Origin of the sequence: Halorubrum ruber, from assembly GCF_018228765.1 — an archaeon.
GTDB lineage: Archaea > Halobacteriota > Halobacteria > Halobacteriales > Haloferacaceae > Halorubrum > Halorubrum ruber.
Window position 1 is genome coordinate 452,804 of the sequence record NZ_CP073695.1, and the last position, 223,960, is coordinate 676,763.

218 protein-coding genes, 3 tRNA genes, 1 other RNA gene and 12 pseudogenes (2 of these 234 cut by a window edge) are annotated in these 223,960 nt (G+C 68.8%); 136 read left to right on the forward strand and 98 right to left on the reverse strand.

Annotation, left to right across the window (positions count from 1 at the left end; translation table 11 throughout):
- From J7656_RS02140 to J7656_RS15230, 5 genes and pseudogenes are all read right to left on the reverse strand, one after another.
- Positions 1–345 carry the start of a nucleotidyltransferase domain-containing protein gene (locus tag J7656_RS02140; RefSeq protein ID WP_026046248.1) on the reverse strand. It extends 348 nt beyond the left edge of the window, so only the first 345 of its 693 coding nucleotides appear in the window; the start codon lies at positions 343–345; the stop codon falls past the left edge of the window.
- Positions 346–452: 107 nt separating this feature from the next.
- Positions 453–1,462 (reverse strand): annotated as a pseudogene (locus J7656_RS02145) (tyrosine-type recombinase/integrase).
- Between the two features lie 156 nt (positions 1,463–1,618).
- Positions 1,619–1,759 (reverse strand): hypothetical protein, encoded by a 141-nt coding sequence (locus tag J7656_RS02150; RefSeq protein ID WP_017343664.1) that lies wholly within the window; start codon positions 1,757–1,759, stop codon positions 1,619–1,621.
- Between the two features lie 25 nt (positions 1,760–1,784).
- A complete protein-coding gene (locus J7656_RS02155) occupies positions 1,785–2,273 on the reverse strand; it encodes a type II toxin-antitoxin system death-on-curing family toxin (protein ID WP_017343665.1) in 489 nt (162 codons plus the stop codon).
- A gap of 319 nt (positions 2,274–2,592) precedes the next feature.
- Positions 2,593–2,709, reverse strand: a pseudogene (locus J7656_RS15230) (DUF8154 family protein); the annotation flags it as partial.
- A gap of 1 nt (position 2,710) precedes the next feature.
- On the opposite strand from J7656_RS15230, the pseudogene J7656_RS15150 reads away from it, so the two are divergent.
- Positions 2,711–2,800: pseudogene (locus tag J7656_RS15150) on the forward strand (peptide methionine sulfoxide reductase); the annotation flags it as partial.
- 105 nt (positions 2,801–2,905) lie between these two features.
- Complete coding sequence (locus J7656_RS02160; RefSeq protein WP_249191505.1) at positions 2,906–3,352, forward strand: FKBP-type peptidyl-prolyl cis-trans isomerase; 447 nt, start codon at positions 2,906–2,908, stop codon at positions 3,350–3,352.
- Positions 3,353–3,385: 33 nt separating this feature from the next.
- Here the strand turns inward: J7656_RS02160 and J7656_RS02165 are convergent, their stop codons facing one another.
- On the reverse strand, positions 3,386–3,763 hold the full coding sequence (locus J7656_RS02165; protein WP_017343668.1) for a YccF domain-containing protein: 378 nt from the start codon (positions 3,761–3,763) through the stop codon (positions 3,386–3,388).
- A 242-nt stretch (positions 3,764–4,005) separates the two neighbouring features.
- Between J7656_RS02165 and J7656_RS02170 the strand changes: the two genes are divergently transcribed.
- Together J7656_RS02170 and J7656_RS02175 are read left to right on the forward strand one after the other, a co-directional pair.
- Positions 4,006–4,638, forward strand: coding sequence for an MBL fold metallo-hydrolase (locus tag J7656_RS02170; RefSeq protein ID WP_211553935.1), 633 nt, complete (start codon positions 4,006–4,008; stop codon positions 4,636–4,638).
- Between the two features lie 85 nt (positions 4,639–4,723).
- A complete protein-coding gene (locus J7656_RS02175) occupies positions 4,724–5,728 on the forward strand; it encodes a Gfo/Idh/MocA family protein (RefSeq protein WP_211553936.1) in 1,005 nt (334 codons plus the stop codon).
- 68 nt (positions 5,729–5,796) lie between these two features.
- On the opposite strand, the gene kdgK1 is transcribed toward J7656_RS02175, so the two are convergent.
- The 4 genes from kdgK1 to J7656_RS02195 form a co-directional block, all read right to left on the reverse strand.
- Entirely contained in the window at positions 5,797–6,753 is a 957-nt protein-coding gene (kdgK1, locus tag J7656_RS02180) for a bifunctional 2-dehydro-3-deoxygluconokinase/2-dehydro-3-deoxygalactonokinase (RefSeq protein WP_211553937.1), read from the reverse strand.
- A 151-nt stretch (positions 6,754–6,904) separates the two neighbouring features.
- Positions 6,905–7,735 carry an SDR family NAD(P)-dependent oxidoreductase gene (locus J7656_RS02185; RefSeq protein WP_211553939.1) on the reverse strand — a complete coding sequence of 277 codons (831 nt, stop codon included), beginning with the start codon at positions 7,733–7,735 and terminating at the stop codon, positions 6,905–6,907.
- Positions 7,736–7,775: 40 nt separating this feature from the next.
- Positions 7,776–8,927, reverse strand: coding sequence for a galactonate dehydratase (gene dgoD / locus J7656_RS02190; RefSeq protein WP_211553941.1), 1,152 nt, complete (start codon positions 8,925–8,927; stop codon positions 7,776–7,778).
- Positions 8,928–9,181: 254 nt separating this feature from the next.
- Positions 9,182–10,231, reverse strand: coding sequence for an RNA-guided endonuclease InsQ/TnpB family protein (locus J7656_RS02195; RefSeq protein ID WP_211554544.1), 1,050 nt, complete (start codon positions 10,229–10,231; stop codon positions 9,182–9,184).
- 386 nt (positions 10,232–10,617) lie between these two features.
- Between J7656_RS02195 and J7656_RS02200 the strand changes: the two genes are divergently transcribed.
- The gene (locus tag J7656_RS02200; RefSeq protein WP_017343674.1) at positions 10,618–11,256 is read left to right on the forward strand and encodes a bifunctional 4-hydroxy-2-oxoglutarate aldolase/2-dehydro-3-deoxy-phosphogluconate aldolase; all 639 of its coding nucleotides are present in this window, start codon (positions 10,618–10,620) and stop codon (positions 11,254–11,256) included.
- Positions 11,257–11,301: 45 nt separating this feature from the next.
- Here the strand turns inward: J7656_RS02200 and J7656_RS02205 are convergent, their stop codons facing one another.
- The 3 genes from J7656_RS02205 to J7656_RS02215 all read right to left on the reverse strand — a co-directional run bounded on the left by J7656_RS02205 (position 11,302) and on the right by J7656_RS02215 (position 15,631).
- A complete protein-coding gene (locus J7656_RS02205) occupies positions 11,302–11,457 on the reverse strand; it encodes a hypothetical protein (protein ID WP_017343675.1) in 156 nt (51 codons plus the stop codon).
- Between the two features lie 297 nt (positions 11,458–11,754).
- A complete protein-coding gene (locus J7656_RS02210) occupies positions 11,755–12,504 on the reverse strand; it encodes a cohesin domain-containing protein (protein ID WP_211553943.1) in 750 nt (249 codons plus the stop codon).
- A gap of 94 nt (positions 12,505–12,598) precedes the next feature.
- Positions 12,599–15,631, reverse strand: a complete 3,033-nt coding sequence (locus J7656_RS02215) for a S8 family serine peptidase (RefSeq protein WP_249191488.1) — start codon at positions 15,629–15,631, stop codon at positions 12,599–12,601.
- Between the two features lie 740 nt (positions 15,632–16,371).
- Here J7656_RS02215 and J7656_RS02220 point away from each other — a divergent pair.
- Positions 16,372–16,914, forward strand: coding sequence for a DUF7344 domain-containing protein (locus tag J7656_RS02220; protein ID WP_026046251.1), 543 nt, complete (start codon positions 16,372–16,374; stop codon positions 16,912–16,914).
- A 130-nt stretch (positions 16,915–17,044) separates the two neighbouring features.
- Here the strand turns inward: J7656_RS02220 and pheT are convergent, their stop codons facing one another.
- Entirely contained in the window at positions 17,045–18,826 is a 1,782-nt protein-coding gene (gene pheT / locus J7656_RS02225; RefSeq protein ID WP_017343679.1) for a phenylalanine--tRNA ligase subunit beta, read from the reverse strand.
- Positions 18,826–20,361, reverse strand: coding sequence for a phenylalanine--tRNA ligase subunit alpha (gene pheS, locus J7656_RS02230; protein WP_211553947.1), 1,536 nt, complete (start codon positions 20,359–20,361; stop codon positions 18,826–18,828). The genes pheT and pheS overlap by 1 nt, the downstream gene beginning before the upstream one ends.
- A 121-nt stretch (positions 20,362–20,482) precedes the next feature.
- On the opposite strand from pheS, the gene J7656_RS02235 reads away from it, so the two are divergent.
- Complete coding sequence (locus J7656_RS02235) at positions 20,483–20,788, forward strand: HalOD1 output domain-containing protein (protein WP_017343681.1); 306 nt, start codon at positions 20,483–20,485, stop codon at positions 20,786–20,788.
- Between the two features lie 34 nt (positions 20,789–20,822).
- Here J7656_RS02235 and J7656_RS02240 read toward each other — a convergent pair whose 3' ends face one another.
- From J7656_RS02240 to J7656_RS02275, 8 genes are all read right to left on the reverse strand, one after another.
- Positions 20,823–21,524, reverse strand: coding sequence for a M48 family metalloprotease (locus J7656_RS02240; RefSeq protein WP_017343682.1), 702 nt, complete (start codon positions 21,522–21,524; stop codon positions 20,823–20,825).
- Positions 21,525–21,637: 113 nt separating this feature from the next.
- Entirely contained in the window at positions 21,638–22,288 is a 651-nt protein-coding gene (locus J7656_RS02245) for a nucleotide-binding protein (protein ID WP_017343683.1), read from the reverse strand.
- Positions 22,285–23,076, reverse strand: coding sequence for a DUF7857 domain-containing protein (locus J7656_RS02250; RefSeq protein WP_017343684.1), 792 nt, complete (start codon positions 23,074–23,076; stop codon positions 22,285–22,287). The genes J7656_RS02245 and J7656_RS02250 overlap by 4 nt, the downstream gene beginning before the upstream one ends.
- 24 nt (positions 23,077–23,100) lie before the next feature.
- Positions 23,101–23,901 (reverse strand): DUF7856 family protein, encoded by an 801-nt coding sequence (locus J7656_RS02255; RefSeq protein ID WP_026046252.1) that lies wholly within the window; start codon positions 23,899–23,901, stop codon positions 23,101–23,103.
- The gene (locus J7656_RS02260; protein ID WP_017343686.1) at positions 23,898–24,236 is read right to left on the reverse strand and encodes a DUF7855 family protein; all 339 of its coding nucleotides are present in this window, start codon (positions 24,234–24,236) and stop codon (positions 23,898–23,900) included. Before J7656_RS02260 ends, J7656_RS02255 begins: the two co-directional genes overlap by 4 nt.
- Positions 24,237–24,366: 130 nt before the next feature.
- Positions 24,367–24,663 carry a DUF7854 family protein gene (locus J7656_RS02265; RefSeq protein ID WP_017343687.1) on the reverse strand — a complete coding sequence of 99 codons (297 nt, stop codon included), beginning with the start codon at positions 24,661–24,663 and terminating at the stop codon, positions 24,367–24,369.
- The gene (locus J7656_RS02270) at positions 24,664–30,303 is read right to left on the reverse strand and encodes an LAGLIDADG family homing endonuclease (RefSeq protein ID WP_017343688.1); all 5,640 of its coding nucleotides are present in this window, start codon (positions 30,301–30,303) and stop codon (positions 24,664–24,666) included.
- 100 nt (positions 30,304–30,403) lie between these two features.
- Positions 30,404–30,766, reverse strand: coding sequence for a TRAM domain-containing protein (locus J7656_RS02275; protein WP_017343689.1), 363 nt, complete (start codon positions 30,764–30,766; stop codon positions 30,404–30,406).
- Positions 30,767–30,968: 202 nt separating this feature from the next.
- On the opposite strand from J7656_RS02275, the gene J7656_RS02280 reads away from it, so the two are divergent.
- Together J7656_RS02280 and J7656_RS02285 are read left to right on the forward strand one after the other, a co-directional pair.
- Positions 30,969–33,311 carry a DEAD/DEAH box helicase gene (locus J7656_RS02280; RefSeq protein WP_017343690.1) on the forward strand — a complete coding sequence of 781 codons (2,343 nt, stop codon included), beginning with the start codon at positions 30,969–30,971 and terminating at the stop codon, positions 33,309–33,311.
- Positions 33,312–33,954: 643 nt separating this feature from the next.
- Entirely contained in the window at positions 33,955–34,737 is a 783-nt protein-coding gene (locus J7656_RS02285) for a topoisomerase DNA-binding C4 zinc finger domain-containing protein (RefSeq protein ID WP_211553949.1), read from the forward strand.
- Between the two features lie 21 nt (positions 34,738–34,758).
- Here the strand turns inward: J7656_RS02285 and J7656_RS02290 are convergent, their stop codons facing one another.
- The 3 genes from J7656_RS02290 to J7656_RS02300 form a co-directional block, all read right to left on the reverse strand.
- A complete protein-coding gene (locus J7656_RS02290) occupies positions 34,759–35,745 on the reverse strand; it encodes a tyrosine--tRNA ligase (protein WP_017343692.1) in 987 nt (328 codons plus the stop codon).
- 120 nt (positions 35,746–35,865) lie between these two features.
- On the reverse strand, positions 35,866–37,923 hold the full coding sequence (locus tag J7656_RS02295; RefSeq protein ID WP_211553950.1) for a DUF460 domain-containing protein: 2,058 nt from the start codon (positions 37,921–37,923) through the stop codon (positions 35,866–35,868).
- A gap of 136 nt (positions 37,924–38,059) precedes the next feature.
- Positions 38,060–39,244, reverse strand: coding sequence for a M50 family metallopeptidase (locus tag J7656_RS02300; RefSeq protein WP_017343694.1), 1,185 nt, complete (start codon positions 39,242–39,244; stop codon positions 38,060–38,062).
- 113 nt (positions 39,245–39,357) lie between these two features.
- On the opposite strand from J7656_RS02300, the gene J7656_RS02305 reads away from it, so the two are divergent.
- Positions 39,358–39,738, forward strand: a complete 381-nt coding sequence (locus J7656_RS02305) for a cupin domain-containing protein (RefSeq protein ID WP_017343695.1) — start codon at positions 39,358–39,360, stop codon at positions 39,736–39,738.
- 30 nt (positions 39,739–39,768) lie between these two features.
- Here J7656_RS02305 and J7656_RS02310 read toward each other — a convergent pair whose 3' ends face one another.
- Both J7656_RS02310 and J7656_RS02315 read right to left on the reverse strand, forming a co-directional pair.
- On the reverse strand, positions 39,769–40,572 hold the full coding sequence (locus tag J7656_RS02310; RefSeq protein WP_211553952.1) for a M14 family metallopeptidase: 804 nt from the start codon (positions 40,570–40,572) through the stop codon (positions 39,769–39,771).
- Positions 40,573–40,708: 136 nt separating this feature from the next.
- The gene (locus J7656_RS02315; RefSeq protein ID WP_017343697.1) at positions 40,709–41,272 is read right to left on the reverse strand and encodes a DUF309 domain-containing protein; all 564 of its coding nucleotides are present in this window, start codon (positions 41,270–41,272) and stop codon (positions 40,709–40,711) included.
- Between the two features lie 112 nt (positions 41,273–41,384).
- Between J7656_RS02315 and J7656_RS02320 the strand changes: the two are divergent.
- The 11 genes and pseudogenes from J7656_RS02320 to ligA all read left to right on the forward strand — a co-directional run bounded on the left by J7656_RS02320 (position 41,385) and on the right by ligA (position 54,077).
- Positions 41,385–42,260 (forward strand): annotated as a pseudogene (locus J7656_RS02320) (EamA family transporter).
- 106 nt (positions 42,261–42,366) lie between these two features.
- Entirely contained in the window at positions 42,367–43,419 is a 1,053-nt protein-coding gene (locus tag J7656_RS02325; RefSeq protein WP_017343699.1) for a PAS domain-containing sensor histidine kinase, read from the forward strand.
- Between the two features lie 30 nt (positions 43,420–43,449).
- Positions 43,450–43,533 (forward strand) — tRNA-Leu (locus J7656_RS02330).
- A 763-nt stretch (positions 43,534–44,296) separates the two neighbouring features.
- Positions 44,297–45,124, forward strand: coding sequence for an FkbM family methyltransferase (locus tag J7656_RS02335; RefSeq protein ID WP_211553953.1), 828 nt, complete (start codon positions 44,297–44,299; stop codon positions 45,122–45,124).
- A 160-nt stretch (positions 45,125–45,284) separates the two neighbouring features.
- Entirely contained in the window at positions 45,285–46,610 is a 1,326-nt protein-coding gene (locus J7656_RS02340) for an outer membrane protein assembly factor BamB family protein (RefSeq protein ID WP_211553955.1), read from the forward strand.
- 111 nt (positions 46,611–46,721) lie between these two features.
- The gene (gene pyrG / locus J7656_RS02345) at positions 46,722–48,377 is read left to right on the forward strand and encodes a CTP synthase (RefSeq protein ID WP_211553957.1); all 1,656 of its coding nucleotides are present in this window, start codon (positions 46,722–46,724) and stop codon (positions 48,375–48,377) included.
- Positions 48,378–49,295 carry a glutamine-hydrolyzing GMP synthase gene (guaA, locus tag J7656_RS02350; protein WP_017343703.1) on the forward strand — a complete coding sequence of 306 codons (918 nt, stop codon included), beginning with the start codon at positions 48,378–48,380 and terminating at the stop codon, positions 49,293–49,295.
- The gene (locus J7656_RS02355; protein ID WP_017343704.1) at positions 49,295–49,678 is read left to right on the forward strand and encodes a DUF7126 family protein; all 384 of its coding nucleotides are present in this window, start codon (positions 49,295–49,297) and stop codon (positions 49,676–49,678) included. The genes guaA and J7656_RS02355 overlap by 1 nt, the downstream gene beginning before the upstream one ends.
- Positions 49,675–50,010: a glutaredoxin family protein gene (locus J7656_RS02360; protein ID WP_017343705.1), complete on the forward strand. Its 336-nt coding sequence runs from the start codon at positions 49,675–49,677 to the stop codon at positions 50,008–50,010. The genes J7656_RS02355 and J7656_RS02360 overlap by 4 nt, the downstream gene beginning before the upstream one ends.
- Positions 50,011–50,174: 164 nt before the next feature.
- Entirely contained in the window at positions 50,175–51,374 is a 1,200-nt protein-coding gene (locus tag J7656_RS02365) for a metal-dependent hydrolase family protein (RefSeq protein WP_211553959.1), read from the forward strand.
- A gap of 523 nt (positions 51,375–51,897) precedes the next feature.
- Positions 51,898–54,077 (forward strand): annotated as a pseudogene (ligA, locus tag J7656_RS02370) (NAD-dependent DNA ligase LigA).
- Positions 54,078–54,142: 65 nt separating this feature from the next.
- Here the strand turns inward: ligA and J7656_RS02375 are convergent.
- Positions 54,143–55,558 carry a GntP family permease gene (locus J7656_RS02375; RefSeq protein ID WP_211553960.1) on the reverse strand — a complete coding sequence of 472 codons (1,416 nt, stop codon included), beginning with the start codon at positions 55,556–55,558 and terminating at the stop codon, positions 54,143–54,145.
- Positions 55,559–55,839: 281 nt separating this feature from the next.
- Here J7656_RS02375 and J7656_RS02380 point away from each other — a divergent pair, with 281 nt between their 5' ends.
- The 3 genes and pseudogenes from J7656_RS02380 (at position 55,840) to J7656_RS02390 (ending at position 58,834) form a co-directional block, all read left to right on the forward strand.
- Entirely contained in the window at positions 55,840–56,820 is a 981-nt protein-coding gene (locus J7656_RS02380; RefSeq protein WP_211553961.1) for an ABC transporter ATP-binding protein, read from the forward strand.
- Positions 56,817–57,631: pseudogene (locus J7656_RS02385) on the forward strand (ABC transporter permease). The gene J7656_RS02380 and the pseudogene J7656_RS02385 overlap by 4 nt, the downstream one beginning before the upstream one ends.
- Positions 57,632–57,721: 90 nt before the next feature.
- Complete coding sequence (locus tag J7656_RS02390; protein ID WP_211553962.1) at positions 57,722–58,834, forward strand: DNA-methyltransferase; 1,113 nt, start codon at positions 57,722–57,724, stop codon at positions 58,832–58,834.
- Between the two features lie 343 nt (positions 58,835–59,177).
- Here the strand turns inward: J7656_RS02390 and J7656_RS02395 are convergent.
- Positions 59,178–59,251: transfer RNA gene (locus J7656_RS02395), tRNA-Val, on the reverse strand.
- 61 nt (positions 59,252–59,312) lie between these two features.
- Between J7656_RS02395 and J7656_RS02400 the strand changes: the two genes are divergently transcribed.
- From J7656_RS02400 to J7656_RS02410, 3 genes are all read left to right on the forward strand, one after another.
- Entirely contained in the window at positions 59,313–59,801 is a 489-nt protein-coding gene (locus J7656_RS02400) for a DUF192 domain-containing protein (RefSeq protein WP_211553963.1), read from the forward strand.
- A 45-nt stretch (positions 59,802–59,846) separates the two neighbouring features.
- Positions 59,847–60,263 (forward strand): SHOCT domain-containing protein, encoded by a 417-nt coding sequence (locus tag J7656_RS02405; RefSeq protein WP_211553964.1) that lies wholly within the window; start codon positions 59,847–59,849, stop codon positions 60,261–60,263.
- A gap of 132 nt (positions 60,264–60,395) precedes the next feature.
- The gene (locus tag J7656_RS02410) at positions 60,396–61,076 is read left to right on the forward strand and encodes a hypothetical protein (RefSeq protein ID WP_211553966.1); all 681 of its coding nucleotides are present in this window, start codon (positions 60,396–60,398) and stop codon (positions 61,074–61,076) included.
- Between the two features lie 51 nt (positions 61,077–61,127).
- Here J7656_RS02410 and J7656_RS02415 read toward each other — a convergent pair whose 3' ends face one another.
- The 4 genes from J7656_RS02415 to J7656_RS02430 all read right to left on the reverse strand — a co-directional run bounded on the left by J7656_RS02415 (position 61,128) and on the right by J7656_RS02430 (position 65,639).
- Complete coding sequence (locus tag J7656_RS02415; RefSeq protein ID WP_211553968.1) at positions 61,128–62,273, reverse strand: ABC transporter ATP-binding protein; 1,146 nt, start codon at positions 62,271–62,273, stop codon at positions 61,128–61,130.
- Between the two features lie 111 nt (positions 62,274–62,384).
- The gene (locus J7656_RS02420) at positions 62,385–63,326 is read right to left on the reverse strand and encodes a carbohydrate ABC transporter permease (protein WP_211553970.1); all 942 of its coding nucleotides are present in this window, start codon (positions 63,324–63,326) and stop codon (positions 62,385–62,387) included.
- A complete protein-coding gene (locus J7656_RS02425) occupies positions 63,323–64,348 on the reverse strand; it encodes a carbohydrate ABC transporter permease (RefSeq protein WP_425490619.1) in 1,026 nt (341 codons plus the stop codon). The genes J7656_RS02420 and J7656_RS02425 overlap by 4 nt, the downstream gene beginning before the upstream one ends.
- A 31-nt stretch (positions 64,349–64,379) precedes the next feature.
- Positions 64,380–65,639 carry an ABC transporter substrate-binding protein gene (locus J7656_RS02430; protein WP_425490624.1) on the reverse strand — a complete coding sequence of 420 codons (1,260 nt, stop codon included), beginning with the start codon at positions 65,637–65,639 and terminating at the stop codon, positions 64,380–64,382.
- Between the two features lie 386 nt (positions 65,640–66,025).
- Between J7656_RS02430 and J7656_RS02435 the strand changes: the two genes are divergently transcribed.
- From J7656_RS02435 to J7656_RS02450, 4 genes are all read left to right on the forward strand, one after another.
- Positions 66,026–67,075 (forward strand): AAA family ATPase, encoded by a 1,050-nt coding sequence (locus J7656_RS02435; RefSeq protein ID WP_211553973.1) that lies wholly within the window; start codon positions 66,026–66,028, stop codon positions 67,073–67,075.
- Positions 67,072–67,725 carry a protein sorting system archaetidylserine decarboxylase gene (locus J7656_RS02440; protein WP_017343719.1) on the forward strand — a complete coding sequence of 218 codons (654 nt, stop codon included), beginning with the start codon at positions 67,072–67,074 and terminating at the stop codon, positions 67,723–67,725. The genes J7656_RS02435 and J7656_RS02440 overlap by 4 nt, the downstream gene beginning before the upstream one ends.
- Before the next feature lie 88 nt (positions 67,726–67,813).
- On the forward strand, positions 67,814–68,464 hold the full coding sequence (locus J7656_RS02445; protein ID WP_211553974.1) for an HVO_2922 family protein: 651 nt from the start codon (positions 67,814–67,816) through the stop codon (positions 68,462–68,464).
- Between the two features lie 142 nt (positions 68,465–68,606).
- Positions 68,607–69,815: a DNA primase gene (locus tag J7656_RS02450; RefSeq protein WP_211553976.1), complete on the forward strand. Its 1,209-nt coding sequence runs from the start codon at positions 68,607–68,609 to the stop codon at positions 69,813–69,815.
- Between the two features lie 113 nt (positions 69,816–69,928).
- On the opposite strand, the gene J7656_RS02455 is transcribed toward J7656_RS02450, so the two are convergent.
- From J7656_RS02455 to J7656_RS02475, 5 genes are all read right to left on the reverse strand, one after another.
- Positions 69,929–70,144, reverse strand: coding sequence for a DUF7472 family protein (locus tag J7656_RS02455; protein ID WP_017343722.1), 216 nt, complete (start codon positions 70,142–70,144; stop codon positions 69,929–69,931).
- Between the two features lie 61 nt (positions 70,145–70,205).
- A complete protein-coding gene (locus J7656_RS02460) occupies positions 70,206–70,397 on the reverse strand; it encodes a hypothetical protein (RefSeq protein WP_017343723.1) in 192 nt (63 codons plus the stop codon).
- Positions 70,398–70,520: 123 nt separating this feature from the next.
- Entirely contained in the window at positions 70,521–70,868 is a 348-nt protein-coding gene (rpl12p, locus tag J7656_RS02465; protein ID WP_017343724.1) for a 50S ribosomal protein P1, read from the reverse strand.
- Positions 70,869–70,884: 16 nt separating this feature from the next.
- Complete coding sequence (locus J7656_RS02470) at positions 70,885–71,931, reverse strand: 50S ribosomal protein L10 (RefSeq protein ID WP_211553978.1); 1,047 nt, start codon at positions 71,929–71,931, stop codon at positions 70,885–70,887.
- Positions 71,928–72,566 (reverse strand): 50S ribosomal protein L1, encoded by a 639-nt coding sequence (locus tag J7656_RS02475; protein ID WP_017343726.1) that lies wholly within the window; start codon positions 72,564–72,566, stop codon positions 71,928–71,930. Before J7656_RS02475 ends, J7656_RS02470 begins: the two co-directional genes overlap by 4 nt.
- Before the next feature lie 294 nt (positions 72,567–72,860).
- Between J7656_RS02475 and J7656_RS02480 the strand changes: the two genes are divergently transcribed.
- Together J7656_RS02480 and J7656_RS02485 are read left to right on the forward strand one after the other, a co-directional pair.
- The gene (locus J7656_RS02480; RefSeq protein WP_211553980.1) at positions 72,861–74,405 is read left to right on the forward strand and encodes an acyl-CoA carboxylase subunit beta; all 1,545 of its coding nucleotides are present in this window, start codon (positions 72,861–72,863) and stop codon (positions 74,403–74,405) included.
- Positions 74,405–74,710 carry a DUF8022 family protein gene (locus tag J7656_RS02485; RefSeq protein ID WP_211553982.1) on the forward strand — a complete coding sequence of 102 codons (306 nt, stop codon included), beginning with the start codon at positions 74,405–74,407 and terminating at the stop codon, positions 74,708–74,710. Before J7656_RS02480 ends, J7656_RS02485 begins: the two co-directional genes overlap by 1 nt.
- Positions 74,711–74,943: 233 nt before the next feature.
- On the opposite strand, the gene J7656_RS02490 is transcribed toward J7656_RS02485, so the two are convergent.
- Positions 74,944–75,195 (reverse strand): DUF7987 family protein, encoded by a 252-nt coding sequence (locus J7656_RS02490; RefSeq protein ID WP_017343729.1) that lies wholly within the window; start codon positions 75,193–75,195, stop codon positions 74,944–74,946.
- A 132-nt stretch (positions 75,196–75,327) separates the two neighbouring features.
- Here J7656_RS02490 and J7656_RS02495 point away from each other — a divergent pair, with 132 nt between their 5' ends.
- Entirely contained in the window at positions 75,328–77,235 is a 1,908-nt protein-coding gene (locus J7656_RS02495) for an ATP-binding protein (RefSeq protein ID WP_211553984.1), read from the forward strand.
- A 745-nt stretch (positions 77,236–77,980) separates the two neighbouring features.
- On the opposite strand, the gene J7656_RS02500 is transcribed toward J7656_RS02495, so the two are convergent.
- From J7656_RS02500 to J7656_RS02510, 3 genes are all read right to left on the reverse strand, one after another.
- Entirely contained in the window at positions 77,981–78,397 is a 417-nt protein-coding gene (locus tag J7656_RS02500; protein WP_211553986.1) for a hypothetical protein, read from the reverse strand.
- Positions 78,398–78,939: 542 nt separating this feature from the next.
- Complete coding sequence (locus J7656_RS02505) at positions 78,940–79,782, reverse strand: beta-keto acid cleavage family enzyme (RefSeq protein WP_211553988.1); 843 nt, start codon at positions 79,780–79,782, stop codon at positions 78,940–78,942.
- Positions 79,779–80,009 (reverse strand): hypothetical protein, encoded by a 231-nt coding sequence (locus J7656_RS02510; protein WP_017343733.1) that lies wholly within the window; start codon positions 80,007–80,009, stop codon positions 79,779–79,781. Before J7656_RS02510 ends, J7656_RS02505 begins: the two co-directional genes overlap by 4 nt.
- Positions 80,010–80,137: 128 nt before the next feature.
- Between J7656_RS02510 and J7656_RS02515 the strand changes: the two genes are divergently transcribed.
- The 3 genes from J7656_RS02515 (at position 80,138) to J7656_RS02525 (ending at position 81,732) form a co-directional block, all read left to right on the forward strand.
- The gene (locus J7656_RS02515) at positions 80,138–80,485 is read left to right on the forward strand and encodes a hypothetical protein (protein ID WP_017343734.1); all 348 of its coding nucleotides are present in this window, start codon (positions 80,138–80,140) and stop codon (positions 80,483–80,485) included.
- 145 nt (positions 80,486–80,630) lie between these two features.
- A complete protein-coding gene (locus J7656_RS02520) occupies positions 80,631–81,110 on the forward strand; it encodes a TRAM domain-containing protein (protein WP_017343735.1) in 480 nt (159 codons plus the stop codon).
- Positions 81,111–81,246: 136 nt separating this feature from the next.
- Complete coding sequence (locus J7656_RS02525) at positions 81,247–81,732, forward strand: Tfx family DNA-binding protein (RefSeq protein ID WP_017343736.1); 486 nt, start codon at positions 81,247–81,249, stop codon at positions 81,730–81,732.
- Between the two features lie 25 nt (positions 81,733–81,757).
- Here J7656_RS02525 and J7656_RS02530 read toward each other — a convergent pair whose 3' ends face one another.
- Positions 81,758–82,795 (reverse strand): succinylglutamate desuccinylase/aspartoacylase family protein, encoded by a 1,038-nt coding sequence (locus J7656_RS02530; RefSeq protein ID WP_017343737.1) that lies wholly within the window; start codon positions 82,793–82,795, stop codon positions 81,758–81,760.
- Between the two features lie 150 nt (positions 82,796–82,945).
- Here J7656_RS02530 and J7656_RS02535 point away from each other — a divergent pair, with 150 nt between their 5' ends.
- Both J7656_RS02535 and J7656_RS02540 read left to right on the forward strand, forming a co-directional pair.
- Positions 82,946–83,773, forward strand: coding sequence for an MBL fold metallo-hydrolase (locus J7656_RS02535; RefSeq protein WP_211553990.1), 828 nt, complete (start codon positions 82,946–82,948; stop codon positions 83,771–83,773).
- Between the two features lie 60 nt (positions 83,774–83,833).
- Positions 83,834–84,937, forward strand: a complete 1,104-nt coding sequence (locus tag J7656_RS02540; protein ID WP_017343739.1) for a molybdopterin-dependent oxidoreductase — start codon at positions 83,834–83,836, stop codon at positions 84,935–84,937.
- Between the two features lie 34 nt (positions 84,938–84,971).
- Here the strand turns inward: J7656_RS02540 and J7656_RS02545 are convergent, their stop codons facing one another.
- Positions 84,972–87,455: a DEAD/DEAH box helicase gene (locus tag J7656_RS02545; protein ID WP_211553992.1), complete on the reverse strand. Its 2,484-nt coding sequence runs from the start codon at positions 87,453–87,455 to the stop codon at positions 84,972–84,974.
- A gap of 365 nt (positions 87,456–87,820) precedes the next feature.
- On the opposite strand from J7656_RS02545, the gene J7656_RS02550 reads away from it, so the two are divergent.
- Positions 87,821–88,261: a DUF5807 family protein gene (locus J7656_RS02550; RefSeq protein WP_211553994.1), complete on the forward strand. Its 441-nt coding sequence runs from the start codon at positions 87,821–87,823 to the stop codon at positions 88,259–88,261.
- Positions 88,262–88,303: 42 nt separating this feature from the next.
- Here the strand turns inward: J7656_RS02550 and J7656_RS02555 are convergent, their stop codons facing one another.
- From J7656_RS02555 to J7656_RS02565, 3 genes are all read right to left on the reverse strand, one after another.
- Complete coding sequence (locus tag J7656_RS02555; protein WP_211553996.1) at positions 88,304–89,953, reverse strand: long-chain fatty acid--CoA ligase; 1,650 nt, start codon at positions 89,951–89,953, stop codon at positions 88,304–88,306.
- Between the two features lie 593 nt (positions 89,954–90,546).
- Positions 90,547–91,845 (reverse strand): homoserine O-acetyltransferase MetX, encoded by a 1,299-nt coding sequence (gene metX, locus J7656_RS02560; protein ID WP_017343744.1) that lies wholly within the window; start codon positions 91,843–91,845, stop codon positions 90,547–90,549.
- A 4-nt stretch (positions 91,846–91,849) separates the two neighbouring features.
- Positions 91,850–93,181 carry an O-acetylhomoserine aminocarboxypropyltransferase/cysteine synthase family protein gene (locus J7656_RS02565; RefSeq protein ID WP_017343745.1) on the reverse strand — a complete coding sequence of 444 codons (1,332 nt, stop codon included), beginning with the start codon at positions 93,179–93,181 and terminating at the stop codon, positions 91,850–91,852.
- Between the two features lie 198 nt (positions 93,182–93,379).
- Between J7656_RS02565 and recJ the strand changes: the two genes are divergently transcribed.
- Positions 93,380–94,798: a RecJ family nuclease gene (recJ, locus tag J7656_RS02570; RefSeq protein ID WP_017343746.1), complete on the forward strand. Its 1,419-nt coding sequence runs from the start codon at positions 93,380–93,382 to the stop codon at positions 94,796–94,798.
- A 25-nt stretch (positions 94,799–94,823) separates the two neighbouring features.
- Here the strand turns inward: recJ and J7656_RS02575 are convergent, their stop codons facing one another.
- The 3 genes from J7656_RS02575 to J7656_RS02585 all read right to left on the reverse strand — a co-directional run bounded on the left by J7656_RS02575 (position 94,824) and on the right by J7656_RS02585 (position 98,482).
- Positions 94,824–96,341 carry a molybdopterin-dependent oxidoreductase gene (locus J7656_RS02575; protein ID WP_017343747.1) on the reverse strand — a complete coding sequence of 506 codons (1,518 nt, stop codon included), beginning with the start codon at positions 96,339–96,341 and terminating at the stop codon, positions 94,824–94,826.
- A gap of 48 nt (positions 96,342–96,389) precedes the next feature.
- Positions 96,390–97,646 (reverse strand): RNA-guided endonuclease InsQ/TnpB family protein, encoded by a 1,257-nt coding sequence (locus J7656_RS02580; RefSeq protein ID WP_017343748.1) that lies wholly within the window; start codon positions 97,644–97,646, stop codon positions 96,390–96,392.
- Positions 97,647–97,918: 272 nt separating this feature from the next.
- Positions 97,919–98,482, reverse strand: coding sequence for a HalX domain-containing protein (locus J7656_RS02585; RefSeq protein ID WP_017343749.1), 564 nt, complete (start codon positions 98,480–98,482; stop codon positions 97,919–97,921).
- Between the two features lie 188 nt (positions 98,483–98,670).
- On the opposite strand from J7656_RS02585, the gene J7656_RS02590 reads away from it, so the two are divergent.
- On the forward strand, positions 98,671–99,402 hold the full coding sequence (locus J7656_RS02590; protein ID WP_017343750.1) for an RAD55 family ATPase: 732 nt from the start codon (positions 98,671–98,673) through the stop codon (positions 99,400–99,402).
- Between the two features lie 27 nt (positions 99,403–99,429).
- Here the strand turns inward: J7656_RS02590 and J7656_RS02595 are convergent, their stop codons facing one another.
- Positions 99,430–99,768 carry a helix-turn-helix domain-containing protein gene (locus tag J7656_RS02595; protein WP_017343751.1) on the reverse strand — a complete coding sequence of 113 codons (339 nt, stop codon included), beginning with the start codon at positions 99,766–99,768 and terminating at the stop codon, positions 99,430–99,432.
- A gap of 184 nt (positions 99,769–99,952) precedes the next feature.
- Here J7656_RS02595 and J7656_RS02600 point away from each other — a divergent pair, with 184 nt between their 5' ends.
- The 4 genes from J7656_RS02600 to J7656_RS02615 all read left to right on the forward strand — a co-directional run bounded on the left by J7656_RS02600 (position 99,953) and on the right by J7656_RS02615 (position 102,734).
- Positions 99,953–100,291 (forward strand): hypothetical protein, encoded by a 339-nt coding sequence (locus tag J7656_RS02600; protein WP_211553998.1) that lies wholly within the window; start codon positions 99,953–99,955, stop codon positions 100,289–100,291.
- Between the two features lie 377 nt (positions 100,292–100,668).
- Entirely contained in the window at positions 100,669–101,262 is a 594-nt protein-coding gene (locus J7656_RS02605) for an archaellin/type IV pilin N-terminal domain-containing protein (RefSeq protein WP_211554000.1), read from the forward strand.
- 2 nt (positions 101,263–101,264) lie between these two features.
- Positions 101,265–101,906: an archaellin/type IV pilin N-terminal domain-containing protein gene (locus J7656_RS02610; protein ID WP_211554002.1), complete on the forward strand. Its 642-nt coding sequence runs from the start codon at positions 101,265–101,267 to the stop codon at positions 101,904–101,906.
- Between the two features lie 84 nt (positions 101,907–101,990).
- The gene (locus J7656_RS02615) at positions 101,991–102,734 is read left to right on the forward strand and encodes a DUF7500 family protein (protein ID WP_211554004.1); all 744 of its coding nucleotides are present in this window, start codon (positions 101,991–101,993) and stop codon (positions 102,732–102,734) included.
- Positions 102,735–102,759: 25 nt separating this feature from the next.
- Here J7656_RS02615 and J7656_RS02620 read toward each other — a convergent pair whose 3' ends face one another.
- Positions 102,760–103,215: a zinc ribbon domain-containing protein gene (locus J7656_RS02620; protein ID WP_211554006.1), complete on the reverse strand. Its 456-nt coding sequence runs from the start codon at positions 103,213–103,215 to the stop codon at positions 102,760–102,762.
- Positions 103,216–103,423: 208 nt separating this feature from the next.
- Here J7656_RS02620 and J7656_RS02625 point away from each other — a divergent pair, with 208 nt between their 5' ends.
- The 12 genes and pseudogenes from J7656_RS02625 (at position 103,424) to J7656_RS02680 (ending at position 116,168) form a co-directional block, all read left to right on the forward strand.
- The gene (locus J7656_RS02625) at positions 103,424–105,784 is read left to right on the forward strand and encodes a BGTF surface domain-containing protein (protein WP_211554545.1); all 2,361 of its coding nucleotides are present in this window, start codon (positions 103,424–103,426) and stop codon (positions 105,782–105,784) included.
- 109 nt (positions 105,785–105,893) lie between these two features.
- A complete protein-coding gene (gene cheY / locus J7656_RS02630; protein WP_004597560.1) occupies positions 105,894–106,250 on the forward strand; it encodes a chemotaxis protein CheY in 357 nt (118 codons plus the stop codon).
- Positions 106,250–107,439 (forward strand): annotated as a pseudogene (locus J7656_RS02635) (chemotaxis protein CheC). The gene cheY and the pseudogene J7656_RS02635 overlap by 1 nt, the downstream one beginning before the upstream one ends.
- Entirely contained in the window at positions 107,436–108,023 is a 588-nt protein-coding gene (locus J7656_RS02640; protein WP_017343760.1) for a chemotaxis protein CheD, read from the forward strand. The pseudogene J7656_RS02635 and the gene J7656_RS02640 overlap by 4 nt, the downstream one beginning before the upstream one ends.
- A gap of 169 nt (positions 108,024–108,192) precedes the next feature.
- Positions 108,193–110,109, forward strand: coding sequence for a FlaD/FlaE family flagellar protein (locus tag J7656_RS02645; RefSeq protein WP_211554008.1), 1,917 nt, complete (start codon positions 108,193–108,195; stop codon positions 110,107–110,109).
- Complete coding sequence (gene arlF / locus J7656_RS02650) at positions 110,099–110,572, forward strand: archaellum stator protein ArlF (protein WP_017343762.1); 474 nt, start codon at positions 110,099–110,101, stop codon at positions 110,570–110,572. The genes J7656_RS02645 and arlF overlap by 11 nt, the downstream gene beginning before the upstream one ends.
- Positions 110,573–111,070 carry an archaellum stator protein ArlG gene (arlG, locus tag J7656_RS02655; RefSeq protein ID WP_026046257.1) on the forward strand — a complete coding sequence of 166 codons (498 nt, stop codon included), beginning with the start codon at positions 110,573–110,575 and terminating at the stop codon, positions 111,068–111,070.
- Position 111,071: 1 nt separating this feature from the next.
- Positions 111,072–111,821 carry an archaellum protein ArlH gene (gene arlH / locus J7656_RS02660; protein ID WP_017343764.1) on the forward strand — a complete coding sequence of 250 codons (750 nt, stop codon included), beginning with the start codon at positions 111,072–111,074 and terminating at the stop codon, positions 111,819–111,821.
- 92 nt (positions 111,822–111,913) lie between these two features.
- On the forward strand, positions 111,914–113,587 hold the full coding sequence (locus J7656_RS02665; protein WP_017343765.1) for a type II/IV secretion system ATPase subunit: 1,674 nt from the start codon (positions 111,914–111,916) through the stop codon (positions 113,585–113,587).
- Positions 113,588–113,610: 23 nt separating this feature from the next.
- Positions 113,611–115,347: an archaellar assembly protein FlaJ gene (flaJ, locus tag J7656_RS02670; protein WP_017343766.1), complete on the forward strand. Its 1,737-nt coding sequence runs from the start codon at positions 113,611–113,613 to the stop codon at positions 115,345–115,347.
- A 114-nt stretch (positions 115,348–115,461) separates the two neighbouring features.
- Entirely contained in the window at positions 115,462–115,839 is a 378-nt protein-coding gene (locus tag J7656_RS02675; RefSeq protein ID WP_007345478.1) for a MarR family transcriptional regulator, read from the forward strand.
- Positions 115,839–116,168 carry a hypothetical protein gene (locus tag J7656_RS02680; protein ID WP_211554010.1) on the forward strand — a complete coding sequence of 110 codons (330 nt, stop codon included), beginning with the start codon at positions 115,839–115,841 and terminating at the stop codon, positions 116,166–116,168. The genes J7656_RS02675 and J7656_RS02680 overlap by 1 nt, the downstream gene beginning before the upstream one ends.
- Positions 116,169–116,220: 52 nt before the next feature.
- On the opposite strand, the gene J7656_RS02685 is transcribed toward J7656_RS02680, so the two are convergent.
- Entirely contained in the window at positions 116,221–117,159 is a 939-nt protein-coding gene (locus tag J7656_RS02685; RefSeq protein ID WP_211554012.1) for an NAD-dependent epimerase/dehydratase family protein, read from the reverse strand.
- A gap of 140 nt (positions 117,160–117,299) precedes the next feature.
- Between J7656_RS02685 and htpX the strand changes: the two genes are divergently transcribed.
- Complete coding sequence (gene htpX / locus J7656_RS02690; RefSeq protein ID WP_211554014.1) at positions 117,300–118,172, forward strand: zinc metalloprotease HtpX; 873 nt, start codon at positions 117,300–117,302, stop codon at positions 118,170–118,172.
- A gap of 29 nt (positions 118,173–118,201) precedes the next feature.
- Here the strand turns inward: htpX and J7656_RS14895 are convergent, their stop codons facing one another.
- Both J7656_RS14895 and rnpB read right to left on the reverse strand, forming a co-directional pair.
- On the reverse strand, positions 118,202–118,525 hold the full coding sequence (locus J7656_RS14895; protein ID WP_249191491.1) for a hypothetical protein: 324 nt from the start codon (positions 118,523–118,525) through the stop codon (positions 118,202–118,204).
- Positions 118,526–118,892: 367 nt separating this feature from the next.
- An RNA gene (gene rnpB / locus J7656_RS02700) (RNase P RNA component) lies at positions 118,893–119,204 on the reverse strand.
- Positions 119,205–119,380: 176 nt separating this feature from the next.
- On the opposite strand from rnpB, the gene J7656_RS02705 reads away from it, so the two are divergent.
- Positions 119,381–119,983, forward strand: coding sequence for a TIGR00296 family protein (locus tag J7656_RS02705; RefSeq protein WP_004597545.1), 603 nt, complete (start codon positions 119,381–119,383; stop codon positions 119,981–119,983).
- A 21-nt stretch (positions 119,984–120,004) separates the two neighbouring features.
- Here J7656_RS02705 and J7656_RS02710 read toward each other — a convergent pair whose 3' ends face one another.
- Complete coding sequence (locus J7656_RS02710) at positions 120,005–121,165, reverse strand: nicotinate phosphoribosyltransferase (RefSeq protein WP_211554015.1); 1,161 nt, start codon at positions 121,163–121,165, stop codon at positions 120,005–120,007.
- Positions 121,166–121,260: 95 nt separating this feature from the next.
- Complete coding sequence (locus J7656_RS02715; protein ID WP_211554017.1) at positions 121,261–123,060, reverse strand: Hvo_1808 family surface protein; 1,800 nt, start codon at positions 123,058–123,060, stop codon at positions 121,261–121,263.
- A 158-nt stretch (positions 123,061–123,218) separates the two neighbouring features.
- On the opposite strand from J7656_RS02715, the gene J7656_RS02720 reads away from it, so the two are divergent.
- From J7656_RS02720 to J7656_RS02790, 16 genes and pseudogenes are all read left to right on the forward strand, one after another.
- Entirely contained in the window at positions 123,219–123,791 is a 573-nt protein-coding gene (locus J7656_RS02720; protein WP_211554019.1) for a cysteine hydrolase family protein, read from the forward strand.
- A 129-nt stretch (positions 123,792–123,920) separates the two neighbouring features.
- Positions 123,921–124,472 carry a preprotein translocase subunit SecD family protein gene (locus J7656_RS02725; RefSeq protein ID WP_017343773.1) on the forward strand — a complete coding sequence of 184 codons (552 nt, stop codon included), beginning with the start codon at positions 123,921–123,923 and terminating at the stop codon, positions 124,470–124,472.
- Positions 124,473–124,598: 126 nt separating this feature from the next.
- Positions 124,599–124,730 (forward strand): HVO_2523 family zinc finger protein, encoded by a 132-nt coding sequence (locus J7656_RS15060; protein ID WP_017343774.1) that lies wholly within the window; start codon positions 124,599–124,601, stop codon positions 124,728–124,730.
- 160 nt (positions 124,731–124,890) lie between these two features.
- Positions 124,891–125,856: a phytoene/squalene synthase family protein gene (locus J7656_RS02730; RefSeq protein WP_211554021.1), complete on the forward strand. Its 966-nt coding sequence runs from the start codon at positions 124,891–124,893 to the stop codon at positions 125,854–125,856.
- An 8-nt stretch (positions 125,857–125,864) separates the two neighbouring features.
- A complete protein-coding gene (locus J7656_RS02735) occupies positions 125,865–126,074 on the forward strand; it encodes a hypothetical protein (protein WP_211554023.1) in 210 nt (69 codons plus the stop codon).
- A 73-nt stretch (positions 126,075–126,147) separates the two neighbouring features.
- A complete protein-coding gene (gene hisD, locus J7656_RS02740) occupies positions 126,148–127,425 on the forward strand; it encodes a histidinol dehydrogenase (RefSeq protein WP_211554025.1) in 1,278 nt (425 codons plus the stop codon).
- Between the two features lie 84 nt (positions 127,426–127,509).
- Positions 127,510–128,688 (forward strand): mechanosensitive ion channel family protein, encoded by a 1,179-nt coding sequence (locus J7656_RS02745; RefSeq protein WP_017343778.1) that lies wholly within the window; start codon positions 127,510–127,512, stop codon positions 128,686–128,688.
- Positions 128,689–128,813: 125 nt separating this feature from the next.
- Positions 128,814–129,188 (forward strand): HesB/IscA family protein, encoded by a 375-nt coding sequence (locus J7656_RS02750; RefSeq protein ID WP_017343779.1) that lies wholly within the window; start codon positions 128,814–128,816, stop codon positions 129,186–129,188.
- Between the two features lie 88 nt (positions 129,189–129,276).
- Positions 129,277–129,522: a DUF5816 domain-containing protein gene (locus J7656_RS02755; protein ID WP_017343780.1), complete on the forward strand. Its 246-nt coding sequence runs from the start codon at positions 129,277–129,279 to the stop codon at positions 129,520–129,522.
- 102 nt (positions 129,523–129,624) lie between these two features.
- The gene (locus J7656_RS02760; RefSeq protein WP_004597526.1) at positions 129,625–129,963 is read left to right on the forward strand and encodes a DUF7116 family protein; all 339 of its coding nucleotides are present in this window, start codon (positions 129,625–129,627) and stop codon (positions 129,961–129,963) included.
- Positions 129,964–130,099: 136 nt separating this feature from the next.
- Entirely contained in the window at positions 130,100–130,534 is a 435-nt protein-coding gene (locus J7656_RS02765) for a pyridoxamine 5'-phosphate oxidase family protein (protein ID WP_017343781.1), read from the forward strand.
- Positions 130,535–130,700: 166 nt separating this feature from the next.
- Positions 130,701–130,901 (forward strand): dodecin, encoded by a 201-nt coding sequence (locus J7656_RS02770; RefSeq protein WP_004597524.1) that lies wholly within the window; start codon positions 130,701–130,703, stop codon positions 130,899–130,901.
- Positions 130,902–131,322: 421 nt separating this feature from the next.
- Positions 131,323–132,567: an alanyl-tRNA editing protein gene (locus J7656_RS02775; RefSeq protein ID WP_211554027.1), complete on the forward strand. Its 1,245-nt coding sequence runs from the start codon at positions 131,323–131,325 to the stop codon at positions 132,565–132,567.
- Positions 132,564–133,589, forward strand: a complete 1,026-nt coding sequence (locus tag J7656_RS02780; RefSeq protein ID WP_211554029.1) for an AIR synthase family protein — start codon at positions 132,564–132,566, stop codon at positions 133,587–133,589. Before J7656_RS02775 ends, J7656_RS02780 begins: the two co-directional genes overlap by 4 nt.
- A gap of 55 nt (positions 133,590–133,644) precedes the next feature.
- Positions 133,645–134,814, forward strand: a pseudogene (locus tag J7656_RS02785) (acyl-CoA dehydrogenase family protein); the annotation flags it as partial.
- Positions 134,815–134,824: 10 nt separating this feature from the next.
- Positions 134,825–135,427: an HAD family hydrolase gene (locus tag J7656_RS02790; RefSeq protein ID WP_017343785.1), complete on the forward strand. Its 603-nt coding sequence runs from the start codon at positions 134,825–134,827 to the stop codon at positions 135,425–135,427.
- Between the two features lie 26 nt (positions 135,428–135,453).
- Here the strand turns inward: J7656_RS02790 and J7656_RS02795 are convergent, their stop codons facing one another.
- A complete protein-coding gene (locus J7656_RS02795; RefSeq protein WP_017343786.1) occupies positions 135,454–135,822 on the reverse strand; it encodes a DUF5822 domain-containing protein in 369 nt (122 codons plus the stop codon).
- A gap of 151 nt (positions 135,823–135,973) precedes the next feature.
- Between J7656_RS02795 and panB the strand changes: the two genes are divergently transcribed.
- Positions 135,974–136,780, forward strand: coding sequence for a 3-methyl-2-oxobutanoate hydroxymethyltransferase (gene panB, locus J7656_RS02800; protein WP_211554031.1), 807 nt, complete (start codon positions 135,974–135,976; stop codon positions 136,778–136,780).
- 471 nt (positions 136,781–137,251) lie between these two features.
- Here the strand turns inward: panB and J7656_RS02805 are convergent, their stop codons facing one another.
- From J7656_RS02805 to J7656_RS02820, 4 genes and pseudogenes are all read right to left on the reverse strand, one after another.
- Positions 137,252–138,127: a CPBP family intramembrane glutamic endopeptidase gene (locus J7656_RS02805; protein WP_211554033.1), complete on the reverse strand. Its 876-nt coding sequence runs from the start codon at positions 138,125–138,127 to the stop codon at positions 137,252–137,254.
- Positions 138,128–138,212: 85 nt separating this feature from the next.
- The gene (locus tag J7656_RS02810) at positions 138,213–138,791 is read right to left on the reverse strand and encodes an NUDIX hydrolase (protein ID WP_017343790.1); all 579 of its coding nucleotides are present in this window, start codon (positions 138,789–138,791) and stop codon (positions 138,213–138,215) included.
- A gap of 79 nt (positions 138,792–138,870) precedes the next feature.
- Positions 138,871–139,326, reverse strand: coding sequence for a hypothetical protein (locus tag J7656_RS02815; RefSeq protein WP_017343791.1), 456 nt, complete (start codon positions 139,324–139,326; stop codon positions 138,871–138,873).
- A 49-nt stretch (positions 139,327–139,375) separates the two neighbouring features.
- Positions 139,376–140,817, reverse strand: a pseudogene (locus J7656_RS02820) (DNA polymerase Y family protein).
- A gap of 144 nt (positions 140,818–140,961) precedes the next feature.
- Between J7656_RS02820 and J7656_RS02825 the strand changes: the two are divergent.
- The 4 genes from J7656_RS02825 to J7656_RS02840 all read left to right on the forward strand — a co-directional run bounded on the left by J7656_RS02825 (position 140,962) and on the right by J7656_RS02840 (position 146,118).
- Positions 140,962–142,752, forward strand: coding sequence for a hybrid sensor histidine kinase/response regulator (locus tag J7656_RS02825; RefSeq protein ID WP_211554035.1), 1,791 nt, complete (start codon positions 140,962–140,964; stop codon positions 142,750–142,752).
- Positions 142,753–142,875: 123 nt separating this feature from the next.
- Positions 142,876–144,192: an MFS transporter gene (locus tag J7656_RS02830; protein ID WP_017343794.1), complete on the forward strand. Its 1,317-nt coding sequence runs from the start codon at positions 142,876–142,878 to the stop codon at positions 144,190–144,192.
- An 882-nt stretch (positions 144,193–145,074) separates the two neighbouring features.
- The gene (locus J7656_RS02835; RefSeq protein ID WP_017343795.1) at positions 145,075–145,353 is read left to right on the forward strand and encodes a hypothetical protein; all 279 of its coding nucleotides are present in this window, start codon (positions 145,075–145,077) and stop codon (positions 145,351–145,353) included.
- A 78-nt stretch (positions 145,354–145,431) separates the two neighbouring features.
- A complete protein-coding gene (locus tag J7656_RS02840; protein ID WP_017343796.1) occupies positions 145,432–146,118 on the forward strand; it encodes a hypothetical protein in 687 nt (228 codons plus the stop codon).
- A gap of 22 nt (positions 146,119–146,140) precedes the next feature.
- On the opposite strand, the gene J7656_RS02845 is transcribed toward J7656_RS02840, so the two are convergent.
- Complete coding sequence (locus tag J7656_RS02845; RefSeq protein WP_017343797.1) at positions 146,141–146,998, reverse strand: 3-hydroxyacyl-CoA dehydrogenase family protein; 858 nt, start codon at positions 146,996–146,998, stop codon at positions 146,141–146,143.
- 213 nt (positions 146,999–147,211) lie between these two features.
- Here J7656_RS02845 and J7656_RS02850 point away from each other — a divergent pair, with 213 nt between their 5' ends.
- The 3 genes from J7656_RS02850 (at position 147,212) to J7656_RS02860 (ending at position 150,862) form a co-directional block, all read left to right on the forward strand.
- Positions 147,212–148,015 carry a class I fructose-bisphosphate aldolase gene (locus J7656_RS02850; RefSeq protein ID WP_017343798.1) on the forward strand — a complete coding sequence of 268 codons (804 nt, stop codon included), beginning with the start codon at positions 147,212–147,214 and terminating at the stop codon, positions 148,013–148,015.
- On the forward strand, positions 148,015–148,941 hold the full coding sequence (locus J7656_RS02855; protein WP_211554037.1) for a class 1 fructose-bisphosphatase: 927 nt from the start codon (positions 148,015–148,017) through the stop codon (positions 148,939–148,941). Before J7656_RS02850 ends, J7656_RS02855 begins: the two co-directional genes overlap by 1 nt.
- A gap of 94 nt (positions 148,942–149,035) precedes the next feature.
- Positions 149,036–150,862, forward strand: a complete 1,827-nt coding sequence (locus tag J7656_RS02860) for an acyl-CoA carboxylase subunit beta (protein ID WP_017343800.1) — start codon at positions 149,036–149,038, stop codon at positions 150,860–150,862.
- A gap of 7 nt (positions 150,863–150,869) precedes the next feature.
- On the opposite strand, the gene J7656_RS02865 is transcribed toward J7656_RS02860, so the two are convergent.
- Entirely contained in the window at positions 150,870–151,418 is a 549-nt protein-coding gene (locus J7656_RS02865; protein WP_017343801.1) for a DedA family protein, read from the reverse strand.
- 161 nt (positions 151,419–151,579) lie between these two features.
- On the opposite strand from J7656_RS02865, the gene J7656_RS02870 reads away from it, so the two are divergent.
- Both J7656_RS02870 and gfo6 read left to right on the forward strand, forming a co-directional pair.
- On the forward strand, positions 151,580–152,113 hold the full coding sequence (locus J7656_RS02870; RefSeq protein WP_211554039.1) for a redoxin domain-containing protein: 534 nt from the start codon (positions 151,580–151,582) through the stop codon (positions 152,111–152,113).
- An 88-nt stretch (positions 152,114–152,201) separates the two neighbouring features.
- Positions 152,202–153,296 (forward strand): D-xylose 1-dehydrogenase Gfo6, encoded by a 1,095-nt coding sequence (gene gfo6, locus J7656_RS02875; protein WP_211554041.1) that lies wholly within the window; start codon positions 152,202–152,204, stop codon positions 153,294–153,296.
- A gap of 36 nt (positions 153,297–153,332) precedes the next feature.
- Here the strand turns inward: gfo6 and J7656_RS02880 are convergent, their stop codons facing one another.
- Together J7656_RS02880 and J7656_RS02885 are read right to left on the reverse strand one after the other, a co-directional pair.
- Positions 153,333–154,175 (reverse strand): aldo/keto reductase, encoded by an 843-nt coding sequence (locus tag J7656_RS02880; RefSeq protein WP_211554043.1) that lies wholly within the window; start codon positions 154,173–154,175, stop codon positions 153,333–153,335.
- A gap of 520 nt (positions 154,176–154,695) precedes the next feature.
- Positions 154,696–154,766, reverse strand: a tRNA-Gly gene (locus J7656_RS02885).
- 107 nt (positions 154,767–154,873) lie between these two features.
- Here J7656_RS02885 and J7656_RS02890 point away from each other — a divergent pair.
- From J7656_RS02890 to secY, 26 genes and pseudogenes are all read left to right on the forward strand, one after another.
- Positions 154,874–156,175, forward strand: a complete 1,302-nt coding sequence (locus J7656_RS02890) for a PQQ-dependent sugar dehydrogenase (RefSeq protein WP_211554045.1) — start codon at positions 154,874–154,876, stop codon at positions 156,173–156,175.
- A gap of 174 nt (positions 156,176–156,349) precedes the next feature.
- Entirely contained in the window at positions 156,350–157,216 is an 867-nt protein-coding gene (locus J7656_RS02895) for a putative RNA uridine N3 methyltransferase (RefSeq protein ID WP_026046259.1), read from the forward strand.
- Positions 157,217–157,220: 4 nt separating this feature from the next.
- A complete protein-coding gene (locus tag J7656_RS02900; protein WP_026046260.1) occupies positions 157,221–158,237 on the forward strand; it encodes a 50S ribosomal protein L3 in 1,017 nt (338 codons plus the stop codon).
- Positions 158,238–158,240: 3 nt separating this feature from the next.
- The gene (gene rpl4p / locus J7656_RS02905; RefSeq protein ID WP_017343808.1) at positions 158,241–158,987 is read left to right on the forward strand and encodes a 50S ribosomal protein L4; all 747 of its coding nucleotides are present in this window, start codon (positions 158,241–158,243) and stop codon (positions 158,985–158,987) included.
- Positions 158,984–159,238 carry a 50S ribosomal protein L23 gene (locus tag J7656_RS02910; RefSeq protein WP_004597450.1) on the forward strand — a complete coding sequence of 85 codons (255 nt, stop codon included), beginning with the start codon at positions 158,984–158,986 and terminating at the stop codon, positions 159,236–159,238. The genes rpl4p and J7656_RS02910 overlap by 4 nt, the downstream gene beginning before the upstream one ends.
- A 1-nt stretch (position 159,239) precedes the next feature.
- Entirely contained in the window at positions 159,240–159,962 is a 723-nt protein-coding gene (locus tag J7656_RS02915) for a 50S ribosomal protein L2 (protein WP_026046261.1), read from the forward strand.
- On the forward strand, positions 159,959–160,384 hold the full coding sequence (locus tag J7656_RS02920; RefSeq protein ID WP_004599532.1) for a 30S ribosomal protein S19: 426 nt from the start codon (positions 159,959–159,961) through the stop codon (positions 160,382–160,384). The genes J7656_RS02915 and J7656_RS02920 overlap by 4 nt, the downstream gene beginning before the upstream one ends.
- Positions 160,385–160,387: 3 nt before the next feature.
- Positions 160,388–160,852 (forward strand): 50S ribosomal protein L22, encoded by a 465-nt coding sequence (locus J7656_RS02925; RefSeq protein WP_017343810.1) that lies wholly within the window; start codon positions 160,388–160,390, stop codon positions 160,850–160,852.
- Positions 160,852–161,799, forward strand: a complete 948-nt coding sequence (locus J7656_RS02930; RefSeq protein WP_017343811.1) for a 30S ribosomal protein S3 — start codon at positions 160,852–160,854, stop codon at positions 161,797–161,799. The genes J7656_RS02925 and J7656_RS02930 overlap by 1 nt, the downstream gene beginning before the upstream one ends.
- A gap of 1 nt (position 161,800) precedes the next feature.
- The gene (gene rpmC / locus J7656_RS02935) at positions 161,801–162,016 is read left to right on the forward strand and encodes a 50S ribosomal protein L29 (RefSeq protein WP_004597441.1); all 216 of its coding nucleotides are present in this window, start codon (positions 161,801–161,803) and stop codon (positions 162,014–162,016) included.
- 1 nt (position 162,017) lies between these two features.
- Positions 162,018–162,476 (forward strand): ribonuclease P protein component 1, encoded by a 459-nt coding sequence (locus tag J7656_RS02940; RefSeq protein ID WP_211554047.1) that lies wholly within the window; start codon positions 162,018–162,020, stop codon positions 162,474–162,476.
- The gene (locus tag J7656_RS02945; protein ID WP_017343813.1) at positions 162,467–162,808 is read left to right on the forward strand and encodes a 30S ribosomal protein S17; all 342 of its coding nucleotides are present in this window, start codon (positions 162,467–162,469) and stop codon (positions 162,806–162,808) included. The genes J7656_RS02940 and J7656_RS02945 overlap by 10 nt, the downstream gene beginning before the upstream one ends.
- Positions 162,808–163,206 (forward strand): 50S ribosomal protein L14, encoded by a 399-nt coding sequence (locus tag J7656_RS02950; RefSeq protein WP_004597429.1) that lies wholly within the window; start codon positions 162,808–162,810, stop codon positions 163,204–163,206. The genes J7656_RS02945 and J7656_RS02950 overlap by 1 nt, the downstream gene beginning before the upstream one ends.
- A 2-nt stretch (positions 163,207–163,208) precedes the next feature.
- A complete protein-coding gene (gene rplX, locus J7656_RS02955; RefSeq protein WP_004597427.1) occupies positions 163,209–163,565 on the forward strand; it encodes a 50S ribosomal protein L24 in 357 nt (118 codons plus the stop codon).
- Positions 163,562–164,287, forward strand: a complete 726-nt coding sequence (locus tag J7656_RS02960) for a 30S ribosomal protein S4e (RefSeq protein WP_017343814.1) — start codon at positions 163,562–163,564, stop codon at positions 164,285–164,287. The genes rplX and J7656_RS02960 overlap by 4 nt, the downstream gene beginning before the upstream one ends.
- A complete protein-coding gene (locus J7656_RS02965; RefSeq protein WP_017343815.1) occupies positions 164,280–164,804 on the forward strand; it encodes a 50S ribosomal protein L5 in 525 nt (174 codons plus the stop codon). Before J7656_RS02960 ends, J7656_RS02965 begins: the two co-directional genes overlap by 8 nt.
- Entirely contained in the window at positions 164,801–164,974 is a 174-nt protein-coding gene (locus J7656_RS02970; protein WP_004597423.1) for a 30S ribosomal protein S14, read from the forward strand. The genes J7656_RS02965 and J7656_RS02970 overlap by 4 nt, the downstream gene beginning before the upstream one ends.
- Before the next feature lie 2 nt (positions 164,975–164,976).
- Positions 164,977–165,369, forward strand: coding sequence for a 30S ribosomal protein S8 (locus J7656_RS02975; RefSeq protein ID WP_004047215.1), 393 nt, complete (start codon positions 164,977–164,979; stop codon positions 165,367–165,369).
- A gap of 2 nt (positions 165,370–165,371) precedes the next feature.
- A complete protein-coding gene (locus tag J7656_RS02980) occupies positions 165,372–165,905 on the forward strand; it encodes a 50S ribosomal protein L6 (protein WP_211554049.1) in 534 nt (177 codons plus the stop codon).
- Positions 165,906–165,908: 3 nt separating this feature from the next.
- Complete coding sequence (locus tag J7656_RS02985; protein WP_211554051.1) at positions 165,909–166,616, forward strand: 50S ribosomal protein L32e; 708 nt, start codon at positions 165,909–165,911, stop codon at positions 166,614–166,616.
- Positions 166,609–167,070, forward strand: coding sequence for a 50S ribosomal protein L19e (locus J7656_RS02990; protein ID WP_017343818.1), 462 nt, complete (start codon positions 166,609–166,611; stop codon positions 167,068–167,070). The genes J7656_RS02985 and J7656_RS02990 overlap by 8 nt, the downstream gene beginning before the upstream one ends.
- Positions 167,070–167,627: a 50S ribosomal protein L18 gene (locus tag J7656_RS02995; RefSeq protein WP_017343819.1), complete on the forward strand. Its 558-nt coding sequence runs from the start codon at positions 167,070–167,072 to the stop codon at positions 167,625–167,627. Before J7656_RS02990 ends, J7656_RS02995 begins: the two co-directional genes overlap by 1 nt.
- Positions 167,620–168,267, forward strand: a complete 648-nt coding sequence (locus J7656_RS03000) for a 30S ribosomal protein S5 (RefSeq protein WP_004597408.1) — start codon at positions 167,620–167,622, stop codon at positions 168,265–168,267. The genes J7656_RS02995 and J7656_RS03000 overlap by 8 nt, the downstream gene beginning before the upstream one ends.
- Positions 168,267–168,731 carry a 50S ribosomal protein L30 gene (locus J7656_RS03005; protein ID WP_017343820.1) on the forward strand — a complete coding sequence of 155 codons (465 nt, stop codon included), beginning with the start codon at positions 168,267–168,269 and terminating at the stop codon, positions 168,729–168,731. The genes J7656_RS03000 and J7656_RS03005 overlap by 1 nt, the downstream gene beginning before the upstream one ends.
- Complete coding sequence (locus tag J7656_RS03010; protein ID WP_017343821.1) at positions 168,728–169,225, forward strand: uL15m family ribosomal protein; 498 nt, start codon at positions 168,728–168,730, stop codon at positions 169,223–169,225. Before J7656_RS03005 ends, J7656_RS03010 begins: the two co-directional genes overlap by 4 nt.
- 1 nt (position 169,226) lies before the next feature.
- Positions 169,227–170,707: pseudogene (gene secY, locus J7656_RS03015) on the forward strand (preprotein translocase subunit SecY).
- A 322-nt stretch (positions 170,708–171,029) separates the two neighbouring features.
- Here secY and J7656_RS15305 read toward each other — a convergent pair.
- The 3 genes and pseudogenes from J7656_RS15305 to J7656_RS15235 all read right to left on the reverse strand — a co-directional run bounded on the left by J7656_RS15305 (position 171,030) and on the right by J7656_RS15235 (position 172,000).
- Positions 171,030–171,128 (reverse strand): DUF8161 domain-containing protein, encoded by a 99-nt coding sequence (locus tag J7656_RS15305; RefSeq protein WP_484494412.1) that lies wholly within the window; start codon positions 171,126–171,128, stop codon positions 171,030–171,032.
- Positions 171,129–171,248: 120 nt separating this feature from the next.
- The gene (locus J7656_RS03020; RefSeq protein WP_017343823.1) at positions 171,249–171,644 is read right to left on the reverse strand and encodes an HVO_A0114 family putative DNA-binding protein; all 396 of its coding nucleotides are present in this window, start codon (positions 171,642–171,644) and stop codon (positions 171,249–171,251) included.
- 66 nt (positions 171,645–171,710) lie between these two features.
- Positions 171,711–172,000 (reverse strand): annotated as a pseudogene (locus J7656_RS15235) (toxin-antitoxin system TumE family protein).
- A gap of 247 nt (positions 172,001–172,247) precedes the next feature.
- Between J7656_RS15235 and J7656_RS03030 the strand changes: the two are divergent.
- Positions 172,248–172,403, forward strand: coding sequence for an ATP-binding protein (locus tag J7656_RS03030; RefSeq protein WP_211554055.1), 156 nt, complete (start codon positions 172,248–172,250; stop codon positions 172,401–172,403).
- A 552-nt stretch (positions 172,404–172,955) separates the two neighbouring features.
- On the opposite strand, the gene J7656_RS03035 is transcribed toward J7656_RS03030, so the two are convergent.
- Complete coding sequence (locus tag J7656_RS03035) at positions 172,956–177,206, reverse strand: Eco57I restriction-modification methylase domain-containing protein (RefSeq protein ID WP_211554057.1); 4,251 nt, start codon at positions 177,204–177,206, stop codon at positions 172,956–172,958.
- Between the two features lie 559 nt (positions 177,207–177,765).
- On the opposite strand from J7656_RS03035, the gene J7656_RS03040 reads away from it, so the two are divergent.
- On the forward strand, positions 177,766–178,473 hold the full coding sequence (locus tag J7656_RS03040) for a universal stress protein (RefSeq protein WP_211554059.1): 708 nt from the start codon (positions 177,766–177,768) through the stop codon (positions 178,471–178,473).
- A gap of 36 nt (positions 178,474–178,509) precedes the next feature.
- On the opposite strand, the gene J7656_RS03045 is transcribed toward J7656_RS03040, so the two are convergent.
- The gene (locus tag J7656_RS03045; protein ID WP_017343829.1) at positions 178,510–179,892 is read right to left on the reverse strand and encodes an APC family permease; all 1,383 of its coding nucleotides are present in this window, start codon (positions 179,890–179,892) and stop codon (positions 178,510–178,512) included.
- 129 nt (positions 179,893–180,021) lie between these two features.
- Positions 180,022–180,897: a hypothetical protein gene (locus tag J7656_RS03050; RefSeq protein WP_211554061.1), complete on the reverse strand. Its 876-nt coding sequence runs from the start codon at positions 180,895–180,897 to the stop codon at positions 180,022–180,024.
- Between the two features lie 191 nt (positions 180,898–181,088).
- Between J7656_RS03050 and J7656_RS03055 the strand changes: the two genes are divergently transcribed.
- The 3 genes from J7656_RS03055 to J7656_RS03065 are packed head-to-tail and all read left to right on the forward strand — an operon-like array spanning position 181,089 to position 184,620.
- A complete protein-coding gene (locus tag J7656_RS03055) occupies positions 181,089–182,219 on the forward strand; it encodes a tRNA (guanine(26)-N(2))-dimethyltransferase (protein WP_017343831.1) in 1,131 nt (376 codons plus the stop codon).
- A gap of 58 nt (positions 182,220–182,277) precedes the next feature.
- Positions 182,278–183,588: a YihY/virulence factor BrkB family protein gene (locus tag J7656_RS03060; RefSeq protein WP_017343832.1), complete on the forward strand. Its 1,311-nt coding sequence runs from the start codon at positions 182,278–182,280 to the stop codon at positions 183,586–183,588.
- Positions 183,589–183,633: 45 nt separating this feature from the next.
- Entirely contained in the window at positions 183,634–184,620 is a 987-nt protein-coding gene (locus tag J7656_RS03065) for a phosphatase PAP2 family protein (protein WP_211554062.1), read from the forward strand.
- A gap of 120 nt (positions 184,621–184,740) precedes the next feature.
- On the opposite strand, the gene J7656_RS03070 is transcribed toward J7656_RS03065, so the two are convergent.
- The 4 genes from J7656_RS03070 to J7656_RS03085 all read right to left on the reverse strand — a co-directional run bounded on the left by J7656_RS03070 (position 184,741) and on the right by J7656_RS03085 (position 186,875).
- A complete protein-coding gene (locus J7656_RS03070) occupies positions 184,741–185,187 on the reverse strand; it encodes a hypothetical protein (RefSeq protein ID WP_007345428.1) in 447 nt (148 codons plus the stop codon).
- 135 nt (positions 185,188–185,322) lie between these two features.
- Positions 185,323–185,478, reverse strand: a complete 156-nt coding sequence (locus J7656_RS03075) for a hypothetical protein (RefSeq protein WP_017343834.1) — start codon at positions 185,476–185,478, stop codon at positions 185,323–185,325.
- 95 nt (positions 185,479–185,573) lie between these two features.
- Positions 185,574–186,551: an aldo/keto reductase gene (locus J7656_RS03080; protein WP_211554063.1), complete on the reverse strand. Its 978-nt coding sequence runs from the start codon at positions 186,549–186,551 to the stop codon at positions 185,574–185,576.
- Positions 186,552–186,680: 129 nt separating this feature from the next.
- On the reverse strand, positions 186,681–186,875 hold the full coding sequence (locus J7656_RS03085) for a hypothetical protein (protein WP_004597383.1): 195 nt from the start codon (positions 186,873–186,875) through the stop codon (positions 186,681–186,683).
- 120 nt (positions 186,876–186,995) lie between these two features.
- On the opposite strand from J7656_RS03085, the gene J7656_RS03090 reads away from it, so the two are divergent.
- Positions 186,996–188,798, forward strand: coding sequence for a cryptochrome/photolyase family protein (locus tag J7656_RS03090; RefSeq protein ID WP_211554064.1), 1,803 nt, complete (start codon positions 186,996–186,998; stop codon positions 188,796–188,798).
- A gap of 4 nt (positions 188,799–188,802) precedes the next feature.
- On the opposite strand, the gene J7656_RS03095 is transcribed toward J7656_RS03090, so the two are convergent.
- Together J7656_RS03095 and J7656_RS03100 are read right to left on the reverse strand one after the other, a co-directional pair.
- Positions 188,803–189,048, reverse strand: coding sequence for a DUF8151 family protein (locus tag J7656_RS03095; protein WP_017343837.1), 246 nt, complete (start codon positions 189,046–189,048; stop codon positions 188,803–188,805).
- 99 nt (positions 189,049–189,147) lie between these two features.
- Positions 189,148–189,327, reverse strand: coding sequence for a DUF7470 family protein (locus J7656_RS03100; protein WP_017343838.1), 180 nt, complete (start codon positions 189,325–189,327; stop codon positions 189,148–189,150).
- Positions 189,328–189,421: 94 nt separating this feature from the next.
- Between J7656_RS03100 and eif1A the strand changes: the two genes are divergently transcribed.
- Entirely contained in the window at positions 189,422–189,712 is a 291-nt protein-coding gene (gene eif1A, locus J7656_RS03105; protein ID WP_017343839.1) for a translation initiation factor eIF-1A, read from the forward strand.
- Positions 189,713–189,759: 47 nt separating this feature from the next.
- Here eif1A and J7656_RS03110 read toward each other — a convergent pair whose 3' ends face one another.
- Positions 189,760–189,969 carry a hypothetical protein gene (locus J7656_RS03110; protein WP_211554596.1) on the reverse strand — a complete coding sequence of 70 codons (210 nt, stop codon included), beginning with the start codon at positions 189,967–189,969 and terminating at the stop codon, positions 189,760–189,762.
- A 281-nt stretch (positions 189,970–190,250) separates the two neighbouring features.
- Between J7656_RS03110 and J7656_RS03115 the strand changes: the two genes are divergently transcribed.
- Positions 190,251–191,162 (forward strand): ATP-grasp domain-containing protein, encoded by a 912-nt coding sequence (locus tag J7656_RS03115; protein WP_211554065.1) that lies wholly within the window; start codon positions 190,251–190,253, stop codon positions 191,160–191,162.
- 15 nt (positions 191,163–191,177) lie between these two features.
- Here J7656_RS03115 and J7656_RS03120 read toward each other — a convergent pair whose 3' ends face one another.
- Positions 191,178–191,558, reverse strand: a complete 381-nt coding sequence (locus J7656_RS03120; RefSeq protein WP_007996184.1) for an Hsp20/alpha crystallin family protein — start codon at positions 191,556–191,558, stop codon at positions 191,178–191,180.
- A gap of 228 nt (positions 191,559–191,786) precedes the next feature.
- Between J7656_RS03120 and gap the strand changes: the two genes are divergently transcribed.
- From gap to J7656_RS03135, 3 genes are all read left to right on the forward strand, one after another.
- Positions 191,787–192,839: a type I glyceraldehyde-3-phosphate dehydrogenase gene (gap, locus tag J7656_RS03125; protein WP_017343841.1), complete on the forward strand. Its 1,053-nt coding sequence runs from the start codon at positions 191,787–191,789 to the stop codon at positions 192,837–192,839.
- 96 nt (positions 192,840–192,935) lie between these two features.
- Entirely contained in the window at positions 192,936–194,159 is a 1,224-nt protein-coding gene (locus J7656_RS03130; RefSeq protein ID WP_211554066.1) for a phosphoglycerate kinase, read from the forward strand.
- Between the two features lie 205 nt (positions 194,160–194,364).
- A complete protein-coding gene (locus J7656_RS03135; RefSeq protein ID WP_017343843.1) occupies positions 194,365–195,645 on the forward strand; it encodes an RNA-guided endonuclease InsQ/TnpB family protein in 1,281 nt (426 codons plus the stop codon).
- Between the two features lie 66 nt (positions 195,646–195,711).
- Here J7656_RS03135 and lrp read toward each other — a convergent pair whose 3' ends face one another.
- Positions 195,712–196,170, reverse strand: a complete 459-nt coding sequence (gene lrp, locus J7656_RS03140) for an HTH-type transcriptional regulator Lrp (RefSeq protein WP_017343844.1) — start codon at positions 196,168–196,170, stop codon at positions 195,712–195,714.
- Positions 196,171–196,296: 126 nt separating this feature from the next.
- On the opposite strand from lrp, the gene glnA reads away from it, so the two are divergent.
- The gene (glnA, locus tag J7656_RS03145; protein WP_211554068.1) at positions 196,297–197,664 is read left to right on the forward strand and encodes a type I glutamate--ammonia ligase; all 1,368 of its coding nucleotides are present in this window, start codon (positions 196,297–196,299) and stop codon (positions 197,662–197,664) included.
- A 688-nt stretch (positions 197,665–198,352) separates the two neighbouring features.
- Here glnA and J7656_RS03150 read toward each other — a convergent pair.
- Positions 198,353–201,514 (reverse strand): adenosylcobalamin-dependent ribonucleoside-diphosphate reductase, encoded by a 3,162-nt coding sequence (locus J7656_RS03150; protein ID WP_211554070.1) that lies wholly within the window; start codon positions 201,512–201,514, stop codon positions 198,353–198,355.
- Positions 201,515–201,938: 424 nt separating this feature from the next.
- On the opposite strand from J7656_RS03150, the gene J7656_RS03155 reads away from it, so the two are divergent.
- On the forward strand, positions 201,939–202,181 hold the full coding sequence (locus J7656_RS03155; protein WP_017343847.1) for a DUF8029 family protein: 243 nt from the start codon (positions 201,939–201,941) through the stop codon (positions 202,179–202,181).
- A 42-nt stretch (positions 202,182–202,223) separates the two neighbouring features.
- Here the strand turns inward: J7656_RS03155 and J7656_RS03160 are convergent, their stop codons facing one another.
- Together J7656_RS03160 and J7656_RS03165 are read right to left on the reverse strand one after the other, a co-directional pair.
- Complete coding sequence (locus tag J7656_RS03160; protein ID WP_017343848.1) at positions 202,224–204,491, reverse strand: CDC48 family AAA ATPase; 2,268 nt, start codon at positions 204,489–204,491, stop codon at positions 202,224–202,226.
- Positions 204,488–204,739: an Hsp20/alpha crystallin family protein gene (locus J7656_RS03165; RefSeq protein WP_017343849.1), complete on the reverse strand. Its 252-nt coding sequence runs from the start codon at positions 204,737–204,739 to the stop codon at positions 204,488–204,490. The genes J7656_RS03160 and J7656_RS03165 overlap by 4 nt, the downstream gene beginning before the upstream one ends.
- A 273-nt stretch (positions 204,740–205,012) precedes the next feature.
- Between J7656_RS03165 and J7656_RS03170 the strand changes: the two genes are divergently transcribed.
- The 4 genes from J7656_RS03170 to J7656_RS03185 all read left to right on the forward strand — a co-directional run bounded on the left by J7656_RS03170 (position 205,013) and on the right by J7656_RS03185 (position 208,752).
- The gene (locus J7656_RS03170) at positions 205,013–205,783 is read left to right on the forward strand and encodes an alpha/beta fold hydrolase (RefSeq protein ID WP_017343850.1); all 771 of its coding nucleotides are present in this window, start codon (positions 205,013–205,015) and stop codon (positions 205,781–205,783) included.
- 91 nt (positions 205,784–205,874) lie between these two features.
- Positions 205,875–206,570: a DUF2391 family protein gene (locus J7656_RS03175; protein WP_211554072.1), complete on the forward strand. Its 696-nt coding sequence runs from the start codon at positions 205,875–205,877 to the stop codon at positions 206,568–206,570.
- Between the two features lie 130 nt (positions 206,571–206,700).
- The gene (locus J7656_RS03180) at positions 206,701–207,075 is read left to right on the forward strand and encodes an Hsp20/alpha crystallin family protein (RefSeq protein ID WP_004597325.1); all 375 of its coding nucleotides are present in this window, start codon (positions 206,701–206,703) and stop codon (positions 207,073–207,075) included.
- Positions 207,076–207,078: 3 nt separating this feature from the next.
- Positions 207,079–208,752: an ABC1 kinase family protein gene (locus tag J7656_RS03185; protein ID WP_211554074.1), complete on the forward strand. Its 1,674-nt coding sequence runs from the start codon at positions 207,079–207,081 to the stop codon at positions 208,750–208,752.
- Between the two features lie 9 nt (positions 208,753–208,761).
- Here the strand turns inward: J7656_RS03185 and J7656_RS03190 are convergent, their stop codons facing one another.
- From J7656_RS03190 to J7656_RS03200, 3 genes and pseudogenes are all read right to left on the reverse strand, one after another.
- On the reverse strand, positions 208,762–209,910 hold the full coding sequence (locus J7656_RS03190) for a site-2 protease family protein (RefSeq protein WP_017343853.1): 1,149 nt from the start codon (positions 209,908–209,910) through the stop codon (positions 208,762–208,764).
- Positions 209,911–210,112: 202 nt separating this feature from the next.
- A complete protein-coding gene (locus tag J7656_RS03195; RefSeq protein ID WP_211554076.1) occupies positions 210,113–210,373 on the reverse strand; it encodes a DUF7123 family protein in 261 nt (86 codons plus the stop codon).
- A 346-nt stretch (positions 210,374–210,719) separates the two neighbouring features.
- Positions 210,720–211,600: pseudogene (locus tag J7656_RS03200) on the reverse strand (molybdopterin synthase).
- A gap of 132 nt (positions 211,601–211,732) precedes the next feature.
- Between J7656_RS03200 and pyrH the strand changes: the two are divergent.
- From pyrH to J7656_RS03220, 4 genes are all read left to right on the forward strand, one after another.
- Complete coding sequence (pyrH, locus tag J7656_RS03205) at positions 211,733–212,452, forward strand: UMP kinase (RefSeq protein WP_017343855.1); 720 nt, start codon at positions 211,733–211,735, stop codon at positions 212,450–212,452.
- On the forward strand, positions 212,449–214,182 hold the full coding sequence (lysS, locus tag J7656_RS03210; protein ID WP_017343856.1) for a lysine--tRNA ligase: 1,734 nt from the start codon (positions 212,449–212,451) through the stop codon (positions 214,180–214,182). Before pyrH ends, lysS begins: the two co-directional genes overlap by 4 nt.
- Entirely contained in the window at positions 214,183–214,488 is a 306-nt protein-coding gene (locus J7656_RS03215; RefSeq protein WP_211554077.1) for a DUF7573 domain-containing protein, read from the forward strand.
- Between the two features lie 98 nt (positions 214,489–214,586).
- Positions 214,587–215,498 carry a sensor histidine kinase gene (locus J7656_RS03220; protein ID WP_211554078.1) on the forward strand — a complete coding sequence of 304 codons (912 nt, stop codon included), beginning with the start codon at positions 214,587–214,589 and terminating at the stop codon, positions 215,496–215,498.
- Here the strand turns inward: J7656_RS03220 and J7656_RS15065 are convergent.
- The 4 genes from J7656_RS15065 to J7656_RS03235 form a co-directional block, all read right to left on the reverse strand.
- Positions 215,482–215,616 (reverse strand): hypothetical protein, encoded by a 135-nt coding sequence (locus J7656_RS15065; protein WP_017343858.1) that lies wholly within the window; start codon positions 215,614–215,616, stop codon positions 215,482–215,484. The genes J7656_RS03220 and J7656_RS15065 overlap by 17 nt on opposite strands.
- A gap of 117 nt (positions 215,617–215,733) precedes the next feature.
- Positions 215,734–216,036, reverse strand: coding sequence for a DUF5808 domain-containing protein (locus tag J7656_RS03225; RefSeq protein ID WP_017343859.1), 303 nt, complete (start codon positions 216,034–216,036; stop codon positions 215,734–215,736).
- A gap of 106 nt (positions 216,037–216,142) precedes the next feature.
- Entirely contained in the window at positions 216,143–217,876 is a 1,734-nt protein-coding gene (locus tag J7656_RS03230; RefSeq protein ID WP_017343860.1) for a bifunctional N(6)-L-threonylcarbamoyladenine synthase/serine/threonine protein kinase, read from the reverse strand.
- A gap of 9 nt (positions 217,877–217,885) precedes the next feature.
- Positions 217,886–218,191, reverse strand: coding sequence for a 30S ribosomal protein S24e (locus J7656_RS03235; protein ID WP_017343861.1), 306 nt, complete (start codon positions 218,189–218,191; stop codon positions 217,886–217,888).
- Positions 218,192–218,340: 149 nt separating this feature from the next.
- On the opposite strand from J7656_RS03235, the gene J7656_RS03240 reads away from it, so the two are divergent.
- Complete coding sequence (locus tag J7656_RS03240) at positions 218,341–218,925, forward strand: hypothetical protein (protein WP_211554079.1); 585 nt, start codon at positions 218,341–218,343, stop codon at positions 218,923–218,925.
- A 21-nt stretch (positions 218,926–218,946) separates the two neighbouring features.
- Here J7656_RS03240 and J7656_RS03245 read toward each other — a convergent pair whose 3' ends face one another.
- From J7656_RS03245 to J7656_RS03265, 5 genes are read right to left on the reverse strand one after another with little or no spacing between them, the layout of a single operon-like run.
- Positions 218,947–219,582, reverse strand: a complete 636-nt coding sequence (locus J7656_RS03245; RefSeq protein WP_017343863.1) for a GTP-dependent dephospho-CoA kinase family protein — start codon at positions 219,580–219,582, stop codon at positions 218,947–218,949.
- A gap of 28 nt (positions 219,583–219,610) precedes the next feature.
- A complete protein-coding gene (gene spt4 / locus J7656_RS03250; protein WP_017343864.1) occupies positions 219,611–219,808 on the reverse strand; it encodes a transcription elongation factor subunit Spt4 in 198 nt (65 codons plus the stop codon).
- Complete coding sequence (locus tag J7656_RS03255; RefSeq protein WP_017343865.1) at positions 219,808–220,383, reverse strand: DNA-directed RNA polymerase; 576 nt, start codon at positions 220,381–220,383, stop codon at positions 219,808–219,810. The genes spt4 and J7656_RS03255 overlap by 1 nt, the downstream gene beginning before the upstream one ends.
- A gap of 21 nt (positions 220,384–220,404) precedes the next feature.
- On the reverse strand, positions 220,405–220,875 hold the full coding sequence (locus J7656_RS03260; protein ID WP_017343866.1) for a type II toxin-antitoxin system VapC family toxin: 471 nt from the start codon (positions 220,873–220,875) through the stop codon (positions 220,405–220,407).
- Position 220,876: 1 nt separating this feature from the next.
- Positions 220,877–222,121, reverse strand: a complete 1,245-nt coding sequence (locus J7656_RS03265; RefSeq protein ID WP_026046265.1) for a translation initiation factor IF-2 subunit gamma — start codon at positions 222,119–222,121, stop codon at positions 220,877–220,879.
- Between the two features lie 704 nt (positions 222,122–222,825).
- Here J7656_RS03265 and J7656_RS03270 point away from each other — a divergent pair.
- Complete coding sequence (locus J7656_RS03270) at positions 222,826–223,317, forward strand: DUF5810 domain-containing protein (protein ID WP_017343868.1); 492 nt, start codon at positions 222,826–222,828, stop codon at positions 223,315–223,317.
- A 36-nt stretch (positions 223,318–223,353) separates the two neighbouring features.
- Positions 223,354–223,791 carry a DUF5809 family protein gene (locus J7656_RS03275; protein WP_017343869.1) on the forward strand — a complete coding sequence of 146 codons (438 nt, stop codon included), beginning with the start codon at positions 223,354–223,356 and terminating at the stop codon, positions 223,789–223,791.
- Between the two features lie 70 nt (positions 223,792–223,861).
- On the opposite strand, the gene J7656_RS03280 is transcribed toward J7656_RS03275, so the two are convergent.
- Positions 223,862–223,960: the end of an elongation factor 1-beta gene (locus J7656_RS03280; protein ID WP_004597304.1), read on the reverse strand. The gene runs 168 nt beyond the window's last position; the window shows 99 of its 267 coding nt (coding positions 169–267); its start codon lies beyond the right edge, outside the window; its stop codon occupies positions 223,862–223,864.

Below are 223,960 nucleotides of genomic sequence, written 5' to 3' on the forward strand. Positions count from 1 at the left end.
TGCTCTCACCGGCTCTTGGAACTCGGCCTGCGGAATCTGTAAATGGGGATCGTCCGGAACGTGGAGCCGCTCGCGGTTGATTCGAACCCATCGCGTGTTGCCCTCGCGTCGTTCGACGACGAGATCGTTTTCGGAGAGTACGGTTACCGCCTTGGAGACGCTCGGCTGCGAATAGTCCACTGCCTCGACGAGGTCACTAATCGAGAACTCCTCAGTGTGGTGGCGGGATAAAAAGGAGAGAACCGTGTCTGTGGCCGTACTACCGAATAAATTCCCGCTTTGGGTCGGTATGTCGAGAAGTATCTGTAGCCTGTCTTCGGCCACAATATTCGAGCTGCTTTTCATAGCAAACGATCTATTTCTCTTTCTATTTAAAGTTTATATAAGAAATGCGGATTGGTTTATATTAGATAGTTTTGTGGAGTGGTGAGCGACGGCGGCCGGGAGTGACTCTATATGTCGTCGAGGTATCCCCTCCGTTGTTCCATCTTCTCTTTCTGCGAGCGCTGGTCGTAGTGCTGGTCGATGACATCGGACGTTACGTTCGCCCGGTCGCTGACCACCGTCTCGGGTACGTCACTCTGTAAGTAGTGCGTGATGGCGCCGCGACGGAACGGATGCGGGCTCACGCTTGACGGACACTGTGCCGAGTGGTCTTTGTTGGTGGCTTCACACTCGCTTTCATCACGGTCATGAGGGCAGGGTTGTCCGTACCACAGGGACGGGTGATCTGGTAGCAGTACGTCCGGACCGTGGTTGTTGCTACTCGTCCTTGATTCGTCGCTAAGAGCGGCTCTCGTCCGTGGTCATCCGTAACGTCAGGTCGGTTTTCACGGATCCAGTCGTCGAGAACGAGACAGACCTCGTTCGACACCGCGATAATGCGCTCTCCCTGTTGCTTGTTCTTAAGCGGTGTCCCGGTCTCAGGGCGATGTCGAAGCGTGAGCGACCGCTTTTCGGGGTCGTAGTCTCTGATGTCGAGTGCGCGCACGGACCCCATCCGAAGCATCGTGTGCCACAGTAGCGTCGCGGTCACGTGTCGGATCGACGCGTACTCGTACCGCTCGAGATGCTGGAGCATCGCCTCCGCGTCGTCAGCCTCGAGCATCACGTCGCGGCTATTCTCACCCGGATTGAGATCCGGCGACCGGACCTTCTTATGAAGTTCTTGTTCCACGCCGTCGATGGATTCCAGCCACTTGACGAAGACGCGGACCGTATCCATGATCGTCTTTACCGTCGCCTTTGTCAGGTCGCCGGTGTTGCGTCGCCAGAGTCGGAACTCCTGTATCTTCCGGCCAGTCAGCTCGTTCAGATTCTCGATGTCGCGCTTCCCACACCACTCGATAAAGAACTTCAACCGCGACCTGTGGGAGACGAGCGTCGCGTCCGAAACCGAGGTCTCTTTTTCTGCGAGGTACAGCTCGAATGCCGTTTCGGGGTCGATTGGTTCGATTTCCATGGTTCGATCGGTCTCGAACCACACGAAGGCGCGGCCTTCGACACCCGTTCGGCGAATCACCAACTTTTCCGCAGTGCCGTCTTACTCCTGTCGCGCCGTATCGCTCTAGTTGAGGGATAACGACCGATCAAACCCGAAAAATCGCAACAATGCCGGCTACTCGTCTTCGAGCGCGTCGTAGATGTCTCGGTTCGAATCGCGGTCGTCCGCCGCAACCCGCCGAATCAGTTCCCGCCGGATGTCCTCCATCACGTCGTCAAGCGGAGAGACCGGTTCTGTACCTTCTTCGGTGGCCATGTCTGAACGGACGCTTCGAACGCCGTTAATCGTTCGGGTTTGAGGAATCGCCGGTCAACTGATCAAGCCCGTACGTGACGAGTTCGTCTCGCCAGTCGTCGATCTCACCGGCCAGATCCATCTCTTTGGTGTGGGATCGGAGATACTCGGTGGTGTCTCCTTCATCGACCGCTGCCTCGTCGGTTCCGAACTCTTTCAGAATCGCCCTCACTTCGTTGTCGTACTCGAACCGATTCCCGTTGAGGAAGTAGAAGACGACCGTCACGTTGAGTGCAGTTCGTTTGTTCGCATCGACGAAGGGGTGATTGGCGACGAGGAGACGGAAGAGGTGATACGCCTTCTCGTGGATGGTGTCTGGTGCGGAACCGAAACTCCCCTCTTCGATGTAGTCTAATGCGAACTCGATGTCACCACGGTTCCGAACACCGGCGGGAGTGTCGGGGTACTCCGCGACGACATCGTCGTGGATGGTGACGATGTCTTCGACGGACGGGTACCATAACGAGTCGGCCATTCGCTCCAATCTCGATACTGTATCAGTGTAGATGTTGCTATGATGAGGCGGGTGAGTGATGTCAGAAACCACCGTTTTCACGACGGCGATTTCGACCGTCTCACACCTGAAAGGTCGATCCGTTCGACAGTCGAAGTAGCGCCCGTCGCGCCGTATCGCTCTACGCGACGCATAGCGACAGGTGGGCTCGTGAAACCGTGCGTCGGATACTCGTCTTCGAGCGCGTCGTAGACGTCTCGGTTCGCATCGCGCTCGTCCGCCGCGACTCGCCGAACCAGTTCCCGCCGATCTCCACCATCACTTAGTCATCACGTCCCGACTATCGAGTGTCGCAGACACAGACGCCGCCTTCCCGTATCTGGTCCGTGACGTGCTGGTGAACGCTACGAGAGAGCGCGTACATACTATCCGCTTGCTTCTCGGTGGGCCGCTTGCCGTTGCGGGAGTCACCCATCGCTGCCAAGCTGAACGGCTACGCCGCCGGACACGACGTCGCGGTGGTCGAGGAGCTCCCGGCGTCCGGCTGATGCCGTCGGCCGTCGGTTCTCACGGCGCGGCCGATGTCCACAGATGCCACAGGCTTTCCGTGTGGCGCGTCTCGTACTCGTATGTCGATAACTACTGGCGACTCCGTGACGCTCGAGTACACCGGCCGACTCGACGACGGCACCGTCTTCGACACATCTCAGCAATCGGTCGCCGAGGAGGCGGGCCTCGCCGAGGCCCAGCCCGACCGCGAGTACACGCCGCTAACGGTCGACGTGGGGGCCGGACAGGTCATCGAGGGGATGGAGGAGGGACTCATCGGATTGGAAGCCGGCGAGACGGACACGCTGACGATTCCGCCGGAGGAGGCCTACGGACAGCCCAGCGACGAGAACGTCGAGGAGTTCGAGACCGACGAACTTCGGGAGCTGCTCGGCGGCCAACTGCCCGAGGAGGGCGCGTACCTCGAGGCCCAAGACGGCAGCCAAGGCGAAGTCGTCCACGTCGACGACGACACCGTTCGGGCGGACTTCAACCCGCCGCTCGCCGGGGAGACGCTGACGTTCGACGTCGAAATTCTCGAAACCAACTGAGTTCGAACCGTCCGCCCCGCGTGCCCGGCGGGACTACCCGTGGAACCGGTACAGCGACGTGACGTACGGGAGCCGGTTGAGCATCCAGATCGCGACCGGTAGCCCCACGACTGTCATCGCGAGCGCGGACGCCACGTTCGCCCACAGCAGGCTCAGCCACCACCCGACGAGGACGAAGTAGATCGCACGGACGACGAGCGACCGCTGCCCCCGGGCCGAGTCAGGGTCGGAAAGCGACCGCGGCTCCGCGAGCGTGAGCACCGTCGGGACGAGGTTGATCAGCTTGATCCCGACGGGGAGCAGCACGATCGTGACGTTGAGCAGCCACGCGACGTTGACGACGATCGGCGTCGCCCACCAGCCGATAAATACGAACCACAGCGCCCGAACGAGCAGGGACCGTTGTGCCATTACTCGGGATAGACGCTCAGGGGGGAAATCCGTGTCGTCGGCCGCCGTCGCCGCGAACCGTTCGAGCAGGGGCGATGCCGGACGTCGCGGCGACAGGCGCTTCGAGTCGGTTCCCCCGGTAACGTGTTCGAGGCGACTACTGCGAGGCGCCCCGCCCGACCCCGTCCGTTTCAAGACGCTCGCCGGCCTGTCTCTCGTATGGAACTGACGCGGGCGTACACGGGCTCCCGTTACGGGTATCGATGGACGACCGCGACGCGACGTTCAACGCGACCGCCGTCGAGACGCCGCAGGGACTCCTCCTGATCGACGTCGGGCTCCCCGACACGGTGGACGTGCTCGAAGCCGCGCTCGACGACGAGGGGTTGCGCCTCGCCGACATTTGGGGAATCCTCGTCACCCATCAAGATCCGGACCACGCCGGCTGTCTGGCGGCCGTCGTCGACCGGACCGACGCCGTCGTGTTCGCGCACGAGACGGAGGTGCCGTACCTGGAAGGTGACAAGGAGCTCGTCAAATCCACCGAGGAGCGACCGCTGTCGATCGACCCGACGACGGTCGACGTCCGCCTGACGGGGGGCGAAACCTTCGCGACCGCCGCGGGGCCGATGGAGGTCATTGCGACGCCCGGCCACAGTCCGGGGCACGTGTCCGCGCACTTCCCCGACGCGGAGCTGCTCGTCAGCGCCGACGCGCTCAACGTCGTCGACGACGAGCTCGTCGGCCCCCGACCCGAGGTGACGCAGGATCTCGAAACCGCGTGGGAGAGCGTCGAGACGCTCGCCGACCGGGCCGTGACTGAGACGTTCTGCTTCCACGGCGGCCGCGTCGCCGCGGGGACGGACCGCATCCGGGAGTTGGCGGCCGACCGGTAGGGACAGACCGACGGCGGCCGCCGTAATCGCCGCCGTCGAAGCCGCGACCCCAACCGACTTGCCCGGCGGGCGCGTCCCCCCGCTCATGCCAGCTTCATCGAACGGCTCGACGAGCCTCGAATTCGGCGTCCTCGGCACCGCGGAGATCGCGCGTAAAGCCGTGATCCCGGCGATCGCCGCCAGCGATCACGCCGTCGGCGCGGTGGCGTCCCGGGACGCGGCCCGCGCGGAGCGGTTCGCCGCCGAGAACTCGATCCCCCGGAGCTACGGCTCCTACGAGGCGCTCCTCGAGGACGACGCCCTCGACGCGGTGTACGTCCCGCTCCCGAACGGGGCCCACGCCGAGTGGACGAAACGCGCCGCGGACGCCGACCTGGACGTCCTCTGCGAGAAGCCGCTGGCCGCCGACGCCGACGAGGCGCGCGACGTGGTCGACTACTGCGACGAGCGGGGCGTCACGCTGATGGAGGCGTTCATGTACCGCTACCACCCGCGCACCGAGCGCGCCGTCGCGCTCGCGGCCGACGAGCTCGACGACGTGCGCACGGTGACGGCCACCTTCCGCTTCCCGCTGTATGACCGCCCCAACGACGTGCGGCTCGACCCCGACCTCGCGGGCGGGTCGCTGATGGACGTGGGCTGTTACCCCGTCTCGCTCGCTCGGACGATTCTCGGGGAGCCGGACCGCGCGTACGCCCACGCCGGCGACACCCGTGACGCCGGCGTCGACACGGAGCTCGCGGGGGTGCTGGCGTACGACGACGGCCGCTCGGCGCGAGTCGCCTCCGGCTTCGACACCCAACTGGTCCAGCGGTACCGCGTCGACGCGACGAACGGGTGGGTCGAAGTCGAGCGCGCGTTCGACGCCCCGACTGACGAGCCCGTCGAGCTGGAGTACGAGATCGACGGCCGGCACGGCGTCGAGACGTTCCCCGCGGTCGATCAGTACCGGCTTCAGATCGACCGCTTCGCCGAGTGCGTCGCCGACGGGACCGCCCCCCTGACCGACGGCGAGGAAGCGGTCGCGAACATGGAGGCCATCGACGCGCTCGCCGCAAGCGCCGCCGAGGGCGGCCCCGTCGAACTCTGAACGCGGCCGCCGGAGAACAGCCTCCGAACTCCCGTCCCGTCAGTACGTCCCGAGCGCCGCCGCCCGCCTCACCGGTCGATCCCGCCCTCGCCGTCGATGACGTCGCGGACCTCCGCCCGGTTCGTCACCGCGAGGTCGCCGTCGGTGGTGCGTTTCAGCGCCGCGGTCGCCGACCCCCACCGGAGCGCCGCGGGGAGGTCGCCGCCGCGCAGCCGCTCGGCGACGTAGCCGGCGACGAACGCGTCGCCGGTGCCGATCGCGTCGAACGTCTCCGCCTCGTACACGTCCTGCTCGTACACCGAGCCGTCGTGGAGCGCGACCGCCCCCTCCAGCCCGCGGGTGACGACCACCGTGTCGAAGCCGAACTCCGTGGCGAGCCCGTGCGCGATCTCGACGGCGCCGCCCTCGCGGTCGAGCACCTCACGGGCGTCCCGCCGCGGGACAAACAGGGTGTCGACGTGCTCGAACAGGTCCTCGTAGGCCGACCGCGCGGTCTCCGGGTCCCAGAGCTTCGCCCGGTAGTTCAGGTCGAACGAGCGCGTGGTCCCCGCCTCGCCGGCGGTCCGCAGCAGCGCGGTCGTCGTCGCCGCGGTCGCCTCCGAGAGGGCGGGCGTGATCCCGGTCGTGTGGAACCACTCCGCCTCGGCGACCGCCTCCGTCGGGAGTTCGTCGGGTTCGACGGTCGTGATCGCCGCGTCGGCGCGGTCGTAGATCACGTTCGTCCCCCGCGGCTCGCCGCCGTGTTCGAGGTAGTAGGTCCCCACGCGGCTCTCGTCCGCGTCGGCCCACGCGACCCCCGGGCGGACGCCGTGGCTCCGCAGTTCGGTCACGATCCGCCGGCCCAGCGGCGAGTCGGGGAGCTTCGAGAGCCAGCGGGCGTCAGCGCCGAGCCGCGCGGCCCCGACCGCGACGTTGCTCTCGGCGCCGCCGGCTTGGACGGTCAGGTCGCGCGTCGTCTCCAGCCGCTCGCCGCGCGGCGGCGACAGCCGGAGCATCGTCTCGCCGAACGTGACGAGGTCGGTCATCGGCGCCACCCCGCACCGCAGGTCTCGAACGGGTTCATGGTGGGTGCTACGCTCGGCCGATTATAAGAGGGGGTGATCGCCGTCGGCCTGCGCGGGCGGGGGCGCCCGCGCTTCACTCGCGCCGCGTCTCTCCTCACCGCGCCGTCCCCGCCTACTCTCGGTCTTCTCGCGCCCGGTAGTCCGGGAGCGTGTCATCTTGCATCACCGCGCCGCGGCCGCCGTCGACGAGCAGCGCGGCCCCCGTGACGAACGAGGCGTCCTCGCTCGCGAGGAAGGAGACGGCGCCGGCGACGTCGGCGGGCGTCCCGATCCGCCCGGTCGGGTGGATCGACTCGACCTCCTCGAACCGCCCCTCCGAGAGCTCCTCGCGGGTCCGTTCGATCTCCACCCAGCCGGGGACGACCGTGTTCACCCGGACGCGGGGGCCGAAGTCGACCGCGAGCGACCGCGTCATCCCGTTTATCCCCGCCTTCACGGCGTTGTACGGGAAGTGCGCCGGCATCGTCGCGTACGCGTGGTTCGACGAGACGTTCACGATCGCGCCGCGGTCCATGTGTTCGAGGGCGGCCCGCGCGGCGAGCCAGTACGCCCGGAAGTCCGTCTCGACGACGAACGCCCAGTCGTCGAGCGTCGCGTCGTCGGCGGCCGTCTCCGTCTGGACGCCCGCGTTGTTCACGAGCACGTCGACCGAGCCGTAGCGCTCGGCCGCCGCCTCCGCCAGCGCGGCCACGTCGTCCGGGTCGCGCATGTCGGCGCGGACGAACGTCGCGTCTCCTTCCGCACCCCCCGCCGCGATCCGCTCGGCGACGGCCTCCCCCGCCTCCTCGGAGCGCCCGCTGACCACGACGTTCGCCCCCTCGGCGGCGAGCCGCTCCGCGATCCCGGCGCCGATCCCCCGCGTCGACCCGGTGACGATCGCGGTCTCACCGGCGAACCGCCCGGGGACCGCGCCCTCGGTCGGCGACTCGCGTCGGCGGGTCATCGGTCGCCCTCCAGTCGTCGAAATTCGGTCGCCATCGGGATCACCACTCTGCGACGGAGCCGTCGTCGTGGCGCCAGACGGGGTTGTGCCAGTCGACGTCCTCCTCGGCCTGCTCGCGGACGTGTTCCTCGTCTATCTCGATCCCTAACCCGTCGCCGTCGGGAACCTCGACGAACCCGTCGCGGTACTCGAACACCGACGGGTCGGCGAGGTAGTCTAGCACGTCGCTCGTCTCGTTGTAGTGGATGTCGAGCGACTGCTCCTGGATGAGCGCGTTCGGCGTACAGGCGTCGACCTGAATGCAGGAGGCGAGCGCGATCGGCCCGAGCGGGCAGTGCGGGGCGACCGACACGTCGTACGCCTCCGCCATCGACGCGATCTTCTTCAGCTCGGTGATCCCGCCGGCGTGGGAGACGTCCGGCTGGATCAGGTCCACCGCGTCCGCCTCTAACACCTCCTTGAAATCCCACCGCGAGTACATCCGCTCGCCGGTCGCGATCGGGATCGTCGTCGACGCCCGGATCGCCGGGAGCGCGTCGTTGTTCTCGGGGAGCACCGGCTCCTCGATGAACATTGGGTCGTACGGTTCGAGCGCCGCCGCGAGCCGGCGGGCCATCGGCTTGGCCACCCGGCCGTGGAAGTCGACGCCGACGTCGACCTCGTCGCCGACCGCCTCCCGGACGGCCGCGATCCGCTCGGCCGCGGCGTCGACCGCGGCCGGCGAGTCGATCGACTCCAACTCCGCGGTAGCGTTCATCTTCAGCGCCGAGAAGCCGGCGTCGACCTTCTCGCGCGCGGCCTCGCCCACGTCCGCCGGGCGGTCGCCGCCGATCCACTGATAGACGCGGACCCGGTCGCGCGCGCGACCGCCGAGCAGCTCGTGGACGGGCGCGCCGAACTGCTTCCCCTTGAGGTCCCACAGCGTCTGGTCGATGCCGGCGATGGCGCTCATCAGCACCGGACCGCCGCGGTAGAAGCCGCCGCGGTACATCGTCTGCCAGTGGTCTTCGATCCGCGTCGGGTCCTCGCCGAGCAGGTAGTTGTCGAGCAGCTCCTCGACCGCCGCGGCGACCGTCTTGGCGCGGCCCTCCACGACGGGCTCCCCCCAGCCGACCCTCCCGTCGCTCGTCGTGAGTTTCAGGAACAGCCAGCGGGGCGGCACTTCGAACAGCTCGTAGTCGGTGATGTACATGGTGAGTTGGTTGACATCCTCTCCGCCCTAAAGGGCGAGGATTCCCCGAAGGGGATATTCAGGTTGCGCGTTTCCTCGGTTCTCAAGGACGCTTTCGCGTGGAACGTCGAAGGTCGCCACCGAGTTGTGACCAACGGTGTGCTTTCCAGCGCGTACAGCCCTGTCAATGGGGCCTTCCTCCCCGCATACAGCGAGCGTCGAAGACGGCTGGCTATTCAACCAGCGAGGTAGCACGATTCGCGTCAGCCGAACTGTTACGCCGTGCATGGTTCTCCCTCCCGTTGTGCGATATTCTCTGAAGCGTTCAGGTCGGCGTGGCGTCCTCGACCGCACTCCGAACACGAAAAGTGGTCGCCATCACGGGTTCCCATCGAACCACACTCCGAACATCGCTGGCTGGTATGGTACGCGTCAACCTTCTCGACGCGTATGCCAGCGCGTTCGGCTTTGTACGTGATGAACTGTTGGAGTTGGTGGTAATGCCACGAGTGAACGCCCGACCATGAACTGTTCTCGCGGATACCTTCGAGGTCCTCCATCCGAATGACGGGGTTCTCGAACTGGTCCGCGAACGTGATGAGACGACGGGAGAGTTTGTGGTTCAAGTCCTTGATTCGACGCTGTTCTTTGTCACCCACGCGGTTGCGTGCGCGAAGCGCACCCGCTTCCGAGAGCGAGTCGCGTAGGGAACGATATTTGCGTCGAATGTACTTCGCCTCACCACCAGACACGAGCATCGACTCGTCCTCGCCGTAGGCTGTCACAGCGAGGATATGCCGTTCGCCAATATCCACACCGATGGGCGTCTCACCCGACGTGTCGGCGTCGTAGTTGACGTTGAACGTACAGTACCAGTCGTCGCCGCGACGGTAGACCTGTAGTCGGGTCTTGTCGGCGTCACCCTCCACCAGCCGGTCTACGGGGTCGGCAATGTCGGCGTACACCTCTATCGGGGTGTACCACCATTGGGAGACACACGGGAAGCCGACAACGACTGTGCCGTTCTCGGTCGTGTCGATCTCCCAGTTCTGGTTGTTGATGGCGAACGGTTGGCTCTCTCGGTAGCGAACCTCCCCGTCCTTGTTGTGGTCCGATTTCGCCTCTCGAATGGCTTGATTCTGGATGGCCGAGTAGAGGTCGTTGTCGATACTGGCGGTGGTCACGGATTTGTCGAAGTCACCGTTCTCCCATCCGTCAATACAGAACTGTTTGGTATCACGGTAGAGACGAGAGGCGCGTTGCCACTCTTTTCGCCGCGAGAGGGATGGGTTGTGGAACTTCGCAGTGACAGCCACCGTGACTATTACATTTGTAATTAGGAAACCCACCATATGTATTTGTTGGAATATCGGGCGCGCTATGGTCGGTGGGTTTTGTCACCGAGTGTCGGATTCATCCCCACCCTGAAGGGCAGGGCTTTCTCCTTGTACTTCCGTAACTCCAAACCGGTCCGCCGGTCGCGGGACTCGCGCCCCTCGGTCGCCGCGGGTCGCGCGCCGTCTGTCGCCACGGATCGCGCGCCGTCTGTCGCCGTCCGTCACCGCCCGCGTTCGATCCGGACCGGTCCGTCGCCACGGTCGTACTTGCCCGTCCGTCTCTTAAATAGCGGGTGTGTGCGACCGCGCCGCGGGCGTCCCCACACGGCCGCGACACACCTCGATTTAAGCCCCCGCGACGAGCAGGACCACGCATGCGAACCGACCGACTCGACCGGATCACGGACGGCGGCGTGATCGCGATCCTCCGCGGCGTGGGGCGAGACGACGCCGTGGCGGTCGCGGACGCGGTCGTCGACGCCGGCGTGACGGCGCTGGAGGTGACGGCGGACACGCCGAACGCGATGGCCTCTATCGAGGCGATAGCCGAACGCACCGACGACGCCGTCGTTGGCGCCGGCACCGTCCTCGACGCGGAGACCGCTCGCGCGGCGCAGCTCGCGGGCGCCGAGTTCCTCGTGACGCCGACGGTGAACCGGGACGTGATCCGGACGGCGAACCGGTACGGGACGCCGGTCGTCGTCGGCGCGTACACGCCGACCGAGGCAATCGAGGCCTACGAGGCGGGCGCCGACGCGGTGAAGGTGTTCCCCGCGAAGACCGGCGGCCCGGACCACGTCGCGGCGATCGGCGGCCCGCTCCCGCAGGTCCCGCTCGTGCCGACCGGCGGCGTCGGCGCCGACAACGCGGGCGAGTACGTCCGGGCGGGCGCGGTCGCGGTCGGCGTCGGGAGTTCGATCGTCGACGGCGAGGCGGTCGCCGACGGCGACTTCGACGTGATCCGGGAAAACGCGCGCGCGGTCATCGAAGCCGTCGCTGCGGCTCGGGAGTGACCGCTCACCGCTCCGATCCGGCGTCGCCGCCGAACCCGAGGCCCGCTACCGCGCGGGCGACCGAGTCTCGTCGGCGGCGTCGGCGGAGGGGGAGCGAACCGCGTCCCACCCGCTGATACAGGCCTCACACAGGTAGTACGCGAAGCCGTCAACGTCCCGGTGCGCGAGCGGAGCGTCGACGCCGCACTTTTCGCAGTTCATGGCCAGCGAGTGCGCTATGATGGATATATGTCTTCTGTTCGCGACCAGATCTGTGATAATTCGTGACAGAAGCGACCGAACAGACGTTTGTCGTCCGCGTGTTCGGCTCATCTCGGTATCTCCCCTCACAGTTCGTCGATACCGAACTCTGATCGCCGGCCCGCGACCCGCGGTTCGCGGTCGCGTTCGAGGACCGTCACGGGCTGGGGGCGCAGTCCGTCTTCTGTCGGACCGTGACAGATCGACGCGAAGAAAGAAACCCGGCGCGCTGTGGTCGGCGTTCCCGACCGGTCGGGTTCAGAGGCGCTTTCCGAGGAAGACGCCGCCGGCGACGGCGCTCCCGAGCGCCGCGGCGCCGCCGGCGACCACGACGAGATTCACGTCGCCGAGCAGTCCGCCACTGTTGCCGCCGTTGCCGGTGGTTTCGCTGCCGTCGCTCGCGCCCTGTTGGCCGTCGTTGTTGGCGACGACGTCGCCGGCCGCGACGTCGACTTGCCCGCCGACAAGCGCCACGTCGACGCTGGCGCGGTCGGCATCGTTGACGGCCGTGTCCTCGCCCACGAAGGACAGATCCGTCGAGTCGCCGTCGTCGCCGACGGCGGTGACTCGGAGCCGAGCCAGTACCGGTTCGTCGACGCCCTCGGTACCGGACTGCGTGAAGACGACCCACCCCTCGTCGTTGTTCACGTTCACAACGGGGTCGTCGAAGTCGTCGCTCCCAACGACGCCCTCGACTTGGACGACGGACGAGTCGAAGGTCACGTTGGTCTGATAGCCGGCGACGTTGCTGGCGTCGGTCGACACCCGAACCACGGCGGTGTCGTTCGGGTTGACTGTCGTCGATCCGAGCCGGAGCTGCGGGGCGTCGGACTGCTGTGCGTACTGCTGGGAGAGGAGGGCATTGTCGCTCGCGGTCGTACCGGCCTTGTCGGTCACCACGGGGGTCCCGTCGGCGGTGGCGGCGGCCGCTACGGGCGCGGCGACGGGGGCCAACGCCAGCGCGAGCACGAGTGCGAGCGCGGCGGCGTGTCTGGTGTCATCGAACATACGTTATCTGTGTGTAAGGATCCGTGTTAATCATTTCGCGCGTTCTGCGGTACGAAAAATTGTGGCGGCTGTGGTTGACGGGTGGTTCGACCGGTCAGAGCGCGGGTGCGCTCGGCGTGGCGGTCGATTCGACGCTCGGAGCGGTGACCGAGGACTGGGTGTCCGCGGCGTTCATCTCCGGCGGTTCCTCGATGCCGGCGACGATCTGCAGGATGTAGGTCACGTCAGCGGACGTGATCTGTCCGTCCTGGTTGACGTCACCGAGCATCTCGATCTGGTCGTCCGGAACCTCGGTCGGCAGGCCGGCGATGTAGCGCTGGACGATGACCGCGTCACCGGCGGTGATCTCGCCATCGGCGTTCACGTCGCCGAGCTGGCCGTCGAGGACCGTGACGTGGCCGTTGTCCCAGTTGGTGAGGTAGGAGTCACCGTCGGGGCCGAAGACCGCGGACTCGGAGCCGACGAGGCTGACTTCGGCCTCCTCGCCGTTATCCATGTCGACGACCTCGAACTCGATGGAGGCCATCTCGGGCGCGTCGGCGCCCTCCGCCTGCGCCTGCGTGAGGAACAGCACGCCGTTCTCGTTGTCAACCTCCATCACGGGGTCAGCCATGTCCTCGCCGGAGACGTCCTCGACTTGGAGCTTCTCTGGATCGAACTCGATCGTCGCCTCGTAGCCGGAGACGTTGCTGACGTCCGTCTGGAGCGTCACTTCGGCGTTGCTACCGGGCGAGACCGTCGTCTCGGTCACTTCGACCGTGCCGGCGGGCTCCGGCGGGTTCGCCGCGACCTCGACCATGTTCGCGAGGATGGTGTTCGCCTCTTCGGTAAACTCGTCACCGTTGACGAATAGCGTGCTACCGAGGCCGGCACCGAGGACGTCCCACCGCTCCTCGCTGACTGCGGCGCCGCTACCGGGGACGGTGTCGCCGTCGAACTGGGCGTCGGCGAGCACGGTCCCTTCGGCACCGTTGAAGTACGACACGTCGATGCCCGTGTGGATCTGGACAGTGTCGCTGTCGATGCCGTCGAAGACCGGGTGGTCGGTCGCGATGTTCGTGTACGACGACTCGTCGCCGAGGTCGTCGTCGACTTCGGCGGGCGCACCGATGGCGCTCGAGCGCGCCTCGATACCGTTGGAGTCGCTACCCCACTGGTCGAGGTAGACCGTGCCAACCCCGACGCTGGCGGTCGCGTCCGCGAACGCCTCGGCGTTCTCTTCGTCGATTTGCTGGACGACGAACGCATCGTACTCGCCGGTCGAGTCGATGGCGGTGTCGGCGTCGATGACTGTCAGCTCGTAGCTCGCCGGGAGCTGGCTGGCGGCGCGGCTCGCGACGTCAGAGCCGTACTCGCCGTCGTCATCGACGACGCCGACCTGCGTGAACTCGGCGAAGACCTCGGTCGGGCCCGTGGTGACTTCGAGACTGTCACCGGCGCCCTCGAAGGTGTGAACCACCGAGAGGTCGCCGCTGGAGCCGTCGGCCGTCTCGACGGTCACGGTCGCCATGCCGCTGTAGTCGCCGAGGTCGACCGGTTCACCGAGCGCGATCTCGTTCCCGTTCAGGTACACCGTGGCGTTCTCGGCACTGAAGCCGTCGCCGAGTTCCGCGGTGTACGTCTCGAGGTTCGCGACCTGTACCGTCGCGGAGACGTTCTGGCCGCCTTCGACGGCGCTCGCCTGGCCGGACTCGAGCGAGACGCCGAGTGCGGGACCGAGGCTGAAGTTCGCGGTGACGGTCTCGTTATCACCGACTTCGACCGTCTGGCTCGAACTCTCCGCGCCGAACGCGTCGGCGGTAACGGTGACATTGCCGGTCTCGGCGAGCACCGTGTACTCACCGTCCTCGTTCGTGGTCGCTTCGAAGCCTTGGTCGGTGGAGACGGACGCGCCCCCGATGGCCGAACCGTCTTCGTCCGTCACCGTGCCGGTAATCTCCTGTTCGAGCGCGACCATGTCGGTCGCCTCCTTGATGTCGATAATCCCGTCACCGTACCGGGTCGGGTCGGGATCCTCCGTCGGCGCCCAGGCCGTCTCCGTGAGCGCCTCCGTAGCGGTGGACTTGTCGATGTCGCCGGCCGCGGAGAGCATCAGGGCGTACGCGCCGCTGATGTGCGGGGCGGCCATCGACGTGCCGGAGAGCTCTTGGTAGCCGCCGCCGGGCTGGGCGCTTTTCACCGCGACGCCGGGCGCGGCGTAGTCGGGCACGATGTAGGTGTCCGGCCAGTCGCTCGGGGCGGCGTCGCCCCAGTCAGCCTCGGTGTCGACTTCCTCACCGCTGGAGAACGAGGCGATGCCGCCGTCCTCGTTGCTGGCGCCCGCGGCGATGCTCTCGTAGACGTTCCCCGGGCTCCCGGAGCTACCCTCGTAGCTGTTGCCCGCGGACGCGACCAGCACTTTACCAGCCGCCTCGATGTTCTGCGTCGGCTCGATCATCTCGGTGAAGTAGCCTTCCGCACCCAGGCTCATCGAGACGACGTCGACGCCGGACTCGTTGGCGGCCCACTCCATCCCGCTGGCGACCTGCGCGAAGCTCCCGCTCCCGCCCGGGATGACAAGACCGTGGTAGAGCTCCGCATCGGGCGCGACGCCGATGTACTCGCCGCTGGCGTTGCCGCCGACGACGGTCCCGGAAACGTGGGTTCCGTGGTCGCTGCTGTCGTACGGGTCCACGTTCTCGACGCCGTCCTCGGTCGCCTCGACGAAGTTATCGGGGTCGATGTTGATGTCCGGATGATCGGGATCGACGCCCGTGTCGAGCACGGCGACGCCGACGCCCTCACCCTGAGTGTCGTACTCGTCCCAGACCTCGGTCGCGTTGATCTGATCGAGGCCGTAAGTGGTGTTGTAGCTCGCGGACCGGACATCGTCGGCGCTCGCGCGCTCCTGCTGGAGGTTCTCCGGAACCGTCAGCTCGAAGTTCGCGTGTGCGCGGTCGACGCCTTTGATCTCGGTGACGCGCTCGATGTTCACCTCGTCCGTATCGACCTCGGCGAGCACCGCGTTCGCGATCCAGAACCGCTCGACGGTCTCGATTCCCTCCGTACTACCCGCGTACCGGAGGAAGTTCTGCTGGGTGGCCGCCGAGTGCTGTTTCATCGACCGGATGGCTGCTTGTCCCGTCACGCCCTGGAGGGACGCGCGGTCGATCTCGTCGAAGCGGAAAATCACTTCGACGGTACCGTCAGCCTCCTGGAGGGCCGGGTCGACGTCACCCTGTGTCCCGAACTCTACTGGAGCTCCGGGGTTCTGGATGCCGTCGCCGAACGATGCCGTATCAGTTGCCGCGTCTGTTCCCCCGCTCCCCGGTGCTACCCCGGCCGCGCCTCCAACAGGCGCGAGCAGGAGTATCACCGCGAATACCGTGGCGAATATTACGTTACGTGACATTCGGTGCGCGCGGCGGTACCACGCACCTCGAGGCCACAGCCCATCGGGGCATAGTTAGTAGACAGAATATGATCACCTTAATGACCGCATTTGGGGGGTTTCGTTCCTATGTAGCCCCATAATCTGTGGAATATGGCGGTAAAAGGATACCACAACGGATGTCTATGGAACGCGCAGCAGCTCACTTCGTTCCGAGTATTTGGTGTGAATTTTTCCGTTGCGAGAGCGCAGTCAACTGCCGCAGATCGCGCAAGTGAAAGAATACGTACACCAGTGTACGAAGTCATCCATGAATGTTATTTTCAACTTGTAAGAATGGAGAATGAGCCGATGAATAGCAGAAAATATATAGATACTGTCAATTGAAAAGTTTTAGTTGTTATACATATATTTGGAGATACGGAGGGAGCGGTGTGAACACTACACAAGTACGTACGGACGATGGCGACGAAGAGACGGCCACGCCCTGCGGCGGCGTGACCGTACTCTGCGAACGGCTCGATGAGGGCACGAGAAACCCGGACGACCTCAATCTCATCTACGACGTCCTCAGCAACTACCGTCGACGGCAGATGCTTCAACTCCTCGGAGCCGAGTCCAACAACTCGGCGACGATACCCGATCTCGCATCTACTATCGCCGCGTGGGAGATAGATGTCGACGACCCCGACGCAGTCAGCTACGACGACCGAAAGTCGGTACAGTCGACTATCTATCAGCACCACGCGCCCAAGATGGCCGACGCCGGTCTCGTCGAGTTCGACAAGCGGACCAGCCGCCTAGAACTCACCGACCGCGCGAACCGTCTCGGACTCGGCGGAGACGACGCTGACGTCGACGGCTCGGCGGGTGACGAGAGGAAGTGGATGTCTTCAGACGCGGCCGCCGTCACCGGTGTCCTAGCGGTGGCCGTCAGCGTCGCCGCGACGGCGACTGTCGCCGGTTCCCCGACCGCGTTCGTGGTCCTCGCAACCTCCATCGTGACCGGAGTGGTCACTTGGAATCGTTCCGGCCGGTAGTCGTCGTCTCGGTCGACTCGGTCAGACCGTCGACGGCGAGCCGCTGTCTTAGCCTCGGCAGTCGTCGCGCTAGAATGCGGTCGACCCGGACGATTCCGTCACTGCGGCCTGTCCGTCCGACGCTCGGCGTTCACCGCAGCGCGTCGAGGTCGAACTCGAAGGCGGCGACCGGCACCTCCAGGTCGTGTTCGACGAGCACCGCGGGGTGGAGCTCGCCGATCACGCCGACGCGCTCGCCGTCGATCTCGACGTCGGCGGCGCGGCCCTCGATGAACGACGGGTGTTCGGTCCGCGGGGTCGCCAACTCGGCGCCGAAGTCGTCACAGAGCGCCTGGAGGCGCCCCTTCGCGGCCTCGTAGGAGGCGTCGCGGCGGGCGACCGCGCCGGCGACGTGGCGGGACTCGGCGACGTTCGCCTCCTCGTCGTCGTCGCGCTCGGCGACGAAGCCGACCTCGGCGACGTCTTGCGGGTAGGCGTTGTGGGTGTTCCGCTCCAACAGCATCACGAGCGACGGAAGTGCCCACGTGCGGAGCTGGGTGTACTCCTCGCTGTACGGCTCGGTGATCTCGACGGGGTCGCCGCCGCCGAAGACGCCGGCGCTCGCGTTCGCCGTCTCCCCGTCGGCGAGCGCCGCGCCCCCGGTCCCGGGCTCGACGTTCATCCGGTCGTAGTTCTCCGTTCCGCTCGTCATGTGGAAGTTCAGGAGATCCTCGAAGCCGAGGCCGACGAGGCTCGTCCGGACCGCGTCCTCTAAGCGCGAGCGCTCATGGCGGCCCCCCACTGTCCCCACGTCGGGGTAGCGCGGCTCTAAGTTGTCGAAGCCGTACGCGCGCCCCACGTCGTCGACGAGGTCGAGCGGGTGGAGCACGTCGACGCGGTACGGCGGAATCGACACCTCGTAGGTCACGTCCTCATCGAGGGTGTAGGAGGCGTCGAGCCCGGCGCGCTCGAAGCAGTCGACGACCTCCTCGGGCTCGAACTCGACGCCGAGCAGCGTCTCGATCCGGTCGTGCGAGACGGTCTTCTCGTCGACGTCGAGGTTCGGGCGGACGAGCTCTCGGCCGTACTCGCTCGGGTGCGTGGCGCCCTCGGCGTAGTTCACCTTGACCTCCTCGATCGTCGCGCCGCGGGCAGACAGCGCGTAACAGATGATATTACACATCCGGTCGATCGTCCACTGGTCGGTGCCGGTGAGTTCGACGAGCAGCTCGCGGGAGCCGGTCGTCACCTCGGTGCGCTTCCCGTTGATAACCGGCGGGAACGAGAAGAGGCCGAGCTCGTCGTAGATCGCCGGGTAGCGGTCGAGCCCCTCGACGAGATCGGCGTAGGTCGTCCCCGTGTCGTGCTCATCAAGGACCTCGTTCGGGGTCAGCTCGTCGTTCGCGTCGAGCGGGACGAACGTGTCGCCGTCGGGGTCGACACCGCGGTAGGTGATCGACGGCTCCGCGCCCTCCTGGAGCGGTGCGCCCTTCACCATCGCGAGGTCGTGGATCCCGATCGCGCCCTTTGCGCGGCCGCGACCCATCGTCGCGTGGAGCTTCTCCTGGAGCTGGATCAGCGACTCTAAGGCCGCCTCGTCGAGGTCGAGGCCGCGGACGACGGCGCCGGTGACGTACGGGCGCTCGTCGGGCACCGACTCGTCGACTTCGATCGTCCACTCGGGGTCGTTCGTGTCGGGGACGTAGACGCCGCGGTCGTCGCCGTAGTGGTAGCGCAGCGAGCGCGCGACCCCCTCGACGGAGAGTCGGTCGAGCCGGTCGGGCGCGAACTCGAACTGGAGGAGCCCGTCGTCGGTCTCGCCCTCGAACTCTAAGCCGAGGCCGAACAGGTCCTCCTTGAACTCCTCGTCGCTCGTGTCGGTGCGGCCGGTGAGCCCGCGCAGCTCGTCGGTGTCGATGTCGACGACGGGCATCAGTAGCTCACCTCCGCGTTCCGCAGGAAGTCGATGTCGGCTAAGGTTCCGTGGAGGTCACGGATGTCCTCCGCCCCGGTGGTGAGCATCGCCAGTCGCTCCAAGGCGAGCCCCCACGCCATCACGTCGCAGTCGACGCCGAGCGGGCCGGTGACCTCCTCGCGGAAGACGCCGGAGTTGCCGATCTCGATCTCCTCGCCCGTCTCCGGGTGCTCGCCGAACAGCTCGAAGGAGGGCTCCGTGTACGGGTTGTAGTGCGGCTTGAACCGGATGTCCGTGATCCCGAACTGCCGGTAGAACTCCTCGAAGGTGCCCATCAGGTCGCGCACCGAGAGGTCCTCGGCCATCACCCACCCCTCGATCTGGAAGAACTCCAGCAGGTGCGTCGGGTCGAGCGTGTCGTTGCGGTACACCTTCTCGACCGAGAAGTAGCGCTGGGGCGGCTCCAGCTCCGCGCCCGCGATCCCCGAGAGGTAGCGCATCGACAGCGAGGTGGTGTGACCGCGGAGCGCGACCTCGCGGGCGAAGTCGGCCGACCACGGCGAGTGGTAGCCGTCGCCGTCGACCCCCCACCCGTCGCGGTGGGCGGCCTCGACGCGGGCCATCAGCTCGTCCGGAATCGACTCCATCCGGTCCACGTCGAGCGCGAACCGGTCCCAGTGGGTCCGCGCCGGGTGGTCCTGGGGCATGAACAGGCAGTCGTTGATCCAGAAGTCGGCGTCGGCGTGCGGGCCCTCCATCTCTTGGAACCCCATGCCGACCAGCACGTCCTTCACGCGGTCGGCGGTCCGACGGAGGACGTGTTTCCGGCCGCCGCGGGCCGTCTCAGCGTCGGCCTCGACGTTGTACTCGGCGAACTCGGCGTCACGCCACTCGCCGCTGGCGAGGAGTTCGGGCGTGAGCGCCCCGACCGTCTCGGTCGCCTCCACGCCGGTCATCAGCGCGTCGACGCCGTCGTCGGTGAGCCGGACCGTCCGCGTGACCGACTCGCCGACCGCCACTAACCCGCGCGAGTCGAGCTGGTCGATCGCCGCCTCGTCGACATCAAGGGCCTCCGCGTCGAGCCCCTCGCCCTCACCGCCGGCGTCAGCGAGCGCCGCGAGCGCCGTCGCCTCGGGGTCGGCGTCCGGGTCGACGTCCGGATCGACCGAGAGCTCGCCGCCGTTGACGCTCCCGAATCCCTTCCGCGCGAAGTTCGCGAGCGCGATGTCGACCTCGGGGCCGTCTAGATCGGCCCCGCCGATGACCTCGCCCATCGAGACCGGTTCGGCGTCGGCGCCCGCGTCGAGCCCGGCCCGGTAGAGCCGCGTCTCGGGGAGCCCGTCCTCGACGTAGGTCCGTCCCTCGTCGGTGAGTTCGAGCGTCTCGTCGGTCGCGGACCCGACCTCGACGAGCCCCTCGTCGGCGAGGTCGAACGCCGCGCCGGCGACCGTCTCCGGCTTCAGGTCCGTCTCGTCGGCTATCTCCGCCACCGTTCGTTCGTCCGTCGCGCTCGCGGCCTCGAGGACCGCGAGCTGTCGTTCCGGGAGTCGCATTCGAGTTGTCTCTACACGCGTGCGGCTGGTTGGTAACGGTTCCGGGACCGGGACGTCGGAAGAGAATCGTTTCTGATAAATTGAGCGATCGAATCATATACCGTATCGGTGTACGGGAGCTATGAGCAGCGCAACGACCGGATCGAACGATTCCGGCTCGGTTCCGGAGACGGCCCGCGTCTGTCACGGCGACGACGGTCCCGCTCCGAGTCTCGCCGTCGTCGAGGCGATCGCCGAACTCGTCGATGTCGACCCCGTCGACCTGTCCAAGGAGGGCGTGGTGCTGTACGAACACGTCGATCCCGACGCGCTGAACGCGCTCGTCGCGGGACGGGCCGACGCCGACGTCGACATCTCGCTCACGGTGGCGGGCTACGACGTCCGCGTCGGCCCCGACTCCGCGGTCGCTCGCCGAGCGCGGGACTGAGACGCAGCCGACGGCGCGGACCCGTTTTCCGCCGCTACTCCCCGTCTGCCGCCCGCTCGCGGAGCCGCGCGATCCGATCGCCGAGCGGCGGCTGGACCTCGAACCACGTCGACCAGTCGCCGGTCTCTGGCTCGACCCCGCGGCGCTCCGCGATGCACTCGAACGCGTCGGCGACGCGGTCCGCGCCGACCGCGTCCGCGGCGCGGGCGTCCGCCGCGTACTGGACCCGCCGGCCGGCCCAGAAGGAAGCGATCCCTACGGCGATGACGGCGGCGAAGCCGGACTCGAACGGGACGAGCGTCGTGACGACCGCCGCCAGCGTCGCCAGCACGGCGCCGACCGCGACGGCGCGGAACTCCGCGTAGTACGCCGCGACTCGCCCGGCCTCCGCCGCGAGCAGCCCGACCGCGACCTCCTCGTCGAGGTCGGTCAACACGTCCCCCGTGAGGAACAGCACCCGACGCCGGGGCGGCCCGCGGACGGCGACCTCGGCGGGACCGGTCGCCGACCCTCCCTCGTTGCTTGCGCCGTTGCCGCTCCCCGCCCCGTCGACGGACTCGATCGCGACCCGCTCGATGTCGAGTCCGCCGGGATCTGCCAGCGCCGCGATCTGCGCGCGCTCCGCATCCGTCGGCGGCCGCAAGTCCCGGTAGCGGTCGGCCGCGTACAGCGGTCCCACCGAGACCGCGAGCGCGGAGATGACGCCGACGCCGACGACGAACGCGACTCCGATCATCGCTCTCGCTGACGGGACGACCGGAGTAAAAAGGCGCGGTGTCGCGACGCGTTCCCGGTTTTCCCGTCTCGCGCATCTCACCCGTCTTGCGCATCTCACCTGTCCCGCCCTCTTCACTCCGGGACGCGCCGCGCGAGCGCCCGGACCGCCGCCGCGGCCTCGCTGTCGGGCGCGGCGCTCACGATCGGCCGCTCCGTCGCGACGGACCGACCGACTCGCGGGTCGGTCGGGACCACCTCGACGGGCGCGCCGAGCGCGTCGCCGATCGGTTCGACTGGCGGCGGCTCGGTCACGCGGTTGACCGCGCAGCCGACCAGGCCGGCGTCGAGCTCGCGGGCGAGCTCCCGGGTGCGGATCGCGTCGGCCAGCGCGAACGCCCGGGGCGAGACGACGAGGAGGCAGGCGTCCGCGACCGCCAGCGGCACGCCGGCGTCGGCGCGGCGTCCCGCGGGACAGTCGAGGACGACGGTCCCGAACTCGCGCTCGACCGCGGCGACCGCCCCCTTCAGCCGGGTCAAGTCCGCGGCGCGCGCGCCGGCCAAGGTCCGCCCGCAGGGGACGATATCGACCGGCCCCGACCGGACCGTCTCTATCGGGTCCGCCGCGCCGGCGAGCACGTCGTGGAGGTCGGGGCCGCGGCCGTCAGGCAGGTCCGCCATCCCGAGGTCCGCGTCGACGACGACCCCGTCGAGCTCGGCGGCGACGTTGTACGCGAGCGTCGTCTTCCCGACGCCGCCCTTCCCGCCCGCCACCGCGAGGATCACGCCAGCGCCTCCAGCGCCTCGGTCGGGACCTCGCTCTCCTCCGCCCGCTCGGCCAGCGCCGCGGCGCGGTCGCGGACCGCCTTCAGGCGCTCGGCGTCGGTCGCGATGCGCTCGTCGAGTCCCTCCACCGCGTCGAGGCCGCCGACCTCCTCGACGACCGCCGTCGCCGTCGCGAGGTCGGCGTCGTCGAGTCGCTCCCCCCGCTCAATCCGCGCCTCGACGGCCGCGAACCACGCGTCGATCTCGTCGGACCCCGCTGCGCTCGGCGGCGGATCGGGAGCCGCCGACCGGTCCGCGTCGCCGTCGCTCTCCTCGCCGTCGGCCGCTCTCCCGTTGACGTCGTTGCCCTCCTCGCCGTCACCGTCGTCCGTGTCACCGCCCACCTCGTTGACGGCGTCGCCAGCTTCCGCTCCGGCGACCGCACGCCGCGGGGGGCGATGCGATTCGAGGTCGCGCACCACCGCCCGCGCGAGGTCAGAGCCGTCCTCGGTCGCCGTGCGATCGTCCTCCGCGTCCGCGGGCTCGACGCTCGCGATTTCGACCGGCGGATCGACGGGGTCGGCGAGCGCTGCGAACCCGAACGCCGCACGGTCGCCCGGGTCGATCACCGCGGTCACGCCCCCGGCGTCCCACCCGGCTTCGGGGATGCCGCCGCGCCGCGGTGGAAGGACGGGGCCGTCCAGCCGGCTCTCGATCCGGACGCGCCGCGGGACCGCCCCGTCGTTGCGCACTCGGACGCCGACGAGCGACGCGTCCCCTTCGCGGTCGACGGACCAGTCGAGTTCCATGCGTCGGGTGCCGCGGAATCGCATTTAAGTGTCGGGGTCGGACCCCACGCGGACCGCCGCGGTCCGGAGCAGCGACCGCGCGCTCCGCTCGGACGCCGCGACCGCTCGGGCCGCGTCGCCGCGCAGTTCGACAGGGCTGTCGAGCGCCGCGACCCTGACCGCCGCGAGCGACGCCGCGACCGGGTCCCCGTCGTAGTCGTCCGGCGCCGCGCCGGCCGCGCTTGGATCGCCGCCCGGGACGACCCCCAGCGCGCGGCGGAACGACGGATAGACCGCCTCGGCGAGTTCGCGGCGGGCGGTCCGCAGCCGGTTTCGGAGCCGGTCGCGGAGCCGCAGCCGTCGCCGCCGCTCGTCCCGGTTCCGGGCCGCCTCGGCCCGCGCGCGCTCGAGCGCCTGCTCGGCGGCGATCGCCTCCGTCTGCGCGGCCGACAGCTCCGCGGCCGCTTCCTCCAGGTCGCCGAGCGTCTCGTCAGCCTCGGCGTCGACCGCGCGGCGCGCTCGGGCGTCGCCGCGCAGCGCCGCAACTCGTTCCTTCAACCGCTCGGTCTCTCCGGTCGTCTCGGCGACCCGCCGCCGCGCCGCCGTCAGGTCCACCGGCTCGATCTCGATCGCCGCGAGTTCCGCCTCGATCTCGTCGATCTCGGGCGCGACCGACGCGGTCCGTCCCCGCGAGCGCGCGGCCGCCGCGAGCTGTCGCCGGAGTCCCGCCTCGGTGGGGAGCCGCCCGAGCACCGCGCTCGGTTCCGGACGCTCCTCAACGCCGACGGAGCCGTCCACCTCGCTGTCATCGTCGGAATCCGGCGGGACCGACATCGCCCCGGTCACAGCTCCCGGTCGCGCATGGCGTCCGGGTCCGGATGCTCCGTCCCCGCCGCGAAGGCGGTGTACGGCGTCGACTCCGCGGACCGGTCCGCGTAGGCCGCGGCGGCCTTCCGGACCGGCTCGTCGACGGCGACGAACTCGTTGAACGGTTCGGTGCGCTCTATCTGGACGTCTCCGCCGTGTGACTCCCGCAGCCGGAGCGCGAGGAAGGCGGCGTACACCGTCTCGTCGAACAGCGCGGCGCGGCCGAACCGCCGGGCGACGACCGACTCGTGGCGACGACACAGGTTCCGGAGGCCGGTTCGGGCGGCCGCCGAATACGTCACGACCAGCAGCACGCCCGCCGGTGGTCGGTTTTGAAATTTATCCGTTCCGGACCGGAACGTTTCAGCCGCCTTCAGCGACGGCGGGTCGGTTCCGCCCTTCGTCGGCCCGCTGTCGGCGGTCGGAACCGCCCGCCGTCGGACGTTAGAACCGCTCGACGTCGAACTCGGGATCGGTGTCACCCTCCGGGTCCCCCTCGTCGAGGTCACTGGCGGCGAGGACGCGCTCGCGGGCGGCCGGTTCCGAGGGCGCGACGACGACGGTGCCGTCGACGGGGTCGTCGCCGACCGCGCGGAACACGTCACCGTCGCCGTCGAACTCGGTCGCGTACGTCCGGAGTACGGCCGCCACGCGCCGCTCGGTGGCCGCGAGGTCGGCGTCGCCGTTCTCGAACTCGCGGAGCGCGTCCTCGACGTTCCGTATCGCGGAGATGCGGTCCATCTACGTCGTTCGGAGGTGGCCCTGCTTGGGTTCGTACACCTCGCCCTTCGTCCGGAGCTTCTCGATCTCCTGTTCCGCCTTCCCCGGGTCCATCCCGATCTCGCCCGCGCGGTCGAGCACCTCGTCGACCGGCGCGCCCTCCTCGTACTCCTCCTCGATGTCGGCGATGAGCCCCTTGATGTTCTTGATGCGGTCGCGCTGGCTCTTCGAGGTGCCCGTTTCGACCACGTCCGCGTCGAACTGCCCCGTCTCGGGGTCGACGCCGATGTCTTTGAGACACGACTCGACGATGTCGGTCGCGCGGTCGGCGTCCTCGCGCTCGACGGTATCCGACAGGCGGACCCGCGCGCTCGCCTCCGAGAGCCGCACCATCGCCTCCAGCTTCCGGGCGGTGACCGGTACCGGCGCGTCCTCGTCCGCGCCCTTCGAGCGCAGGTCGACGTAGAACTCCTCGATGAGCTCCTTCGCCTCGTCGGTCATCGTCGGGAAGCAGGACCGCTTCGCGTGGGCGATGTACTTCCGCAGCAGCTCCGAGTCGATCTCCGGCGCGACCTCCTCGGTCACCTCCGCAACCTGCTCGGACGTGAACTCCGAGCTCGCCAGCTCCTCGCGCTGGGTGTTGAGCTCGCCGGCGTAGTTCGTCTTGATGATGTGTTTCGCCAGCCGGGAGTCGTGTTCCGGGTCGGGACTGTCCGTCACCGTGAAGATCAGGTCGAACCGCGAGATGAGGGCGGGCTCTAAGTCGATCTGCTCGCCGATCGGCTCGTACTGGTCGAACCGGCCGTACTTCGGGTTCGCCGCGCCGAGCAGCGAACAGCGCGCCTTGAGGGTGGCGTTGATCCCGGCCTTCGAGACCGAGATCTTCTGTTGTTCGAGCCCCTCGTGCATCGCGGAGCGGTCAGAGGAGTTGTGGACGACGAGCCCGTTCGCGACGAAGTTGTGCGTCCCCTCTACGGTCAGGTCGTACACCCGCGGTCGCTCCCCGTCGTCGATCCGCGTCAGTATCGACCGCAGATCCTCTCTGACGGCGGTCACCTCGCTCGCGACCGCCTCACGCACGTCGCCGAGCCGGTCGGTCTCGACAGCGCCCGACAGCCACCGAGATACGGTCGCCTGACTCACGTCGAGCCTCGACGCCACATCCGCCTGACTAACCCCGTAGGCGTCGAGCGCCGCCGACAGCTCCGATCGCGTTTCGCCGACCGGACCGCGGTCGAGCAGTTCGCGAGCGCGCGTTTCCGCCGTGTCGACCGGCCCACCGATGACGTCTGCGAGATGCTGTCGGAGCACCTCGCCGCGGTGTTCGGTCGACTCCGGGGGGACCGTTTCGACCGACTCGACCTGACGCCACTTCACGTCGCCGCGGACGAACTCGCGAAGGTCGTCGAAGTCGGTCTCCGCGACTCCGGTGAGGATCTCTCGCAGCCGCTCGGTCACCGTCCGACGGACCTCCTCGCTCTCGCCCCACTCGCGGGAGATCTGCTGTTGGGACAGCGTCGTCCCGTCCGCGAGTTCGGACTGCGAGACGTGGTACCGCTCCCGCAGCTCCGAGAACATCTCCCACGTCGGTTTCTCGTCGAGTCGGCGCCGGTCCTCGGTGGCCGCCTCTCGCCGTTCCTCGAACGCCACGAGTACCTGGCGGGCGCGGTGGAGCGAGACGTTCGCACCGCCGCTCTCGAAGTCGTGGTACGTGACCGCTTCGAGTCCGCACTCACGCTGATGGAGCCGGAGCGAGTCGCGACACCGCGCGAGCACGTCGCCGACCTCTGGGACTACGTCGAGGATCGTGCGACCGCCGCCTGCCGAATCGACGACGCGGTCGAGCGCCGCCGCCTTCCGCGTGGCCGTGAATCCGACGTACCGCCGGAACGCCGCGAGCGAGTCGGCGTCGGTCACCGTGAGGTAGTACACGTCGCGGCCCTCGTTCCGCTCGCGCCGCTGGAGCTGACTCGACACGCCGAACCCTAAGAGGAGGTTCCGCGTGCCTCGGAGCAGGTCTCGGCTCGCAGATGCTATCCGAACGTTGCCGGCCGACTCGTCGACGTGCCCCTCGCTGTCCGCGAGCGCGCGGATGAACGCGGCCTTCGCCGCGCGGCTCCCGGTCGAAACGGGGGTCGGGAAGCACTTCTCGTCGTACCCACCGAGGTTCATTCCCGCGTCGAGGACGGCGTCGGCGTGTTCCTTCCCCGTGACGCGGACCGTCTCGACGCCGTCGTCGCGCTTCTCGCTCGGCGGACGGGTCGGCTCCGCGTCGAACGCCGCCCGCGCCGCGCGCTCGAAGTCGTCCAAGAGCTCGTCGTCTGCGTTGGTGAACCGGACGCCGTAGACGCCCTCGTCGCGGTCGTAGTAGACGTTCCCGTCGCCGGAGAGGTATCCGAGGACGCTCGCCATCGCGGGGTCGACGCCGTCAGTGTCGATTCTCTCGCTGTCGACCGGTTCGGTTACCGGTCGGTCTCCGCCGTTCGCCGCCACCGCTCCGCCGTCCGCCGCCTTCGTCGGGATCTCGCGGGGGACGTACACCCAGTCGCCGTCGTCGAGCGCGGCCGCCTCGCGCTCGACGCGCTCGCCGTCGTCGAGGACGAAGAACGGGTGGTCGGCGGTCGCGGTCAGCGACTCGCCGGTCTCCATCGTCACCCGGGTCAACTCCGACGGCGCGTCGTACTCGTGGACCGCGGAGACGGGGCGCTCGACGAGGTTGCCGTCCCCGTCCATCGACCAGACGTCGAGGTCGACGTCGCGGACGCGGCGACCGTTCGAGAGCTCCTCGATGTCGCCGTCTTCGGCCGCTTCCCGCGCCAGTTCGTCGATGCGCTCGACGCGCCCGTCGGCGAGCGAGACCAGCGTGTCGCCCGTGACGCAGTCCATCTTGTCCAGCTCGTCGACCGCGGCGATCCCCTTGTCCGCGAGCACGAGCGCGCCGGCTTCGAGCGACCACTGCTGGCCGTCGCCGAAATCGTCGCGGACGGCCGCCGCCGTGAGGCCCGCCGCGGACGACCCCTTCCCGGACGTGTACACCGAGCGAGGTGCGATGTTTTCGACGTACGAAATCATCTGGGAGTTATGAGAGACGACGCTGTTTCCGAGATACGTGTGCGTGTCTCTGACCTCGAGATCGTAGACCCACTCGTAATCCGGATCGACCGATTCGATCGACTCGATCCGGTCCCAGTGAACGTCGTTCGTACACAGACGATCGAGTTCGGAGATGTCTTGGCTGACGGATAATGCCTCGTCGAGACGATCCAAAATCACGTCCTTTGCATCCGCGGTCTGTCCACCGTCTGGAGCGACGTCGTTCCGCTCATAGTAGCTGATCGCGGTTTGAGAGACGTCCATACCCTCCGAGAGTACCTTCTGAGAGATGTTCAGTTCCTCTCGTAGCGTCTCGACTGCCTGCCAGTCACCGTCCAGCAGCTCTCCGCGCTTCTCCCGAAGCCAGTCTAAGCGGGTTTCGAACGTGTCGACAACCGCTCTCAGACTCGCTCTACTCGGATTTCTGTCGCCGCGTTCGTAGTGTTGATACGTCGGACGCGGCAGTCCGATATCGAACTGTGACAACGCGAGCGCCTCGCGGATCTGCCGGAGATCGTCACTTAGTCCCGGAATCACATCCGTGTTTGTGTTCTCTGGAACGTCGTCGAACGCTTTCGAGGCCGTCGCTTTGCGATCGGTGACGAATCCAATTTCGTCGACGTATTTGACGAAATCCCGTCCACTGATGCGCAGTCGGTGGCTGTCGTTGTGTCGTTTCCGAAGATGGCTCTGGATCCCGAACGCGAGGAGTAACGTCTGTACTCCGGTCAGCAGTTCTCTACTCATCGAGGAAACCGTGATTTCGCGTTCTTTGGGTGAGACTGTCCCCTCGCTGTCAACGTACGCCTGTAGGAATTCCTTCTTGTTCTCCGGACTCGCCCGTTTGAGACAATCGGGGACGAGTTGATTCTCAGAGTTTTTGAGAATTGCCGGTTCGAGTTCTCTGAGGAACCGGACGAACTCCAACGAGGAACAGCGGACGATTTCGGCAGTCTCATGATCCCATTTCTCTAGACGGGACCACCGAACGCCCAACTCGCGGAAGCAGTTCTCCACGTCCGTCAGTATCTCTTCGTCGACGTTCGTAACCTCGGTAGCAGCACTCGATCCCGAGAGATAGGTGTGGCCCTCTGCGATGATATAACCGAGGAGTCGAGCCAGAGTGGGATCGACTCGGGTGGGCGGCGTGAACGAATTCGCGTTGTAGGCTTCGACCTGCTGGAACGAAACATCAAGCGAATCATCCCAATCGGCGTCGATGTTTCCGGGGACCGCAATGAGGTCTCCTTCCGCCAATTGATCTGCCCGTCGGGGAGACAATCCTCTGTTCAACTGTTTGAACAACGGGTGCGACGGTGTTACTTCTACTTCGCGCCCCGATGCCATCAAAATTCTGTGCATCCTATCCGGCGCTTCTCGTTTCCAGACTTTTGTCGCGGTCCCAGTCTCGACGGCCCCCGATTCGGTTACTGTTTGAACGCCGACATCTACCGGTTCGTATACCCCGTCGTCGACCTCTATCGGGTCTTCGAGGTTTGACTCTACTATATCCCCGAGTGCCCGTTCCGTTCCGTCAGCAAGTGTCACCTCTGTATCATATTTTTGACACTTACCCGTACCAGGGTCGCCGATCAGGAGCATGTGGAGGTCGCCGCGGATCCGCGACCCGTCGGGGAGGTGTTTGGTGACGCCGGAGAACAGCTGGAGGATCATCGCGAGCTTCTCCTCCTCGTAGCCGTAGATGGCGGGCGCGATGGAGCCGACCATCGCCTCGTAGATGTCGTCGCGCTCGGAGAGCTCGATGATGTCGCGTTTGTCCGCCTCCGTGATGTCCATGTCCTCGAACTCCTCGTCCTCGATGGCGATGGAGACGCCGTCCATGTAGAGGTCGAAGATGGCGGACTTCTCGTTGCCCTGCTCGACCTGCTCGATGTGGAGGACGCCGACGCAGGTGACGTGGTCGCCGGGGCTCACCTCGCCGGTGATGTCGTCGACGATGTCGACGTCGATCGACTGGGGCGTCTCGCCGCCGCGCAGTCCCTCCGGAGACTCCTGGATGCGGAGCTTCTGGGAGTCGACGAACTCGGACTGGTCGAAGTTGACGCGGAACGGGCCCTGCCGCTCGCAGCCCTGGCACTCGTGGGGCTCCTGGAAGCCGCCGTCGGACTGCGGGATGTACGTCATCGTGCCGCAGCGCTGGCACTCGAAGGCGGCCTCGGTCACCTTGGGGCGGACGTCCGTGGCCTTCCGGACGATGCCCTGGATTGAGACGAGCTTGCCGATGTGGTCGTCGTGGACGCGGATGCCGCGGATGTCGACGCTCTCGGGGAGGTCCTCGATGCGGACGTGCGCGCGGCCGAGGCTGACGTCGGCGGGGAGGTCGTAGAGTCGCAGCGCCTCCTCGGCGTACTCGCGCATCTGCTCCGGCTTGTTCAGGAAGTCCTCGGCGAGGTCGCGGTCGAACTGGAAGAGGTCGTCGTAGGAGACGTACAGCGAGCGCTGCTCGTTGGGGTACCGCTGCGCGAGCTGCCCGATCTCCTCCCGATAGTAGTTGCGATAGAACTGAATGAACCGCTCCGTGAGGTCCTGGGTGCCGGCCTGAGCCATTGCGACACCACTTCGTCGGCATCACGTATGAACCTCCGGTTCGGAGCGGACGTGGTCGGACGCCCGGACGCGGCATCCCCCGACGGCGGTCTCGGCGCGGCTACGCGCGTCCGACGAACGTCGCGTCCGCAGAGGTGCGCCCCTCGTTGAAGGAGAGTACCTTCGCGCGGATCACGTCTCCCGGTTCGAGGCCGCCGGGGATATCCTCGGTGAAGAGGACGAACCCCTCGACCTTGCCGACGGCGACCTCCTCGCCGGAGTGGTGGTCGGTGAGCTCGGTGACGCCGAACTCGTACGTCTCGCCGATCTCGACCGGCGGGTCGCGCTCCTGGGCCGCGTCGTGGGCGCGCTTCGACTCGCGCGCGTCGGCGGACGGCCCGCGGAGCCGTCGGGCGAGCACGAACAGCGCGAGCAGCGCGACCGCGACGGCGATGCCGACGACGACCGGTGACGATGGGATCATACCCGTGCGGTCGACCGCGGTCACCTAAACGATGTGGGTCCGCGACCCCGCGTCGGCGCCCCGTGGCCTCGCGCTCCCGCCGCTCGACGGTCCGATTCTCCTCGCGCCCGCATGAGAAACGCCTTTGCCCTCGAAGCCCCCCTCTCGATCCGATGCGACACAGCCGCGGTTCCCGACGACACGCGTCCGGGTGTGGTGTGCCGTGAAGGTCGCGGACGCGGTGCCGGAGTTCGCTGACGCCTTCGGGTTCGACGAGTTCAACCGGATGCAGCGGGAGGCGCTCCCGGGCATCTTAGAGACCGACCACAACGTCGTCGCGTCGGCGCCGACGGCCTCCGGGAAGACGGCGCTCGCCGAGCTCGCGATCTGTAAGACCCTCTCCGAGGGCGGGACGGCCCTCTTCGTCGCCCCCCTGCGCGCGCTCACCAACGAGAAGGAGAGCGAGTGGGAGCGGTTCGAGGAGCTGGGCTACTCCGTCTACGTCGTCTCCGGCGAGCGCGACCTCAACCCCCGCCGCGCCGAGCGCGCCGACGTGCTGGTGACGACCCCCGAGAAGGCCGACAGCGCGACGCGGAAGCACGACTCCGCCCGCTACTCCTTTATCACCGACGTGGACTGCGTCGTCATCGACGAGGTCCACCTGCTCGACTCCGAGAAGCGCGGCGCGGTGCTGGAGGTGACCGTCTCGCGGCTTCGTCGGCTCCAGGACCCGCGCGTCGTGGCGCTGTCGGCGACGATGCCGAACATCGACGACGTCGCGGAGTGGCTCGACGCGCCCGCGGAGACGACGTACGCGTTCGGCGACGAGTACCGCCCGGTCGACCTCGAAACGGGCGTGAAGACGTACTCGCACGGGTCGAACGCGTTCGCCGACAAGTACCGCCGGCTCTACCGCGCGCTCGACCTGGCCGAGCCGCACGTCCGCGAGGACGGGCAGGCCTTGGTGTTCGTCTCCTCGCGGCAGGACACGGTCCAGGCCGCGAAGAAGGCGCGTGACGAGATCACCGAGCGCGACATCCCGATCGACTCGCGGGACGACTACGACTTCCACAACGAGGCGACGGAGCTCACCAACGACACCCTCCGCCAGTCGGTCACGGACGGCGTCGGCTTCCACCACGCCGGCCTCGGCAAGGACGACCGCGACCGCGTCGAGGAGTGGTTCAAGCAGGGGAAGATCAAGTTCCTCTTCTCGACGTCGACGCTCGCGTGGGGGGTGAACCTCCCCGCCCGCTGCGTCGTCATCCGCGACACGAAGTACCACGACCCGCTGGAGGGGGAGACGGACATCTCGCCTTTGGACGTGCTCCAGATGCTCGGCCGCGCCGGCCGCCCCGAGTACGACGACGTGGGGTACGGCTGGGTGGTCTGCGACCGCGCGGACGCCGACAAGTACCGCAAGCTGCTCCGCGACGGCAAGGAGATCGAGTCGCGGCTCGCCGCCGACCTCGAATCCCATCTCAACGCCGAGATCGCGATGGGGACGATCCGCGGGCTCGAAGACGTGATGGCGTGGTTAGAGACCACCTTCTACTACGTCCGCGCGAAGTCGCAGCCGGAGCAGTACGACTTCCCGACGCTCCGCGACCGCGTGCGCGACACGCTCGAATCGCTCGTCGACGACGGGTTCGTCGCGGCCGACGACGATCTCGCGATCGAACCGACCGCCCTCGGGCGCCTCGCCTCGAAGTACTACCTCCGCTTGGACACCGCGCGCCGCTTCCGGCGCCTCGCCGACCGCGAGACGCTGACGGTCGATTTCGTGCTTGAGACCGTCGCGTCGGCCGGCGAGTTCGACTCCGTCTCGGCGCGCTCGGCCGAGTCGGACGCGATCGACCGGATCCTCGACGGGCGCGACACCGACCTCGAAGACGGCCACCGCAAGGTGTTCGCCATCCTGCTGGCGGGGATGGCGGACTCGATCCCCTCGGACCTCCGATCGGACGCGTGGGTGATCCGGCAGAACGCCCTCCGCCTGCTCGCCGCGCTCGCGGAGTTCCTCGACCGCTTCGCCGGCCCGCGCGCCGCCAACCTCGCCCGCCGCGTCGAGGCGCGCGTCGAACACGGCGTCTCCCGCGAGGCGGTCGCGCTCACCGCCATCGAAGGGGTCGGCTCCGGTCGCGCCGAGCGCCTCGCGGACGCCGGGCTCACCTCCCCGGCCGACGTCGTCGACGCCGGCGCGAAAGAGCTCGAAAACGCCGGCATGAGCGGCTCCGTCGCGGAGCGCATCGTCGACGCCGCGCGCGACTGTCCCCGGATCGACGTCGACTGGGGCGAGTTCCCCGAGACCATCGCGGTCGGCGAAAACGAGATGTGCGAGGTCGCCGTAACCGCCGTCTCCGGGAGCGCCCGCGCGGGGATCCGCGTCACCGTCAACGACGTGGAGATGACCGCGACGACGACGTACCTCGACGGCGAGGTGACCGTCCCGGTCGGCGTGTTCGGAACCCCCGACGCCGACGAGTTAGAGTTCGTCGTCGAGGTCGTCTTCCCGGACCTCCCGCTGCTGCCGGTCACCGCGACGCGCACGGTTCGCGTGGAGTAGGCGAGCCGGCGTCCAAATCCGATTTTACGAACTGTCGCCAGCAATCGGGCATTTAAATATCACCTCCGGTGACGTCGATATCTTATAAATAAACGAGGCGGTGGCGCGTGCCTGCGAGCGGCCGCCATCGGCGGCCGCGAGACAGCACCGCGCGAGGGAGTCGGCCGGTCGGAGCGAAGCGGAGACCGGCCGACGAGGCTGGGGAGGCGTGAGGTGCTGTGCGGTGCCGTGCGGGGCGGGACTCAAAGGGGCAGCCGCGAGGCGGGCGCAGGCGACGTAAGCACCGCAGCGAAGGAGCGAGCAGCGCGAGCGACTGAGCGAGGCGCGCAACGAGCGTGCGCCCGCCTCGCGGCTGGGGCTTTGGAGGTGTTCGCCGCCGATCCGTCAGCGGTCATTTATATCCTCGCAGCTGGGGCTTTGGAGGTGTTCGCCGCCGATCCGCAGTCATCTATTTATAAACGAGCGACTGGGGCTTTGGCGGTGTTCGCCGCCGATCTGACAGCGACCATTTATAAATAAACGACCGGAGCGTCCGAGCGATTCGCCACCTCGTCGCTCCACCAGTAGTCACCGCGACCCGCCACGTATCCCACATAAACCCCCGCAACGACCGCTTTTCACCCATACCGCGGCCACCCGCCCCATGCCGCAACGACTCCGCGTGCTGGCCGGCGACTGCGTAGTGACCGACCGCGGCGACCGCACCCGCACCCACCGCGGGCGCGTCGTCGTCTTGATAAAGCCCGACGACACGACGCTCGTCCACGACGCCGACGGCTACCAGCCCGTCGCGTGGCTCACCCGTCCCGAGAGCGTCGTCGTCGAGGGCGGCGGCGACGGGTTCACCGTCACCGCCCGCGACGGCTCTCGACAACTCCGGGTCGTCGCCGAGGAGGCGACCGCGAGCCGCGCGCTCCCCGTCACCGAGGCGGGCGTTCCGGTCGGGACCTGCCCGGACGACGGCGGGCCGCTCGTGCGCTCGCGCGGCGACGTGGTCTGTCTCGACTGCGAGGAACGCTGGGGGCTGCCGGCGGGCGCGAGCGTGACGGACGCGACCTGCGACGACTGCGGGCTGCCGAAGATTCGCGTCGAGCGCGGCGAGCCGTTCCACCTCTGTCTCGACCCCGCCTGCGACCCGATGGAGGACGCCGTCAGCGACCGCTTTGACGGGGTTTGGGACTGCCCGGACTGCGACGGCGACCTCCGGGTGCGCTCCGCGCCCGGCCGCGTCTACCTCGGCTGCGAGAACTACCCCGACTGCGAGACCACCTTCTCGTTCCCGGCGGGCGTCGTCGTCGACGAGTGCGACTGCGGGCTCCCCGTCTTCGAGACGGCCGCCGGGCTGGGCTGTCTGGACGGCACCTGCCCGCTCGACGGACACGCGGCGGGTAGAGAGTCGGAAGAACAGAGACCGAACGACGCGTAGCGGCCGGAGAACGCGACCGGGCTACTCCGCGAGCTGCTGGCGGCCCGGGGCGATGAGGCGGTCGAGGTACTCCGCGAGCGCGCCCTTCGCGTCCGCGGGATGGAGCTCGCCGGACTCCAAGTCCGCCTCCAAGTCGTCGTAGGCGTCGTACTCAAGATTCCCGCCGTACTCTTCCGGGCGCTCGACGGTCACCGCGTCGAACCGCGGGAACACGTGGTACTCGAACACCTGGAGGACGGGGTTGTCGCGGGCCGTGCCGTCGTCCGCCGGCTCGGGGTCGGCGGTGGGCGGGCAGTAGGCGTCGTTCACCTTCGACTCGATGTCCTCGCGGGAGTCCTCCATCGAGATGGTGACGCCCTCGCTGGAGGACATCTTCCCGCGGCCGGTGCCGAGGTCGGCGATGAGCGGCGTGTGGAGGCTCGTCGGCGGCTCGCGGTCGATGCTCGGTAACACGTCGCGCGCGAGCATGTGGACCTTGCGCTGTTCCATCCCGCCGACCGCGATGTCGACGCCGAGGTACGGGATGTCGAGCGCCTGCATCAGCGGGTAGACGGCCTGCGACACCTTCACCGAGTCGCCGGAGGTGATCTCGGCCATCGCCCGCTCAGCGCGGGCGAGCGTGGTCTCCAGTTCGAGGGCGTGGAGGTCGAGGGTGTAGTCGTCGTCGAGCTGGAAGTCGGAGCCGAGGACGAACTGCGTGTTCGACTCGTCGAGCCCGTAGGCGATGAACTGGTCGCGCATCCGCTCCGCGGTGTGGCGGATCTCCTCGAACGACCCCTTGTCGTTGAGGTACGCGTGTACGTCGGCCAACAGTACGGTCACCTCGAACCCCGCCTCCTGGAGGTCGATGAGCTTGTTCGCGGTGAGCATGTGACCGATGTGGAGCACGCCCGAGGGCTCGTAGCCGACGTACGCCCGCTTACCCTCGGGGTCGTCGGCCAGCGCCTCGATCTCCGCCTCGGTGACCACCTCGGCCGCGTTCCGGGTGATCAGCTCGTGAGCGTCCATACGTCCGACTGTGCGTTACCGGACATATGACTTCTGGATGCGTGCCGACGGATCACGCGGAGCGCCGCCAGCGCGGCCGTCGGGCGCTCGCTCTTCGGGTTCGAGGCGACCCCGCCGCCCTTACTCCTCCGTCTCGGGCAGCGTCCGCCCCGCCCGGTGTTCGGAGATGATCCGGTCGATCCGCTCGGCCTTCTGGTCGCGCCGCCGCTCCTCGGCCTCCTCCTCCCACTCCTCGACGGCCGCGACGAGGTCCTCCTCGCTCGCGACCGCCAGCTCGTCCACCTCGCGGACCGGCACGGCGTCCGCGGGCACCACCGGCACCCCGCGCTCGAACAGCACCGCGTCCGCGACGTCCGAGAGGTTCCCCTCGCCGCGGATCACCGCTCGCGGCTCCGTCTCCGCGAGGCGCTCGGCGGTCCGGCGGCCGGCGCCGGACGCGTCCCGGAGGAACACCACGTCGCCGGCGACGAGCCCGTACGCCTCGTCCGCGGCGTCGAGCGCGTCGAGCGTGAACTGCTCGACGACTTTCACGCTCACGAGCCCCCGCTCCTCCGCGACGTCGCCGAAGTTCGAGTGGTCGAGCCGCCACAGCTCTTTCAACGTCTCCACCTTCCGTTCGAGGTCCGCGACGCGCTCCTGTGCCTCGTCGCGCTCGCGCTCCAACCGGTCCGTCTCGCGTTCGAGCCGCGAGACCGCCCGACGCTCGCGGGCCTCGATGCGCTCCTCGCGTTTCGCCTCCTCTAACTCCCCCTCAAGCTCCGCGATCCGGTCGTCGCGCTCCTCTAAGTCCTCCTCCAGCGACTCGGCGTGCGACTCCAGCCGGTCGACGCGCTCGCGGAGCCGCCGGATCGTCTCCTCCTCCTCGGTGCGCTCCGGCTCCGTGGGGTCCGACTCGTCGCCGTCGCCGTCGCCGCTCCCGCCACCGCCGCTCCCGTCGTCCTCGCTCAGGTCCTCGATGACGGCCTCGACCGACGAGTCGCCCGCGACGACGCCGGCGATCACCGCCTCGCGGTCGAGCCGGGGCGGCGTCTTCGCCGCGATCCGCTCGAACTGGTCCTCGTGGTCGTCGTAGGCGTACAGCGCGGCCGCGAGCGCGTCGCGCTCGTGGTCGTTGTCGTAGCTCGCCTCGCGGGTGCGGTGGAGCTTCTCGTCGACCGGGAGATCGGTGGTGGGCTTCCACCCCGCGGCGTCGAACGAGCGCCGGAACTTCTCGACGGTCTCCGGCATCGGCTCCACGTCGGCGGCGACGATGATCGGGCGGCCCTGCTCGACGATCCACTCGGTCACCTCGGCGGTGTCGCCGGTCCGCGAGGAGTAGAGCGCGTGGACGGTGCCGTCGAGCCCGACGACCGCGGCCGCGGTGGTGGTCCCGGGGTCGATCCCGACGATGACGCGGTCGCGCCGCTGTACGAGCGGCTCGTACTCGATGCCGTCGCGGCGCTCGCGCTCGACCTCGACGCGCACGTCGCCGGCCCGCGAGTTCGACACGGGGATGTCCTCGGGGCGCGCCTCGACCGTGAACGTCGCGTTCGCGTAGCCGCCGTACTTCTCGGTCACGTCGCGCTCGAAGTCGAGGTTCGCCTCCTTCAGCTTCGACTGGACCTGCCGCGTCCGCTTCTTCACGTTGCCGTGGATCCGTCGGGTGTAGCGGTCCTGGCTCCACCCGCCCTTGCCGGTCGAGCGCCCGCGGGACACCTTCACCCGCGTCTCGTCGGTGAAGGCGGTAACCTCGTGGCCGACGTTGGCCGCGGCGAGCCGCGCGGCCGCCTCCGCCTCCTTCATCGGCTCCTTCCCGTAGGGGATCCCGTGGCGGGAGGCGACCCGCGAGAGCGGCTCCGGGCGCTCCGCGCCGGTCACCTGAACGAGCCGGGTACCGTCCGGGAGCGACCGGAGGAAGTTGACGAGCTCCCCCTTGTCGGCCGCCAGCTCGTAGGCGTTGTCGGTGGCGACGTAGAGGGGCTCGCGGTCGTCGATCAGCCGGCAGAGCTTCCGGAAGGAGACCACGTCGCGGGTGACCCGCGCCATCGGCCCGTCTGCGTCCGGGGCGTCCGGGTCGTCCTCGTCGACCGGATCGAGTATCACGAGCGCGTAGGAGGGGCTGTCGCCGCGGACGTCGCCGCTGTGGACGTCGACGCCGAACACCGGCCGGTCGCGGGCGCGGATGGTCCGGGTTGTCACGGCCCGAGGTAGGTCGTTGCCGCGTATATACCCCACGCCGGGGGAGACGATTCCTCGCCGGCGAGTTGGTGAGCGGTCGGTGGATCGATGTCGAATCGGCGGGCGGTCAGCGGATCGGCGCTAAGTTGACGAGCCCTCAGAGGATCCGCGGCTCGTCGCCCGCCCCCTGCTGCCGGCCGCTGATGATCCCGGGCGTTCCGCCGGTCTGGATGATGTTGAACGCGGTCATCAGGTCCGACCGCGAGATGAGGCCGACGAGCTCGCCGTCGGCGTCGACCACGGGCAGTCGCCCGACGCCGTGTTCCTGCATGGTCTGGAGCGCGGTCAGGGCGTCGGCGTTCGGGTCGGCCGCGACGAGGTCGGTCGCCATCACGTCGTCGACGCGGTAGGCGTCGCGCTCGACCTCGCGGACCGAGCGGGCGTCCTCTAAGGTGACCATCCCGACGAGTTCGTCGCCGTCGAGGACGGGGTAGCCGGTGTGGCGCTCCTCGAACATCCGGCTCATCAGGTCGGCGACGGAGGTGTCCTCCGACACCGTGTGGAGGTCATCGCGGGGCGTCATGATGTCCGTGACGGTGACGCCCTCGAAGGCGGCCTTCAGGGTCGTCTGCTGCGCCTCGCCGGAGGCGGCGATGTAGACGAAGAAGGCGAGCACGATGAGAAGCAGCTGGAACGTGAACAGGCCGATGATCCCCATCAGGAACGCGAACACCTTCCCCACGGCGGCGGCCCGCTGGGTCGCCTGCGCGTGCGGCTGGTTCCGCGCGAGCAGCGCCCGGAGGACCCGGCCGCCGTCCATCGGGAACGCGGGGAGCATGTTGAACACCGCGAGGACGACGTTCAACAGCGCGAGGTAGCCGAACACGAAGAGGAGGGCGTCGGAGCCGCCCGCACCGACGAGGACGACCCCGTAGCAGGCGACCCCGACCGCGACGCTGACGAGCGGGCCGGCGATCGCGATCCAGAACTCGTGTTTCCAGTCCTCGGGGAAGTCTTTGAAGCTGGCGAGCCCGCCGAGCAGCCACAGCGTGATCGACTCGATCTCGTAGCCGTAGCGCATCGCGACCAGCGAGTGGCCGAACTCGTGGAGCAACACCCCGACGAACAGCCCCACCGCGGCCGTCAGCCCGAGCAGCCACGGGGTGTTGCCGGCCGCGACCGCGCCCGCGTCGATCCCGAGCCCGGCGACCTCGTTCATCACTCCGGCGATCTCTCCCACCTGTCCGCCGATGAGGTACGCGAACAGCGGTAAAACGATCAGGAAGGTCCAGTTGAGGCGGATCGGAATGCCGAACGCGCTCCCGACCTTGATTCCACGCATGCCATCGAGTTCGGGTGGTGACCGGTTAAGTCACGGGGTCCGGGAAGCGATCGGACCGCTCGCACGGTCCGGTCGGTGATGGCTTAAATACCCGGCTCCCGTCACAGACGCCCATGAGCGACGCAGCCCACACCGACCCGGTCGTGAAGCGCGGCGAAGAAATCCGCTACGAACCCGTCGACGCCGCCGAGGGGCTCTCGAAGGGCGTCCTCCTCGACGAGTCGGACGGCGCGCCGAACTTCGCGATGCGCCGGTTCGAGCTCGCGGCGGGCGCCGAGGTCCCGCGCCACACCAACGCGGTCGAACACGAGCAGTACGTCCTCGCCGGCGAGTACGTCGTCGGGATCGGGGACGAGGAGCACACCGTCTCGCCCGGCGACGCGCTCCTCATCCCCGCGGGCGTCGAACACTGGTACCGCAACGAAGGCGACGAGCCCGGCGCGTTCATCTGCGCGGTGCCGAACGGCGACGACACCATCGAACTCGTCGAGTAGAAATCCGACCGTCTCGGTCCCGCGGGCCGACTACTCCAGCGTGCCGACCCGGTCGGCGACGTAGCCGAACTGGTCGCGGTAGCCGTTCGGCGACAGCAGCACGGGGTAGAAGGGCTCGTCGGCGAGCAGCGGCTCGCCGTCGGCGGCCGCGAACCGCTCGCCGGACTCGACGCGTTCGAAGTTGCGCGCGAACACCTCGTACGCCTCCGCCTCCGGCTTCGGGATCCGCTCGCGGAGCCGGAACACCGGAACGTCCTCGCGGCCGCCGACGTCGAGCACGTCGTCGGCGCCGGGCGCGGAGACGGCGCCGGTCGAGGCGAGGAACGCCCGCGCCAGCCAGTAGGCGTTGTCGGCGGCGGCCTCCGAGCCCTGAAGTCCCGCCTCCACTTCGAGCGTGTGCGGGTGTTCGATGAGCCGGCCCTCGGTGAACGCGTCGGTCTGGATCACGGCGTCGACCGGGAGATGCGGCGCGACCGCGCGCGTCACCTCGTCCATCGAGTCGATGACGGCGAACGGCTCGGCGTACGACTGCGTCGAGTGGATCGCGAGGGTCGTACACCCCTCTACGGCGTCGACGAGGTCGGCCGCGAGCCGCACCTCGTGGGCCGCCGCGTCGCGGTTGCCCGGGAACACCCGGTTGAGGTCGGCGTCGAGGTACCGCTCGCCGGCGGCGAGGGCCTCCTCGTTGGCGACGATCAGCCGCACCGGGCGCTCGGGGGCGAGGTCGGCGTCGAGCAGGCGCTCGACGGCGCGAGCGCCGCAGGGCTCGTCGCCGTGGATCGCGCCGACGACGGCGACCTCGGGCTCCCCGTCGCCCAGATCGTGAACTTCCATACGTCCCGCAGACGCGCGGCGGATAAGTGGCGTTCGGATCGGAGACGGAGGGCCGAATCGGCGGCGTCGCCCTCGGTTTCCCGTCGACGTGCTCAGTGCCCCCCGTCGACGCGCTTAGTGCCCCTCGTCGACGCGCTCAGTGGCCCTCGTCCACCTGATCCGCGTACTCGTAGTCGGCCGGGTAGGCGGGGGGCCGCGCGTCGTCGAGGGCGATCCGCCAGCCGTCGACCGCGCTCGGGTCGTCGAGCGCGGCGCGGAGCGTCTCCCGGACGTCGTCGACGTCGACCCCGTAGAAGTCGCCCGGGACGCCGTCGAGGTACTGGAGGGCCGTCTCGAACAGCGACCGCATCCCGGCGTCGTTCTCGAAGTCGACGCGCTTGTACGCGCCGGCCGCGACCTGAACCATCCCGTGGAGGAAGGCGCTCTCTGCGGTGCCGCTGCCGTAATTATACCACTCGTCTTCGAAGCAGTCGTGGCTCTCGTGGTAGGCGCCGTCGTTGAACAGCCGCACGCCGTGTTCGGTCGCGCGCCGAAGCGTCGCGTGTTCCCAGTAGCCGCCGACCGCCCGCGCGTCCGGCGGGCCGCCCGACGACTCGTCCTCCTCACCTGCCCCGGACGAGTTGGGTCGGTCGCCCGCGTGCCACCCGGTCGGGTTCCCGAGCGGCGGGGCGACGCCCGGGTCGCGGGTGTGGTCGTCCATGTCCGGGCCGTTCACGCGGGAGCGACCTAACCGTTTCGCGGGGGGTGGAGGATGAACCGGCTCGGGACCGGATCGAACCCTTCTTTCCCCCGGTCGCGCTCGGGGCGAACGAATGGACGCCGGACTCCTCTTCGCGCTCGCCGCCGCCGTCGTCTGGGGACGTACCTCTTCGTCCTGAAGCGCGCCTTCTCGGAGTATCCCCCCGCCGCGCTGACGGTGGCGATAAACGCCGCGGCGCTCGGGTGGTTCCTCGCTGCGACCGGGCTCACGGTCGGCTTCGGCGACGCCGCGGCCGGGCTGTCCGGGCTCGTCGTCCCGCGGCGGTTCGCGGTCGTCGCCGTCACGAGCCTCGCGACGGCCGCGGCGTTCGTCCTCTTTCTGCGCGCCATCGAGAACGGTGTCGTACGTCGCGCCGATCAACAAGGTCGTCCCGATGTTCGTCCTCCCGCTGGAGGTCGGGCTGCTCGGGCAGGTGCTGGCGCCGATCCAGGTCGCCGGCGTCGTCGTCACCACGCTCGCGGTGTACGTCGCGAACTACGAGCCGGGCAGCTTCTTCGCGCCGCTCGCGCGGGCCGCCCGCTCGCGTCCCGCGCAGCTGGCGCTCGCGAGCGCGGCCTGCTACGCGGTCGCGGACGTGGGCAAGCGGGTGGCGCTCCAGGAGCTCGCGATTCCCGGCACGCTCTGGGTGCCGCTGCTGCTCGTCGGCGTCGCGGTCGTGCTGCTCCCCGCGGCGATCCGGAACCCGATCGAGGCGAGCCGCGACGACGTTCCGAAGTTCCTCGCGGCCGGCGCGCTCGTCGCGCTGGGCGAGCACCTGACGACGGTCGCGTTCGCGGCGCTGCCCGCGAGCGTCGCCTCCCCGGTGATCAACACGCAGGCGATCGTCGCGGTCGTCCTCGGAGGCGTGCTGCTCGGCGAGCGCCACTTCCGGCTCCGGCTCGTCGCGGCCGTCCTCGCGGTGGTCGGCGTCGCGATGATCGCGGGCTGAGGCGGCGCGCGGGACGGACGGCGCGCGGGAGGAGCCGCCGCCCACCTCGACCGTCACGCCTGCCGCTACCCGAGAGACACTTGCCCGTTCGGCCCGTATCGATCGTATGAACTCCTCGCCGGAGTCGAGCCCGATTGACCACGCCGAGTCGATCGTGAACGCGCTCGGCGACGGCGCGTACGTCCTCGGCGCCGACCGGACTCGCGTGTTCGTCAACGACCGGCTCCGCGAGGTGACCGGGTTCGATGAGGACGTCCTCCACGACGAACACCCGGAACGGCTCGTCGAGGAGGGGTACTGGTCCGAGGAGACCGGCGAGCGCTACCGGGCGGCCGTTGAGCGCGTCCTCGCGGGCGAGACGGACGACGAGCGCGTCCAGCTCACGACGACGCTCGCGGACGGCGGCGAGGTGACCACCGAGACCCGGCTGACGCCGATCGAGCGCGACGGCTCGGTCGTCGGCGCGGTCGGAGTGATCCGCGACGTCACGGACCGCGTCGAGCGCGAACGAGAGTTAGAGCGGCTCAACGAGCGGCTCGAACGGCTCGCCGGCTTCCTCTCGCACGACCTCCGGAACCCCCTGTCGGTCGCCCGCGGCTACGTCGAGCTCGCCCGCGAGACGGGCGACACCGAGCGGCTGGCGGCCGCCGAGGAGGCGCTCGACCGGATCGAGTCGATGATCGACGAGGCGCTGGTGATGGCCCGCGACCCGAACGAGGTGGAGACCGCGGACGCCGCGGTCGACCTCGGAGACCTCGCCGCCGACTGCTTGGAGTCGGGCGACGTCGGCGATTGCCCGGCCGACGCCGAGCTCGTCGTCGAGGACCCCGGGCCGGTGGCCGGCGACCCGACCCTGCTCCGGCGCGCCGTCAGCAACCTCATCGGCAACGCCTTCGACCACGGCGGCGACGAGCCTACGGTCCGGGTCGGCGTCGACGACCGAGGGGTGTACGTGGCCGACGACGGACCGGGGCTTCCGGACGACGAGCAGGCGCGCGCGGAACTGACCGACTTCGGCGTCTCGCCGGAGGGGGGCACAGGCATCGGACTCGCCATCGTCGAGCGCGTCGCGGCCGCGCACGGCTGGACGCTCGAGATCGGCGAGTCGGCCGAGGGCGGGTTCCGCGCGACGCTGGCCGGTGCGAAATCGACGAAATAAAGGGGGGGCCGAGCCAACGCCAGTCCGCGTGCGAGGGTAGCCAAGCCCGGAAACGGCGGCGGATTCAAGCTCCGCTCCTGTAGAGGTCCGTGGGTTCAAATCCCTCCCCTCGCATGAGCGCGTCCACAACGCGCGAATGCATCAGGGGAGAGGATTTGAATCAGGGAGCGCCTCTGGCGCGACCGTGGTTCAAATCCCTCCCCTCGCATCGCCGGGGTCCACCCCCCGTGATGCGGAAGACGCTCTCGGAGCGCTCTTCCCTCGCAAAACTTCACTCGACTCACGCAGAGCCCCCGGTATCGCCAAGCCCGGAAACGGCGGCGGATTCAAGCTCCGCTCCTGTAGAGGTCTCGTGAGCGAGCGACGCGAGCGAACGAGAGCACGCGAGTCGCAGCCGGCGAGCGAAGCGAGCCGGACCGTCTCGCGGTGGTCCGTGGGTTCAAATCCCTCTCCTCGCATGAACGCGCCCACAGCGCGCGAATACATCAGGGGGGAGGATTTGAATCAGGGAGCGCCTCTGGCGCGACCGTGGTTCAAATCCCTCCCCTCGCATCGCCGGGGTCCACCCCCCGTGATGCGGAAGACGCTCTCGGAGCGCTCTTCCCTCGCAAAAATTCCTCAGTCGACTCTCGTAGCCGCGGCGCTCTCATCGAACCCCGTCGCCGCGGCGCTTCGACCGGCTCCCGCGACCGGGGCAAGGCCCGGACGCGGAGCCCGCCACATCGAATCGGTGTCGGTCTCGTCGGCCGTTGCCCCGGCGGCAGGCGTTAGTAAGCAGTCCATTCCGGGGCGCTCCTCAGCTCTGAAACCGGGACATAAGCTCGCGACACCCGTAAGACGGTCCATAACCATGTACCGCTACCGTCATGATGCGACGATGAGTCACAATCCCGGGCCGGAGACCGAACCGACGACGAAGCTCCGTGTTCAATCGTTCATCGAACGCGCCACGCGGCTGTGGGAGGACCTCAGGTACAAACAGCACCGGCTCCGGAGCGACACCTACCGAGTGGCGGTCGGCGAGGCGGAGGCGGACCTCTACGCGCTGTCGAAAAGCGAATACCTCGACTTCGCGCGGCTCCCGGAGCGGGGCATCCTCGAAGAGCTGCTCTCGGATCTGCGGCCCGACGACATCTTCTACGACCTCGGTGCGAACCTCGGGCTGTACGCCTGTCTCGCCGCTGACGTCCTCGACACGACGATCGTGGCGTTCGAACCCCATCCGAAGAACGCCGACCGGCTCGCACGGAACGCCGAACTGAACGGGTCGAAGGTCGCCGTTCATCGCGTCGCCCTGGCCGCCTCGTCGGGAAGCGCACAGATGAAGCTCTCGCCCGGGTTCGGACCCGATAACCTCGGGTCCGCCGGGCACACGCTCCTCACGGAGTACTACGAGGAGGAGTCCGAATCGGTCCCGGTCACGAAGCTGCGAGGCGACGAGTTCGTCGCCGAGGAGCGCGCACCGCCGCCGACCGCGTTGAAGATAGACGTCGAAGGAACGGAGATGGACGTCCTACAGGGCCTCGACTCGACCCTGTCGCGCCCCGAGTGTCGGCTCGTCTACTGCGAGGTCCACGAGGACCGGCTCGACTCTCAGGGGTACTCCGTCTCCGACGTGTCAGACTTTCTCGCATCCCGCGGCTTCTCCGTCGAGAGGCGTTCGATCGACGGCTATCAGTCGTTCATCCGCGCGGAAAAGGTCTGAGCGCGAGTCGTCGTTCCTCTGGGTACTGTTTCTCCCGGCCCAGACTCGAATCGGTGAGCGCCGTCGCTCCTACGGACCGGCCGCTCGCCGCCGCGCCACCGCCCCGCCGCCGCGCAGCCGAGCGGTATGGCTTTTTATTCTCTCCCCCGAATCGGGCGTTATGACCGAACGGACGCGTCGCGACCTGCTCCGCGTCGCCGGCGGCGTCGGCGTCACGGGACTCGCTGGCTGTAGCTCGCTCGGCGGCGACTCGTCGGGCGACGGTGACTCGCCCGCCGCCACCGCCGGATCGGGGTTCGACGAGGTCGACCTGCCGCTGGACCTCGACGCCCGACCGCAGTCGTCGGACGGACTCGCGTCGCAGTTCCGGCAGGGGCTCCGGAACCACGGCCACATCGACGCGACGATACCCGAGACCGTCGAGGTGCGGTGGTCGGTGCCGGCGAACCGCGGCGAGCACTCCGCCTCGAAGGGCAGTCCGATGCCGACGCCGGCGGGCGACATGCTCGTCGCGGACGACACGGGCCGGATCCAGTCGATCGCGGTCGACGGGACGACGAACTGGGAGACGGACCTCTCCGACGCCAAGTGGGGGAGCCACGGCACCCCCGCGATCGCCGACGGCTTGGCGTACGTCGGCACCTACGATGGCGTCGTCTCCGCGGTCTCGGTCGCGAGCGGCGAGATCGAGTGGCAGACCGATATCGGTGACGCGGCCGCCGCCAGCCCGACGTACCACGACGGAACGCTGTACGTCGCCGTCGAGTTCTCGCCGCCGAGCGGCGCCGTCGTCGCGCTGGACGCCGAGAGCGGCGACGAGGTGTGGCGCGACGGCCGGCCGACCGACCACCCGCACTCGACCGTCGCGGTCGACCTCGACCGCGACCGCTTCCTGTTCGGCGCCAACGACGGCCGCGTCTACGCGTGGTCTTTCGTCGACCGCGAGCGCGCGTGGACGTTCGACACCGGCGGCGACGTCAAGGCGCCGATCGCGATCAGCCGCGGGATCGCGGTGGTCCCGTCGTGGGCCGGCACCGTCACCGCCGTCGACGTCACCGACGGCTCCGGGCTCTGGGAGTTCCAGACGGACGACTCCGTGTCGCCGTCGGACGAGCCCGACCCGATCCGCACGGGCGGCGTCATGTGCGCGCCGGCGGTCCACGACGGAACGGTGTACGTCGGGAGCCACGACACGAACGTCTACGCGATCGACTTGGCGACCGGCGAGGAGCTGTGGTCGACCCCGACCGACGGGTGGATCACGGGGAACGTGACCGTGACGAACGGCCACGTCCTCGTCGGCTCGTACGACGAGCACCTCTACGCGCTCGATCGCGGTGACGGCTCGGTGACCTGGGCGGTCGAGGGCAACGGCGAGGTGACCAGCGCGCCGTTCGTCACCGACGACGGTGTCTACTACACCGAGCGCGCCCCGGAGAACACCGACGAACCCGGCATGTGCTACCGGCTCGCCGCGCCGGAGTGAGCCGGCCGCCCCGCTGTCGGGCGGTCGGGCGGTGCGTCGGCAAATAGTCACGAACGTCCAGCGAAACGCGGGGTCCGAAACGGTTTTGCCGGCCCCTGCCGGACGGTCGATATGCCAGCAGATCCCGACACGGGGTACGACCCCTCGCTGGGTCGGAAGTTCGTGTTCGTCACGGGCGGTGTGATGTCCGGGCTGGGCAAGGGCATCACGGCCGCCAGCACCGGGCGCCTCCTCGCCAACGCGGGCTTCGACGTCACCGCCGTCAAGGTGGACCCCTACCTCAACGTCGACGCCGGGACGATGAACCCGTACGAGCACGGCGAGGTGTACGTGTTAAAAGACGGCGGCGAGGTCGACCTCGACCTCGGCAACTACGAGCGCTTCCTCGGCACCGACATGACGTTCGACCACAACGTCACCACGGGGAAGACCTACCAGCACGTCATCGAGCGCGAGCGCGCCGGCGACTACCTCGGCAAGACTGTCCAGATCATCCCGCACGTCACCGACGACATCAAGCGGCGCATCCGCGAGGCCGCCGAGGGCTCCGACGTCTGCCTCGTCGAGATCGGCGGGACCGTGGGGGACATCGAGTCGATGCCGTTCCTCGAAGCGCTCCGCCAGTTCGCCCACGAGGAGGACGACGAGGACATCCTCTTCACCCACGTCACGCTCGTACCCTACTCGAAGAACGGCGAGCAGAAGACGAAGCCGACCCAGCACTCCGTGAAGGAGCTGCGCTCGATCGGGCTCCAGCCGGACATCCTCGTCGGGCGCTCCGAGGACCGGCTCGACCCGGAGACGAAAGAAAAGATCGCCTTATTCTGCGACGTGCCCACGGACGCCGTCTTCTCGAACCCCGACGTCGAGGACATCTACCACGTCCCGCTGATGGTCGAAGACGAGGGGTTAGACGAGTACGTGATGGAGCGGCTCGGCCTCGTCGACGAGGCGCTCCCGAAGGAAGAGCGCTCGACGGAGTGGCGCGACCTCGTCACCCGTGACCGCGACGAGGAGATCGACGTGGCGCTCGTCGGCAAGTACGCGCTCGAAGACGCCTACATGTCGATCCACGAGGCGCTGAAACACGCCGGCATCCAGACCGGCACCGAGGTGAACGTGCTGTGGGTCGACGCCGACGAGACGCAGGAGGAGCACGAACAGCGGCTCGCCGAGGCGGACGCCGTCGTCGTTCCCGGCGGGTTCGGCTCCCGCGGCACGGACGGGAAGATCGAGGCGATCCGCTACGCCCGCGAGAACGACGTGCCGTTCCTCGGGCTCTGTTTAGGCTTCCAGATGGCGGTCGTCGAACACGCGCGCAACGTCCTCGGGCTCGACGGGGCCCACTCCGCGGAGATCGACCCCGACACGCCCCACCCCGTCATCGACCTCCTCCCCGACCAGTACGAGACGGAGGACATGGGCGGGACGATGCGGCTCGGCGCCCACGAGACGGACATCGAGCCCGACACCCTCGCGGCCGCGGTGTACGACGCCGACTCCTGTACCGAGCGCCACCGCCACCGCTACGAGGTGAACCCCGAGTACATCGACGCCTTAGAGGCCGACGGGCTCGTCTTCTCCGGGCGCGCCGACAACCGGATGGAGATCCTCGAACGTCCAGACCACCCGTTCTTCTTCGGGACGCAGGCGCACCCCGAGTTCCGGTCGCGCCCGGACCGCGCGAGCCCCCCGTTCGTCTCGCTCGTCGAGGCGGCGCTGGGATCGACGGACACAACCGAGCGGAACGCGGACGTGAGGCTATAGATGGTCGAGACGGAGGAATTCATCGCGGAGGCGAAAGCGGAGATCCGGGAGGCGATCGGCGACGCGAACGCCGTGATCGCCCTGTCGGGCGGGGTCGACTCCTCGGTCGCGGCGACGCTCGCGTACGAGGCGGTCGGCGACCAGCTCACCCCCGTCTACGTCGACACGGGGCTGATGCGGAAGGGGGAGACCGACGAGATTCGAGACACCTTCTCGTTCATGGAGTCGCTGCGGGTGATCGAGGCGCAGGACCGATTCTTCGACCGGCTCGAAGGCGTCACCGACCCCGAGGAGAAGCGCCACGTCATCGGCGAGGGGTTCATCGACGAGTTCGAGACGGTCGCGCGCGACGTCGACGCCGACTTCCTCGTCCAGGGGACGATCTACCCCGACCGCATCGAGTCGGAGGGGAACATCAAGTCGCACCACAACGTCGGCGGCCTCCCCGAAGTCGTCGACTTCGAGGGGATCGTCGAGCCCGTGCGCGACCTCTACAAGGACGAGGTGCGCGAGGTCGCCCGAGCGCTCGGGCTCGAGGAGATCATCTCCGAGCGCATGCCGTTCCCCGGCCCCGGGCTCGCCGTCCGGATCGTCGGCGAGGTGACGCCGGAGAAGGCCGCGGTCGCCCGCGAGGCGACTCACGTCGTCGAGGAGGAACTGGAGGAGTACGACCCGTGGCAGGCGTTCGCCGCGGTCCTCGGCAAGGCGACGGGCGTCAAGGGCGACAACCGCGTCCACGGCTGGGTGGTCGCGGTGCGCTCCGTCGAGAGCCGCGACGGGATGACCGCCCGCGCGCAGGAGCTCGACTGGGGCACGCTCCAGCGGATCCAGAGCCGGATCACCGGCGAGAACGAGAACGTGGCGCGGGTCGTCTACGACGTGACCCACAAACCGCCCGCGACGATCGAGTACGAGTGATGGCGGGAGCTCCCGTCCGCCCCGACGGCGGTCGCGCCGAGGGGGAAATCGCGATCGTCGCCGGCCCCGACGAGCACGGCCTCGGCGAGGAGCTGGCCGCGCTCGGCGTCGAGATCCGCCGGATCGAGGGGCTCGTCACGGCGGCGAAGCTGGAGGACGCCGGCGTCGCCGACGCTGACCTGTTCGTCCTCACCGACGTCGAGGAGGCCACCGGCATCCCGGTCGCGAAGGAACTGAACCCCGACGTCCAGATCGTCACGTACGCGGGCCGGTCGCTGCCGGAGTTCGTCGCGACCGTCGCCGACCTCGCGGTCGACCCCGACCTGCTCGACGCAGCGACGGTCGCCGAGGAGCTGCTGTCCGACGACGACGGCGAGCCGTGAGCGGGGAGGACGACTCGACGGCGGCCGAGGAGGGCGACGGGGACGCGGCCCGAGACGACGCGTCCGACGACGCCCCCGCGACCGTCCCGGTCACCCTCTACACCCGCGATGACTGCTCGCTCTGTGTCGTCGCCCGCGAGACGATCGAGTCGGTCGCCGCCGACCTCGACGGCGTGCGGGTCGACCTCGACGTGATCGACGTCGACACCGACCCCGAACTGGCCGAGGAGTACGGCGAGCGCGTCCCGTACGTGCTGGTCGACGGCCACCCGGCGTTCAAGTACGAGGTCGACGAGCGAGAGTTGCGTCTGAAGCTGTTGGCGGCGACCTGACGCGGTCGCCGTCCCGCCCGCCCGCGATTCGCCCGCACCCCGCCCGCCCGCGATTCGCCCGCACCCCGCCCGCCCGCGATTCGCCCGCGCCCCGCCCACTATCTCCCGCGATCTCTCCTACCGCGACCCGACCCTTTAGGTTCGTGTCCCTCCCTCTGATTAGCATGGCAAAAGGAGGCACACACCTGTTCACCGGCGGTCGAGTCGCGGACGCGGAGGGAACACGGCGGGCGGACGTGGCGGTCGTCGACGGCGAGATCGCCGCGGTCGGCGATCCGGAGACGGTCGCGGACGCGGTCGCCGACGTCCCGGACGAGGACCTCGAACCCGTCGACGCGAGTGACCGCGTCGTCGCGCCCGGGCTGATCGACGCGCACGTCCACGTCATGATGGACGGGCGCCCGGACGTCTCGACCGCGGTGTCCGACAGCGACTACACCGCGAGCTACCGCGCCGCGAGCAACCTCGAAGCCGCCGTCTCGAACGGCGTCACGACCGTCCGCGACCTCGGGAGCCGCGGGACGCTCGCGCTCGACGCGGGCGAGGCGGTCGCCGCCGGCGAGATCGACGGCCCCCGGGTCCTCGCGTGCGGCCGCAACGTGATCATGACCGGCGGCCACGGCAACTGGTTCGGCCGCGAGGCGGACGGCCCCGCGGAGGTGCGGAAGGCGGCCCGCGAGCAGCTGAAGGCCGGCGCGGACGTGCTCAAGTGCATGGCCACCGGCGGCGTCCTCACCGAGGGCGCGGTGACGGGCGCCCCCGAGCTCACGCCCGAGGAGCTGGCCGCGTTCACCGACGCGGCCGCGCCGACCGACACCCCCACGGCAGCCCACGCCCACGGCGAGGTGGGGATTAAGAATGCGGTCGAGGCCGGCATCTCCAGCGTCGAGCACGGGACGTTCATGGACCGCGAGGCCGCCGAGATGATGGCCGAGCGCGGCACCTACTGGGTGCCGACCGCGAGCGCGCTCCGCGGTATCGTCGACAACGGCGTCGAGGCCGGCATCCCCGAGGACGCCGTCGCGAAGGCCGAGGACGCCGCGGACCGCTTCGACGACGCGTGGGACCACGCGCTGGACGCCGGGGTTTCGATCGCGATGGGCACCGACGCGGGCACCCCGTTCAACTTCTTCGCGGACATTCCCCAAGAGATGGCGTACATGGTCGACTACGGGCTCTCCCCCGAGCGGGCGCTGGAGGCCGCCACCGTCAACGCCGCCGACCTGCTCGGGCTCGACGACGTCGGGCGGGTCGCGGAAGGGTACGTGGCGGATCTGGTCCTCCTTGACGCCGACCCGACCGAGGACGTCGCGGCGTGGCAGGACCCCGAGGCGGTGTTCGCGCGCGGCGAGCGCGTGAAATAGGCGAATTCAGTCTGGTGCGGCTCTTATAAACGGCCGAGCCGAGTTGCGGTCGGGCGTTTATAAATAAAACTCGATTCTGCGGTGAGCGCGGCGAAAATCTTAGCTGCTCGTTTATAACTGGTCGCCGGCGCGGTGAACACCTCCAAAGCCCCAGCCGCGAGGCGGGCGTACACTCGTTGCGCTCCTCGGTCGCTCACTGCGTTCGCTCCCTGTGGTGCTTACGTCGTCTACGCCCGCCTCGCGGCTGCCCCTTTGAGTCCTACCCCACCCCGCACCGCACAGCACGGCACCTCACGCCTCCCCAGCCTCGCGGCTCCCTTCGGTCGCCGCGTCCCTCGCGCGTGCGGTTCGCGCCGCGTCGCGGCGCTCACCGGCACGCGCCACCGCACCGCGCGTTCGTTTATAAGTAATCGTCGCCGTCGCGCGGATGTTTAAATGCCGTCTCGCCGTCGTCGACTGCGGGCTCGACCGCGAGGCGATCCGAACGGTCGCTTTTAACCCGAGCCGACGCAAGGGTCGGTCGATGACGAGCGCGCAATCCGGGTCGTCGACCCGGCACGCGGACCCGGACGAGAACCCCTACGTCGAGGACCCCCGACCGACTTCGAGCCGGTCGAGGACCTCTCCGCGGACGCGGCCGCCGAGCAGGCCGAACTGCTCCGGGCGGCCGTCCGCGAGCACGACCACCGGTACTACGTCGCGGCCGACCCCCTGATCTCGGACGAGGCGTACGACCGGCTGTTCGCCCGGCTCGAAGCGCTCGAAGCCGCGTTCGACCTCCCGACGGAGAACTCCCCGACGCGGCAGGTGGGGGGCGAGCCGCTCGACGCGCTGGAAACGGTCGAGCACGTCGCGCCCATGCTCTCGATCGACAACGCGACCGACGCCGACGCGGTCCGCGAGTTCGACGAGCGCGTCCGCGAGGGGCTTGCCGACGCGGCCGAGTCCGGCGAACTCGATGGCTTCGACCCCACCGACCTCGCGTACGTCTGCGAGCCGAAGTTCGACGGCCTCTCGATCGAAGTGGTGTACGAGGACGGCGAGTACGTCCGCGCGGCCACGCGCGGCGACGGCCGCGAGGGCGACGACGTCACCGAGCAGGTCCGGACGATCGGCTCGGTCCCCGGCCGCCTGCGCGGCGACGACCACCCCGACCGGCTCGCCGTTCGCGGCGAGGTGTACATGCCTCGCGACGCCTTCGAGGCGTACAACGACGAGCTGATCGAGCGGGGCGAGGAGCCGTTCGCGAACCCGCGCAACGCCGCGGCCGGGACGCTCCGCCAGCTCGACCCCGCGGTCGTCGCCGAGCGCCCCCTCGACGTCTTCTTCTTCGACGTGCTCGCGTGGGAGGCGGGCGACGAGGGCCCGGAGCGCCCCGCGCGCCACCGCGACGCGCTCGACGCGTTCGCGTCGCTCGGGCTCCGCCGGAACGACCGGGTGGAGATCGTCGACGACGTCGAGGCCGCGATCGAGTACCGCGACGAAATTCTCGCCGCCCGCGACGACCTGAACTACGCCGTCGACGGCGTCGTGATCAAGGTCGACGCCCTCGCGCACCGCGAGGCGCTCGGGAGCACGTCGCGCGCGCCGCGCTGGGCGTTCGCGCACAAGTTCCCGCCGCGGACCGCGACGACGACGGTCGAAGGCGTCACGGTCCAGGTGGGCCGCACCGGGCGGCTCACGCCCGTCGCGGAGCTCGACCCCGTCGACGTCGGCGGCGTCACCGTCTCGCGCGCGACGCTCCACAACCCCGCCGAGATCGAGGCGCTCGGCGTGAACGTCGGCGACCGCGTCCGGATCTACCGCGCCGGCGACGTGATCCCGTACGTCCCGGAGGTCGTCGAGAAGCGCTCCGAGGGAACGTACGAGTTCCCCGAGGAGTGTCCGGTCTGCGGGGCCGAAATCGAGTGTGACGGCCCCCTCGCGTTCTGTACCGGCGGGTTCGGCTGTTCCGCCCAGTTGGAACGGGCGGTCGAACACTGGGCGCGCCGCGACGCGCTCGACGTCGAGGGGCTCGGCCCGGAGCGGGTCGAACAGCTCCGCGAGGCCGGCCTCGTCGAGTCGCTGCCGGATCTCTACGACCTGACCGCCGAGGAGCTGGCCGACCTGGAGGGGTGGGGCGAGACGAGCGCCGAGAACCTGATCGCGGAACTGGACGCGACCCGGAACCCGCCGCTCGACGACTTCCTCGCCGGGCTCGGGATCCCCGACGTGGGCGCGACGACCGCACGGGCGCTCGCCGCGCACTTCGGGACGCTCGACGCCCTCCTCGACGCGGACGAGGAGGCCCTCCGCGAGGTCGACGACGTGGGTCCCGAGGTGGCCGAATCGATCCGGTCGTTCCTCGACACCGAGGAGAACCGCGAGCCGATCGAGGGGCTCCGCGAGCGCGGCGTCGACCCCGAGCCGTTCGAGACCGACGCGGGCGACGGGCCGGCCGACGCGCTCGACGGGCTCACCTTCGTGTTCACCGGGTCGCTGTCCGTCCCGCGGAGCGAGGCGCAGGCGCACGTCGAGGCGCGCGGCGCGAACGCCACGTCGAGCGTCTCCGGCAACACCGACTACCTCGTCGCCGGCGAGAACCCCGGGCGGTCGAAGCGCGACGACGCCGACGCCGAGGACATCCCGGTCGTCGACGAGGACGGGTTCGCCGACCTGCTCGCCGAGCGCGGCGTGGCGTGGCCGCCCGAGGACGACGAGTAGCGGCGGCGCGGCCGCTAGCGGGTTGAGTCGCTGGAAAAACCGCTCGGAAAAACGGGTCGCTCGCCTCAGGCGAGCGGCAGGACCGTCGACAAGATCAGCACGGTGATCAGCCCGGTCACCGAGATGATCGTCGTGAGGGCGGTCCACGTCTGGAGCGTCTCCCGCTTGGTGAGCCCGCCGATCTCGCTGACGAGCCAGAAGCCGGAGTCGTTGAACCACGAGAAGATGTTCCCGCCGGCGCCGATGACCATCACCAGGTACGCCGGGTGGACGGTCAGCTGGCCGGTGAGCGGCGCCATGATCCCCGCGGCGGTCAGCATCGCGGCGGTGGCCGACCCCTGGGCGATGCGGACGATCGCGGCGATGAGCCAGGCCGTGACGAGCAGGCCGATCCCCACTTCCTGGAGCGCGCCGGCCAGGTAGTCACCGATGCCGGAGGCGGCGAGCAGCGCGCCGAACGCCCCGCCGGCCGCCGTGATAGCGGCGATGTTCCCGCCGCTCCTCAGCGCCTCGGTGAGCTCGTCGCTCCACTCGCTCTGCGTCATCGCCTCGTAGCGGTAGAACGTGTACGCGGCCGCGAGCGCCGCGATCGTCAGCGCGACGTTCTTGTTCCCGAGGAAGTCGGTGACCGGCTGGAGCGAGGCGAGCGCGGGAACGACTTCTTGGAACGTGTTAACGGCCGTCGACGACGCGATCAGCACGACGGCCAGCAGGATCGGCGCCAGCGACTCGAGGACGCCCGGGAGCTCGCTGGTCGACCGGTCCGCGACCTCTTGGAGCTCCTCCGTCGAGGTCGCCATCGTGTCGCGCAGCGGGATGTCCAGCCGGCTGTTGATCCAGCGCCCGTAGACGATTCCGGAGACGATCGCGGCCGGGATGGCGACCGCCAGTCCGACGAGGATCGTCGTCCCCAGGTTGCTGCCGACCTGGTCGGCGACCGCGAGCGGGCCGGGCGTGGGCGGGACGAACACGTGCGTCGTCGCGGCACCCGCGCCGACGACGACGATGAATAGCGTGTAGTCACGGCCGACGCGCGCCCGCATGGAGCGCGCGAGCGGCGCCATCAGGTAGAACACGCTGTCGAAGAACACCGGAATCGCCAGCACCGAACTGCTCCCCAGAAGCGCCACGTCGGAGTTGCCCTCGCCGAGGACGTTCTGGAACCCGCGGACGATCCGCTGGGCCGCGCCGCTCTCTAACATCCCCTTGCCGATGACCGCGGCCATGAGGATCGGGATGCCGATCCCCGCCATTCCGTTCCCGAACGCCGTCGCGACTTGACTGCCGGCGTCAGCCGCGGTGAAGTCGGCGACGAAGATCGTGTTCACGACGCCGACCAGGAACGCCGAGATGATCAGCCCGATGAACGCCGGGAGGTCCAGCCACACCAGCAGGGCCACTACGATTATCAGCCCAATTATGAAAGTTAGTAGTGGACTGTGCGCGAACTCGACAGCTGCCTGAAGTGGTATCGGAACCATACCGATCGGTATGTTCGGTATTATCATTTAAATCTTTTTGCGAGGGCAGATCTGTAGGTGTAAGCGCCAAAACGCCAAAAAACAGTTTCTTTCTCGCTGTGTATCGGCTCGTTTTGACCGGCAAAAAGCAGTCAGAGAACTGGGTGATATTCTTTATTACTTTTAACAGAACACTTCTGGTGGCGGAAAACAAGTTTGTTTACCGACATACTCGTCGAGCGGGCGGGCGGCCCGCGCCTCGACCCGCAACCCTTTATGAACTCACGCCGGAACCGGAAGCCATGACCGCCATCGAGCTGCGGGGCGTGACCAAGGAGTTTGCCGAGGTCACGGCCGTTCGCGACCTCGATCTCACCGTCGAAGACGGCGAGGTGTACGGGTTCCTCGGGCCGAACGGCGCGGGTAAGTCCACGACGATCGACATGCTCTTAGACCTCGTCCGCCCGACCGCGGGGACGGTCCGCGTGCTCGGCGCCGACGTCGCGACTGAGGGGGTCGAGATTCGCCGCCGAACGGGCGTACTCCCCGACGGCTTCTCGGTGTACGACCGGCTCTCCGGTCGGAACCACGTCGAGTTCGCAGTCGAGTCGAAGGAGGCCGACGACGACCCGGACGCGCTCCTCGACCGCGTCGGCCTCGCCGACGCGGCCGACCGCTCCGCCGGCGAGTATTCGAAGGGGATGCGCCAGCGGCTCGCCCTCGCGATGGCGCTCGTCGGTGACCCCGACCTGCTGATCCTCGACGAGCCGTCGTCCGGCCTCGACCCGGCCGGCGCCAAGGAGATGCGCGAGATCGTCCGGACAGAGGCCGAGCGCGGCGCCACCGTCTTCTTCTCGTCGCACATCCTCGAACAGGTCGACGCCGTCTGCGACCGCGTCGGCATCCTCCGCGACGGCGAACTGGTCGCCGAGGACTCCGTCGAGGGGCTCCGCGAGGCCGTCGGCGGCGAGGAGACCCTGGAGGTCGCGGCCGCGGGCGCCGACGACGACGCGGTCGCGGCGGTCCGCGCGCTCGACGGCGTCTCCGGCGTCACCCGCGACGGCGACGAACTGGTGGTGGACTGCGCCAGCGACGCGAAGACGGACGTGATCGCCACCTTGGAGGACGCCGGCGTCGCGGTCGCCGACTTCCACACCCGCGAGGCCTCGCTGGAGGACCTCTTCTTGGCGTACACGGAGGCCGACGCGGCTGAGGGTGACGCCGATGCGGTCGCGTCCACGTCGAGCGAGGACGAACCGGCGGAAGGGGAGGTGGACCGATGAGCCTCGCCGCCATCGCCCGGAAGGACTTCCGGGAGACGGTTCAGTCGCGCGGCATGATCGCCCTCGTGGTGCTGTTCTCGCTGCTCGTCTCGGCGTTCGCGTACGCCGTGCGCCCGACCGGCGAGAGCGAGCAGTTCGCCACTGAACTCCTCCTGAGCGCCTTCGTCGGCCGCTTCCTCGTCACGACGCTCGTCCCGCTCGTCGGCGTCGTCGTCGGCTACAACGCGGTGAGCGGCGAGCGCGAGTCCGGCTCGCTGAAGCTGCTCCTGTCGCTGCCGCACTCGCGGGCCGACGTGGTCTTGGGGAAGGTCGCCGGTCGCGGCGCGGCGCTCTCGCTCGCGGTGTTCGCCGGGTTCCTGCTGCCCGCGCTGGTGTTGATCGCTGCGCCGGTCGTGTTCAACGCCGGCGCGTTCCTCGGGTACACCGTGTTCGCGGCCGCGCTCGGCGTCGTGTTCGTCGCCGTCTCCGTGGGCTGCTCGGCCGCGTCCTCCACTCAGCGCCGGGCGCTCATCGGGGGCGTCGCGATATACGTCCTCTTCGTCCTGCTGTGGGGCCCCTCACCGGCCAGCTGGTGGGCGCCGTCGGGCCGGTCGTCGACGCGCTGCCCGTGTCCGCGGCTCAGGTCGACGTGTTCCTCCGGGTCTCGAACCCAACGACCGCCGTGGAGGCGCTGTCGAACGCCTTCCTCGCGGAGCAGCTGTTCACCGGCGACACCGTGAACCAGCAGCTGTCGGCGGCCGCGATGCTCGTGTTCTGGACGCTCGCGCCGCCGCTCGCCGGACTGCTGAAGTTCGACGCGGACGACCTGTAGGCGCCCCCGTCGTAGAGCTTTTCGGGCCGATGCGCGCGGGTCGACGGGCGCAACAATAGCTACAAACGCTCGCACGAATAGCCTGTGCGTATGGAGACTGCCCACGACGTTTTCGTCGGGAACTCGACCTCGCTCTCGGAGTTAGACGACAACGAGGTCGAACTCGTCGTAACCTCCCCGCCGTATCCGATGATCGAGATGTGGGACGACCTCTTCTTCTCGCTGAACGCAGACATCGAAACGTCTCTCGACGAAGGCGACGGTCGGCGGGCCTTCGACCTGATGCACGAGGAGCTCGCCGAGACGTGGGACGAAGTCGAACGGGTCCTCGTTGACGGCGGGATCGCGTGTATCAACGTCGGCGACGCGACTCGGAAGGTGGACGACAGTTTCAGAGTCTACCAGAACCACGCGCGTATCACCGAGCGCTTCGACGAGATGGGGTTTGAACCCCTCCCGGACATCCTCTGGCGGAAACCCGCCAACTCGGCGGCGAAGTTCATGGGGTCGGGGATGATGCCACCGAACGCGTACGCGACCCTCGAACACGAGTACCTGCTCGTCTTCCGTAACGGGAAACAGAGCCGGGAGTTCCCGTCCGGGACCGACGTCCGATACGAGTCGGCGTACTTCTGGGAGGAGCGCAACGAGTGGTTCTCCGACGTCTGGGAAGACGTTCGGGGAACGTCACAGGAGCTAACGGACGCCGACACCGAGCTCAGGGACCGTTCGGCCGCGTACCCGCTGGAAGTCCCGTACAGGCTCATCAACATGTACAGCGTCTACGGAGACACAGTGCTCGACCCGTTCTGGGGGACCGGGACGACCTCGCTGGCGGCGATGATCGCCGCTCGGAACTCCGTCGGGTACGAGCTCCAAGAGAAGTTCACGGAGGTGTTCGACGCGGAGGTCGCCGACGTCGCGGAGCTCGCTCACGCCACGGTGTCGAAACGGGTTCGAGACCACGAGGAGTTCGTCGAGCAGCGCTTGGAAGACGGCAAGGAGTTCAAATACGACGCCGAAAACTACGACTTCCCGGTCACGACGAAACAGGAGAAACCCCTCCAACTCTATACGATCGACGGCGTCGAGCAGACGGAGAGCGGATACGCCGTGACGCACTCCCCGTACAACGAGTCCGAGTCGATCGACGGGGACGCAGACGGTCACGGACAGGCAACCCTTGGGAGTCAGTTCCGGTAACTTCTCCAGGCGTTCCAACCGGCCTCTCCGTACCTGTAGCTCGCGGAATTGCTCGCCCAGGAGATGGGCTCGGGCGGGTTCAAACCTCACTCACTCCGCTCGCCGCCGAGGTGCTCGCGTTGCTCGCACCTCGCACCGCTCGCTCCGTTCCCTGCTTCGAACCCGCCCTCAAACACGCACGTTGCTGTCGCTCGCGAAATTGCTCGCGACAGCAACAGTGGGCTCGGGCGGGTTCGAACCGAAATCGGACGTGCTCGCTCGCTTCGCTCGCTGCGCGCGACCGATAGGGTTCGAACCGCGCCCTCGCAGACATTTCTGTGACTCACTTCGTTCGTCCCAGAAATGGGCTCGGGCGGGTTCGAACCGCCGATCTCAGCCTTGTAAAGGCCGCGTCATAACCAGCTAGACCACGAGCCCTCACCCGTTTGAACCCGCCGAGAGCGGAAAACGATTTCCTTCCGCGACGCGAACCCCGACCGTGAACCGCCGCCTCGTCGGGGTCGCGGCCGCGCTCGCGCTCGTCGGCCTCCTCGGAGCCGCCGTCGCCGCGACGAACCCGGCCCTCCTCATCACCGGCTACGACACGACCACGGTCGAGGCCGTCGACGGCGAGACGGGCGAGACGCTCGCGACCGTCGAAGCACGGGTCGCCGACGGGTTCGTGAAGCAGTACGTCGGCCTCTCCGCGACCGAAGCGCTCGACGACGGGGAGGGGATGCTGTTCGTCCACGGCGAGAGCGCCGAGCGCGCCTACGTGATGCGCGACATGGCGTTCCCCATCGACATCGTCTTCGCGGACGCGAACGGGACGGTCACCCGGATCCACGAGGCGGAACCGGAGTCGCGACCGTTCACGCGCTACGAGGGAACCGGGCGGTACGTCCTCGAAGCCCCGCGAGGGTGGAGCGAGCGCCACGGCGTCGAGCCGGGCGACCGGCTGGTGATCGAGGGCCTCGACGAGGAGTGACCCGCCGACGAAACCGCTTTGGGCCTCGCAGGCGTCGGCCCGACCATGACCGGACTCCCCGGCCGGGTCGCGTGGAACCTCCGCCACCGCTGGCGGCGGGTGTTCGCGCTCTGCGTCGTCGGCGCCGGCGTCGCCGCCCCGCTCCTCACCGGCCTCTGGTGGACCCTCCCGCTCGCGTGGTTCTTCGGCCTCGGCATCCTCCTCCCCGTCCTCCACACCCTGACGAAGCCCGTCCCGGACGACGACCCCGACGAGCGCGAGGACGCGACCGGCGACCCCGCGCTCGACGCCCTCCGCGAGCGGTACGCGCGCGGCGAGATCGACGAGACGGAGTTCGAGCGCAGGCTCGACCGCCTGCTGGAGACCGAAGACGCCGAGACGGTCGCCGACTCGGCCGACGGCGACGTCGCCGACCGCGTCCGCGCGGGGGTCCGACGCGAGATGGAGCGGCTCCGAGAGTGACCGACCCGCGCCTCGCGCCGCGGGCGCGACCGACACCGTTTTGCGGGCCGGCGGCGACGCGGTCGAACGTGTTCGAACCGACCGACAGCCGGCGGACGCGCGGGACCGCCGGGCCGCCGCGGGGCGCGTGAGATGTTCCTCGAGGCGCTCCGCTACCCGTTCGCCGACCGGACGCGGCTGGACGGCACCGCGACGTGTCTCGCGGCGCTGTTGCTCGCCGGCGCGCTGCTCCGGATCGCGGCCGGCCTCTGGCCCGACTGGGCGCTCGTGGCGCCGCTCCTGCTCGCCGTCGGCCCGCTCGCCGCGTTCCTCGGCCTCGTTGGCGGCGTGCTCGCGGGCGAGGGGTTCCCGGCCGTCGCGACGCGCGCGACGGCGCGGCTCGCCGGGCGGCTCTCCGGCGCCGCCGCCGTCTACCTCTCCCCGGCGGTCGTCACCGTCGCCGGCGTCGGCTACGTCGTCGCGGCCGGGCGGGTCCCGAGCGCGCTGAGCGGCGTGGGGCTCGCGACGCTCTCGACCGTCGCGCTGCTCGTCACGGTCGTCTGCGCGTACCTCTTCCCGTCGGCCGCCGCCGTGAGCGTCCGCGAGGGGCTCCGCGCCGGCCTCCGGCGGGAGGCGCTCGCCGGGACCGCCTCCAGCTCGTACTTCCTCGCGTGGGTCGGCGCGACGGTCCTCGTCGTCGTCGCGTGGACCGCGCTCGCGGCGACGGCCACGCGGAGCGTCGCGGCGCTGCTCGCGCTCGCGTGGGGCGCGTACGCGCACGTCGCCGCCGCGGCGCTGCTCGCCGACGGCGTCGACCGGACCAAGTACTGGTGAGTCGGTCCGGGCGAGACGCTTCGAAAAAACCGCGACGACGCGCGGCGCCGGTCAGAGGTCGACCTGGTCCGCCGCGTCCTCCATCGACCGGTTGTGGAGCGCCTCGCCCGTGCTCCGGTCGAAGAGGTGGATCGCGTCCTCCGGGATCCGCGCGGTCACCGTGTCGCCCTCGCTAACCCGGTTGAACCCGTCGATCGTCGCGACGAGCGCCGACGCGGTCTCGGGGTCGGCGTCCGGGTCGAAGTGGAGGTACACCGTGTTCTCGTCGCCCATCGGCTCGACGACGTCGACGGTGGTCTCGAACTCGTGGTCGCCGGCCTCGTCGACGAGCTCGACGGCCTCGGGGCGGATCCCGAGGACGAGGTCGGTCGCGTCGCCGAGGTCCGCCCGGACGTCCTCGCGGATCGGGTAGTCGAAGGCGTCGCCGACGAGGCGGTCGCCCTCCAGCGTCACGTCGAAGAAGTTCATCGACGGCTCGCCGAGGAAGCTCGCGACGAACTGGTTCGACGGCTCGTGGTAACACTCCAGCGGCGTCGCGACCTGCTGGAGCTCGCCGCCGTCGAGGATGGCGATCCGGTCGCCCATCGTCATCGCCTCCGTCTGGTCGTGGGTGACGTACACCGTCGTCACGCCGAGGTCGTTCTGGAGCCGCTGGAGCTCGGTGCGCATCTCCGCGCGGAGCTTCGCGTCGAGGTTCGAGAGCGGCTCGTCCATCAGGAACACCTCGGGGTCGCGCACGATGGCGCGGCCGAGGGCGACGCGCTGCTGTTGGCCGCCGGAGAGGTCGCTCGGCTTCCGGTCGAGCAGGTCCGAGATGCCGAGCATCTCGCCCGTCTCCGAGACCATCCGGTTGATCTCGTCGTCCGGGAGGTCCGTCGACTCCTCGAGCCCGAACGACATGTTCTGTCGGACGCTCATGTGCGGGTAGAGCGCGTACGACTGGAACACCATCGCGATGTCTCGGTCCTGCGATTTCACGTCGTTGACGACGCGGTCGTCGATGCTGAGCGTGCCGGCGGTGATCGTCTCCAAGCCCGCGACCATCCGGAGCGTCGTGGACTTCCCGCAGCCGGACGGACCGACGACGACGAGGAACTCGCCGTCGTCGATCGACATCGAGACGTCGTCGACCGCGACGATCTCCTCGTCTCCGTCCTGGAACGTCTTCGTTATCGAGTCGAGTTCAAGCGTTGCCATGTCTTTGTGTTGTGGTCGGTGTCGTGTGGTCGTTCGCGCGCCGCGCCGTCTCGCAGTCCGGCCGCCGCCGTCCCGGGCGACGGCCGCCGCCGGCCGATGTCGGCGTCCGGGTCACGCCGCCACCCCCTCGGCGAACTCCTCGCCGAAGAAGATGTACACCGCCAGCGTCGGCAGCGCCGCGAAGAACGCCCCGGCCATCCGGAGCGCGAAGTCCTGCCCCTCCAGCGAGGTCCCGAGGCCCGCGAGGATCAACACGACGGGCGCCGCGGGGCTCGACTCCGTCGAGACGAGCACCAGCGTGAACAGGAGGTCGTTCCAGATCTGGGTGAACTGATAGATGAGGACGACCGCGAACATCGGTCCCGACAGCGGGAGGACGATCCGGCGGTACACCCGGCGGAGCGTCGCCCCGTCGAGGCGGGCCGACTCGATCATCTCGTCGCTCATCGTCTTGTAGTACGTCCGGAACAGGAGCGTACAGATCGGGATCCCGTAGGCGACGTGGGTGATCACCAGCTCGACGATGCCGGCGTAGTCGTTCGAGACGCCGAGCGCCCAGACGAACGACAACACCTGATCGAGCTGGGCCCACTGCGACCAGAACTGGGTCAGCGGCACCAGCACGGCCTGATACGGGATGAAGATCCCGGCGATGATCAACATTAGCACCACCGCCTTGTACGACTTCTTCCAGGTCGGGATCGTCAGCCCGTACGCCGTGACGCTCCCGACGACCGCCGAGATGACCGTCGCGGGCACGGCGTACAGCAGGCTGTTCCCCATCCCGCGAAGCAGCGCGTCGATCGCCGTCTGCCACTTCTCGAAGGTGAATCCGGACGGTCCCGGCGGGGCGAACGGCGCCGTCTCGATGATCGCGGTTCCGGTCTTGAACGACGTCACCAGCCCGGACTCGATCGGAACGAGGTAGAACACCGCCGCGAAGATCAGGACGACGTACAGGCCGGCGTCCTCGGCCGTCATCCGGTCGAGGTTTCGGCGCATCCGGGCTATCGTCGTCGCGCCGCCGTCGGTTCGAGGTTCTGTGTCGCTCATAGGTTATCCCTCCGGTACTCGTAGACGAGGTACGGGCCGATGACGCCGAGCGCCATCGCGAACAGGACGATCGCGATCGCCGACCCGTACGCCCAGTTGAGGTTCGCGTACGCCTCGCGCACCATCTTCGTCGCGAGGATGTCGGCGCCGTTCGGCGGTCGGTACCCCCCCACGAGCGAGTAGAGGAAGTCGAACGCCTTCATGCCGAACACCATCAGCACGACGGCCGCGCTGATGGTCGCGCCCTTCAGCTGGGGAATGATCACGCGCCAGTACATCTTCAGTGTCGACGCGCCGTCGACCTTGGCGGCCTCGTAGTGCTCCCGCGGAATCGCGCGCAGGCCGGCGAGGTACACGACCATCGCGTACCCCGAGAACTGCCACATCAACGCGAAGATGATCGCGTAGAGGACGATGTCCTGATTGCCGAGCCAGCTCACCGGCCCGAGGCCGAACGTCCCGATGACGCTGTTGGCGATCCCGTTGTTGTAGTTGTATATCCACAGCCAGAACTGGGCGGTGACCACGAACGAGAGGCTCATCGGCAGGAGGTAGATCGTCCGGAACGAGTTCTCGAACCGGATCCCCCTGTCGATCAGGATCGCCAAGAGGAGGCCCACGACGAGCGTTCCCGCCGTGAACAGGACCAGAAGGATGAGCGTGTTGACCGCGGCGTCGATGAACCCGGAGTCCGCGAGCGCCCGGGTGTACATCTCGAAGTCGAGGTCCGAGTAGTCCGGGGCGTTCTCGAAGCGCTCGTAGTCGGTCAGCGAGATGAGGAGGTTCCAGATGACCGCACCGTAGACGAACAGGCCCATCAGCAGGAACGGCGGGAGCCAGAACACCGACGACTCCATGAAGTCGCTCCCGAACCGCCGGTCCAGGGCCGCCTTGAGGCGCGTCGTCGCGTCCCGGTCCGGCTCCGTCGGCTGGTCGGCGGCGGGGCCGTCGCTCACGACGCCCCCGTCGGCGCGGACCTCGTCCGCGTCGTCCCCCGAGGAGGGCCTGATCGTTCGGTGCAATCGACGATAAAAATCGAGCATCTGATCGTGCTCAGTTCGACACCGCGTCCAGGAAGCCCGTCGTCGCCGCGTCGACGTTGTACGGGCCGGTGAACTCCGAGGAGATGACCTCGTTGAGCGCCGTCATCGTCTCGGAGGGGACGCCGAGCCCGTGCTGGAGGTTCGGCGGCCGGTACTCCGCGTTGGCGAAGTCCTCGGCCGTCTCCTGGAGGTACGGACCGAACTCCTCCATGCTCACGTCGGTGCGGGTCGGGATCGAGCCCTTGTACTGGTTGAAGGCGATCTGCGCTTCGGGGCTGCCGACGAACGCCTCCCAGGTCTTCGAGGCCTCGGGCGTCGGGTTGTTCGCCGGGTAGATGAACGAGTCGAAGTGGAGCGTGTACATCCCCTCCGTGCCGGGGAACGTCTTGAAGCCCCAGTCGTCCTCGTACTCGAAGTCCTCGGCGTTCCGGAAGGCGCCCGCCGCCCAGTTACCCTGGTGGATGAAGGCGGCGTCGCCGTTGATGATGTTCGTGTTCGACGAGGTCAGGTTGAGCGAGGCCGCGTCGTCGCTGATGTAGTTCTCCAGCATCTCCGCGGTCGTCTCGAACGCGGTGCGAACGGCCTCCTCGTCGCCGTCGCCGGCGAGGAAGTCCATGTACGGCTGGTAGCCGTTCTCGCCGAGCATCACGGCGCCCCACAGCTGGGTCGTGGTCCAGGTGCCGGACATCGCGTGGGTCATCGGAACCGCGTCCGTCTCGCTGGCGACCGTGTCGAAGGCGTCGATGAGCGCCGAGGGACTGTTCAGCGAGTCGACGTCGATCCCGGCGTCCTCGACGACGGAGACGTTGTAGAACAGGCAGTTCAGTCGGTGAGAGCCGAGCGGGACGGCGCGGTAGCTACCGCCCTGCTGGTGGAGTTCGACGGCCTCGTCGACCATCGCGTCCTCGAAGCCGTTCTCCTCCCAGACGTCGTCGACGCTGCCGAGGACGCCCTCGTAGCGCTGGAGGTTCGGACCGGGCCACCCGGCGAACGACCCCGGCGGGTCGTCGCTCTGGAGGCGGTTCGCGACCACGGCGTCGAGGTTCTGGTTGCCGCCGCCGCCGATGGCGTTCATGTTGAGGCCGGTGTCGGGATGCGCCTCGTTGAACGCCTCCTCTAACGCTTCGGCCGCCGCGGCGCCGTCGCCGCCGGTCCAGCCGTGTAGCGCTTCGACCGGATCTCCGCTGCCGCCGTCGCCGCCGTCGCCGCCGTCGCTGCCGTCTCCGCCGTCGCCACCGTCGCCACCGCCGGAACAGCCGGCGATCCCCACGGTTGCGAGGCTCCCGGCGCCGGCCACGTAGTGGCGACGGGTGAGTCCGCTCTCCGAATCGGCACTGTTGTCACGTGACATGTGTCCACAGCTTTGACTGGCCCATACTTAACGATTGATGTTCATTTACTCAAAATACTATTAAAAACTCACGGCGGAGGAACGAGTCGAAAAACGTCTCTAACCTATTTTGCGGAAGTAATCCCGGGTATCGGACTGTCGTCGACGCACCACTTCTGAACGACTCGAAGGGGGGCGATCGTAACGAAATCACCCGTCGACGGAGCCGGTTCGAGACGTGCGTTTCCCTCCGGTACCGAGGCGGGCTCGCCGTCTCGGCGCGCCGACCGACCGATTCTTGAGCGCCCGGACCGGACCCACACGGCATGGACGGACCGCTGTGGATAGACACGCACGCGCCCGACCTCGACGAGATCCGGCAGGACGAGGCCCGCGACCGGCTGCGCCGGGCCGTCGACGAGCCGATGAACCTCGTCGTCCAGGGGCCGCCGGGCGTCGGAAAGACCGCGGCGGCGCGGGCGCTCGCCGACGCGTCGCACGCCGACCCGGACGCCGACCTGATCGAGATCAACGTCGCCGACTTCTTCGGCCGGACGAAAAAGGATATCCGGACCGACCCGCGGTTCGAGGGGTTCCTCGCCGGCCGGAGTTCGATGGCGAAACGCGACATGATCAACCGCGTGTTGAAGGAGTCCGCGTCGTACGCGCCGATGTCCGGCGAGTACAAGACGATCCTCTTGGACAACGCGGAGGCGATCCGCGAGGACTTCCAGCAGGCGCTGCGCCGCGTGATGGAGAAGCACCACCGGACCACCCAGTTCGTGATCGCGACCCGCCAGCCCTCGAAGCTCATCGCGCCGATCCGGTCGCGCTGCTTCCCGGTCCGCGTGCGCTCCCCGACCACCGACGAGACGATCGACGTCCTCGAAACGATCTGCGACCGCGAGGGCGTCGACTACGACGGCGACGGGCTGGAGTTCGTCGCCAGCGCGGCCGGCGGCGACCTCCGCGAGGCGATCCTCTCGGCGCAGGCGACCGCGGTCGAGGGCGGCGAGGTCACCATGTCGACCGCCTACGAGACGCTGGGCGAGGTGGGCGACGACGACGCGCTCCGCGAGGCGCTCGCCGACGCCCGGAGCGGCGACCTGAAGGACGCCCGCTCGACGCTCGACGACCTCCTCGACGAGGGGTACGACGGGGGGGAGCTGCTCCGCGAGACGCTCCGGGTCGCCCGCGCCGGCTCCGAGTACGGCGGCGACGACCTCGCGCGGCTCCACGCGCTCGCGGGCGAGGCCGACCTCGACATGTCCGACGGGCTCGACGACACGACCCACCTCGTCCACCTGCTCGCGGCGTGGGCGGCGGGCCGAACCGAGCTCTCGCCCGAGCTGCGGGACGCGGAGGTGGCGCCGTGAGCCGCGCGCCGCCGCTCTCGCGGCTCCTCCCGTTCCCGGTGGTCGACGCCGCGTGGGACCTCGCGCTCGTCCCGGCGCTCGCGGGCGCCGTCGCGCTGCCGTTCGTCCCGCCGGTCGGCGCCGCGCTCGTCGCGCTCGCGGTCGGGGTCCTCTGGTTCCACCGCGACCCCGAGCGCGACCCGCCGACGGGCGAGGAGGCGGTCGTCTCTCCGGCCGACGGCACCGTCTCCGTGGTCCGCGAGGAGGGCTCGCGGCTCCGCGTGGGGGTGTTCATGAACGTCACCGACGTCCACGTCAACCGCGCGCCGCTCGCGGGCGAGGTCCGCGAGGTCCGCCACCGCCCCGGCGCGAACCGCCCGGCGTTCGACAAGGAGTCGGACCGCAACGAGCAGGTGGCGATCGACTGCGGCGAGTACGAGCTGCTCGTCATCGCGGGCTGGTTCGCCCGGCGGATCCACCCGTCGGTCGAGGCCGGCGACCGCGTCGAGCGCGGCGACCGCGTCGGCCACGTCTCGTTCGGCTCCCGCGCCGACGTGGTGTTGCCCGCGGCCGTGAGCCGCGAGGACCTGCTGGTCGCCGAGGGGGACAGCGTGCGCGCGGGCGAGACGATCATCGCGGAGCGGCCGGACGCGGCCGACCCCGCGGCGTGACCGTCGGACGCCGAACAACCGGGCTGGCACGCGAGACGCCCGTGTTCGGGCGTACACTTTTGTTTCGCGGCGGTGACGCTTCTCGCGCATGTCCGACGACACCATCCACGAGTCGAGGCGGTCGCGGAGCCGACAGGGGTTAGCCACGTACCTTCGGCGGATCGCCCGAGCGCTCGGACGGGGGGAGCCGGTGCCGGTCGACGAGGGGGGAACGGTGACGGTAGAGCCCGCCGCGACCGGCGACGTCGAGGTCGAGCTGGAGCGCGCGGACGGGACCGTCCACTTCGAGGTCGAGATGGAGTGGCCCGACGAGGCGGCCGCGGTCGACGAGGACGCGAGCGCGAGCAAGGCGACGTTCGAGCTGTACGCCGACAGCGCGGACGAGTACCGCTGGCGGCTCCGCCACGACAACGGCAACATCGTCGCCGACGGCGGCGAGGGGTACGCCGACAAGCGCGACGCCCGCTCGGGGATCGAGAGCGTCCAGCGGAACGCGCCGGGCGCGCACGTCGTCGACGTCTCGCGCGACGAGGAGCCGCCCGAGGAGGGAGGCAGCGACGCGACCTTCGAGCTGTTCCGCGACAACGCGGACGAGTACCGCTGGCGGCTCCGCCACGAGAACGGGAACATCATCTCCGACAGCGGGCAGGGGTACGCCTCCAAGCAGAAGGCGAAACAGGGGCTCGAGAGCGTCAAGTCGAACGCGCCGGGCGCGGCCGTCGAGGAGCCCGAGGAGTAGTCCTCGGTCCTGTCGCGGGCCGACGGCGGTCCGCCCGTCCGCGGCCTCCGCCCCCGCGACCCGACCGCGTCCCCCGCCACCGCGACGCGACCGCCCGCGGACCGCACCGCTTATTCGCCGGCCCTCACTACCTCGGGCCGACATGGACGCGCTCGACGCCAAGTACCCGTTCTTCGCGAGCGCCCGCGAGGCGGTCGCCGAGGCCGCGGTGTCGCTGCCGGAGCTCGTCGCGGCCGACGCGCCGGCCGTCGAGCGCGCCCGCGAGCGCGTCGAACGCGCCCTCCTTGAGGGGACCGTCGCCGCCGAGAGCGGCGATTTCCCCGGCGAGTCGGCGTCCGACACGCAGGCGGAGCTGCTCTCGTACCCCATCGCGCGGATCCTCGTCTCCCTGCTCGACTCCCAGCCCGCCATCGAGAAGTACGCGGCCGCGGAGGCGGCGACCGCCATGGAGCGGGTCCGCCGCGACTTGGAGACCGACGACGAGCTGCGGTCGGTGTCGTCCGCGACGGTCGGGCTCGACGATCTGCTCGCGGAGTTCGACCTCGCAGACGCCGTGCGCCCGGACGCGACCGCGCCGGCCGGCGTCCGCGGCGGCACGGGAGGCGGGACGACGAGCGGCGGAGCCGGGGGCGGCGCGACCGGAGGAGGTCCGACCGGGAGCGGCGCCGGCCGGGACCCCGACGGCTACCGGATCGACGTCGGCCCGTACCTCCGGCTCACCTCCCCCGAGTGGGGCGACTCGTGGCGGCTCGTCAACCGCGCGCTCGCCGACGGCGCGGTGCGGGTCTCCCGCGAGGAGCTGCTCGCGGCGCTGGAGGCCGCCGTCGAGGCCCGGGTCGCCGAGGGGCTCCCCTTCGAACTAGGCGCCGACGAGGAGATCGCCGCGGCGCTGGAGTCCCGGGTCGCCGACCTCCGGCGGCTGCTCTCCGAGCGGACGTACGCCGAGCCGCCGGACGTCGTCGCTCCCGCGCTGTTCCCGCCGTGTATGACGAACCTGATCGAGAAGGCGGAGCGCGACGCCGCCCTCTCCGCGGCCGAGTCGTTCGCGCTGATGGCGTTCCTCGTCGGCATCGGCATGACGCCCGACGAGGTCGTCGCGTTCTGCGCGGACACGAGCCTCGACGCCGAGGGGATCCGCTACCAGACCGAGTACCTGACCGACGACCGGGGTACCCAGTACCCGCCGCCGACCTGCGAGACGCTCGCGAACTACGGGATCTGCCACAACGAGGACGACCACATGCAGGTGGCGGCCGACCCCCTCTCGTACTACGAGAAGCAGGTGGCCGCCGCCGACGACGTGACCGACTGGCGGGACGGACGCGAGGCTGACGGGTCGGAGGAGGACTGAGGGAACGGAGGAGGACTGAGAAGGCGGAGGAAGACTGACAGAGCAGACGAAGCGTGAACGCCGCGCGCCGAACGCGGAAGACAATTTAAGAGAGCGGCGACGGCCCGGGCGGACTACGACTCGTCTTTCGCGCGCATCAGGTACGTCCCGACCCCGGCCATCAGCAGGACGAATCCGGCCAACAGCGCGATGAGCGCGATCGCTCCCGCCTCCGGAAGGACCGTCGACCCGCCGAAGGTGACCCCGATGGCGATCAGCCCGACGATGAACACCGCGGCCGCCGCCAGCGAGACCGCGATCTGCCGACGGAGCTCCGCGTCGATTTCCATGAGTGCGGCTTCCCGTCGCCGCTAAAAAAGGACTTCGATGGGCGTCCCGCCCGCGGGGCGCTCACGTCGCGAGGTGCGTGATGTCCCGCCGCAGGGTGTACCCTCGCGGCACGCCGACGATCTTCAGACACTCCTCGCACAGCACCCGCTCGTAGTCGCGGTTGGTCTCCTTCTCCAACAGGGAGACGTCCGCGAGCGGGAACACGGACCCGCACCGGTCGCACTCCGCCTTGTCGCCGTCGACGATCTTCATCGACTCTCCGTTCCCGAGATCGGTATATAAAATCGCGGACGACGTTATCACTCCGGATACTGGCGCGTCGCGAAAAATCGGTGATCGGTCGACGCGGTCGGCGTCGGGGAGTCGCGCGCCGGCTCAGCCGAAGAGCTCGCCGAGCCCTTCGCCGCCGTCGCCCTCTTCCTCGTCGTCGTCGGCCGCCTCGTCGGCGGCCTCGGCCTCGTCGTCGTCATCGTCGTCGTCGTCCGCCTCGTCGGCGGACGCGTCGGCGTCCGCAGAGCCACCGGTGGACGCGCCGGCGGCCGGGGCCGCGGCGGCCGTCTCGATGGCCTCCTCGATGTCGACGTCCTCCAGCGCGGCGACGAGCGCCTTGACGCGGGACTCCTCGACGTCGACGCCGGCGGCTTCGAGCACGCCGGTGACGTTGTCTTCGTTGATCTCTTCGCCAGTCTCGTTCAGGATGAGCGCAGCGTAAACGTATTCCATTGGTGTGTACCTCGTGTTATCCGAACATCGCGCCGAGTCCCTCGCCGCCGTCGTCGCCGTCGTCGTCGGCGTCGTCGTCGGTGTCGGTCTCCTCGGCGTCTTCCGTGTTGTCGTCCGCCTGTTCCTCCTCCTCGTCGGCGTCGTCGGCCGCCGGCTCCGGTGCCGGCGCGGCCTCGACGCCCTGGAGCTCCTCGGGGAGCGCCTCCTCGTCGTCGATCTGGGCTGCGAGCGCGCGCAGCTGGGCGTCGGCCTTCCCGATCAGGTCGGGCACGACGTCCGGGCTCTCGATCTCCGCGAACAGGCCGACGGACTTCGCCTCGCCGGACGCCTTCGCGAGAAGGGTGCCGGCGGTGGCGGCCGTCGGGTACGCGGCGTTGACAGAGAGGTTACGCGCGGCGGCCGCGGCGGACCGAATGTCCGCCTCGTACTCGTCGACGTCGAGTTCGAGCTCGTCGGGCTCGAAGAGGACGCCCTCGGAGTAGACGGCGCGCAGGTCGAGGCCGACCTCCTTGGGCTCGATACCGAGCTCGACGAGGACGTTCGCGAGGTCGTCGTCGACGACCTCGCCCTCCGTCAGCACGGTCGAGTCCTCGGTCACCTTGATCGAGCCGTCCATGATGCGGGCGGACGCGCCCACGGTCTGGAGCTCGCCGACGAACGGCCCCGGGTCGACGCCGGTGTCGCCCTCGGGGATCACGATGTCGTTGGGGGCCACCTCGCCCGCGTTGATCGGGGCGGGGGTCTTCGAGGCTTCGAGTTGCTTGAAGAGGCCGAACGGGTTGTCGTTGGTGCCGACGAGCGCCACTTGGCCGCTGACGTACTCCGTCAGCTGCTCGACGCCGTCGTCGACCTCCTCGAGCGCCCGGTTCGTGAGCGTGTTGCGGCTCATGCGGACGGCCGCCGAGCCGTGGAGCTCCCGGCGCATGGCCTGGAGCTGCCGGCTCGGGATGCCGGCCACGCCGACGATCCCGACGGACTGGTAGGAGTCGATGAAGTCGACGAGCTCGTCGACCTCCTCCCGTTTCCACTCCGGGATCGTCTCGGTCTTGCGGGCCGAGCTCATACGGGCACCTCCTTCGCGGGACCCATCGTGGTCTTCACGTAGATCCCGTCGATGTTGAGCGGGCCCTTCTCGAGGTCTGCTTCGAGTCGCCGGATGATGACGTCGATGTTGTCCGAGATCGCGTCGGCGCCCATGTCCTCGGCGCCGACGCGGGTGTGGAACGTGCGCCGGTCGCGCGACCGGAGCTGCACCGTGTTCTTCATCCGGTTGACGGTCTCGACGATGTCGTCGTCCGGCTGTAGTGGGGTAGGCATCTTCCCGCGCGGACCGAGGACGGTACCGAGGTACCGACCGATGTCCTGCATCAGGTTGGCCTCGGCGACGAAGAAGTCGGTGTCGTCGGCGAGGTCCTTAGCGCGGTCGTCGTCGTCTCCGAGGTCTTCGAGGTCGTCGCTGTCGAGCACTTCGTCAGCGACCTCCTCTGCGCGGACGGCGGTTTCGCCCTCCGCGAAGACGACGATCTGTGTCTCCTGCCCCGTTCCAGCCGGCAGCACGACGGACTCGTCGATACGGTTCGACGGATCGTTGAGGTCGAGGTCTCGCAGGTTGATCGCGATGTCCACGGTCTCGCGGAAGTTCCGCTCGGGCGCATCGTCGAGTGCGAGGGTTACGGCCTCTTGTATTGTGTCTGCCATTTTCACCTCCGTAGTACGCAGGTCGCTCCTACGGGTCAGTGAAACAGGCGAAGCCTGTCTCATCGGAGAGAGGTCCATCGGAGGTTTAAAAGCGTCGAACCGACCCTCACCGTGTGAACCGGCGACAGGGCCGCTCCGCGGCGGTCGCGCCGTCGAGCGCGGTTCCGTCTGTTCGCCGTCGGATCCGCGGTTCGGCTTCGACGCGCGTCGAACGCCAAAACGTCGGATAGGGGAACCCTTTTGACGCCGCTGTCCGACCGACGAGGTAATGACTCAGGGTGGTCCGCCGTGACGATGGACGACCGTATCGAGGACCTTCGGGAGCGCCGCGAGCGGGCGGCCAAGGGCGGAGGCGAAGACCGGATCCAGTCGCAACACGACAAGGGGAAGATGACCGCCCGCGAGCGGATCGACTACTTCCTCGACGACGGGACCTTCCACGAGTTCGACCGGTTCCGCACCCACCGCAACCACACGTTCGGGATGGAGGAACAGCAGATCCCGGGCGACGGCGTGGTGACCGGCTACGGTGAGGTGAACGGCCGGAAGACGTTCGTGTTCGCGCACGACTTCACCGTCTTCGGCGGGTCGCTCGGCGAGGTGTTCGCCGAGAAGGTGTGCAAGGTGATGGACAAGGCGATGGACGTGGGCGCGCCCGTCGTCGGCCTCAACGACTCCGCCGGCGCCCGGATTCAGGAAGGGGTCGCCTCGCTCGGCGGCTTCGCGGAGATATTCCGGCGCAACACGGAAGCGTCGGGCGTGATCCCCCAGATCTCGGCGATCATGGGGCCGTGCGCGGGCGGCGCGGTGTACTCGCCCGCCATCACGGACTTCACGTTCATGGTGAAAGACACCTCCCACATGTTCATCACCGGGCCGGACGTCATCGAGACGGTCACCGGCGAGGAGGTGAGCTTCGAGGAGCTGGGCGGCGCGGTCACCCACTCGTCGACCTCCGGCGTCGCGCACTTCGCCGAGGAGAGCGAGGAGGAGGCGCTCGACAACATCGCGCGGCTGCTCTCGTACCTCCCCGCGAACAACGTGGAGGACCCGCCGCGCGTCGAGCCGTGGGACGACCCGGAGCGCGCCGACGACGAGCTCGCGGAGATCGTCCCGGACGCCCCCCGGAAGCCGTACGACATGAAGGACGTGATCGGCAGCGTGGCCGACGAGGGCTCCTTCTTCGAGGTGCACGAGAACTTCGCGAAGAACATCGTCGTCGGCTTCGCCCGCCTCGACGGCCACTCGATCGGCGTCGTCGCCAACAACCCCCGGGTGAACGCCGGCACGCTCGACATCGAGGCGAGCCAGAAGGGGGCGCGGTTCGTCCGCTTCTGTGACGCGTTCAACATCCCGATCCTCACCTTCGAGGACGTGCCCGGCTTCATGCCCGGCACGGATCAGGAACACAATGGGATCATCCGCCACGGCGCGAAGCTGCTGTACGCCTTCTCGGAGGCGACCGTTCCCCTCCTGACCGTCATCACCCGGAAGGCGTACGGCGGGGCCTACTGCGTGATGTCCTCGAAACACATCGGCGGCGACGTCAACTACGCGTGGCCCACCTCGGAGATCGCGGTGATGGGGCCGAAGGGCGCGGTCAACGTCCTCTACCGCGAGGAGCTGGCCGAGGCCGACGACCCCGACGCGCGCAGACAGGAGCTCATCGACGAGTACCGCGAGGAGTTCGCGAACCCCTACACCGCCGCCGACCGCGGCTTCGTTGACGACGTCATCGAGCCGACCGAGACCCGCGCCCGCCTGATCGAGGACCTGAAGATGCTGAAGGGGAAGAGCTCGGACCAGCCCGCCAAGAAGCACGGCAACATCCCGATCTGATGGCGGCCGACGACGAAGCGGTCGACGGGGAGAGCGCCGACGGCGATCTCCCGGTTGCCGGCCTCTCGATCCCGGACGACGCCGGCGATGACGAGGCGGCCGCCATCGCCGCCGCGGTCGCCGCGCACCTCCGAGACGGCGAACTCGCCGCCGCGGCCGCCGCGAGCGACGGGGAGGAGGGGCGCGAGGAGGACCGCTGGGGGCTCGCCGACCGGATCGACCGGCTCCACCGCCGACGGGTGCGCGTCCCTGCCGACGCGCCGACGGACCCGTGGGCCGCGGCCGGTCGCAGCGACCGATTCTGAGTCGCGGTCGCGTCGCTCCCGTCTTTCGTTCGAACGCTCTCCGTGTCGACCAGTCGCTGGTCGGGCACTCGACACGTCGAACAGAGCTGCCGGACGCGAGGGCGTCCGGCCGCGTACATTCCCCCGACAGCGCGGCGTCGAACCGCTGCGCCGTCGACCCGGCCCTGCCTCAGGGCGCGTTCGGAGATACGTCCGCTGACATATATACCTGTGGTAACGTCTCTCTTGGTCGCTCAGCGCGGCCCGTCGTCGCCGGCGTCCTCCCTCGCAGTCGCGGCGGCTGACTCGTCACCGTCGCCGGGGTCACTCGGTTCGCCTCGGTCGCCGAGCAGTCGGTTGAGGACCACCGGGACGACAGCCACGAAGACAAGGAGCGCACCGACCCGGATCGGCAGCGACGCGTCGGTGGCGACCGTGAGGCCGAGGTAGACGGCGGCGCCGACCAGCACCGACGGCAGCACGTAGGGGTTTCCCGCGTCGAGCATACCTCATCGTGGCGCCCGCGGTCCCCTTAATCGTCTCGGCATAGGCCGGTTATCCGTCTCGGCACGGACCGATCGCTCGTCTCGGCACGGACCGACAGAGTTTGGTAGCAGTTCGTGGAAGAACCGACAGGAATGTTCGATAAGGTTCTCGTGGCGAACCGCGGCGAGATCGCGGTCCGGGTGATGCGCGCCTGTGAGGAGCTCGGCGTCGACACCGTCGCCGTCTACAGCGACGCCGACAAGCACGGCGGCCACGTCCGGTATGCGGACGAGGCGTACAACGTCGGGCCCGCACGCGCGGCCGACTCCTATCTCGACGGCGAGGCGGTCGTCGAGGCGGCGCACTCGGCCGGCGCCGACGCGATCCACCCCGGGTACGGGTTCCTCGCGGAGAACGCCGACTTCGCGGCCCGCGTCGAGGCCGCAGAGGGGATCACGTGGATCGGCCCAGCCAGCGACGCGATGGAGCGGCTCGGCGAGAAGACCCACGCGCGCCGCGTGATGGACGACGCCGACGTGCCGATCGTCCCCGGGACGACGGAGCCGGTCACCGACGTCGAGGCGGTGACCGACTTCGGCGACGAGCACGGCTACCCGGTCGCGATCAAGGCCGAGGGCGGCGGCGGCGGCCGCGGGATGAAGGTCGTCGAGAGCGCCGACGAGGCTGAGGAGGCGCTCGAGTCTGCCAAGCGCGAGGGGGAGGCGTACTTCTCGAACGACTCGGTGTACCTCGAACGGTACCTCCAGACCCCCCGCCACGTCGAGGTCCAGATCGTCGCCGACGACCCGGTTGCCGCGGGGTCCGACGGCGGAAGCGGCGACGTCGACGCCGCGGTGACCGAGAGCGACGTGGTCCACCTCGGCGAGCGCGACTGCTCGCTCCAGCGCCGCCACCAGAAGGTGATCGAGGAGGGGCCCTCCCCCGCGCTCTCCGACGAGCTGCGCGAGAAGATCGGCGAGGCGGCCCGCCGGGGCGTCGCCGCTGCGGACTACACCAACGCCGGGACGGTCGAGTTCCTCGTTGAGGAGGACCCCGACCGCGACCCGTCCGAGCCGCTCGGCCCGGACACGCCGTTCTACTTCCTCGAAGTGAACACGCGGATCCAGGTCGAACACACCGTCACGGAGGCGCTGACGGGGATCGACATCGTGAAGGAACAGCTGCGGGTCGCGAGCGGCGAGGGGCTCTCCGTCTCGCAGGACGACGTGGAGCTTGAGGGTCATGCGATCGAGTTCCGAATCAACGCCGAGGACGCCGCGAACGAGTTCCAGCCCGCCAACGAGGGGGCACTGGAGACGTACGACCCGCCGGGCGGGATCGGCGTCCGCGTCGACGACGCGCTCCGGCAGGGCGACGAGCTCGTCACCGACTACGACTCGATGATCGCGAAGCTGATCGTCTGGGCCCCGGACCGCGAGGAGTGTCTCGCGCGCTCGAAGCGCGCGCTCGCGGAGTACGACGTCGACGGCGTCGTCACCATCGTCCCCTTCCACCGGCTCATGCTCGACGACGAGCGCTTCGTCGACGGGACGCACACGACGAAGTACCTCGACGAGGATCTCGACCGCGAGTTAGTCGCCGAGGCGCAGGAGAAGTGGGGGACCGAGTCGTCCGCCGCGGGCGACGGCGACGACGAGGAGGTCACCGAGCGCGAGTTCACCGTCGAGGTGAACGGCAAGCGCTTCGACGTGGAGTTAGAGGAGCGCGGCGCGCCCGCGATTCCGGTGCCGGAGGGCGGCGGTGGCGGCGGGAGCGGCGGCCAGCAGCGTCCGCCGCAGGCGAAGTCCGACGACGGCGGCGACGACGGAGTCGATGTCGCGGAGGGCGGCGAGGCCATCGACGCGGAGATGCAGGGGACGATCCTCTCGGTCGACGTCGACGAGGGCGACGAGGTCGCCGCCGGCGACGTGGTCTGCGTCCTCGAGGCGATGAAGATGGAGAACGACGTGGTCGCCGAGCGCGGCGGCACCGTCGCGAGCGTCCACGTCGGCGAGGGCGACAGCGTCGACATGGGCGACGTGCTGATCGTGCTGGAGTGAGGTCGGGCGTTCCCTGGACGCTGTCGTTTATAAATAATCGACGGTGCTGCGGTGAGAGGTTCTGAGGCCTACCTGCTCACTTGGATCCGTTGAAATCTCCAGTGAGTGGTATACGTCCCCCCCGCCGGTCGTACAGACGTAGCGACGAGCGATTTCGGGAGTAGGTATCGCAGATCTGCGGCCGCGATGTCGTATCTAACTAACCACGAACGACGGCGACGAGCGCTTATAAATGGGGTGCGGTGGCGCGCCTGCGAGCGGCCGGAGCGAAGCGGAGGCCGCGAGCCAGCCCGCGAGGGAGTCAGTCGCCGGAGCGAAGCGATGGCGACTGACGAGGCTGGGGAGGCGTGAGGCTGTGCGGTGCTGTGCGGGGCGGGACTCAAAGGGGCAGCCGTGAGGGCGTCGTAGGCGACGAAAGCACCGCAGGGAGCGAACGGAGTGAGCGACCGAGGAGCGTGGTTCGAGACGCCTTCGGCGTCTCGTCATCACGAAAGGCGCGAAGCGCCTTTCGAACGACAGCGAGCGTACGACGCCCTCACGGCTGGGGCTTTGGAGGCACTCGCCGCGGTAGCGTCAGTAACTAACAAACAGCTGACAGAAGCGCCCCAATTCTCTTTATAAACGGCCTCTCTCTCGACGTACTACACGTACTCCCGCTACCGATCAGGAAGCGAGCGCGGTCTTGCGGTCGATTCAGTCGCGCAACCCTGAAAGTATCAAACGTAGAGTATTCTGTACAGAGAGCCTATCCAGCAATTCGTCGGACCGCGGTTCCGATGGTAAAGCCGAGCGTCCCCACGATCGCCGCGGCAACTGCGCTTCCGACGACGGCGTATCTGACGAGCCACAGCAGTCCAGGTTTGGCTCCGCTCAGTCCGATACCACCGTAGTTCAGGATGACTCCGGCGACCGCAGCGAACACGAGCAACCAACTCACTCCGATCCCCCCGTTAGAGTACGCTTGGACCGCAACGAAGATCGTGAGCAGCACGGCGTACCCCTGCCACCATAGCAGCAAATGGATCTGAGGAAAGCCTACTGTCCTCACCACCGCGAAGTAGGAGATCGACGCGAGGAAGAGTATTCCGGCACCGATACTCCACCGTCTCGTTCGCTTTCGATCCTCACCCAGTAGGAGGGTTCGAGTGTCGACGGGGACCATTCATAATCCGCCTTTCTAGGTGTAAAAAGTAAGAAATTACGACGTGACTGATTCGTACTCCTCATCGTCCGGCCGTTTCAGTCGAAAATAGGATCTCAGCGGAAGCAATTGTTTATAAATAGCCGTTGGCGGATCGACGGCGAGGACCGCCGAAGCCCCAGCCGGGAGGACCGCGCACGCTCGTTGTCGCCCGAAAATCTCCGATTTTCGGGATGACGAGACGCCTCCGGCGTCTCGAACCACGCGCTTCAGTCGCTCGCGATCCTCGCTCCTTCCAGTGCTTACGTCGCCTGCGCGGTCCTCCCGGCTGCCCCTTCGAGTCCCACCCGACCGCGACCGCACAGCACCTCACACCTCCCCAGCCTCGCGGTTCGCGCTCTCCGAGCGCTCACCGCGTCCCTCGCGCGTGCTGTCTCGCGGCCGCCGGTGGCGGCCGCTCGCAGGCACGCGCCGACCGCATCGTTTGTTTATAAGCAATCGTCGCCGTCGCTTGCGTCTTTTAAATATCGTATCGCTGTCGAGGCTCGCGTCGCGAACTCCCGTTACCGACCCCGCAATCCCAGCAGCTCCCGCGTCTGCTCGGGCGTCGCCACGGGCCGCCCCAGCTCCTCGGCGATCCGCGCCGCGCGCGCCACGAGCTCCTCGTTCGTCGCCAGCTCGCCCTTCTCGTAGTACCGGTTGTCCTCTAAGCCGACCCGGACGTGCCCGCCGAGCAGCAGCGACTGGGTCGTCAGCGGGAGCTGGTGCGGGCCGAACCCGATCACGTTGAACTCGACGCCCTCGGGGAGCGCCTCGACCCGATTCATCAGATTCCGCGGGTGCGGCGGCGACGTGGTCCCGCCGCCGAACAGGAAGTTGAGGTAGGGGGGATCCTCTAAGTCGTCCAGAACCTCCAACGACTCGTTGAGATGACCGTCGTTGAACACCTCCAGTTCGGGTTTGATCTCCCGCTCCTTCATCTCCGCGTGGAGCGACGACACCAGCTCCCGGGTGTTCTCCGACGTGAGCCGGTCGTAGCGGTTGAGCGGCCCCATGTCGAGCGACGCCATCTCGGGGGCGGGGTCGGTCCGGAGCGGCTCGTGCCGGAGTGCGTCCGGCGCCGCCGTCCCGCCCGTCGAGTGCTGGAGGACCGCCTCGTCGGTCGCCTCCCGGACCGCGTCGGCGACCTCCTGAAACCGCTCCGCCGAGAAGGCGCGCTCCCCGTCGTCGCGGCGGGCGTGGAGGTGGAGCACGCTGGCGCCCGCCTCCTCGCAGGCGGCCGCGGCCGCCGCGATCTCTTCGGGCGTCTCCGGGAGGTCCGGGTGCGCCTCCTTCCCGTGGACGCCGCCCGTGAGCGCCGCAGTGATGATCGCCGGCTTCCCGTCGAGGTAGTCGTCGTACGTCATTCCGCCCCGCCGTCCCCGCGGTCGGCGTCGTCGCTCGTTGTCTCCGCCTCCGAACCGACGTAGAACTCGCAGTCCGCCGCCGGGTCCAACTCGTACCGGGCGTTACAGATATCAGCGCGCATCGGCTGGACGAACGATTCCGTCACGGTGCAGAACGCGCGGGCCGTGTCGAACGACTTCCCCTCACCCTCCTCGCGGTACGCCAAGTGCTGGCACGTCTCGTCCATAGCGGACGGAGGCGGGGGAACGGCTTGAAACCACGCGTCGCGCGTTCCGATTCCATCGGACGCGGCCCGCGCCGGCCCACCCCGATCCGACCGACGCTGTTTAACCGAACGCCCGAGAACGGGTGGCCATGGAGCCGGTCGACGACTGGCGGTCGGCGATCGACGAGGCCGGGGAGCTGACCGGCCCGATCGCGGCGGCCATCGTCGAGGCCCACGGCGACCGCGGGCAGCGCGCCATCGAGGCGGTCGGCGAGGGCCGCGTGAAGCGCTACCGAGATTTCACCGTCGTCGTCGGCCACGAGGACGAGTACGTCGTCGAGGACGGGGAGTGCAACTGCGCGGACGCGACGTACAACCTCGACGCCGACGACCCCGACCAGCGCTGCTGGCACGCCATCGCGGTCGACGTCGCGGACGCGCTCGACGCCGTCGACCACCACGACATGTGGTACTCCGAGGTCAGAGAGTTCCTTTGAGGGCGCCTCGGTCCGCCCCCCGCGGTCCTCGCGCTCGCTGACCGTATCGAATCAGCCGCCGCTGAGCCGCGTGAACCGGTCGTTTTCACGAATTTCGGCCTGAGAGTCGAAAACGTTTACAACGGCGGCCGGTCTCCCCTACGGTATGGCGGACTGTCCACTCGCCGACGACTGCCCCAGCTTCGACGAACGGATTCAGGGGATGGGGTGTCAACACTACGGCAACAAGGGCGGCGCGGAGTGGTGTAACCACTACGACATGCCGATCTACGAGCTGAAACAGCAGCCGGTCCAGCCCGGCGAGGCGGTCGTCGTCGAGGTCGACGACATCCACGAGAGCGGTGCCGGCGTCGGCCGCACCGACGACGGGTTCATCGTCCTCGTCGACGGGCTGCTCCCGCCGGCGCGCGCCGAGGTCAAGATCCACCGCGTGAAGTCCAGTCACGCGACGGCGGAGGAAGTGATCGAGCGCCTCCCCGACGACCCGGAAGCGGAGGAGGGAGACGACGCCGAGGCCGCGGACGGCGACGAGCGGGACGACGAGGACGCGGACGACGAGCGCACTCGCCGCGACCGCACGGACCGCGAACGGCTCGGCAGCCGCGAGAACTTCTGGGGCAAGTGACGGCGTCCCGGGGGAGCCCCGCCCCACGGACAGTCCGGACGCCGTCGATTTCTCGGGCGGCCCGCGCCCGATATTTTCACTCGCGCCCGCCGCGCGAAACCGCCGTTTTTTGAGCGACCGGCCCGTCGGTGACCACATGGCCGCAGACGACGGGCGACCCGACCCCGCCGACGTCGACGCCGACTCGATTCTGGAACGGGCCGGCTTCGACGCCGACGAGAGCGTGCTCACCCGCCGGCAGGCGGAGGTGCTGGCGCTCCGCGAGCGCGGGCTCCGGCAGTCGGACATTGCCGACCGGCTCGGCACCTCGCGCGCGAACGTCTCCAGCGTGGAGTCGAGCGCCCGCGACAACGTTGAGCGCGCCCGCGAGACGGTCGCGTTCTCCGAGGCGCTGTCGGCGCCGGTCCGCGTGGAGATCGAGGCGGGCACCGATCTCTACGACGCGCCGAAGCGCGTGTACGACGCCTGCGACGAGGCGGGCGTGAAGGTGAACCAGACCGCGCCCGAGCTGATGAAAACGATCGGCGACCGCGCGGGCGACGCGGTCCGCGGCCGCGAGGTCCGCAGCCGACTCTTCGTCACGGTCGCCGCCGACGGACAGATCCGCGTTCGACATCCGTAACCTCGGTTTCTCGGCCGTTCTCCCGTCACTCGCCGTCGATCCGCTCCGCGACGCCGACCAGCGTCGCGCCCGCGGTGACGGTCGCCTCTCGCGCGACCGAGTAGGCGATCCCGTCGCGGTCGGCGCGCGCGACCTGGAGCGTCTCGAACGTCGTCGGGTCGAACACCTCACCGACCCGTTCGCCCTCCGCGACTCGGTCGCCGACAGCGAGGTCGGACTCCGGGACGAACAGCCCGGAGTCGTCGGCGATCACGCGCCCGAGGTGGTTGCGCGCGACGACCCCGTCCCACGCGTCGGGCTCCCCGTCGAGCAGCCCCTCGTGCCGCAGCGCGCCGACCATCCCGGATACGCCGGCCTCGACCGCGGCCGGAACGATCTCCTTGCTGTGGGCGAGTTCGGGCGTGATCGTCGGGATCCCCTCGCGCGTGGCGGCGACCCGGAGCTTCCCGGCGAAGCCGCGCTCGTTCCACTCCGTGTCCGCGTCGTCGCCCGCGGCCTCCGCGAGTAGGAGGTCCGTGCCGAACGCCTCCGCGAGCCCCCGACAGGCGTCGTCGCCGCGCATGTACACCGTATGCGTCGCCATCGACGGCGACCCGGTGTGGAGGTCGACGATCGCGTCCGCCGCGCCCGCGAACGCCCAGAGGCGGGCCGCCATCCGCTCGTGGAGCGAGCCCTCCCGATCGCCGGGCCAGCAGCGGTTCATGTTCGGCTGCCGCGAGTCGAGCGACTCCGGCGTCGTGTACGAGACGTGATCGAAGGTGAGCGGGTCGGCGACCGGGACCGTCACGAGCGTCCCGTCGAGGTCGGCCGCCGTCGGTTCGCTCTCTCCTCCGGCTGTTTCACCGACGAGTCGCTCGTGGAGCCGCCTGAGAACCGCGGTTCCGTTCACCTCCCGCCCGTGCTGGGCGGCCTGCGCGTACACGACGGGCCCCTCTTCGGGGGCGTCGAGTTCGGGGCCGTCGTCGCCGTCGACGAGTTCGCCCTCGCCGTACGCGTGGACGGTCGTCCGGATCGGCACGCCCGAGGGGAGCCGCGCGAGGGTGAGGGTCCGACTGGTGTGCATGGTTCGGATCCGGGCGGCTCGGAGTTATACGTCGGGGGTCGGTCGCGACGCGGCCGGCGCGGTCGCGGCGCTCCCCGGAGTCCGCCGCTCCCCCGGACGCGGCCGCTCCCGACCGCGGACGCTAAGGCCGTGGCCCGCGCACCGCGATCCATGCGGGTCACCCTCCTCGGGACGGGCGACACGACGGGGACGCCGACGGTCGGCTGCGACTGCGACACCTGCGAGGCGGCCCGCGAGCGCGGGGTGTCGCGGTCGCGCTTCTCCGTCCACGTCGCCAACGAGCGCACCGGCGAGTCGCTGCTCGTCGACTTCAGTCCCGACTTCAGACAGCAGTTCCTCGCCGCCGACGTTCCTCTCCCGGACGCCGGGCTCGTGACGCACATCCACTTCGACCACCTCGACGGGCTCGGCAACGTCTACCGGCTCGTCGACGGGCTCCCGGTTCACGCGCCGAACGAAACCGATCCCGCGACCGACGAGAGCGTCGCCGAGACGATCCGCGACAAGTACGACTACCTCGAAGACCGGATCGGCGTCCACGCCCGCGACCCCTTCGAGCCGTTCGAGACCTGCGGGTTCGATGTGCGGTTCGTCCCGGTCGACCACCCGCCGCTCCTCTGTTACGGCGTCGTGATCGAGGACCCGGAGACGGGCGCGAAGCTCTCGCTCACCGGCGACACGAGCTACGACGTCCCCGAGGACTCGCGCGAGGCACTCGCCGATCCGGACCTGCTGCTCGCCGATGCCATCGTCCCCGCGTCGCTGTGCGAGCACCACCCGATCGGCGGGCGCCACGAGGGGCCGGACGGCGTCCCGCGCACCTTCGGCACGAAGCATATGACGCGGGAGGGCGCGCTCGCGCTCGCCGACGACCTCGACGCCGACCGGACACGGCTCGTCCACCTCGCGCACTTCTACCCCGCCGACGAGGCGTTCGAGGAGCCGCTCGCGGTCGACGGTGAAGTGTACGAGCTGTAGCGAGCGCGATGCCCCCCGCGGACTGTATCCTTTTGTCTCGGTAGCACGTAGCACGCGTAGATGGCCGCGACGAACCGCCTCCGGACCGCGCTCGACTGCCTGGAGCCGCCGCCGCGCGCGGTCGACTGGTCGCTGTTCGCGTTCGTCGTCGCCGAGGCGGGTACGGGACTGGTCTCCTTTACCGTCGGCGTCCCCGAGGGGTGGCCCCTCTTCTGGCTCCACCGCGCGCTCGGGCTCGGAATCATCGCGCTGCTCGCGTGGAAGCTCGCGCGGGTCCGTCGCCGGCTCACCGACCCCGGCCTCTGGCAGCGGTCGACCGCGCTCTCCGTCCTGACGCTCGTCGCCGCGGTCGGCGCGCTCGCGACCGGGATCGCGTGGGTGTTCGGCCTCGACGTGCGGATCTCCTACTGGACGCTGCTGTCCGTCCACGTCGGGTTCGGGCTCGCGCTCGTCCCGCTCGTGGCCGCGCACGCCTCCACGCGGTTCCGGCTTCCCCGCCGCGTCGACTTCGAGCGCCGGCGGACCGCGGTCCGCTACTTCGCGCTGCTCGCGGCCGGCGGCGCGACCTACCGGCTCCAGCAGGGGGTCAACGACGCGCTCGACACCGCCGGCGCCGACCGGCGGTTCACCGGGTCGCAGCCCCGCACGGGGGCGGGAAACGCCGCCTTCCCGATCACGTCGTGGGTCGCCGACGACCCCGACCTGATCGACCGCGACGACTACCGGCTGACCGTCGACGGCCTCGTGAGCGACCCCGTCAAACTGGCGGCCGACGAGCTGGCCGCGGGTCACGAGACGGAGGCGCTGCTCGACTGTACCAGCGGCTGGTACACGGTCCAGGAGTGGGGCGGGATCCGGGTCGGCGACCTGCTCGACGCGGCCGGCGGGGTCGACTCCGACAACTCGGACCGCGAGCCGGCCTACGTCCGGTTCACCTCCGTGACGGGCTACCGCTGGAGCCTCCCGATCGACGAGGCTGAGGACGCCCTGCTCGCGACGCACGTCGGCGGCGAGCGCCTCTCGCACGGCCACGGCGCGCCCGCGCGGTTGGTCGCGCCCGACCGGCGGGGGTTCCAGTGGGTGAAGTGGGTGACGCGCGTGGAGGTGCGGTCGGAGTACGACCTCGGCCAGTGGGTGGTGACGCTCGTGAGCGGGTTCGACTGACCGGCGATCGCGTTCACGACCCCGGTGCGGCCAGCTATTCGTACTCGCTCCCGACGACCTCGCGGATGCGCTCGGCGGTCACCTGCCCGACGCCGTCGACCTCCAAGAGGTCCTCCTCGTGCGCGGTCATCACGGCCTCGACGGTGCCGAAGTGTTCCAGCAGCGACCGGGAAGTGACCGGGCCGATGTCGGCGATGGAGGAGACGACGTACTCCTGCTGTTCCGCGCGGGTCTTCGTCGTCTTCTCGCCGTGGACGCTCACCTCGCGGTCGCGCGTCTCCTGCTCGCGCTTGGCGATCGTGGCGAGCAGCTCGGTGGTGTCCTCCTCGCCCTCGGTGCGGAGGACGCTCACGTCGAAGTCGACCGCCAGCGACGCGAGCGCGCCGCGGATCGCGTTCGGGTCGATGTCGCGCTGGCCGTAGAGGTTCGTCCCCTCGACCACCATCACCGGGCGGGCGTACGCCCGCGAGAGCTCGCCGACCTGCTCGAACATCGAGCGGTCGGAATCGAGCATCGAGTCGACGAAGTCGGCCGCCGACTTGCGCTCGACGGCGACGCGGTCGGAGAGCACGTAGTCGCCGACCGCGAGCGTCTCCAGCCGGGTGACGAGCCCGTCGCGCGTCGAGAGGTCCTTCGCGATCGAGGAGTCGAGCTCGCGCTGGTCGACGACGACCTCGACGCCCTCCTCAACGCCCGCGGTCGCGACGACGCCGTCGTCGTCGTCGGCCGCCGCGTCTTCATCGGTGTCGCTCGCCTGCGCGTCGGCCTCGTCGCTCTCCCCGCTCTCCTCCTCTTCGCTCTCGCGCACTTCCTCGGCGAAGTCGGTGAGGCCGGCGTCGTCGTCCCCGCTGTCGTCGCTGTCCCCGTCGATCGTCTCTGCGCCGTCGCCGACTTCGACGTCCGGGTTGTCGCTCTCACCCTCGGACCCCCCGCCGAACGCGTCGAGGCCGGCCTGCCCGTCGTCGCCGACGGACTCCTCGATGTCGTCGGTGGCCTCCTTTAGCTCGGCGAGCTGGCTCGCCATCTTCTTCTCGCGACGCCGGGAGATCCAGAAGAACGCCTCGTCGCGGGTGTCCTCGGCCATCAGGACGACGACCTTCCCCTCGGCCTGCCGGCCGGTCCGCCCCTTGCGCTGGATCGAGCGGATCGCGGTCGGGACCGGCTCGTAGAAGCAGACGAGGTCGACCTCGGGGACGTCGAGCCCCTCCTCCGCGACGCTCGTGGAGACGAGCACCTCGAACTCGCCGTTCTTGAACTCGTCGAGCGTCTCTTGCTGCTGTTTCTGGCTCATCCCGTCCGAGCCCTCCTTGTCGCCCTGCCCGACGAACTTCCGCACGTCGAAGCTGGCGGAGAGGAACTCCACGAGCGCCTCGGCGGTGTCGCGCGACTCGGTGAAGAGGATGGCGCGCTCGCCGCCGTCGATGCCGAGGGTTTCGGCCAAGAGGATCCGGGCCTTCGAGAACTTCGGGTGGAGCCCGTCGAACGACTCCGCCTTCCGCATCGCTTCTCTCACTTTGGGGTCCGCGACCATGCGCTGGCTCGCCTTCGACGCGCCCGACGAGCGGGCGGCCTCGCGCTGGCGCTCGAAGTAGCGCCGGACGGACTCGACCGACTGGGTCTCGACCAGCTCCGTCGCGCGCCGGAGCTTCATCACCTCGGCGTGGGTGGACATCCCCTTGTACCCGTCCGACTGGTCGTTGTCCATCATCTGTTTCAGCTTCCCCCGCATCTTGTTGAGGTCCTTCTGCGAGAGGTCGGGGTTCGTCGTGTTCGTCACGCCGAGCTGTTTCAGCTTCTCCAGCCGGTCGGTGATCACCTCGTTGAGCGCGTCGCGGATGTCGAGGACCTCGTCCGGGAGGGTGACCTGCTCCCACTGGACGTCGGTGTCGTGGGTGTACTCGCCGACGTCGGCGTCCTCCTCGGTCATCACCTCGACGTTGACGAGGCCGAGGTTCTCACAGACCGTCTCGATCTCCTCGGTGTCGCCGCCGGGCGAGGCGGACATCCCGGTGACGAGCGGGTCGGCCGCGTCGGCGTGGTAGCGCTCCGCGATGTAGACGTACGCGTAGTCGCCGGTCGCGCGGTGGCACTCGTCGAAGGTGAGGTGGGTCACGTCCCGCAGCGAGATCCGGTTGCCGACCAGGTCGTTCTCGACGACCTGCGGGGTCGCGATCACGATCCGGGCGTCGTCCCAGAGCGCGGCGCGGTCGTCCGGCTTCACGTCGCCCGTGAACACGACGATCTCGTCGTCCGGAATCGAGAGCGCCTCGCGGTAGAAGTCCGCGTGCTGCTGGACGAGGGGTTTGGTGGGGGCCAAAAAGAGCGCCTTCCCGCCCGCCTCGTGGAGGCGCTCTGCGGTGACGAGCAGGCTGACCGTGGTCTTGCCGAGGCCGGTCGGGAGACAGACGAGGGTGTGTTCGTCGGCGGCGGCGTCCGCCAACTGGAGCTGGTAGCGGCGTCGCTGGAGGAAGTCGTCGACGAGCAGGGGTCTGTCGATCCCGGCGGCCTCGGTCGCCATCGGCGGCTCTTGGCCGGCACCGGCCTAAAGCCTTCGCGAAGCGCGGTGAAAGTTATCCGTCGCCGGAACGCTCCTCTCGGAGCTCCTCCGGCACGTCCTCGTCGACCAGCTGTGCCCACTCCGCGAGCCGGTCGCCGGATCTGGTCTGCGTACTCATCACGCGACGGATCTCCGTGGTACGTCTTAACAGTTACCCCGATTCTGCATGATTTAGCACGGGTCCGGGCAGCTCTGCCTCTCCCGACCGACCGTGACGCGCGTCGTTTCCGCTCGGCCGGGACGCGCCGTCCCCGCTCGGCCGGGACGCGCCGTCTCCGCTCGGGCCGACTCGCACGCCTTTTACCGCTCACGCGCCTCCGGCCGGCATGAGCAACCTCGACGAGTTCCTCGCGGGCGAGCGGCTCGACGACGTGGTCTTCTACCTGAGCGACGCGTACCTCGACGACGACTCCCGGCTGCGCGAGGTCGGAGAGGAGACGGATGGCGGCGTGCGCCTGATCCTCGACGGCGAGACCGGGCGCTCAGCGTTCCAGGCCGGCACGGGGATGGGCGCGATGGAGTTCGCGAAGACGGCGATGGACGCCGAGGGCGAGGTCGCGCGCTCGCTCGACGGCGGGGCGTGTCCGTTCGCCGAGGAGGAGCCCGACGACCACGAAGTCCAGTTCGTCTTCGCGTTCGCGGAGGCGCAAAACGAGGAGGTCGGCGGCCTCTACGCCGAGGGCGACGTGGTCCACGCGTACGCCCACTGCACCTGCGGCGAGAGCTACTCGCACAAGTGGGTGATCGGCGACCGCGACGGCGAGTAGATCGCGGCCGCGGGCGACCTTACTCCTCGGCCGCGGGCGACCTTACTCCTCAGGAGCGTCGTCTTCCGGCACGGCGCCGTCGACGAGCGACTGGTCGCCGTACTGCTCGCGGAGGTCCTTCTTCGAGAACTTCCCGGTGGCGGTCTTCGGTACCTCGTCGATGAACTCCACCGCGTCCGGCACCCACCACTTGGGGTACTCCTCGCGGAGGCCGGTCTCGATCCGCTCGACGATCTCCTCGCGGTCGACGCCGTCGGCCACGACGACGAACGCCACGGGGCGCTCCTGCCAGCGCTCGTGGGGCACGCCGACGACGGCCGCCTCGCTGACGCCGTCGTAGGCCATGATCGCGTTCTCCAACTCGACGCTGGAGATCCACTCGCCGCCCGACTTGATCACGTCCTTCGTGCGGTCGACGAGCTGCATGTAGCCGTCCTCGTCGACGGTGACCACGTCGCCGGTCTTCAGCCAGCCGTCGACGAACTCCTCCTCGCTCGCCTCCGGGCGGGCGAAGTACTCCTTCGTCACCCACGGGCCGCGGATCCGGAGCTCGCCGAAGTCCTCGCCGTTCCACGGCACCTCCTCGCCGTCCTCGTCGATGACCTCGAACTCGAGGCCGGGGACGACGAGCCCCTGCTTCGAGCGCTTGTTCACCTGCGTGTCGTAGTCGGCGTCGCGCAGGTCGCTCTTGAGGTGCGAGACGGTGCCGATCGGCGACAGCTCCGTCATCCCCCACGCGTGGAGCACCTCGACGTCGCGCTCGTCGTACCACTCGATCAGCGCCTTCGGCGCGGCCGCGCCGCCGATGATCACGGTGTCGAGCGTCGAGAGGTCGACGTCGTTCCCCTCCTCGACGTACTCGCGCAGGCCGAGCCACACCGTCGGCACGCCCGCGGAGATCGTGACGCCCTCCTCCTCGATCAGCGCCGCGAGGTCCGCGGGGTCCGGCGAGGGGCCGGGGTAGACGTGCTTCGCGCCCGCGGCCGCCGCGGTGAACGGCATCCCCCACGCGTTGACGTGGAACATGGGGACGACGGGCATGACGACGTCCGAGTCCTCCATCGGGATCCCCTGCGGCGTCTGGGAGGCCATCGTGTGGCTCCACAGCATCGACTGGGTGTACTCGACGCCCTTCGGCTTCCCCGTGGTGCCGGAGGTGTAACAGAGGCCGGCGGGCTGGTCGCCGTCGAGATCCGGCCAGTCGTACTCGGTCGAGTGGTCCGCGATGAACTCCTCGTAGGCCGGCGCGTCGAGCGCGTCGATCCCCTCGGAGCCCATCGCGACGAAGTCGACGTCGTCGAACTCCTCGGCGCCCTCCGCCGCGCCCGCGATCTTCTCGGCCAGCGACGGGTCGACGAAGATGATCTCGTCGTCGGCGTCGTCGACGATGTACTGGATGTGTTCGTCGGGCAGCAGCGGATTGATCGTGTGGAGCTGCGCGCCCGTGTTCGGGACGCCGAAGTACGTCTCGAAGTGCCGCGTGTGGTTCCAGCAGAAGGTCGCGACGCGGTCGCCGCGCTCGATCCCGTAGTCGTCTAAGGCGTTCGCGAGCTGTGCGGTCCGGTCGGCGTACTCGCTGTAGGTGTGCCGGGTGCGCCCCTCGTGGGTGCGCGAGACGATCTCGGTGTCCGGGTATAGTCGTTCGGCGCGCCACATGAACGGTCGCAGGGTCTGCGCGTGTCCGCCTGGCATACCTTAGACTCCACGTGGTCGGGAACTATGAACGTTATCATGATTGATCGTGAATCTTCGTGGATACTCGGAGAGCGCCCGTCTCGCCTCGACAGGTTATTTAAAAACGGTCAGCGGTCGGTCGTCGGTGAGAGTCGCCCGCACCTTAGCCGTTTGCTTATAAACAGCTCCTGGGAGGTCGATATCGAGCACCGCCGAAGTCTCAGTCGTTCGGCCGTACGACGGTAGATCTTATAAATAACCGATCGACACGCACACCGCCGAAGCCCCAGCCGCTCGGCCGCACAATTGTGGGATTTATAAACCGGCGACCGACACGAACGCCACCGAAGCCCCAGCCGGGAGGCGGGCGCACGCTCGCCGCGCTCCTCGGTCGCTCACTCCGTTCGCTCCCTGCGGTGCTCGCGTCGCCTGCGCCCGCCTCCCGGCTGCCCCTTCGAGTCCCGCCCCGCACCGCTCCGCACAACTCCTCACGCCTCCCCAGCCTCGTCGCTCGCGCTTAAAAGCGCTCGCGACTCCCTCGCGCGTGCGACTCGCGCCCTCCGGGCGCTCGTCGGCACGCGCCACCGCACATATTCTATTTAAAAGGGTGATTACCCCCGAAACAGGCTCGCGTGGACGGGCGCGTGGTCGGAACTCGGGCGCGGGTCGTCGCCGTCGTCGCCGCCCTCGTCGGAGACCGCGCGGCCGTCGACGCCGTCGGCGAGGAAGTCGCGGACCGGCGGCCCGACGTGCTCCGGTTCGACGAGGAACGCGTCGTGGCCGTGGTCGGAGTCGATTACGTGGTGCGCGACCGGGACCCCGGACTCGCGGAAGGCGTCGGCGAGCGAGGCCGACTGCTCGACGGTGAAGTGCCAGTCGGCGGTGAAGCTCATCAGGAGGGTCTCGCCCTCGAAGGCGGCGAGCGCGTCGGCGTCCGTCCCGTGGCCCGCGGCGAGGTCGTACTCGTCCATGGCGCGCGTCAGGTAGAGGTAGCTGTTCGCGTCGAAGCGGTCGCCGAACCCCTCCGCCTGATAGTCGAGGTACGACTCCACCTCGCGGTACGGGAAGAATCCGGCCGTCGGTTCCGGCGGCAGCCCGAGGTCACCGTCCTCTCGCGTGAGCGAGTCGCGGCCGGCCGACCGGCGCCCGAACTTCCGCTCCATCGACGCCTTCGAGAGGTACATGATGTGGCCGATCTGGCGGGCGATGGCGAGCCCCTCGGTCGGGTCCGGGCGGTCGTCGCCGTAGTAGTTCCCCCTGTTCCAATTTTCGTCCGCGCGAATCGCCCGGCGCGCGACCGCGTCAAGCGCGAGACACTGCGCGTCGAGCCGCCCCGCGGTCGCGATGGCGACCACGCGGTCGACGTCGTCCGGGTACCGCTTCGCCCACTCCAAGGCGTTCATCCCGCCGACGCTCCCGCCGACGACCGCCCGCAGCCGCCCCACGCCGAGGTGGTCGAGGAGGCGGCGCTGCGCCCGCGCCCAGTCCTCGACTTGGACCGGCGGGAACGCGGTCCCCCAGCGGTCGTGGTCGGGCTCCTCGCGCAGGTCGAGGTCAGCTGGCCGCTCGCTGGCCGGGCCCGTCGTCCCGTAACAGGAGCCGGGGACGTTCGCGCAGACGACGTAGTACTCGGTCGTGTCTATCGCTTTCCCCGGACCGACGACGTCGTCCCACCACGCGCGGGCCTGCCCGGCCTGTCCGGCCCCGGTCGTCTCGGCGTCGCGCTCCGGTTCGGGCGAGCGCGCGACGTTCTGGCTCCCGGTGAGCGCGTGGCAGACCAACACGACGTTGTCGCCGTCGAACTCGCCGTGGGTCTCGTAGGCGACCTCGAAGTCGGGGACCGACTGCCCGCACTCGAAGGTGAACTCGCCGAGCTCGGCGACCCCGTGGTCGGTCGGGACGGCGCTCATCGGGTCACTCCCCCTCCTCGCCGGCCGCGGCTCCGTCGTCTCCGGTTCGCCCCGCCGCGGCGCGCTCGCCCGCGGCCAGCCCCGCGTCGAGGTCGGCGATCACGTCGTCGACGTCCTCGATGCCCACCGAGAGCCGGAGCATCTCCGGGTAGACGCCCGCCAGGCGCTGCTGGGTCTCGTCCATCTGCGCGTGCGTCGTGGAGGCCGGGTGGATGACGAGCGTCTTCGCGTCGCCGATGTTCGCGAGGAAGCTCGTCAGGTCGACCGACTCGCAGAAGCCCTTCGCGGCCTCGTACCCGCCGTCGACGCCGAAGGTGACCATCCCGCCGAAGCCGTCGAGGTACTCGGCGGCGTTGTCGTGGCTCCGGTGGTCCTCGAAGCCGGGGTAGCTCACCCAGTCGACGCGGTCGTCACCGCGGAGGAACTCGGCGACCTCCCGCGCGTTCTCGCAGTGGCGCTCCATCCGCAGCGGGAGCGTGTTGAGCCCCTGGATCGTCTGCCACGCGTCGAAGGGGGACTGCTGGCCGCCGGTCGGCCGCACGCCGCGCTGGCGGACGACGTTGGCGAAGGCGGCGTCGCCGAACTGCTCGACGAAGTCGATCGGATAGGCGGGCGACTCGCCGTCGAGCTCGTCGTAGTCGGCGTCGGGGTGATCCCACGGGAACTGCCCGCCGTCGACGACGACCCCGCCGACGGTGGTGCCGTTGCCCGTGATCCACTTCGTCGTCGACTCCCAGACGATGTCGGCGCCGTGTTCGAACGGGCGACAGCAGTACGGCGTCGCGAAGGTGTTGTCGACGACGAGGGGGACCGCGTGTTCGTGGGCGATCTCGGCCAGCCGCTCGAAGTCGGGCGTGACGAGCGAGGGGTTCGCGATCGTCTCGACGTGGACGAACGCGGTGTCGTCGTCGATCGCGTCTGCGTACGCCTCGTAGTCGAGCGTGTCGACGAGCCGCGACTCGATCCCGCGCCGGTTCGCGATGCTCGTGAGGTACGCGGCGGTCCCGCCGTACATCTCGGAGCTGGCGACGACGTTGTCGCCCGCGCTCGCGAGAACGGTCGTGATCGCGTCGAACGCGGCCATCCCCGAGCCGGTCGCGACCGCGTCCGACCCGCCGGCCAGATCCGCGATCCGGTCTTCCAAGACGCTCACCGTCGGGTTCGACAGCCGAGAGTAGACGTGGCCCTCCGCCCGGAGCGCGTACAGCTCCGCCGCCGTGTCCGCGTCGTCGAAGACGTACGACGTGGTCTGGTGGATCGGCGTGGCGCGGGCGCCGGTGGCCGAGTCGGGCTCGGCGCCGGCGTGGAGACTCCGGGTGTTGAACCCACGTGTCATGTTTGTTGCTCATACGGCTACGTACTTCTATAACCGTCAGTTACGGCAATTGATGCCCCTTCGGCGGAGCGACGCGACCAAACCGGAGCCGACGGCGTCGCGGCGTCGACACCGTCGCGGCGTTGACGGTGCCACGCCGGTTCACGTCCGCCGCTCCGAAGCGTGCGTTTATGCCCGATCGGGCGCCAACCGGTGGTAATGGCAGTCGCCGCCCCAGTTCCCGACCTCGACGACCGCGCGACCGACTGCGCCGACCGGCTGCGCGAGGCCGGCCGGGTGCTGCTCGCGTCGCACATCGACGCCGACGGGATCACGAGCGCCGCGATCGCGTCCACCGCGCTCGCGCGGGCCGGGATCGACCACGAGGTCGTCTTCGAGAAGCAGCTGGACGCCGACTCGATCGCCGGGATCGCGGCCCGCGAGTTCGACGTCGTCCTCTTCACCGACTTCGGCTCCGGCCAGCTCGACGTCATCGCCGACCACGAGGAGCGCGGCGACTTCGTCCCCGTCATTGCCGACCACCACCAGCCCGCCGACCGCGACACACGGTACCACCTCAACCCCCTGCTGGAGGGGATCGACGGGGCGAGCGAGCTCTCCGGCGCCGGCGCAAGCTACCTCCTCGCCCGCGCCTTAGAGGGGCCCGACGGCGACAACCGCGACCTCGCCGGGCTCGCGGTCGTCGGCGCGGTCGGCGACATGCAGAACTCCGACGGCGGGCTCGTCGGCGCCAACGAGTCGATCGTCGCCGACGGCGTCGACGCGGGCGTCCTCGAGGCCCGGACCGATCTCGACCTGTACGGCAGACAGACCCGCCCGCTCCCGAAGCTGTTGGAGTACGCCTCCGACGTGAAGATCCCGGGGATATCGAACGACGAGGCGGGGGCGATCTCCTTCCTCACCGACCTCGACGTCGACGTGAAACGCGACGGAGAGTGGCGGCGCTGGGTCGACCTCGACGGCGACGAGCGGCGGACCCTCGCGTCGGCGCTGATGCGCCGCGCGGTCGCCTCCGGGGTCCCGTCCGAGCGGATCGAGGCGCTCGTCGGCACCTCCTACACGCTGGTCGATGAGGAGCCCGGCACCGAGCTGCGCGACGTCAGCGAGTTCTCCACGCTGCTCAACGCGACCGCCCGCTACGAGCGCGGCGACGTCGGCCTCGCGGTGTGTCTCGGCGACCGCGGCGACGCGCTCGCGGAGGCCCGCCGGCTGCTCCGCACCCACCGGCGGAACCTCTCCGAGGGGCTCCAGTGGGTCAAAAACGAGGGCGTCACCCACGAGGACAACCTCCAGTGGTTCGACGCCGGCTCCCGCATCCGCGAGACGATCGTCGGCATCGTCGCCGGGATGGCGGTCGGCTCCCCGGCAGTCGACCGATCGAAGCCGGTGATCGCCTTCGCCGAGGAGAGCGCCGAGGAGCTGAAGGTGTCCTCGCGCGGGTCGCACGCGCTCGTCCGGCGGGGGCTCGACCTCTCCGCGGTGATGCGCGAGGCGAGCCAGGCGGTCGGCGGCGACGGCGGCGGCCACGACGTGGCCGCGGGCGCGACCATTCCTATCGACGAGCGCGACGCGTTCCTCGCCGAGGCCGACCGGATCGTCGGCGAGCAGCTCTCTTGACGGGGAGGCCGACGCCGCGCGGTCGTCACCCGACCGTCCGGCGGACCCAGCCCGACGCGCCGCTCGGAACCGGGCCGGACGCCTCGCTGGTCTGGCGCGTCCCCTCGCCGTCGACCGCGCGGACGACGACCTCGTGTTGGCCGTCGGGCTCGAAGACGTGGCGCCACTGTCGCCAGACGTCCGCGTCCGGGAGCGCCTCGGAGAGCTCGGCGTCGGTCCACGTGTCGCCGCCGTCGGTCGACACCTCGACGCGCTCGATGCCGGGCGTCCCGGCGTAGGCGTGGCCGGCGAGCTCGATCCGGCCGTCGCCGAGCTCCGTGACACCCTCGTCCCAGAGCTTGGCCACGGTGGTCACCTCGCCGGTCCCCTCCCAGCCGCGCTCCTCCCAGTAGCCGTCGTCTTCGACGTTCAGCAGTTCGATTTCCGAGAGCCACTTCACGTTCGTCTCGCCCCAGTGGCCCGGGATCAACACCCGGACCGGATGGCCGTGGCTCGTCGGGAGCTCCTTCCCGTTCATCCCCCACACGAGGAACCCCTCGGCGAGCACGTCGACCGGGAACTGAACGTAGTAGCCGTCCTCGCCGCGCAGCATGGCGCAGTTACAGTCGCCCTGCGGGTCCACGGATTCGAGCAGCGGCCGGATCGGCGTCCCCGTCCAGACGGCGTTGCCGATTCGGCGGCCGTTCTGGTCCTCACCGACGCACCGCAGCGTTACCGCGCGGTTCTCGACAGGCCGGTCGATCAGCTCGTCGAACTCGATCGTCCGCTCGGAGCCGGTCTCGCCGGTGAACGTCAGCGACCACTCGTCGGCGGTGACCTCCGGGTCGAACTCCGCGATGTCGACGTTGTAGAACTCGCCGATCGGCGTCACCATCCCCTGGAGGCCGTCGCTTTCGACCGCCAGCGACGCCGAGTCGAGTTCCCGGAGCCGCGCGGCCGCGCCCTCCGACCGCGGGGCGTCGGGAAGGGGCTCGTCCTCCGACGCGAGCGCCCGCCGGCCCACCGCGGTCGCGGCGACGAACCCGAGCGCCCCCGCGACGACCCCGAGGGTCCGGCGGCGTACCGCGTTGACGACGGCCGGTGCGTCCCTCACTGCGTCGGTGTCGCCTCCGGACGGGGTCGCGGACGACGGTAGCCACCCGATCCCGACGACGGCCGCCGCGGGGAGCGCCGCGCCCAGCGCACCCGTCGAGACGCCCGTTAGGCCGGCGGCGAGCAGCCAGGATCCCCCTCCCGCGACCGCGGCGCCGACTGCTCGCCGGTCCGTGTGCGCGGCGAGCCGAAGGCCCGCGAACGCGACCGCCCCGAACAGCCCGACGGCGACCGCGAGCGCCAGCGCGATGTGGAGCAGGTGGCCCGCCTCGCCGAGCGTTTCGATCGTCGCCGTCACGATCGGTCCGGGAGTCAGGTTGACGACGGTCTGGTCGACCGGCCTGACGACGAACGACGGCGTCCACCCCGCGACGAGGTACGACCCGGCGATCGCGGCCGCGCCGGCAGCCGCGGCGAGGAGCGTTTCCCGGCGCTCGGTAACGTTGATCACGATTAGCGTTAGGGCCACAGTCACGTCAACAACCCCACCCTACTTCGCTCACCCTGATGGGTTCGCTCGTTGAGGGAGGGGCTTGTCCGTGAGCTCAGCCTCGAACCCGTCCGGGTGGGCGGTGAATCCGCCACTTGGCGTCACTGTTCCAGACTTGAGGGCGAGTTGACTGTCGCCCGTCCGCCGAGACGACTGTTGGCCTCGACGGACATACCGCATCCCGATGTTCTTCGCCGCGTTGTAATCCGCGTTCGCTCCCGACTCACACTTCACGCACCGGAACTCCGTGCGAGTCGCGCGATTCTCGTCTGCCGTGAATCCACACTCGGCGCACCGTTGCGATGTGTATGCCGACCCCACTTGCTTCACAGAGATGCCGACTGCTTCGGCTTTGTACCCCACTTGCTCGTACAGCGTTCGGAACGCCCACTTGTGCCCCCACGACGCACCCGTTCGGTCGCGGATGTCAGTCAAGTCCTCGAACGCGATCACGTCGCACTCGTATCGAAGTGCCTCATCCACAATCGCGTTCGACGCTTGGTGAACCACGTCACGAACGTATCGTCGTTCGCGTCCACTTGATTGTTCGAGCGTTCTGTGGGCGCTTCGCGTGCCTGTCTGTTGGAGTCCCGCACGGACTTTCTCGAACTCGCGGAGGTTGTGTGAGAGTTCTCGCCCGTTGATGAATCGTGCTGTGCTGGTGACGGCGAGGTTTTCAATACCGAGATCGACCCCGAGAACCGTTCCGTCCTCGGCGGTGTCTCGCTCGGTGTCGGTCTTGGGTCGGCGGAAGCCGATGTGTAGAAAGTAGTCGCCATCACGAGCGGTGAGTGTGCTTTCTGTGACGCTCCACTCATCGGCGTCGAGGTACTGCCGTTGGTAGCCATCCTCGGCTTCAGGGAGCGCAAGTTCACATCGGACGCGACTGTCCGTCGTGGAGAGCGACACTGTATCGTCATCGAACAGCGTCATCGTTCGAGTGTCGTACGTTATCGTGGGTGCGGTGAACGTGGGCTTGCTGACCTGTTTACCGTTCGAGCGGCGTTCGAGACAGCCGGTGATGGCTTGGGCGGCTTGGTGGGTGGCGAGAATCGCGTGCTGACTCCCGAGGTCGGTTTCCTCGCGCACGTCGTCGTAAGCGAGGGGTTGTACGTCGCTCTTGGCGTTACACTTTCCCCACGCCATGTCCGTGGCGAGTTGGCACCCACGCTTCCACTCGGAGATGGTTTCCTCAAGCAACTCGCGTTGCTCATCGTCTACCGAGAGACGAGTGATTGCCGTCCGACGCACGTAGTCGTCTGCCACAGTTTCAATGTGTGTGAGCGGCTATTTATAATCTGGTGTTTATTACAGAAACGAACGCGCTCCTGCCCTCCCTACTCGCTCCCTCCGGTCGCTCCTTGAGGAAGGGGACTCCGCGCTACCGCTTCAGTTGAACTGCGGCCTCGGCCGAAACCCGTTACAGTACCGTCGGCGTCGCCGGAGTACGCACAGCCGCGACGGCGAGAAAAGCGATCGGAACGAGCGCCGCGAGAAACCGCGTTGAGGCGAGCGACGTCGAGACGGACGGCGTCGCGTCAGGCCTCGCCGAGGTCGCGGAACATCGCGCGGTAGTCGTCGGTCGACAGCGACTCACCGAGGTCGTCGATGTCGGCGTCGAGCTCCTCTAACCGGTCGACGAGGTCGGCGTACGCGTCGTTACCCTCGCGCTGTGCGGCCGGCTTCTGCGAGCTCAACACGGCGCGCTTGCTGGCGAGCGCGGCGGCCTCTTGGACGAGGTCGTCGTACTCGCTGCGGGTCAGGAGGGTGTCGATGGCCGCGAGCAGCTTCGTGCGGCTCACCGGCTTAGTGAGGTAGAGGTCGAACCCCATGTCGATGATGTCGAAGTCGGGCTCGACCGCGGTGACCATCGCCACGCGGCAGTCGTACCCCTCCCCGCGGATGTGGTCTAAGACGTCGTCACCGCTCCCGTCGGGGAGTCGGCGGTCGAGGAGCACCACGTCGACGGCGGCGTCGACCCGGTCGATCGCGTCGGCCGCGGTCTCGGCGACGTCGACGTCGTACCGCTCCTCTAAGAAGCCGGCGTACAGCGCCGCGATGTCTGGCTCGTCCTCCACGACGAGTATCGACGGGTCGCTCACCGCCGATCACCGCCGGGAGCGACCGGACACGCTTCACCGGGCATACACGAACGGGCGGCGTGTCGAGAGATAAAACTGTCGCCGTCCGTTCGCCCGATGTCACCGAGCGTTGCTTCTTCCGGGCCGGGGCGTCACTCCCGGCGCACTGAACCGTCTTTTATATACTCCGGCCGCCAAAGGGGAGACGAATGTCAGAACTCGTCTCCACCGGGGTCGAGGGGCTCGACTCCATTCTCACCGGCGGCATCACCGAGCGGTCGACGGTCCTCGTCTCGGGGAACCCGGGCACCGGCAAGAGCATCTTCGGCATCCAGTACCTCCATCACGGCGTCTCCGAACACGACGAGCGCGGCGTCTACGTCTCCTTCGAGGAGGACGAGGCCGACATCCGCGGCGCGGCCGAGTCCGTCGGCTTCGAGGGGTTCGACGAGATGGTCGACGACGGCGACATCGTCATCCTCGACAAACGCGAGATGCTGCGTGAGACCGACTTCTCCACCGCGGTCGACCGCCTGCTCGACACGGTCGAGGACGGCGAATTCGACCGGCTCGTCCTCGACTCGCTGTCGATGTTCCAGCTCTTCTTCGACGCCGAACAGGAGAAGCGCACGTACCTGCTGAAGTTCTCGGACATCCTCAAGGCGAACGGGCTCACCTCGCTGCTCATCAACGAGCAGGGCGCCGTCTTCCCCGACACGGAGGTCGGCTTAGAGAACTTCCTCACGGACGGGAACATCTACTTCATCCAGACGCCGACCGACTCCGGCGTCAACCGCTACGTCTGGGTGGCGAAGATGCGGAAACAGGACATCGACACCGACATCTTCCCGATGGAGATCGGGCAGGGCGGGATCACCGTCCACGAGCGCGCGGGCGGCTTCTCGATGATGGGCGGCTCGGACGACCAGCCGTCCTTCTGACGGGTCGGGTGCCGCCGGAAATCCCTGCTACTCCCGAGAGGAGAGGTCGCGCCAGACGTCGTCGAGGCGGTTCTTCACCGCGGACCGCTCCTCCACCTCGACGGTGAGCCCGTCGCGGAAGTCGACCTCGACCCCGTCGACCTTCCGGCGGTACACCTTCACGCGTCGGTGTTCGTCCGAGAGCGGCCGGTCGTGTAGCTCGAGGAGGTCCGCCTCCTCCAACTCGTTGATCCGTCGGTAACACGTCGCGATCGGGACGTCCAACTGGTCGCTGAGGTCCTGCGCCGACTTCGCCTCGCCCGTCGCCGTCAGGATGTCCGTGTTGTATTTGTTACCGAGTACGGTGATCAGATCGTCCCCCACCATTCACGTTATCGAGATTGATTTTCGGGTTTATAATGGTACCGGTGATTGTTCCGTTCGACGAACGTCCCGATTCGGCGTGCGGGACGGGACCGCGACCGCTTCGCCGGTCTGAACCTCCAAACCGTGTTATCGCCGCTGATACCCGCCACCGTGGGTTTATTATCCGCGTTCGAGCAGGACGGGTATGGAGCTTATCGAGGGGTTGTACCTGATGACGACCACCGTGTTGGCCGGCGCGAGCGCGACGCTCGTCGCGTTCGCCGTCGCCGCGTATCGGTCGTCCGGTCGCACGGCGATGGCGTACCTCGCGGTCGGCTTCGGCCTCGTCGTTGTCGCGGCCGTCGGAACGCCCGCGGCCGCCTTCCGAACCGGATTCGGCAACGCGGAGGCGCTGCTCTTGGTCAACACCGGGCTGCTGGCGGCCTCGATGGCGCTCGTCGCCGGGAGCCTCGCCGTCTACGAGCCGGGAACCCAGGAGTTCGTCATCCCCGAATCGGAGCTGTCGCGCCTGCGCGATCGGTAGAAGAAGAAGCTGGGAAGAGCCGACTACGCGCGCTTTCACTCCACGGCCGCGGGTGGCGATTGCGTTCGAGCCGTCTCGTCGATCTCGATCGTCGGTTCGAATTCGTCGTATCGACGCCGGTCGATCTGTTTCGTTTCCGTCCGTCGTTCCGCCGATGAGCGTCGGCGACGCACGCGGATCCCCCAGATCCAACGCTGAGAACACTCCGCGGTTTTCGTTAATTAGTTCTGTAATTATCCACCCAAAACAAATACGAAAACCGCACGACGTGAGTCGTTTATCAACTCGGATAACCGGGAACGTGATCTTAAGTAGGAATTCCCCATCGTCATCGATAACGCCCGCCGGGCAGGCCGGGGGCCGACGCAACACAACCAATGTTCGAAGCAATCACGGACGAGGAACAACGCGGTCAAGTGGGGATCGGGACCCTCATCGTGTTCATCGCGATGGTGCTGGTGGCGGCGATCGCCGCCGGCGTCCTGATCAACACGGCCGGATTCCTCCAGACGCAGGCGGAAGCAACGGGTCAAGAGAGTACGAGCCAGGTCGCGGACCGGCTCCAAGTCGTGAGTCAGTCAGGGACGTTCAACCAGAGTAATGAATACATTACTCAGTTGGACTTTGTTGTCGCTCAATCACCGGGTTCCGAGAATATTGACCTTAATCAAACGTCAATGGAACTAATCGGTGCTGATGGACAAGAATCGTTCAAGATCGAAGATGAGAGTAACGCAACAATTGACATCTTCACCAACGACGACCTGGACAACGTACTCACGGATAACAGCGAACGTGCTGAGATCAACGTCCAGCTTCAAAATCCCAACTCGAGCGGAGACAGTTGGCTTGGATACAATCTGGAAGAGGGTGATACGCTGACTGTTACGTTCACTACTGCAAGCGGTGCGTCGACCACCGCAGAGATTCGTGTTCCGAGTACTGTCGTCGAAGACTCTGTGAGGCTGTAACTATGTTCGAGTTCATCAACAATAGTGAGGAACGCGGCCAAGTAGGGATCGGGACCCTCATCGTGTTCATCGCGATGGTGCTGGTGGCGGCGATCGCTGCTGGCGTCCTTATCAACACGGCCGGCTTCCTACAATCACAGGCGGAAGCAACGGGACAGGAAAGTACTGACCTTGTCTCGGAACGTATCGATGTGACCAGTTCTGTGGGTATCGTCACAGATAACGCAGATAATGGTAGTCTAGCAGAGATCCGGATCGGTGTCGCAGGATCGCCTGGAGCCGACGAAATCGATCTGAGTGAAACGACAATTCAGGCTGTCGGTCCAGACGGACAAGCCAATCTGGTATTTGCCAACGCTAGTACTATTGGTACAGTGGATTCCAGCGCCACAGAAATTAGCGCCGGAGAGTTCGGTGTTCGTAACAGTTCCGGAGTGTTCGTCGATGATCCAGTGATCAGCGATGACGATAAATTCACTATCGTGCTCAATCCGGAGATTGAACCATTCGGCACTACTGAAGACCCATTCGGCGAAAGCGAGCAGTCGTCGATCGATATCGTGTCGCCCTCGTCTGCGACGACATCGGTCGAGCTCCGCGCCCCGGACCTCTTCAGCAATGACAACGAAGCGGTCCGGCTCTAGCGAGCCTCGAACAGCGCGGTAACCACAACGTCGGCGGCTCGGCCGCCCGCAACACCTATTTTTCGGCGTGCGCTACCACGACCCATGAGTGACGACGACGCCGTCCCGGCCGACCCAGAGGAGCTCGACTTCACCGACGACGAGAACGTCGTCGAGATCGGGGAGGGCCGCTACGTCGTCGGGACCAACGGCCGCCCCAACGTCGGTCGCTCGCGGGGACAGCGCCGCGCGCCGCCTGACGACGACTCCGGCTTTACCGCCGCGGACCCGGCGAGTCCCGACGAGCGGCGGCCCGCCGGCGACGACCCCCGCTCGAGCGCGTCCGGGCCCGGCGTCGGCGAGCGCGGGCAGCAAGGTGGCGGGCGGGCCGGCGGCGGCCAGCAGGCCGGGGGCCAACCGGCCGGCGGCGGCCAACCGCCGCCGAACGCGCAGGGACAGCGCCAGAATCGGTCCGCAGCGGCGGGCGGCAACGCGGTCGACCGCCAGTCGGTGAGTCGGTGGCTGGCGAACTCCTTCGACGGCGACGGGTTCGATTACGGGATCGACGCGACGCTCCACGCCAACGGCGACACCACCCGCCAGCGGATGGTGTCGAACGACGTGACGGCGACGTTCGATACGCTGATCTCGTGGTTCGCGTCGAACGCCGGCCCGAGCTCGCCGACGCCGGAGGCGATCGGGCTGCTGCTCGCGGCCTCCGAGACGACCGTCGACCTGCCGCCGGTGATGATAAAGCGCTTCGCGGCAAGTCAGGGGCTCTCCGCGAGCGACAGCATCGGCGACCTAGTTCGGGCGGCCGAGGAAGAGGGCGGGTTCAGGATCGAGTGATACGGGGGAGAGAGCGACGTGCCCGCTACCCCAACAGCACGAACAGCGCGATTCCGATCAGCGCGAACACCGCGTAGATCCCCGCCATCACCTCGCGCTTGAGCGGGCTGCCGAGCGGCTCGGCGGTAAGCCGGCGGATCGGCGGCAGGATCGCGATCCCGGCGAGAATGAGCGGCCACGACTCGGCCGCCGGAACGCGGGTCAAGGCGATCACGACCGTCCCGTAGCCGAGGACGTACGACCCCCGTCGCCACAACTGCTCCCGGTCGGAGAGCTCCTCCATGGACGGGAACACGTCATTCCCGCCCGAGCCGCTGTCGTCGGATCCGCCTCCGCCGCCACTCCCCGCGACCTGCTCCGCCTGCCGCTGGACGTACTCGTCCAACTCCTCGGCCGCGTCCTCCGTCTGCGGGGCGCCGCACTGCGCGCAGTACCGCGCGTCGTCGTCGACCGGAGCGTCACAGCGGGGACACGATGGCATCTTGGCGTGGATCGGGCGCCGACCGGGCTTAATTCTTCGGACCGAGGACTCCGCTCACGTCTTGCGATTCCCGCGTTTTCTTCCCTCTCTTCCTGCTCTCGTTACACGCCCTGATAATCGGGTGGGTACGCTTTAGTCGGTGACCCGCCGAGTCGTCGCCAACCAAGCGCGGGCCGTCGTTCGGCCCGCACTCGTTGACCACGCCCTCATGACGATGGACCACGACGACGCGACCGAGACGCGCCCGACGGACTCGCCGGCGACCGACAGCGACGGAGCGGTCGACTCCGAATCTGACAGGCGGGTCCGACCCGAGGAGATCGGTCCGTCGGTGTTTCAGGCGAGCGTGATCGCCCTCGTCGTCCTCGTCGCGCTCGCTGGCGTCGCCGCGACCGCTCCGGCCGCGGCGGGCCTCTCGTCCGGCCCGTCCGCGCCGTCCGCTGACGCGGGAGCGACGGCGCCGGCCGCGATCGAGACCGCCGGGCCGACCCGTCCGGCGGACCGCCCGGAGATCGAGGGTGGATTCTCGCGCTCGACGTACACCGGCGTCGCGGGGGATCCGGTCAGGATCAGATACACCGCCGACAACCCGGACGGAGAAGCGTACCTGCTGATCGGCGGGAACCGGCTCAGCGACACGGGACAGACGGTCGGCTTCGTCGACGTCGTCAAAATCACTGACACGAGTGAAACCACGATCAACACGCGGACGCTCGGCACCGACGCGAGCAACGTCAAGAGCTGCGGTCTCGAAGACACGACGTGTGACCTAGAGTTCGTCGACGAGAGCGGCGACACGGTCGCCGAGAACCTCAGCGCGCTTTCGAGCGCGACCGGCGCAGGGGGGCTCGCCCGGCCCCTGGTCCCGCAGCGGTACCGGCTCGCGATCACCAACGGGACGTTCGTCGTGGACGACTCGGGCGTGGTAACGCCGACCGAGAGCGCGGACCAAGCGGACCTCGTGTTGGAGAAGCCGGAGTTCCGCCACGACGTCGAGGTGTTCACCAGCATCGATCCGGACTACCTCGACGAGGACGCGGAGACCGAGTCGCTCAACGCGCTCCGAGACAACGGGCTCGAACGGACCGAGGTGACGAAGGGCAACCGGGTCGTCCTCGGGTTCGAGGCGACGGGCATCTGGGGGGCGCTGTCGCACTTCGCGGCGGAACGCGACGCGGGTCCAATCGAGGCGGGCGAACCGATCGACCACCGGGTGCTAGTCGACCTCTTGGAGGCCAATGAGGGTGTTTCGCTCCGGGTCAGAGAGACGAACCCGGACATGAATGAACCACCGGCAAAGCTCGACCTGTCGCGGGCTGACTCGGACGATGTCTCACTCATCGTGGCGGACGCGACGGAACTAGAGACTCCCGATGCTCCCGGCCGATTCTATCTCGTATTAGACACGGGCGAGGCGGCAGGCGCCGAGCCGGGCGACGAGTTCGCTGTCGAGTTCGCGCTGGAGGGGACCGAAGGGGAGCGGTACGCGTTCGCGGACGGTGCGGAGCCGCCGGCGGCGTTCAACGCCACTTCGGCGACCGACGACGACGTCTCCCAGCAGTTCCCGTACTGGGAGGCGGCGGACGGCACGGTTCGCGCCGAGGCGACGTTCAGCGTACGGGAGCGGTTCCTCGGGTACGACCACGTCACCGAGGACGGCGAGCTCCTCGTCGAGGCCGACGAGGGTCGGGTCACGGGAACGACCTCGCTGCTCCCGGTGCGCGAGATGTCCGCGACGTTCGTCAACGACGCTGGCGACGCCCCGTTCCGCACGGAGTCGCCGCTCGAGATCTCTGACGGGAACTTCACGGTCGACGTCGACCTCGACGAGATCGATCCCGGGACGCGGCTGAACTACGAGCTGTACGAGGGGTCGACCCTCCGCGACAGCCGGACGGTCGTCGTCGTCAGCGACGCCGACAACCCCGACGAGCTGGTGATCGACGACGCCCCCGACAACGTCACCGTCCGCGAGGGCGGGAACCTCTCCGCGCTCCGGGCCACCGCGCGCAACGCGGGCGGCCTCACGGGCGAGGGAGAGCTCACACTCACCGTCGACAACGGCAGCGAGACGGGGTCGTGGGGCGTTCGGCTCGCCCCTGACGAGTCCCGAACGTACGGGTTTGGCTCGGTGACCCCCGACCTCGACCCGGGGACCTACCCGTTCACCCTCCGGCTCGACGGCGACACTCACGGCGGGACGCTGATCGTCGAGAAGGACCCGGCGACGACGACGATCGAAGACGACGGGAACGGTTCCGACGCGAGCGCCCGGAACGGGACTGACGCGAGCGCCCGGAACGGGACCGATACCGGCGACGGCGACCCGACCGACACCAACGAGTCGGCCGACGGCAACGAGACCGACGGCAACGAGACGGACGGTTCGGCCGACAACGAGACCGACAGCACCGATAACGGAACCGACGCCGACGGACCGACGAACGACGCGCCTTCGGACGAACAGACCGGGGGTCCCGGCCTGCTTCCGCTCCCGTTCGGGACCCGCGAGGCGCTCGGCGGCACGGTCCTCGTCGGCGCGGTCCACCTCCTCGGTCACTGGGTGTAGCGGCCGTTCGCTCAGGCATCGACTGCGGCCGCGCCGCTCTGGTCCGTTCTCATCGCTGAGAACCGCGGGGGAGCGATTAAGTGATCGCTGCGCCCGGTTTCAGACAACAATGGCTACGCGGGTACTCATCGCCGACGACTCGGAGTTCATGCGGAACCTCCTCCGGGAGATCCTCGAAGGCGAGTTCGAGATCGTCGGGGAGGCGGAGAACGGCGTGGAGGCGGTGAACATGTACGAGGAACACGGCCCGGACCTCGTGATGATGGACATCGTGATGCCGATCCGCGACGGGATCGAGGCGACCACGGAGATCTTAGAAGAGAACCCGGACGCGACGGTGATCATGTGTACCAGCGTCGGGCAGGAGGAGAAGATGAAGGCGGCGATCAAGGCCGGCGCGGAGGGGTACATCACGAAGCCGTTCCAGAAGCCGAACGTGCTCGACGCCATCGGCTCGGCGGTATAATGCGCGTCGACGTCCGCGCGCTCGGCGCCTGTAACCGCCTCGCGGAGCAGGGGGCGAAACAGGCCGCCGGCGCGCTCTCGGACCTCACCGGGACCGACCTCGCGGTGGAGGTGACGGGCGCGAGCGTCGCGAGCGGCGAGGACCTCGCGGAGTCGTTCGCCGGCCGGGAGTCGATCGGCGTGAGCGTCGGCCTTCGCGGCGGGTTAGACGGCGAGGCGGTCCTCGCGTTCGACGCCGCCAACGTCGACGCCCTGCTCTCGCTGCTCCCCGGGGGCAGTCGATGGAGCGGAGCGCGGTGACGGAGGTCGGCAACATCGCGCTCGGCGGGTTCCTCGACGGGTGGGCGAACTACCTCGGCAAGGCGATCGACATGTCGCCGCCGCGCTACTTCGAGGCGGACGGCGCGGCGGTGCTGCCCGACGGCGCGCTCGCCGGCGACGGCGTGTTCCTCTTCGAGAGCCGTCTGGACGCGACGACGACGGACCTCGACTTCTCGATCTACATGCTGCCCGACTCGGGGCCGTTCCGCGACCTCATCGTCGGGAAGACGGCGCCCGCGGCGACGGCCGGCGGCGAGGCGGACGGCGGCACTTCGAGCACGGCGGTGCCGTACGAGTCGCTGTCGACGTTCTCGTCGCTGGCGAAGAAGGGGTCGGCGAACGCCGCCGACAACATCGCGATGATGACCGGGTTAGAGACCAGCGTCGACGTGAGCCGGCTCCGGTTCGTCCCGCTCGCCGACGTGCCCGCGGAGGTCGGCACCGAGCCGCACGCGGGCACGGTGTTCGAGCTACAGGGCGAGCCGAGCGGTTACCTCGCCATCCTCTTCGAGGAGTCCTCGGCGGCGGCGGTCGCGGACGCAATGTTACCGATGGAGTCTGACGAACCCCTCGGCGACATGGCACAGAACGCGCTCTGCGAGCTCGGCAACGTGATGACGAGCGGGTTCATCGACGGGTGGGCGAACGTCCTCGGCACGTCGATCACCCACTCGCCGCCGGAGTTCGTCCACGACATCGGCGCGTCGACGATCAGCCCGCTCGTCGCGAAGCTGAGCGAGCGGCAGGACTACGGGTTCGTGATCGACACCGCGATCCAGACGGAGGGGATCCAGGCGCGCTGCGACGTGTACGCGCTCCCCGACGAGCGCGAACTGGCCCGGGCGCTCGACCGGCTCTCGGAGCCGTGACCCGCTCGCTCTCCGACGATCGGCCGGACGAGCCGGCGGACCGAACGGAGAGCGGCGGGGACGCGGTCGCCGACGCCGAGCCGGCGACCGTCACCGGCGGCGCGGCTGGCGACGACCCCGGCCGGATCAAGGTCGGCGTGGGGGAACTGGCGGTCACGAGCGACGACGCGGTCCTGACGACCAGCGGGCTCGGCTCCTGCGTCGCGGTCGCGCTCGTCGACCAGCGGGCGGGCGTCCGCGGCCTCCTCCACGCCATGTTGCCCGCCGGGGAGGGACGAACGAAGGCGATCTCCCGGCCAGCGAAGTACGTCGATACCGGGATCGACTCGCTGATCGGGGCGCTCGACGACGCCGGCGCCGACCCCCGCCGCCTGGAAGCCCGAGTCGCCGGCGGCGCCGAGATGCTGGACCTCACCGACGCGGTCGGCCCGCGGAACGTCGAGCGCGTCGGCGAAGTGCTCGACGCCGCGGGCGTCCCCGTCGTCGCCAGCGACGTCGGCGACGCGGTGGGCCGGACCGTCCGGTTCGGGCCGGACGGCCGGCTCGTCGTCCGGGCCGCGGACGGCTTCGAACGAGCGATCTGACCGGACTGGGCCGTTCCGTCCCGGCTACGGCCCGTTTCCGCGTTCGATCGCGCTCCGATCTCTCCGTGCCCGTGCCCCTCAACCAGCGATGTACACGCTGCGCCGTGCTTTCTCATGGCTGATATTTTGAGGGGTGAATTGAAGTGGGTTCTGCGGGTGGTACACGGTAATGGGCCTCGAACTACCGGTGTGGGGAGCTCCAACCGCCGCCTGGGCAGTCGCCACGCTGGGGCTCGTCGGTGCGAGCGTCCTCGACAGGTTCCTCGACGACGACGGATCCGACGACGACGGTTCCGGAGGTATGGACGGCGACGACGATCCCTTCGGCGGCGACATGGGCGGCGGAGGGATGGGTGGCGGCATGGGCGGCGGCGGTGGCGGCGGAGGCGGCGACGGCTTCGACGACTTCGACGGCATGGACGAGTGGGACGACGAGTTCGACGACGGCGGCGGCGGTGGCGGCGGCGCGGCCACCGACGAGCTGGAGAACCGGCTCGACGAGCTCGAAAACGAGGTCGCCTCGCTCTCCTCGACCGTCTCGACGGTCCGCTCGGAGAACGAGGAGATATCGAACGCCGTCGACGACATCGAGGAGGACGTCCGCAACCTCCTCGACATCTACGAGATGGTCACCCGCGGTATCAACCCGTTCGTCGACGACTCCGGCGGCTTCGACAGCGTCGCCGGCGGCGGCGAGGGCTCGTTCGGCATCTTCGACGACGAGGACGGCGGCGAGGAGGAGGACCTCGACGAGGACGTCGCGAACGCCGACGCGGACGGGTTCTTCGACGACGACCTCCTCGACGAAGAGGAGGAGGGAGACGAGTTCGACGACCTGGACGGCGACGCGGACGGCGACGACGAGTTCGACGACCTCGACGACGATCTCGACGACGAGTTCGACGAACTGGACGACGACAGCACGGACGACGCCGCGTCCGAGACCGAAACGGCGGACGACGGAGACGACATGAACGACGATGGAAAGAGTTTCAGCGAACTGAAAGAAGAGTACGACTCCGGGGAGGCCGACTGGGCCGAGGAGGGCGACGACGCCGCGGACGAGGACCCGTTCGAGGACGGGGACGACTCGTTCGCCGACCCCGGCGACGAACCCGACTCGTTCGACGACGCCGACGACGGTCTCGGAGGCGACGACCTCGGCGGCGTCGAGGACGACGGCGTCGACTTCGACGAACCGGTGGACCCCGGGCCGGCGGGCGGCGCGGCCGACCCGGATCCGGCGGGCGGCGCCGATCCGGAGCCGGCGCCCGACCGCCGACCCGGCGGTGATCCCGCGGAAGCCTCCGGGGGCTTCGAGTACGTCGGGAAAGACGACCTCTCGAGCGGGAACGGCCGCGGCAAGCCGTACCTCACCGAGCTGCCCGGCGACTACGTCGGCGACCTCCTCGTGATGGAGTGGCTGGAGTTCCTCGTCTCCGAGAGCGACGTCACCGACGCGGTGCGCGCGATCAACTACTACGAGCGGATCGAGTGGATCGGGCCCGACGCCGCGGCGCGGCTCCGGGACTTCCTCTCCGGGTTCGGGACGATCGACCGCAACCTCGTCGACCGGCCGGGAACCGATCGGCTCGTCCGCGAGCACCACACCCGCAGCCTCCGGTACGTGACCCAGCTCAACGGCACCAACAGCCACACGGTCCTCTTAGACCGCTGGGACGACCTCGCCGGCGGCTCGATGGTCGGTGGCGGGCCCGTCAACGGGCGCCGCGGCGGCGGCCGCCGCGGCGGACGCGTCGATTCCGGTCGCGGCGGACGTGACGGGCGAGACGGGCGCGACGGCAGGAACGGCCGCGACGCGCGGAGCGACCTGCCGCCGGCCGAGCGGAACGGCCACGACGCCGGCGGGCGGGACGCGCCAGACGAGCGCGAGCGACGCACGAACGGCGCAGACCGCGACGAGGCGAAGCGCGACGGCGCGGGACGCGAGGCGGACGCGGACCGCCGCGACGGCCACCGCGACGACCGGCGCGACCGGAACGGTTCCACGCGACCGATGAACGATCCGAATCCCCGTTCCGACCGCGCCGATCCGGCCGACGGAGGGTGGGGAGATGGGCGTTAGCGTCTCCGCGTCCACGGCCATCATCGTCGCGGGGCTGTTCTTCGCGTTCACGACGTTCTACCCCGTGGCGGCCAACGGGCTCGACCGCGTCTCGAACGCCCAAGAGGGCATTAACGAGCGCGCGCTGGAGCGGCAGAACACCGACTTCGCGGTGACGAACGCGACCTACGACGCCGACACCGAGACCCTCACCGTCAACGCCACCAACGAGGGGGCGGTCGGCCTCGTCGCTGGCGACGCGACGCTCGTCGTCGGCAACGAGTACGTCGACGTGGGCGGGGCGAACGCGGACACGACCGTCGACGGCGACGGCGACACCGCGCTCTGGCTCGGCGACGAGACGCTGTCGGTGAGGGTCACACAGGGCGAGACGGAGACGACGATCGAGGAGGGCACGCGGGTCGTCCTCGTCGTCGAGTCTGGCGTCCGCGACGCCGCGACCGTGACGGAGGTGAGCGCGTAGATGGCCAGCGTTCCCGTCTCACATCTCATCCTGTTTATCGCGAGCCTCGTGATCGCCGCGGGTGTCGTCGGCACGATCACGACCGGCGTCGACCGCGTGAGCGCGGCCGTCGACGACGCCGGCCTCGACGCGACCGAGCAGCTCCGGACCGACGTGACGATCATCTCGGACCCCAGCGCGGGGGTGTACAACGCGAGCGGCGACCAGAACGTTACGCTGTTGATAAAGAACACCGGCACGTATCGGTTGGCGCCCGACGGCTCCGACCTCGACGTCGTCTTCGACGGCGCGTACGTCCGGCCGGACGCGCTCTCCGGGGAGCTGGTCTCTGCGGACGGCGCGAACGCGTGGAGCCGCGGCGACGTGTTGCGGCTCACGATCGACGTGAGCGAGCTCGAGGGGCAGGACGGGGGGCTCGTCGACGGCGACCACCGCGTCTACCTCACCGTGAACGGCGACGAGGAGCTGTTCCAGTTCCGCGTGGAGGGGGGTAACTGAGATGCCCCACGACAACCTCCTCTCTCTCGGTCTCGGCGACCGCGACCGGCTCAACAAGGAGCTCGGTGGCGGTATCCCCCGCGGCAGCATCGTCCTCATGGAGGGCGACTACGGCGCGGGCAAAAGCGCCATCTCCCAGCGGTTCGCCTACGGACTCGTCCAAGAGGGGGCGTCGGTGACGATGATGTCGACGGAGCTCACCGTCCGCGGGTTCATCGACCAGATGCACTCGCTGGAGTACGACATGGTGAAGCCCCTCTTACAGGAGGAGCTGCTTTTCCTCCACGCCGACTTCGACTCCGGCGGCGCGTTCTCCGACGGCGACGGCGAGCGCAAGGAGCTGCTGAAGCGACTGATGGAGGCCGAGGCGATGTGGAACTCCGACGTCGTCTTCCTCGACACGTTCGACGCCATCTTCCGGAACGATCCCACCTTCGAGGCCTTGGTGCGGAAGAACGAGGAGCGGCAGGCCGCCTTAGAGATCATCTCCTTCTTCCGCGAGATCATCTCGCAGGGGAAGGTGGTCGTGCTCACCGTCGACCCCTCGGCGGTCGACGACGACGCGATCGGCCCGTTCCGGTCGATCGCGGACGTGTTCCTCCAGCTTGAGATGATCGAGGTCGGCAACGACATCCGCCGGCAGATCAACGTGAAGCGCTTCGCGGGCATGGGCGAACAGGTCGGCGACACGATCGGGTTCTCGGTCCGGTCCGGAACCGGAATCGTCATCGAGAGCCGCAGCGTCGCCTGACACATGACCCGCCGACGCACAGCCGGTCCGCGCGTGCGGACCGCGACCACGACGACCGGGTGTAGGCCCGCCACGACGACCGGGTGTAGGACATGACCGAACACGGCACCGCCAAACCGTCCGAGGAGCTCCGCAAGGCGGCCATGCGGCGGCCGCACCTCCGGGAGCACCTCCGCGAGTTCAAACAGATCACGGGGGAGTTCCCGCAGTTCATCGAGGAGCCGAAAGACGAGTACGAGTCCGACCGGCCGAACGTCATCTACCCGGTCGGCGGCCCCATCTACAGCCACATCTACGGCGACCTCGGGCAGGACACGAAGTACTACGCCATCGAGCCGGAGGTGTCCGGCCCGCAGGCGGAGATCCTCAACGAGGTGAAAAACCGGCTGCTCACCGTGAGCGGCCAGCACACCGCGCCGGAGAACGAGGCGGAGTACGACGACCTCATCGAGGAGCTGTTAGAGGAGGTGACCCACGTCGACGACAGTTCAACCGGCTGGCGTCGCGGGCTCTCGAAGCTGAAGAACTTCGGGAAGCTGTCGGTCACCGAGGAGACGTACGAGAACATCCGCTACCGGCTCAACCGCGACATCGTCGGGCTCGGCCCGCTCGAACCGGTGATGCGTGACCCGGCAAACGAGGACATTCATGTCATCGGCCCCAAGGAGTGTCACGTCGATCACGGCACCTACGGCATGCTGGAGACGACCGTCGACTTCGGCACCCCGAAGGAGTTCGACAACTGGCTGCGCAACATGGGCGAGCGGATCGGCGACCCGCTCTCCGACTCCGACCCCATCGTCGACTCCACGCTGCCCGATGGGTCGCGTATCAACATCATCTACTCCGACGACGTCTCGCTGAAGGGCTCCTCGCTCACGATCCGGCAGGGCGAGGAGGTGCCGCTGTCGATCAACCAGATCACCAACTGGGGGACGCTCTCGCCCGAACTCGCGGCGTACCTCTGGCTCTGCCTCGAAAACGAGCAGACGGTGTTCGTGGTCGGGGAGACGGCGTCCGGGAAGACGACGACGCTGAACGCCATCCTCTCGTACATCCCGGACGACTCGAAGATCTACACCGCGGAGGACACCGCCGAGGTCATCCCGCCCCACAGCACCTGGCAGCAGCTGTTGACCCGCGAGGGCGGCGGCGAGGGCTCCTCCGATGTCGACATGTTCGACTTAGTCGCCGCCGCGCTGCGGTCGCGCCCCGACTACATCATCGTGGGTGAGGTGCGGGGCGCCGAGGGACGCATGGCGTTCCAGGCGGCCCAGACCGGCCACCCGGTCATGCTGACGTTCCACGCGTCCGACATCGTCTCGATGATCCAGCGGTTCACCTCCGAGCCGATCAACGTCCCCGAGACGTTCATGGACAACGCCGACGTGGCGCTGTTCCAGAACCGCGTGAAACAGGGCGATCAGGTCCTGCGCCGCGTGACGAGCGTCCAGGAGATCGAGGGGTACTCCAAGGAGATGGAGGGGGTCGTCACCCGCGAGGTGTTCAGCTGGGACCCCGTCGAAGACGAGATCGTCTTTCAGGGGATGAACAACTCCTACGTGCTCGAAGAGCAGATCGCGACGCTGCTCGGGTACGCGGACACCCGCGACATCTACGACGACCTCGACTTCCGCGCGGAGCTGATCGAGCGGATGATTCAGGAGGGAATCCTCGGCTACCACGAGGTGAACGACGCGATCAACTCGTTCCAGCGCGACGGCGTCGAGGGGCTCCCCTTCGACATGCACCGGAACACGAGGTAGCGACGATGGGGGCGATCTAAGCGATGGCGGTGAAACAGTTCGGCGACGGGCTCGCGACGGCCGCGCAGCTCACCTCCGAGGTGATGGAGTCGTACGAGCAGCTCGACATCTCCAAGGGGAAGTACGTCGGCCTCGTGCTGCTGCCGGCCGTGTTCGTGTTCCTCGGCAGCGTCGTCGGGCTGGTCGCGCTCCCGCTCCCCTTCGCCGCCCGGGTCCCGATCCCGATGTTCGGCGGGCTCGTCCTGTTCGCGGCCGTCATCTACCCGAAGATCTACCTCTCAAGCCTTGAGACGAAGATCGACAACCAGCTGCACCTCGTGATGACCCACATGACGGTGCTGTCGACGACGAACATCGACCGGATGGAGGTGTTCCGGACGCTGGCCCAAGAGGAGGAGTACGGCGTCGCCGCCGAGGAGATCGGCCGCGTCGTCCACCTCGTCGACACGTGGAACCAGAGCCTCGACGACGCGTGTCGCCGCCGCGCGCAGGAGGTTCCCTCCGACGCGATGGCCGACTTCTTCGACCGCCTCGGCTACACGATGGGCGCGGGCCAGTCGCTCGAGGAGTTCCTCGTCTCCGAGCAGGACGTCATGCTCGCGCAGTACGAGACGCGCTACGAGTCCGCGCTCTCGAACTTGGAGGTGATGAAGGACCTGTACATGTCGATGATCCTCTCGATGACGTTCGCCCTCGTGTTCGCCGTCGTCCTCCCGATCCTCACCGGCAACGACCCGACTGCGACGGTGGCGGCCGTCATCGTCCTCTTCGTGTTCGTCCAGCTCGGCTTCTACGCGATGATCCGCGCGACGTCGCCGTACGACCCGATCTGGTACCACCCGGACGAGCGCGCGCCCGGCGACGTGAAGCTGTGGGGGTCGCTGATCGGCGGCGGCGGGCTCACCTTCGTCCTCATCGGGATCACGGCCGCCGGGATGTTCGGCTACGGTCCCGGGCTCCCCGGCCTCCTCTTCTTCCTCGACGACGTCCGGCTCCCGCTGTACCTCGCGGTCCCCATCTCGCCGCTCATCATCACCGGGGTAGTCCTCCGGCAGGAGGAGCAGGCGATCACCGCCCGCGACGGCGAGTTCCCGTCGTTCGTGCGCGCGCTGGGCGCGACCGAGAGCGCGAAGCAGTCGACGACCACGGACGTGCTGACGACGCTGCGCGACAAGAACTTCGGCGAGCTCTCCGAGGCGATCGAGCGGCTCTACCGCCGTCTCAACATGCGGATCAGCACCGAGGGTGCGTGGCGGGCGTTCACGCGTGACACGCGCTCGTACCTCATCCAGAAGTTCTCCGAGATGTACCTCGTCGGCCGGCGGATGGGCGGGGACCCGAAGATGCTCGGCGAGCTGATCTCGAAGAACATGAACGCCGTCAACCAGCTGCGCGAGCAGCGCCGCCAGGCGGCGATGACGTTCATCGGGCTGCTGTACGGGATCACCGCGGCCGCGACGTTCGCCTTCTTCATCGGGCTGGAGATCGTCGCGATCTTGGCCGACCTGACCTCCGACTTCGGGCTCGACCAGATGGATATCGGCCAGATCGTCTACCCCGGCGCCTACGACATTCCGCTCATCGAGTACCTCCTCCTGACGGTCGTGCTGTTCAACGCGGCGCTCTCCTCGCAGATGATCCGCCGGATCGACGGCGGCAACCCCGCGAACGGCTACATCCACTTCGTCCTCCTGACGTGGCTCGGCGCGGGCACCGCCATCGCGACGCGGACGCTCGTCAACGCGATCCTGTCGATCTGAAGCGTGAAGTCGGCGCCGACGCCGCCGTCGGTTTCATGATGCGCGGCGAACGCGGTAGCCACGACCGTCCACAGTATTATTACATGTACTGTCGTACAGTTACGCACGTTTACAATGCCGGTCGACTTCGAGAGCTACCGTCCGAGCGACCTTCCGGACGAAGACACCAACGGGCGTCGGATCCTCGAGTTCCTCGCTCGGAACCCGGAGCTGGGATTCCGGCCGAGCGAGCTCGCGGAGGAGCTCGACATCCCCCGCGGGAGCGTCGGCACGACCCTCAGGCGACTCGAACAGCGGGGGCTCGTGCGGCACAAAGGCGAGTACTGGGCCATCAACGCCGAGGCGTACGACGCCCACACCGCAGCCCAGATCGGTCTCCGCGCGGTCGCGGACGCGTTCGCGGGCGACGGCTACGACCGGACCGACGACTGGGACGCCGACCTTCCGGATCTCGACGCGGACGAGTCGGGAGACGAATCGACCGACGGCTGATGTATCGACGCGGAACCGTCGTCGTCGCGTCGGACCCGTTCGGCGACGCGCCGCGACGGCCCTACCTGATCGTCAGCGACGGCTCCCACCCGTTCGCGGGTGAGCAGTATATCGGCGCCGGTATCTCGACGAAAGAGTACGACGCGTCGGTCCCGCTCGCCGGCGCGTTCATCGAAGGAGGGCTCGACCGAGAGTCGTTCGTCGCTCCGTGGGCGGTCGTGTCGCTGCGCGAGGCGACCGTCGACCGCGCGGTCGCCCGGGTCGAAGACGACGTCACCGAGACGGCAGTTCGTCGGATGGTTCAGTTCGTCGGCTATTCCGGTGAGTAAGGGGCCGTTCGGTCGAATTTCGGTTTGGTACCGCGAAGGGGATTCCTCGGGTCTACTCCTCGAACAGCGTCGGCTCCTCGACCGCCTCGTCGGCCGCGTCGCGCCACGAGCGCGACGGCGCCCACCCGAACAGCTGCGCCGCCTTCTCGATCGCGTAGGCGCCGCGGTCGTCGCCCTCGGCGAGTTCGCGCTCGTCGACCGCGCAGTCGTCGGGAATCTCGCCATACGACTCACGCAGGAGGTCGAGTAGGGGTCGGCCGAGCGCGTTGTCGGCCGCGACGCAGTTGACCGCCTCGTGGGTGCCGGGGGCGACGGCGGGGTCGTCGCCGAGGAGGTCCGCGAGCGCGGCCGCGACGAGGTCGGCGACGTCGCGGGCGTCGACGTACGACCAGAAGTTACCGGCGCCCGCGTCGAGGTCGGTCACGTACTCCTCCGCGCGACAGGCGTAGTCGCCGGGGTACTGGATCCACGACGGGCGGAGCGAGACCGCGGGCACGTCGTGGCGCCGCGCGACCGCGCCCGCGGCCGCCTCCGCGGTCACCTTCGAGAGCCCGTACGGGTCCTCGGGGCGGAGCGGGTGGGCCTCGGTGACCGGAAGCTCGTCCGGGAAGGGAGTGGGATCGGCGAAGAAGAAGCCGTAGGCGCCGTCGCTGGAGGCCTGAACGACCGGGGCGTCCGCCCGGCCGGCCGCGTCGAGGACGTGTTTCGCGGCGAGCGCGTTCGTCTCGAACACCCGCCCCTCGGGGTGCGTGCCGGCGACGGGGATCGCGGCCCAGTGGACGACCGCGTCGGGGTCGACGGCGGCGACGACGTCGAGCGCCTGGTCGCGCTCGGCCAGGTCGGCCGCGCGGAACGAGACGTTCGGGGCCGGGTCGACGCCGAGTCCGGGGTGGTCGTAGTCGACGACGACGACCTCGTAGTCGCCGGCGAGCCGGTCGACGACCCAGCGCCCGGAGGCGCCGCGGCCGCCCGTGACGAGGACTGTCTCCATGTCCGTCCCTCGGGGAGCGCCCGAAAAAGGGCGTTGTTCGTCGGTTCGCCGCGGTCGCCGCTCGTCGATACGGGCGTCGATCGGCGACCACGGCCTCCCGCTCCGGCAACCTTTAACGCGCCGAGCGGTAACTTCCGGGTATGGACTGGAAGACAGACTGGGGACTCCGTGGACGGATGGGGTTCACGATGTTCCTCCTCTTCGCCCTCTACGTCGTGTTCATCGGTGTCCTGATCGAGGTGTTCAACGTCGGGATCATCTTCACGCTCGCGATGTTCGGCGCGTTCTCGCTCGCGCAGTACTTCTTCAGCGACAAGCTGGCGCTGCGGAGCATGGGCGCCCGGGAAGTGAGCGCCGACGAGTACCCGGACCTCCACCGCCGGATCGAGCGGCTGAGCCAGCAGGCCGACCTCCCGAAGCCGACGGTCGCGGTCGCGGACACGCAGGTGCCGAACGCGTTCGCGACCGGCCGGAACAAGAAGAACGCCACCGTCGCGGTGACCACCGGGCTGCTCCAGGCGCTCGACGAGGACGAGCTCGACGGCGTGCTCGCCCACGAGCTCGCCCACGTCAAGAACCGCGACGTGATGGTGATGACCATCGCGTCGTTCCTCTCCACTATCGCCTTCTTCATCGTCCGGTGGGGGTGGCTGTTCAGCGGCGACAACCGGCAGGGCGCGCCCGTCATCGTGGCGATCCTCGTGTCGATCGTGGTGTGGGTGATCTCGTTCCTGCTCATCCGCGCGCTCTCGCGCTACCGCGAGTACTCCGCCGACCGCGGCGCGGCGCTCATCACCGGACAGCCCGGCGCGCTCGCCTCGGCGCTGATGACGATTGACGGCCGGATGGACAAGGTGCCCAAAGAGGACCTCCGCGAGGAGGCGGAGATGAACGCGTTCTTCATCATCCCGATCAAGGCCGGCTTCGTCGGCAAGATCGCCTCGACGCACCCCTCGACGGAGAACCGCATCGAGAAGCTCCGTGAGTTGGAAAAGGAGATGGAGACGGCTTGAGACGGATCTGAATCGGAATTTTCGATTGGTTATTTATAAGTCGTTGAGCGCAGTTTGGCGACGAATATCGCCGAAGTCCCAGCCGCTCGTTTATAAATCGTTGCGGGCAGGTCGGTGACGAACACCGCCGAAGCCACAGTCGCTCGTTTATAAATCGTTGCGGGCAGGTCGGTGACGAACACCGCCGAAGCCACAGTCGCTCGTTTATAAATCGTTGCGGGCAGGTCGGTGACGAACACCGCCGAAGCCACAGTCGCTCGTTTATAAATCGTTGCGGGCAGGTCGGTGACGAACACCGCCGAAGCCACAGTCGCTCGTTTATAAATCGTTGCGGGCAGGTCGGTGACGAACACCGCCGAAGCCACAGTCGCTCGTTTATAAATCGTTGCGGGCAGGTCGGTGACGAACACCGCCGAAGCCCCAGCCGGGAGGGCGGCGCACGCTCGCTGCGCTCCTCACTCGTTCGCTCCGCTCACTCGTTGCGGTGCTTGCGTCGCCTGCGCCGCCCTCCCGGCTGCCCCTTCGAGTCCCGCCCCGCACCGCTCCGCACAGCACCTCACGCCTCCCCAGCCTCGTCAGTCGCCGTCGCTTCGCTCCGGCGACTGACTCCCTCGCGCGTGCTGGCTCGCGACCGCCTTCGGCGGCCGCTCGCAGGCACGCGCCACCGCCGTTTATTTATAAGCAACTTCGGGACAGCCGCGCCGCTGGTCGGTCTGAGCGGACTGAGGGGAGTAAGCCCCCTTCGGTTCGTCCCGACATTCGGCTGAGCGTCCGCGCCGTGGCCGGACTACCTTGTGGCGCGGACTTGCACCGGCGAGGATTCGCCGTTCCATCCGTTCCCGCCCGTCGGCCCTCGTCGGGTTAACTCCCTCCCCTTGCGGGTCGGTTCGCTCGACTCATCGGTCGAGGCGGGGGGTGTCGTTGCTGTTCCAGAGCCAGCCGTCTCCGACTCCGGGCGTGTGCCCGGTCGCCCGTCCGGCCGGTGGGGGACTTTCCTCATGCCAAGGGCACGGGAGTCGGGCTCCCTCTGTCCGGTCCGTCCTTTCGCCCGCCGGCGAATAAGCGGTTCGGTCGGCCGCGTCTTTGGGCGGGGTTCGGCGGGTCGTCGAGCGGGTCTTCGGGCCGGGTAGCGACGGCTTTCGGGCGAGACGCCGCGAGCGCGGCGTGTAAGGGAAGCGTTCAAGTCGTCAGGACTGTAATGGACTCTCATGTCCGAGGCTCAGACCGTTCAGCTGTCGTACGACGACGGTGCACGAGCGGTCGAACTCGCGCGGGAGGCGGTCGAGTCGTTCGTTCGACACGGGCAACGCGAACAGCCCGGCAGCATGCGAGAGGCGTTCTACGCCCGCACCGGGGCGTTCGTTCGATTGGAGTCCACCAGGGGCCGCGGCCGTCTCCGCGGCTGCGCCGGCGCCTGGGACACCTCAGATCAGCTCGGCCACGCGATCGTCGAGGCCGCCATCAAGGCGGCCTCGGGCGACTCCTGCGGCTCCGAGGTCGAGCCGAAGGAACTGGACAACATCACCGTCTCCGTGTTCGTCGTCTCCAACACCGTCCTCACGAACGACCCCGCCGAGGACCTCGAGGTCGGCACCCACGGCGTCGCCGTCGACAGCGGCAACGCCCACGGCTGGCTCTACCCGACGGTCCCCGTCGAGAACGGCTGGTCGGCCGCGGAGTTCCTCTCGCGCACCTGCCGCAAGGCGAAGCTCTCGCCGACCGCGTGGCAGGAGGAGGACACGATGGTGACGCTCATCGAGGGCCAGGTGTTCCGAGAGCGCGCCGACGGCGGCGCAGTCGAAGAGCTGTAGCCAGCCGCCCCGTTTTCCTTTTCAGCCGTCGTTCCCGTACCCGACCGCCGCCGCGTCCGCGAGCGCCCGCTCCGTCGCCGCCGACAGGTCGAAGGCGTCCTCGGCGACCACCTCGCCGTCGCGGATCACGGGTTCCATGAGCGACTCCGCGCCCTCGGGCCCCGAGCGCTCCGCGAGCCCGACCGCGTGTGCGCCGTCGGCGGTGCGGTAGACGTCCTTCGCGCCCGAGAGCTTCCCCCGCTTGGCCGCCGGCTCGCCGTCGACGGCGACGAGGTCGAGCGCGAAGTCGACCGGGTCCGCGTTCGAGACGTACCCGCCGACGCCGAACCCGTCGACGACGTCGCGCAGGTCGCGGAGGTCCGCAGGCCCCAGTCCGCCGGAGACGTACACGTCGACGTCCTCGTGGCCGCGCACGTCGAGTTCCAACCCGACCTCGCGGATGATGTGCCGAAAGTCGCCGCGCCGGGAGCCGGTCGTGTCGAGGCGGACGCCGTCGAGGTCGTCGCCGAGCGTCTCGACCGCGCGGAGGGCCTCGTCGACCTCGTCGGAGTAGGTGTCACACAGCGCGATCCGCGGTGCGTCCTCGGGGACGCCCTCGTCGTAGGCGCGCCACGCGGCCTCCTGTTCGCCGCGCCCGAAGCAGATGGCGAGCGCGTGCGGCATCGTCCCGGACGCCTCCCGGCCGATCAGCTCGCCGGCCGCGACGTGCGAGAAGCCGTCGAACCCGCCCACCAGCGCCGACCGCTCGACCGCCGCGGTCATCGCGGGGTGGACGTGGCGCGCCCCGAACGAGAGGATCTGCGAGTCGGGCGCGGCAGTCCGGCAGTCGAGCGCCCCCGTCGCCATGCCGGAGGCGTGCGAGAGGAACCCGAGCAGCGACGTCTCCAGCCGCGCGAACTCCAGGTACGGCCCCTCGATCCGCATCACCGGGCCGCCGTCGAACAGGCGCCCCTCCGGGATCGCATCGACGTCGACGTCGCGGCCGGCCAGCAGCTCGACGGCGTTCCCGAGCCCGGCGAACAGCTCGAACTCCCCGTCCGGGAACTGGTCCGCGGTCACCTCGGCGACCACGCGGGGGTTCCGCCCGGCCGCCTCCAGCGCCGCCTCGGTCCGCTCGAAGTACGCGTCGGTCGCGCGCCCCTCCCGGACCGCGGCCGCGTCGACGATGTCGAACTCGCTCATGCCCGTCGGTTCGGCCGCGGGGACGAAAAGCCACCCGTGTCGCGGCGGGGCGCGGGGAGCGAGCGTCCGGGACTCCCGGCCGAGCGAGCGCCGCGCTACGTCGACCGTCGCGCGAACAGCCCGAGCGCCGCGGCGAGCGCGACGAGCGCCGTCGCGACGCCGAATCCGGGCGTGCTATCGCCGGTGTCACCGCCTCCGTTCTCGCCGTCGCCGTCCGTGCCGTCGCTTCCGCTCCCGCCGTCGCCGTCCGTGCCGTCGCTTCCGCTCCCGCCGTCGCCGTCCGTGCCGTCGCTTCCGCTCCCGTCCGTACCGTCGCTCCCGTCCGTGGTGTTTCCGTCGTCCGTGCCGTCGCCGTTCGCGCCGTCGCTCCCGCCGGCGTCCGGGAGCGCGAGGTCGGCGTCCGGGCGGAGTTCGAGGACGCCCTCCGGCGAGGGCGCGTGCGTTACCGTCACGCTCGTCCCGTCGCGCTCGACGCCGTACGCGCCGGGGAAGTCGCTCTCCGAACCGATCTCGTAGACGGTGCCGTCGGCGTACTCGCCGTCGCCGTGCGCGGTCAGCATCCGCACGTAGGCGTCGCGGAACGCCGCGGCGTCGTCCTCGGTCTGCCACTCGGTCGCCCAGACGTAGCCGTCGCGGTCGCCGTTCTGGTAGGGGTACAGCTCGTCGCCGGCCCAGCCGGCCGTCACGGGGTGCGCGTAGTTGTAGACCTGCCGCGTTTCGAGCTCGGCCTCGGCGTCGAGGTGGATCTGGACGTTCTGCCGGACGGTCGCGTCGGGCTCTAACACGGCGTGATCGTACTCTAAGCTCTGATACCAGAACATCACGAACATCGACGCCTCGCCAGCGGTCTCCGCGCCCTCGACCCCCTGATCCGGGTACGTTTCCCACCCGTCGGTCGCGGTGTCTTCGAACGTGACGTTGCCCTCCTCGTAGTCCGGGTTCCGGTGGATGACCTCCGCCGTCGACTCCGGCGGGTCGTTCATCGTCGCGTTGACCGCCGCCCACCCGCCCTCGTCGCGGAGCTCGCGGACGTACAGCGCGCCGTCTCCGTACGGCTGGAGGACGGTCTGGAGGATGCCGAAGTTGAAGTCGGCGCCGCCGCCGCCCCCGTCGCTCTCGGGCGCCTCGGCGCAGGTCCAGTTGTCGGCACAGCGGGCGGCGTACCGCTCCTCGACGTGGACCGCCTCCCCCTCGATGATCCCGTCGACCGCGAGGTCGCCGTCCTGCGTCGCGCCGACGTAGCGCGGGTCGGTGAGGTCGTGGTACTGGTCTTGCATCGCGTGGAGCAGCTCGTGTGCGAGCGTGGAGGGGTCGATGTCGGGGGACTCGCCGTCGGGGACGACGATGACGATCCGGTCCTGCGAGGGCGAGTAGAAGCCGGAGACCGCGCCGCCGAACACCGAGTCGATCTCGTCGTTCGCGTTCGTGTCGTCGCCGACGACGAACAGCGCCTCCCACACCCCGTCGTTCCAGCGCCGGAACGCCTCGGAGCTGTTGCCGCTCGCGGTGTCGTTGGCGTACTCGCTCCGGGTGACCGTCTCGACCGGCACGTCTTCCTTGAACGGTCGCTCTCGGACGTGTTCGACGCGCGCCATCGTCAGGTCCGTCAGCGCCGACAGCTGGGACTCGTTGAGTCCGTCCGTCTCCTCGAAGTCCACCGACTCCTCGTAGTGGGTCCCGTTCCAACAGCCCACCAGTTCGGTGCCGTCGCCGGTGTCGCACTCGTCGGCGGACGCGGAGAGCGTTGCGCCCGGCTCCGTCGGCCCGCTGCCGGAGGCGGAGGGCGCTGCGCCGGCGTCCGGAGCGGCGGCGACGCCGGCAGTGCAGGCGACACACAGGAGGGCGACCGCGGCGACGACCGCGGTCGCGGTCGAGGGGGTGAGAACCCGTCGCATACGAATCGTATCGGACGCGCCGGTAAGTAGTTTGTCGGTTCCTTCGGCGCCGCGGCCGGCGGATTTTTCGGCGCGGGTCGCCGGCCGCGCCCACGACGCGCTCGGCGCGGCCGGCGCCCGCACGACGGTTTTTGAGGAGCGCGCCCGAACGCCTCGGCATGGCGTTCGATCCGACAGCAACCGCGGTGGTCGTCGTCGACATGCAAAACGGGTTCTGTCACCCGGACGGGAGCCTCTACGCCGAGCCGAGCGAGGCGGCGGTCGAGCCCGTGACGGCGCTCGTCGACCGCGCCCGCGAGGCCGGCGCGAGCGTCGTCTACACCCGCGACGTCCACCCGCCCGAGCAGTTCGACGAGACCCACTACTACGACGAGTTCGACCGGTGGGGCGAACACGTCGTCGAGGGGTCGTGGGACGCCGAACTCGTCGCCGACCTCGACGTGCGCGACGACGACCACGTCGTCGAGAAGCACACCTACGACGCCTTCTATCAGACCGACCTGGAGGGGCACCTCGACGCGCACGGGGTCGACGATCTACTGATCTGCGGGACGCTCGCGAACGTCTGCGTCCTCCACACCGCCGGCAGCGCGGGACTCCGGGACTACCGCCCGGTCGTCGTCGAGGACGCGCTCGGCTACATCACCGAGGAGCACCGCGAGTACGCCGTCGACCACGCCGACTGGCTGTTCGGCGAGACGACGACGCGCGACGAGGTCGCGTTCGCGTAGCCGCGGTTGACCCGCCACCGTCCGCACGGTCGCGGACTCCCACCGACGGCGAACGTTCCGGATTTCCGTAATTATCGCGCGCGGAAATCGGCGTGTAACCCTTTTTACCGCTCGCCGGAACCGCGAGGTATGGACATCTCTCGGCGGGGCGTGCTCGGCGGCCTCGGCGCGGCCTGCGCGGTCGGCGCCGTCGGTTTCGCGGGCGCGGCGACGGTGACGGACGGCGAGGCGGTCGGCGGGCTCGGCGGCGGATCGGGCCCGGCCGGCGGGAGCTCGGAGGAAGGCGACGACGGTCCCGAATCGGCCGCGGTCGACCCGGACGCGCCGTTCGAGGCGCGGCTGACCGGCGACGACGGGACCGACGCGCTGCTGTTCGACGCGAGCGACCTCGACCGCGTCAAGGGCGTCTTCGCCGAGGAGGGCGAGTACCTCGTTCAGGTCGTGCTCCCCGACGCGGGCGTCGAGGCGTTCCGGACTCGGCTCGACGAGGCCGGCGCGACCGACGACCCGGCGGCGTTCGTGGTGTCGATGACGCTCGACGGGACCGAGGTGCGGCGCGTCGAGCTCGACGGGGAGACGGTCGACGCGCTCACCGGGTCCGACTGGGAGGGCGTGTTGACGCTCCCGTTCGGCGAGGAGCGGGTGGCTCGGTCCGTCTACGACCGGCTGGCCGACAGCTGATCGGACTCGGAGCCGGCCGACAGCCAGTCGGTTCGCGGTCGACCGACCCCGGACGACTGACTGGTCAGGTGTCGCGGTGGTTCGCCCGTCGGACAGTGTTTTGACTATCGGGCGCATAGCCCCGCCGTGAGCGACGAACCGGAGAACGACGGCGGCCGCCCGTGTCCGGTCTGCGAGACGCCGATGTACCACCGGCACTGTAAGTACGTCTGTCCGGCTCACGGCGTCGTCTACGACTGTAGCGACACGTTCTACTGAGCTGCCGGTCGCCTCGCGCGCCGCGTCTGGTCGCCGGAGTTAACAGGGGTGACAGAGAACCAGACTGGGTCGTGCGAACTGTTATGTTCTTGGAGGCCGACTTTTCTTCCATGATGGGCGACCCGTACGTGATCCTCCACGCCGACCCTCCGAGGTCAGCATGGTAGAGCAAAAACAGGTTGCCCGGAGCAAGCGGATCCAGCGCCGCACCGGGAAGACGTTCCACGTCGCCACCCGGCTGCTGCCCCAGCGGATCCGCCATCCGACGTACGTGCTGTACGGATTCTTCCGTATCGCCGACGAGGTCGTCGATGCCGAGGACACCGGAACGCCCGCTGAGCAGCGGGCCGAACTCGACCGGCTCCGGGCGGCCGCGCTCGGCGAGGAGCCGACCGACGACCCCGTCTTGGAGGCGTTCGCCGAGGTGGTCGAGCGCAACGACATCCCCGACGAGGACGTCCACTCGTTCGTGGACGCGATGGCGAGCGACATCGACACCGACCGCTACGAGACGTACGCGGACCTCGAGGCGTACATGGACGGCTCCGCGGCCGCCGTCGGGCGGATGATGACGGCGATCATGGACCTCGATCCGGAGGAAGAGGCCGAGGCGCTCCCGCACGCCACGAAGCTCGGCGAGGCATTCCAGATGACGAACTTCCTCCGCGACGTCCGCGAGGACGTCGTCGAGCGCGACCGGATCTACCTCCCCTTGGAGACGCTCCGGCGCCACGGCGTGAGCGAGCAGCAGATCCTCGATCTGGAGTTCGACGAGGACGTCGCGGCCGCGATCCGCGAGGAGATGGCCCGCACCGAGCGGCTCTACGAGGAGGGCGTCGCGGGGATCAAGTACCTCCCCGAGGACTGCCAGCTCGCGGTGCTGCTCTCGGCGGTGCTGTACGTCGACCACCACCGCCTCATCCGGAACCGCGGCTACGACACCGTCTCGACCACCCCCGAGCTGTCGCTCACCCGGAAGCTGTCGCTGCTCGTCCGCACGCGCTGGAAGTGGCAGTGGAACAAGGACCCCGAGGCGGTGTTCTACGACATGTGTACCGACTTCGAGCCCCGCCGCGACCGCCACGGGCACGGCCCGCACGGCGCGGGCGTCCCGCAGACGGACTGAGCGGCCGCATGGACCGCTCCCGGTTCGTCTCGCTCGCCGTCGCCGCGTTCGGCCTCGTGTTCGTCTCCTTCCTCATCCGCGGTACGACGCGGCTGGTGGCCCCCTACGAGGTCGCCGTCGCCGTGTCGTCCCCCGTCCTCTTCGCGGCGGCCGCGCTCATGGCCGTCCTCGTCGTCCTCGCCGTCCTCGACGCGACCGGGATCCGCCGGCTGACCTGAGTCGACGGGCGGTCGCGTCCGCGCCGTTCGACCGAGTCGGAACGCCCTTGCCCCGCCGTCCCCGACGGCGCGTATGGACGTACGAACCGTCGCGGACCTCTCGCCCGCCGAGCGGCGCGCGTTCTTCGAGCGCGACGCCGGGGTCGAGGGGGTCCGCGAAGACGTGCGGGAGATCGTCGAGCGGGTCCGCGAGGAGGGCGACGTCGCGGTCCGCGAGTTCGCCGAGGAGTACGACGGCGTCGCCGTCGGCAACGTCGACATCACCGACGACGCGGCGCGGGCGCACGAGGAGCTGGCAGACGCCGACGACCCGGTCCTCGACGCGGTTCGGGAGGCGGCCGCGAACGTCCGCGAGTTCCACGAGCGACAGCGCCCCGACGACTGGCGCGATGACTTCGGCGGCCGGGAGCTGGGCCGCCGCTTCCGCCCGATCGACCGGGTGGGGGTGTACGTGCCCGGCGGCGCGGCGGCGTACCCCTCCAGCGCGCTGATGGGGATCATTCCCGCGGTCGTCGCCGGCGTCGACCACGTCGCGGTCGCGACGCCCCCGGCCGAGGAGCTCAACCCCGTGACCCTCGCGGCGATCCACGAGGCGGGCGCCGACGCGGTGTACCAGGTCGGCGGCGCGCAGGCCATCGGCGCGCTCGCGTACGGGACGGAGACCGTGACGCGGGTCCAGAAGGTGGTCGGGCCGGGCAACAAGTGGGTCACCGCCGCCAAGTCGGTCGTCCAGGGCGACGTCGAGATCGACTTCCTCGCCGGCCCGAGCGAGGTGCTCGTCCTCGCGGACGGGACCGCGGACCCGGACCTCGTCGCGGCCGACCTCGTCGCGCAGGCCGAACACGACCCGAACGCCTCCGTCGTCGCCGTCACCGACGACGCTGACCTCGCGGACGCGGTCGCCGAGGCGGTCGACGCGCAGGCGGCCGAGCGCGAGCGCGAGGAGACGATCCGGGCCGCGCTCGACAACGAGGCCTCCGGCGTCCTTCACGCGCGGTCGATGCCCGAGGCGGTCCTCTTCGCCGAGGAGTACGCGGCCGAGCACCTCTCGATCGTCGCCGAGGACGACGAGGCGCTCTTAGACCGGATCACCAACGCCGGCTCGGTGTTCCTCGGGCCGTACTCGCCGGTCGCCGCGGGCGACTACGCGGCCGGCACGAACCACGTGCTGCCGACCAACGGCGGCGCGAAGCGGTACGGCGGGCTCTCCGTCGACACGTTCCTCCGGTCGTCGACGGTCCAGCGGCTCGACCGCGACGCGCTCGACGACCTCTCGGAGACGATCACGACGCTCGCCGAGGCGGAGGGGTTAGAGGCCCACGCCGAGAGCGTGCGGAAGCGGTTCGAGTAGCGACCGGACCGGCCGGTCTCGACGCCGATCGATACCGGAGGCGCCGCAGAAACGGTTATCTCGCACTGTCGCGTTCCGAGTGACATGATTCCGTCGCTCGCGGCGCTGTTCGAGGGGTTCTCCGCGGTCGAGGCGACGGTCGCGGTCCTCGCAGTCTCGGTCGCCGCCGCGGTGGGGATGGAGTTCGTCGTCCTCCGGTTCGCCCGCCGCTACGTCTCGCACACGGACACCGGGTACGACGACATTGTCATCTCCTCGCTGCGAGCGCCGCTCGTCGTCACCGCCGGGCTCGCCGGCGTGTTCGTCCTCACGCAGGTCCCCGCGGTGCGGGCGTCGGTCGTCGTGGAGCCGCGCCTGCTCGACGCGGCGTTCGGGCGGCCGTCGCTGTCGGTGATCGTCCTCGTCTGGGCGTACGCCGCTAACGCCGTCGTGAACCGGGTCGTCGCCGCGGTCAACGCGGAGGGCGGCCGGTTCGACTTCGCGCCCGTCTTCTCGAACGTCTGGACGCTCGCGGTGCTGGTCGGGAGCGCTGGCACCCTGCTGTGGCTGTGGGGCATCGAGATCACGCCGCTGCTCGGCGCGGCGGGGGTCGCGGGTATCGCGGTCGGCTTCGCCGCGAAGGACACGGTGGCGAACTTCTTCGGCGGGATCGCGCTGTACTTCGACGACACGTACAAGATCGGCGACTACATCGTCTTGGACGACGGCACCGCGGGAACGGTGATCAAGGTGGGCGTGCGCTCGACGACGCTCCTCACCCGCGACGAGGTGCTGGTGACGGTGCCGAACGCGGCGCTCAACGCCGCGAAGGTGACCAACGAGTCCGCCCCCCAGCGCCGCCGGCGCATCCGGGTTCCAATCGGCGTCGCCTACGGCACCGACGTCGACGCCTTCGAGGCGCTCGCCATGGAGGTCCTGGCCGCGGAGCCGCTGGTCCTCGACTCGCCGAAACCCCGCGCCCGCTTCCGGTCGTTCGGCGACTCCGCGCTCCAGTACGAGCTCCTCTGCTGGGTCAACGGTCCGACCCGGCGCCGCCGCGCGCAACACGAGCTCAACCGCGCGCTGTACGTGGCGCTCGGCGACGCCGGGATCGAGATCCCGTACCCGAAACGCGACGTGACCGTCGGCACCGCCGCCGCGCCCTCCCCGGCGCCCCGCGCCCCCGATCCCGACTCTCCCCACGATCCGGGGGCCGACGCGGAGCCCGGCGTCGATCCGGACGCCGACGTGGCGGGTCCCGATTCCCGCGCAGAGACGCCGTGAGCGTGCGGAGACGCCGTGAGCGTGCGGAGACGCCGTGAGCGCGAGACCCTCGACGCCCGAGACGACCGACCGACCGGTCCGCGCCCGCCGGCAGGGTTTTGAGTGTCCGTGCCGAACGCGTTCGCATGAGTACCGAACCGGCCGACACCGGGACCGAGGGGAACGACCCGGCGATCGAGGTGACTCCGGACGCCGCGGAGGAGGCGCTCTCGCTCCTCGACGGCGAGGGGCTCGATACCGACATCGCCGGATTACGGCTGTTCGTCCAGCAGGGCGGCTGCGCGGGGCTGTCGTACGGGATGCGTTTCGACACCGAACCGGAGGACGACGACCTCGTCGTCGAGCATCACGGGCTCCGGGTGTTCGTCGACCCCGCGAGCAAGAACTACATCGGCGGGAGTACGCTCGACTACGAGCACGGCCTCCAGGCCGCCGGCTTCGAGGTCGAGAACCCGAACGTCGTCTCGGAGTGCGGCTGCGGCGAGTCGTTCCGGACGTAGCGGGTCGCGGTCCGATTCTCGGATTTCCTTCGGTTCCCTCCGACGCGCGAGTCCGCCGCTTAAGTCGCTCGGGCGGGTACGGGACGCCATGAGCTTAGAAGCGTCGACGACGCCGAGCGGCGAGCGGGTGTACACCGACCGGTCGCGCACCGAGCGCGGCGCGGACGGGCCCTTCTACCTCGTGTTCGAGGACGAGGCGGGCGACTCCCGCTGGGGGTTCCGCTGCGGCAACTGCGGCTCCTTTGACACCGCGATGGACACGATGGGGCGGATCCAGTGTACCGAGTGCGGCAACCTCCGGAAGCCGGACGAGTGGGACGCGGCCCACGAGTGAGCCGCGTTCGCTGCGCTCCGGACGGTTCCCGACGGCGCCGCGATTCTCCGCGCTCGAAATCGTGAGAAAGTTTATCACGGATGGTGCCGAACTTCGAGGTAGATGGCCACTGCGAGCATCCCCCCGACGACCGAGGCCAGAGACGTCTTCCGCGAACTGGGATACACCGTCTCCGAGGACGGACGCGAGTTCGTCGCGGAACGCAAGTGGCGGCGCGTGTTCGTGACGGTGCTGTGTATGGACGACGACGAGCTCGACCCGTATCTCGCAGACGGGGGCGACCCGGCGCGGCTCCGGTGTTTCGTCACGTGGCGCGACCGCGCGAACGATCTCCAAGAGCGGCTGGTCGACGCGAAACCGCCCTACGACTGGGCGGTCATCGGTATCGACCGCGACGGCGAGGACTTCGCGGTGATGGAAGGCGCGCCAGGCAGCCCCTGACCCCCTCCACCCTCACTTCCCCCGCGGTTGCGGTTCCCTGCGCCTGCCTCGACTACCGGTGGGCCGGCGGCCGGTAGCGTTCTCGGTCGGCTCTCTCCCCGAGTGTCTATTTGCGGCCCCGCCGCGTACGGTCCCCATGGAGCACGTCGAGTACGTCTACACCAGCGGCATGTCCGAATCCGAGGTCGATAGCCGCCTCCGGGGCGGCGAACACGGTGTCTTGGGGCTCGCGAACGGCGACGACGCGTACGCCGTCCCGCTGAGCTACCACTACGACGGCGACCGCCTCCTGCTTCGCGTGAGCGAACACGACGGCGACGGCGAGAAGATGCGGTTCCTCGAGACGACCGACACCGCCACGTTCGTGTGCTACGAGGCGTCGACGGACGAGTCGTGGAGCGTCCACGTTCGCGGACCGATCCGGCGGTGGGAGCGGAGCGTCGACGAGGCGACGCTCAACGAGTGGTTTCAGCCGTTCCGCCTCTTTGACGAAGCGGTCGAGGACGTCGCGTTCGCCCTCTACGAGCTGCGCATGGAGACCGTCATCGGTCGCACAACCGTGGACAGGTAGCCCGTGGGCCGGGGAACGGGGCCGGGGGTGCGGCGCGTTCGGGGTGATCGAGCTCCAGTCCCAGTGATCCCGCTCCGCGAGGTCCCGCTCCGCGAGGTCCCGCTCCCGCCCGCGCCCTCCGCGGACGCGTATTTTTATCCCCCCGTGCGTCCTACCAGCACGTGACATGGTGTTCAAGAAAATCACGCTGATCGGGACGAGCGACGAGAGCTTCGACGCGGCGGCCGACGAGGCCATCGACCGCGCAGAAGACACCCTCGAGAACGTCTACTGGGCGGAAGTAGAGGAGTTCGGGGTCGAGCTTCAGGGGGACGCCGAGCGCGAGTACCAGGCCGAAGTCGAGGTCGCGTTCGAACTCGAAGGCTGAGCGAGACGCGGTTTTTGATCTTTTATCAGTAGTCGTGAGCCGTGCCGGCGTCTGTTTATAAGGACCTGTTCGCGGATCGTCGACGAACACTCCCGAAGCCCCAGCCGGGAGGGCGGCGCACGCTCGCTGTGCTCCTCGTCACTCGCTACGCTCGTTCCTGCGGTGCTTGCGTCGCCTGCGCCGCCCTCCCGGCTGCCCCTTCGAGTCCCGCCCCGCACGGCACCGCCCCGCACCTCACGCCTCCCCAGCCTCGCCGCTCGCTCGGGGCTCCCTTCGGTCGCCCTCGTCGCTCGCGGCGTCCCTCGCGCGTGCTCCTCGCGGCCGCCGAGGGCGGCCGCTCGGAGGCACGCGCCACCGCCGTTCATTTATAAATGCTCGCGCGGCGGTCACCTATTTATCCAACCGCTACCACGACCCGGCAATGACCGCTTCACGCGCGCCGGCCGAGCCGACGGTCCGGGAGTTCGAAGCGACGGTCGAGTCCGTCGACGGCAGCGAGGTCGTCCTCGACGAGACGTACTTCTACCCCGAATCGGGCGGTCAACCGGCCGATAGGGGAACGCTCGACGGCCATCTCGTCGACGACGTGGTGGAACGCGACGGCGAGGTCGTCCACGCGCTCGACCCCGACGCGGACATCGATCTCGCGCCCGGCGACGAGGTCACAGGCCTCATCGACGACGCCTTTCGTACCTACTGCGCCCGGGCGCACACCGCCTCGCACGTGCTGTACGGGGCCGCGCGCCGGATCGCCGACGACCTCGGCTACGCCGGCTTCGACATCTCCGAGACGAAGGTCCGCGTCGACCTGACGACCGCCGAGCCGCTGGGCGACGGCGACCTGATCGAGTTAGAGCGGCTCGCCAACCGCGCGGTCTGGGACTCGCTGCCCGTCTCGTGGGCGACCCACTCGGCCGACGAGGCCCGCGAGATCGATGGGATCGCGTTCAACACGAAGACCGAGGAGGGCGCGATGAGCGGCGGCGACGCGGTCCGGGTCGTGACGGTCGGCGAGAGAGAAGATCCGTGGGACGTCGCCGCGTGCGGGGGGACGCACGTCGAGAACACCGCGGAGATCGGGCCGATCGCGGTCTTAGAGCGGTCGAACCCCGGCGAGGGCGTCACCCGCGTCGAGTTCGCGGTCGGCCCGACGGCCATCGACGAGCTCGGCGCGGTCCACGCCGCCGCGCTCGACGCCGCGACGACGCTCGACGCGCGCGTCGGCGACCTCCCGGACGCGGTCGCGCGCCTCCGCGACGAGGCCGACCGACTGGAGGCGGACCTCCGGGATGCCCGCGAGGAGCTGCTCGCCGCCCGCCTTCGCGATCTCCCGACCGCCGAGGTCGACGGCGCGCGGTGGGCGATCGGGACCGTCGCCGACGCCGACCCGAACGAACTCCGCGAGCCGGCGACCGAGGCGGTCGGCGGCGACGAGGACCTCGACGCCCTCGCCGCGGTCGGAACCGGCGACGCACCGTTCGTCGTGGTCGCGGTCGGCGACGCAGCGGACGGTGACGGAGCCGCAGCCGAAATCGACGCGGGCGACGTCGTCGGCGCGGTCACCGACGAGTTCGGCGGCGGCGGGGGCGGCGGCCCGACGTTCGCGCAGGGCGGCGGCCTCGACGCAGACCCCGAGGCCGTCGCGGCGTGGCTCCGCGAGCGATGACCGGGAAGCTGGGTCCCGACGCGCTCGCGACGGCGCTCGCGGCGACCGGCGCGGCCGACGACGCGGTGACGCAGGGGCCGGCGTACGGCGAGGACGCGGCCGCGATCGACTTGGCCGGCGCCGGGGAGACGCTCGTCGTCGCGGCCGACCCCCTGTCGCTGGCCGCGGAGTCGGTCGGCACCTTGGCCGTCCACGTCGCCTGTAACGACGTCGCCGCCAGCGGCGCCGACCCGCGGTGGCTCACGCACACCCTGTTCCTCCCGGACGACGACCCCGACCGCCTCCGGACCGTCGTCGACCAGGTCGACGCGACCGCGCGCGACCTCGGCGTGTCAGTCGTCGGGGGCCACACCGAGGTGCTCGACGCGCTCGACCGCCCGCTCTGCTCGATGACGGCGATGGGGACGACGGACCGCTTCGTGTCGAGCGGCGGCGCCGAGCCCGGCGACCGCCTCCTGCTCACGAAGGGGGCGGCGATCGAGGCGACCGCGATCCTCGCGACCGACTTCCGCGAGGAGTGCCTGGAGGCGGGCGTCCCGGCCGCGACGCTCGATTCGGCCGCCGAGTTCCTTGACGAGGTGAGCGTCGTCCCCGACGCGGCCGCGGTCCGCGACGCCGCGACCGCGCTCCACGACCCCACCGAGGGCGGCGTCGCGACCGCGCTCGTCGAGATGGCGGCCGCGAGCGGGGCCGCCTTCGCCGTTGAGCGCGACGCGGTCCCGGTCCGTCCCGAGACGCGGGCCTGCTGTGACGCGCTCGGCGTCGACCCGCTCGCGACGTTCGGCTCCGGCGCGCTGCTGGCGGCCGTCCCGCCCGACCGGGTCGACGACGCGCTCGACGCGCTCGACGTGGCCGGGATCGCGGGGGCGGAGATCGGCGTCGTCGAGACCGGCGCCGAGGGTGACGGCGTCGTCGAGGCCGCCGAGGGCGCCGCCGAGCCGGGGGCCGTCTGGATCGACGGGGAGCCGCTCGCGGAGCCGCCGCGGGACGAGCTGTACCCGCTCTGGGAAGCCCGGGAATAGCTCCCCTCCCCCGCCGATCGCGCACCTTTTTCGGTGAGGGACCGAAGGCGGTGACATGACCGGAGCACGCGTCGGGTCGGCGCTCACCGACGAGCAGGCGGCCGTCCGCGACCTCGTCGAGGAGTTCGCGGCCGAGGAGGTCCGGCCGACCGCGGCCGCGGCCGACGAGACGGAGACGTTCCCGGAGGAGGTGTGGGACGGGCTCGCGGAGCTCGGCCTGACGGGGCTGACGGTTCCCGAAGCACACGGCGGGTTCGGTGCCGACGAGACGACCTACGCGGTCGTCAACGAGGCGCTGGCGCACGGGTCGCTCGCGGTCGCGACCGCCCTCTCCGTCCACTGCCTCGCCACCTCCTGTATCGCCGAGTTCGGGACGGAGGCGCAGCGCGAGGCATGGCTCCCGGAGATGGCCGAGACCGGCCGTCCGGTCGGCATGTTCTGCCTCTCCGAGCCGCAGGCGGGGTCGAACCCGGCCCAGATGTCGACGACCGCGACGTACGACCCCGAGACCGACGAGTACGTCCTCAACGGCGAGAAGCAGTGGATCACGAACGGGGAGCGCGGCGGCGTGGCTATCGTCTTCGCGAAGGCCGCGGGGGAGGACGGCGACGGAGGCTCCGACGAGTCCGACGACGCGATCACCCAGTTCCTCGTCCCCGCGGACACCGACGGGTTCGAGGTCGGCAAGAAGGAGGAGAAGCTCGGGCTCCGCGCGTCGGACACGACCGGGATCACGTTCGACGACTGTCGCGTCCCCGCAGAGAACCGGCTCACCGAGGATGGGAAGGGACTCTCCGCGGCCTTCCGGACGCTCACCGAGGGCCGGATCGGCATCGCGGCGCAGGCGGTCGGCGTCGCGCAGGCCGCGCTCGACGAGGCGACGTCGTACGCGCAGGAGCGCGAACAGTTCGACCGCCCGATCGGCGACATCCAGACGATCCGCCACAAGATCGCGGAGATGGAGACGGACGTGTCGGCCGCCCGCCTCCTCGTCCGCGAGGCGTGCCGGCAGGCGGAGGCGGGCGAGGACTACCGCGTCGCGGCCTCGAAGGCGAAGTACCGCGCCAGCGAGGCCGCGATGTCAGTGACGAACGAGGCGGTCCAGATCCACGGCGGCTACGGCTACACGACCGAGTTCGACGTCGAGCGGCTCTACCGCGACGCGAAGATCACGGAGATCTACGAGGGAACGACCGAGATCCAGAAGACGATCATCGCCCGGGGGTGTTCGGCGAGTGAGCGACGGGGATCCGGAGCCGGCGCAGACCGGCTCCCGCCTTGCTGGCTACGACGCGGTCGTCTACGACCTCGACGGCACCCTCGTCGAGCTCGCGGTCGACTGGGACGCGGTGGCGGACGCGGTCCTCGACGTCTACGCCGAGCGCGCGCTCATCCCCCCGACCGAGGAGCTGTGGGACCTGCTCGGCGCGGCCGACGACTACGGGGTCCGGGACGAGGTCGAGGAGGCGATCGCGATCCACGAGCGCCCCGGCGCCCGCGAGTCGACGCGGCTCCCGCTCGGGGACCGACTGACCGAAACCGCGGACGGCGGCGGTCCGCATCCCCCCGCGGGCGTCTGCTCGCTCAACTGCGAGGAGGCGTGTCGGATCGCGGTCGAGACGCACGGGCTCGGCGACGCGCTCGTCTCGGACGCGATCGTCGGCCGCGACACGGTCGGGAGCTTCAAGCCGGCCCCGGAATCGCTGCTCGCGGCTGTCGACCGGCTCGGCGCGGCCCCCGAGGACGCGCTGTTCGTCGGCGACTCGCGGAGCGACGCGGTCACCGCCGAGCGCGGCGGCGTCGACTTCGCGTGGGTCTCGGACCTGCTCGCGGAGTAGGGCGTTCAAAACAGCGTCGCGCGCGTTCAGTCCCGCTTTCCTGCTTCGTTCGTCGTCGGATCGCCGTCCTCGGTCCGCCTTCCGTCGTCGTCCGTAGCCGCGTCGTCGGCCGAGCCGGCTTCCTCGTCCGGAACCGCGTCGTCGTTCGTCCCCGCGCCGCCGTCGCCGGCCTCGGCCCGCCTCGCGTACAGCGCGACGGCGACCGCGGTGACGAACCAGATGGGGGCGCCCACCCGGACCGCGAACGCGGCGCGCGCGCCCCACGACTCCAGCGTCACGAGCGTCGACAGCAGGGCCGCGGCGGGGGCGCCGACGAGGATGGTGACGACGAACGTCGTCTGCATCACCCACGCGTAGTCAACTCCCTCGTACTCGGCCCGCTCGACTGGTTGCACACCGCGGACTCCGCGGCGGAGCGGCAAATCGGTGGCGGTCGGCGGCGAGAGCGGCGGTCCGAGCGGCGGCGGACGCGCCGGCGACCGCGCCGCCGCGCTCGGTTTCCGGTTCCCCGACGAATTTAGGGCGGCGCGCGGGTGACTCCGAGGTATGACCACGACGCGGGGACTCCGGGACGCCGAGGATCCGATCACGATGCTGACCGCCTACGACGCCCCGACGGCGGCGATCGTCGACGAGGCCGGAATCGACGTGGTCCTCGTCGGCGACAGCATGGGCAACGCCGCCTTAGGCTACGACTCCACGCTCCCCGTCACGTTCGACGAGGTCGCGAGCCGGACCGCGGCGGTCGCGCGCGCGACCGAGGAGGCGCTGGTCGTCGCCGACATGCCGTTCCTCTCGTTCGGCGTCGACGAGGCCGAGTCCGTGCGGAACGCCGGCCGCCTGCTGAAGGAGGCGAACGCGGACGCGGTGAAGATCGAGAGCGGCCCGCACACCGTCTCGACCACGCGCCGCATGACCGAGGTCGGGATCCCGGTGATGGCGCACCTCGGTTTGACCCCGCAGCACGTGAACCGGCTGGGCGGCTACACCCGACAGGGGACCGAGCAGGAGGCCGCCGAGGAGATCATCGAGCTGGCGGGGGACCACGCCGACGCCGGGGCGTTCGCGCTCGTGTTGGAACACGTCCCGGCGAACCTCGCGGGCGCGGTGACCGAGGCGCTGGAGATCCCCACGATCGGCATCGGAGCTGGCTCCGACTGCGACGGGCAGGTGCTGGTGATCAACGACGCCGTCGGCCTCGGCGAGTGGTCGCCACCGTTCGCGCGGCAGTTCGGCGACGTGCGCGGGGAGATGGTCGACGCCGTCGAGGCGTACCGGGAGGCCGTGACGAGCGGCGAGTTCCCGGCCGAGGAGCACTCGCACGTCGAGGAGGATCTGGACGACTTGTACTGAGTGCCTTTCCGAGACGAGTACGGCATCGTTTCTGGTGGAAACTCGCTGATCATCGCGAACCACTCCGAAGCCCCAGCCGGGAGGCGGGCGCACGCTCGCTGTCGCCCGAAAATCGGCGATTTTCGGGATGACGAGAGAGCTTTGCTCTCTCGAACCACGCTCCTCGTCGCTCGTTTCACTCGCTCCTGCGGTGCTTACGTCGTCATCAGAACGCTCTGCGTTCTGATTGGCTCACGAGAGCTTCGCTCTCGTGAACGCCTGCGCCCGCTTCCCGGCTGCCCCTTCGAGTCCCACCCCGCACAGCACCTCACGCCTCCCCAGCCTCGTCAGTCGGTCTCCGCTTCGCTCCGACCGACTGACTCCCTCGCGCGTGCTGGCTCGCGGCCGCCTTCGGCGGCACGCTCGCAGGCACGCGCCACCGTGGAAAATCGGAAACCCTGTCGGGAACTCCCCGTCAGCGGGTTCGACCGCTCAGACGGGGAAGAACCTGAGGACCGCCGGCATCGCGTCTGGACCGACCTGCGTGACGGTAACGTAGAGGACGGTGAAGATCACGGCGTTGTGGAGGCCGTGGAGCAGCGCGGGGACGACGAGGTTCTCGGTGTACTCGTACACCGCGCCGAACACCAAGCTCGGGACGAAGAGGATGGAGACGGTCGTCAGCCGCGCGGAGAGGCCGCCGGTCAGCGCCATCACGTGGATGGTCGCGAAGATGGCGGCCGAGAGCAGGATCGACGGGGCCGCCGGCAGCGACTCGCGGAGCCGCCCCTGAACGACGCCGCGGTAGAGGATCTCCTCGCAGGGGCCGATGACGAGGAACGAGGCCGCGATGAACAGCGGGATGATCGCCGGGTTCCCCATCGCTAACTCCGCGCTCTGATTCGCCGCCGTCTCCGTCCCGAGCAGCTGGACGATCGTCGAGATCACGAGGATCAAAACGAGGATCACGACCCAGCTGCCGAGGACGATCCCGACCTCCTTGAGGCTCGGAACTCGGACGCCGAGGTACGAGACGATCCCCTCGCGGTCGAACCCGCGCCACGCGAGGTAGCCGACTGCGAGCCCGCCGAACGCGACGTACTGGCCGAATATCAGCGTGAGAACGACGCTCGCGGTCAGCGAGAGCCCCCCGACCGCCGCGTCGATCGCGAAGATGGCCACGCCGCTCGCGAGCGCGATGACCGGCCCGAGGACGCCGAGGAGCAGCGCGGTCGCGACCGCGATACCGGGCGACCCGCCGGCCCGTTCGGGGCCGTCGGCGTCGTCGACGGGGTCCGGGTCGATCTCGTCGAACTCCTCGGACACCCCGCCGTCCGGGGCCGGATCGCCGCTGGAGGGATCTGTCATTGCCCGGAATAGGCGGCGCTCGGCAAAATGGTTGTCCGTGTCGGAAGCCGCGCGGACAGCTATCTCTCGGGCGCGTGAGTCGCGGTCACCGGTGGAGCAGCTCGTACCACAGCACCGCGGTGACGGCCCGCCCGTCGCGAAGCTCGTCGTCGACGACCGCGGCGAGCAGATCGTCGTACGGCACCGTCTCGACCGAGATCGACTCGTTGTGGTCCAGGTCGCGGTCCGCCGTCGGCTCGCAGCCGGTCGCCAGCACGTGGTGGTGGACCGAGTCCGCCATCCCGTTCGTCGGCTCGACGGTCGTCAGCCGCTCGAAGGCGTCGGCCTCGTACCCCGTCTCCTCGGCGAGCTCGCGGGCCGCGGCGCGCTCGATCGCGTCGTCGGTCGGATCGCCGGCTGCGCTCCCCTCGCCCCCATCCTCGGGCTCCATCGTCCCCGCCGGAATCCCGCGGTTCACCCGCCCGACCGCCTGCCGCCACTCGTCGATGACGACGGCGTCGCCGTCCGGCGTCAGCGGGAGTACGACGACTGCGGGCGGCTCGTCGACGTAGTGGAACCCGTCGGTCTCGCCGTCCGGGAACCGCACCTCGTCGCGGCGCACGTCGAAGCCGGGGCAGGCGTAGTCGATGTCGGTGCCGAGCGTCTCCCACGAGAGGTCGTCCATGCGTTCGGGTCGGCGGTCGGGGACCTAAATCCCCGCACTCCGCGGCGTCACTCGGCGGGCGCGTCGCCCGTCGGGGGCGCTACTCCGCGGAAGCGTCCCGTCGCCGGTCCCGGAGCTCGTCGACTGCTCGCCTCGCGACCGCGCCGGCGATCCACGCGATCGTTCCCAACGCGAGGGCCTCGACGCCGACGAAGACGAGCCCGTCGACCTCGACGAGCGCGGCGACACGCTCGCCGAGGGGACGACCCGGGAGTCCGAGCAGGTAGTGGTCGGCGTTGCTCCCGAGCAGCGCCCCGTAGACGGTGGCCCACGCGAGCGCCATCCCGGCCCCTCGGTAGGCGAGGCCCGCGGTCACGAGGATCCCGAGGGCCGCGGCGTCGAACGCGAGGAACACGACCCCGCCGGAGACGGAAAAGACGCCCAGCGCGTAGGCGGCGAAGGAGATCAGAAAGAGCAGCGGCGGGGCGAGGAGTCGGTACCGACGCGGCGAGCCGTTCGGGTTCGAGCCGAGGAGGACGCGGCGAGCGAGGGACATGCCCGCGGATCGTTTCGACTGCGTGATAACTCTGCGTGTCAGGCGAGATTCACGACCAGTCGCCGAGGGAGGCCTGTCCCTCGTCGGTGCTTCGTCGCTCGCGGTCCGCGATCGAGCCGGACTCGTCGCCGTCGCGGTCCGGCGGTCCGTCGACCCAGTCGGTGAGCTTGCCGCCGTCGCCCCCATCGTCTCGCTCGGTTCGGTCGCCGCGACGCGTCGGATCGCCGCCGCTCGCCTCGAACCCGCCGAGCGTCGCCTGGTCGGTCTCGGCGAAGTCGAGCTTGGAGACGCGCACGCCGAGCTTGCGGACGCGCGCGTTGTCGAACTCGCCGAGCAGGTCCAGCGCCACCTCCTCGACGAGCTCCGGGTCGTCGACAGGGCCGGGGAGGCTCCGCGCGCGGGTGTTGACGTCGAACGGCGGCTCGACGGCCTTGATCCCGATGGTCCGGTAGAGGCAACCCCGTTCGCGGGCGCGGCGGGCCACGTCCGCGGCGAGCGCGGAGACGGTCTCCCGCTTCGTCGCCTCGTCGGCGGTCGTCGGCAGCGCCGACTCCCGCGAGAGGCTCTTCGGGAGGCCGGTCGGCGTCACCTCGCGGTCGTCGTCGCCCGCGGCGCGCCGGGAGAGCTCCGGGCCGCGCTCGCCCAGCGCGTCTGCGAGGCGGTCGCGGTCGGCGACGGCCAAGTCGCCCGCGGTCTCGATCCCCAGCTCCGCGAGGGTCTCCTCGGTCACCGGCCCGACCCCGTGAACGTCGGCGGTCGGCAGCGGCGCGAGGAACTCGGCGACCGACCCGGGCGGCACGACGACGAGGCCGTCCGGCTTGTCGGCGTCGCTGGCGACCTTCGCGGCCGACATGTTCGGCGCGACGCCGACGCTCGCCGGCACGCCGGCCTCCCGCCCGATCCGGTCTTTCACGTGGCGGGCGTACCCCTCGGCGAGCGTCCGCGCCTCGGCCGGGCCCGCGGCGCCGCTCGGCGGGGGTCAGTTGCCTCTCCGTTGGCTCCGCCCCCCGCCACCGCCCACGAGGTCCGGTCGGTGACGTCGAGGTACGCCTCGTCGATGCTCACCTCCCGGCGGGTGTCGGCGCAGTCGCGTAAGACCTCCTTCACCTCGCCCGCCACGTCCTCGTAGAAGTCGAGATCGACGGGGACGTACCGGCCCGTCTCCCCGGGGTCGGGCGCGTCCGGGTCGTCGGGGTCGGCGTCCTCGCGGCGGGGGAGCAGCTCCAGCGCCTTCGAGATCGGCATCGCGCTGTCGACGCCGAACTCGCGGGCCTCGTAGCTCGCGGTCGCGACCGCGCCGATCGAGTCGCCCGGCTCGTACCCCATCCCGACAACGACGGGCTCGCCCGCGAGGTCGTCGTGACGCAACCGCTCGCAGGAGGCGTAAAAGCAGTCCATGTCGACGTGGCAGACGACGCGGTCAACGGCGTCGTCGCCCTCGTCGCCGGCGCCCGGGAGCGTCTCCCCGGCGGCGGGCGTCCCCCCGGTCATCGCGTTCGGGTCCGCGCTCCGCGGCCTTAAGAACCAGCCACGCGGGCCGGAAGTGGACGCGGAGCGCGGTCGGCGTCGGACCCGGATCCAGATCCGATACCCGAGGCGGTAGTCGTTTATTCCGTGCGTCCGTACTACGCCGGTATGCCCGGAGCGATCGACGTGCTACACGTCGACGACGACCCCTCGGTCCTCGACCTCACGGAGGCGTACTTCGAGCGGGAGCTCGACGCGGTGGCGGTGACGAGCGTGGCTGACCCGGAAACCGCGTTAGACCGGCTTGACGAGGCCGCGTTCGACTGCGTCGTCAGCGACTACGACATGCCCGCGATGGACGGGCTGGAGTTCTTCGAGGCGCTGCGCGAGCGCCACCGGAAGATACCCTTCGTATTGTACACCGGCAAGGGGTCCGAGGAGATCGCGAGTCAGGCGCTCAACGCCGGCGTCACCGGCTACTTCCAGAAGGGCGGCCCCGAGCAGCTCCGCCGGCTCGCGAACCGCGTCGACCAGGCCGTCGAGGAGCACCGGACCAAGGAGATCGCCGAGCGCTACTCGACGGTTATCGAGGCGCTCGGCTACCCCGTCTACGTCGTCGACGAGACCGGCGTCTTCCGGTTCGTCAACGAGCCGTTCGCCGAGCTCACCGGCTACGACCGCGAGGAGATCATCGGCCAGACGCCCGGGTTCATCAAGGACGACGCGGCGGTTCAGGAGGCGGAAAATCGGCTCGGCACGATCCTCTCGGACGACGGCCCCAACGTCCAGCACTTCGCGGTCGACATCGTCCCCAAGGAGGGCGAGCCGATCCCCTGTCGCGACCACATGGCGGCGCTGCCGTACGAGGGCGATTCCTTCGACGGCAGCGTCGGCATCCTCCGCGACGTCTCCGACGAGCGCGAGCGCCGCGAGGAGCTGGAGACGAAGACCCGCGCGCTCGACGAGGCGCCCGTCGGGATCACCATCACGGACCCCGCGCAGGCGGACAACCCGATGGTGTACGTCAACGACCGGTTCGTCGAGATGACCGGCTACGACCGCGAGGAGTCGATCGGCGTCAACTGCCGGTTCCTCCAAGGGCCGGACACAGAGGAAGAATCGGTTCAGGCGCTCCGCGAGGCGATCGACGCCGAGGAGTCGACGAGCGTCGAGCTGTTGAACTACCGGAAGGACGGGACGGAGTTCTGGAACCGGGTGAGCATCGCCCCGATCTGCGACGCCGACGGCGCCGTCACCCACTGGGTCGGCTTCCAGGAGGACATCACGGCGTTCAAGGAGCGCGAGGCGGCCCTCGAACGGCAGAACGACCGGCTCGACTCCTTCGCGAGCATCGTCTCGCACGACCTGCGGAACCCCCTCAACGTCGCGCAAGGGCGCGTCCAGCTCGCCCACGACGCGGCGAACGACGGGGGCGACGAGAACCTGTCCGCCGCGCTCGACGCGCTGGAGCGGATGGAGTCGATCGTCGAGCGCACGCTCACGCTGGCGCGGGAGGGCGAGACGGTCGGCGACCCCGAACCCGTCGATCTCGCGGCGGTCGTCACCGACAGCTGGTCGACCGTCGACACCGCCGACGCCTCCCTCTCCGTCGAAACGGACCGCGAGGTGCTCGCCGACCCGGACCGCCTCCGGAACCTCTTCGAGAATCTGATGCGCAACGCGGTCGATCACGTCGGCTCCGACGTCGCGATCCGCGTCGGCGACCTCCCGGACGGCTTCTTCGTCGAAGACGACGGTCCGGGAATCGACCCCGCGGTCGCGGACTCCCTGTTCGAGCCCGGCGAGAGCGGCACCGCGGGCAACACCGGGTTCGGGCTCGCGATCGTTCAGGAGATTGCCACCGCGCACGGCTGGACGGTCGAGGCGACGACCGGCGAGGACGGCGGCGCGCGGTTCGAGATCCGCGGGATCGACAAGCGGACGCCGGCGGCCCACTGAGCCGCTCGACGCCGGCGGCCCACTGAGCCGCTCGACCTCGGTGACCGCTCCGGTTCTCTCGAAAGCGGATCGACTCCCCCCGTTCAAAAGGGCCTTTATGCTCCGTTTCGAAGCTCCGGGCGAATGGGCTCGCTCTCCGACATCGCCGAGACTGACCGGCGCGTGATCGTCTTGGCGCTCGCGCGGATGGTCGGCGCGGCCGGGAACTCCTTCCTCATCGTCGTCCTCCCGCTGTACATCACCAGCGACGTGGTCGACATCGAGGGGTTGCTCGGCACGGAGGTCGGGGTCGGCGCGGCCGCGGTCACGCTGACCGAGCCGCTCCTCATCGGGGTCGTCCTCTCGCTTTTCGGCTTCCTCAACAGCCTCTCGCAGCCCTTTACGGGAAGACTGTCCGACCGCGTCGGCCGGAGGCGGCCCTTCGTCCTCGCCGGTATCTTACTCCTCGGGACCGCCAGCGGGCTATACACGATTGCGACGAGCTACCCGGCGCTGGTCGCGCTGCGCGCGATTCAGGGGCTCGGCGCGGCGCTCATCATCCCCGCGACGGTCGCCCTCGTGAACGAGTACGCCGCGAGCGACACCGACCGCGGCGGGAACTTCGGGGTGTACAACACGTTCCGGCTCATCGGCTTCGGCTTCGGCCCGGTCCTCGCGGGCGCCGTCGTCGAGGCCGGCCCGTACGACCTCTCGCCGATCGGCCTTCCGGTCCTCGACGGCTTCGACGCCGCGTTCGTCGCGGCCTGCGCGGGGGCGTACCTCAGCTTCACGCTGGTGTTCCTCCTCGTCCGCGACGCCGACGTCGAGGGCGAGGCGGGCGACGACGTCTCGATTCGGGTCCGCGGCGAGGACCGCCTGCTCGACCCCGTGTTCACGCTGGGGCTCGCGACCGTCGCGATGGGCGCGTGCATCGCGCTGTTCGCGACGCTCCAGAATCAGGTGAACGTCCGCTTAGACCAGCCGCCGGTCTGGTTCGGCGCCCAGTTCGCGGCCGTGACGATCGCCAACGTGATCTTCCAGGTCCCGGTAGGGCGCGCCAGCGACCGAATCGGCCGCCGGCCGTTCCTGCTCGCCGGGTTCGTCCTGCTCGTCCCGACCACGCTCCTCCAAGGGATCGTGACGGAGTCCGCGCTGATGATGCTCGTCCGGCTCGGGCAGGGGATCGCGGTGGCGTGCGTGTTCGCCCCGTCGCTCGCGCTCGCCGGCGACCTCGCGCGGGAGGGCGAGTCCGGGACCACCCTCTCCGTGCTCACGATGGGGTTCGGCTTCGGCGTCGCCTTGGGCCCCCTCGCCTCCGGCTGGCTCTACGGCTTCGGCTTCCTCGTCCCCTTCGCGGTCGGGGCCGCGGCCGCCGCGCTCGCGCTGATCGCCGTCTTCACGCAGGTCGAGGAGACGCTGGACGTCGGAGAGGAACCGGCAGCGGCGCCGGGCGCGGACTGAGCGAGGGCGGCGCCGAAAGCGCGCACGCCGGCACGCGTTTTTATATCGGTGGCCTCGTCGAAATCTTCAGTCGACGATAAGTTTCAGCGGTCGTGCTGAATTCAAAGAATGTAGGCAGCACGGGTACTACGCTATTTTCCCAAAATGAACCCCGAATTAGCTGATAGAACACGCCTGCTTCTTGATTTTGTGCGGGAGTGCGTGTAGTGCGTCATGAGTGAGGCCATTTATAAGGAATTTAGCTGTGTTGCTGTCGGTTGTTTATACGTGATCGGTGCTGCCGCGGTGAACGGCTTCAAAGCCCAGTCGCTTGCTTATAAATGGTCAACTGTGGATCGACCACGAACGGCTTCAAAGCCCCAGCCGGGAGGACTCGATGCGCTCGCTGCGGTCCTCGGTCGGTCGCTATCGCTCCCTCCCTGCGGTCCTTGCGTCGCGCGTCTTCGTCCTCCCGGCAGCGTGGCGCGACGCGCCACGGGCAGCCGGCGGCGAAGCCGCCGGCGACTGCCCCTTTGAGTCCCGCCCCGCACAGAGACCGCACCTCACGCCTCCCCAGCCTCGCCGCTCGCTTCGCTCGCGGCGTCCCTCGCGGGCTGGCTCGCGGCCTCCGCTTCGCTCCGGCCGCTCGCAGGCGCGCCACCGCACCGGCTGTTTATAAACGACGGTCGGCGCCGCTGGCGACTATTTAAATACAGAATCGTTGCTACCGATCTGTGATACATTCTCCCGCTATCGCTCGCCGCTACCGCTGTACTGAGCGATACGGCCTGATCGAACTAGGAGACGGGTCTGTGAGAGATACGTGCCCCGTATTCGGCAGTCGTTCCGACCGGCCCCTACGCAGTCAACAGAGCCATACCGATCACAACCGAACCGCCGCCCGTGCCGAACGACCGCCTCCGCTGCGTCGACTGCCGCGAGCCGATCCCCGCGGACGCGCGGATCTGCCCGCACTGCCGGACCATCCAGCCCTCTCCGCTGCTCGACGTCGGTGTCGTCGTCGCGGGCGTGTTCGCGCTGCTGTTCGGCGTCGTCCTGACGGTGATGACCGTTGGGACGAGCCGTCTTCTCGGGTTCCTCCTGCTCGTCGTCGGCTTCGGGCTGGCCATCGGCGGCTACACGCGGTACATCGACCGGCAGGCGGCGAGCCGGGCGCGCTGAGCCGTCGCAGTCCCCGATCGCCCTTCCCGTCGCTTCCGTCGCGACAATTTAAGTACCAGCGCGCGCCACGATACGCACATGCTTTCCCCACTCACGGGCGGCTTGGTCCTCGCGGGGCTGGCGCTCGCGTTCGTCGGCGCGGCGGTCTCCGTCTACGCGGTGACGCTGACGGGGCTGCTCGTCGGCGCCGGCGCCGGCTACCTGTTCGCGCCGAACGTCGTCGGCCTGATCGCGGTCGACGGCGCGGTCCTCACCGCCGGCGTGGTCGGGGTCGGCGGCCTCCTCGGCGGCTTCCTCGCGTACGCCGGTCTCTCCTTCGCGGTCCTCGGGATCGGCGCGGTCGTCGGCGGCTTCGCCGGGCGGTTCGCGGTCGGCCCCTTCTACGCGGCGGACGCGGCGGGGATCGAGGGGACGGCGCTGCTCGTCGGCGCGACGCTGGCGGGCGTCGCTGTCGGCGCGCTGTTCGGGTTCGTCCTCACGCGGACGACGCTCGTGGTCTCGACCGCGCTCATCGGCGCGGCGTTCGCGTCGCGGTCGCTGACGCCCGCAGACTTCGAGGCGGCCGCCGCGGAGACCACGGTCCAGCCGCTCCTCTTCGACCTCTCCGCGCCCGCGTTCCTCGCGGTGTTCGTCCTCGGGGCGCTCTCGCAGCTCGGCCTGTTCAGGTTCGGCTACGTGACGAAGCTCGTCGGCTTGCTGCCGGGCGCGCGCCGGTGGACGGCGGACGACGACCGTGACGGCGACGCGGACGCGAAGGGGGCGTGACCCTCGCGGAGTCGACTCTTGTTCAATCGTACTCGTAGAACCCCCTCCCCGTCTTCTTGCCGAGGTCGCCGGCCTCCACCTTGCGCTTGAGGAGGTAGGCGGGCTTGTAGCGGTCGCCGAGCTCCTCGTGGAGCGTCTCGCTGGCGTCGAGCGCCACGTCGAGCCCGATGTGGTCGGCGAGTTCGAGCGGGCCCATCGGGACGTTCGTGCCGAGCTTCATCCCGCGGTCGATGTCGGCCTTCTCGGCGACGCCCTCGTCGTACGCCCGGATCCCCTCGTTGATCCACGGCATCAGGATGCGGTTGGTGACGAAGCCGGGCTTGTCGTCGGCCTCCCACGTCTCCTTGCCGAGATCCTCGGCGAAGGCGTGCGCGAAATCGACGACCGCGGAGTCGGTGCGCTCGCCCACCACGACCTCGACGCCGTCCATGATCGGGACGGGGTTCATGAAGTGGAGGCCGACGACGCCGCTCGCGCGGTCGGTCGCGCTCGCGACGCTCGTGATCGACAGCGTGGAGGTGTTCGTCGCGAGGACGACGCCGTCGTCGGTGACGCGATCGAGGTCGGCGAACACGTCGCGTTTCACGTTGAGGTCCTCGACCACGGCCTCGACCGCGAGATCGACGTCGGCGAGGTCGTCGAGGTCGGTCGTCCCAGTGATCCGGTCGCGAATCACCTCTGGTTCCTCGTCAAGCGCGTCCTTCCCGGCCAAGCGGTCGAGGCTGTCCTCGACGCTGTCGAGGCCGCGCTCGACGTACTCGGCCTCCACGTCTCGCATCACCACGTCGTAGCCCGCGGTCGCCGCGACCTGCGCGATGCCGTTGCCCATCGTCCCGGCGCCAACGACGCCGACGATGTCCACCTCGGAGAGTTCTCGCATGCGGACCGCTGCCGCGCCGCAGGTGGTAAGTATTGCGGAAGCCCGAGGCGACGCCGTTTCTCGCAAAGAAATTAACAATTTGAGTAGTAATGAATTGATTTACTTGATCGCCCGGCACTCGCCCGGAGACGCCACGTAAACGGCCGTTCCGATTCTTTACGTTCGGTGAAACCACCATAGCCCTTTTTACGTGTGTAACGGAACTACGAATTGATGCTTCCTCACGCCGCCGACGACATCGAGCGCGACGGTAAATCCCTGATCCTCGCGTACGACCACGGGCTCGAACACGGCCCGGTCGACTTCGAACCGAACCCGGACACGGCGGACCCGGAACGGATCTTCGAGCTCGCCACCCACGAGGCGGTCACCTCGCTGGCCGTTCAGAAGGGGCTCGCGGAGGCGTACTACCCCGACTACGAGGACGAAGTAAACCTCCTGTTGAAGCTCAACGGGACCTCGAACCTCTGGCGGGGCGAGCCCGACAGCGCGGTCAACTGCACGGCGGAGTACGCGGCCGAACTGGGCGCCGACGCGGTCGGGTTCACCGTCTACGGCGGGTCGAACCACGAGGTCGAGATGGCCGAGGAGTTCCGCGAGGCGCAGGAGGGCGCCCGCGAACACGACATGGCGGTCGTCATGTGGTCGTACCCGCGCGGGCAGGGGCTCCGTAACGACGGGAGTCCGGACGTGATCTCGTACGGCGCGCGGCTCGGCTTGGAGCTCGGCGCCGACGTGGTGAAGGTGAAGTACCCCGGCTCCGCCGAGGCGATGGGCCACGCCGTCGAGATGGCCGGGCCCGCCGACGTCGTCATGTCCGGCGGAACGATGCGCGACGACAAGGCGTTCCTCCGGAACGTCTCGAACGCCATCGACGCCGGCGCGACCGGGATCGCCGTCGGCCGGAACGTCTTCCAGCGCGACGACCCCGAGCGCATCCTCGACGCGCTGGAGGCCGTGATCTTCCAGGAGGTCGACCCGGCCGAGGCGCTGGCCATCGCCGAGAGCGACGACTGATGACCGACTCCGACCCCCGCGCCGACGGCGGCCCCGCCGACTCGACCGTCGCGGCCGTCTTCGACGCGGTCGCGGCGACCGCCCCCGAGATCCGCGCCGCGCTCCCCGGCCGCCGCGTCGAGAGCGGGACGGAGAACGCCTCCGGCGAGTCGGTGCTGGCCGGCGACCTCTACGCCGACGAACTGCTCGGCGAGGCGATCACGGCGGTCGACGGGGTCGGCTCGTTCGTCAGCGAGGAGCGCGAGGACGCGGTCGACGCCGGCGGCGCCGTGGGGAGCGGACCCGACGACGCCTACGCGGTGGCGATCGACCCCCTCGACGGCTCCTCGAACCTCCGGTCGAACAACGCGATGGGGACCGTCGTCGGGATCTACGACGCGCCGCTGCCCGCGAGCGGCCGCGACCTCGTCGCCGCCGGGTACGTCCTCTACGGCCCGATCACGACGATGGTTGTCGCCGACGACGCCGGCGTCCGCGAGGAGGTCGTCGAGCGCGCGCCCGACGGCGGCGGGGTCGAGCGCTCGGTCGTCGAGGCTGACCTGCGGCTCCCGGAGACCCCGACCGTCTACGGCTTCGGCGGCCGCGTCCCCGACTGGCCCGCCGACTTCCGGGCGTACGCCCGCTCGATCGAGGACGAGCTGAAGCTCCGCTACGGCGGCGCGATGGTCGGCGACGTGAACCAGGTGCTCACCTACGGCGGGGTGTTCGCGTACCCCGCGCTCCGGAGCGCACCCGAGGGGAAGCTCCGCCTCCAGTTCGAGGCGAACCCCATCGCCTATATCATCGAGCGCGCCGGCGGCGCCTCCTCGGACGGGACCGGCTCGATCCTTGACGTCGAGCCCGAGGCGGTCCACCAGCGCGTCCCGCTGTACGTCGGCAACGAGGCGCTGATCGAGCGGCTGGAAGCCGCCGTCGGCGACGACTGACGCCGCCGCGGCCCGCCGGGACGCGGCCGGTCGCCCCGCCCGGGCCAAATCCCGCATGGAAAACTGTTTAGGACTCTCCGCAAATCTTGCGTCCATGAAAGTCCACGTCGGCGCGGCGGCGACCCCCGAGGAGGCCGAGGCGATCGCGAAGTCGCTCGCGGAACACCTCGGCGTCGACGTCGACGTCCACATCGAGGGCGAGGAGACGCCGCTCGCGAGCGCCGAGCCGTCCGAACCGAGCTACCCGCTCGACGACGACCTCGGGCCCACGGAGCGCGAGCGCGACCTCCGCGCCGAGATCGCCGACATCCGCGAGGGCGGCCCGGAGAAGTACCGCGACCGGCTCTCCGAGCAGGGGAAGCTGTTCGTCCGCGACCGCCTCGACCTCTGGTTCGGCGGCGAGGGCGGGACGAGGGGTGCGGGCGACGCGAGCGCGGCCGACGGCGACCCCGCGGGCGTGAAGTTCGAGGACGGGAAGTTCGCCGCGTTCGACGACTGGCACCCCGACGCGCCCGGACGCGGCGATGACGCGGACGAGGACGGGGAGGACGATGCGGGCGACGGCGACCGCCTCCCGGGCGACGGCCTCCTTACCGGCGCCGCCGAGTTCGAGGGGCGCGACGTCCACTTCATGGCCAACGACTTCACCGTGAAGGCGGGGTCGATGGCGTCGAAGGGCGTCGAGAAGTTCCTCCGAATGCAACAGCGCGCGCTGAAGACGGGGAACCCGGTCCTCTACCTGATGGACTCCTCGGGCGGCCGGATCGACCAGCAGACCGGCTTCTTCGCCAACCGCGAGGGGATCGGGAAGTACTACTACAACCACTCGATGCTGTCGGGCGCCGTGCCGCAGATCTGCGTCCTCTACGGTCCCTGTATCGCCGGTGCCGCCTACACGCCCGTCTTCGCCGACTTCACCGTGATGGTCGAGGACATGTCCGCGATGGCGATCGCCTCGCCCCGGATGGTGGAGATGGTCACCGGCGAGGAGATCGACTTAGAGGAACTGGGCGGCCCGCGCGTCCACGCCGAGGAGTCCGGCTCCGCCGACCTGATCGCGCGCGACGAGGAGCACGCCCGCGAGCTGGTCGCGGACCTGATCGGCTACCTCCCGGATCGGGCCGGCGAGAAGCCCCCGAAACGCGAGACGAAGCCGCCGAAGTTCTCGCCCGACGGGATCGACGAGCTGATCCCGGAGGCGCCGAACCGCCCGTACGACGTTCACGACCTCATCGACCGGATCGCAGACGCCGAGTCCGTCTTCGAGCTGAAGGAGGGGTACGGCCCGGAGATCGTCACGGCGTTCTGCCGGATCGACGGGCGGCCCGTCGGCGTCGTCGCCAACCAGCCAACGGAGCGCTCCGGCGCCATTTTCCCGGATGCGGCGGAGAAGGCCGCGGAGTTCATCTGGACCTGCGACGCCTACGAGATCCCCCTGTTGTACCTCTGTGACACGCCCGGCTTCATGGCCGGCTCGCAGGTGGAGAAGGACGCCATCCTCGAGAAGGGGAAGAAGATGATCTACGCCACCTCCTCGGCGACGGTCCCGAAGCAGACCGTCGTCGTGCGGAAGGCGTACGGCGCGGGCATCTACGCGATGGGCGGGCCCGCCTACGACCCCGAGAGCGTCATCGGGCTCCCCTCGGGCGAGATCGGGATTATGGGCCCGGAGGCCGCGATCAACGCGGTCTACGCCCGCAAGCTCGCCGAGATCGACGACCCGGAGGAGCGCGCGGCCGAGGAGGAGCGCCTGCGCGAGGAGTACCGCGAGGGGATCGACGTCCACCGGATGGCCAGCGAGGTCGTCATCGACGAGATCGTCCCGCCATCCGACCTCCGCGCGGAGCTGGCCGCGCGGTTCGACTTCTACGAGGACGTTCAGAAGGATCTGCCCGACAAGAAACACGGGACGGTCCTCTAGTTCCCGGCTACAGCGCCGCGACCAGCTCGCTGCCGTACGCCCCGACGGCGCCGTCCAGCCCGAAGCCGACGGCCAGCCCGACCGCGAGCAGCGCGCCGGCGTAGGCGGCGGACCCGACCAGTGACGCGGCGGCGAACCGCGGCGCGGAGACGGTCGAGGCGTTCGCGGTCGGCACGGCGAGCCAGCCGCGCGTCCCCGGGACCGCGTTCGAGGCCGCCACCGCGGGGAGCCCCCACCGGTCGAACCAGCGGCCCGCGCCGTCGAGCCGCGCCTCGCCAACCGGGACGATGGGGAGCGACGTCGGGTCCGCGTCGAACCGGCGGACGCCGACGAAGAGGAGGGACTGGCCGACCGTCGCGCCGGTCACCGCCGCGGCGAACACCGGGAGCACCGCGAGCGCCTCGACGCCCGCGGCGACCACCGCCGCGACGAACAGCGTCCGCGCCGGCAACACCTTCCCTACGAGGGCCCCTTCGAGGGCGAAGACGGCGAAGACCGCGACGGCCCCGTAGGTACCGACGAGGGCGAGCAGCGTCTCCACGTGGGGTCCATACACGGCTCGTCTTCGGCGGCGACGCGTAAAACACCCACCGAGAGAGGCGGTAGCACCCGTCAAAGCGCCGATTCCCGTGCGTCGCGGGGCCGACACTTTCGGCTCGTTCCGCTCCGTCTCGGCTCGGGAGTGGCTATTTACCTTGTACGCGCGCACCGAACCACATGATCGGCGTCGGCGACACGGCCCCGGACTTCATCGCGCCCGCGGTCAGCGGCGGGACCGCGATCGAACTGGAGCTGTTCCGGCTCGTTCGCGGGCACGACGCTGTCGTCTGCTGTTTCGCGCCCGCGACGTTCGTTCCGACGTGTACGGCCGAGCTCGCCGCGGTCCGCGACGCCGGCTGGGACGACCGCGACGACCTCGCCGTCGCCGCGCTCGCGGGCGACTCGCTGTACGCGGCGTTCGCGTACGCCGACCGGTTCGAACTCTCCTTCCCCGTCGTCGCCGATTTCCACGGCGGCGTCGCGGAGTCGTACGACCTGCTCGCCGAGTCGTGGGAGGGACACTCGGACATTCCGCGCCGCGCGACCGTCGTCGTCGACGGCGACTGGACGGTCCGGTTCGCCGCGGCGACTGACGACGCGCTCGACCGCGCCGAGCCGGCCCCCGTCGAGCGCGCGACCGAGGCGCTCCGCGAGGTCGGCGTCGACGTCGAGCGGCCGCGGGTCGACTACGACGCGAATTGGGAGCGGTGAGGTCGTCGCGGCCGCCGGTCCGATCGGGCCGCCGCCCGGCCGCGGGCACCTGCGGGGTTATTTGACGCCCCCGGACGGAGGGGCCGACATGCAAGCCGCCTTCGCGGAGTACCTCGACGAGTTCACGCGCCGGGACTGGGAGACCCTCGAACCGGACGCCGTCGCCGACCCCGTGCGAGTCGCGGTCGTCGGCCTCGGCTGGTTCGCGCGCGAGTGGGCGCTGCCCGGCATCGCCCGGTCGGCGTACACCGATGCGACCGTGGTCACCGACGTCGACGCCGCCGCGGTCGAGGCGGTCGCGGCCGAGCGCGACCTGACCGGCGTGACGCCCGACGAGTTCCGGTCGGGCGCCGTCGCCGACGAGTACGACGCGGTCTACATCGCCACGCCGAACGCGACCCACCTGGAGTACGTCGAGGCCGCCGCCGATCAGGGGAAGGCGGTTCTCTGCGAGAAGCCGCTGGAGGTGACGCCGGACCGCGCTCGTCGGCTCGTGAGCGCGTGCCGCGACGCCGACGTGCCGCTGATGGTCGGCTACCGGATGCAGACCGACCCCGCCGTCCGGCGGCTCCGCGACCTTCTCGACGCGGGCGTCGCGGGCGAGGTGACCCACGTCCACGCGACGATGTCGCAGACGATGCTGGGCGAGCTCGGCGGCGACACGGACCAGTGGCGGCTCGACCCCGAGCTCTCCGGCGGCTGCGCGGTCATGGACCTCGGCGTCTACCCGCTCAACACGACGCGGTTCGCGCTCGGTGAGGACCCGGTCCGCGTCTCCGGGCGGACGCGCTCGGAGCACGAGGCGTTCGCCGACGTCGACGAACACGCCTCGTTCCGGCTGGAGTTCCCCGGCGACGTCGACGCCTTCTGTACGGTGAGCCAGAACGCACAGCACGCGAGCCGATTGGAGATCACCGGCACGGAGGCTCGACTAATCCTGGACCCGGCCTTCTACGAGCGCGAGGACCGCGGGTTCGCCGTCGTCCGCGACGGCACCCGGGTCGACGTCGAGTTCGACCAGGTCCACCAGATCGAAGAGGAGTTCGCGTACTTCGGCCACCAGCTCCTCGCGGGCGAGCCGTTCCACGCGGACGGCGAGCACGCCCTGACGGACATGGAGGCGCTCGCCGGCGTCTACGAGTCGGCCGAGACGGGGGCACCGGTCGACCTCGGCGGCGACTGAGACACGGCCTGCGCCGCGCCCGCGGCCGCGAGCCCGCTACTGCTCGATCCCGTACACATCGCTCGTCCAGTCGCGCGCGGGGGTGTCGTACACCGGCGCGTCGCGGTCGCGCTCGTCGAGCCGGCGCCGGTCGGCGTCGTCGAGCTCCCAGTCCATTTCGGCGTTGGCCCGGACGTGGTCGGGGGTCGACGAGCGCGGGAGCGGGACCACGCCGCGGTCGACCGCCCACCGGATCACGACCTGCGCGGGGTGCTTGTCGTACTTCTCCGCCAGCTCGGCGACGACCTCGTCGCCGAACACGTCCGTCCGCGCGAGCGGCGCCGCGGCCTCGACCACGGTGTCGGTCTCGCGGCAGTAGTCGACGAGGTCCGGGCGCTGGAACCACGGGTGGAACTCGATCTGGTTCACCGCGATGGGGACGTCCGAGACGTGGTGCGCGCAGCTGAGCTGGTACGCGCTGAAGTTCGAGACGCCGACGTCGCGGACGAGCCCGCGCTCGCGAAGCTCCGCCATCGCGCGGAGCGTCTCGCGCAGCGAGATGGCCGGATTGGGCCAGTGGATCAGATACAGGTCGAGGTAGTCGACCCCGAGCCGATCGAGCGACGCCTCGCACGACTCGATCACCGACTCGTAGTTGAGGTTCTTCGCGAGCACCTTCGAGGTGAGGAACACGTCGTCGCGGTCGACGTCGCTCGCCGCGAGCGCGTCGCCGATCGCTCGTTCGTTTTTATACCCCTCCGCCGTGTCGATGTGCGCGTAGCCGGCGTCGAGCGCCGCGCGCACGCTGTCGGCCGTCTCGCCGTCGTTGAGGTCGTACGTGCCCAGTCCGAGCGCCGGCAGCTCCGCGCCGCTCGGGAGCGTCTTCGTTGGTACGGTCACACGACACGCGTTCGGGGGATCACCGATTGAAACTACCGGTCGGGGAACCCGCCTCGGTCGCGGTTCTCGGCAGCCGCGTAGCGGCATTTAAGCCGCAAGCCGAGTTGCTCGACAGCTTATAAATGACAGGCGGTGGCGCGTGCCTGCGAGCGGCCGACAGGCCGCGAGCCAGCACGCGCGAGGGAGTCGGCCGACCGTAGGGAGGCCGACGAGGCTGGGGAGGTGTGAGGTGCTGTGCGGCGCGGTGCGGGGCGGGACTCAAAGGGGCAGCCGGGAGGACGAAGCACGACGACGCAAGGACCGGAACGAGGGAGCGGTAGCGACCGAGTGAGGACCGCAGCGAGTCGCGCGAGTCCTCCCGGCTGGGGCTTTGGAGGTGTTCGTCGCCGGGTCAGTATCAACAACTTATAAGCGAGCGGCTGGGGCTTTAGAAGTGTTCGCCGCCGATCTGCCGTCCATTTATAAATCACCGATAGCGTTCAAATCTCTCTCGGTGATTTTGCTCACTTCGTTCGCAAAATGCACCGGCCGAGATTTGAACTCGGGTTGCAACCATGGCAAGGTTGCGTGATACCACTACACTACCGGTGCGTGCTTCGCATTCGATCGTAGCCCGGGTCGGAGATATAAGGGTTCCGAACGAGCGTCGGCGGAAGGGTCATCGGTGGCGCGTCCCCACACGGATCCGTATCCGAACGATGACCGATCTCCCCGACCGCATCGACAGACGCACCGCCCTCCGCGCGGCCGGCGGCCTCGCCGGACTGACCGCCCTCCCTGCGCTTTCCGGCTGCCTCGGCGGTAGCGGAGACGAGGGTGACCCCGACGGGGGCGACGGCCCCGACGACCCCGACGACGACCTCCCGCCCGACGACGGCGCCGACGTCGCGTACGACGTCGAGACCGTCGCCGAGGGGTTCGAGAATCCCTGGGGGCTCGCGTTCCTGCCCGACGACGGCCGCCTGCTGGTCACCGAACGGGCCGGCCGACTCTCGCTTGTCGACCCCGCGGACGGGAGCGTCGAGGACGTCGCGGGCGCACCCGAAGTGTTCGCCGAGGGACAGGGCGGGCTGCTCGACGTCGCGGTCCACCCCGACTACCCCGACGACCCGCGCGTGTACCTGACGTACTCGGCGAGCGCCGCGGACAGCCCGGCCGGCGACGGTGCGGACGGCGCGACGACCCACGTCGGCGTCGGCCGGCTGTCGCTCGACGGCGGCGATGCGCCCGCGCTCGACGGCTTCGAGCCGATCTTCGTCGCCGAGCCGTTCCGCGACACGGACCTCCACTTCGGGTCGCGGGCGACGTTCGGGCCGGACGGCGCGCTGTTCGTCACGGTCGGCGACCGGCGCGACACCGACTTCGGCCCGGACCACGTCTCGCAGGACCGGTCGAACGAGCTGGGCGCGACCCTCCGCCTGACCCCGGACGGCGACGCCCACCCGGACAACCCGTTCGTCGACGACTCGGACGCGGCCGACGCGGTCTACAGCTACGGCCACCGCAATCCGCAGGCGATGGCCGTGCGCCCGGAGACGGGTCGGATCTGGCAGTGCGAACACGGCGAGCGCGACGGCGACGAGATCAACGTCGTCGAGCGCGGCGGCAACTACGGCTGGCCGATCGCCAGCGAGGCGTGTCGCTACGGGACGGACGACCCCGTCGCGCCGGGCCACGACGAGCGCGACGGCGTGGTCGCGCCGGTCCACTACTGGCCCTGCGGCTCCGGGGGCTTCCCGCCGAGCGGGGCAGTCTTCTACGACGGCGACGCGTTCCCGGAGTGGCGCGGCGACCTGTTTGCGGGCACGCTCGCGGCGCGGTACCTCGGGCGGTTCACGGTGGACGGCGACGGGCTCGACGCGACGGTGACCGAGCGCGACCCGCTGCTCGACGACCGGGAGTGGCGCATGCGCGCGGTCGCGGTCGAGCCGACCACCGGTCACCTCTACGTCGCGGTCGACGCGGGCGACGCGCCCGTGGCGCGGATCGTTCCGGCGTGAGCTCGGATCCCGCTTCGCGGGGACGGCTTTCGGATCGCGACCCGTGAGAACGGTTCGCTCGGATCGGCGGGGCGATTCGGCCGCCAGACCCCGTGTGAACGCGCCACAGCCCGAAATCGGGACCGCTATCCTTTTACGGTGGCGTCCGGAATCGAGGTGTACAGTCTCGCCACGATGCGTACCGAAGACGGACTCACGATATGTGTTCCGTCTTCGCTCGTCCGGGAAGCCGAGGACGACCGCGAGGCGACTCGCAAACTCGGCTACGTCGCCCGTGCGGCGGCGGTGTTCCGGGCGGATCGGCTCGTCGTCTTCCCCGACGCGGAAGGCGACGGTCGACGGGGCGGGGAGTACGTCCGTACCGTGCTGGGGTACGCCGCGACGCCGCCGGAGCTCCGGAAGGATCTCTGGGGGCAACGCGACGAGCTCCGGTACGTCGGCGTACTCCCCCCGCTCCGCGTGCCGTGGCGGACCGGCTCGACCCCTAGCGGGGGAGAGTCGAAAACACAGGGACTCGTGACCGAGGTCGGACCTGAAGGCCGCGTCCGGGTCAATTCCCCGCTGCGGGAACACCCGATCTCCCTGCTCGTTCCCTCCGGAATGGAGGTCGAGCAGGGGGAGCGCGTCACCATCAGGGTCTCTTCGAGAGAACCGGTCCGCGCCCGCATCGCCGGGAAGCCCGAGGAGGGCTTCCAGGTCGTGGCCGCGGACCTGTCGGAAGCGCTCGCCGGCGACGGAGTGGCCGTCGCGACGTCGCGACACGGAGAAGCACTCTCCGTCTCGCGGCTCGGCGACCTCGTCTCGGACGCCCGCGAGGCCGGCGGTTACACCGTCGCCTTCGGGGCGCCCGAGCGGGGGCTTCCGGAGATGCTCGGGCTTTCGCCCGACCGCATTCGGGCGGCCGTCGCCGACGGCCGCTCGGTCGAACCCGATCCGGGGTTCGACCTCTGGCTGAACACGATCCCGGCACAGGCGAGCGAGGTCGTCCGGACGGAGGAGGCTCTGTTCGCGACCCTCGGCTCGCTCACACTCACGGAGTAAACACATGCCACAACCAAGCCGACCACGAAAAGGCTCGCTGGGCTACGGCCCGCGCACCCGCGCAGACAGCGAGGTGCCGCGCATCCGTTCGTGGCCAGAAGACGATGGGGCCCCTGCGCTGCAGGGATTCGCCGGCTACAAGGCCGGGATGACCCACGTCATGATGGTCAACGACGAGGCGAACTCGCCGCGTGAAGGGATGGAAGAGGCCGTCCCCGTCACCGTCGTCGAGACGCCGCAGATGTACGCCGTCGCCGTCCGAGCCTACGAGGATACGCCGTACGGACAGAAGCCGGTCGAAGAGGTCTGGGCGACCGAGTTCCACGAGGAGCTCGACCGCGCGCTCGACCTGCCGGCCGAGGAAACATTCGAGGAGGACGCCGACGAGCTTCGCGCGCTGCTCGACGACGACGTCGTCGACGACGTGCGCGTCATCACGCACACGGCCCCCTCGGACCTCTCGAACGTCCCCAAGAAGAAGCCCGACGTCATGGAGACGCGCGTCGGCGGCGGCTCCTTAGAGGAGCGCGCCGACTTCGCGCTGGACCTGGTCGCCGAGGGCGGCGCCCACGAGTTCGGCGACGTCTTCCGCGCCGGCCAGTACACCGACGTCTCCGGCATCACGAAGGGGAAGGGGACGCAGGGTCCCGTCAAGCGCTGGGGCGTTCAAAAGCGGAAGGGCAAACACGCCCGCCAGGGATGGCGGCGCCGGATCGGTAACCTCGGTCCGTGGAACCCCTCCCGCGTCCGCTCCACCGTGCCCCAGCAGGGCCAGACCGGCTACCACCAGCGCACCGAGCTCAACAAGCGCCTCATCGACTTCGGCGAGGGCGACGACGCCTCCGTCGACGGCGGCTTCGTCAACTACGGCGAGGTCGACGGCGAGTACGCGCTCATCAAGGGCTCGCTGCCCGGACCGGACCAGCGCCTGCTTCGACTTCGCCCGGCCATCCGGCCGAACGACCAGCCGCGCCTCGACCCCGAGGTCCGGTACGTTTCCACCGAATCCAACCAGGGATAACCAATGAACGCAACAGTACACGACCTGGACGGCGACGAGGCGGGCAGCATCGAGCTGCCGGCCGTCTTCGACACCGCGTTCCGACCGGACCTCATCGGTCGCGCGGTCGGCGCCGCTCAGGCAAACCGGAAGCAGGCCTACGGGGCCGACGAGTTCGCCGGGCTGCGGACGCCCGCCGAGTCGTTCGGCTCCGGCCGCGGGCTCGCGCACGTGCCACGTTCCGAGAACGTCGCCCGTCGCGTCCCGCACGCCGTGTCGGGCCGCGCCGCGCACCCGCCGAAGGCCGAGAAGGACCAGACGAAGAGCCTCAACGACAAGGAGCGACAGTTCGCGATCCGGTCGGCCATCGCGGCCACGACCGACGCCGAGCTCGTCGCCGAGCGCGGCCACGCGTTCGACGAGGACCTCGACCTCCCGCTCGTCGTGAGCGACGAGTTCGAGGACCTGAAGAAGACTCAGGAGGCCCTGGGCGTGCTCGAAGCGGTCGGCGTCGACGCCGACATCGCGCGCGCCGAGGAGGGCCGCTCCGTCCGCGCCGGACAGGGGAAGGCCCGCGGTCGGAAGTACCGCCAGCCCAAGTCCGTCCTCGTGGTTACCAGCGAGGAGCCGTCGCGCGCCGCCCGCAACCTCGCGGGCGTCGACGTCGCGACCGCGCGAGAAGTCAACGCTGAGGACCTCGCGCCCGGCGCGCACCCGGGCCGCCTCACGCTGTGGACCGAAAGCGCCGTCGCGGAGGTGGCGGACCGATGAACTCGATCATCGAGCATCCGATCGTCACCGAGCAGGCGATGAACGAGATGGACTTCAACAACAAGCTGCTGTTCCTCGTCGACGTGGACGCGACCAAACCGGAGATCGAATCCGAGGTCGCCGAGCGCTACGACGTGGGCGTCGTCAACGTGAACACGCAGGTGACGCCGCAGGGCGAGAAGAAGGCGATCGTCACCCTGTCCGCGGACGACGACGCGACCGAAATCGCCTCGCGCATCGGGGTGTTCTGAGATGGGACGACGAATTCAAGGACAACGGCGCGGACGCGGCGGCCCGACGTTCCGGGCCCCCTCCCACCGTTACAAGGCGGAACTGTCGCACAAGAAGCTCGAAGACGTGGACACGATCACCGGCGAGATCGTCGGGATCGAACACGACCCGGCCCGCTCGGCCCCCCTCGCGGAGGTCGAGTTCGAGGACGACGACCGTCGCCTCGTGCTCGCCCCCGAGGGCGTGCGCGTTGGCGAGACGATTCAGGTCGGCGTCTCGGCCGAGATCAAGCCGGGCAACACGCTCCCGCTGGCGGAGATCCCCGAGGGCGTTCCGGTCTGTAACGTCGAGAGCAACCGCGGGGACGGCGGGAAGTTCGCGCGCGCCTCCGGCGTGTCGGCGACGCTTCTCACCCACGACCGCGACGTCGCGGTCGTCCAGCTCCCCAGCGGCGAAGTGAAGCGGCTCGACCCCCAGTGCCGCGCCACGATCGGCGTGGTCGCGGGCGGTGGCCGGACGGAGAAACCCTTCGTCAAGGCCGGTAACAAGCACCACAAGATGAAAGCGCGCGGCACCAAATACCCGCGCGTGCGCGGCGTCGCGATGAACGCCGTCGACCACCCCTTCGGTGGCGGTGGTCGCCAACACCCCGGCCAGCCGAAGTCCGTCTCGCGGAACGCTCCGCCGGGACGCAAGGTCGGTGACATCGCATCCAAGCGCACCGGACGAGGTGGCAACAAATGAGTTCAGATTACCGAACCGGCCGCGAGGGCAAGGAGTTCGCCTACCGCGGTCACTCGCTCGACGAGCTGCAGGAGATGGACGTAGACGAGGTCGCGGAACTGCTCCCCGCACGCCAGCGGCGAAGCATCGTTCGCGGACTCGGCACCGAACAGCAGAAGCTGCTGGAGACGGTCCGAAGCCGCGACAAGGAGACGACGGCGGACGACCCGATCCGGACGCACCTGCGCGACATGCCGGTGCTCCCGGAGTTCGTCGGCGTCACCTTCGCCGTGTACAACGGCCACAGCTTCGAGCGCGTTCAGGTCGAGCCCGAGATGATCGGGCACTACCTCGGCGAGTTCCACCTCACGCGAAGCACCGTCGAACACGGTCAGGCCGGCATCGGCGCGACCCGGTCCTCGAAGTTCGTGCCCCTCAAGTAACCCATGGGAATCAACTACAGCGTCGAGGCCGACCCGGAGACCACCGCCAAGGGGATGCTCCGCGACCGGCCCATCAGCGTGAAGGACAGCAAGGAGATCTCCCGAGAGATCAAAGGCGAGACGGTCGCCGACGCGGAGGAGTACCTCCACGAAGTGATCGACGAGGAGACCTCGGTGCCGATGCGCCAGCACAACGCCGGCGCGGGCCACCGCTCCGACATCGACGGCTGGGACGCGGGACGGTACCCCGAGAAGGCCGCCAAGGACTTCCTCAAGCTCTTGGAGAACGTCAAGAACAACGCCGACGAACAGGGGTTCGACGGCGAGGAGATGGTGATCAAACACGTCGCTCCCCACAAGGTCGGCGAGCGACCCGGCCGGAACCCCCGCGCCGCGGGCGCGACGGAGTGGAACACCACCCTCGCGGACGTCGAACTGATCATCGAGGAGCCGGAGGCTGACAACTAATGGCTGACGAACACCAATTCATCGAGGACGGCCTGCGCCGTTCCCAGATCAACGAGTTCTTCGCGGACGAGCTCGGCCGCGCCGGCTACGGCGGGATGGACGTCGCCCAGACGCCGATGGGCACCCAGATCGTCTTAAAGGCCGAAAAGCCCGGCATGGTGATCGGGAAGGGCGGGAAGAACATCCGCAAGATCACCACCGAGCTCGAGGAGCGCTTCGACATGGACGACCCGCAGATCGACGTTCAGGAGGTCGACGAGCCCGACCTGAACGCCCAGATCGTCGCGGACCGTCTGGCGAACGCCCTCGAACGCGGCTGGTACTTCCGGAAGGCCGGTCACACGACGATCGACCGGATCATGGACGCGGGCGCGCTGGGCGCCGAGATCGTCCTGTCCGGCAAGGTCACCGGCGCGCGCTCGCGCGTCGAGAAGTTCAACCGCGGCTACATCAAGCACAACGGCGAGCCCGCCGAGGAGGTCGTCGACCACGGCCAGGGCGTCGCCGTGATGAAGCTCGGGACGATCGGCGTCAACGTGAAGATCATCCCGCCGGGCGCGACGCTCCCGGACGACTTCGACGTCCGCGAGGACGCCGAGGTCCCGGAGGTCGAGCAGGCGGCGGTCGACGCCGACGCCGACGAGGGCGTCGAGTCGCTCCTCGAGGAGGAGCCCGACGAGGTTCCGGACGTGGGCGACGACGACGAGGACGTCGAGGTGCCCGACGAGGACCCCACGGACGTCATCGACGAGGAGGTCGTCGAGGAAGTCGTCGAGGAGACGCAGGAGACGGCCGACGAGGCGACGGACGTCGCCGCGGAGGAACCGGTCGACGAGGACGTCGAGGCCGACGAACTCGACGAGCTCGACGAGGAGATCGAGTCCGAGGCGGCCGACCTCGTCGCGGAGATGGAAGCGGCCGACGAGGAAGACGAGGAGGACGAGTAATATGGCGATCCTCTACACCGACGAGATCCGCGACATGACCGCGGCGGAGCGGGAGGTCGAACTCGAGGAGCTCGAGACCGAGCTGCTCAATTCGAAGGCGCAGCGGGCGGCCGGCGGCATGCCGGAGAGCCCGGGCCGCGTCAACGAGCTGAAGAAGACCATCGCGCGGATCAAGACGATCCAGGCGGAAGAAGGCGACTTCGACGACGAACAGTAAGATGATCTCCCCCGACACCCTCGTTCGACACGAGCTCGTCGGCCTCCCGATTCGGGTGGTCGACGCCGACAGCGACGCCCACGTGGGCATCGCCGGTCGCGTGCTCGACGAGACGTTCGGCACCCTCGTGGTCCGGACGGGGTCGGGGGACAAACGCGTGCCCAAATCGGGCGCGACGTTCGAGTTCGGCGTCGTCGAGACGCCGACCGCTCGCACAGATGAAGCCGCCGGCGACGGAGAGTCGCCGGGGTCCGCGTCCCAACTCGGGTCGGATACTACGGGGGTCCGCCCCCGTCAGTCTGGCCCGTCCGGGTCCGAAAGCGTCGTCACCGGTGACGGCGCGGGTCCGGCGAGCCGACGAGGCGAGTGCAAAGACGCGGTCTACGCGACGGTGGATGGCGATCGGTTGCGGCATCGGCCCGCCGAACGCACCGAACGAGGTGCCACACAATGGCGATAGGAATCGACGTACCCACGCCTCCGGAGCCAGACAACCCGGAGGATTACGACTACGAGAAGTGCCCGTTCTACGGGCAGCTCTCCGTCCGCGGCCAGACTCGCGAGGGAACGGTCGTGTCGACGGATATGGCAAAGACCGTCATCGTCGAGCGAGAGTACGACGTGTTCGTACCGAAATACGACCGGTACATGAAGCGTCGCTCGCGCATCCCGGCCCACGTGCCGGGCGTGCTCGACTCGCTCGAAGTCGGTGACGAAGTGAAAATCGCGGAGACGCGACCGCTCTCGAAGACGAAGTCCCACGTCGTCGTCGAGATCCTGGGTGATCAGTGATGGAGGCGCTCAAGGCCGACGTCACGCAGGGGCTCTCGAAGGGCTCGCTGATCACGTGCGCCGACAACACCGGCGCCCGTGAGCTGAAGGTCATCTCCGTGTCGGGCTACTCCGGCACGAAGAACCGCCACCCGAAGGCAGGAATCGGCGACAAGGTGACCGTCTCGGTCACCAAAGGGACCCCGGAGATGCGGCGGCAGGTGCTGGAGGCGGTCGTCGTCCGCCAGCGCAAGCCGATCCGCCGTCCGGACGGCACGCGCGTGAAGTTCGAGGACAACGCGGCCGTCATCATCGACGACCTCGAGGAGCCGCGGGGCACGGAGATCAAAGGCCCCGTCGCCCGCGAGGTCGCCGAACGATTCGGGAGCATCGCCTCGACCGCGACGATGATCGTCTAACTATGACGAAACAGCCACGCAAACAGCGAAAACGGTCGGAGACCGCGCCGCTCCACGAGCGGCAGAATCAGGTCCGGGCCACCCTCACCGAGGATCTCCGCGAGGAGTACGGACAGCGGAACGTCCGCGTCAACGCCGGCGACACCGTCGAGGTGCTTCGCGGCGACGCGGCCGGCACGGAGGCGGAGGTCGTCTCCGTCGACCTGTCCGCCGAGCGGATCACGGTCGAGGACGTCACCGTCGAGAAGGCGGACGGGGAGGAGGTTCCCCGCCCCATCCCGGCGAGCAACGTCCGGGTGACCGAACTGGACCTGGAAGACGAGCGCCGGGAGGCGCGGCTCCAGGAGGACAACGAATGACGCGACACCAGAAGCGACTGTCAGTACCGAACTCCTGGCCGGTCGAGCGCAAGACGAACACGTTCACCGTGAAGGCGGGCGCGGGCCCGCACGGCGAGGCGGGCGTTCCGCTCGTCGTCCTGCTGCGGGACGTGCTCGGCTACGTCGACTCGACGAAGGAGGCGCGCTACGCGCTGAACAACGACTCGATCCTCGTCAACGGGGACGCGGTCTCGGACGAGCAGCGTCCGATCGGGATGTTCGACATCCTGGCGTTCCCCGAGCGCGGGGAGTTCTTCCGCGTCTTCCCCGACGAGGGCGGTCGGCTCGCGCTGACCTCCGTCGACGAGGAGGCCGCGGGCAGCCGGCTCGGGAAGATCACGAACAAGTCCGTCGTCCCCGGCGGGGTCGTCCAGCTGACGCTCCACGACGGGACGAACGTCCGCGTCGACGACGACGCGGACTACGACACGAACGACTCGATCGTCGTCGACAACGAGACGAAGGAGATCGTCGCCCACTTCGAGTACGAGGAGGGCGCCCTCGTCACCGCCGTCGCCGGCCAGCACGCCGGCCAGATCGGCGAGATCGACGACATCGACGTGACGCTCGGCTCCGGCGACAACACCGTCACCGTCGCCAGCGACGACGGCGGCTACGAGACCGTCGAGGAGTACGTCGTCGTGATCGACGAGAACTTCACCGACGACGACGCCGACGAGGCGGGTGATTCGGATGAGTGAAGCCGAGAGCGCCGACCACGAGATGCGCGAGCCGTACCTCGAGAAGGTCGTCGTGCACATGGGCGTCGGGCAGGGCGGTGAACCCCTCGCCGACGCCGAGGAGATCATCGAGGAGATCACGGGCCAGCAGTCGGTCCGGACCACCTCGAAGCGCACCATCGCCGAGTTCGGGATCCGCAAGGGCGACCCGATCGGCGTCAAGGTGACGCTGCGGGGCGAGGACGCGCACGCGTTCCTCGCGACCGCGCTGGAGCTGGTCGAGATCGGCCGGAGCCAGTTCGACGACACGGGTAACCTCAGCTTCGGGGTCGAGGACCACACCGACTTCCCGAGCCAGGAGTACGATCCCAACACCGGGATCTACGGCCTCGACGTGACGACGACGATCGTCCGTCCCGGCTACCGCGTCTCGAAACGCGACAAGGCGACGGGGACCATCCCCGCTCGCCACCGGATGACAGCCGAGGACGCGGCCGCGTTCCTCGAAACGAACTTCGACGTCGAGGTAACCGAATGAGCGAAGCGAACAACGACACGGGCGAGCACGCCGCGAAGCGCACCGACTCCCGGCACACGTGCCGGCGGTGCGACCGCGAGCAGGGACTCGTCGGCAAGTACGACATCAACCTCTGCCGGCAGTGCTTCCGCGAGGTCGCCCGAGACATGGGATTCGAGAAGTACAGCTGATCATGACGGGAAACGATCCATTCACCAACGCGCTCGCCGGCATGGACAACGCCGAGAGCGTTGGCCACCTGTCGTACACGGTAGAGCCCGCTTCGAACATCATCGGCTCCGTCCTCGAGGTCCTCTACGACCGCGGGTACGTCGACGGCTTCGAGTACGTCGACGACGGAAAAGCCGGGAAGTTCGAGGTCGAACTGAAAGGCGCGATCAACGAGTGTGGCGCCGTCAAGCCCCGCTACTCGGCGGGCGCAGACGAGTTCGAGAAGTGGGAGAAGCGATACCTCCCCGCCCGTGACTACGGGACGCTCATCGTCACGACGAGCCACGGCGTCATGAGCCACTACGAGGCCCGCGAGGAGGGCATCGGCGGCCAAGTGATCGCATACGTCTACTAACAATGAACAGAGTCGAAATCGAGATTCCGGACGACGTCTCCGCCGAGACCGATCACCTCGAACTCACCGTCGAGGGGCCCAACGGGAGCGTCACGCGACGCCTCTGGTACCCCGACGTCGACGTTTCCGTCGAGGACGGCGCGGTGGTCATCGCGGCCGAAAACGAGGACGCGAAGACCAACGCCACGGTCGGCACCTTCGAGAGCCACGTCGCCAACATGATCCACGGCGTCACCGAGGGCTGGGAGTACGCGATGGAAGTGTACTACGCCCACTTCCCGATGCAGGTGAACGTGGAGGGCGACGAGGTCGTCATCGAGAACTTCCTCGGAGAGAGCGCTGCGCGGCGCACCCCGATCCGCGGAGACACGGACGTACAGGTCGACGGCGAGACGGTCACGCTGACGGGCTCCGACAAGGAGGCCGTCGGGCAGACCGCCGCCGACATCGAACAGCTGACGAAGGTGACCGACAAGGACACGCGCGTCTTCCAGGACGGCGTGTACATCGTCGAGAAGCCCACCGGAGGTGCCTAATCAATGGCAGACGAACTGGAAGACATCAGCGGTGTCGGTCCCTCGAAGGCGGACGCGCTTCGCGAGGCCGGCTACGAGACGGTCGAGGACGTGAAGGCCGCCTCCCAGTCGGAGCTCTCCGAGGTCGACGGCGTCGGCAACGCGCTCGCCGCGCGTATCAAGGCCGACGTCGGCGGACTGGAGGTCGACGAGGAGGCGGACGCGGAGATCGAAGACGAGACGGACGAGGGGGAGGCCGACGAGGCCGACGCCGACGAGACCGTCGAGACGGAGCTTCGCCCCCGCGGCCACGCCGACAAGACGCCGGAGCTGGACGACGAGACCGCTCGCGCGCTCGCACAGAAGCACCGCGAGGGGAAACCGCAGTTCAACCGGCAGGATTACCACAAGAAAAAGCGGATCCCGACGTCGTGGCGCAAGCCGCGCGGCGGGCTCTCCAAGCAGCGCCGCCGCATGAAGTCGAAGGGCCCGGTCGTCGAGGCCGGCTTCCGCTCGCCGACGGCGTCGCGCGACCTGCACCCGAGCGGCTTCGAGGAGGTCCGCGTGCACAACACGGACGACCTCGAGGGCGTCGACGGCGACACGCAGGCGGTGCGTATCGCCTCGAAGGTCGGCGGTCGCAAGCGCGAACTGATCGAAGACGAGGCGGAGGAGCGGGGCATTCGCGTGCTGAACCCGACCTACGTCGAAGTGGAGGTCGACGATGAGTGATCTGAAGGCGCAGAAACGGCTCGCAGCGGACGAGCTCGACGTCGGCAAGCGCCGCGTCTGGCTCGACCCCGACGCACAGGAGGAGATCGAGGACGCCATCACGCGAGAGGACGTCCGCGAACTCATCGAACAGGGAACGATCCGCGCGAAAGACGAGAAGACGAACTCGCGCGGTCGCGCCCGAGAGCGCGCCGAAAAGCGCTCGTACGGGCACCAGTCGGGCGCCGGTACCCGGAAGGGCCGCTCCGGCGCGCGGCAGGACACGAAAGACGACTGGAAGGCGCGCATCCGCGCACAGCGGGCCCGCCTGAAGGAGCTTCGCGACGAGGAAGACGTGCTCGACGCCTCCGAGTACCGCACGCTCTACAACAAGGCGAGCGGGGGAGACTTCGAGGACGTCGCCCGTCTCGAGGCGTTCATCGAGACGCAGTACGGTTACGAGGTGACGGACTAATGGCGACAGGACCACGATACAAGGTGCCGATGCGGCGCCGCCGCGAGGTCCGGACGGATTACCATCAGAGGTTGCGCCTGCTGAAATCGGGCAAGCCTCGCCTGGTCGCTCGGGTGAGCAACGCTCACGTCAGGGCGCAGCTGGTGACCCCCGGATCCGACGGCGACGAGACCCACGCGGCCGCCTCCAGCGAGGAGCTCGGCGAGTACGGCTGGGACGCCCCCACGGGCAACCTCCCCAGCGCGTACCTCACCGGCTTCCTCGCGGGCGCCCGCGCAGTCGACGCCGGCCTCGACGAGGCCGTCCTCGACATCGGGCTCAACACGGCGACGCCCGGCAACAAGACGTTCGCGGTACAGGAAGGAGCGATCGACGCGGGCCTCGAGATCCCGCACAACGACGACGTGCTGGCGGACTGGTCGCGCACGCGCGGCGAGCATATCGCCGACTACGCCGAGCAGCTCGACGAGCCGCTGTACAGCGGTTCGTTCGACGCCAGCGAGCTACCCGAGCACTTCGATTCCGTGCTCGAGACAATCCAGGAGGACCATGAGTAGACACAACGACGGCTGGGAGCCGCGGACGCGACTCGGCCGCAAGGTACAGGACGGGGAGATCTCGTCGATGGAACAGGCGCTCAACTCCGGCCTCCCGCTGAAGGAGGCGGAGATCGTCGACCAGCTCCTCCCGGGGCTCGAAGACGAGGTGCTGGACATCAACATGGTCCAGCGCATGACCGACTCCGGCCGGCGCGTGAAGTTCCGCTGCGTGGTCGCCGTGGGCAACCGCGACGGCTACCTCGGCTACGCGCAGGCCCGCGACGACCAGGTCGGCGGCGCGATCCAGAAGGCGATCGACGTCGCGAAGCTGAACATCATCTCGGTCGACCGCGGCTCCGGCTCCTGGGAGGACCAGCCCGGCGGCACCAACTCCCTGACCCGCACGGCGAAGGGGAAGGCCGGCTCCGTCACGGTCGAGATCAAGCCCGCCCCGCAGGGGCTGGGCCTCGCGGCCGCGGAGACGGTCCGCAACATCCTGGAGCTCGCCGGCGTCGAGGACGCCTGGACGAACTCCGACGGCAACACGCGCACCACGGTGAACCTCGCGAAGGCGACGTTCAACGCCTTGGAGAACGCGGCGCAGTCCCGCACTCCGCAGCACGCGCGTGAAGTCCACTACGACGAGGTGAGCGAGTGATGCAGGCGATCGTGCAGCTCCGCGGCGACGTCAACCTCGACTACGGCGTCGAGGACACGCTCGACATGCTGAACGTCGGGCGCGTCAACCACGCGACGTTCGTCCCCGAGACGGACTCGTACCGCGGCATGATCGCGAAGGTCAACGACGTCGTCGCGTTCGGGGAACCGAGCGTCGAGGCCGTCGCGCGAACGATCGCGCGGCGCGGCGAGCCGATCGAGGGCTCGGCCGACGTCGACGACGAATGGATCGACGACAACACCGACTACGCCGACTTGGAGGCGCTGGCCGAGGCGCTCGTCGACGAGGAGACGACCCTGCGCGATCAGGGCCTCTCGCCGACGCTGCGGCTCCACGCCCCCCGCGGCGGTCACGAGGGCATCAAACACCCCGTGATCGAGGGCGGCGAGCTCGGGAAACACACCACCGAGGAGATCGACAGTCTCCTGGAGGCGATGCGATGACGAGCAAGAAACGACGACAGCGCGGCTCTCGGACGCACGGCGGCGGCACGCACAAGAACCGGCGCGGCGCCGGACACCGCGGCGGCCGCGGCGCGGCCGGCCGCTCGAAACACGAGTATCACAACTACGGCCCGCTCGGCAAACACGGGTTCAAGCGGCCCGAGGACGCCCAGACGGAGGTCCTCGAAGTGAAGGTCCAGAAGCTCGACGAGGACGCGGCGCTGTACGCCGCCGAGGGCCTCGCCGACGAGGACGGCGACGCGTACGTCTTCGACGCGCGCGACGTCGTCGAGGACGGCCACGAGGCCGACGTGGTGAAGGTGCTCGGCGGCGGGCAGGTCCGCCACGAGCTCCGCGTCACGGCCGACGCGTTCACGGCCGGTGCGGTCGAGCTCATCGAGGACGCCGGCGGCGAGGCGACGCTCTCCGAGCGCGCCGAGGAAGCCGCTGACGAACCGGAAAACACTTCCGACGACGAGAACGACGAGGCGTAACATGAGCTGGAAGGAGGCCGCCGAACCGGTGCTCTCGCGGATGCCCGTCGTAGAGCGGCCCGCGGGACACGTCCCGTTCAAACGGAAGCTCACGTGGACGGCCGGCATCCTGATCGTCTACTTCTTCCTGACCAACATCAACCCGTTCGGGTTGGCGGTCGGGCAGGGGTCGGACTTCTTCGGGCAGTTCCGGTCGGTGCTCGCCGGCTCGTCCGGGTCGCTGTTACAGGTCGGTATCGGACCGATCGTCACGGCGTCCATCGTCCTCCAGCTGTTGGGCGGTGCGAACCTCCTCGGGCTCGACACGGAGAACGACCCGCGTGACCAGGTCCTCTATCAGGGCCTCCAGAAGCTGCTGGTGATCATCGTCGCCGCCCTCACGGCGGCGCCGATGGTGTTCACCGGGAGCTTCCTTCCGGCCGACCCCGCCGTCGGTGACGCGCTCGGCATCGGCACGTTCGGCGTACAGGTGCTGATCTTCGCGCAGATCTTCGTCGGCGGCATCCTCATCCTGTTCATGGACGAGATCGTGAGCAAGTGGGGGTCGGCTCCGGCGTCGGGCTGTTCATCATCGCGTCGGTGAGCCAGCAGATCGTCGGCGGCTTCTTCAGCTTCTCCGCGCTCGGCGCGTCCGGCTTCTTCGCGAGCTGGTACGGCGTCATCGTCGGCGACGTGCCGGCCTCGCTGTCGCCGTTCACGGCGGAGGGGCTCCAGAACCTGCTGTTCGATCCGGGCAGCATTCTGGCGCTTTTCACCACGGTGTTCATCTTCGGGATCGTCGTGTACGCGGAGTCGGTCCGCGTCGAGATCCCTCTGTCGCACGCCCGCGTGAAAGGCGCTCGCGGACGCTTCCCGGTGAAGCTCATCTACGCGTCCGTCCTGCCGATGATCCTCGTTCGCGCGCTGCAGGCGAACATCCAGTTCCTCGGTCAGATCCTCTCCTCGCAGTGGGCGGGGATGCCGGCGTTCCTCGGCCAGTACAGCGAGCAGGGCCAGCCGATCTCCGGGCTGTTCTACTACCTGAACCCCATCCAGAGCCGCAGCCAGTGGATGTGGTTCTTAGGCGAGATCCCGGCGTCGGTCGAACCGTGGATGATCGCGGTCCGGCTCGCCGTCGACCTCACGTTCATGATCGTCGGCGGCGCCATCTTCGCGATCTTCTGGGTCGAGACCACCGGCATGGGGCCGGAGGCGACCGCGAAGCAGATCCAGAACTCCGGGATGCAGATCCCCGGGTTCCGCCGGAATCCGCAGGTCGTCGAGAAGGTGATGGAGCGGTACATCCCGCAGGTCACGGTCATCGGCGGCGCCCTCGTCGGGTTCCTCGCCGTGATGGCGAACCTGCTCGGCACCATCGGCCAGGTCTCCGGAACCGGACTGCTGCTGGCGGTCTCGATCACGTACAAGCTGTACGAGGAGATCGCCGAAGAGCAGCTGATGGAGATGCATCCGATGATGCGCCAGATGTTCGGCAACGAGTAACCCCATCGGGGTCCCACGCGTTATTTATTAATTCTGCGTAGCCGCTGGTATGCCCAGCGGGTCACATAACAAAATCGAGCGAAACGTCCGCGTTCCTCCCGTAAAAAAGAGGCGTGGAAAGATGCGGGTCGCGTTACGTTACGCAGAAACGCAAGACGGCGAGCGTATTCGTCGGGCTCGGAATAGCTGAGTTATAAACTCAAAATAGGTAGTAACTCCGCGAAGAACCGGATCTGCCCTCTCAGTTCTCCTTTCCGTTGATCCACAGAACACGACCTGCTACTACATTTGAAAACACTTCTGTAAAATCGCATGACGGAAGCTATGTTGACACTAACTCAACGCGACCCCGCATCGCGGCCGAGAGCGAAAGTACCCAGTCGTCACCTTGCCTGGCGTCGGTCGCTGGCCCGAGGGCGATCGTCCCCGCGAGGTCGCCGTCGACGTAGTACCACTCTGCGTTGCGGTCGACGTGGTAGTGAGCAGTAGGACGCGGATCCTCGGATCGATGTCGCCGCCCATCCGTGGTCTCCTCGCTGGGTCAGGCGTTCGCCTTGCGCCCCTGTCCCGACCCGGTCGTGAGCGGGATGTCGGCGTCGATCTCGTCGTACCAGACGACCGGCCGCTTCGCCCGGCCGTCCTCTTCGAGTTCGAGGAGTCCGTAGTCGGCCAGCTCGTTCACGTTTTCGAGGACTTCCGGGGGGTTCCGGTCAACGAGGCGCGCGAGCTCGCGGATGCTCCCTGGCTCGTGTTCGACGATCGCTTCCAAGAGCTTGAGATTGGTCGAGCGGAAGACGCGGCCGAACGTTTCGAGGTTCTCGATCGAGAGCGTCGGCTCGCTGGGTTCGACGTCCTCGCCGGCGTCGATCGCTTCGAGGCGCTCTTCGAGGTCGCTACGGTCGGCGGACTCGATCCGAACATGGAGTGTCTGAGTCATGGGTGGTGTGGGGTCGTCGGTTGGAGTCGGTCGCGGCCAGTACGTCGGTCACCGTGCTCGAACGCGCTACCAGTCGTCGCGCTTCTCCTCCGGGAGCGCCGCCCGCCACGCGCGGAAGATCTCCGCAAGGCCGGGGTAGTCGATTTCGAAGGTCTCGCCCCCGAGGTGGAGCTCGTGGACGCCGTGGTGGTTGTCGAATCGGATGATCGGCTCGTCCGCGCCGGCTTCGCCGTAGTGGTAGGCGTACTTGATCCCGTCCTCGAACCGGTCGGGACCGAGAGCACGCGAACCCGCGCAACAGTGCCGTCGGCATAGGCCTCGATCTCATCTTCGAGTACGGTGACGTCATCGCTCATCGATACGTGTGTCGACGCACCCTACTCCGATGAGTGTTAGGGAAAAACCTAACAAAGAACGGGCAGTACCCTTCCGAACTCCTGACGAAAAGGCACGACCTCGCGATCGGGATCTTGTACGTGTCTCTCTTACCCCCGTATTCACATGCTCTGATATTTCGTTACCACAACTACCGTAGTTTGAACTACGATAGTCTGAGCTACGCTATATGTGCGTTTTATATGCTGGTGGTTCAAAGGCGGAGACATGCCTGCGTTCGTGAACCGAGAACGAGAACTCGACAGGCTCCACGAATTATACGACAGTGACTCTGCGGAGTTGGGCGTCGTCTACGGACGTCGGCGGATGGGAAAGACGGCGCTCGTCGTCAAATCCATCGAAGACTGCGACGACGCGGTGTAATCTCTCTCCGCGTGCCCAGCTCCCCCGCGACGGCCTCACTCCGATCGTTTTCCGAGTCGGGTCGCTCGCTGCGCCCGCGACCGCTCACGGAAAAAGCTCGATCAAAAAGCGCGACCTCGCTTCGCTCGGTCGCGTTCGACCGATCCCATCGCTCAGTACGGACGAATCAATAAGCGCCAGCTATCACGGTGGCGCGTGCCTGCGAGCGGCCGCCCTCGGCGGCCGCGAGACAGCACCACGCGAGGGAGTCGGCCGACCGGAGGGAGGCCGACGAGGCTGGGGAGGCGTGAGGTGCGGGGCTGTGCGTGGGGGTGGGATTCAAAGGGGCAGTCGCGAGGACGAAGCACGGCGCAGTAAGCACCGCAGCGAACGGAGTGAGCGAGGAGCGCAGCAAGCCGCGCGAGTCCTCGCGGCTGGGGCTTTGGCGGTGTTCGTCGTCGCTCCGCGATCCGCCATTTATAAGCGAGCGACTGGGGCTTTGGAGGAGTTCACCCGGCAACGCCGGTCACTTATAGAAGCACGACCTCGCTCCGCTCGGTCGCGTCCTCCTCGTTACTCCGCGACTGCCTCCTCGACGATCTCGATCTCCTCCTCGGTCAGGTCGTAGAGGTCGTAGACGATCTCGTCGATGAGGCGGTCGGTTTCTTCGATCTTCGCGTCGAGTTCGTCAGCGCGCGCTTTCGTCTCGACGTAGCGGTCGAGGTCGTCGGCGGCGTCGTCGGGGTCGGGCAGCGTGATCGCCTTCAGGCGGTCGACGAGCGAGTTCGTCTTGGTGGCGTTCTCGCGGAAGCCCGCGATCTCGTCGTCGACGGCGACCGGGACGAACGCCGCGACGAGCGCGGCCTCGCGCTCGGAGCAGTCGACGAGCGTGAACGCCTCGTGGAACTCCGTCTCGGTGTAGCCGTACGTGTCGGTCTCGTGGGCGTCCTCGTCCTCCGGCTTGTACCGCGCCGTCGCGGAGATCGTGACGCGCGTCCCGTCGCGCTCGGCGCGCACGTCGCCCACGCGGAGCTTCTCGTACTCCTCCGTCGTCGCGTCGAGGACGTTCGACGCGCTCGGCTGGAAGAGCCCGACGTCGGGGAGGGTCGGGCCCTCGTCGTAGTTGCCGAGGTAGTCGAGAAGGTCGAGGTTGAGAACAGTTCTTTGGTTTTTAAATTTAGATATCCTTTTTGCGAGTTCGGATAAACTATATTCTGTTTTACCATCTGTTTTGTCAGCCTCGGAGGGAATGGGGAGGTCGTCAAGACTACCTTGTGTGGTGTAGCCAGTTCTGGATCGCTGTTCTGTTTGCCAGTATTTAGACAATCTCGAATTCAGTATTGCTGTGAGCCGATGAATATCTATATCCGAACTACGTGGTTTAAGTAGCGTGATATCACGCCTCTCGTAATATCCTTGATTTTCTACCGCATATGGTTGCCAATCATTCCCCCAGTTAGAATATACTATTTTTGGCGTCTCGAATAACTGCTCATTCCGTGGCCACTGGAGACTATACCAGTTTATTTTCCCATTCTTGACTTCTCTTCTCTCCTCCAACTTGGATCTATATTGATTAAGATGCTCCTTGATTCGGGGATACTGGTCAATATCTGTGTTTGAAGTAATATACAGAACATACAATTTACTTGGATATGATATATGAAATTCTGAGATATTCGAATTACGGTATGCTGGTTTGAGCAATTGGTGCCCATCGTCAATTCCAATACGATCTAAATCCTCCTTATCCAGTAGAAATACACCGTCTCCAATCTCTACACTTTCGTTTTCATACTCTTCGTACGATTGTTTTGTAACCCTATCCGGATTCGGAACAATTCCTTGGTAGGATTCGAAGAAATCAGAAAGTGTATTTTCAGTATCCGGTATCTCTAACGCACCCTTTGCTAATCCTTTTATACCGTACCATTCGCTACCATCAGTAGGCAAATTGATTTTATCAGTTTCATACTCTTCTTGATAAAATAGTTTCTTATCACCTAACAGAGACTCCGCGACAGCGTCTTGTTCATAAGTATCTGAACGAATATACGAGAACGTGGTAGTATCTATATCAGAATTGTCAAATTTGTATATGAGATTTTCTTGCCCGGGAGCCTGGTCGAATACTGTGAAGCCATCAAATTCAACGATCTCGCTAATATTTGTTCTATTTATTATTTCACGACGGAGGTTTTCTGCGCTATCTGCCTCTGGCCAATATGCTGTAGTAATCATAGAAGATGCCCCAGAGTTGTTGGAGAGTTCAATTCCCAGCAGCACGAAGAAATATAACATATCCATCCTCCCCTGATAACATTCTCTAACGTGCGAACACTTTCGTAAGAAATCAAATTCCTCTTTACGTTCCTTTTCTCCTACATACGGCGGATTCCCGATCACCGCGTCGAATCCGGCGTCGGCCTTGCGGCCGCCGTCCTCGTCGTAGAACGCCACCGGGAACTCCAACTCCCAGTGGAAGAAGCGCTCGTCGGCGGCCATCGCCTGCGCGCTTTTAAACCAGTCCTGCCCTTCGATCTCGCTCCACGAGTCGGCGCGGAGGGCCTCCGCCATGCGCTTGTCGGCGTCGCTCGGCACGTCGAGGCCGAACCGCTCGGCGGTGTGGACGTTCGCCATCGCCAGCAGGTGCCGGTAGAGGGGGTCGTCACGGACCGCGTCGTACACGTCCTCCATCTCCTTCGCGTCCGCGAGCGTCTCGTTGTCGATGGCGAGCAGACTCTGGAACCGGTCCATCACGTGTTCGAGCGCCTGCTGGCGCGTGTGCGCGAACGACTGCTCTAAGGTCAACTGCCCGTCGTTCGCGTCGGCGTCGTCACCGTTGGCGAGCACGTCCTCGATGTCGCTGCCGACCAGCGAGTTTCCGGTTTTTAAGTGGTGGTCGAGGAACGCGAGCGGCTGCTCCGCGGCGAGCGTCCGCAGCCACAGCGACACCTTCGCCAGCTCGGTCGCGAGCGGATTCAGGTCCACGCCGTAGATGCACCGCTGGGCCACCTTCCGGCGCGCCCAGTTGATGTCGCGCTCTTCGTCGACCGTCTCGACGCCCTGCTGGGCCGCCTGCCGCTCCTGCGCGTCGATGATCTCCCGCGCGAGGTAGTCGACCGCGCTCGTGAGGAAGTGCCCGCTCCCCATCGCCGGATCGAGGATTTTTAACTCGAACACGCGCTCCGCGAACTCGGCCGCGAACCCGCCCTCGCTGTATGAGTCGTAGCCGAGCAGATCCTCGCGGATGTCGTCGACCAGCGGCCCGAGCGTCTCGTCGACGATGTACTCGACGACGTACTCGGGCGTGTAGTACGACCCCGTCGCCTTGCGCTCGCCGCTCCCGGTCGTGAGGTACACCTCGCCCGGCTCGACCGCGACGTCCGCGGAGTCGGCGTCCGGGTCGCTCTCGTCGCCCTCGTCGTCCGCCGCGCCCTCCTCGCCGCCCTCGACCGGCACGTACTCGCCGTCGTCGAGCGCCAGCGGCTCGTCCGCGACGTGAAGCTGGTACTCTAACAGTCCCTCGTAGACGCTCCCGAGGTGGCGCACGTCCAGCGAGGAGTAGTCGACGAAGATCTTCCCCTCGCCGTCCCCCTGCCGGCTCCGCGTGAGCAGTTCGACGACTCGGGCTAAGTGCGCGTCGCCGACCGTGTGCTCGGCGAGGAACCGCGCCTCCGCGCCGTCGTCCTCGTCCGGATCCGTTCGGAACAGCCCGCCGTTGTACGCCGGGATGTGGAGGTCGTCCTCGGGGATCCCCCGCGACTTGCTCCCTTGGTCGATCAGCTCGAACAGCTCGTCGAGCCGCGCGCTCAGGTCGTCCTGCCAGTCGCGGTACTTCGGGTCGCCCCCGTCGAGCTCGTCGGCCACCTCCTGTTTCAGCGAGTTCAGACTGTACGACTCCTCGTAGATCTCGTTGTCCGTGTCCAGCAGGTCGCGCCCCTCGGCCTCAGCGTACAGCACGAAGATGAGCCGGTAGAGGTAGATGAGCGACGCGTCGTGGATCAGGTCGAGATCCCCCTCGTCGAGGTCGTTCTCCGGGTACTGGAGGTACCCCTCCGAGAGCACCTTGATCGCCTCGTAGATGTTGTCTTGGAGGTCCTCGCCGAGGTCCTGCGCGAAGACGTTCGACTCGTCGTACACCTCGTCGAGGAAGCAGTCGCCGCCGGCGTCTTCGAGGAACGCGCCGTGCCGGAAGAAGAGGTAGAAGTATTTGAACTCCTCTAAGTCCCCGGTTTCGAGGACGGCCGGTAGATCGATCTCGTAGTAGGAGTCGAGCCGGTGGCTCGTCGGCCCGTAGTAGAGCCGCCACTTCTTCCCGTCCGTCAGCACCGCCCAGCGGGCGGGCGTCTCTTGGAGGTAGACGTGGATCTGGTAGCTCGGGTTCTCGAAGTCGCGCTCGTGTTCGCCGCTGCCCCGCGTGTCGAGCGGTCGCCCCCAGCGCTTGGCGTCCGCGACGGCGACCGCGTTCTCGTAGAAGTCGCCGCCCTCTTCGCGGCGCTCGAACGCGTCGCGCGCCGCCTCGTCGGTCTCGAAGAAGCCGTAGTCCGGTCGGCGCTGGGTCCGGCTCGTGCTCTCCTCGACTTCGAACGGGACCCCCAGCTTCCGGAACATCGGCCGGATGAACTTCTCCTCTAGCTGGGACTCGTTCCGCTTCGGCGCCGTGTCCTTCTCCCGCTCGTAGAGGTCGAGGATCTCGTCGCGCGCGGCCGCCAGTTCGTTCTCGTCCACCTCCTCCCACGCCTCGGTCTCGGGGAGGTGCTCGTCGAGGTAGTGGTTGGAGAACAGGTCGCGGTTCGTTCGGTAGGTGAGTGAACGCTGCATCCGTCAGGCGTGGACCGTGGTGAGGGACTCGTCTGAGTCCGTGCCGTCGATAGATCTCTGTGCGATATCCGCTACCCCGACAGGTCCGACGTCGGTCGCGTCACCGGCCGCAGGGCTGAGTCCGCCGATTCCGGACGCGACGATGCCGAATCGCCCCGAGCGTCCGGAACACTCTCCGACTTGTTTACAGGACATCACGTATGAGACGGACGAATACGGGAGGCCGTATAGACTTTTCCTCGGCTCGTGGATTGTAACAGTCCGCTGACAGCACCGGTCCAGAACGACGCGTCCCGGCTACCGTGACCGGCTCGAAACCGAGTCACGCTCGCGGCCGAACCGACGGGGCGCGTACTTTGTTTGGACCACGGATCCGCACACCGGCGAACCGCCGCCAGCCGCGGCCGCTCGCGGATCGTCCGACACGCCACCGAGCAGACCGCACCGCGACCCACCGGCTCGCCGTCCCCCTCCCACTCCTCCCTCGTCCGATTCCACGAATCCCACCGATCGCCACCGGATCTCCCCGTTTATTGGTCCGGCCGCCCAAGCGTGCGCCATGGCCGACACGATCCTCGTGCCGCTCGAACTCCCGGACCCCGAGCCGCTGTCGCAGCTGCTGATCGAGGACCTCTCGTCGCTCGACGTCGTGGTGCTCGGGCACTACGACCTGCCGGAACAGACGCCGGCCAGCTCCGCCCGCGAGCAGTTCGGCGACGCGGCGCAGGCGACGCTCGACGACGTCGCCGCGTCGTTCGCGGACGCGGGGGCGTCCGTCCGGACGCGGCTGGTGTTCGGGAAGGACCGCGCCGCCGCGATCCGACAGGTCGCGGTCGAGGAGGACTGCGCCGCCGAGCTCGACCCCGCCCCCACGGAGGGGATCGAGCGCATCCTCGTCCCGGTCCCGGACGTCGCCGGGTTCGACCGGCTCCCGACGTTCATCCGCGTCCTGAGCGAGGACTCGACGCAGCGCATCACCCTCTTCCACGTCGTCGAGGGCGAGGAGACCCGAGAGAGCGGCGAGGCGGTGGTCTCGGAGACGCGCGAGCGCTTAGTCGAAGACGGGTTCGACGCCGACGCGGTCGACACGCTGGTCGTCGAGGGCGACGAACACGACGCGGAGATCCTCCGCGTCGCGGCCGACTACGACGCGGTCGTGATGTACGAGCCGGAGTCGAGCCTCGGCGACCGCCTCTTCGGAACGCTCGCGGACCGCATCGCCGACGAGACCGACGACCCGGTTATCGTGGTCGACCGCGACTACTGACCGCGCCTCGACGCGACGGTCGCGCCGCCGCGGCGGTCAGTCCTGCTTCGTCGGCGCGACGCCGTCGTCCTCCTCCCCGCGGCGAGCGCGGACGATCGCTCCGAGCGCTCCGGTTCGGTCCGTCCGCGGCCGGCCGTACGCGAAGTAGACGAGCGCACTGCCGACGATGATCCCCAACGCGCCGAGGATCGGAAACGTCCCCATCTGCGTCAGCAGGGCCAGCCCGGCGACGAACCCGAACACCTGAACGTACGGGTAGCCCGGCGCGGTGAACTCGGGATCGTAGGCGGGCATGTCCGCGACGCGGAAGGCGACGAGCGCCATGTTCTCGAACGAGAAGACGAGGATCTGGAACGCGCTCGCCAGCTTCGCGAGCTCGATCACTGGCACGAACGCGATGAGCAGCAGCAACACGACGCCGGTGAGCAGGACGGCGTTCCGCGGCGTCTTGAACCGCTCGTCGATCGTCCGCAGCGTCGGCGGCAGGAGGTCGTCCCGGCTCATCGCGAGGGGGAACCGCGACGAGGAGAGGACGCCGGCGTTCGCCATGCTCGTCAGGGCGACGACGGCGATCACGGAGATGAGCGCCACCCCGACGCCGCCGAACAACGCCCCCGCTCCGTCTGCCATCGGCGTGAGCGACGCCGTCCCGCCCGGACCGCCCGTTTTCAGCACCTCCGGATCGCTCAGTCCCACGATCGCGCCGACTACCCCGATGTACAGGACCGTCATGACGGCCATCGATCCCAACATCGCGCGAGGGAGGTTCGTCCCGGGGTCTTTCACTTCCTCCGCGACGCTCGCGATCTTGGTCACCCCCGCGTACGAGACGAAGACGAAGGCGGCGGCCGTGACGATCCCACCGTTCCCGTTCGTCGCGAAGGGTGTGTAGCGGGCGGTGTCGACGACGACGCCCGCGTTGACGACGTAGGCGAGCAGGCCGGCGACGACGACCGTGACGATGACCGCCTGGATCTGTCCGCTCATCTTCGTTCCGGAGATGTTCAGGGCCACGACCAAGGCGCCGAGCGCCAGCGCGACGTACACCACCGCGCCCTGCGAGAGCGGCGCGAAGAGCAGCAGGTACGCCCCGAGCCCGACGAGCGCGAACGAGCTTTTGAACACGAGCGAGAACCACGCCCCGATCCCGGCGATCGTCCCGAACAGCGGGCCGAGCGCCCGGTCGATGTAGAGGTACGTCCCCCCGGACTCGGGCATCGCCGTCGCCATCTCGGCTTTCGACAGCGCGGCCGGTAAGACGACGAGCGCGGCTAACACGTACGCGAGGACCACCGCCGGCCCGGCCTTCTTGTATCCCAACGCCGGCAGGACGAAGATCCCGCTCCCGATCATCGCACCCATACTGATCATCATCGTCGGGTACAGCCCGAGACTCCGATCGAGGTCGTGGTTGCCCATTCGACTATGTACGATTATTCGCCCTCACGGTTTATCACCGTCGGAATCGGCGGATATGGGCTCTCGGGAGCGCCCACCCGACCACAATGTCTCGGCGGCGGACGGCGTCGCCGATCGCGACCGATCCGACTACGAGTCGTCGCGTCGCCCGGCCGCCTCGTCGTCCTCGTCTTCGTCCCCGTCGCCGACGGTTTCCTCGACGGTCTTCTCGACCGTTTCCTCGACCTTTTCGCCGACGGTTTCTTCCACGGTCTCCTCCACCGTTTCTTCGACCTTTTCGCCGACGGTCTCCTCGACGGTCTTCTCGACCGTTTCCTCGACCTTTTCGCCGACGGTTTCTTCCACGGTCTTCTCGACCGTTTCCTCGACGGTTTCGCCGACTTTCTCCTCGACGGTTTCGCCGACTTTCTCCTCGACGGTTTCGCCGACTTTCTCCTCGACCGTTTCGCCGACCTTCTCCTCGACGGTTTCGCCGACTTTCTCCTCGACGGTCTTTTCGACGGTTTCGCCGACGGTGTCTTCGACTTTCCCCGTGACCTCCTCGCTGACGGTGTTGCTGACGTCGTCGGCGACTTCGCTGACCTCCTTGTTGACGGTCTCGCCGACGCTCTTTTCGACCTCCTTGCTCACCGTCTCCTCGACCTTCTCGCCGACGGTCTCCTCGACGGTCTTCTCCACTTCCTTGCTCACCGTCTCGCCGACCGTCTTCTCGACCTCCTTGTTGACGGTTTCGCCCACGGTCTTCTCGACCTCCTTGTCGACGGTCTCGCCGACGCTCTCCTCGACCTGCTTGCCGACCTGGTCCGCCACCTCGCGGGTCATCCAGTCCGGGTCGAACCGCGCCATCTTCCAGACGACGTGGATCACGTACGAGGCGAACACCCCGATCCCGAACGCGATGGCCACGTCGTTCTGCTGGGTGGTCGCGATGAGGACGATCGACGCGGCGATCAGCGCGCCGTACGCGATGTCGGTTATCGCGTCCACCCGCGCCGGACTCACCATCCTCGGCCCTCCGTTTCGTCGCCGGCCGCGTCGTTCCGCCGTCGCGTCGCGTCTCCGTTCATACGTCTACGTTCCGAGCCGACGGCGTAAAAGCCTCCCATTGTCGCCGCGCCGACCGCCGCGTCCGACGCTCCCGAGGCTCGCCGGCCCCGGAGCGCGGTCCTTTTAGCCCGGATGGCCGAACCGACGGTATGGATATCGAAGAGGGCGGACTCACCGTCTCCGTCCCGGAGGCCCGCGACGGCGCCAGCGAGGGCACCGGCGGCGGCGTCTTCTTCAACCCGACCCAGGAGCTGAACCGCGACGTGACGGTCGCGACGCTGCGCGCCTACCGCGACCGCGAGCCGCGCGCGGCCTCCTACCTCGACGCGATGGCCGCCTCGGGGGTCCGGGGCGTCCGCGCCGCGGCCGAGGGGTACGACGTGACCTGCGCCGACGTCGACGACGAGGCGGTCGAGCTTGCGGCCGCCAACCTCGACGCCAACGGCCTCGACGGCGAGGCGGTCCACCGCGACGTCAACGCCCTCCTGTACGACGAGGGCCCGTTCGACGTGGTCGATCTGGACCCCTACGGCACGCCGATCCCCTTCGCGGACGCGGCGTTCGCGAACGGCCGCAACTTAGTCTGCGTCACCGCGACCGACACCGCGCCGCTGTGCGGCGCCCACCTCAACAGCGGGATCCGGAAGTACGGCGCGGTGCCGCGCAACACCGACTACCACCCGGAGATGGGGCTCCGAACGCTGATCTCTGCCTTGGTCCGGACCGCCGCGCGCTACGACAAGGCGGCGACGCCGATCCTCTCGCACGTCTCCCGCCACTACGCGCGCACCTACCTCGAACTGGAGTCGGGCGCCCGCGCGGCCGACGACTGCCTCGACGGCGTGGGGCACGTGGACGGCTGCGAGGACTGCCTCTGGCGCGAGGCGACGCCGGGCCACATCGCCGACCCCGTCGACGCCTGTCCCGAGTGCGGGAGCGACCGCGTCCTCACGGCGGGCCCGATCTGGCTCGGGCCGGTCGCCGACGCCGACTTCGCGCGCGCCGTCCGCCGCGAGGTGACGGACGACATGGGCGAGGCGAAGCGCGCGCGCAAGCTGCTCGGCACCGTCGCGCGCGAGCTCGACACCCCTACGCACTACGACCAGCACCGGCTGTACAAGGAGTGGGGCGAGCCCGCGATCGGCATGGACGAGTTCGTCGAGCGCCTCCGCGGCGCCGGCCACGAGGCGAGCCGCGCACACTACCGCGGCACGGCGGTGAAGAGTACGGCGTCGATCCCCGAGATGCGCGAGGCGGTCCTCGGCGGCGACGGGGACTGAACCGCCTCTCGCCGTCGGCACCCTCTCGCTTTTGTCGCGGTCGGTCGAAGGGCCGGGCGTGTCCAGACACTCGCGCACCGCGTTCGGCACGGCTCGGCGCGTCGTCGACGTCGCGGTCGACCGGCAGGTGACGTTCCTCGCAGCCGCCATCGCCTACTACGCGTTCGTCTCGCTCGTCCCCGCGCTGCTGCTGCTCGTCGTCGTCGCCACCGCCGTCTTCGGGGAGACGATCGCCGGCGAGCTGGTGGCTGGGGCGGGCGACCTCCTCACCCCGGCGGGCGAGGAGGCGGTGACTGCGGCGATCTCATCCGCCGGCGGTCGGACCGGCGCGAGCCTGCTCGGCGTCGCGGTGCTGCTCTGGTCGACGCTGAAGGTGTTCCGCGGACTCGACACGGCGTTCGCCGAGCTGTACGGCGTCAAGGAGCCGCCGGACCTGCTGAAACAGCTCACCGACGCCGGTTCGGTTATCCTCGCCGTGGGCGTCGGGATCGCCGTGATGGTCGTCGTCGGGGCGTTCGTCGCGGCCGCGGACGCGATCCCGGCGGTGGAGGCCGCGAGCATCCTCGTCTTACCGGGGTTCCTCGCGGTCGTCTTCCTCCCGATGTACTACCTGCTCCCCGAGCCCGACATCGCGTTCCGCGAGGCGTTACCCGGCGCGGCCGTCGCCGCCCTCGGGTGGACGCTGCTTCAGGCCGGATTTCAGGTGTACGCGGCGAGCGCCGGCCAGTTTCAGGTGTACGGCGTCATCGGCGGAATCCTCCTGCTCGTCACGTGGCTCTACCTCGCGGCGGTCGTCGTCGTGACCGGAGGCGTCGTCAACGTGGTGCTGGCCGGCCGCGACGGGGTCGTCCCCGCGAGCGGCGCCGGTCTCGGCGGCGGGGCGGCGCCGACCGACCACGCCGCGGACCGGCAGTTACAACAGGACCGCGACCGACCCACGGGTATGAACGGCGAGTCGGATCCCGATGGGGACGACGGCGAACGGCCGCGCGGCGCGCCGGACGTCGCCGCCCTCGAAGCGGAGGTCCGGGAGCTGCGGTCGCAGCTCGACGAGTTCGAGGACGACGTGGAACGCCGCACGGTCGACAAACCGGAGGTCGAGTCGGAGCTGAAGCGGTACGTGCGCTCGCGGATGCGGCGCGGCCACGCCCGCGGCTGGGGACCGTACCTCGTGTTGCTGTACGGCACCGTGCTGACGCTCGCGGCGCTGACCTCGCTTCAGGGGATCTACGCGGTCGGCGCCATCGTCGTCCTCGGACTGTCGACGCTCGGCCTCTACACGATATTCGTCGTCGTCGGCATCGGCCTCAACCTGATCGAGACGCCCGGCAAGGCGCTCGACTACGCCCGGCGCCGCGGCGATGACTGACGCGGTGGCGCCCGCACCGGCGACGACCCCGGGGGTGGCCGAGGCGTGACCGGACTCGTCGCCGCCGAGCGCGGGCTGGGCGAGTTCGTCGTCGTCGACGCGCTCCCGGAGTTCGTCGTCGTCGCCTTCGCGGCCGTCACCCACCTCGCGGACCCGTGGTTCCTCTTCGCGCTGCTCGCGGTCGGCTACTGGTTCGCGACCGAGGGGGTCGCGGGGTCGCCCCGCCGCGCCGGCGCGACCGCCATCGCGGCCGTCACCTGCGCGTACGCCGCGACGGCGCTCGGGAAGGCGTGGTTCGCGGTCCCCCGACCGCCCGGCGCGATGCCCCCCGCTGACGTCCCGACGTGGCTCCCCGCGCTCCTGTCCGGCTGGTACGAGGCGCAGGTGCTCTCCGACGGGTTCGGCTTCCCGAGCGGCCACGCCACCGGCGGCGCGGCCGCGTACCTCGCCGTGGCCCTGCTTTACGACCGGTTCTGGACGGACCGAGGCCGCTACCTCGCGGCCGGGGCGGTCGCCGTCGCCATCGCGGCCTCGCGGGTGATCATCGAGGTCCACTACCTCGTCGACGTGCTCGCGGGGTTAGCCGTCGGCGCGGGGACGGTCGCCGTCGCGCTGCGGCTCGCCGGCGACCCGCGTGTCCGGCGCTCGACGGACCCGGCAGCGGCGGCCGGCCCGACCGCCGCGCTGAACCCCGCCCCGGCGTTCCTGCTCGCGGCCGTCGTCTCGGCCGGCGCGCTGGCCGTCGCCGTCGCGGGCGGGCACACCGGCGAGGTGGTCGAGGCGGGAATCGGGATCGCCACCGGCGCCGGCGGCGCGGTCGGCTGGCGGCTCGTCGAGGGGGACGAGCCCGCGGTCCCGGTCCGCGTCGCGGTCCCCGCGCTCGCGGTCACCGGCGGGCTCTGGGTCGGCGCGTACTCGCTCGCGGGAACGCTTCCGGTGACGCTCGTCGCCACGACCGCCGCCGTGGTCGCCGTGGTCGCGCTGCCCGCGCTGCCGGAGCGGATCGGGGCGATGAGCGGCGCCCGGAACTGAGTCGTTTTTTTTAAGCGGTCGTCGCGACGCCGTCGTGGTTCCCGCCCGACAGCGCATCCTCGTTGACCGACGAGCGCGGCGCTACCGGGCTTCGGAAAACGGAGAGAGAACGCCGCCGAGTCAGTCGTCTTCGAGCGCCTGCGCGATGCGCTGGAGCTGCCGGGTCGCGTCGCGGACCTCGTCGCGGAGCTGGCGCACCTCGCGGACGAGCTCCTCGTTGCCGCCGTCGTCGCCGCGAGCGCCCTGCTCGCCCTGCGCGCCGGGGCCGCCGCCCATCCCGGGCGGGCCGCCCGCGCCGCCGGGACCGCCGCCGCCGCCCATCATGCCGGACATCATCTGTGCGAAGGGGTTACCGCCGCCGCCACCGCCCATCCCCGGCGGGCCGCCGCCGCCCATCATCTCTTCGGGGTCGGGCCGGTCGCCCTCCTCGCGCTCCTCTTCGCGTCGCTCACGGATCTCCTCGACGCGCTCGCGGAAGGACTTCTCCTCGCCGTCGTCGCCCTCGGCGGACGCGTCCTGTTCGCCGGCCTCGCCGTTCTCGGGGTCGGTGGCGTCGTCGTCTGCCATGTGCCACGCTTCGGCGGCGCCGCCGAAAAGGGTTGTCGTGGCGTCCGCGACGGTGCGTTTATAAGTCAGGGGCGGGCGGCGGCGACCGGACGGAGCCGTATCCGCTTCGCGACCGGGCAGCGGTCGGCCCCGCCGTCACGCGCGCACGAGGCGGTGGCAGTTCGGACACTCCGCGGGCTCCCCGTCGCCGCCGGCCACCGGGACGCGGTCGCCGCAGTTCGGACAGCGCGTCCGGGTGCGCGCGTACTCGGTGCGCGACCGGACGCCGGATCGGTCGGTGTCGTCCGTCATACACCATTGTCAACGAATACCATACAAATAGCTTACCCGTGTATTCCTAAAACACCATTTAGGCCGCGAACGGGCCGAACCCGCGTTCGCGCCGCCTACTCGTGGCCGGAGACGCGGACCGGCTCGTACGGCTCCTCCAGCCACTCCAGATCGGAGTCCGAGAGGTCGACGTCGAGCGCTTCGACCGCGTCTTCGAGGTGTTCGACGCTCGTCGTGCCGACGATCGGCGTGTCGACCGACTCCTTGTGGAACAGCCACGCCAACGCGATCTGGGCCATCTTCACGCCCCTCTCGGCGGCGAGCTCCTCGACGCGCTCGTTGACGGTCGGACCGCCGCCCTCGCGGTAGGGGTGCGCGTAGAGGTGGTCCTCGGTCTGCCCCCGGAGCGTCGCGTCCACGTCCTCGTGCGGGCGCGTCAGGTAGCCGCGCGCGAGCGGGCTCCACGGCATCACGCCGACGTTTTCCTTCTCACACAGCGGGAGCATCTCGCGCTCCTCCTCGCGGTACGCGAGGTTGTAGTGGTTCTGCATCGTCGCGAACCGCTCGTACCCCTCGCGCTCGCTCGCGTGGAGCGACTCCGCGAACTGGTGGGCCCACATCGAGGAGGCGCCGATATACCGCACGTCGCCGCGCCGCACCGCGTCGTCGAGCGCGGCCAGCGTCTCCTCGATCGGGGTGTCGTAGTCCCACCGATGGATCTGATACAGGTCGATCATGTCGGTGCCCAGGCGGTCGAGCGAGTTCTGAAGCTCCTGTTCGATCGCCTTCCGCGAGAGCCCGCCGGAGTTCGGATTCGACTCGTCCATCTGGAAGTACCCCTTCGTCGCGACGACGAACTCGTCGCGGTCGTACCCGTCGAGCGCCTCGCCGAGGACGCGCTCGCTCTCGCCGTCCGAGTACATGTTGGCGGTGTCGAAGAAGTTCACCCCGAGGTCGATCGCGCGCTCGACGAGCTCCTTGCCTTCCTCTTCGTCGAGGACCCACTCGCGCCAGTCGGGGTCGCCGAAGCTCATGCAGCCGAGACAGATCTTCGAGACGGTGGTGCCGGTGTTCCCGAGTGTCGTGTACTCCATACGCCGATCAGTTCGAGGCGAGACAAAAAGCTACGCGCGGCGGCGGGGATCGCGGGGAGTCGGTCGGGTCGAAAGCGGCGGCGTTCGTCGCGCGGTCGGTCGGGTCGAAGGCGCGGAGGCGTCGAACCGCTAATCCCGGAACGACGCGGTGTACACGAGGAACGCGCCGGTGAGGATGACGAACGCGAGGAAGGTGACGAGCGCGAGCACGTTCGCGACCGGCGCGAGCGAGGCGAGGAAGGGCTCGCCGGTCGAGTCGAGCACCAGCACCGCGAGGAGGGCGGCGATCAGGCCGAGCAGCCAGTTCGTGAGGATCTCGTCCATGGCCCGCCCGACACGCGCGGGCGATAAAAAGCCGCGGATGCGGCGACGACGGAGCGATCGGAGACGGCGGACGCCGCGCGCGCCGCCGGAGCTATGCCGCTCGCGCACCTGAGTCCCGTCGTGAGCGACCGGACGACCTGCTGGCTGCTCGGCGACCAGCTCAATCCCGACCTCGACGTCCTCGACGCGGCCGACGACGTGCTGCTGATCGAGGCGCACGGGTTCGCCGACCGGAAGCCGTACCACGCCCACAAGCTGACGCTCGTGTTCTCGGCGATGCGGCACTTCCGCGACGAGCTCCGCGAGCGCGGCCGCGACGTGACGTACGTGCGGGCCGAGTCGTTCGGCGAGGGGCTCGACGAGTTCTTCGCGGAGCGACGGGCGGAAACGGGCGGCCGGGACGGCGACGGCGAGGACGGCGACGGTGACGGCGACGACAGCCCGCATCTGCGACTCATGCGCCCGGCGAGCCACGGCGCCGGCGACCGGCTCCGCGAGCTCGTCGCCGAGCGCGGCGGGACCCTCGAACTCGTCGACAACGAGCTGTTCTGGACGACGCCGAGCGACTGGCGCGAGTGGGCCGGGGGCGAGGAGGGCGACGGCGGCGACGAGGATGGCGACGGACCGCTCGTCGGCGCCGACGGGGCCGCCGAGCGAACGTACCGGCAGGAGCACTGGTATCGTCACGTCCGCCGCGAGACGGGCGTGCTGATGGACGACGGCGAGCCGGTCGGCGGCGAGTGGAACTACGACGACCTGAACCAGGAGACGCCGCCCGACGACTGGGAGCCGCCCGGGCGGCCGGCGTTCGAGCCGGACGAGCTGACCCGCGAGACCCACGCGTGGGTGTGCGAGCGGTTCGACACGTGGGGGACCGACTCGCTCGACGAGTTCGCGTGGCCGGTCACGCGCGAGGCGGCGCGCGAGGCGCTCGACCGCTTCGTCCGCGACGGGCTCCCGGCGTTCGGCCGCTACGAGGACGCGATGGTCGGCGGCGAGCCCTTCCTGTCGCACTCGCTGCTCTCGCCCGCGATCAACCTCGGGCTGCTCGACCCGCGCGAGCCGGTCCGGGCGGTCGAGCGCGCCTACGCGGAGCGGGGCGTCGAGCCGGGCGCGTACGATCCCGAGGAACACGGCGAGTTCGACGCGGGTGCGGCGGCGACCTCGCTCGACGAGTTCGGCGGCGGCGACTCGGGCGACGAGGGAACGGCGCCGAGCGGCGACGGTGCCGAGGAGGAGACGGGAGCGGCGGCGGACGAGGAGCCCGCACCCGTCCCGCTCAACGCCGCGGAGGGGTTCGTCAGGCAGGTGATCGGCTGGCGGGAGTTCGTGCGCCACGTGTACCGCGAGGCGATGCCGGAGCTGGCCGACGCGAATCAGTTGGAGCAGTCGCGGGAGCTCCCGCCTGCCTACTGGGACGGCGACACCGACATGCGGTGTCTCTCCGAGGCGGTCGGCCACGTCCGCGAGTTCGGCTACGCCCACCACATCGAGCGGCTGATGGTGCTGTCGAACTTCGCGCTCGTCTACGGCGCCGACCCCGCGGAACTGAACGAGTGGTTCCACCTCGGGTTCGTCGACGCGTACCACTGGGTGACGACGCCGAACGTCGTCGCGATGGGGTCGTTCGGCACGGACGTGCTCTCCTCGAAGCCGTACGCCTCCTCGGGGAGCTACGTCAACCGGATGAGCGACCACTGCGCGGACTGCCGGTACGCCGTCTCGCGGACCACGGGTGAGGGCGCCTGCCCGTTCAACGCGCTCTACTGGGACTTCTTAAAAGAGAACGAGGAGACGCTGCGCGGCACCGGGCGGATGGGGCTGATGTACTCGCACGTCGACGGGAAAGACGACGCGGAGTGGGAGTCGATCCGCGAGCGCGCGGATCAGGTTCGCGAGCTGGCGGCCGACGGGGAGTTGTAGTCTGCTACTCGCCGCTCGCGAGCCGACGCAGCCGCGGGAGCGCCTGCTCGTAGCCGAGCGCGACGACGCCGACGTACAGCGCGAGCAGCCCCATCCCGACGGCCCAGGCGCCGAGAACGAGCTCACCGCCCGATACCGCCGAGAGCCCGAAGCGTTCGAGGACGACGCCGACCGCGGCGGCCGCGCCGGCACCGAGGGTGACGGCGAGGAGTTCGACGAGTTCGACCGCGACGGCAGGTACTTCGACCATACCCGAGGGGGACGGCCGGTGATTATGAGTCTTTCGAGAGAACGGTGAACGCCGAGCGGGCGTCGACGACGGCCGAGGCGCTCGGGTCGAGCTCGCGGACTACTTCAGCCCGAACGAGCGCATGGCGGTGTCGACGAGCCCCTTCGCGATCAGGGCGAGGCCGGCGATGAGGAGCAGTACGGCGCCGGCGATGACGGGATCGCGGACGGCGATGATGCCGACCGCGACGAAGACGACGAGAACCCCGGCGATGCCTTCGAGACCCAGAGTGTCGCGCATGTCGTCGGGTGGTTCTCGGTCGTGCTTAAAAGGAGATGATTTCGCAGCGGAGAGCGGCCCTTTTATTTCCGGGAGCGCGTATCACCGCGTACGCATGAGCAACGGAGACGGAGACGGTCGGAACGACCTCCGGATGCCCGACGACGACGAGGTGTTCGCGGAGGTCGTCGAGATGCTCGGCGCGAACCGCGTCAAGGTGCGCTGTGCGGACGGGAAACAGCGAACCGCACGCATCCCCGGCCGGATGCAAAAGCGGGTGTGGATCCGCGAAGACGACATCGTCCTCGTCGAGCCGTGGGACTGGCAGGACGAAAAGGCCGACATCTCGTGGCGCTACGAGAAGAGCGAGGCGGAACAGCTCCGCGAGGAAGGCCACTTACAGTGAGTCAGCGAGCGCGGATCGGCAGTTAACACCGCCGGATCCTCAGCCGATCATTTATAAATAGCTGAGCCCAGAACGACATCGGACGCCTCCAAAGCCCCAGCCGCTCGCTTATAAATAACCGATCGTGGATCGGCGGCGAACTCCTCCAAAGCCCCAGCCGCTCGCTTATAAATAACCGATCGTGGATCGGCGGCGAACTCCTCCAAAGCCCCAGCCGCGAGGCCGCAGTACGCTCGTTGTGCTCCTCGGTCGCTCACTACGTTCGCTCCCTGCGGTGCTTACGTCGCCTACTGCGGCCTCGCGGCTGCCCCTTTGAGTCCCGCCCCGCACGGCACCGCCCCGCACCTCACACCTCCCCAGCCTCGTCGCTGGCACCCTCCGCTTCGCTCCGGGAGCCAGCGACTCCCTCGCGCGTGCTCCTCGCGACCGCCGAAGGCGGCCGCTCGCAGGCACGCGCCACCGCGTTTCGCAACGCGTTCGTATCGCCGCCACGCACCGTTCGCGCGGTTTTTAAGTCCGAACGGCGCCCAGTAATGCTATGCTCCGGCTCGCGATGACCACCGACGCGGAGACGTTCGAGCGCGTGCGCGAGCCGCTCGCGGACCGCGACATCGAGGTGGGTCACGTCCGAGCGAAAGAGCGGTCACTCCGGGTGTCGGGCGGGGAGTCGAGCGCGGGCGACACGGGCGACGTCGCGGCCGGCCCCGAGGAGTTCGCGGGGTTCGACGTCGGCCTCGTCTACCCCACCCGCCTGATGGAGGGGGCGGTCGTCGACGAGCGCCTCGGCGTCCCGTGGGTGAACGGCCGGGACGCGGTCGTGGCCTCGCGCAACAAGGCGGGGGTGCTGGCGCGGCTGTCGGCGGCGGGCCTGCCGACGCCGAAGACGACGCTCGTGTCGAACCCTGTCGACGAGTCGGTCGTCGTCGACGCCGCAGAGGAGTTCTCCTACCCCGTCGTCGTGAAGCCGAACTCCGCGACCCGCGGGGTGGGCGTCGCGACCGCGACCGACCTCGACTCCCTCTTGGGCGTCGTCGACTACCTGAACCTGATTCACGACTACCGCGCCACCGGGGACAAGTCGTTCCTGATCCAGGAGTACCTGCCCGACGCACGCGACTACCGCGCGATGGTCGTCGACGGCGCGTCCGCGGGGGCGGTCGAGCGCGTCCTCGACGACGACGCGCTCGCGGCGGGGCGGTGGAAGCACAACGTCCACCGCGGCGCGACGGCCGAGGGGATCGCCCTCGACCCCGAGGCGCGCGACCTCGCGGAGCGCGCGGCCGAGACGCTCGGGATCGACTACCTCGGCGTCGACCTGCTCGCGACGGACGACCGGCTCGTCGTCAACGAGACGAACGCGCGGCCGACGGTCGACGCCGCGACGAAGTACGCGGACGACTTCTACGACCGGTTCGCGGCGCTGATCCGGCGGACGGCAGAAACAGCTTAAAAACGGGCGACCGCTTCAGACGAGATCGATCGACGCGCTGTCGTCGTCGCGGTCGAACGAGACCTCGAGGACGCCGTTGTTGAACGTCGCGTCCGCGGAGTGTTCGTCGACGGGCGCGGGGAGCTCGACCGTCTCGTCGTACTCGCGCCGGTCGGAGACGGCCGAGATGGTGAGCGCGTCGCCGTCGCAGCGCAGCGAGAGGTCCTCCTTCTCGACGGCGGGGAGGTCGGCGACGAGACGCACCGACTCCTCGGTGGTGTACGCGTCGACGTGGGTGTCGGAGCCGAACCCCGCGTCGTCGGCCGACGGGGCGTCGCCGCTGGCCATCTCGTTCATCATCCGCTCGATCTCCTCGAAGAAGTCTCCGAACGGATCGTCGCGGTCGTCTCTGTCCATATCTCCCGTGAAGTCGGTGACCCCGATAAGCCTTCTGTCGGTCGCCGTTTCGGCCGCTATCCGCTCCGCGCCGAGGGGGCGACGAGCGACGTCGAGCGGGCGCGAGCGACGCGAGCCGACCGAGACCGACCGCGGACGCCGGCACCGACCGTAACAAATTCGAACGATTATGACGGTCTCGACGCGACTGGGCCGGATTTAAGTAGTTGCGGCTCGCTTTTTTCGAACATGAGTAAATCGTATCTGGACGCGGGCGAGGACGTGAGCGACGACGAGGTCGTGCGGGTGGGGCTCAACGGCTTCGGTCGCATCGGGCGCAACGTGTTCCGCGCGGTGTTAGAGAGCCCGCGGATCGAGCTCGCCGGGATCAACGACGTGATGGACTTCGACGACATGGGGTACCTCGCGAAGTACGACACCGTCATGGGCCGGCTCGACGACGTCGAGCGCGACGGCGACGAGCTGACGATCGGCGGCACGTCGGTCCCGCTGTTCAACGTCCAGGACCCCGCCGACCTCCCGTGGGACGAGCTCGACGTCGACGTCGCCTTGGAGTGTACGGGCATCTTCCGCACCCGCGACGACGCGAGCGCGCACCTCGACGGCGGCGCCGACACCGTGATCATCTCGGCGCCCCCGAAGGGCGACAAGCCGGTCAAACAGCTCGTCTACGGCGTCAACCACGACGAGTACGAGGGCGACGACGTGGTCTCGAACGCCTCCTGCACCACGAACTCCATCACGCCGGTCGCGAAGGTACTGGACGACGAGTTCGGCATCGACGCCGGCACCCTCACCACCGTCCACGCGTACACCGGCTCGCAGGCCCTCATCGACGGCCCGATGAGCAAGCGCCGCCGCGGCCGCGCGGCCGCCGAGAACATCGTCCCCACCTCGACCGGCGCCGCGGGCGCCGCCCAGGAGGTCCTCCCGCAGCTCGAGGGTAAGATCGACGGGATGGCGATGCGCGTCCCGGTCCCGACCGGCTCGCTCACCGAGTTCGTCGTCAGCCTCGACGAGACGGTCACCGCGGACGAGGTCAACGCCGCCTTCCGCGACGCCGCGGACTCCGGCCCGCTCGCGGGCGTCCTCGGCTACACCGACGACGAGGTCGTCTCCTCGGACATCGTCGGCCTCCCCTTCTCCAGCTACGTCGACCTCCAGTCGACGAACGTCATCGCCGGCGGGAAGCTGCTGAAGATCCTCACCTGGTACGACAACGAGTACGGCTTCTCGAACCGGATGCTCGACATGGCCGCGTACGTTCACGACGAGGCCTGAACGCGGGACAGCTGGCGACGACCAGCCCCGACACCCGGGCGGCAACGCTCCCCCGGAGCGCCACCGCTTAACTATCTCATCGACGACCACTCACCCATGCCCACCTTCGACACCATCGACGACCTCCCGGCAGACAAACGCGTCCTCGTTCGGCTCGACCTCAACTCCCCGATCGAGGACGGCGAACCGCAGGACAACCGCCGGTTCGAGCGCCACGCGGAGACGGTCCGCGAGCTGGCCGACGCCGGCCACCGCGTCGTGCTCATGGCCCACCAGGGTCGCCCCGGCCGCGACGACTTCACCTCGCTCGCCGGCCACGCGGAGATCCTCGCCGACCACGTCGGCCGCGACGTGGGGTTCGTGGCCGACACGTACGGCGACGAGGCGTTGGCGGCGATCGACGCGCTCGAAGCGGGCGAAATCCTCCTCTTGGAGAACACCCGGATGTGCGAGGACGAGCTCCCCGAGGCGTCGCCCGAGGAGAAGGCGGAGACGGCGTTCGTCGAGACCTTGGCCCCCCACTTCGACGCGTACGTCAACGACGCCTACTCGGCGGCGCATCGGAAGCACGCCTCGCTGGTCGGCTTCCCGCTCGCGCTCCCCGCGTACGCGGGGCGCGTGATGGAGACGGAGTACGAGGCCAACACCGCCATCGCGACCCGCGAGTTCGACGGCCCCGTCACGATGGTCGTCGGCGGAACGAAGGCGACCGACGTGATCGGCGTGATGGACGCCTTAGACGAGACGGTCGACCGCTTCCTCCTCGGCGGCGTCGCGGGCGAGCTCTTCCTCCGCGCCGCGGGCCACCCGGTCGGACACGATGTCGGCGAGATGGACCTGTTCGACGAGCAGTGGAAGAAGAATCAGGAGCTGATCGAGTCGGTTCTCGACGAGCGGGGCGACGCGATCCGCCTCGCGAGCGACCTCGCGTACGAGGGCGACGACGGCGAGCGAGCCGAGGTCGCCGTCGGCGACATCGACGAGAAGGCGACGGGCTACCTCGACGTGGGCGCCGCGACGGTCGCGGACTACGAGCCCGCGATCCGCGAGTCCGACGCCGTCTTCGTGAAGGGCGCGCTCGGCGTCTTCGAGGACGAGCGGTTCGCCGACGGCACCGTCGGCGTCCTCGAAGCCATCGCCGAGACCGACTGCTTCTCGGTCGTCGGCGGCGGCGACACCTCGCGGGCCATCGAGATGTACGGCCTCAGCGAGGAGGACTTCTCGCACGTCTCCATCGCGGGCGGGGCGTACATCCGGGCGTTGACGGGCGAGCCGCTCCCGGCGGTGGAGGTGCTGGAGGCGGCGGCGAAGCGGCAGTAGAAGGGCGGAATCGATCTCAGAGCGGGGCGGGCGTTCGATTCGATCCGGGCGATCGGGTTACGGAGAATCGAGGAGAAAGCCTCGCGCTTTAGCGCGGGGATGAATCCGACACTACCCTTCACAGTCCGCCGTTCGATGGCACGGCTGGATATTCCACGCTGAGCAAATACACAGCTTCAAGTAAGTTTGTCTACATAGGTTACGTATGGCGAAACAGGTCGTTACCCGCACCTACACCGCTTCCATACGGAACCAGTCGCGGGTACAAGACGACCTTGATTCGCTCGGGTTCGCAGCCAGTAAGCTCTGGAACGTCGGACGGTGGACGTGTAGTCGGATCTGGGATGAAATCGATCACATCCCGAACCACAACGAACTCACCACGTACCTCAAAACCCACGAACGCTATGATGACCTGCATTCGCAGTCAAGTCAGCGAGTCCTTCAAGAACTCGCTGAGGCGTTCAACGGCTGGTACGGCAAACGACGTAACGGAGACACGAGAGCGAACCCGCCCGGCTACCGTAAACACGGCGACGAACACCCGCGTTCCACAGTCACGTTCAAAGCCGCTGGCTTCAAACTCGACACCCAGTACAACCGCGTCCGACTCTCAAAAGGATCGAACCTGAAAGAGTACTGGTCGGATTTTGTCCTGTGTAAGTACCAAACTCGCCCCGACGTTGACCTCTCCGCCGTGGAGAACGTCCAACAAGCCAAGATTGTGTGGACGGGCGACGAATGGGAACTACACTTCGTCTGTAAGGTCGAGATCGACGTGGATGAAGCCCCCGGTGAGAAGACGGTGGGTGTTGATCTCGGTATTAACAACTTTGCCGCGCTCGCGTATGAAGACGGTCACAGCGAGCTGTACCCGCTGAACTGCTTGAAACAGGACGACTACTACTTCAGCAAGCGAATTGCTCGGTGTGACGACTCGAATTCCGATCAGGCCACCCGGCTGAACCAGAAGAAGTCGGCCCGCCGCACCTACTACTTCCACACCCTCTCGAAACATATTGTCCAGCGGTGTGTTGACGAGGAAGTTGGAACTATCGTGGTGGGAGATCTCTCCGGCATCCGTGAGGATGAGGAGAACGCCGAGTCAAAGGACTGGGGCATGCACGGGAATCTTGATCTGCACTCGTGGGCATTCGACCGTTTCACAGACCTTCTCGAATACAAAGCCGAAATGGAAGGTGTCACGGTTGAACAAGTGTCTGAGCGGGATACCTCGAAGTCGTGTTCGTGCTGTGGCCGGAAGTGTGACGCGAACCGTGTTGAACGTGGACTGTATGTCTGCGATGAGTGCGGGACAGTGGCGAACGCGGACGTGAACGGTGCTGAGAACATTCGGCAGAAAGTATCTCCAAGTCCCGCCACGGATGGCGGTGATAGGAGTAACGGCTGGTTGGCACAGCCATCGACGTTCTTGTTTGACAAGGAAACTGGTGCGTTTGTACCTCAAGAACAGGTCACGTCGTAAACCACAATATCCCAACCCAGCGGTGCGGTGCCGTGGGAATCCTCGCGCTTCAGCGCGGGGAGGATGTCAATCCTTGACGTCGAGGTCGAACTGCTCGTTTTCCGTGACCGCGTTGAGGACGACGCTCGTGTTCGACTCGCGGATGTCCGCGTCCGTGAGGATCGATTTGATCTGGTCGTTCATCCCGTCCGTGTCGGTGAACTTCCCGATGGCGATCACGTCGTAGTCGCCGGTGACCTCGTAGACGCTCACCATCTGTTTCTCTTGGCGCAGCTTCTCGGTGACGTCCGGCAGCGCGCTCCCCTCCACTTTGAGCTGGAGCACGGCCGTCACGTCGTAGCCGAGCTTGTCGTAGTCGACGACGGGGGTGTACCCCCGGATCACGCCCTCCTCTTCGAGGTCGCGGAGGTGGTTCGAGACGGTCGTCACCGAGACGTCGAGCTCGTCGCCCAGGCTTCGGAGGCTCGCGCGGCCGTTGCTGAGCAGCGAGTTGATAAGCTTCGCGTCGAGGTTTTCGTACGTCATCACACCCAACCACGCTTTCGGGGGTTTAGAATTTTACGAACGTCCAGCAGTTTTGCCTGTCCGGCGGTTCATGCGCCAAGCGATAAGGCCTTTATACTGGCAGATAAGGAATGAAGCGTCCAGAACATGACGGACGAACACGCGAAACCGGACGGCGGCCTCACGGCCGAGGAACAGGCGGTACTCGACGAGATCGAGGAAGAGAACGTCGACTTCCTGCGGCTCCAGTTCACCGACATTCTCGGCGTCGTGAAGAACGTCTCCGTCCCCGCCCATCAGGCGGAGAAGGCGTTCACCGAGGGTATCTACTTCGACGGCTCCTCCATCGAGGGGTTCGTGCGCATCCAGGAGTCGGACATGCGGCTCGTCCCCGACCCCGACACGTTCGCGGTGCTCCCGTGGCGCAGCGGCGAGGACGGCTCCGCGGCCGCGCGCCTCATCTGTGACATCGTCGACACCGACGGCGAACCGTTCGTCGGCGGGCCGCGCCAGGTGTTGAAGAGCGTCCTCGAAGAGGCCGAGGAGATGGGGTACTCCGTCTCGATCGGTCCCGAGCCCGAATTCTTCCTCTTCAAGACCGACGACGAGGGGAACGCGACGACGACCCCCCACGACAACGGCGGCTACTTCGACCTCGCGCCGAAGGACCTCGCGTCCGACGTGCGCAAGGAGATCATCTTCACCTTAGAGGAGATGGGCTTCGAGATCGAGGCCTCCCACCACGAGGTCGCCGAGGGCCAACACGAGATCAACTTCAAGTACGACGACGCGCTCACGACCGCGGACAACATCGCGACGTTCCGCGCCGTCGTCCGCGCGGTCGCCGCACAGCACGACCTCCACGCGACGTTCATGCCCAAGCCCATCGCCGACATCAACGGCTCGGGCATGCACAGCCACATCTCGCTGTTCGACGAGGACGGCAACGCGTTCGCCGACGACTCGGACGAGTTCAACCTCAGCGAGACGGCCTACGAGTTCATGGGCGGCATCTTAGAGCACGCCCCCGCGTTCACGGCCGTGACGAACCCGACCGTGAACTCCTACAAGCGCCTGGTGCCCGGCTACGAGGCGCCAATCTACGTCGCGTGGTCCGACACGAACCGCTCGGCGCTCGTCCGCGTGCCGGACGCCGCGGGCGTCTCCGCGCGCTTCGAGGTCCGCAGCCCCGACCCGTCCTGTAACCCCTACCTCGGCATGGCGTCGCTCATCGCCGCCGGCCTCGACGGGATCAAGACCGGCGCCGACCCCGGCGACCCGGTCCGCGAGGACATCTACGAGTTCGACGACGCGAAGCGTCAGGAGTACGGCATCGAGACGCTCCCGCCGAACCTCGGCAAGGCCGTCGAGGAGTTAGAGGAAGACGAGGTGCTGCAGGAGGCGCTCGGCCCCCACACCTCCGAGAAGTTCGCCGAGGCGAAGTCCCAGGAGTTCAGCGAGTACCTCACCCAGGTGTCGCAGTGGGAGGAGGACCGCTACCTGGAGACCTTCTGAGGCGACCGCGCGGCCCGACGTTTCGATTTCTTTCGGTCTTCTATCGTGCCGTCCGGTTTCGCCCTGTTGCGCGTTTTTCGAGTGAGAGCGCTTCGTCTCCCAGAGAGCGTGTGAACTCGCGACCGATCGATTGCGGGAGTGCGTGTAATACGTCGTGAGTGAAACCATTTATAAATCAGAGTGCGGTGTTGCTGTCGGCTTTTTATAAGCGATCGACGCTGCTGGGATGGCGATCTTCAAAGCCCCAGTCGCGACGGCTCGCGCGCCTTGCTGCGCTCCTCGCTCGGTCGCTGTTGCTCCCTCGCTGCGGTGCTTGCTGCGGCGTGCTTCGCCCTCGCGACTGCCCCTTTGAGTCCCACCCCACACCGCTCAGCACCGCAACCTCACACCTCCCCAGCCTCGCGGTTCGCGCTCTCCGAGCGCTCACCGCGTCCAGCGAGAATCGAAGATTCTCTGGCAGCCGGCGCGTAGCGCCGGCGACCTCGCGGGCTGGCTCGCGGCCGCCGATGGCGGCCGCTCGCAGGCGCGCCACCGCCTGCCATTTATAAACGACCGTCGTCGCCGCTGGCGACTATTTAAATACCGAATCGCTGCTACCGATCTGTGATACTCACTCCCGGTATCGATCGCGTTCGTACGAACTGCGAAAAATCGCGCCGCAAGCGCTTTTACCGTCAGTTCGGTCCGTCTAACACTCCGACCAGCCGCACGACTCGCACGTCTTGCAGCCCTCGGAGTAGTAGAGGTTCATGCCGCCGCACTCGGGGCACTCGGGCGACTCGCCCGCCGCGATGAGCTCCTGGGTCGAGTCGTCGGCGCCGGCGGCGTCGTCTTCCGCTGCCGGGCCGGGGGCGTCCGCGCTCGGGGCGTCGGTCGCCGTGCCGGCGTCGACCGCGCCGCCGTCGGTCTGGCTCGGGGGGCTCGCGCCCGCCGCGGACTCCTCGACGTCGTCGAGGCTCTGCTGTTGGGGAATCCCCTTGTCGACGTCGTCGTCGAGGTAGCGCCGGAGCGCGGTGCCGATGGCGTCCGGGATCGACTGGATCTGCTCGCCTTTGTCCCAGGCGACCTTCGGGCTCCGGGTGCCCTGGAGCTCGTCGACGATCTCCTCGGGGTCGACGCCCGAGCGGAGCGCCGTCGAGATGACCTTCGCGAGCGCCTCCGTGAAGGAGTTGGTGTAGCCGCCGGAGTGGCCGATGTTCGCGAACAGCTCGAACGGCAGCCCGTTCTCGTCCTCGTTGATGGTGACGTACAGCTTGCCGTAGCCCGTCTCGACGCGCTGGGTGACCCCGTTCAGGGAGTCGGGGCGCGGGCTGCGCTCGCTGTAGTCGATCCGGGGCTGCTCCGTCGTTTCGAGCAGGTCCGAGATCTCCGCGTCGATCGCGGCCTGAACGTCCTCGTTGTCGAGGAACGCGTCGACACCGCCGAACACCTCGTTGATCTGTTCGACGATCGTCTCGGCGGCCTCGCTCTCGTCGGCGAACTCCGCGTTCTGCGCGCGCGTCGTGAGCACCTGCTTCGAGCGGGTGCCGTCGCGGTAGTAGGTGACGCCCTTCCCGCCGTTCTCGTAGATGTACTCGAAGACCTCCTTGGCGTCGCCCAGCGTGGAGTCGTTGGGCGCGTTCACGGTCTTCGAGATGGCGGAGTCGACGCCCTTCTGACAGGCGACCTGGACGCCGGCGTGGTCCTTCGCGGAGAGGTCGCCGGTGACGACGAACAGCTCACCGATCGCGTCCGGAACGGTGTCGAGCCCCTCGACGCCGTCGAACTCGTTGGTCGCCATCTGCTCTTGGGCCTCCTCCTTGACGGCGTCGACGTCGACGTCGTTGGCCTCCAAGGTACGCAGGAAGTAGTCGTCGAACTCGACGAGCATCTCGTCGCCCTGAACGTCGTCGGAGACGTTCTTGTAGTAGGCGACGTTGTAGATGGGCTCACAGCCCCCGGTCGTGTTGCCGATCATCGACGTCGTGCCCGTGGGGGCGATCGTCGTCGTGTTGTGGTTGCGGATCGGGAAGCCGTCCGCCCACTCGTCGGCGTCGAGCCCGGTGTAGTGCTCGAACCAGTCGCGGTGTTCGGTCGGGTTCGCGTACTTCGAGTCCGCCCAGTCGTTGAAGGTGCCGCGCTCCTCGGCGAGCTCGTGGGAGGCGAGCTTCGACTGGTGGTTGATGTGGGTCATCAGTTGCCGGGCGATCTCGTTGCCCGACTCGGAGCCGTAGCGGACGCCGAGCTGGACGTACAGCTGCGCGAGCCCCATGATCCCGAGCCCGATCTTCCGCATGTCGCGGACCTTCTCTTCGATCTCGTCGACCGGGAAGTCGGACATCGTGACGACGTTCTCGAGGAAGCGGGTGCCGTACGCGATCCGCTCTTCGAACTCCTCGAAGTCGATCGCCTCCTCGAGGAACGCCTCGACCGCGGCGGCCTCGGAGTCGTACTCGTCGGCGTGCTCGTCGGACCAGACGCGCCAGTCGGGGGCGTCGAGGTCCGCGAGCGTCGAGAGGTTGATGTGGCCGAGGTTACAGGCCTCGTACTCCTCCAACGGCTGCTCACCGCAGGGATTTGTTGCGAGGATTCTGTGGCTTGGATTTTCCTCCACATCGAAGGAATGTTCTTTGTTGATCCGTTCGAGGTAGACGACGCCCGGCTCCCCGTTCTCGTGGGCGCCCTCGATCATGTGGTCCCAGATCTCGGCCGCGGGGACGGAGAGCTCCTCGCCCACCTCGACGTGGTCGCCGAGGCCGAACATGTCGTAGAGCTCCTTCGTCTCCGGGGTGGCGACGTGGGGCTCCTCGGTGCGGGGGTTGGTGAAGGTGAACTCCTCGTCGTTCTCCAACGCATCCATGAAGTCGTCCGTGACGCCGACGCTGATGTTGAAGTTCGAGAGGTGGCCCTCCACCGCGTTCCGGAGGTGTTCCGGCACCTTCCCGTCCTCGTCGATGAGCTCGCGGGCCTCCTCCAAGGCGTCCGCGAAAGAGTTGTGCGTGAAGTCGTCGGGGTCGTTCAGGCGTAGCGAGTGGGCTAAGGAGACGTCCTTGTTCTTCGCGTGGATGAACTGGATGACGTCCGGGTGCGAGATGCGCATGACGCCCATCTGGGCGCCGCGGCGCGCGCCGCCCTGCGCGATCGTCTCGCACATCTGGTCGAACGTCCGCATGAACGTGATCGGCCCGGAAGCGATGCCGCCGGTGGAGCCGACGGAGTCGCCGTAGGGGCGGAGCTTCCAGAACGCGTACCCCATGCCGCCGCCGGACTGGAACACCTCGGCCGCCTCCTTGGCGGTCTGGTGGATGTCGGTGATGTCGTCGCCCGGCGAGTCGACGAAGCAGGCGGAGAGCTGTTGGAGCTCGTCGCCCGCGTTCATCAGGGTGGGGGAGTTCGGCATGAAGGAGAGCGACTCCATCCCCTGCCGGAACGTCTCGGCGGTCGCCTCGACGTGGTCGCGCACGCTCTCGGGAAGCTCGGGAACGACGGTCTCGTACGCGAACTTGTTGACGTTGTGGGCGGTGAGCGTCGTCTCCGCGTCGTCCTGCGCGGTCGTGCCCGCGCCGAAGACCTCCTCGGCGAGCTCGTCGCGCCGGGGGTGGTCGGGCTTCAGCTGGTCGGGCGTGACCGTGACCTCGACGCCCTGCTTTTCGGCCTCGAAGACGGCCTCCGCGAGCGCGACGTTGCGCGCGACGCGGTCGAACAGCTCCTCCTGATCTTCGTCCGGCTCGCCGTCCGCGTTCTTCCGGAGGTAGCGCGCAGGCAGGATGTTGTGGTAGGCGTTGCCCGTGAGGCGCTCCTCCATGGTGTCACCCGTGGTTCGTTTGATCGGCAGTTCGACTCCGTCGGCGGAGACGCCGTCGCTGCTCATTCGGCGGCCACCCCGCTGGTTTGGCGTGGGATATGGATCATCTGTAGTGTTGGTGTACTGGCGAGGCGGGCCCTTGTAGGTTCGGATGTTCGGACCCGCCCGGCATCTACGTGTCCGATTCGGTATGTAACGTCGGTCAGGCGCGTCTGACGCTGAATCCGGTACGTCGGTACAAAAAGGGCTCCGGACACATAAGCGTAGGTAGACCGGAGTGAAACTGATCTCCAACCGGCCAAACCGCTGTACGAGAGCGGTCTCCAACCGGAACAGAAGGGGGGTTGCTGGGCGGTGATTCCTCCGTCGATATCCGGCGCTGGCCTCCCCGCGCTCGTCGCCTCGCCGCGTGCGCGTCCGGACTCCGCGCAGTTCTTGCCGCGGATATATCAAAATTCGATAACTGGATCCGCCCTCGTCCCACAAGCTTATGCCCGGCGTCGCCGTGGGGCCGGACATGACCGCATCATCGCTCGCGCTCGCGGGGCTCGTCGCGCCGGCACAGGCCGCGCTGCTCGGCAGTCAGGTCGGCCAGCTGCTGGTCGCGCTGGTCGCCGTCGCGCTGATCATCGTCGTCGGCAAGTTCGTGCTGAAGCTCGCGTGGCGGCTCGTCACGATCGGGATCGTCGTCGTCGCCGCGTTCTACCTGCTGTCGGCGATCGGACTGATCTAAGGACTGATCGAAAAAACGCGGCCGCGAAGCCGGGAGTGCGCCTTACTGGAACGCCGCGCCCGGTTCGGCCTCGTCGCGGTTGACCTCCGACCGCTGGAACTGCTTTTCTATCTCCTCGTACCGCTCGCGCGTTTCGGGGGTGACGCTCGGGTTCACCTCGTTCAGCGCGTCCTCGAAGTGCGCCATCGTCACGCGGACGTTGCCGACGGACTCGCCGACCTCCTCGCGCGTGACGCTGCCGATGAACTCCCGGGAGGCGTTCATCGACGCCTCGCGGGCGACCGCCTCGATGTCGGCGCCCACGTACCCCTCGGTCTTGCGGGCCAGCGCGTCGAGGTCGACGTCGTCGGCCAGCGGCTTGTTCCGCGTGTGGACCTCGAAGATCCGGCGGCGGGCCGTCTCGTCGGGGACGGGCACGTGGACGTGCCGGTCTAAGCGGCCGGGACGCAGCAGCGCCGAGTCGATGAGGTCCGGGCGGTTCGTCGTCGCGATGACGACGACGTCCTCCAGCGACTCGAGCCCGTCGAGCTCCGTCAGCAGCTGGGAGACGACGCGCTCGCCGACGCCGGAGTCGCCGGAGTTCTTCCCGCGCTCGGTCGCGATCGAGTCGATCTCGTCGAAGAACACGATCGTCGGCGCGTTCTCGCGAGCCTTGCTGAACACCTCGCGGACGCCCTTCTCGGACTCGCCCACGTACTTGTTCAGCAGCTCGGGCCCCTTGATCGAGATGAAGTTCGACTCGCTCTCGTTGGCGACGGCCTTCGCGAGCAGGGTCTTCCCCGTGCCCGGCGGGCCGTACATCAGGACGCCCTTCGCGGCCTGCATGTCGAGCTCCTCGAACACCTCGGGGTACTCTAAGGGCCACTGGATCGTCTCGCGGAGCCGCTCTTTGGTGCCCTCGAGGCCGCCCACGTCGTCCCAGGTGACGTCGGGGACCTCCACGAACACCTCGCGCAGCGCGGAGGGTTCGATCCCCTTGATCGCCTCCTTGAAGTCCGCCTCGGTCACCTGAATGCTGTTCAGCACGTCGGCGTCGATCTCGTCGCTCTCTAAGTCGATCTCCGGCCGGATACGCCGCAGCGCGTGCATCGCGGACTCCTTCGCCAGCGACTCGAGGTCGGCCCCGACGAAGCCGTGGGTGTTCTCGGCGTACTCGTCGAGGTCGACCCCGTCGGTCAGCGGCATGTTCCGCGTGTGGACCTGCAGGATCTCCTTGCGGCCGTCGCGGTCGGGGACGCCGACCTCGATCTCGCGGTCGAAGCGGCCGCCCCGTCGGAGCGCCTGGTCGATGGCGTCGACGCGGTTCGTCGCCCCGATGACGACGACCTCGCCGCGCTCCTCGAGCCCGTCCATCAGCGAGAGGAGCTGGGCCACGACGCGGCGCTCCACGTCGCCGCCGGCCTCCTCGCGCTTGGGCGCGATGGAGTCCAGCTCGTCCATGAAGATGATCGACGGCGACTCCTCGGCCGCCTCCTCGAACACCTCGCGGAGCTGCTCTTCGCTCTCGCCGTAGTACTTCGACATGATCTCCGGGCCGGAGATCGTGTGGAAGTTCGCGTCGATCTCGTTGGCGACCGCCTTCGCGATCAGCGTCTTCCCCGTGCCCGGCGGGCCGTGGAGCAGCACGCCCTTCGGCGGGTCGATGCCGAGGCGCTTGAACAGCTCCGGGTGCCGCATCGGCAGCTCGATCATCTCGCGGACCTGTTCGAGCTCGTCGTCGAGCCCGCCGATGTCCTCGTAGGTGACGTCGGGCCCCTCGCCGGTGCCGCCCGGGGCGTCGCCGCGGTCGGCGATCTCCTCGGCGGAGATCTCGGAGATGCTGATCTCCGTCTCGTCGGTGATGACGACCGTGCCGCTCGGGCTTGTCTCGGCGATCTTCATCGGGACGGCCTGCGACTGACCGCCCATCAGCCCGAAGCCGAGGGAGGTCCGGATCGTCTGTCCCTCGGTCACGGGCTGGCCGGAGAGCTTGTCGCGGATGAACGGGGCGATCTGGCCCCGCACCCGCAGTTGGCTCGGGAAGGCGATCGTCACCGCGTCTGCGCGGGAGACGTCGACGTCCTCGACGGTCACGCGGTCGTCGATCCCCACGTCGGCCTCCTGCCGGAGGCGGCCGTCGATGCGGATCACGCCGGTGCCGTCGTCCTCGGGGTAGCCGGGCCAGACCCGGGCGATCGCGGCCCCGTCGGCGCCCTCGACGCGGACGATGTCCCCGCCGGAGAGCCCGAGCTCGTCGGCCGCGACGCGGTCGATCGCCGCGAGGCGGCGGCCGGCGTCCTTCTGTTTCAGCGGCTTGACGGTGAGCTTCATCGCTCGCCCTCCACGGTGAGCACGCCGTTGTTCACGGCCGCGTCCGCGGCCGTTCCGGGCAGCTCGAACTCCGATTCGACCGGCCCGTCCGGTCCCTCCACGACAACGATCGCCGTCTCGCCGACGGTGTCGACGGTGACGGTCTCGTCGTCGACGCCGAGATCGGCGGCGACGACCCACTCGTCGTCGTACTCGTACCGACGCAGCAGCGCGCCGTCGCCGGTCGATCGGGTCTGTATGTGATTCATCCTAACTACGAGTTAGTCGCGTAGCTATTTAAACTTGACGCTCAAAATCGCACGACGTGAGTGTTTCTCTGTTCTATCGGTAGTGTAGCGGTTCGGATCCCATTGCCCCCGATCGGTCGCCGTCCGGCGGTCGGCGCCGCGTCGTGTCTCCCGTTCGGATCGCGGGCCCGTCTCCCGTTCGGATCGCGGGCCCGTCTCCCGTTCGGATCGCGGAGTGCCGACCGCAGTCCGACCCCTCGGGCGTTTATACCGCTCGGCGCCGAACCGCCGGCCATGGAACGGGTCACCCACGACGGCCGGGCGACGGCGTCCCGCCGCTTCGACCGCGGCGGCGACGGGCCGACGGTCTGTTTCGTCCACGGCAGCGGCGGCACGAAGGACGTCTGGAAGTCGCAGGCGCGCATCGCCGACCGGTTCCCCGGCGTCGCCGTCGACCTCTCCGGGCACGGCGACAGCGACGACGTCTCGACGCCCGCGGGCCGCGAGACGCTCGACGCGTACGCCGACGACGTCGTCGCGGTCGCGGAGGCGACGGACGCGACCGTCCTCTGCGGGAACTCGCTCGGCGGCGCGGTCGCGCTGTGGATCGCCTTAGAGCGCGACCTCGCGCTCGACGGCCTCGTCCTCGCGGGCACGGGCGCGAAGCTCGCGGTGGCCGAGCCCCTCCGCGACGCGCTCGCCGGCGACTTCGACCGGGCGGTCTCGCTGCTCCACGAGCCGGACCGGCTGTTCCACGACGCGCCCGCCGAGTACGTCGAGCTCTCGGAGGCGGCGATGCGCGCGTGCGGCCGGGAAGTCACCGAACGCGACTTCCTGACGTGCCACCGCTTCGACGTCCGGGACCGCCTCGACGCGGTCGACGTCCCGGCGCTCGCGCTCGTCGGCGCGCACGACGGGCTCACGCCGCCGGCGTACCACGAGTACCTCGCCGAGGAGATCCCGGACGGGGAGTGGACCGAGCTCCCGGACGCCGCGCACCTCGCGATGCTCGAACGGCCGGCCGCGTTCAACGAGGCGCTTTCCGGGTTCCTCGACCGACTGTAGGGCGTCGACCGCGGCGACCGGCCCCGAAGCCGGTCGAGCCGCGGCGACCGCGCAGGTACCCTTTTAGGTCGCTCGCGCGTCGCGGGGGCACATGGTCGACAGCGACGAACGAGACGCGGACGCGGGTCGGACCGGCGACTCGGAGGAGCGGGCCGCCGCGGCGAACGCGCCCGGCAACCCCGACATCGAGGACCTGCTCGCGAAGCTCGACGCCTTGAGCGACACCGTCGACGAGGACCACGAGCGCGAGAAGGTCAGACAGACCATCTCGCTCGTCGAGCGGATGCCCGGGACCGGCGCGCTCGCCGAGCGGATCACCAAGTACACCTCCCGGGACTTGGCCGAGTCGTTCGTCGGGGCGGTGCTGTTCGCGCTCCCGCTGCTCGTCGAGGGCGGCGTCTTCGAGATAGCCGCCTGGTTCGCCGCGACGACCGTCGCCGGCGTCCCGGTCCTGTTGATCGGCCACGTCGGGTTCATCTTCATCGCGACCGCCGGGCTCCTCTACTTTGCCGACTTCCGGCAGATCACGATCCGACACCCGATCTTCGGGCTCATCCCCCGCCGGTACGCCGGGGTCCTCCTCGTATCGCTGGTCACGTCGTCGACCATGCTGCTGTTCTGGGGCCGGCTCCACGAGGGGGACCCGACCGCGCTCGAACGGCTCGGTCGGATCGCGGTCGTCTGGGCCGCGGCCGCGTTCGGCGCGGGACTGGGTGACATCCTCCCGGGCGAGTCGCAGGGCGAGGACCTCGGGAAGTTCGACCTCGACATCGGCGACGACGACTGAGCCGCGGCCGGCGACCGCGAACGGCAAGCCGACTCGACGCCCGCCCGCGACCGCGTTTGCCCGCCTCGGCTCCCGCGAGCGGACCCCGTTTTTCCACAGCTTTTTCGCTGCGGCGACCCTACCTGTATCCATGTCAGCGCTACGCGACGCGCTCCGGGACCTCCCGGACGCGGTGTTTGCGGACCTACTCGAGTCGGACGAGGGGTACGTCCTCGTCGTCGACCTCCCGGGCGCGACCGCCGAGACCACCGAGGTGCTCGTCGAAGACGGGCGCATCGACATCGAGGGGCGCCGCGAGAAGGCCGTCCCCGAGGGGTTCGAGTACGTCCGCGAGGACCGCCCGCTGTTCCTCGACGCGGAGCTCCCCCTCCCGAGCGACGCCGACGGCGCGGGCGCAGACGCCGAGATCGACCGCGGCGTCCTCGAGATCTCGCTGCCGAAGCGGGAGCGCGAGGTCTCCCGGACCATCCCCGTCGACGACGCGGACGACGAGGGCGACGCCTGACGGGTGGTCACGCTGGTCAACCTTCGCGCCTACTGGCGGTTCGTCGTCGTCCTGCGGCAGTTCTCGCCGCTCATCGTCGCGTACTGGCGTGACAGCCGCCGCTACTTCCTGTTCGGCGGGAGCCGCGAGGTCGACGCCGAGACGCAGCGCGAGCGCGCGGCGGTACTGCTCGACATCCTGCTCACCCTCGGCCCGACGTTCATCAAGCTCGGCCAGATCCTCTCGACGCGGCCGGACATCCTCCCGCCGGCGTACATCGAGGTGTTGGAGGGGCTCCAAGACGACGTGCCGCCCGCGCCGTGGGAGGAGTCGAAGGTCGTTCTCGAGGAGGAGTTCGGGCCGGTCGACGACACGTTCGACGACTTCGACCGCGACCCGATAAGCGGCGCGAGCCTCGGACAGGTGTACACCGCGGAGTACGAGGGGAACCCGGTTGCGGTGAAGGTGCGCCGCCCGGGAATCGAATCGCTCGTCGAGGCCGACCTCCGGACGATCCGCTGGTCGATCCCCCTCGTCAAGCGGTTCACCGGGGCGGGCCGGTCGTTCTCCTTAGAGAACCTCGCCGACGAGTTCGCCAAGACGATCCGCGAGGAGATGGACTACGAGCGCGAGCGGACGATGCTCGAGGAGATCCGCGGCAACTTCGGCGACGAGGACCGGATCCGGATCCCGGAGACGTACGAGTCCGTCTCCGGCCCGCGCGTACTCACGATGGAGTACGTCCCGGGCACGAAGATCAGCGACATCGACGCGCTCGACGAGGCGGGACACGACCGGACGCAGATCGCGGAGACGCTCCAGGAGGTGTACCTCCAGATGATAATCGAGGACGGCGTGTTCCACGCCGACCCCCACCCGGGGAACCTCGCGGTCGCGGACGACGGCGCCGTGATCTTCTACGACTTCGGGATGGCGGGCCGGGTCGACCCGTTCGTCCAGGAGAAGATCGTCGAGTTCTACGTCGCGGTCGCGCGGCAGGACATCGACGCCATCCTCGACACGCTGATCTCGATGGGGACGCTCTCGCCGGAGGCTGACCGCGAGGTGATGGGAAACGTGATGGAGCTGGCCATCGCGGACGCCAGCGGCGAGGACATCGAGCAGTACCAGGTGAACCAGATCATCGAGCAGGTGGAGTCGACCATCTACGAGTTCCCGCTGCGGCTCCCGCCGAACCTCGCCTTGGTCCTCCGCGTCGCTACCGTCGTCGAGGGGGTCTGTGTCACCTTGGACCCCGAGTTCGACTTCATCTCGACGGCGACCGACTACCTCCGCGAGGAGGGGTACTACGAGCAGACCGCCCGGGATCTCGCCGAGGACGCCGGCCGGCAGGTACAAAAGACCACCGAGGCGCTGTTCACCGTCCCGCCGAAGGCCGACGAGTTCCTCGACCGCGCCAACCGCGACGACCTCACCGTCAACGTCGTGTTGGAGGACGACACGAACGTCTTAGAGAAGCTGGCGATGCGGATCGCCTACTCCGTGCTGCTCGCCGTCGGCGTCCTCTCGGCGACGATCCTCTACTCGTTCGCGGACAACTGGCGGCTCGCGCTCGTCGTCCTCGCGTTGGCCGCGCCGCTCGCGATCGCCCTGTACCGGTCGTTCCGGAAGAAGCGCGGGCTCCGGACCACGCCCCAGTTCACCAGGCAGGGGATGAAGAACCAGCGCGACGACTGAGTCGCGGCGTCACGCGCCGACGACCTGAATCGGCACGAGGAGGAAACAGAGCGCGCCGACGGCGAACGTGGCGAGGCCGACCGCGAGCCGCGGGAGCCCCACACCCTCCTCGTCGGTCGGGTCGGCCGGGCCGTTGAACGCGATCACCGTCGCGAACACGCCCCAGAACGCCCACAGCCCGACGGACTCGTTCAGCCCGAGCCCCCGCCAGAAGTGGAGGTACGCGGCGATCCCGAACAGCGCGCCAGGGACGAGCGCCGCCACCGTCTCCTGTCGCGGCCCGAGCATCGCCCGGACCATGTGACCGCCGTCCAGCTGGCCGACCGGGAGGAGGTTCAGGAGGGTGAAGAACATCCCGACCCAGCCGCCGATCACCACCGGGTGGGCGGTGAGCCGCGGGTCGCCGTAGCTCGTCGGCTGCCCGAGGACGCCGGCGATGAGGTCTAAGAGTGGCGGGTTGTTGAACCGGATCACCGAGCTCGACGAGCTCGCGAGCTCCGCGGGCACCCCAATCGGGTCTAAGGAGAGGCCGACGGCAGTCACGACGACCGTCGCGACCAACCCCGCGATCGGGCCGGCGGCGCCGATGTCGAAGAGGACCTTCCGCGAGGGCATCCGCCCCCGGATCCGGATCACCGCGCCGAGCGTGCCGAACGGGAAGATGAAGGGGATGACGTACGGGAGCGAGACGGGGACGCCGTGGTAGCGCCCGGCGGCGTAGTGGCCGAGCTCGTGGGTCATCAGAACGCCGAGGACGGCGGCGGTGAACGGCCACGCCTGAAGCAGCGAGAGGGGGTTCGACTGGATCTCCGCGAGCGGAACGTAGTACCAGCCGTACGCGCCGACGAACAGCGTCGACAGTATCGTGGCCGCGAACATGGCGACGTTCACCCACGGGATCCCGTCGCGGCCGCGGTCGAACGGCGTCGCGACGACGACGTGGCCGTCGTCGACGACCTCGACGTCGACCTCGTAGCCCGCCTCTCGGAAGTGCGGGGTCAGCTTTCGCAGCAGCGTCCGCTCCGGGACGTACGACTCGCCGCGGTATCGCACGCGGCCGTCCTCGCGGCGGACCTCGTCGATCCGGAAGAACGTCCGGAGGGGCTCCGGACGCGGCGCGCCGTCGCCGGCCGCCGCCGCGTCCTCGTGTTCTGGCATCGCCTCGTCGTAACTGGTCGGCGAGTATAAACCCCGCGTCGGCGGGTGAGCGAACCGGAAACGGGGGGACCGGTCGTCCGCTCGGTTCGCGAGGCGGACGCGTGCGCGGTCAGAAAGCGCGAGTCGGGGACCGAACCGCGAACGTCGGTGCGGTGGTGCGCGTCGGGGGCGGTGCTGCGGGCGTCAGTTGGGACCGGGAATGTCAGGCGGGCTCGACGCGCCAGGTCGTCGCGCCCGTGTACGACCACTTCTCGACGGTGAGCTCCGTCGCGGAATCGCGGAGCTTCACCATCAGGGCGCCGATATCCTTCGGCGAGAGGTCGACGTCCTCGGAGATGAACTTCCCTTTGAAGTACATCTCGCCGTCCTGCGCGCGGTCGAGCAGGTACTGCTTCAGCCGCTCTTCCTTGCTGCGGTCGTCGTTCGCGCTCGCGTTCGTGGAGGGGTTCGCTGTCGCGCTCATGGTACACCCCACGCTTGCCGCCGGAGGGTGTTATAAAGGCAACACCGTTGGGCGACGTTCAGGGGGTTTCAGGGCGTTTCACCGAACTCGACGGGCTAAAACGTGTCTGACGGACTCTTTACAACGGTTCCAAAGCGGCGCAGACGTTTTATAATCCGTTTTACGCTCGTTTCTCTCGATAACTACTCGGGGAACGAGCCACTCGTCGCCGCCGCGTTCGCCCGACAACTACCGGCAAAATGGGCCGCGTAACACCGTCTCGGAGCGACCGCGCGCCCCTCGCGCGGCCCGCTCACCGGCCGTCCGACGTTGTGGGGAAGGCCTCGACGCCGCCTCCGACCACCGTTCAGTCGCGCCGATGGACCCAGAACGTCTCCGATTCTGTCGCCTCCTTTTTGAATATCGGTACCTCGTCTTTCAGCCGGTCGATCCCGTCCTCGACCGTCCGGAACGCCTCCCGGCGGTGGCCGGCGAGCACGACCACGAACACGATGTCCTCGCCCGCCTCGATCACGCCGGTGCGGTGGTGCATCCGCACGTCGAAGACGCCGTCGCGGTCTTCGAGCTCGTCGGCGATGTCCCCCATCCGCGCCTCGGCGACCCCCTCGTACTTCTCGAACGCGAGGTGCGTCGTCCGGTCGTCGTCCGGGTCGTCGCGGGCGCGCACGCGGCCGGTGAACGTGGCGATCGCCCCTGACCGGTCGGCGTCCGCCGACGCCTCGACGCGCCGCACGAGCGTCTCGCGGGTGATCCACGGCTCCGCGTCGTCGAGGTCGGCGACGAGCGCGTCGAGGTCGACCTCGTCGGGGGCGCCCGCGGTCGCGAGGACCGTGCCCGGCACGCTCTCGGGGTCCGGGTTCGGGCCGAGGAGGACCGCGGGGACGCGCAGGCGCGACTCGCCGACCGCCAGCAGGTAGTCGTGGTCGGGGGCGAGCCCGTCGAGCAGGTCGTCGAACCCCTCGACGCTTCCCCGCCCGGTCCAGTTCCCGTCCGCGTCGAACGCGATCTCGGTGTCGGCGTCGGGGCGTCGAGCGGGGTCGGTCCCCTCGCCGTCGACCACCCCGCCGTCGGTGGCCGGATCGGTCGGACCGACCGAGTCCGCCTCGCTCCGCCTCCCGCCGTCCGGGTCGGCGCCGCGTTCCACGACGGCGACCCGCCCGTCCAGCCGCGCCGCGAGCCGCCGCGCCAGCGCCGAGCCCCGTCGCCGACGATCGATATCGGTCGCATACCCGAGAGCGGGCCGCGACCGGCTTAGGCGTTTCCCGGTCGTCCCGTCGGTCCGGATCCGGTGTCCCGGACCGGCTCCGCCGCGTCCGGGCTTGACAATCCTTAAGACCGCGACAGGGGTACTCGTCGCCAATGAGAGTCGTCGTTTCTGTCGGCGGGAGCGTGCTCGCGCCGGACCTCGACCCCGCGCGCGTGGCCGCCTACGCCGAGGCGATCGAACGACTGGTCGCCGACGGCTGCGAGGTCGGGGTCGTCGTCGGCGGCGGCGGCGTCGCCCGCGAGTACATCGAGACGGCCCGCGAAATCGGGGCCAACGAGGTCGAGCTCGACCGGCTCGGCATCGGGACGACACGGCTCAACGCCCGCCTCCTGATCGCCGCGCTCGGCGACCGCGCGAGCCTCGCGCCCGCGCCCGACACGGAGGAGGCGGCGGCGGCGCTCCGCCGCGACGAGGTGTCGGTGATGGGCGGGGTGACGCCGGGACAGACGACCGACGCGGTCGCCGCCGCGTTCGCCGAGTCGGTCGACGCCGACCTGCTCGTGTACGCCACGAGCGCCGACGGGGTGTACGACGCCGACCCCAACGCCGACCCCGACGCGACCCAGTTCGCGGAGCTGTCGCCGGCCGAGCTCGTCGACATCGTGCTCCCGATGAGCCGCGACGCGGGCGCGTCCGCGCCCGTCGACCTGCTCGCCGCGAAGCTGATCGACCGGGCCGGCATCCGGTCGATCGTCTTAGACGGTACCGACCCGAGCGCCGTCGTCGACGCTGTGTTGCGCGGCGACCACACGGGGACCGACGTGGTCCCCGTCGACGGCGCCGAACCGAGCCGCTGGACGGAGGACCGATGAGCGCGGACGACGACTCCCCGCACATCCTCTCCGAGCAGACCGCGCTCGACGAGGGAGCGGCAGACGAGAGCGCGGAAGCGGTCGACGACGGCGAGGGCGCGAGCGACGAATCTGCGGAGACGTTCCACGCCTTCTGGGCCGACGTCGTCGCGGACAAAATCGAGACGCGCGACCCCGACGAGCCGATCGTGATCAAGGGCGGCGTCTCCCCCTCCGGGGTCGCGCACCTCGGCAACTTCAACGAGATCATGCGCGGCTACTTCGTCGCCGAGGTGCTCCGCGACCGCGGTCACGAGGTCCGGCAGGTGTTCACCTCCGACGACAGGGACCCGCTGCGGAAGGTCCCGCGGAAGTTAGCGAACGCGGACGGCGAGATCGTCGGCCTCGGCGAGGTCGACGCCGGCGCGCTCGGCCGCAACCTCGGGAAGCCGTACACGGCAATTCCGGACCCGTTCGGCGAGGCCGACTCGTACGCGGCCCACTTCGCGGGCCTGCTGAAGGCCGACGCCGACCGGCTGAACGTCCCCGTCGAGATGCTCTCGAACACCGAGCTGTACGCCGACGGCGCGTTCGACGACGCGGTCCGGACGGTCCTCTCGGACGTCGAGCGCGTCCGCGAGGTGCTCTCGCCGTATCAGGACAAGGTCGACGACGAGTACGTCCCCTTCAACCCGGTCTGCGAGTCGTGCGGCAAGGTCACCGAGACGGTGACGGCGATCGACCTTGACGCGGAGACCGTCGACTACGTCTGTACCGACATGGACGCCGGCGGCAACACCATCGAGGGATGCGGCCACGAGGGGACCGCGACGTTCCGCGAGGGGAAGCTCCCGTGGCGGCTTGAGTGGCCCGCACAGTGGGAGGTCCTCGGCGTCGACTTCGAGCCGTTCGGGAAGGACCACGCCGAGGGGTCGTGGCCCTCCGGGGTCGACGTCGCGCGGAACGTCTTCGGCGAGGAGCCGCCCGTGCCGATGGTGTACGAGTGGTTCACGCTCAACGGCGAGGCGTTCTCCTCCTCCGAGGGCAACGTCGTCACGGTCCAGGAGCTGCTTGAGCTCATCGAGCCCGAGGTGCTACGCTACTTCTTCGCGCTCCACCCGAAGAAGGCCCGCGACCTCGACGTCGAACGGCTCGACCAGCTCGTCGACCGGTTCGACCGGTTCGAGCGCGCCTACTTCGGCGAGGTCGACGACCCGGACCTCACCGCGTTCGCCGAGCGCGCCTACCCGTTCGTCGTCGGGAGACCGGACGACCCGCCGACGGAGCGGCCGATCCGGCTCCCGTACACGTTCGCGGCGGTCCTTGGAATGGTCGACGACCCCGACTTCCGCGAGCGCCTCGCCCGCGACGAGGGGCACATCCCCGCCGAGGCCGACGAGGACGCGGTCGACGCCGCGCTCGCCCGCGTGGAGCAGGCCCGGAACTGGGCCGAGCGGACCGAAAACGAGTACGACTACCGCCTCCAGACCGACCTCCCCGCGGTCGAGTTCGACGAGGACGTCGCGGCCGCGCTCGACGACCTCGCCGACTTCGTCGCGGCCGGCCACGACGGCGAGGAGATCCAGGGGGCGATGTACGAGACCGCCCGCGACCACGACGTCGAGGTGAGCGACTTCTTCGCGGCCGGCTACCGCCTCTTCTTCGACGACACGCAGGGGCCGCGGCTCGGGGAGTTCCTGGGCGAACTGGAGCGCGACTACGTCGTCGACCGGCTCCGACGGGAGGCGTAGATGCCCGAGGACCGCTCGCTCGACGAGTTCGCCCTCGGTGATGAGGACGCCGATTCCGACGCCACAGAGGCCGCAGACGCCGATTCCGACGCGGCGGAAGCCGCCGACGATTCTGCCTCGGACGACGGGGACCCGGACGCCCCGAGCGATCCGAACGACGCCGCTGACCCGGCCGCCGTCGACCCCGCGGTCGCCACCTCGACGTGGCATACGGACGGCGCGGCGTGCGACCGCTGCGGCGAGCGGGTCGAGCGCCGCTGGCGCGACGAGGACGACTTCGTCTGCGCCGACTGCGCGTCGTGGTGACTGTCTTTCTGCGATCGGATGCGACGGTCAAAATTTAAGCCGACGGCCGTCGAGGAGTTGCTCGCGAAGAAAATTCGGCGAGTAAAAGTTAAATATAAATGAAGTTTAATTCGGAACTGATCTACGGGCGGTCTGCGGCCGCTCTCACGGCGGCGTACCTCTGTCTCGGAGCGCTGTTCGCGGTCGCGGTTCACCTCGCGGTCGCGTCGGCGAACGGGACCGCGGCGGGGTGGGCGCCGACGCGACTCGTCGGGGACTTCCTGCTCGTCGCCGGGTCCGGCGGACTCCTCTACGGCGCGGTCACGCACCACCGGCGGCGGGCAGAGACCGCCAGACGGGACCTCGAAACCTCCAACCAGCAGCTACAGGTGCTGAGCCGGGTGTTCAGACACAACGTCCGCAACGACCTCAACGTGATTCAGGGGTACACCGACCTGTTGGCCGACCGAGTCGACGACGAGCGGGGCCAGGAGTGCCTGGAGACGATCCGGCAGACGACCGACGACGTCATCGCGATCAGCGAGAAGCTCCGGGTGATCGAGGACGCCTCGCCCGAACCGCCGGACGAGCGCGTGAACCTCGTCGACGCCGTTCACGAGGCGATCGGGGTCCTCGACGACGACGGAACCGCGGTCACGGTCGAAACCCCGTCCGAGGCGTGGATCCGCGCGGACGACTCCGTCGAGTTCCCGATCCGCGAGGTGTTCGAGAACGCGGTCACCCACAACGACGGCGCGACGCGGCGCGTGGCGGCGACGATCCGCGAGAACGGGACCACCACCTGTCTGGAGGTCACCGACAACGGGCCGGGGATCCCGCCGGACGAGCGCGCGGTGTTACAGGCGGAAGAGGAGACGCCGCTCTCGCACGCGAGCAGCATCGGGCTGTGGCTCGTCAAGTGGATGTGCGAGACGCAGGGGGGGACCGTCCGCTTCGAGGCGACGGACGACGGCACGACGGTCCGGCTCCGGTTCGAGTCCGCTCCGCCGCCCGCTACTCAAGCTCGGTGATCGTCACGGCGTACACCGCGCCGCAGTTCCCGCATTCGACGTGGACGCCGCGGCTCGCCTCGCCGCGGGTGAACTCGGAGATCTCCTCCGAACAGGAGCACTCGAACTGGACTTTCATTATCCGTTCTGCGCGCTGCTGGTATTTAAAAGAAACCGATGCGGAATCAACGGCGAAAAACGGCGATCGCGGTACCACCCCGCACGCCGTTCCCTCGGTCAGAGGTCGCGCTCGGCGTCAGTCGTCGTCGACGATCACTTCGACGGGGCCGTCCCCGTCGTCCGCGGCGTCCTCGTCGTGTCCGCCCGACGCGTCGGGGCCGCCGGACTGCTGCTGCTGGTAGTAGAGCCCACCGGCGACGGCGAGGACGAGCCACGACCGCCAGTTGGCGAGGTTCAGCGTGTAGCCGATGCCGAACGGCTTCTCGACGAGCATCCCCTTGCCGGGCTGCCAGTACGACGAAAGCAGGCGTCCGAGGCTCGGGCGCTCGAAGTTGTACGGGATTCCGAGAATCTCTCCCGACGACGGTTTATCTCCCATGCCCGGTACTCTATCCGCTGGCACCATAAATCGTGGCGCCATCGGACGCCGATCGCCGTGGGGAGCGCAGCCGCGCCGACGCCGCGGTCGGCGGCGCCGGAAGTCCTCAGCGATACCGGCCGCGGTCCGCCACGTCGCGAAGCCGTTCGAGGACCTCGCCGTCTCCGACGGCCCCGTACCCCGATTCGAACGCCGCGATCAGCGGGTCCGGGTCTGTCGCGGTCGCCCGGATCGATCCCTCGAACACGTGGAGGTCCATCGCGTGGTCCTCGACGTGGCCGGTGTGGTAGCCGAGCCCGAAGTCGATGAGGTACGTCTCCGGCGCGGGGTCGGCGTTGCCGCTCTCCGCCCCCGCCTCGACGTCGTCGGGCGACACGCGTACGTTCCGGGTCGTCGGGTCGCCGTGGACGATCCCCGCGCCGTGAAGCCGCGCGAGGTGGCGGCCGACGGCCTCCGTCCACCGCTCGTCGAGGGCGGCCGCGAGGTCGCGGTCGCCGACGTACTGGAGCGTCAGCGTCGCGTTCGCGAGGTCGACGTCGGACACGAGCGGCGTCGGCACACCCGCGCGCCGCGCCTCGCTCGTCAGCCGCGCCTCCGCGACGGTGCGGTCGCGCCTGAGCGTCCGGTCGAGCTCGGGGTGGCGATACGACTTCTCCACGCGCCGCTTGATCACGCGACGGTCGCCGCCCCTCCCCTCGACCGTCACGGTCGCCTCCGCGCCGCGGCGGTCCGCGTCCGGGTCGCGCGCCGCGCCGCCCGACCCACTACCCGGGCCTCCCCGAGCGACCGACTCGCCGTCGCGCCACGTCACCGGCACCTGGTCCGGTCGGAAGTTCGGGTCGACCGCGGACTCCGCGATCGGAATCGTGTCGCCCGCGGCGGCCATCTTCGCGCCCAACACGGCGATCATCCCCGCGTTGTCACGGAGGAAGCGCGGCTCCGGGGCGTGGAAGTCGGCGCCGCGGGCCTCGCACATCGCGGCCAGCATCTCGCGCAGCCGGTCGTTCTGTGCGACGCCGCCGCCCAACACGAGCTCGTCGGCGCCGGTCAGCGACAGCGCGCGCTCCGACACCTCCGCGAGCATCGCGAAGACGTGCTCCTGAAGCGAAAAGCAGATCTCCTCGACGGGGACCCCATTGTCCGCCGCGTCGTTGGCGGCCGAGCTGATCCCGGAAAAAGAGAAGTCCATCCCCTTGACGACGTACGGGAGGTCGAGGAGGTTGGCGTCGGCGGTCCCCCCGTCACCTTTACTGTCGTCGCCGGAACCGCCCGCGGCCGCCGCGAACTCCGCGGCCGCCGCCTCCACCTTCGGCCCGCCGGGGTGGCTCCAGCCGACGTGGCGCGTGAACTTGTCGATCGCGTTGCCGACGCCGGCGTCCATCGTCTCGCCGAGAACGCGGTAGCGCCCGTCGTGGTAGCCGAGCAGGTGCGCGTTTGCGCCCGAGGCGTTCAGACAGACCGGGTTGTCGAAGCCGGATTGATGGCGACCGATCTCTAAGTGCGCCACCATGTGGTTGACGCCGACGAGGGGGACGTCGAGCGTCCCGGCCAGCGACCGCGCCGCGGTCCCGACGATCCGGAGGCAGGGGCCGAGCCCGGGGCCCCGGGAGAAGGCGATCGCGTCGACCGCGTCCGGGCCGTGTTCCGCCTCGGCCGCGCTCAGTACCCGGTCGACGACCTCGGGGATCGCCTCCGACATGTGTTCGGCGGCCTCGCGCGGGTGAATGCCGCCGCTGTCCGGCTCGTAGGCGTCGGATTCGATGAGAACTGAGTCGGTCTCGGCGTCGTACAGCGCGGCGCTGGCGCACCACGCGGTACCCTCGATGCCGAGGACTCGCATCCGGCGGGGTTACGCTTCCTCGGCGTCCGCCTCTTCGCCGCCGATCTTGTTGCGTTCGAGCATGTGGTCCTGTTCGACCTCCAAGGCGTCAGCCGCGGAGTCGTACACCTTCGCGTAGCCGATCGTCTTGCGCATGCCGAACTTCGTGTCGAGCTCGTGGACGACGACCTCCTCGGAGTCCTTGTCGAGCTTGGCAGCCAGCGAGTCGCGGACCGACAGCCGCGAAGGGGTGGCTTCCTCGTGGGTCGTCTCGAAACGGATGTCCGTGCGGTGCAACATCGGGTTCTCCTCCTCGGAGATGATATCGACGTCCATGGTTCAGTTGGGCGTATATCCCCTCGAAAGCTGTAAAAGGATTTCGAAGCGGGGGTGACGCCGCCGAACCGCTCGCCGACCGTCGACCGAGTGCCCCGTTCGGCGTCAGAGTTTCACTTCTCCGGAGCGTGTGTATCGTTACCGCGCGGATGTCCGACGACACTCGATTCGAGCCGACCGACCGCTCGGAGTACGACCTCGTCCGGGCGGCGAACGTCATCGTCCCGCTGTCGCCGCTCCGGAAGGCCCGGGTCTGCGGCGCGCTGGCACTCCTCGGTGCGCTCGCGGCGCCGGTCGTCGCGACCCTGCCCGCGGCCGTCCGCGACGCAGCGTTCTCGGGGCCGCCGCTCGCAACCCCGCTCGGCGTCGCGGCGGTCGTGCTGGCCGGCACCGTCGCCGCCGGCCTCGCCGGTCTCGGGCTCGTCGCGCTCCACCGCCGCCTCGCGCGCGGTCCCGAACCGACGGACGACGCGGTCTGGTCGTTCCTCGCCATCGAGGACGCGCTCACGGGGATCGGGTTCGTCACCGGCGGCCTCGGCGTCGGCGTCGGCCTCTCGCTACTGGCGAGCGGTCACTGGGGCGTCGACGCGCTCGACGCCCTCCGGCGCAACGGCGTCGAGCCGTACCTCTCGGTTTCGACGGTCCCGGTGACGCCGCGGCTGACGAGCGCGGTCGGGCTGGTGGCCGGCCTCGCCGTCCTCGCGGCGACCGTCGTCGCCGTCGACCGCGAGTGACGCCGACGGACCGGCTGTCACCTACTCTCCGCCGGCGTCGTCGAACTCGTCCGGGTCGACGCCGAGAATCTCGTACGCGGCCGCGGTGTCGCCGGTCAGCCCCTCGAACAGCTCTCGCGCCCGCCGCCGGGTCTCGGGCGTGACCGCGACGCGGACCATTCCCTCGCCCGGCTGGCCGTAGACGACGGTCGACCCCAGCGGCGCCGCGAGCATCGCCGGCAGCGCCGCTAAGTCCTCCTCGCCGGTCACCTCGATCGTCACCGGCTCGGTGGCCGCGAGCGCCTCGGCGAGCGCGTCGAGCAGCGCCGCCGACAGCGCTGCGGCGGGGTTTTCGACGGGAATGCGCCGCTCTTCGGCGGCGTCGAGCGCGGTCGCTATCTCCTCGCGGACCGCCTCGCGCTCCGTCTTCCCGTCGACTAACGCCGCGTCCGGGACGCGGCCGGCACCCCGGAGGTGATACGTGACCACGTCGCCGACCGCGATCAGCCGCGGGGGCCCCTCGTCCGGGGAGCCGTGTCGCTCGCGGGTCTCGTCGGCGGCCTCTAAGAGCGCGGCGGCATCAGTGGTCACCGGCCCCAGCGGCTCCTTGAACGCGTCGCGCAGCGATTCGGGCAGCGTGAGAAGCGGGTCGGACGGGTCGTCGGGTGAGTCGATCATCGGTTTCGTTCGGCCTCAGTGCGGCCGGTTAGCGGACCTTGAGCGCGTATGCGCCCGCCTCGGAGACGTTCATCTCCTCGGCGATCTGGCTGTCCTCGGGATCGGTGATGATGACGTAGCCCGCCCAGTCCTCCGTCAGCGACGAGGACCCGCAGAGCGCGCAGGTCTGGGCGTCCGGGTCGTTGACGTGGTGGCACTCCCGGCACGCCAGGCGGTCCTCGGCCATCAGTCGGCCTCCTCACCGGTCTGCTCGCGGTGTTTCCGCTGGCCCTCCAGCCACTCGTGTTTGCCGAGGCCGGGCTGTTTGGCCGTGAGCCCGATCTTCGAGTCGCGCGGGTTGCGCTCGTCGATGCTCTTGGTGACGACGCGGACGCGCACCGCGTCGTCGACGCCGAGCGTCTTGTCGGAGTCCGACGAGGCGAGCTGCTGGTTCGCGCCGTCGAACGTGAGGTACTCGTCGGTGATCTGCGAGACGTGGAGCAGCCCGTCCACCGGCCCGATCCCGACGAAGGCGCCGAACTCGACCGTCTCGACGACGGTGCCGTCGGCGACCTCCTGCATGTCGGGGTCGTAGGTGAGTGCGTCGAACTCCGCCTCGTAGTAGACGCCGGGGCGGTTGTGTAACACCGCGCCCTCCCCGATGTCGTGAACCTCGATGACGCTCACGACGCTGCCGACCTCTTCGTCCATCCGTCCTTCCAGCTTGTCTTGGAGCAGGGCCTTCACCCGCTCGTCGGTGACGTCCGCCAGGTGCTTCGGCGGGACCTCGACCGTGTCCTTGAGTCGAACTCGTTTGTACATGTTGTTGGTTGTCCGCGGCCGCTAGGGTTCCGTTATCGCCAGTGTGTTCCGACCCCTTAAACCGATTACTGGTGCGTCCGCGGCCAGCACCCGGTTCGCGAGGGGTCCGTCGACCGTGACGACGGCGTCGACCCGGCCGGCCGCGGCCAGGGCGACGAGCGCGTCGTCGGCGTACGATTCGTCCGTCTCCACCGCCTCCGCCCGCTCGGCGAGATCCGCCCCGACGCTCGCGGCGGTCGCCTCGGCGCCGTTGCCGCCCTGGAGCCCGTCGAGCTCCGCGAGCACCGCCTCCGGCACCACGGCCTCGTAGCCGCCGAGGAGCCGGTCCAGCTCCTCGAACAGCCGCAGGTCGGCCTCGACCGGCGCCATCAGCGCGCTCGTGTCGAGCGCGACGACAGGGGCGCCGCCGGGGCCGTCTTCCGCGAGATCCTCGCTGCGGGCGTCGCCCGCGGGGGTCGACTCGGAGCCGTCCGCGCGGGCGTCGTCGGCCACGTTACGTCAGGGTCCCGACGCCGATGAGCCGCCAGCGCGCGCCGACGCGCCGATTGATCGCGATCTGGGCGCCCTCCTCGGCGCAGACGGGCCGCTTGAGGCTCACCTCGCACTCGCCGTCGCGCGCGCTCGTCACGGCGCCGACCGTCGTCGCCGTGCCGACCGTGAGCATCAGCGGCTCGCCGGTGCTGATCTCCTCGATGTCGCTCTCGCCGCTCTCGTCGTCCTCCTTCCCGACGACGCGGTCGAGGAGGTCGACTTTCATCTCGAACTCCTCGCGCGTCGGCGGGAGGGTGCCGGGCTCGCCGGCGACCTGCCCGGCGAGGGCGTCGCCTTTCGTCAGGCTCGGGTCGAGCCCGGTGCCGACGCCGAGCAGGCCGCCGGGGTGGGCGGTCTCGACGTCGCGGTCGCCGGCCTGGAGCGACCGGACGGTCGTCTCCAGGGGGCGCCACTCGGTCTGGCCCTCCTCGTCGACCTCGCGGCCCGGGCGGATCTCTAAGCCGTCGCCGACCGACAGCTCGCCGCTGACGAGCGAGCCGCCGACGACGCCGCCCTTGAGGTCCTCGGCGCTCGCGCCCGGTCGGTTGATGTCGAACGAGCGGGCCGCGTACATCCGGGCGCTCTCGCCCGGGTCGCGGTCCGGCGTCGGGATCTCCGTCTCGATGGCGTCGATGAGGAGGTCGAGGTTGACCTCCTGTTGGGCCGAGACGGGGACGATCGGCGCGTCCTCCGCGACGGTGCCCTCGACGAACTCCTGGATCTGCTCGTAGTTGTCGACGGCGCGGTCGCGGCTCACGAGGTCGACCTTGTTCTGGGCGATGACGATGTTCTCGATCCCGATGAGATCGAGCGCCATCAGGTGCTCTTCCGTCTGGGCCTGCGGGACGTCTTCCGTCGCGCTGACGACCAGGACCGCGCCGTCCATGATCGAGGCGCCCGAGAGCATCGTCGCCATCAGCGTCTCGTGGCCGGGCGCGTCGACGAACGACACGGTCCGGATCGGCTCGCTCTCGGAGCCGTCCTCGCACTCCTCGTCGACGGTGTAACACTCGGGCGCGTCGACGCCGGGGCAGCGTCGGAACGTCGCGTCCGCGTACCCCAGCCGGATCGAGATGCCGCGCTTCATTTCCTCGCTGTGCTGGTCGGTCCACGAGCCGGACAACGCCTGTACCAGCGTGGTCTTCCCGTGGTCGACGTGACCGACGAGACCGATGTTCACCTCCGGTTGTGTGTTGGCTTCAGTCACTGTTGGACCTCCTAACGGAGTAGTCTTACCCGAATTTCGCCCCGTGCGAGTGATAAAGTTGCTGTTATAGCGGCGTCAGCCCGCGCGACGGCTTCCGGCGGAGGGCCGACCTCGACGGCGAAGTGGTATATAAATAAACGAACCCGGGTGGCGTGGCCGTTTATAAATAGTGCCGCGGTGCGGTGGCGCGTGCCTGCGAGGCCGCGTTGCGGCCGAGCAGCACGCGCGAGGGACGCGGTGAGCGAGGGCGACCGGAGGGGGCCCGAGCGAACCGCGAGGCTGGGGAGGCGTGAGGTGCTGTGCGGGGCGGTGCGGGGCGGGACTCAAAGGGGCAGCCGCGAGGGCGGCGCAGGCGACGTAAGTAGCGTGGCGCTACGCGCCACGGAAAGCCGGCGGCGAAGCCGCCGGCGACACCGCAAGGAGCGAGCAGCGCGAGCGACTGGGGAGCGTGGTTCGAGAGAGCGAAGCTCTCTCGTCATCACGAGACGCCTTCGGCGTCTCGAACGACAACGAGCGTGCGCCGCCCTCGCGGCTGGGGCTTTGGCGGTGTTTGCCGTCGATCCGGTATTAGCCATTTATAAGCGAGCGGCTGGGACTTCGGCGATGTTGTTCGCGTCACGGCCGGTATGATTTATAAATAACTCCCATCGACTCCGACAACGTTCGACGCCGATTTACGCCTCACGGGTCAACGCGAATTCATAATGGGATACGCGTGCCCGGTCTGTGACACCCCGCAGCGCGACGGCGAACACCTCGCGCACCACCTCGCGTTCACGGCGATGCTCCACGGCGGCGACCACGCCGACTGGCTCGACGAGCGCGTCGACGACTGGAGCGAGCGAGAGCCCGCCCAGCTCGCGGCCGAGGTGACCCCGCACGCCGACGACGCCGAGTACGACGAGGTGTTCGAGGACACCGTCCCGCGCGGCCGCCCTGATGTGGGGATGGGATCGGGCGGAGGCGCGGCCGGGCACGAACACGCTGGTCACGACCACGCCGACCACGGGCACGGCGCCGACCCCGACCCCGCCTCCGGAGCCGGCGTCCCGGACCCCGAATCCGTCGACGACCCCGAGGTCGCCGAGGCGCTGCGCGAGGCGCGCGAGATGACCCGGAAAGCGCAGGAACAGGAGAACGACACCGACGCCGACGCCGACGACCCCGACTCCGCGGACGACGACCGCGACTCGTAACGGAACGCCCTTTTCGGCCCGCGCTCAACCCCGCGTATGGAGACCAGAGGCACGTTCGCCCCGGAGACCCGCGCCGACGCGCTCGAACGGTACGAGGAGGTCGGCCCCGTCGCGCAGGTGGTCGTCCGCGAGGCGACGAAGGCGATGTCGTTCGACGCCGACGAGTACGACGAGCGCGTCACGCCGGAGGTGATCCGGACCGCCCGCGACGCGACGTTCGCCGAGCTGCTCGCCGTTCACGTCGGCACGGGCGACGAGTTCGACGCGTGGCTCGCGGACAGCGAGTTCGACGACGAGGACGTCGTGCGGATCGGCTCCGAGAACGTCGACAACGTCGTCTGGCATCCGGTCCCGTTCGCAGACACCGTGATCGCGGCGACGTATCAGGAGGAACCGGACGCGGCGGCGAGCACCCTCCGACGCAACGCCTTCGGGCGCGTCTACCGCGAGGAGTTCTACGAGTCGGGCCGGTAAGGGATACGGCAGTCGCTGTTCGAGACGAACGAACGAAAAAACGGGAGTCGCAGTCGACGAGTTGTCTGCCTTACAGGCGACCGACGTTTTCGACCGCGACGGACTCGACCTCCTCGACCTGCGAGAACGCCTCTTCGACGGCCTCCGTGCCGCCCGCGCCGTCGGGGAC

Bases quoted from the DNA above. Each gene is read 5' to 3' on its own strand.
- J7656_RS02150 (WP_017343664.1), bottom strand. From the start codon at position 1,759: ATGGCCACCGAAGAAGGTACAGAACCGGTCTCTCCGCTTGACGACGTG.
- J7656_RS02155 (WP_017343665.1), bottom strand. From the start codon at position 2,273: ATGGCCGACTCGTTATGGTACCCGTCCGTCGAAGACATCGTCACCATC.
- J7656_RS02165 (WP_017343668.1), bottom strand. From the start codon at position 3,763: ATGGCACAACGGTCCCTGCTCGTTCGGGCGCTGTGGTTCGTATTTATC.
- J7656_RS02170 (WP_211553935.1), top strand. From the start codon at position 4,006: ATGGACGACCGCGACGCGACGTTCAACGCGACCGCCGTCGAGACGCCG.
- J7656_RS02175 (WP_211553936.1), top strand. From the start codon at position 4,724: ATGCCAGCTTCATCGAACGGCTCGACGAGCCTCGAATTCGGCGTCCTC.
- kdgK1 (WP_211553937.1), bottom strand. From the start codon at position 6,753: ATGACCGACCTCGTCACGTTCGGCGAGACGATGCTCCGGCTGTCGCCG.
- J7656_RS02185 (WP_211553939.1), bottom strand. From the start codon at position 7,735: ATGACCCGCCGACGCGAGTCGCCGACCGAGGGCGCGGTCCCCGGGCGG.
- dgoD (WP_211553941.1), bottom strand. From the start codon at position 8,927: ATGTACATCACCGACTACGAGCTGTTCGAAGTGCCGCCCCGCTGGCTG.
- J7656_RS02200 (WP_017343674.1), top strand. From the start codon at position 10,618: ATGCGAACCGACCGACTCGACCGGATCACGGACGGCGGCGTGATCGCG.
- J7656_RS02205 (WP_017343675.1), bottom strand. From the start codon at position 11,457: ATGAACTGCGAAAAGTGCGGCGTCGACGCTCCGCTCGCGCACCGGGAC.
- J7656_RS02210 (WP_211553943.1), bottom strand. From the start codon at position 12,504: ATGTTCGATGACACCAGACACGCCGCCGCGCTCGCACTCGTGCTCGCG.
- pheT (WP_017343679.1), bottom strand. From the start codon at position 18,826: ATGCCCGTCGTCGACATCGACACCGACGAGCTGCGCGGGCTCACCGGC.
- pheS (WP_211553947.1), bottom strand. From the start codon at position 20,361: ATGCGACTCCCGGAACGACAGCTCGCGGTCCTCGAGGCCGCGAGCGCG.
- J7656_RS02235 (WP_017343681.1), top strand. From the start codon at position 20,483: ATGAGCAGCGCAACGACCGGATCGAACGATTCCGGCTCGGTTCCGGAG.
- J7656_RS02240 (WP_017343682.1), bottom strand. From the start codon at position 21,524: ATGATCGGAGTCGCGTTCGTCGTCGGCGTCGGCGTCATCTCCGCGCTC.
- J7656_RS02250 (WP_017343684.1), bottom strand. From the start codon at position 23,076: ATGGAACTCGACTGGTCCGTCGACCGCGAAGGGGACGCGTCGCTCGTC.
- J7656_RS02265 (WP_017343687.1), bottom strand. From the start codon at position 24,663: ATGGACCGCATCTCCGCGATACGGAACGTCGAGGACGCGCTCCGCGAG.
- J7656_RS02270 (WP_017343688.1), bottom strand. From the start codon at position 30,303: ATGGCTCAGGCCGGCACCCAGGACCTCACGGAGCGGTTCATTCAGTTC.
- J7656_RS02275 (WP_017343689.1), bottom strand. From the start codon at position 30,766: ATGATCCCATCGTCACCGGTCGTCGTCGGCATCGCCGTCGCGGTCGCG.
- J7656_RS02285 (WP_211553949.1), top strand. From the start codon at position 33,955: ATGCCGCAACGACTCCGCGTGCTGGCCGGCGACTGCGTAGTGACCGAC.
- J7656_RS02290 (WP_017343692.1), bottom strand. From the start codon at position 35,745: ATGGACGCTCACGAGCTGATCACCCGGAACGCGGCCGAGGTGGTCACC.
- J7656_RS02300 (WP_017343694.1), bottom strand. From the start codon at position 39,244: ATGCGTGGAATCAAGGTCGGGAGCGCGTTCGGCATTCCGATCCGCCTC.
- J7656_RS02305 (WP_017343695.1), top strand. From the start codon at position 39,358: ATGAGCGACGCAGCCCACACCGACCCGGTCGTGAAGCGCGGCGAAGAA.
- J7656_RS02310 (WP_211553952.1), bottom strand. From the start codon at position 40,572: ATGGAAGTTCACGATCTGGGCGACGGGGAGCCCGAGGTCGCCGTCGTC.
- J7656_RS02315 (WP_017343697.1), bottom strand. From the start codon at position 41,272: ATGGACGACCACACCCGCGACCCGGGCGTCGCCCCGCCGCTCGGGAAC.
- J7656_RS02325 (WP_017343699.1), top strand. From the start codon at position 42,367: ATGAACTCCTCGCCGGAGTCGAGCCCGATTGACCACGCCGAGTCGATC.
- J7656_RS02335 (WP_211553953.1), top strand. From the start codon at position 44,297: ATGAGTCACAATCCCGGGCCGGAGACCGAACCGACGACGAAGCTCCGT.
- J7656_RS02340 (WP_211553955.1), top strand. From the start codon at position 45,285: ATGACCGAACGGACGCGTCGCGACCTGCTCCGCGTCGCCGGCGGCGTC.
- pyrG (WP_211553957.1), top strand. From the start codon at position 46,722: ATGCCAGCAGATCCCGACACGGGGTACGACCCCTCGCTGGGTCGGAAG.
- guaA (WP_017343703.1), top strand. From the start codon at position 48,378: ATGGTCGAGACGGAGGAATTCATCGCGGAGGCGAAAGCGGAGATCCGG.
- J7656_RS02355 (WP_017343704.1), top strand. From the start codon at position 49,295: ATGGCGGGAGCTCCCGTCCGCCCCGACGGCGGTCGCGCCGAGGGGGAA.
- J7656_RS02365 (WP_211553959.1), top strand. From the start codon at position 50,175: ATGGCAAAAGGAGGCACACACCTGTTCACCGGCGGTCGAGTCGCGGAC.
- J7656_RS02375 (WP_211553960.1), bottom strand. From the start codon at position 55,558: ATGGTTCCGATACCACTTCAGGCAGCTGTCGAGTTCGCGCACAGTCCA.
- J7656_RS02380 (WP_211553961.1), top strand. From the start codon at position 55,840: ATGACCGCCATCGAGCTGCGGGGCGTGACCAAGGAGTTTGCCGAGGTC.
- J7656_RS02390 (WP_211553962.1), top strand. From the start codon at position 57,722: ATGGAGACTGCCCACGACGTTTTCGTCGGGAACTCGACCTCGCTCTCG.
- J7656_RS02405 (WP_211553964.1), top strand. From the start codon at position 59,847: ATGACCGGACTCCCCGGCCGGGTCGCGTGGAACCTCCGCCACCGCTGG.
- J7656_RS02410 (WP_211553966.1), top strand. From the start codon at position 60,396: ATGTTCCTCGAGGCGCTCCGCTACCCGTTCGCCGACCGGACGCGGCTG.
- J7656_RS02415 (WP_211553968.1), bottom strand. From the start codon at position 62,273: ATGGCAACGCTTGAACTCGACTCGATAACGAAGACGTTCCAGGACGGA.
- J7656_RS02420 (WP_211553970.1), bottom strand. From the start codon at position 63,326: ATGAGCGACACAGAACCTCGAACCGACGGCGGCGCGACGACGATAGCC.
- J7656_RS02435 (WP_211553973.1), top strand. From the start codon at position 66,026: ATGGACGGACCGCTGTGGATAGACACGCACGCGCCCGACCTCGACGAG.
- J7656_RS02445 (WP_211553974.1), top strand. From the start codon at position 67,814: ATGTCCGACGACACCATCCACGAGTCGAGGCGGTCGCGGAGCCGACAG.
- J7656_RS02450 (WP_211553976.1), top strand. From the start codon at position 68,607: ATGGACGCGCTCGACGCCAAGTACCCGTTCTTCGCGAGCGCCCGCGAG.
- J7656_RS02455 (WP_017343722.1), bottom strand. From the start codon at position 70,144: ATGGAAATCGACGCGGAGCTCCGTCGGCAGATCGCGGTCTCGCTGGCG.
- J7656_RS02460 (WP_017343723.1), bottom strand. From the start codon at position 70,397: ATGAAGATCGTCGACGGCGACAAGGCGGAGTGCGACCGGTGCGGGTCC.
- rpl12p (WP_017343724.1), bottom strand. From the start codon at position 70,868: ATGGAATACGTTTACGCTGCGCTCATCCTGAACGAGACTGGCGAAGAG.
- J7656_RS02470 (WP_211553978.1), bottom strand. From the start codon at position 71,931: ATGAGCTCGGCCCGCAAGACCGAGACGATCCCGGAGTGGAAACGGGAG.
- J7656_RS02475 (WP_017343726.1), bottom strand. From the start codon at position 72,566: ATGGCAGACACAATACAAGAGGCCGTAACCCTCGCACTCGACGATGCG.
- J7656_RS02480 (WP_211553980.1), top strand. From the start codon at position 72,861: ATGGACGACCGTATCGAGGACCTTCGGGAGCGCCGCGAGCGGGCGGCC.
- J7656_RS02485 (WP_211553982.1), top strand. From the start codon at position 74,405: ATGGCGGCCGACGACGAAGCGGTCGACGGGGAGAGCGCCGACGGCGAT.
- J7656_RS02490 (WP_017343729.1), bottom strand. From the start codon at position 75,195: ATGCTCGACGCGGGAAACCCCTACGTGCTGCCGTCGGTGCTGGTCGGC.
- J7656_RS02495 (WP_211553984.1), top strand. From the start codon at position 75,328: ATGTTCGATAAGGTTCTCGTGGCGAACCGCGGCGAGATCGCGGTCCGG.
- J7656_RS02500 (WP_211553986.1), bottom strand. From the start codon at position 78,397: ATGGTCCCCGTCGACACTCGAACCCTCCTACTGGGTGAGGATCGAAAG.
- J7656_RS02505 (WP_211553988.1), bottom strand. From the start codon at position 79,782: ATGACGTACGACGACTACCTCGACGGGAAGCCGGCGATCATCACTGCG.
- J7656_RS02510 (WP_017343733.1), bottom strand. From the start codon at position 80,009: ATGGACGAGACGTGCCAGCACTTGGCGTACCGCGAGGAGGGTGAGGGG.
- J7656_RS02515 (WP_017343734.1), top strand. From the start codon at position 80,138: ATGGAGCCGGTCGACGACTGGCGGTCGGCGATCGACGAGGCCGGGGAG.
- J7656_RS02520 (WP_017343735.1), top strand. From the start codon at position 80,631: ATGGCGGACTGTCCACTCGCCGACGACTGCCCCAGCTTCGACGAACGG.
- J7656_RS02525 (WP_017343736.1), top strand. From the start codon at position 81,247: ATGGCCGCAGACGACGGGCGACCCGACCCCGCCGACGTCGACGCCGAC.
- J7656_RS02530 (WP_017343737.1), bottom strand. From the start codon at position 82,795: ATGCACACCAGTCGGACCCTCACCCTCGCGCGGCTCCCCTCGGGCGTG.
- J7656_RS02535 (WP_211553990.1), top strand. From the start codon at position 82,946: ATGCGGGTCACCCTCCTCGGGACGGGCGACACGACGGGGACGCCGACG.
- J7656_RS02540 (WP_017343739.1), top strand. From the start codon at position 83,834: ATGGCCGCGACGAACCGCCTCCGGACCGCGCTCGACTGCCTGGAGCCG.
- J7656_RS02545 (WP_211553992.1), bottom strand. From the start codon at position 87,455: ATGGCGACCGAGGCCGCCGGGATCGACAGACCCCTGCTCGTCGACGAC.
- J7656_RS02550 (WP_211553994.1), top strand. From the start codon at position 87,821: ATGAGCAACCTCGACGAGTTCCTCGCGGGCGAGCGGCTCGACGACGTG.
- J7656_RS02555 (WP_211553996.1), bottom strand. From the start codon at position 89,953: ATGCCAGGCGGACACGCGCAGACCCTGCGACCGTTCATGTGGCGCGCC.
- metX (WP_017343744.1), bottom strand. From the start codon at position 91,845: ATGAGCGCCGTCCCGACCGACCACGGGGTCGCCGAGCTCGGCGAGTTC.
- J7656_RS02565 (WP_017343745.1), bottom strand. From the start codon at position 93,181: ATGACACGTGGGTTCAACACCCGGAGTCTCCACGCCGGCGCCGAGCCC.
- recJ (WP_017343746.1), top strand. From the start codon at position 93,380: ATGGCAGTCGCCGCCCCAGTTCCCGACCTCGACGACCGCGCGACCGAC.
- J7656_RS02590 (WP_017343750.1), top strand. From the start codon at position 98,671: ATGTCAGAACTCGTCTCCACCGGGGTCGAGGGGCTCGACTCCATTCTC.
- J7656_RS02595 (WP_017343751.1), bottom strand. From the start codon at position 99,768: ATGGTGGGGGACGATCTGATCACCGTACTCGGTAACAAATACAACACG.
- J7656_RS02600 (WP_211553998.1), top strand. From the start codon at position 99,953: ATGGAGCTTATCGAGGGGTTGTACCTGATGACGACCACCGTGTTGGCC.
- J7656_RS02605 (WP_211554000.1), top strand. From the start codon at position 100,669: ATGTTCGAAGCAATCACGGACGAGGAACAACGCGGTCAAGTGGGGATC.
- J7656_RS02610 (WP_211554002.1), top strand. From the start codon at position 101,265: ATGTTCGAGTTCATCAACAATAGTGAGGAACGCGGCCAAGTAGGGATC.
- J7656_RS02615 (WP_211554004.1), top strand. From the start codon at position 101,991: ATGAGTGACGACGACGCCGTCCCGGCCGACCCAGAGGAGCTCGACTTC.
- J7656_RS02620 (WP_211554006.1), bottom strand. From the start codon at position 103,215: ATGCCATCGTGTCCCCGCTGTGACGCTCCGGTCGACGACGACGCGCGG.
- J7656_RS02625 (WP_211554545.1), top strand. From the start codon at position 103,424: ATGACGATGGACCACGACGACGCGACCGAGACGCGCCCGACGGACTCG.
- cheY (WP_004597560.1), top strand. From the start codon at position 105,894: ATGGCTACGCGGGTACTCATCGCCGACGACTCGGAGTTCATGCGGAAC.
- J7656_RS02645 (WP_211554008.1), top strand. From the start codon at position 108,193: ATGGGCCTCGAACTACCGGTGTGGGGAGCTCCAACCGCCGCCTGGGCA.
- arlF (WP_017343762.1), top strand. From the start codon at position 110,099: ATGGGCGTTAGCGTCTCCGCGTCCACGGCCATCATCGTCGCGGGGCTG.
- arlG (WP_026046257.1), top strand. From the start codon at position 110,573: ATGGCCAGCGTTCCCGTCTCACATCTCATCCTGTTTATCGCGAGCCTC.
- arlH (WP_017343764.1), top strand. From the start codon at position 111,072: ATGCCCCACGACAACCTCCTCTCTCTCGGTCTCGGCGACCGCGACCGG.
- J7656_RS02665 (WP_017343765.1), top strand. From the start codon at position 111,914: ATGACCGAACACGGCACCGCCAAACCGTCCGAGGAGCTCCGCAAGGCG.
- flaJ (WP_017343766.1), top strand. From the start codon at position 113,611: ATGGCGGTGAAACAGTTCGGCGACGGGCTCGCGACGGCCGCGCAGCTC.
- J7656_RS02675 (WP_007345478.1), top strand. From the start codon at position 115,462: ATGCCGGTCGACTTCGAGAGCTACCGTCCGAGCGACCTTCCGGACGAA.
- J7656_RS02680 (WP_211554010.1), top strand. From the start codon at position 115,839: ATGTATCGACGCGGAACCGTCGTCGTCGCGTCGGACCCGTTCGGCGAC.
- J7656_RS02685 (WP_211554012.1), bottom strand. From the start codon at position 117,159: ATGGAGACAGTCCTCGTCACGGGCGGCCGCGGCGCCTCCGGGCGCTGG.
- htpX (WP_211554014.1), top strand. From the start codon at position 117,300: ATGGACTGGAAGACAGACTGGGGACTCCGTGGACGGATGGGGTTCACG.
- J7656_RS02705 (WP_004597545.1), top strand. From the start codon at position 119,381: ATGTCCGAGGCTCAGACCGTTCAGCTGTCGTACGACGACGGTGCACGA.
- J7656_RS02710 (WP_211554015.1), bottom strand. From the start codon at position 121,165: ATGAGCGAGTTCGACATCGTCGACGCGGCCGCGGTCCGGGAGGGGCGC.
- J7656_RS02715 (WP_211554017.1), bottom strand. From the start codon at position 123,060: ATGCGACGGGTTCTCACCCCCTCGACCGCGACCGCGGTCGTCGCCGCG.
- J7656_RS02720 (WP_211554019.1), top strand. From the start codon at position 123,219: ATGGCGTTCGATCCGACAGCAACCGCGGTGGTCGTCGTCGACATGCAA.
- J7656_RS02725 (WP_017343773.1), top strand. From the start codon at position 123,921: ATGGACATCTCTCGGCGGGGCGTGCTCGGCGGCCTCGGCGCGGCCTGC.
- J7656_RS02730 (WP_211554021.1), top strand. From the start codon at position 124,891: ATGGTAGAGCAAAAACAGGTTGCCCGGAGCAAGCGGATCCAGCGCCGC.
- J7656_RS02735 (WP_211554023.1), top strand. From the start codon at position 125,865: ATGGACCGCTCCCGGTTCGTCTCGCTCGCCGTCGCCGCGTTCGGCCTC.
- hisD (WP_211554025.1), top strand. From the start codon at position 126,148: ATGGACGTACGAACCGTCGCGGACCTCTCGCCCGCCGAGCGGCGCGCG.
- J7656_RS02745 (WP_017343778.1), top strand. From the start codon at position 127,510: ATGATTCCGTCGCTCGCGGCGCTGTTCGAGGGGTTCTCCGCGGTCGAG.
- J7656_RS02750 (WP_017343779.1), top strand. From the start codon at position 128,814: ATGAGTACCGAACCGGCCGACACCGGGACCGAGGGGAACGACCCGGCG.
- J7656_RS02755 (WP_017343780.1), top strand. From the start codon at position 129,277: ATGAGCTTAGAAGCGTCGACGACGCCGAGCGGCGAGCGGGTGTACACC.
- J7656_RS02760 (WP_004597526.1), top strand. From the start codon at position 129,625: ATGGCCACTGCGAGCATCCCCCCGACGACCGAGGCCAGAGACGTCTTC.
- J7656_RS02765 (WP_017343781.1), top strand. From the start codon at position 130,100: ATGGAGCACGTCGAGTACGTCTACACCAGCGGCATGTCCGAATCCGAG.
- J7656_RS02770 (WP_004597524.1), top strand. From the start codon at position 130,701: ATGGTGTTCAAGAAAATCACGCTGATCGGGACGAGCGACGAGAGCTTC.
- J7656_RS02775 (WP_211554027.1), top strand. From the start codon at position 131,323: ATGACCGCTTCACGCGCGCCGGCCGAGCCGACGGTCCGGGAGTTCGAA.
- J7656_RS02780 (WP_211554029.1), top strand. From the start codon at position 132,564: ATGACCGGGAAGCTGGGTCCCGACGCGCTCGCGACGGCGCTCGCGGCG.
- panB (WP_211554031.1), top strand. From the start codon at position 135,974: ATGACCACGACGCGGGGACTCCGGGACGCCGAGGATCCGATCACGATG.
- J7656_RS02805 (WP_211554033.1), bottom strand. From the start codon at position 138,127: ATGACAGATCCCTCCAGCGGCGATCCGGCCCCGGACGGCGGGGTGTCC.
- J7656_RS02810 (WP_017343790.1), bottom strand. From the start codon at position 138,791: ATGGACGACCTCTCGTGGGAGACGCTCGGCACCGACATCGACTACGCC.
- J7656_RS02815 (WP_017343791.1), bottom strand. From the start codon at position 139,326: ATGTCCCTCGCTCGCCGCGTCCTCCTCGGCTCGAACCCGAACGGCTCG.
- J7656_RS02825 (WP_211554035.1), top strand. From the start codon at position 140,962: ATGCCCGGAGCGATCGACGTGCTACACGTCGACGACGACCCCTCGGTC.
- J7656_RS02830 (WP_017343794.1), top strand. From the start codon at position 142,876: ATGGGCTCGCTCTCCGACATCGCCGAGACTGACCGGCGCGTGATCGTC.
- J7656_RS02840 (WP_017343796.1), top strand. From the start codon at position 145,432: ATGCTTTCCCCACTCACGGGCGGCTTGGTCCTCGCGGGGCTGGCGCTC.
- J7656_RS02845 (WP_017343797.1), bottom strand. From the start codon at position 146,998: ATGCGAGAACTCTCCGAGGTGGACATCGTCGGCGTCGTTGGCGCCGGG.
- J7656_RS02850 (WP_017343798.1), top strand. From the start codon at position 147,212: ATGCTTCCTCACGCCGCCGACGACATCGAGCGCGACGGTAAATCCCTG.
- J7656_RS02855 (WP_211554037.1), top strand. From the start codon at position 148,015: ATGACCGACTCCGACCCCCGCGCCGACGGCGGCCCCGCCGACTCGACC.
- J7656_RS02860 (WP_017343800.1), top strand. From the start codon at position 149,036: ATGAAAGTCCACGTCGGCGCGGCGGCGACCCCCGAGGAGGCCGAGGCG.
- J7656_RS02870 (WP_211554039.1), top strand. From the start codon at position 151,580: ATGATCGGCGTCGGCGACACGGCCCCGGACTTCATCGCGCCCGCGGTC.
- gfo6 (WP_211554041.1), top strand. From the start codon at position 152,202: ATGCAAGCCGCCTTCGCGGAGTACCTCGACGAGTTCACGCGCCGGGAC.
- J7656_RS02890 (WP_211554045.1), top strand. From the start codon at position 154,874: ATGACCGATCTCCCCGACCGCATCGACAGACGCACCGCCCTCCGCGCG.
- J7656_RS02895 (WP_026046259.1), top strand. From the start codon at position 156,350: ATGCGTACCGAAGACGGACTCACGATATGTGTTCCGTCTTCGCTCGTC.
- J7656_RS02900 (WP_026046260.1), top strand. From the start codon at position 157,221: ATGCCACAACCAAGCCGACCACGAAAAGGCTCGCTGGGCTACGGCCCG.
- rpl4p (WP_017343808.1), top strand. From the start codon at position 158,241: ATGAACGCAACAGTACACGACCTGGACGGCGACGAGGCGGGCAGCATC.
- J7656_RS02910 (WP_004597450.1), top strand. From the start codon at position 158,984: ATGAACTCGATCATCGAGCATCCGATCGTCACCGAGCAGGCGATGAAC.
- J7656_RS02915 (WP_026046261.1), top strand. From the start codon at position 159,240: ATGGGACGACGAATTCAAGGACAACGGCGCGGACGCGGCGGCCCGACG.
- J7656_RS02920 (WP_004599532.1), top strand. From the start codon at position 159,959: ATGAGTTCAGATTACCGAACCGGCCGCGAGGGCAAGGAGTTCGCCTAC.
- J7656_RS02925 (WP_017343810.1), top strand. From the start codon at position 160,388: ATGGGAATCAACTACAGCGTCGAGGCCGACCCGGAGACCACCGCCAAG.
- J7656_RS02930 (WP_017343811.1), top strand. From the start codon at position 160,852: ATGGCTGACGAACACCAATTCATCGAGGACGGCCTGCGCCGTTCCCAG.
- rpmC (WP_004597441.1), top strand. From the start codon at position 161,801: ATGGCGATCCTCTACACCGACGAGATCCGCGACATGACCGCGGCGGAG.
- J7656_RS02940 (WP_211554047.1), top strand. From the start codon at position 162,018: ATGATCTCCCCCGACACCCTCGTTCGACACGAGCTCGTCGGCCTCCCG.
- J7656_RS02945 (WP_017343813.1), top strand. From the start codon at position 162,467: ATGGCGATAGGAATCGACGTACCCACGCCTCCGGAGCCAGACAACCCG.
- J7656_RS02950 (WP_004597429.1), top strand. From the start codon at position 162,808: ATGGAGGCGCTCAAGGCCGACGTCACGCAGGGGCTCTCGAAGGGCTCG.
- rplX (WP_004597427.1), top strand. From the start codon at position 163,209: ATGACGAAACAGCCACGCAAACAGCGAAAACGGTCGGAGACCGCGCCG.
- J7656_RS02960 (WP_017343814.1), top strand. From the start codon at position 163,562: ATGACGCGACACCAGAAGCGACTGTCAGTACCGAACTCCTGGCCGGTC.
- J7656_RS02965 (WP_017343815.1), top strand. From the start codon at position 164,280: ATGAGTGAAGCCGAGAGCGCCGACCACGAGATGCGCGAGCCGTACCTC.
- J7656_RS02970 (WP_004597423.1), top strand. From the start codon at position 164,801: ATGAGCGAAGCGAACAACGACACGGGCGAGCACGCCGCGAAGCGCACC.
- J7656_RS02975 (WP_004047215.1), top strand. From the start codon at position 164,977: ATGACGGGAAACGATCCATTCACCAACGCGCTCGCCGGCATGGACAAC.
- J7656_RS02980 (WP_211554049.1), top strand. From the start codon at position 165,372: ATGAACAGAGTCGAAATCGAGATTCCGGACGACGTCTCCGCCGAGACC.
- J7656_RS02985 (WP_211554051.1), top strand. From the start codon at position 165,909: ATGGCAGACGAACTGGAAGACATCAGCGGTGTCGGTCCCTCGAAGGCG.
- J7656_RS02990 (WP_017343818.1), top strand. From the start codon at position 166,609: ATGAGTGATCTGAAGGCGCAGAAACGGCTCGCAGCGGACGAGCTCGAC.
- J7656_RS02995 (WP_017343819.1), top strand. From the start codon at position 167,070: ATGGCGACAGGACCACGATACAAGGTGCCGATGCGGCGCCGCCGCGAG.
- J7656_RS03000 (WP_004597408.1), top strand. From the start codon at position 167,620: ATGAGTAGACACAACGACGGCTGGGAGCCGCGGACGCGACTCGGCCGC.
- J7656_RS03005 (WP_017343820.1), top strand. From the start codon at position 168,267: ATGCAGGCGATCGTGCAGCTCCGCGGCGACGTCAACCTCGACTACGGC.
- J7656_RS03010 (WP_017343821.1), top strand. From the start codon at position 168,728: ATGACGAGCAAGAAACGACGACAGCGCGGCTCTCGGACGCACGGCGGC.
- J7656_RS03020 (WP_017343823.1), bottom strand. From the start codon at position 171,644: ATGACTCAGACACTCCATGTTCGGATCGAGTCCGCCGACCGTAGCGAC.
- J7656_RS03030 (WP_211554055.1), top strand. From the start codon at position 172,248: ATGCCTGCGTTCGTGAACCGAGAACGAGAACTCGACAGGCTCCACGAA.
- J7656_RS03035 (WP_211554057.1), bottom strand. From the start codon at position 177,206: ATGCAGCGTTCACTCACCTACCGAACGAACCGCGACCTGTTCTCCAAC.
- J7656_RS03040 (WP_211554059.1), top strand. From the start codon at position 177,766: ATGGCCGACACGATCCTCGTGCCGCTCGAACTCCCGGACCCCGAGCCG.
- J7656_RS03045 (WP_017343829.1), bottom strand. From the start codon at position 179,892: ATGGGCAACCACGACCTCGATCGGAGTCTCGGGCTGTACCCGACGATG.
- J7656_RS03050 (WP_211554061.1), bottom strand. From the start codon at position 180,897: ATGGTGAGTCCGGCGCGGGTGGACGCGATAACCGACATCGCGTACGGC.
- J7656_RS03055 (WP_017343831.1), top strand. From the start codon at position 181,089: ATGGATATCGAAGAGGGCGGACTCACCGTCTCCGTCCCGGAGGCCCGC.
- J7656_RS03070 (WP_007345428.1), bottom strand. From the start codon at position 185,187: ATGGCAGACGACGACGCCACCGACCCCGAGAACGGCGAGGCCGGCGAA.
- J7656_RS03075 (WP_017343834.1), bottom strand. From the start codon at position 185,478: ATGACGGACGACACCGACCGATCCGGCGTCCGGTCGCGCACCGAGTAC.
- J7656_RS03080 (WP_211554063.1), bottom strand. From the start codon at position 186,551: ATGGAGTACACGACACTCGGGAACACCGGCACCACCGTCTCGAAGATC.
- J7656_RS03085 (WP_004597383.1), bottom strand. From the start codon at position 186,875: ATGGACGAGATCCTCACGAACTGGCTGCTCGGCCTGATCGCCGCCCTC.
- J7656_RS03095 (WP_017343837.1), bottom strand. From the start codon at position 189,048: ATGGTCGAAGTACCTGCCGTCGCGGTCGAACTCGTCGAACTCCTCGCC.
- J7656_RS03100 (WP_017343838.1), bottom strand. From the start codon at position 189,327: ATGCGCGACACTCTGGGTCTCGAAGGCATCGCCGGGGTTCTCGTCGTC.
- eif1A (WP_017343839.1), top strand. From the start codon at position 189,422: ATGAGCAACGGAGACGGAGACGGTCGGAACGACCTCCGGATGCCCGAC.
- J7656_RS03115 (WP_211554065.1), top strand. From the start codon at position 190,251: ATGCTCCGGCTCGCGATGACCACCGACGCGGAGACGTTCGAGCGCGTG.
- J7656_RS03120 (WP_007996184.1), bottom strand. From the start codon at position 191,558: ATGGACAGAGACGACCGCGACGATCCGTTCGGAGACTTCTTCGAGGAG.
- gap (WP_017343841.1), top strand. From the start codon at position 191,787: ATGAGTAAATCGTATCTGGACGCGGGCGAGGACGTGAGCGACGACGAG.
- J7656_RS03130 (WP_211554066.1), top strand. From the start codon at position 192,936: ATGCCCACCTTCGACACCATCGACGACCTCCCGGCAGACAAACGCGTC.
- J7656_RS03135 (WP_017343843.1), top strand. From the start codon at position 194,365: ATGGCGAAACAGGTCGTTACCCGCACCTACACCGCTTCCATACGGAAC.
- lrp (WP_017343844.1), bottom strand. From the start codon at position 196,170: ATGACGTACGAAAACCTCGACGCGAAGCTTATCAACTCGCTGCTCAGC.
- glnA (WP_211554068.1), top strand. From the start codon at position 196,297: ATGACGGACGAACACGCGAAACCGGACGGCGGCCTCACGGCCGAGGAA.
- J7656_RS03150 (WP_211554070.1), bottom strand. From the start codon at position 201,514: ATGAGCAGCGACGGCGTCTCCGCCGACGGAGTCGAACTGCCGATCAAA.
- J7656_RS03155 (WP_017343847.1), top strand. From the start codon at position 201,939: ATGCCCGGCGTCGCCGTGGGGCCGGACATGACCGCATCATCGCTCGCG.
- J7656_RS03160 (WP_017343848.1), bottom strand. From the start codon at position 204,491: ATGAAGCTCACCGTCAAGCCGCTGAAACAGAAGGACGCCGGCCGCCGC.
- J7656_RS03165 (WP_017343849.1), bottom strand. From the start codon at position 204,739: ATGAATCACATACAGACCCGATCGACCGGCGACGGCGCGCTGCTGCGT.
- J7656_RS03170 (WP_017343850.1), top strand. From the start codon at position 205,013: ATGGAACGGGTCACCCACGACGGCCGGGCGACGGCGTCCCGCCGCTTC.
- J7656_RS03175 (WP_211554072.1), top strand. From the start codon at position 205,875: ATGGTCGACAGCGACGAACGAGACGCGGACGCGGGTCGGACCGGCGAC.
- J7656_RS03180 (WP_004597325.1), top strand. From the start codon at position 206,701: ATGTCAGCGCTACGCGACGCGCTCCGGGACCTCCCGGACGCGGTGTTT.
- J7656_RS03190 (WP_017343853.1), bottom strand. From the start codon at position 209,910: ATGCCAGAACACGAGGACGCGGCGGCGGCCGGCGACGGCGCGCCGCGT.
- J7656_RS03195 (WP_211554076.1), bottom strand. From the start codon at position 210,373: ATGAGCGCGACAGCGAACCCCTCCACGAACGCGAGCGCGAACGACGAC.
- pyrH (WP_017343855.1), top strand. From the start codon at position 211,733: ATGAGAGTCGTCGTTTCTGTCGGCGGGAGCGTGCTCGCGCCGGACCTC.
- lysS (WP_017343856.1), top strand. From the start codon at position 212,449: ATGAGCGCGGACGACGACTCCCCGCACATCCTCTCCGAGCAGACCGCG.
- J7656_RS03215 (WP_211554077.1), top strand. From the start codon at position 214,183: ATGCCCGAGGACCGCTCGCTCGACGAGTTCGCCCTCGGTGATGAGGAC.
- J7656_RS03220 (WP_211554078.1), top strand. From the start codon at position 214,587: ATGAAGTTTAATTCGGAACTGATCTACGGGCGGTCTGCGGCCGCTCTC.
- J7656_RS15065 (WP_017343858.1), bottom strand. From the start codon at position 215,616: ATGAAAGTCCAGTTCGAGTGCTCCTGTTCGGAGGAGATCTCCGAGTTC.
- J7656_RS03225 (WP_017343859.1), bottom strand. From the start codon at position 216,036: ATGGGAGATAAACCGTCGTCGGGAGAGATTCTCGGAATCCCGTACAAC.
- J7656_RS03230 (WP_017343860.1), bottom strand. From the start codon at position 217,876: ATGCGAGTCCTCGGCATCGAGGGTACCGCGTGGTGCGCCAGCGCCGCG.
- J7656_RS03235 (WP_017343861.1), bottom strand. From the start codon at position 218,191: ATGGACGTCGATATCATCTCCGAGGAGGAGAACCCGATGTTGCACCGC.
- J7656_RS03240 (WP_211554079.1), top strand. From the start codon at position 218,341: ATGTCCGACGACACTCGATTCGAGCCGACCGACCGCTCGGAGTACGAC.
- J7656_RS03245 (WP_017343863.1), bottom strand. From the start codon at position 219,582: ATGATCGACTCACCCGACGACCCGTCCGACCCGCTTCTCACGCTGCCC.
- spt4 (WP_017343864.1), bottom strand. From the start codon at position 219,808: ATGGCCGAGGACCGCCTGGCGTGCCGGGAGTGCCACCACGTCAACGAC.
- J7656_RS03255 (WP_017343865.1), bottom strand. From the start codon at position 220,383: ATGTACAAACGAGTTCGACTCAAGGACACGGTCGAGGTCCCGCCGAAG.
- J7656_RS03270 (WP_017343868.1), top strand. From the start codon at position 222,826: ATGGGATACGCGTGCCCGGTCTGTGACACCCCGCAGCGCGACGGCGAA.
- J7656_RS03275 (WP_017343869.1), top strand. From the start codon at position 223,354: ATGGAGACCAGAGGCACGTTCGCCCCGGAGACCCGCGCCGACGCGCTC.